At 59.7% G+C, this 226,524-nt stretch carries 213 protein-coding genes, 1 tRNA gene, 1 pseudogene and 1 riboswitch; of the genes and pseudogenes, 88 read left to right on the forward strand and 127 right to left on the reverse strand.

Annotated features, from left to right (window positions below; translation table 11 throughout):
- Positions 1-383 precede the first annotated feature (383 nt).
- Both ABLU95_RS02310 and ABLU95_RS02315 read right to left on the reverse strand, forming a co-directional pair.
- On the reverse strand, positions 384-1,331 hold the full coding sequence (locus ABLU95_RS02310) for a hydroxyacid dehydrogenase (RefSeq protein ID WP_348878735.1): 948 nt from the start codon (positions 1,329-1,331) through the stop codon (positions 384-386).
- Positions 1,328-2,023, reverse strand: coding sequence for a diguanylate cyclase (locus ABLU95_RS02315; protein WP_032453868.1), 696 nt, complete (start codon positions 2,021-2,023; stop codon positions 1,328-1,330). The genes ABLU95_RS02310 and ABLU95_RS02315 overlap by 4 nt, the downstream gene beginning before the upstream one ends.
- A gap of 166 nt (positions 2,024-2,189) precedes the next feature.
- Between ABLU95_RS02315 and ABLU95_RS02320 the strand changes: the two genes are divergently transcribed.
- Entirely contained in the window at positions 2,190-2,906 is a 717-nt protein-coding gene (locus tag ABLU95_RS02320; RefSeq protein ID WP_348878888.1) for an IclR family transcriptional regulator, read from the forward strand.
- 39 nt (positions 2,907-2,945) lie between these two features.
- On the opposite strand, the gene ABLU95_RS02325 is transcribed toward ABLU95_RS02320, so the two are convergent.
- From ABLU95_RS02325 to ABLU95_RS02360, 8 genes are all read right to left on the reverse strand, one after another.
- Positions 2,946-4,280, reverse strand: a complete 1,335-nt coding sequence (locus ABLU95_RS02325) for an MFS transporter (RefSeq protein ID WP_064155047.1) — start codon at positions 4,278-4,280, stop codon at positions 2,946-2,948.
- Positions 4,281-4,338: 58 nt separating this feature from the next.
- The gene (locus ABLU95_RS02330; RefSeq protein WP_032453870.1) at positions 4,339-5,607 is read right to left on the reverse strand and encodes an MFS transporter; all 1,269 of its coding nucleotides are present in this window, start codon (positions 5,605-5,607) and stop codon (positions 4,339-4,341) included.
- Positions 5,597-6,652, reverse strand: coding sequence for an amidohydrolase family protein (locus ABLU95_RS02335; protein ID WP_065881936.1), 1,056 nt, complete (start codon positions 6,650-6,652; stop codon positions 5,597-5,599). Before ABLU95_RS02335 ends, ABLU95_RS02330 begins: the two co-directional genes overlap by 11 nt.
- Positions 6,653-7,004: 352 nt before the next feature.
- Positions 7,005-8,018 (reverse strand): HoxN/HupN/NixA family nickel/cobalt transporter, encoded by a 1,014-nt coding sequence (locus tag ABLU95_RS02340; RefSeq protein ID WP_023290785.1) that lies wholly within the window; start codon positions 8,016-8,018, stop codon positions 7,005-7,007.
- On the reverse strand, positions 8,015-10,249 hold the full coding sequence (hypF, locus tag ABLU95_RS02345) for a carbamoyltransferase HypF (protein WP_348878738.1): 2,235 nt from the start codon (positions 10,247-10,249) through the stop codon (positions 8,015-8,017). The genes ABLU95_RS02340 and hypF overlap by 4 nt, the downstream gene beginning before the upstream one ends.
- A gap of 8 nt (positions 10,250-10,257) precedes the next feature.
- Positions 10,258-10,785 carry an electron transport protein HydN gene (gene hydN, locus ABLU95_RS02350; RefSeq protein WP_348878740.1) on the reverse strand — a complete coding sequence of 176 codons (528 nt, stop codon included), beginning with the start codon at positions 10,783-10,785 and terminating at the stop codon, positions 10,258-10,260.
- 135 nt (positions 10,786-10,920) lie between these two features.
- Entirely contained in the window at positions 10,921-11,934 is a 1,014-nt protein-coding gene (locus tag ABLU95_RS02355; RefSeq protein ID WP_023290787.1) for a LacI family DNA-binding transcriptional regulator, read from the reverse strand.
- Positions 11,935-11,987: 53 nt separating this feature from the next.
- On the reverse strand, positions 11,988-12,134 hold the full coding sequence (locus tag ABLU95_RS02360) for a hypothetical protein (RefSeq protein ID WP_158238858.1): 147 nt from the start codon (positions 12,132-12,134) through the stop codon (positions 11,988-11,990).
- 65 nt (positions 12,135-12,199) lie between these two features.
- On the opposite strand from ABLU95_RS02360, the gene ascF reads away from it, so the two are divergent.
- The 3 genes from ascF (at position 12,200) to ABLU95_RS02375 (ending at position 15,567) form a co-directional block, all read left to right on the forward strand.
- Positions 12,200-13,642, forward strand: a complete 1,443-nt coding sequence (ascF, locus tag ABLU95_RS02365) for a PTS cellobiose/arbutin/salicin transporter subunit IIBC (RefSeq protein ID WP_218799046.1) — start codon at positions 12,200-12,202, stop codon at positions 13,640-13,642.
- 26 nt (positions 13,643-13,668) lie between these two features.
- Positions 13,669-15,093, forward strand: a complete 1,425-nt coding sequence (locus tag ABLU95_RS02370; protein WP_065881942.1) for a 6-phospho-beta-glucosidase — start codon at positions 13,669-13,671, stop codon at positions 15,091-15,093.
- Between the two features lie 180 nt (positions 15,094-15,273).
- On the forward strand, positions 15,274-15,567 hold the full coding sequence (locus ABLU95_RS02375) for a SymE family type I addiction module toxin (RefSeq protein ID WP_044524503.1): 294 nt from the start codon (positions 15,274-15,276) through the stop codon (positions 15,565-15,567).
- Positions 15,568-15,578: 11 nt separating this feature from the next.
- Here the strand turns inward: ABLU95_RS02375 and hycI are convergent, their stop codons facing one another.
- From hycI to hycA, 9 genes are all read right to left on the reverse strand, one after another.
- Entirely contained in the window at positions 15,579-16,049 is a 471-nt protein-coding gene (hycI, locus tag ABLU95_RS02380) for a hydrogenase maturation peptidase HycI (protein WP_017899636.1), read from the reverse strand.
- The gene (locus ABLU95_RS02385) at positions 16,042-16,452 is read right to left on the reverse strand and encodes a formate hydrogenlyase maturation HycH family protein (protein WP_348878744.1); all 411 of its coding nucleotides are present in this window, start codon (positions 16,450-16,452) and stop codon (positions 16,042-16,044) included. The genes hycI and ABLU95_RS02385 overlap by 8 nt, the downstream gene beginning before the upstream one ends.
- On the reverse strand, positions 16,449-17,216 hold the full coding sequence (locus ABLU95_RS02390) for an NADH-quinone oxidoreductase subunit B family protein (RefSeq protein ID WP_002914891.1): 768 nt from the start codon (positions 17,214-17,216) through the stop codon (positions 16,449-16,451). Before ABLU95_RS02390 ends, ABLU95_RS02385 begins: the two co-directional genes overlap by 4 nt.
- Positions 17,216-17,758, reverse strand: a complete 543-nt coding sequence (locus ABLU95_RS02395) for a formate hydrogenlyase complex iron-sulfur subunit (protein ID WP_023290793.1) — start codon at positions 17,756-17,758, stop codon at positions 17,216-17,218. Before ABLU95_RS02395 ends, ABLU95_RS02390 begins: the two co-directional genes overlap by 1 nt.
- Before the next feature lie 9 nt (positions 17,759-17,767).
- Complete coding sequence (gene hycE / locus ABLU95_RS02400; RefSeq protein WP_004205649.1) at positions 17,768-19,477, reverse strand: formate hydrogenlyase subunit HycE; 1,710 nt, start codon at positions 19,475-19,477, stop codon at positions 17,768-17,770.
- Positions 19,478-19,493: 16 nt separating this feature from the next.
- On the reverse strand, positions 19,494-20,417 hold the full coding sequence (locus ABLU95_RS02405; protein WP_348878745.1) for a respiratory chain complex I subunit 1 family protein: 924 nt from the start codon (positions 20,415-20,417) through the stop codon (positions 19,494-19,496).
- A 2-nt stretch (positions 20,418-20,419) separates the two neighbouring features.
- On the reverse strand, positions 20,420-22,246 hold the full coding sequence (gene hycC, locus ABLU95_RS02410) for a formate hydrogenlyase subunit 3 (RefSeq protein ID WP_241516415.1): 1,827 nt from the start codon (positions 22,244-22,246) through the stop codon (positions 20,420-20,422).
- Entirely contained in the window at positions 22,243-22,851 is a 609-nt protein-coding gene (locus ABLU95_RS02415) for a 4Fe-4S dicluster domain-containing protein (RefSeq protein WP_023290796.1), read from the reverse strand. The genes hycC and ABLU95_RS02415 overlap by 4 nt, the downstream gene beginning before the upstream one ends.
- A gap of 82 nt (positions 22,852-22,933) precedes the next feature.
- Complete coding sequence (gene hycA / locus ABLU95_RS02420; protein ID WP_004205645.1) at positions 22,934-23,383, reverse strand: formate hydrogenlyase regulator HycA; 450 nt, start codon at positions 23,381-23,383, stop codon at positions 22,934-22,936.
- Between the two features lie 210 nt (positions 23,384-23,593).
- On the opposite strand from hycA, the gene hypA reads away from it, so the two are divergent.
- The 6 genes from hypA (at position 23,594) to flhA (ending at position 29,513) form a co-directional block, all read left to right on the forward strand.
- Positions 23,594-23,938: a hydrogenase maturation nickel metallochaperone HypA gene (gene hypA / locus ABLU95_RS02425; RefSeq protein ID WP_004205644.1), complete on the forward strand. Its 345-nt coding sequence runs from the start codon at positions 23,594-23,596 to the stop codon at positions 23,936-23,938.
- Between the two features lie 3 nt (positions 23,939-23,941).
- Positions 23,942-24,814 carry a hydrogenase nickel incorporation protein HypB gene (hypB, locus tag ABLU95_RS02430; RefSeq protein WP_023290798.1) on the forward strand — a complete coding sequence of 291 codons (873 nt, stop codon included), beginning with the start codon at positions 23,942-23,944 and terminating at the stop codon, positions 24,812-24,814.
- Positions 24,805-25,077, forward strand: a complete 273-nt coding sequence (locus ABLU95_RS02435) for a HypC/HybG/HupF family hydrogenase formation chaperone (RefSeq protein WP_002914934.1) — start codon at positions 24,805-24,807, stop codon at positions 25,075-25,077. The genes hypB and ABLU95_RS02435 overlap by 10 nt, the downstream gene beginning before the upstream one ends.
- Positions 25,077-26,198, forward strand: coding sequence for a hydrogenase formation protein HypD (gene hypD / locus ABLU95_RS02440; protein ID WP_023290799.1), 1,122 nt, complete (start codon positions 25,077-25,079; stop codon positions 26,196-26,198). Before ABLU95_RS02435 ends, hypD begins: the two co-directional genes overlap by 1 nt.
- Positions 26,195-27,205 (forward strand): hydrogenase expression/formation protein HypE, encoded by a 1,011-nt coding sequence (gene hypE, locus ABLU95_RS02445; protein ID WP_102005843.1) that lies wholly within the window; start codon positions 26,195-26,197, stop codon positions 27,203-27,205. Before hypD ends, hypE begins: the two co-directional genes overlap by 4 nt.
- A 235-nt stretch (positions 27,206-27,440) precedes the next feature.
- Positions 27,441-29,513 (forward strand): formate hydrogenlyase transcriptional activator FlhA, encoded by a 2,073-nt coding sequence (flhA, locus tag ABLU95_RS02450; RefSeq protein WP_023290801.1) that lies wholly within the window; start codon positions 27,441-27,443, stop codon positions 29,511-29,513.
- Positions 29,514-29,566: 53 nt separating this feature from the next.
- On the opposite strand, the gene ABLU95_RS02455 is transcribed toward flhA, so the two are convergent.
- The 4 genes from ABLU95_RS02455 to ABLU95_RS02470 all read right to left on the reverse strand — a co-directional run bounded on the left by ABLU95_RS02455 (position 29,567) and on the right by ABLU95_RS02470 (position 36,094).
- Positions 29,567-30,967 (reverse strand): glycoside hydrolase family 1 protein, encoded by a 1,401-nt coding sequence (locus tag ABLU95_RS02455; RefSeq protein WP_348878749.1) that lies wholly within the window; start codon positions 30,965-30,967, stop codon positions 29,567-29,569.
- A 50-nt stretch (positions 30,968-31,017) separates the two neighbouring features.
- Entirely contained in the window at positions 31,018-33,210 is a 2,193-nt protein-coding gene (locus ABLU95_RS02460; protein ID WP_348878751.1) for a CBM35 domain-containing protein, read from the reverse strand.
- A 12-nt stretch (positions 33,211-33,222) separates the two neighbouring features.
- On the reverse strand, positions 33,223-34,560 hold the full coding sequence (locus tag ABLU95_RS02465) for a carbohydrate porin (RefSeq protein WP_348878753.1): 1,338 nt from the start codon (positions 34,558-34,560) through the stop codon (positions 33,223-33,225).
- A 262-nt stretch (positions 34,561-34,822) separates the two neighbouring features.
- Positions 34,823-36,094 (reverse strand): PTS transporter subunit EIIC, encoded by a 1,272-nt coding sequence (locus ABLU95_RS02470; RefSeq protein ID WP_101976227.1) that lies wholly within the window; start codon positions 36,092-36,094, stop codon positions 34,823-34,825.
- Between the two features lie 177 nt (positions 36,095-36,271).
- Between ABLU95_RS02470 and ABLU95_RS02475 the strand changes: the two genes are divergently transcribed.
- The 9 genes from ABLU95_RS02475 (at position 36,272) to ABLU95_RS02515 (ending at position 43,851) form a co-directional block, all read left to right on the forward strand.
- Positions 36,272-36,586, forward strand: coding sequence for a PTS sugar transporter subunit IIB (locus ABLU95_RS02475; RefSeq protein WP_048335108.1), 315 nt, complete (start codon positions 36,272-36,274; stop codon positions 36,584-36,586).
- 9 nt (positions 36,587-36,595) lie between these two features.
- Positions 36,596-37,918, forward strand: a complete 1,323-nt coding sequence (locus ABLU95_RS02480; protein WP_002914981.1) for a PTS cellobiose transporter subunit IIC — start codon at positions 36,596-36,598, stop codon at positions 37,916-37,918.
- A gap of 23 nt (positions 37,919-37,941) precedes the next feature.
- Positions 37,942-38,256 carry a PTS lactose/cellobiose transporter subunit IIA gene (locus ABLU95_RS02485; RefSeq protein WP_002914983.1) on the forward strand — a complete coding sequence of 105 codons (315 nt, stop codon included), beginning with the start codon at positions 37,942-37,944 and terminating at the stop codon, positions 38,254-38,256.
- Positions 38,257-38,306: 50 nt separating this feature from the next.
- Positions 38,307-39,221, forward strand: coding sequence for an ROK family protein (locus ABLU95_RS02490; protein WP_348878758.1), 915 nt, complete (start codon positions 38,307-38,309; stop codon positions 39,219-39,221).
- A 56-nt stretch (positions 39,222-39,277) separates the two neighbouring features.
- Complete coding sequence (locus tag ABLU95_RS02495) at positions 39,278-40,240, forward strand: LacI family DNA-binding transcriptional regulator (RefSeq protein ID WP_048298115.1); 963 nt, start codon at positions 39,278-39,280, stop codon at positions 40,238-40,240.
- Between the two features lie 182 nt (positions 40,241-40,422).
- Positions 40,423-41,340, forward strand: a complete 918-nt coding sequence (locus ABLU95_RS02500; protein WP_086075098.1) for a metal ABC transporter substrate-binding protein — start codon at positions 40,423-40,425, stop codon at positions 41,338-41,340.
- Positions 41,337-42,158 (forward strand): manganese/iron ABC transporter ATP-binding protein, encoded by an 822-nt coding sequence (locus ABLU95_RS02505; RefSeq protein ID WP_032453885.1) that lies wholly within the window; start codon positions 41,337-41,339, stop codon positions 42,156-42,158. The genes ABLU95_RS02500 and ABLU95_RS02505 overlap by 4 nt, the downstream gene beginning before the upstream one ends.
- Positions 42,155-43,003, forward strand: a complete 849-nt coding sequence (gene sitC, locus ABLU95_RS02510; RefSeq protein WP_086075097.1) for an iron/manganese ABC transporter permease subunit SitC — start codon at positions 42,155-42,157, stop codon at positions 43,001-43,003. Before ABLU95_RS02505 ends, sitC begins: the two co-directional genes overlap by 4 nt.
- Positions 42,997-43,851 (forward strand): metal ABC transporter permease, encoded by an 855-nt coding sequence (locus tag ABLU95_RS02515; protein ID WP_065881970.1) that lies wholly within the window; start codon positions 42,997-42,999, stop codon positions 43,849-43,851. Before sitC ends, ABLU95_RS02515 begins: the two co-directional genes overlap by 7 nt.
- Positions 43,852-43,911: 60 nt before the next feature.
- Here the strand turns inward: ABLU95_RS02515 and ABLU95_RS02520 are convergent, their stop codons facing one another.
- Both ABLU95_RS02520 and ABLU95_RS02525 read right to left on the reverse strand, forming a co-directional pair.
- The gene (locus ABLU95_RS02520) at positions 43,912-44,253 is read right to left on the reverse strand and encodes a nitrous oxide-stimulated promoter family protein (protein ID WP_023290806.1); all 342 of its coding nucleotides are present in this window, start codon (positions 44,251-44,253) and stop codon (positions 43,912-43,914) included.
- Positions 44,254-44,330: 77 nt separating this feature from the next.
- On the reverse strand, positions 44,331-44,624 hold the full coding sequence (locus ABLU95_RS02525; RefSeq protein WP_004205627.1) for a SelT/SelW/SelH family protein: 294 nt from the start codon (positions 44,622-44,624) through the stop codon (positions 44,331-44,333).
- 215 nt (positions 44,625-44,839) lie between these two features.
- Here ABLU95_RS02525 and ABLU95_RS02530 point away from each other — a divergent pair, with 215 nt between their 5' ends.
- From ABLU95_RS02530 to mutS, 6 genes are all read left to right on the forward strand, one after another.
- Positions 44,840-47,203 carry a TonB-dependent receptor gene (locus tag ABLU95_RS02530; RefSeq protein ID WP_348878761.1) on the forward strand — a complete coding sequence of 788 codons (2,364 nt, stop codon included), beginning with the start codon at positions 44,840-44,842 and terminating at the stop codon, positions 47,201-47,203.
- A 70-nt stretch (positions 47,204-47,273) separates the two neighbouring features.
- Positions 47,274-48,305: a hemin-degrading factor gene (locus ABLU95_RS02535; protein WP_023290808.1), complete on the forward strand. Its 1,032-nt coding sequence runs from the start codon at positions 47,274-47,276 to the stop codon at positions 48,303-48,305.
- Positions 48,302-49,120 carry a hemin ABC transporter substrate-binding protein gene (locus tag ABLU95_RS02540; protein WP_348878763.1) on the forward strand — a complete coding sequence of 273 codons (819 nt, stop codon included), beginning with the start codon at positions 48,302-48,304 and terminating at the stop codon, positions 49,118-49,120. The genes ABLU95_RS02535 and ABLU95_RS02540 overlap by 4 nt, the downstream gene beginning before the upstream one ends.
- Positions 49,120-50,115, forward strand: a complete 996-nt coding sequence (locus ABLU95_RS02545) for an iron ABC transporter permease (RefSeq protein WP_048335122.1) — start codon at positions 49,120-49,122, stop codon at positions 50,113-50,115. The genes ABLU95_RS02540 and ABLU95_RS02545 overlap by 1 nt, the downstream gene beginning before the upstream one ends.
- Positions 50,108-50,887 carry a heme ABC transporter ATP-binding protein gene (locus ABLU95_RS02550; protein ID WP_348878766.1) on the forward strand — a complete coding sequence of 260 codons (780 nt, stop codon included), beginning with the start codon at positions 50,108-50,110 and terminating at the stop codon, positions 50,885-50,887. The genes ABLU95_RS02545 and ABLU95_RS02550 overlap by 8 nt, the downstream gene beginning before the upstream one ends.
- Before the next feature lie 153 nt (positions 50,888-51,040).
- Positions 51,041-53,602: a DNA mismatch repair protein MutS gene (gene mutS, locus ABLU95_RS02555; protein ID WP_023290813.1), complete on the forward strand. Its 2,562-nt coding sequence runs from the start codon at positions 51,041-51,043 to the stop codon at positions 53,600-53,602.
- A 119-nt stretch (positions 53,603-53,721) separates the two neighbouring features.
- Here the strand turns inward: mutS and ABLU95_RS02560 are convergent, their stop codons facing one another.
- From ABLU95_RS02560 to ABLU95_RS02575, 4 genes are all read right to left on the reverse strand, one after another.
- A complete protein-coding gene (locus tag ABLU95_RS02560) occupies positions 53,722-53,874 on the reverse strand; it encodes a Hok/Gef family protein (RefSeq protein WP_065882135.1) in 153 nt (50 codons plus the stop codon).
- 431 nt (positions 53,875-54,305) lie between these two features.
- Complete coding sequence (locus ABLU95_RS02565; protein ID WP_032453899.1) at positions 54,306-54,542, reverse strand: non-oxidative hydroxyarylic acid decarboxylases subunit D; 237 nt, start codon at positions 54,540-54,542, stop codon at positions 54,306-54,308.
- A gap of 10 nt (positions 54,543-54,552) precedes the next feature.
- A complete protein-coding gene (locus ABLU95_RS02570) occupies positions 54,553-55,980 on the reverse strand; it encodes a non-oxidative hydroxyarylic acid decarboxylases subunit C (protein WP_004205612.1) in 1,428 nt (475 codons plus the stop codon).
- Positions 55,980-56,573, reverse strand: a complete 594-nt coding sequence (locus tag ABLU95_RS02575; protein WP_023290814.1) for a non-oxidative hydroxyarylic acid decarboxylases subunit B — start codon at positions 56,571-56,573, stop codon at positions 55,980-55,982. The genes ABLU95_RS02570 and ABLU95_RS02575 overlap by 1 nt, the downstream gene beginning before the upstream one ends.
- A gap of 172 nt (positions 56,574-56,745) precedes the next feature.
- Between ABLU95_RS02575 and ABLU95_RS02580 the strand changes: the two genes are divergently transcribed.
- Positions 56,746-57,153: a MarR family transcriptional regulator gene (locus tag ABLU95_RS02580; protein WP_023290815.1), complete on the forward strand. Its 408-nt coding sequence runs from the start codon at positions 56,746-56,748 to the stop codon at positions 57,151-57,153.
- Between the two features lie 8 nt (positions 57,154-57,161).
- Here ABLU95_RS02580 and ABLU95_RS02585 read toward each other — a convergent pair whose 3' ends face one another.
- Complete coding sequence (locus tag ABLU95_RS02585; RefSeq protein ID WP_032453901.1) at positions 57,162-58,049, reverse strand: LysR family transcriptional regulator; 888 nt, start codon at positions 58,047-58,049, stop codon at positions 57,162-57,164.
- Between the two features lie 108 nt (positions 58,050-58,157).
- On the opposite strand from ABLU95_RS02585, the gene ABLU95_RS02590 reads away from it, so the two are divergent.
- Together ABLU95_RS02590 and ABLU95_RS02595 are read left to right on the forward strand one after the other, a co-directional pair.
- Positions 58,158-59,360 (forward strand): MFS transporter, encoded by a 1,203-nt coding sequence (locus ABLU95_RS02590; protein ID WP_261902087.1) that lies wholly within the window; start codon positions 58,158-58,160, stop codon positions 59,358-59,360.
- On the forward strand, positions 59,357-59,734 hold the full coding sequence (locus tag ABLU95_RS02595) for a DUF4440 domain-containing protein (protein WP_277475392.1): 378 nt from the start codon (positions 59,357-59,359) through the stop codon (positions 59,732-59,734). The genes ABLU95_RS02590 and ABLU95_RS02595 overlap by 4 nt, the downstream gene beginning before the upstream one ends.
- A 52-nt stretch (positions 59,735-59,786) precedes the next feature.
- Here the strand turns inward: ABLU95_RS02595 and rpoS are convergent, their stop codons facing one another.
- The 13 genes from rpoS to cysG all read right to left on the reverse strand — a co-directional run bounded on the left by rpoS (position 59,787) and on the right by cysG (position 71,012).
- Positions 59,787-60,779 carry an RNA polymerase sigma factor RpoS gene (rpoS, locus tag ABLU95_RS02600; RefSeq protein WP_002915106.1) on the reverse strand — a complete coding sequence of 331 codons (993 nt, stop codon included), beginning with the start codon at positions 60,777-60,779 and terminating at the stop codon, positions 59,787-59,789.
- 158 nt (positions 60,780-60,937) lie between these two features.
- Complete coding sequence (nlpD, locus tag ABLU95_RS02605; protein ID WP_087775297.1) at positions 60,938-62,068, reverse strand: murein hydrolase activator NlpD; 1,131 nt, start codon at positions 62,066-62,068, stop codon at positions 60,938-60,940.
- Between the two features lie 125 nt (positions 62,069-62,193).
- Positions 62,194-62,820, reverse strand: coding sequence for a protein-L-isoaspartate(D-aspartate) O-methyltransferase (locus ABLU95_RS02610; protein WP_023290820.1), 627 nt, complete (start codon positions 62,818-62,820; stop codon positions 62,194-62,196).
- Positions 62,814-63,575, reverse strand: coding sequence for a 5'/3'-nucleotidase SurE (surE, locus tag ABLU95_RS02615; RefSeq protein WP_004205600.1), 762 nt, complete (start codon positions 63,573-63,575; stop codon positions 62,814-62,816). Before surE ends, ABLU95_RS02610 begins: the two co-directional genes overlap by 7 nt.
- Positions 63,556-64,605: a tRNA pseudouridine(13) synthase TruD gene (gene truD / locus ABLU95_RS02620; RefSeq protein ID WP_241516406.1), complete on the reverse strand. Its 1,050-nt coding sequence runs from the start codon at positions 64,603-64,605 to the stop codon at positions 63,556-63,558. The genes surE and truD overlap by 20 nt, the downstream gene beginning before the upstream one ends.
- Entirely contained in the window at positions 64,602-65,081 is a 480-nt protein-coding gene (gene ispF, locus ABLU95_RS02625) for a 2-C-methyl-D-erythritol 2,4-cyclodiphosphate synthase (protein ID WP_004181093.1), read from the reverse strand. Before ispF ends, truD begins: the two co-directional genes overlap by 4 nt.
- A complete protein-coding gene (gene ispD, locus ABLU95_RS02630) occupies positions 65,081-65,791 on the reverse strand; it encodes a 2-C-methyl-D-erythritol 4-phosphate cytidylyltransferase (protein ID WP_017899180.1) in 711 nt (236 codons plus the stop codon). The genes ispF and ispD overlap by 1 nt, the downstream gene beginning before the upstream one ends.
- Before the next feature lie 19 nt (positions 65,792-65,810).
- On the reverse strand, positions 65,811-66,128 hold the full coding sequence (gene ftsB, locus ABLU95_RS02635; protein ID WP_002915156.1) for a cell division protein FtsB: 318 nt from the start codon (positions 66,126-66,128) through the stop codon (positions 65,811-65,813).
- Positions 66,129-66,268: 140 nt separating this feature from the next.
- Positions 66,269-66,595, reverse strand: a complete 327-nt coding sequence (locus ABLU95_RS02640) for a DUF3561 family protein (protein ID WP_004205590.1) — start codon at positions 66,593-66,595, stop codon at positions 66,269-66,271.
- A 50-nt stretch (positions 66,596-66,645) separates the two neighbouring features.
- Positions 66,646-67,251, reverse strand: a complete 606-nt coding sequence (cysC, locus tag ABLU95_RS02645) for an adenylyl-sulfate kinase (protein ID WP_002915158.1) — start codon at positions 67,249-67,251, stop codon at positions 66,646-66,648.
- Entirely contained in the window at positions 67,251-68,678 is a 1,428-nt protein-coding gene (cysN, locus tag ABLU95_RS02650) for a sulfate adenylyltransferase subunit CysN (protein ID WP_241516404.1), read from the reverse strand. Before cysN ends, cysC begins: the two co-directional genes overlap by 1 nt.
- 9 nt (positions 68,679-68,687) lie before the next feature.
- Complete coding sequence (cysD, locus tag ABLU95_RS02655; RefSeq protein ID WP_048335130.1) at positions 68,688-69,596, reverse strand: sulfate adenylyltransferase subunit CysD; 909 nt, start codon at positions 69,594-69,596, stop codon at positions 68,688-68,690.
- Positions 69,597-69,605: 9 nt separating this feature from the next.
- Complete coding sequence (gene cysG, locus ABLU95_RS02660) at positions 69,606-71,012, reverse strand: siroheme synthase CysG (RefSeq protein ID WP_072096587.1); 1,407 nt, start codon at positions 71,010-71,012, stop codon at positions 69,606-69,608.
- Between the two features lie 246 nt (positions 71,013-71,258).
- On the opposite strand from cysG, the gene ABLU95_RS02665 reads away from it, so the two are divergent.
- Positions 71,259-72,305 (forward strand): aminopeptidase, encoded by a 1,047-nt coding sequence (locus tag ABLU95_RS02665; RefSeq protein WP_032453906.1) that lies wholly within the window; start codon positions 71,259-71,261, stop codon positions 72,303-72,305.
- Between the two features lie 68 nt (positions 72,306-72,373).
- Here the strand turns inward: ABLU95_RS02665 and cysH are convergent, their stop codons facing one another.
- The 3 genes from cysH to cysJ all read right to left on the reverse strand — a co-directional run bounded on the left by cysH (position 72,374) and on the right by cysJ (position 76,718).
- The gene (cysH, locus tag ABLU95_RS02670; protein ID WP_004205586.1) at positions 72,374-73,108 is read right to left on the reverse strand and encodes a phosphoadenosine phosphosulfate reductase; all 735 of its coding nucleotides are present in this window, start codon (positions 73,106-73,108) and stop codon (positions 72,374-72,376) included.
- Between the two features lie 98 nt (positions 73,109-73,206).
- Positions 73,207-74,919 carry an assimilatory sulfite reductase (NADPH) hemoprotein subunit gene (cysI, locus tag ABLU95_RS02675; RefSeq protein ID WP_004205585.1) on the reverse strand — a complete coding sequence of 571 codons (1,713 nt, stop codon included), beginning with the start codon at positions 74,917-74,919 and terminating at the stop codon, positions 73,207-73,209.
- Complete coding sequence (gene cysJ, locus ABLU95_RS02680; RefSeq protein ID WP_048335134.1) at positions 74,919-76,718, reverse strand: NADPH-dependent assimilatory sulfite reductase flavoprotein subunit; 1,800 nt, start codon at positions 76,716-76,718, stop codon at positions 74,919-74,921. The genes cysI and cysJ overlap by 1 nt, the downstream gene beginning before the upstream one ends.
- A gap of 316 nt (positions 76,719-77,034) precedes the next feature.
- On the opposite strand from cysJ, the gene queD reads away from it, so the two are divergent.
- Complete coding sequence (gene queD / locus ABLU95_RS02685; protein ID WP_004174641.1) at positions 77,035-77,400, forward strand: 6-carboxytetrahydropterin synthase QueD; 366 nt, start codon at positions 77,035-77,037, stop codon at positions 77,398-77,400.
- A gap of 40 nt (positions 77,401-77,440) precedes the next feature.
- Here the strand turns inward: queD and queE are convergent, their stop codons facing one another.
- Positions 77,441-78,112, reverse strand: coding sequence for a 7-carboxy-7-deazaguanine synthase QueE (queE, locus tag ABLU95_RS02690; protein ID WP_023290825.1), 672 nt, complete (start codon positions 78,110-78,112; stop codon positions 77,441-77,443).
- A 477-nt stretch (positions 78,113-78,589) separates the two neighbouring features.
- Here queE and ABLU95_RS02695 point away from each other — a divergent pair, with 477 nt between their 5' ends.
- Entirely contained in the window at positions 78,590-79,699 is a 1,110-nt protein-coding gene (locus tag ABLU95_RS02695) for an SDR family oxidoreductase (RefSeq protein WP_348878770.1), read from the forward strand.
- Positions 79,700-79,762: 63 nt separating this feature from the next.
- Here the strand turns inward: ABLU95_RS02695 and eno are convergent, their stop codons facing one another.
- From eno to rlmD, 5 genes are all read right to left on the reverse strand, one after another.
- The gene (eno, locus tag ABLU95_RS02700; RefSeq protein WP_002915213.1) at positions 79,763-81,061 is read right to left on the reverse strand and encodes a phosphopyruvate hydratase; all 1,299 of its coding nucleotides are present in this window, start codon (positions 81,059-81,061) and stop codon (positions 79,763-79,765) included.
- 81 nt (positions 81,062-81,142) lie between these two features.
- Positions 81,143-82,780 carry a glutamine hydrolyzing CTP synthase gene (pyrG, locus tag ABLU95_RS02705; RefSeq protein ID WP_023290827.1) on the reverse strand — a complete coding sequence of 546 codons (1,638 nt, stop codon included), beginning with the start codon at positions 82,778-82,780 and terminating at the stop codon, positions 81,143-81,145.
- A gap of 280 nt (positions 82,781-83,060) precedes the next feature.
- Complete coding sequence (gene mazG, locus ABLU95_RS02710; RefSeq protein WP_032453910.1) at positions 83,061-83,852, reverse strand: nucleoside triphosphate pyrophosphohydrolase; 792 nt, start codon at positions 83,850-83,852, stop codon at positions 83,061-83,063.
- 111 nt (positions 83,853-83,963) lie between these two features.
- The gene (gene relA / locus ABLU95_RS02715) at positions 83,964-86,201 is read right to left on the reverse strand and encodes a GTP diphosphokinase (protein ID WP_023290829.1); all 2,238 of its coding nucleotides are present in this window, start codon (positions 86,199-86,201) and stop codon (positions 83,964-83,966) included.
- Between the two features lie 121 nt (positions 86,202-86,322).
- A complete protein-coding gene (gene rlmD / locus ABLU95_RS02720) occupies positions 86,323-87,627 on the reverse strand; it encodes a 23S rRNA (uracil(1939)-C(5))-methyltransferase RlmD (protein WP_243817314.1) in 1,305 nt (434 codons plus the stop codon).
- 112 nt (positions 87,628-87,739) lie between these two features.
- Between rlmD and barA the strand changes: the two genes are divergently transcribed.
- Positions 87,740-90,490, forward strand: coding sequence for a two-component sensor histidine kinase BarA (gene barA, locus ABLU95_RS02725; RefSeq protein WP_065882018.1), 2,751 nt, complete (start codon positions 87,740-87,742; stop codon positions 90,488-90,490).
- Positions 90,491-90,820: 330 nt separating this feature from the next.
- Here the strand turns inward: barA and ABLU95_RS02730 are convergent, their stop codons facing one another.
- The 8 genes from ABLU95_RS02730 to syd all read right to left on the reverse strand — a co-directional run bounded on the left by ABLU95_RS02730 (position 90,821) and on the right by syd (position 99,307).
- The gene (locus ABLU95_RS02730; RefSeq protein WP_348874010.1) at positions 90,821-91,960 is read right to left on the reverse strand and encodes a glycerate kinase; all 1,140 of its coding nucleotides are present in this window, start codon (positions 91,958-91,960) and stop codon (positions 90,821-90,823) included.
- Between the two features lie 72 nt (positions 91,961-92,032).
- Positions 92,033-93,373, reverse strand: a complete 1,341-nt coding sequence (gudD, locus tag ABLU95_RS02735; protein WP_004205567.1) for a glucarate dehydratase — start codon at positions 93,371-93,373, stop codon at positions 92,033-92,035.
- 18 nt (positions 93,374-93,391) lie between these two features.
- Positions 93,392-94,732 (reverse strand): enolase C-terminal domain-like protein, encoded by a 1,341-nt coding sequence (locus ABLU95_RS02740; RefSeq protein ID WP_049014191.1) that lies wholly within the window; start codon positions 94,730-94,732, stop codon positions 93,392-93,394.
- Positions 94,733-94,734: 2 nt separating this feature from the next.
- The gene (locus ABLU95_RS02745) at positions 94,735-96,087 is read right to left on the reverse strand and encodes an MFS transporter (protein ID WP_044524535.1); all 1,353 of its coding nucleotides are present in this window, start codon (positions 96,085-96,087) and stop codon (positions 94,735-94,737) included.
- Between the two features lie 470 nt (positions 96,088-96,557).
- Positions 96,558-97,001: a flavodoxin gene (locus ABLU95_RS02750; RefSeq protein ID WP_004205560.1), complete on the reverse strand. Its 444-nt coding sequence runs from the start codon at positions 96,999-97,001 to the stop codon at positions 96,558-96,560.
- A 4-nt stretch (positions 97,002-97,005) separates the two neighbouring features.
- On the reverse strand, positions 97,006-97,800 hold the full coding sequence (truC, locus tag ABLU95_RS02755) for a tRNA pseudouridine(65) synthase TruC (protein ID WP_348878775.1): 795 nt from the start codon (positions 97,798-97,800) through the stop codon (positions 97,006-97,008).
- The gene (locus ABLU95_RS02760) at positions 97,800-98,129 is read right to left on the reverse strand and encodes a YqcC family protein (RefSeq protein ID WP_023290837.1); all 330 of its coding nucleotides are present in this window, start codon (positions 98,127-98,129) and stop codon (positions 97,800-97,802) included. The genes truC and ABLU95_RS02760 overlap by 1 nt, the downstream gene beginning before the upstream one ends.
- A gap of 632 nt (positions 98,130-98,761) precedes the next feature.
- Positions 98,762-99,307: a SecY-interacting protein gene (gene syd / locus ABLU95_RS02765; RefSeq protein ID WP_023290838.1), complete on the reverse strand. Its 546-nt coding sequence runs from the start codon at positions 99,305-99,307 to the stop codon at positions 98,762-98,764.
- 68 nt (positions 99,308-99,375) lie between these two features.
- Here syd and queF point away from each other — a divergent pair, with 68 nt between their 5' ends.
- From queF to xni, 5 genes are all read left to right on the forward strand, one after another.
- Complete coding sequence (gene queF, locus ABLU95_RS02770; protein WP_023290839.1) at positions 99,376-100,221, forward strand: NADPH-dependent 7-cyano-7-deazaguanine reductase QueF; 846 nt, start codon at positions 99,376-99,378, stop codon at positions 100,219-100,221.
- A 111-nt stretch (positions 100,222-100,332) separates the two neighbouring features.
- Entirely contained in the window at positions 100,333-101,700 is a 1,368-nt protein-coding gene (ppnN, locus tag ABLU95_RS02775; protein ID WP_023290840.1) for a nucleotide 5'-monophosphate nucleosidase PpnN, read from the forward strand.
- A gap of 500 nt (positions 101,701-102,200) precedes the next feature.
- Positions 102,201-103,490 carry an HAAAP family serine/threonine permease gene (locus tag ABLU95_RS02780; RefSeq protein ID WP_023290841.1) on the forward strand — a complete coding sequence of 430 codons (1,290 nt, stop codon included), beginning with the start codon at positions 102,201-102,203 and terminating at the stop codon, positions 103,488-103,490.
- A gap of 65 nt (positions 103,491-103,555) precedes the next feature.
- Entirely contained in the window at positions 103,556-104,923 is a 1,368-nt protein-coding gene (locus tag ABLU95_RS02785; RefSeq protein ID WP_023290842.1) for an L-serine ammonia-lyase, read from the forward strand.
- Positions 104,924-105,073: 150 nt separating this feature from the next.
- Positions 105,074-105,829 carry a flap endonuclease Xni gene (gene xni / locus ABLU95_RS02790; RefSeq protein WP_023290853.1) on the forward strand — a complete coding sequence of 252 codons (756 nt, stop codon included), beginning with the start codon at positions 105,074-105,076 and terminating at the stop codon, positions 105,827-105,829.
- A gap of 47 nt (positions 105,830-105,876) precedes the next feature.
- On the opposite strand, the gene fucO is transcribed toward xni, so the two are convergent.
- A complete protein-coding gene (gene fucO, locus ABLU95_RS02795) occupies positions 105,877-107,025 on the reverse strand; it encodes a lactaldehyde reductase (protein WP_050533555.1) in 1,149 nt (382 codons plus the stop codon).
- A gap of 27 nt (positions 107,026-107,052) precedes the next feature.
- Complete coding sequence (gene fucA / locus ABLU95_RS02800; RefSeq protein WP_023290855.1) at positions 107,053-107,700, reverse strand: L-fuculose-phosphate aldolase; 648 nt, start codon at positions 107,698-107,700, stop codon at positions 107,053-107,055.
- 566 nt (positions 107,701-108,266) lie between these two features.
- On the opposite strand from fucA, the gene fucP reads away from it, so the two are divergent.
- From fucP to fucR, 5 genes are all read left to right on the forward strand, one after another.
- The gene (gene fucP / locus ABLU95_RS02805) at positions 108,267-109,577 is read left to right on the forward strand and encodes an L-fucose:H+ symporter permease (RefSeq protein ID WP_101992534.1); all 1,311 of its coding nucleotides are present in this window, start codon (positions 108,267-108,269) and stop codon (positions 109,575-109,577) included.
- A gap of 32 nt (positions 109,578-109,609) precedes the next feature.
- Positions 109,610-111,385: an L-fucose isomerase gene (gene fucI / locus ABLU95_RS02810; RefSeq protein ID WP_348878777.1), complete on the forward strand. Its 1,776-nt coding sequence runs from the start codon at positions 109,610-109,612 to the stop codon at positions 111,383-111,385.
- 107 nt (positions 111,386-111,492) lie between these two features.
- A complete protein-coding gene (fucK, locus tag ABLU95_RS02815) occupies positions 111,493-112,911 on the forward strand; it encodes an L-fuculokinase (RefSeq protein ID WP_243806337.1) in 1,419 nt (472 codons plus the stop codon).
- A 1-nt stretch (position 112,912) separates the two neighbouring features.
- Positions 112,913-113,335, forward strand: coding sequence for an L-fucose mutarotase (fucU, locus tag ABLU95_RS02820; protein WP_023290859.1), 423 nt, complete (start codon positions 112,913-112,915; stop codon positions 113,333-113,335).
- Positions 113,336-113,393: 58 nt separating this feature from the next.
- Positions 113,394-114,104 (forward strand): L-fucose operon activator, encoded by a 711-nt coding sequence (gene fucR / locus ABLU95_RS02825; protein WP_023290860.1) that lies wholly within the window; start codon positions 113,394-113,396, stop codon positions 114,102-114,104.
- A gap of 54 nt (positions 114,105-114,158) precedes the next feature.
- Here fucR and rlmM read toward each other — a convergent pair whose 3' ends face one another.
- The 4 genes from rlmM to ABLU95_RS02845 all read right to left on the reverse strand — a co-directional run bounded on the left by rlmM (position 114,159) and on the right by ABLU95_RS02845 (position 117,160).
- Positions 114,159-115,259 carry a 23S rRNA (cytidine(2498)-2'-O)-methyltransferase RlmM gene (gene rlmM / locus ABLU95_RS02830; RefSeq protein ID WP_023290861.1) on the reverse strand — a complete coding sequence of 367 codons (1,101 nt, stop codon included), beginning with the start codon at positions 115,257-115,259 and terminating at the stop codon, positions 114,159-114,161.
- On the reverse strand, positions 115,252-115,647 hold the full coding sequence (locus tag ABLU95_RS02835; protein WP_002915543.1) for a DUF423 domain-containing protein: 396 nt from the start codon (positions 115,645-115,647) through the stop codon (positions 115,252-115,254). The genes rlmM and ABLU95_RS02835 overlap by 8 nt, the downstream gene beginning before the upstream one ends.
- Positions 115,648-115,666: 19 nt before the next feature.
- Positions 115,667-116,584, reverse strand: a complete 918-nt coding sequence (gene gcvA / locus ABLU95_RS02840; protein ID WP_002915545.1) for a glycine cleavage system transcriptional regulator GcvA — start codon at positions 116,582-116,584, stop codon at positions 115,667-115,669.
- A 351-nt stretch (positions 116,585-116,935) separates the two neighbouring features.
- Positions 116,936-117,160 (reverse strand): YgdI/YgdR family lipoprotein, encoded by a 225-nt coding sequence (locus ABLU95_RS02845; RefSeq protein ID WP_218811512.1) that lies wholly within the window; start codon positions 117,158-117,160, stop codon positions 116,936-116,938.
- Positions 117,161-117,357: 197 nt separating this feature from the next.
- Here ABLU95_RS02845 and csdA point away from each other — a divergent pair, with 197 nt between their 5' ends.
- Positions 117,358-118,563: a cysteine desulfurase CsdA gene (gene csdA, locus ABLU95_RS02850; protein ID WP_023290862.1), complete on the forward strand. Its 1,206-nt coding sequence runs from the start codon at positions 117,358-117,360 to the stop codon at positions 118,561-118,563.
- Positions 118,563-119,000, forward strand: coding sequence for a cysteine desulfurase sulfur acceptor subunit CsdE (gene csdE, locus ABLU95_RS02855; RefSeq protein ID WP_065882031.1), 438 nt, complete (start codon positions 118,563-118,565; stop codon positions 118,998-119,000). The genes csdA and csdE overlap by 1 nt, the downstream gene beginning before the upstream one ends.
- Before the next feature lie 131 nt (positions 119,001-119,131).
- Here the strand turns inward: csdE and tcdA are convergent, their stop codons facing one another.
- Positions 119,132-119,941 (reverse strand): tRNA cyclic N6-threonylcarbamoyladenosine(37) synthase TcdA, encoded by an 810-nt coding sequence (gene tcdA / locus ABLU95_RS02860; protein WP_065882032.1) that lies wholly within the window; start codon positions 119,939-119,941, stop codon positions 119,132-119,134.
- Positions 119,942-120,046: 105 nt separating this feature from the next.
- Entirely contained in the window at positions 120,047-121,144 is a 1,098-nt protein-coding gene (gene mltA, locus ABLU95_RS02865) for a murein transglycosylase A (protein WP_065882034.1), read from the reverse strand.
- Between the two features lie 210 nt (positions 121,145-121,354).
- Between mltA and ABLU95_RS02870 the strand changes: the two genes are divergently transcribed.
- A tRNA-Met gene (locus ABLU95_RS02870) sits at positions 121,355-121,431 on the forward strand.
- A 96-nt stretch (positions 121,432-121,527) separates the two neighbouring features.
- Here the strand turns inward: ABLU95_RS02870 and cobT are convergent.
- The 21 genes from cobT to pduF form a co-directional block, all read right to left on the reverse strand.
- Positions 121,528-122,583, reverse strand: a complete 1,056-nt coding sequence (gene cobT / locus ABLU95_RS02875) for a nicotinate-nucleotide--dimethylbenzimidazole phosphoribosyltransferase (RefSeq protein WP_087849634.1) — start codon at positions 122,581-122,583, stop codon at positions 121,528-121,530.
- Positions 122,584-122,657: 74 nt separating this feature from the next.
- Complete coding sequence (cobU, locus tag ABLU95_RS02880) at positions 122,658-123,203, reverse strand: bifunctional adenosylcobinamide kinase/adenosylcobinamide-phosphate guanylyltransferase (RefSeq protein ID WP_087849635.1); 546 nt, start codon at positions 123,201-123,203, stop codon at positions 122,658-122,660.
- Entirely contained in the window at positions 123,197-124,720 is a 1,524-nt protein-coding gene (locus ABLU95_RS02885) for a cobyric acid synthase (RefSeq protein WP_243805890.1), read from the reverse strand. Before ABLU95_RS02885 ends, cobU begins: the two co-directional genes overlap by 7 nt.
- Positions 124,717-125,532 (reverse strand): energy-coupling factor ABC transporter ATP-binding protein, encoded by an 816-nt coding sequence (locus tag ABLU95_RS02890; RefSeq protein ID WP_109546986.1) that lies wholly within the window; start codon positions 125,530-125,532, stop codon positions 124,717-124,719. The genes ABLU95_RS02885 and ABLU95_RS02890 overlap by 4 nt, the downstream gene beginning before the upstream one ends.
- Before the next feature lie 8 nt (positions 125,533-125,540).
- Positions 125,541-126,218 (reverse strand): energy-coupling factor ABC transporter transmembrane protein, encoded by a 678-nt coding sequence (locus ABLU95_RS02895; RefSeq protein ID WP_014839396.1) that lies wholly within the window; start codon positions 126,216-126,218, stop codon positions 125,541-125,543.
- The gene (locus tag ABLU95_RS02900) at positions 126,205-126,486 is read right to left on the reverse strand and encodes an energy-coupling factor ABC transporter substrate-binding protein (RefSeq protein ID WP_004105092.1); all 282 of its coding nucleotides are present in this window, start codon (positions 126,484-126,486) and stop codon (positions 126,205-126,207) included. Before ABLU95_RS02900 ends, ABLU95_RS02895 begins: the two co-directional genes overlap by 14 nt.
- A gap of 1 nt (position 126,487) precedes the next feature.
- Positions 126,488-127,225: a cobalt ECF transporter S component CbiM gene (cbiM, locus tag ABLU95_RS02905; protein ID WP_243805888.1), complete on the reverse strand. Its 738-nt coding sequence runs from the start codon at positions 127,223-127,225 to the stop codon at positions 126,488-126,490.
- A complete protein-coding gene (locus tag ABLU95_RS02910; RefSeq protein WP_101977748.1) occupies positions 127,222-127,935 on the reverse strand; it encodes a cobalt-factor II C(20)-methyltransferase in 714 nt (237 codons plus the stop codon). The genes cbiM and ABLU95_RS02910 overlap by 4 nt, the downstream gene beginning before the upstream one ends.
- Positions 127,932-128,726: a sirohydrochlorin cobaltochelatase gene (locus ABLU95_RS02915; protein ID WP_101977747.1), complete on the reverse strand. Its 795-nt coding sequence runs from the start codon at positions 128,724-128,726 to the stop codon at positions 127,932-127,934. Before ABLU95_RS02915 ends, ABLU95_RS02910 begins: the two co-directional genes overlap by 4 nt.
- 10 nt (positions 128,727-128,736) lie before the next feature.
- Positions 128,737-129,522: a cobalt-precorrin-6A reductase gene (locus ABLU95_RS02920; RefSeq protein WP_087849638.1), complete on the reverse strand. Its 786-nt coding sequence runs from the start codon at positions 129,520-129,522 to the stop codon at positions 128,737-128,739.
- A complete protein-coding gene (locus ABLU95_RS02925; protein ID WP_004105101.1) occupies positions 129,519-130,244 on the reverse strand; it encodes a precorrin-3B C(17)-methyltransferase in 726 nt (241 codons plus the stop codon). The genes ABLU95_RS02920 and ABLU95_RS02925 overlap by 4 nt, the downstream gene beginning before the upstream one ends.
- Complete coding sequence (cbiG, locus tag ABLU95_RS02930; RefSeq protein WP_004114992.1) at positions 130,244-131,299, reverse strand: cobalt-precorrin 5A hydrolase; 1,056 nt, start codon at positions 131,297-131,299, stop codon at positions 130,244-130,246. The genes ABLU95_RS02925 and cbiG overlap by 1 nt, the downstream gene beginning before the upstream one ends.
- Positions 131,280-132,053 (reverse strand): cobalt-precorrin-4 methyltransferase, encoded by a 774-nt coding sequence (locus ABLU95_RS02935; RefSeq protein WP_087849640.1) that lies wholly within the window; start codon positions 132,051-132,053, stop codon positions 131,280-131,282. Before ABLU95_RS02935 ends, cbiG begins: the two co-directional genes overlap by 20 nt.
- On the reverse strand, positions 132,046-132,615 hold the full coding sequence (locus ABLU95_RS02940) for a decarboxylating cobalt-precorrin-6B (C(15))-methyltransferase (RefSeq protein ID WP_348878782.1): 570 nt from the start codon (positions 132,613-132,615) through the stop codon (positions 132,046-132,048). The genes ABLU95_RS02935 and ABLU95_RS02940 overlap by 8 nt, the downstream gene beginning before the upstream one ends.
- Entirely contained in the window at positions 132,605-133,210 is a 606-nt protein-coding gene (locus ABLU95_RS02945; protein ID WP_004114996.1) for a cobalt-precorrin-7 (C(5))-methyltransferase, read from the reverse strand. The genes ABLU95_RS02940 and ABLU95_RS02945 overlap by 11 nt, the downstream gene beginning before the upstream one ends.
- On the reverse strand, positions 133,204-134,343 hold the full coding sequence (gene cbiD / locus ABLU95_RS02950; protein WP_004114997.1) for a cobalt-precorrin-5B (C(1))-methyltransferase CbiD: 1,140 nt from the start codon (positions 134,341-134,343) through the stop codon (positions 133,204-133,206). Before cbiD ends, ABLU95_RS02945 begins: the two co-directional genes overlap by 7 nt.
- Positions 134,340-134,972: a cobalt-precorrin-8 methylmutase gene (locus ABLU95_RS02955; RefSeq protein ID WP_004105109.1), complete on the reverse strand. Its 633-nt coding sequence runs from the start codon at positions 134,970-134,972 to the stop codon at positions 134,340-134,342. The genes cbiD and ABLU95_RS02955 overlap by 4 nt, the downstream gene beginning before the upstream one ends.
- Before the next feature lie 10 nt (positions 134,973-134,982).
- Complete coding sequence (gene cbiB, locus ABLU95_RS02960) at positions 134,983-135,942, reverse strand: adenosylcobinamide-phosphate synthase CbiB (RefSeq protein ID WP_348878785.1); 960 nt, start codon at positions 135,940-135,942, stop codon at positions 134,983-134,985.
- Positions 135,939-137,318, reverse strand: coding sequence for a cobyrinate a,c-diamide synthase (locus tag ABLU95_RS02965; RefSeq protein ID WP_348878786.1), 1,380 nt, complete (start codon positions 137,316-137,318; stop codon positions 135,939-135,941). Before ABLU95_RS02965 ends, cbiB begins: the two co-directional genes overlap by 4 nt.
- Before the next feature lie 87 nt (positions 137,319-137,405).
- A riboswitch (cobalamin riboswitch) is annotated at positions 137,406-137,574 on the reverse strand.
- Between the two features lie 300 nt (positions 137,575-137,874).
- Positions 137,875-138,786 carry a regulatory protein PocR gene (gene pocR / locus ABLU95_RS02970; protein WP_023290877.1) on the reverse strand — a complete coding sequence of 304 codons (912 nt, stop codon included), beginning with the start codon at positions 138,784-138,786 and terminating at the stop codon, positions 137,875-137,877.
- Positions 138,787-138,974: 188 nt separating this feature from the next.
- Positions 138,975-139,775 carry a propanediol diffusion facilitator PduF gene (gene pduF / locus ABLU95_RS02975; RefSeq protein ID WP_004105118.1) on the reverse strand — a complete coding sequence of 267 codons (801 nt, stop codon included), beginning with the start codon at positions 139,773-139,775 and terminating at the stop codon, positions 138,975-138,977.
- 525 nt (positions 139,776-140,300) lie between these two features.
- Here pduF and pduA point away from each other — a divergent pair.
- The 21 genes from pduA (at position 140,301) to ABLU95_RS03080 (ending at position 157,071) form a co-directional block, all read left to right on the forward strand.
- Positions 140,301-140,585, forward strand: coding sequence for a propanediol utilization microcompartment protein PduA (gene pduA / locus ABLU95_RS02980; protein ID WP_001183618.1), 285 nt, complete (start codon positions 140,301-140,303; stop codon positions 140,583-140,585).
- Positions 140,582-141,394 (forward strand): propanediol utilization microcompartment protein PduB, encoded by an 813-nt coding sequence (gene pduB, locus ABLU95_RS02985; RefSeq protein WP_004105122.1) that lies wholly within the window; start codon positions 140,582-140,584, stop codon positions 141,392-141,394. The genes pduA and pduB overlap by 4 nt, the downstream gene beginning before the upstream one ends.
- Positions 141,395-141,412: 18 nt before the next feature.
- Positions 141,413-143,077: a propanediol dehydratase large subunit PduC gene (gene pduC / locus ABLU95_RS02990; RefSeq protein ID WP_004105132.1), complete on the forward strand. Its 1,665-nt coding sequence runs from the start codon at positions 141,413-141,415 to the stop codon at positions 143,075-143,077.
- A 10-nt stretch (positions 143,078-143,087) separates the two neighbouring features.
- Positions 143,088-143,762 (forward strand): propanediol dehydratase medium subunit PduD, encoded by a 675-nt coding sequence (gene pduD / locus ABLU95_RS02995; protein ID WP_101992526.1) that lies wholly within the window; start codon positions 143,088-143,090, stop codon positions 143,760-143,762.
- Between the two features lie 14 nt (positions 143,763-143,776).
- Positions 143,777-144,298 (forward strand): propanediol dehydratase small subunit PduE, encoded by a 522-nt coding sequence (pduE, locus tag ABLU95_RS03000; protein WP_004115017.1) that lies wholly within the window; start codon positions 143,777-143,779, stop codon positions 144,296-144,298.
- Between the two features lie 15 nt (positions 144,299-144,313).
- Positions 144,314-146,146, forward strand: a complete 1,833-nt coding sequence (gene pduG / locus ABLU95_RS03005) for a propanediol dehydratase reactivase alpha subunit PduG (protein ID WP_004105140.1) — start codon at positions 144,314-144,316, stop codon at positions 146,144-146,146.
- Positions 146,136-146,486: a propanediol dehydratase reactivase beta subunit PduH gene (pduH, locus tag ABLU95_RS03010; protein WP_004105142.1), complete on the forward strand. Its 351-nt coding sequence runs from the start codon at positions 146,136-146,138 to the stop codon at positions 146,484-146,486. Before pduG ends, pduH begins: the two co-directional genes overlap by 11 nt.
- A 19-nt stretch (positions 146,487-146,505) precedes the next feature.
- Entirely contained in the window at positions 146,506-146,781 is a 276-nt protein-coding gene (gene pduJ, locus ABLU95_RS03015) for a propanediol utilization microcompartment protein PduJ (protein ID WP_001057755.1), read from the forward strand.
- Between the two features lie 3 nt (positions 146,782-146,784).
- Positions 146,785-147,267 (forward strand): BMC domain-containing protein, encoded by a 483-nt coding sequence (locus ABLU95_RS03020; RefSeq protein ID WP_087775372.1) that lies wholly within the window; start codon positions 146,785-146,787, stop codon positions 147,265-147,267.
- Positions 147,267-147,899 (forward strand): phosphate propanoyltransferase, encoded by a 633-nt coding sequence (locus ABLU95_RS03025; protein ID WP_023290881.1) that lies wholly within the window; start codon positions 147,267-147,269, stop codon positions 147,897-147,899. The genes ABLU95_RS03020 and ABLU95_RS03025 overlap by 1 nt, the downstream gene beginning before the upstream one ends.
- A complete protein-coding gene (gene pduM, locus ABLU95_RS03030) occupies positions 147,896-148,387 on the forward strand; it encodes a microcompartment protein PduM (protein ID WP_241516378.1) in 492 nt (163 codons plus the stop codon). The genes ABLU95_RS03025 and pduM overlap by 4 nt, the downstream gene beginning before the upstream one ends.
- Before the next feature lie 3 nt (positions 148,388-148,390).
- Positions 148,391-148,666, forward strand: coding sequence for a propanediol utilization microcompartment protein PduN (pduN, locus tag ABLU95_RS03035; protein ID WP_000549823.1), 276 nt, complete (start codon positions 148,391-148,393; stop codon positions 148,664-148,666).
- 9 nt (positions 148,667-148,675) lie between these two features.
- Positions 148,676-149,686, forward strand: a complete 1,011-nt coding sequence (gene pduO / locus ABLU95_RS03040; RefSeq protein WP_004115028.1) for a two-domain cob(I)yrinic acid a,c-diamide adenosyltransferase PduO — start codon at positions 148,676-148,678, stop codon at positions 149,684-149,686.
- On the forward strand, positions 149,683-151,074 hold the full coding sequence (gene pduP / locus ABLU95_RS03045) for a CoA-acylating propionaldehyde dehydrogenase PduP (protein WP_024274645.1): 1,392 nt from the start codon (positions 149,683-149,685) through the stop codon (positions 151,072-151,074). Before pduO ends, pduP begins: the two co-directional genes overlap by 4 nt.
- Positions 151,075-151,085: 11 nt before the next feature.
- Positions 151,086-152,198, forward strand: a complete 1,113-nt coding sequence (gene pduQ / locus ABLU95_RS03050) for a 1-propanol dehydrogenase PduQ (protein WP_241516377.1) — start codon at positions 151,086-151,088, stop codon at positions 152,196-152,198.
- The gene (pduS, locus tag ABLU95_RS03055) at positions 152,195-153,550 is read left to right on the forward strand and encodes a cobalamin reductase PduS (protein ID WP_241516376.1); all 1,356 of its coding nucleotides are present in this window, start codon (positions 152,195-152,197) and stop codon (positions 153,548-153,550) included. Before pduQ ends, pduS begins: the two co-directional genes overlap by 4 nt.
- A gap of 2 nt (positions 153,551-153,552) precedes the next feature.
- Positions 153,553-154,107, forward strand: a complete 555-nt coding sequence (gene pduT / locus ABLU95_RS03060) for a propanediol utilization microcompartment protein PduT (protein WP_000075777.1) — start codon at positions 153,553-153,555, stop codon at positions 154,105-154,107.
- Positions 154,107-154,457, forward strand: a complete 351-nt coding sequence (gene pduU / locus ABLU95_RS03065; protein WP_000441103.1) for a propanediol utilization microcompartment protein PduU — start codon at positions 154,107-154,109, stop codon at positions 154,455-154,457. The genes pduT and pduU overlap by 1 nt, the downstream gene beginning before the upstream one ends.
- 4 nt (positions 154,458-154,461) lie before the next feature.
- The gene (gene pduV, locus ABLU95_RS03070; protein ID WP_152842274.1) at positions 154,462-154,914 is read left to right on the forward strand and encodes a propanediol utilization protein PduV; all 453 of its coding nucleotides are present in this window, start codon (positions 154,462-154,464) and stop codon (positions 154,912-154,914) included.
- The gene (locus ABLU95_RS03075; RefSeq protein WP_087849650.1) at positions 154,899-156,113 is read left to right on the forward strand and encodes an acetate/propionate family kinase; all 1,215 of its coding nucleotides are present in this window, start codon (positions 154,899-154,901) and stop codon (positions 156,111-156,113) included. Before pduV ends, ABLU95_RS03075 begins: the two co-directional genes overlap by 16 nt.
- Positions 156,114-156,204: 91 nt before the next feature.
- Positions 156,205-157,071, forward strand: a complete 867-nt coding sequence (locus ABLU95_RS03080; protein WP_032429207.1) for an L-threonine kinase — start codon at positions 156,205-156,207, stop codon at positions 157,069-157,071.
- 3 nt (positions 157,072-157,074) lie between these two features.
- Here the strand turns inward: ABLU95_RS03080 and cobD are convergent, their stop codons facing one another.
- Both cobD and amiC read right to left on the reverse strand, forming a co-directional pair.
- Positions 157,075-158,151, reverse strand: coding sequence for a threonine-phosphate decarboxylase CobD (gene cobD, locus ABLU95_RS03085; RefSeq protein ID WP_241516373.1), 1,077 nt, complete (start codon positions 158,149-158,151; stop codon positions 157,075-157,077).
- A gap of 17 nt (positions 158,152-158,168) precedes the next feature.
- Positions 158,169-159,422: an N-acetylmuramoyl-L-alanine amidase AmiC gene (gene amiC, locus ABLU95_RS03090; RefSeq protein ID WP_023290890.1), complete on the reverse strand. Its 1,254-nt coding sequence runs from the start codon at positions 159,420-159,422 to the stop codon at positions 158,169-158,171.
- A 226-nt stretch (positions 159,423-159,648) separates the two neighbouring features.
- Between amiC and argA the strand changes: the two genes are divergently transcribed.
- On the forward strand, positions 159,649-160,980 hold the full coding sequence (gene argA, locus ABLU95_RS03095; RefSeq protein WP_004149616.1) for an amino-acid N-acetyltransferase: 1,332 nt from the start codon (positions 159,649-159,651) through the stop codon (positions 160,978-160,980).
- 208 nt (positions 160,981-161,188) lie between these two features.
- Here argA and recD read toward each other — a convergent pair whose 3' ends face one another.
- The 12 genes from recD to rppH form a co-directional block, all read right to left on the reverse strand.
- The gene (gene recD / locus ABLU95_RS03100; protein WP_348878795.1) at positions 161,189-163,033 is read right to left on the reverse strand and encodes an exodeoxyribonuclease V subunit alpha; all 1,845 of its coding nucleotides are present in this window, start codon (positions 163,031-163,033) and stop codon (positions 161,189-161,191) included.
- A complete protein-coding gene (recB, locus tag ABLU95_RS03105) occupies positions 163,030-166,566 on the reverse strand; it encodes an exodeoxyribonuclease V subunit beta (RefSeq protein ID WP_348878796.1) in 3,537 nt (1,178 codons plus the stop codon). Before recB ends, recD begins: the two co-directional genes overlap by 4 nt.
- A complete protein-coding gene (ptrA, locus tag ABLU95_RS03110; RefSeq protein WP_261902058.1) occupies positions 166,563-169,448 on the reverse strand; it encodes a pitrilysin in 2,886 nt (961 codons plus the stop codon). The genes recB and ptrA overlap by 4 nt, the downstream gene beginning before the upstream one ends.
- A gap of 120 nt (positions 169,449-169,568) precedes the next feature.
- Complete coding sequence (recC, locus tag ABLU95_RS03115; RefSeq protein WP_241516368.1) at positions 169,569-172,946, reverse strand: exodeoxyribonuclease V subunit gamma; 3,378 nt, start codon at positions 172,944-172,946, stop codon at positions 169,569-169,571.
- Between the two features lie 12 nt (positions 172,947-172,958).
- Positions 172,959-173,282, reverse strand: a complete 324-nt coding sequence (locus tag ABLU95_RS03120; protein ID WP_023290895.1) for a prepilin-type N-terminal cleavage/methylation domain-containing protein — start codon at positions 173,280-173,282, stop codon at positions 172,959-172,961.
- The gene (locus tag ABLU95_RS03125; protein WP_023290896.1) at positions 173,267-173,674 is read right to left on the reverse strand and encodes a DUF2509 family protein; all 408 of its coding nucleotides are present in this window, start codon (positions 173,672-173,674) and stop codon (positions 173,267-173,269) included. Before ABLU95_RS03125 ends, ABLU95_RS03120 begins: the two co-directional genes overlap by 16 nt.
- Positions 173,671-174,228, reverse strand: a complete 558-nt coding sequence (locus ABLU95_RS03130) for a prepilin peptidase-dependent protein (RefSeq protein ID WP_032453975.1) — start codon at positions 174,226-174,228, stop codon at positions 173,671-173,673. The genes ABLU95_RS03125 and ABLU95_RS03130 overlap by 4 nt, the downstream gene beginning before the upstream one ends.
- Complete coding sequence (locus tag ABLU95_RS03135) at positions 174,225-174,776, reverse strand: prepilin peptidase-dependent protein (protein ID WP_032453981.1); 552 nt, start codon at positions 174,774-174,776, stop codon at positions 174,225-174,227. Before ABLU95_RS03135 ends, ABLU95_RS03130 begins: the two co-directional genes overlap by 4 nt.
- Positions 174,777-174,963: 187 nt before the next feature.
- Positions 174,964-175,758, reverse strand: coding sequence for a thymidylate synthase (gene thyA / locus ABLU95_RS03140; RefSeq protein WP_023290899.1), 795 nt, complete (start codon positions 175,756-175,758; stop codon positions 174,964-174,966).
- Positions 175,759-175,764: 6 nt separating this feature from the next.
- Positions 175,765-176,640: a prolipoprotein diacylglyceryl transferase gene (lgt, locus tag ABLU95_RS03145; RefSeq protein WP_004205445.1), complete on the reverse strand. Its 876-nt coding sequence runs from the start codon at positions 176,638-176,640 to the stop codon at positions 175,765-175,767.
- Positions 176,641-176,884: 244 nt separating this feature from the next.
- Positions 176,885-179,131 carry a phosphoenolpyruvate--protein phosphotransferase gene (gene ptsP, locus ABLU95_RS03150; RefSeq protein WP_241516367.1) on the reverse strand — a complete coding sequence of 749 codons (2,247 nt, stop codon included), beginning with the start codon at positions 179,129-179,131 and terminating at the stop codon, positions 176,885-176,887.
- 12 nt (positions 179,132-179,143) lie between these two features.
- Positions 179,144-179,674 carry an RNA pyrophosphohydrolase gene (gene rppH, locus ABLU95_RS03155; RefSeq protein WP_004205443.1) on the reverse strand — a complete coding sequence of 177 codons (531 nt, stop codon included), beginning with the start codon at positions 179,672-179,674 and terminating at the stop codon, positions 179,144-179,146.
- 453 nt (positions 179,675-180,127) lie between these two features.
- Here rppH and ABLU95_RS03160 point away from each other — a divergent pair.
- The 5 genes and pseudogenes from ABLU95_RS03160 to ABLU95_RS03180 form a co-directional block, all read left to right on the forward strand.
- Positions 180,128-180,268: pseudogene (locus ABLU95_RS03160) on the forward strand (hypothetical protein); the annotation flags it as partial.
- 88 nt (positions 180,269-180,356) lie between these two features.
- Positions 180,357-181,052 (forward strand): DNA mismatch repair endonuclease MutH, encoded by a 696-nt coding sequence (gene mutH, locus ABLU95_RS03165; RefSeq protein WP_072421843.1) that lies wholly within the window; start codon positions 180,357-180,359, stop codon positions 181,050-181,052.
- 63 nt (positions 181,053-181,115) lie between these two features.
- Complete coding sequence (locus tag ABLU95_RS03170; RefSeq protein ID WP_023290903.1) at positions 181,116-181,829, forward strand: TerC family protein; 714 nt, start codon at positions 181,116-181,118, stop codon at positions 181,827-181,829.
- 123 nt (positions 181,830-181,952) lie between these two features.
- Positions 181,953-182,171 (forward strand): YgdI/YgdR family lipoprotein, encoded by a 219-nt coding sequence (locus ABLU95_RS03175; protein WP_002915974.1) that lies wholly within the window; start codon positions 181,953-181,955, stop codon positions 182,169-182,171.
- A 221-nt stretch (positions 182,172-182,392) separates the two neighbouring features.
- The gene (locus ABLU95_RS03180) at positions 182,393-183,433 is read left to right on the forward strand and encodes an NADP(H)-dependent aldo-keto reductase (RefSeq protein ID WP_008806332.1); all 1,041 of its coding nucleotides are present in this window, start codon (positions 182,393-182,395) and stop codon (positions 183,431-183,433) included.
- Positions 183,434-183,631: 198 nt separating this feature from the next.
- On the opposite strand, the gene lplT is transcribed toward ABLU95_RS03180, so the two are convergent.
- The 3 genes from lplT to ABLU95_RS03195 form a co-directional block, all read right to left on the reverse strand.
- The gene (gene lplT, locus ABLU95_RS03185) at positions 183,632-184,825 is read right to left on the reverse strand and encodes a lysophospholipid transporter LplT (RefSeq protein ID WP_087775405.1); all 1,194 of its coding nucleotides are present in this window, start codon (positions 184,823-184,825) and stop codon (positions 183,632-183,634) included.
- A complete protein-coding gene (aas, locus tag ABLU95_RS03190; RefSeq protein ID WP_032453978.1) occupies positions 184,818-186,977 on the reverse strand; it encodes a bifunctional acyl-ACP--phospholipid O-acyltransferase/long-chain-fatty-acid--ACP ligase in 2,160 nt (719 codons plus the stop codon). Before aas ends, lplT begins: the two co-directional genes overlap by 8 nt.
- 262 nt (positions 186,978-187,239) lie before the next feature.
- Entirely contained in the window at positions 187,240-187,503 is a 264-nt protein-coding gene (locus tag ABLU95_RS03195) for a hypothetical protein (protein WP_195806779.1), read from the reverse strand.
- 93 nt (positions 187,504-187,596) lie between these two features.
- Between ABLU95_RS03195 and galR the strand changes: the two genes are divergently transcribed.
- Entirely contained in the window at positions 187,597-188,613 is a 1,017-nt protein-coding gene (gene galR, locus ABLU95_RS03200) for an HTH-type transcriptional regulator GalR (protein ID WP_002915981.1), read from the forward strand.
- Here the strand turns inward: galR and ABLU95_RS03205 are convergent.
- The 4 genes from ABLU95_RS03205 to ABLU95_RS03220 form a co-directional block, all read right to left on the reverse strand.
- Positions 188,574-189,053, reverse strand: coding sequence for a GNAT family N-acetyltransferase (locus ABLU95_RS03205; RefSeq protein WP_060592051.1), 480 nt, complete (start codon positions 189,051-189,053; stop codon positions 188,574-188,576). The two genes, galR and ABLU95_RS03205, sit on opposite strands and share 40 nt — an antisense overlap.
- Entirely contained in the window at positions 189,050-189,823 is a 774-nt protein-coding gene (locus tag ABLU95_RS03210) for a GntR family transcriptional regulator (RefSeq protein WP_117112488.1), read from the reverse strand. The genes ABLU95_RS03205 and ABLU95_RS03210 overlap by 4 nt, the downstream gene beginning before the upstream one ends.
- Before the next feature lie 67 nt (positions 189,824-189,890).
- Positions 189,891-191,318: a glycoside hydrolase family 1 protein gene (locus ABLU95_RS03215; protein ID WP_277475240.1), complete on the reverse strand. Its 1,428-nt coding sequence runs from the start codon at positions 191,316-191,318 to the stop codon at positions 189,891-189,893.
- Positions 191,319-191,325: 7 nt separating this feature from the next.
- Complete coding sequence (locus ABLU95_RS03220) at positions 191,326-192,663, reverse strand: PTS transporter subunit EIIC (protein WP_023290908.1); 1,338 nt, start codon at positions 192,661-192,663, stop codon at positions 191,326-191,328.
- Positions 192,664-192,962: 299 nt separating this feature from the next.
- Between ABLU95_RS03220 and ABLU95_RS03225 the strand changes: the two genes are divergently transcribed.
- Entirely contained in the window at positions 192,963-193,964 is a 1,002-nt protein-coding gene (locus ABLU95_RS03225) for a LacI family DNA-binding transcriptional regulator (protein WP_004229436.1), read from the forward strand.
- Here the strand turns inward: ABLU95_RS03225 and lysA are convergent.
- Entirely contained in the window at positions 193,957-195,219 is a 1,263-nt protein-coding gene (lysA, locus tag ABLU95_RS03230; RefSeq protein ID WP_023290909.1) for a diaminopimelate decarboxylase, read from the reverse strand. The two genes, ABLU95_RS03225 and lysA, sit on opposite strands and share 8 nt — an antisense overlap.
- A 136-nt stretch (positions 195,220-195,355) precedes the next feature.
- On the opposite strand from lysA, the gene ABLU95_RS03235 reads away from it, so the two are divergent.
- Positions 195,356-196,282 (forward strand): LysR family transcriptional regulator, encoded by a 927-nt coding sequence (locus tag ABLU95_RS03235; protein ID WP_023319085.1) that lies wholly within the window; start codon positions 195,356-195,358, stop codon positions 196,280-196,282.
- On the opposite strand, the gene ABLU95_RS03240 is transcribed toward ABLU95_RS03235, so the two are convergent.
- Positions 196,248-196,961, reverse strand: a complete 714-nt coding sequence (locus ABLU95_RS03240; protein ID WP_023290911.1) for an aspartate/glutamate racemase — start codon at positions 196,959-196,961, stop codon at positions 196,248-196,250. The genes ABLU95_RS03235 and ABLU95_RS03240 overlap by 35 nt on opposite strands.
- A 139-nt stretch (positions 196,962-197,100) precedes the next feature.
- On the opposite strand from ABLU95_RS03240, the gene ABLU95_RS03245 reads away from it, so the two are divergent.
- Positions 197,101-197,427, forward strand: coding sequence for a cupin domain-containing protein (locus ABLU95_RS03245; RefSeq protein WP_023290912.1), 327 nt, complete (start codon positions 197,101-197,103; stop codon positions 197,425-197,427).
- Here ABLU95_RS03245 and ABLU95_RS03250 read toward each other — a convergent pair.
- Positions 197,424-197,621, reverse strand: a complete 198-nt coding sequence (locus ABLU95_RS03250) for a hypothetical protein (RefSeq protein WP_065882110.1) — start codon at positions 197,619-197,621, stop codon at positions 197,424-197,426. The genes ABLU95_RS03245 and ABLU95_RS03250 overlap by 4 nt on opposite strands.
- Positions 197,622-197,880: 259 nt before the next feature.
- On the opposite strand from ABLU95_RS03250, the gene ABLU95_RS03255 reads away from it, so the two are divergent.
- The 4 genes from ABLU95_RS03255 to ABLU95_RS03270 are packed head-to-tail and all read left to right on the forward strand — an operon-like array spanning position 197,881 to position 202,109.
- The gene (locus ABLU95_RS03255) at positions 197,881-198,771 is read left to right on the forward strand and encodes a sugar ABC transporter permease (protein WP_002915995.1); all 891 of its coding nucleotides are present in this window, start codon (positions 197,881-197,883) and stop codon (positions 198,769-198,771) included.
- Positions 198,764-199,666, forward strand: coding sequence for a carbohydrate ABC transporter permease (locus ABLU95_RS03260; RefSeq protein WP_025711283.1), 903 nt, complete (start codon positions 198,764-198,766; stop codon positions 199,664-199,666). Before ABLU95_RS03255 ends, ABLU95_RS03260 begins: the two co-directional genes overlap by 8 nt.
- 12 nt (positions 199,667-199,678) lie before the next feature.
- Positions 199,679-200,806 carry an ABC transporter ATP-binding protein gene (locus ABLU95_RS03265; protein WP_017899248.1) on the forward strand — a complete coding sequence of 376 codons (1,128 nt, stop codon included), beginning with the start codon at positions 199,679-199,681 and terminating at the stop codon, positions 200,804-200,806.
- A gap of 16 nt (positions 200,807-200,822) precedes the next feature.
- The gene (locus ABLU95_RS03270) at positions 200,823-202,109 is read left to right on the forward strand and encodes an ABC transporter substrate-binding protein (RefSeq protein ID WP_086076353.1); all 1,287 of its coding nucleotides are present in this window, start codon (positions 200,823-200,825) and stop codon (positions 202,107-202,109) included.
- Positions 202,110-202,168: 59 nt separating this feature from the next.
- Here the strand turns inward: ABLU95_RS03270 and ABLU95_RS03275 are convergent, their stop codons facing one another.
- The 4 genes from ABLU95_RS03275 to ABLU95_RS03290 all read right to left on the reverse strand — a co-directional run bounded on the left by ABLU95_RS03275 (position 202,169) and on the right by ABLU95_RS03290 (position 206,475).
- Positions 202,169-203,512 (reverse strand): carbohydrate porin, encoded by a 1,344-nt coding sequence (locus ABLU95_RS03275; protein WP_023290915.1) that lies wholly within the window; start codon positions 203,510-203,512, stop codon positions 202,169-202,171.
- A 121-nt stretch (positions 203,513-203,633) separates the two neighbouring features.
- A complete protein-coding gene (locus ABLU95_RS03280) occupies positions 203,634-205,067 on the reverse strand; it encodes a glycoside hydrolase family 32 protein (RefSeq protein WP_032429209.1) in 1,434 nt (477 codons plus the stop codon).
- 19 nt (positions 205,068-205,086) lie between these two features.
- Positions 205,087-206,328, reverse strand: a complete 1,242-nt coding sequence (locus ABLU95_RS03285) for an MFS transporter (RefSeq protein ID WP_023290917.1) — start codon at positions 206,326-206,328, stop codon at positions 205,087-205,089.
- Positions 206,329-206,340: 12 nt separating this feature from the next.
- A complete protein-coding gene (locus ABLU95_RS03290; protein ID WP_032429210.1) occupies positions 206,341-206,475 on the reverse strand; it encodes a hypothetical protein in 135 nt (44 codons plus the stop codon).
- 94 nt (positions 206,476-206,569) lie between these two features.
- On the opposite strand from ABLU95_RS03290, the gene ABLU95_RS03295 reads away from it, so the two are divergent.
- Complete coding sequence (locus ABLU95_RS03295; protein ID WP_032453988.1) at positions 206,570-207,565, forward strand: LacI family DNA-binding transcriptional regulator; 996 nt, start codon at positions 206,570-206,572, stop codon at positions 207,563-207,565.
- On the opposite strand, the gene ABLU95_RS03300 is transcribed toward ABLU95_RS03295, so the two are convergent.
- Both ABLU95_RS03300 and kduD read right to left on the reverse strand, forming a co-directional pair.
- Positions 207,562-208,983, reverse strand: a complete 1,422-nt coding sequence (locus ABLU95_RS03300) for a sugar porter family MFS transporter (protein WP_348878808.1) — start codon at positions 208,981-208,983, stop codon at positions 207,562-207,564. The genes ABLU95_RS03295 and ABLU95_RS03300 overlap by 4 nt on opposite strands.
- Positions 208,984-209,279: 296 nt before the next feature.
- Complete coding sequence (gene kduD / locus ABLU95_RS03305; RefSeq protein WP_023290920.1) at positions 209,280-210,041, reverse strand: 2-dehydro-3-deoxy-D-gluconate 5-dehydrogenase KduD; 762 nt, start codon at positions 210,039-210,041, stop codon at positions 209,280-209,282.
- 483 nt (positions 210,042-210,524) lie between these two features.
- Between kduD and ABLU95_RS03310 the strand changes: the two genes are divergently transcribed.
- Positions 210,525-211,700, forward strand: a complete 1,176-nt coding sequence (locus ABLU95_RS03310; protein ID WP_032453989.1) for an oligogalacturonate lyase family protein — start codon at positions 210,525-210,527, stop codon at positions 211,698-211,700.
- A 132-nt stretch (positions 211,701-211,832) separates the two neighbouring features.
- On the opposite strand, the gene ompK26 is transcribed toward ABLU95_RS03310, so the two are convergent.
- The 3 genes from ompK26 to ABLU95_RS03325 form a co-directional block, all read right to left on the reverse strand.
- Positions 211,833-212,528 carry a KdgM family porin OmpK26 gene (ompK26, locus tag ABLU95_RS03315; protein ID WP_004205398.1) on the reverse strand — a complete coding sequence of 232 codons (696 nt, stop codon included), beginning with the start codon at positions 212,526-212,528 and terminating at the stop codon, positions 211,833-211,835.
- A gap of 250 nt (positions 212,529-212,778) precedes the next feature.
- Complete coding sequence (locus ABLU95_RS03320) at positions 212,779-213,957, reverse strand: acetyl-CoA C-acetyltransferase (protein WP_087775411.1); 1,179 nt, start codon at positions 213,955-213,957, stop codon at positions 212,779-212,781.
- Positions 213,958-214,075: 118 nt separating this feature from the next.
- On the reverse strand, positions 214,076-214,945 hold the full coding sequence (locus ABLU95_RS03325) for a LysR family transcriptional regulator (RefSeq protein ID WP_348878810.1): 870 nt from the start codon (positions 214,943-214,945) through the stop codon (positions 214,076-214,078).
- Between the two features lie 102 nt (positions 214,946-215,047).
- On the opposite strand from ABLU95_RS03325, the gene ABLU95_RS03330 reads away from it, so the two are divergent.
- The 6 genes from ABLU95_RS03330 (at position 215,048) to mkrJ (ending at position 220,427) form a co-directional block, all read left to right on the forward strand.
- Complete coding sequence (locus ABLU95_RS03330) at positions 215,048-215,509, forward strand: multidrug/biocide efflux PACE transporter (protein WP_017899256.1); 462 nt, start codon at positions 215,048-215,050, stop codon at positions 215,507-215,509.
- Between the two features lie 152 nt (positions 215,510-215,661).
- Entirely contained in the window at positions 215,662-216,891 is a 1,230-nt protein-coding gene (locus ABLU95_RS03335) for an amino acid permease (RefSeq protein ID WP_004205392.1), read from the forward strand.
- Between the two features lie 120 nt (positions 216,892-217,011).
- Complete coding sequence (locus ABLU95_RS03340; RefSeq protein WP_348878812.1) at positions 217,012-217,890, forward strand: aldo/keto reductase family oxidoreductase; 879 nt, start codon at positions 217,012-217,014, stop codon at positions 217,888-217,890.
- A 382-nt stretch (positions 217,891-218,272) separates the two neighbouring features.
- Positions 218,273-218,977, forward strand: coding sequence for a transcriptional activator MrkH (mrkH, locus tag ABLU95_RS03345; protein ID WP_241516365.1), 705 nt, complete (start codon positions 218,273-218,275; stop codon positions 218,975-218,977).
- A 17-nt stretch (positions 218,978-218,994) separates the two neighbouring features.
- A complete protein-coding gene (locus ABLU95_RS03350) occupies positions 218,995-219,567 on the forward strand; it encodes a LuxR C-terminal-related transcriptional regulator (protein WP_348878892.1) in 573 nt (190 codons plus the stop codon).
- Between the two features lie 143 nt (positions 219,568-219,710).
- Entirely contained in the window at positions 219,711-220,427 is a 717-nt protein-coding gene (gene mkrJ, locus ABLU95_RS03355) for a phosphodiesterase MrkJ (protein ID WP_023290928.1), read from the forward strand.
- 33 nt (positions 220,428-220,460) lie between these two features.
- Here the strand turns inward: mkrJ and mrkF are convergent, their stop codons facing one another.
- The 5 genes from mrkF to mrkA form a co-directional block, all read right to left on the reverse strand.
- Entirely contained in the window at positions 220,461-221,096 is a 636-nt protein-coding gene (mrkF, locus tag ABLU95_RS03360) for a type 3 fimbria minor subunit MrkF (protein ID WP_023290929.1), read from the reverse strand.
- Positions 221,097-221,109: 13 nt separating this feature from the next.
- Positions 221,110-222,105, reverse strand: a complete 996-nt coding sequence (mrkD, locus tag ABLU95_RS03365) for a type 3 fimbria adhesin subunit MrkD (RefSeq protein WP_087775422.1) — start codon at positions 222,103-222,105, stop codon at positions 221,110-221,112.
- Positions 222,096-224,582, reverse strand: a complete 2,487-nt coding sequence (gene mrkC / locus ABLU95_RS03370) for a type 3 fimbria usher protein MrkC (protein WP_023290931.1) — start codon at positions 224,580-224,582, stop codon at positions 222,096-222,098. The genes mrkD and mrkC overlap by 10 nt, the downstream gene beginning before the upstream one ends.
- An 11-nt stretch (positions 224,583-224,593) precedes the next feature.
- Positions 224,594-225,295, reverse strand: coding sequence for a type 3 fimbria chaperone MrkB (gene mrkB, locus ABLU95_RS03375; RefSeq protein ID WP_050533776.1), 702 nt, complete (start codon positions 225,293-225,295; stop codon positions 224,594-224,596).
- 95 nt (positions 225,296-225,390) lie between these two features.
- Positions 225,391-225,999, reverse strand: a complete 609-nt coding sequence (gene mrkA, locus ABLU95_RS03380; RefSeq protein WP_000756959.1) for a type 3 fimbria major subunit MrkA — start codon at positions 225,997-225,999, stop codon at positions 225,391-225,393.
- Positions 226,000-226,524: the final 525 nt, after the last annotated feature.

Below are 226,524 nucleotides of genomic sequence, written 5' to 3' on the forward strand. Positions count from 1 at the left end.
TGTGCGCTCCCTGCGCCATGCCAGGCATAACGCAGACGATTAACCGGGAGCGCAATGTACGCTGAAATCACACGCGACAGACGCTTTTTGCCGGAGTGAGAAAATGGCAATCCAATAACCGTATCTGCAATACACGCATCCCTGTTGCGCCGCCAGTTTGCCGGGTGGCGCTACGCTCACCCGGCCTACGGATGTAGCCCGTAAGCTCAGATATGGTAGGCCCGCGCAAGCGCAGCGCCGCCGGGCAAGCATAGCTCACCTCCCAGGCGATCCTGTTGCACGGTTAGTTTGCCGGGTGGCGCTACGCTTACCCGGCCTGCGGATGCCGCCCGTAAGCTCATCAGGGCAAAATAATTAACCGGAAGCGCAGGTTCGATTAACACTTAATACGTTGTTTCTGTCTGAGCCGACTCCTGCAGCGCCTGCAGAATATTGGCCGCGGCAGCGGTCCCCATTTTCACGTAAGAGGCATCGCTTACGCCGCCCACATGCGGAGACAGAATCACATTATCGATCGCCTGCCAGATGTGGGGCGTGGTTAATGGTTCACTGTTAAAGCTGTCGAGCGCCGCCCAGCGCAAGGTCCCCGCTTTTAATGCCGCGGCCAGCGCCACATCGTCAATCAACCCGCCGCGCGCGGTATTGACCAGGATGGCGCCCGGCTTACACTGCGCCAGCGTGGCGGCATTGATCATTCCCCTGTTTTGTTGCGTCAAGGGGCAATGAAGGGACAGCACATCGGCCTGCCTGAGCAGATCGTTAAGTTCAGCAACACGTTCACATCCCGGCGGGACCGCTTTCGCATAGGGATCGTAAGCCAGAACCTTCATACCAAAGGCACAGGCAATCTTCGCCACCCGGCTGCCAATGGCGCCCAGGCCGATGAGTCCCAGCGTTCTGCCCTCAAGCTCAAGCGATTTATGCGTGGATTTATCCCAGTGCCCTTCACGCAGGCGGCGGTCGAGCGGAATGACCGACTTAGCACAGGCCAAAATTAATGCCCAGGTATGTTCGGACACCGCGGCGGCATTCGCCCCGATCGCTGCGCGAACCAGAATGCCGCGCGCGGCAGCCGCCTCGGCGTCAATGACATCAATGCCGCTGCCATGTTTGGCAATCACCTTCAATGCCGGGGCGGCATCCATAACGGCGGCAGTGATGTGGCCATAGCGCACCAGGATCGCGACGGGATTGTGCTGCTGGCACAGAGCGATCAGCTGGGCCTCTGTAGGCTGGCGGCCGGCAAAGACAAGTTCGTAATCTTCCAGCATCCCCAGCGCCGCGTCAGCCAAATCGCTGCCGGTAATCAGTACCACGTTTTTAGCACTCATGGCAGCGTCTCCCCTTCGCTCAGCATCCCCGCCTGACGCAGGGCGCCCTCCAGCCAGTGCGGACGTAGATCGCCATCGCGGATAGCAACCAGACGTTTTGCTTCCATCTCCAGTTTGCCTTTCGCCAGTTCGATGATGGTGCGGACTTCCTCGCGTGGGATAACGACCACGCCGTCAATATCCCCGACCACTAAGTCCCCCGCCTGCACCGCGGCGCCGCCGACCGAAATGGCATGGTTGACCCGGCCAGGAATGAACTTGGTCGGGCCGCACGGGTTCAGGCCGGCAGCGAACACCGGGAAGCGTTGTTTGCTTAAGGTCTCCGCATCGCGAACGGCGCCATCGATAACGATCCCGGCGATACCGCTGGCCTGCGCCTGCGTGGCCATGATCTCCCCCAGCAGCGCGCAGGAGAGATCGCCTTTCCCGTCGATCACTAATACATCGCCAGGTTTAGCGACGGCCATCGCGGCGTGAATAGCCAGGTTATCCCCCGGGCGAACCTCGACGGTAATCGCCGGCCCGGCGACCGCCATATGCGGCGCCAGCGGCTTGATGCGGCCATGTAATGTGCCACGGCGTCCGGCCACGTCAGCCAGAATGGCGGCCTGAAATTCGGCGGCCTGACGGACTTCTTCCGCGGTAACACGCGCAATAGCAAAATTGATGAGTTTCTGTTGCGAAGCAGGCATGGTGACTCTCCATTTGTTTTACTAGATACAACTGATGTGTACTATATAAAACAACTATACGTGCATTGCTTCGCTTTTCGCCAGTGTTGCGAAGTTGTTTGTGATGTAAACACGAAGTTACTCACAAAATTCAGGTACAATTTTGTTCGGCAAAAAGGAGAACATGATGGGGAATGAAGGCGTAATTGCCGTTGAAAAGGCGCTGGCTTTACTTGATTGCTTCCGTCCCGGTAATGACAGTCTGACGTTAACGGAGCTGGCCCAGCTTTCGGGATATCACAAAACAACCGTTTATCGCCTGATGAATTCGCTTGAGCGAATGAACTACATCATCCGGCACGACGATGGCACCTATACGCTCGGCCACCGTCTGCTCTATCTTGGCAAGCTCTATGAGCAATCATTTGAACTTGCCAGAGTGGTACAACCGGAATTGCAGGCGCTGTCACAGGCCTCCAGCGAAAGCGCAAGCTGGTATGTGATTGAGGGGGGGCAACGCCTGTGTCTGTTCCGCGTCGAAGCCTCCCAGGGATTGCGCCACAGCAACCTGCCTGGCAGCCAGTTCCCGCTGGATGGTTCCGCTATCAGTAAGGTTTTACGCCGCTGGGGATTGGGTGAATCGTTGCCGGAAGACGAACCGACGCTGCCGTTCTATACCTCCGGCGCGCGCGACCCGCACACCGCGGCCTTCGCCATGCCAGTGTTTGGCGTCCACGATAAACTGATCGCGGCGCTGGCCCTGACCGGGCCGGCATCGCGTCTGACGGAAGATCGTAAAGCGAGCGGCATCAGCCAGCTCATGCAGGAGACAGCCAACCGCCTGTCGCTCAAGCTAGGCGCCAGCAAGACATTCTGCGAAACGTTTTACGGTGTGAAAGAGTAAGCTTTGCTGAGAAGGCGGGAAAAATCCCGCCTTTGCTTATTAATGGGTCATCTGTTTTTCCTGCCTGGCCGTCTGCGAGTAACGGCGCCCCATGGCCAGCACCGCAATGCCGCCTGCCAGACACAAGCCTGCCAGCGGGAGCATCGCCAGCGTATGGCTTCCTGTCCGTTCGCTAATCATGCCGTAGGCATTCACCATCACCGCGCCGCCAATCAGGTTGGCGATCGCCCCGATGGCCGCCAGCCCGGCGGCGGCTGAGGTGCTGCTCATCCAGCCCGACGCCAGCGCCCAGAAAGGCCCCTTCATCGCATAAGCGCCAATCAGAATGGTGCTGAGGATCGCAATGGTGGCCGGCAGCGACAGATTGATAAACGCCGCAAACACACCGCCCGCGATCATAAAGAGGGTGAGCGCCGTGTGCCAGCGGCGTTCATTACTTCGATCCGAACTGCGCCCCCAGACAATCATCAGCACCGAGGCCAGACCATAGGGGATGGCATTAAGCAGCCCGGTGGTCAGGTTATCCAGATGGAACGACTTCAGCAGCTGGGGAGACCAGACGCTAAGGGTCGTGCCGGCAGAAGAGGCGCCGGCGTAAATCAGCGCCATGAGCCAGATTTGACGATGCTTCAACAGTTGCCAGGTGGAGGTGTGGCCGATCTGTTTCTGCTGTTGGCGCTCCGCCTGAAGCGTGTTTTCCAGCCATGCTTTCTGACGATCGTTTAACCAGCCAGCCTGGTGTGGACGGTCCCGCAAGATGAAAAACGCGGCTATCCCCAGCAGGACCGCCGGCAGCCCTTCAATAATGAATAACAGATGCCAGCCGCGCAGACCTAACCACCCATCCATCATCAGTATCAACCCGGAAAGCGGGGAACCGATAAAGTTAGCCAGCGGAATGGCCACCATAAACGAGGCGATGATCCGCGCCCGGTAGCGCGACGGGATCCACCAGGTCAGATAGAGCACCACGCCCGGGAAAAAGCCCGCTTCGGCAGCCCCCAGCAAAAAGCGTACGATGTAAAGGGAGGTGGAATTTTGCACCAGCGCCATACACATCGATACCACTCCCCAGCTGATCATAATGCGCGGGATCCACAATCGTGCCCCCACCTTCTGCATCGCCAGGTTGCTGGGTACTTCAAAGATAAAGTAGGCCACAAAATACAAGCTGCTGGCGAAGCCGAAAGCTGCCTTACTCAGGCCCAGATCCTGATTCATCTGCAGCGCCGCCATGCCTATGTTGCCGCGGTCAATAATCGATACCAGGTAGCTCACCACCAGGAAAGGCAGGATGCGCCAGATAACCCGTCGCATGGTTTCTTTTTCCAGCGCGTCGTTATCGCTCGCGCGGTGCGGTAATTGATCGGTCATGGTTTCCTCGCAGGGTTTCATTATGTTTATCAGGAAAACGATGTAGAGATGAAATAAGTTACTTCAGCTTGATGCCTCTGGTTTCCGGCGCTCGCCACACCACCAGCATCGCCGCAAGGAAAGCAACCACGGTCGTCGCCAGTCCCGCGGTGAAACCGCCAGCGTTGGCGACAGCGCCAATCAGTAGCGGCGCAATAAATCCGCCCAGACGGCCTCCGTTATAGGCGAGCCCCATCAGGAAGCCCCGGGATGAGGTGTCCCCGATGATTTCCGCCAGGAAGGGTCCCGAGCCCGCAAAAATACCGTTAACCCCGAAACCGGCCATGAAAATCGCCACCATCAGAATGAAGGGTTGCGTGGTCACAAGGTACAGCGCGACGGCAATGGCGCCGGTTAACAGATAAATCAGGAACATCGGACGGCGTCCCCACTTATCCGCCAGCACCGAAAACACCAGAAAACCCGCGATGGCCCCAGCCTGCAGCGCAAGTACAAACTTCAGGCTGTGCAAAAAATCCAGATGTTTGACTTCCCGCAGATAGGTGGGTGTCCAGGTAAATACGCCCCAGAACAGATACTGAATAAAAAAAATAAAGACAAAGGCCAACAGCAGACCTCGCAGATTCTGTTTACCCAGCTTTACGGCAGGTTGACGACTCGTCGCCTTCGCCTGTTGACGAGCAAGCCAAACCTGCGATTCCGGTGTGAACCAGGCGACCACACTCATAATGAATACCGGCAGCGCGCCGATCATAAACAGATAGCGCCATGCACCCTGCTCCAGGCCGCCGTTAACCGAGCTGACGATTGCCGTCAGGCTGATAGCCAGAATCGCGCCAACAGGTAAGCCCATTTGCATCAACGCGCCGCCGCGCGCGCGCCGTTCAGGTCGCCAGGTTTCAGCAATCAGCGCCGCGCCCGAGGTCCACATTCCGCCCATACCCAGCGCGCCGCAAAAACGTAAAAGCGCGAAATGTTGTTGATCGTGCGTAAAGGCTAACAGGCCGGAAAAGAGTGAATAGATGGCGATACAGATCAGCGCCGTTTTCACACGCCCAATTTTGTCGGCGATAAAACCAAACAGGATCCCGCCAATAATCTGCCCCCCGGCCGTGACGCTGATAAACAGCCCAAGCTCGGCTTTATTAATACCGAACACCACGCCCAGCACTGGTAACAGCAATGAAAGGAGAAAGGAGTCGTAGCTTTCAAATGTCCAGCCAAGGCCGCCCAGCGCCAGCGTCCGCCTCTCAGCGACGCGTTGTGGCAATGCGTCAGGCGTCGCTTTAGTCGCAGTAAATTGATTTAGCTCGCTTTTACTGGTCATTGATATTCTCCACAGAGGTTAACCGATAACAGGTTGCGGCGGTACGCCAGAACAACTGCGCCTGTTCGTCAGGGGACGCCTGTTGCGCCAGGCGTTTGCAGGCGTTCCAGAAAACGCCGTAGCTGAACATGCCTTTATCGACGGGAAAGTTGCTGGCGAACATGCAGCGTTCGGCACCGAAAAGAGAAACGATGGTCTCAAACCACGGCATCCATGCCTGTGCCAGCATTTGCGAATCCGGCGGCGTCTCTGCCGCTGCGAAGTGAAACCCCCTGACCGTCATCCCAAAGCCGCTAATTTTTACGCATACGTTCGGCAGTTCCGCCAGACGTCGCATACCGTTTCGCCACTGCTGAAACATGTCCGGATCCCGTTCTGAACAGGGTCCAACGCCGACCGGCCCGCCGCAGTGATCGATCACAATCTGTAACGTTGGTATTTCCCGCGCCAGATCGGCAATCTCCTCCAGCTGCGTGTGGTAAACCCATACATCGAGCGACAATGCATGCCTCGCGAGACAGGCAGCGCCCCGGCGGAACGGAGCGGTCTGCGCCAGGCCTGCCGGTGGCGTAACCGGGCTGGAGGTTACCCGCGGATCGGGATGCCAGGCCAACGGATTGCGCATCCCACGCAGCCGCCCGCCGGATAACGCTATCGCGCGCTCAATGGCAGGCTGCATCGCGTCCCCCGCCAGTAAACTGAGCCCGCCGATGATGGCTTCGCATCCGAGCGCGTTTGCATAATGTCCGCTGGCGAACATCGCGGCGATACCGCTGGCAAACTCGATTTCACCAAGCGGTTTAAGCGTCTCCGGCCCGTCGCGACGCAACATAGAGCGGCATTGCACATAGACCGATGAGACAACGCGATGCCCTGAGGTCTGGATATCGTCGCTGAACTCATGGGTGAGATAGCGGCCGGTTTGCCGATCCCAAAGATGATGATGCGCATCAATGATGGGCAGCTCGGGTTGTAATGGCGCTTCACGATGTAACGCAAGCCACTCGTTTCTGACCGCAAGGTGCGGCGCGGTAACGATCTCCATGAACACCTCGTTTTGTTTTACCCTGTACAACAGTGTTTTATTTTACAAAACTACTATAACGAGGCTGCCGTGTTTTTATCCAGTTAACGATTGGTTTAAATGATGTAAATAAGAGGTGAATCACAGATGTATAAGGTCGTTAAAAGCGGGGGAAGGGAGGGGCTAAGAGAAATTAATATGTTTTCAAGAAGTTAAAAATCAGTCTGAGCGACACCGATGCAATGCCTCACCACGAGCAGCAGGCTCCTGCGTAAAACAGTGCGGGAAGCATACGCCACGCAGGCCCACGTAGCGCCGCCGGACAGTTGTTGTCGCCCGGCTTAGCGCAGCGCAAGCCGGGAAAATGCTGAACCTAACGCGCCAGATTATCGTAGCCGCGCCAGCGATAGTTGAGCACCGACAGCGCCCAACAGGCGACAAACAGCCCGACCACCACAAACCCGGCGTCGCCGAGGTTGTCGTTTAACACCCCGACCCAGCGCCATATTCCGCCGCTGAGCGCAAACTTATCCATCAGCAGACCCAGCGCTTCCAGGCCGCCGATAAACAGCGCCACCACCACCGAAGTGCCGGTGATGGTCATGTTGTAGTAAAGCTTGCGCTGCGGCTTGCTGAACGCCCAGCCGTAGGCGCCGACCATCAGCACGTTATCGAGGGTGTCCACCAGCGCCATGCCGCTGGCGAACAGCGCCGGGAAGACCATAATCGACCAGACGGAAATCCCGCTCGACGCGCCGGCGGCGGAGATGCCCAGCACGCCGATTTCGGTGGCGGTATCAAACCCGAGGCCGAACAGGAAACCGACCAGGTACATCTGCCAGCTGCGGCTGACCAGACGAAAGGTTTTGCCAAACAGCCAGCTCATCACCCCGCCGCCGCTGACGATCTCGTCGCTCACCGGCTCACCGCGCTTCCACGCCCGAAAGCTGCGCCAGACGCTGCGCAATATCACCAGGTTGATAAAGGCCATCGCCAGCAGAAACAGCGCCGACACCGCGGTGCCGATGACGCTGCCGGTGTCGTGCAGCCAGCTCATCTGCGCGCTGAAGGCCGTGGCGGTCGCGGCAATCGCCGCCGAGGCCAGCACCACAATCGACGAGTGGCCCAGCGAGAACCAGGCCCCGACGGCGAAAGGCCGCCGCCCCTGCTGCATCATCTTGCGGGTGACGTTATCAATCGCCGCGATATGGTCGGCGTCCACCGCGTGGCGCAGACCGTAGCCCCAGGCCAGCAGGCTGGCGGCCATCAGCGCGCCGCTGTCGCCAAAGGCCTGCAGCGCCCAGCTCCAGGCCAATAGGTTCGCCGCGATCAACCCCAGCACCAGTCCCGCAGCGCGCGGCTGCTGGCGTAAAACTGTCATTATCATTGTTGTGTTCCTTGAGCCTGTCCGCGGGCGGCGGCGATCACCGCCTGACCATAGGCGATTGCGCCGTCGCCGGCCGGCAACTGCTGCGCAAACAGCAGAGTAAAATCCGCCAGATAAAAGGTCAATCGCGCCGCCAGCAGGCGGTTATGCAGCACTCCGCCGCTGCAGACCATCGTGTCGATGCCGCGGGCGGTGGCGCAGTCGCGGGCCATCGCCGCCAGTCCGCTGGCCAGGGCGTCATGGAATGCCCAGGCTTTTTGCGCCGGGGTCGCCTGCCAGCGCAGCCACTGTCGCCAGAAGGTGGCTAAGTCCAGCGCATTGCCGCGCCACGGCAGCGTGACCGGATGGCAGACGCCGGAGCAGCTGGCGGCCAGCGCCTCCAGCCGACAGGCCGCCTCGCCCTCATAGCTCAGGCTCTCCGGGGCGCAGTCCAGCGCGCAGGCGACGGCATCAAACAGCCGTCCGCAGGACGAGGCGCGCGGCGCGTTAATGCCGCGATCGATGGCCTGCGCCAGCAGCGGCCAGTTGCGCTGGCGCAGCGTACCGGTCTGCGGGTAATCCTGCCAGTCAGGGATAAAGGCCAGGCACTGAGCCAGCAGATTACGCCACGGCTGACGCGCCGCCAGGTCGCCGCCCGGCAGCGCGACGGCCGGCAGCCCGCCGAGATGTTCGCACTGGCGATAGTTAACCCGCAGGCACTCCCCGCCCCATAGCGCGCCGTTCTCCCCCATGCCGATTCCGTCGAGGATCAGGGCGATGACGTCTCCGCCGTCGAGCGGCCAGCGGTGCTCCGCCAGGCACGCCGCGGCGTGAGCATGGTGATGTAGCACTGTCTCTATCGGCAGCGGCAGAGTCGCCGCCCACTGCGTCGAGCGATAGCCGGGATGGGCGTCAACCACCACCCGCTGCGGCATAAAGGCGTAGATGTTCTGCATCAGCTGTAGCGCGCTGCGCCACTGCTGCTCGACGCCCTCCTCGCCAAGATCGCCAAAGTGCTGGCTGAGAACCGCTTCGCCCCCGCGCGCCAGGCAGAAGGTGTTTTTCATGTCCGCGCCCAGCGCCAGCAGCGGCGGAACCTTCTCCAGACCCGGCGGCAGCGGCAGCGCATCCGGGACATAGCCCCGGGCGCGGCGCAGCATTTCTCCGCTCGAACGCACCAGCGAATCATCCATCCGCTGCACGATGTCGCGGTTATGGAGCAAAAAGCCGTCGGCGATGTCGGCTAAGTCGTTGATCGCCTGAGTATTACTTAACGCCGGCGGGCGGCCGCTAAGGTTGCCGGAGGTCATCACGATAGGGCGCGCCAGCGCCTGCAGAAGCAAATGCTGCAGCGGATTAGACGGCAGCATCACCCCAACTTCCGCAAGCCCTGGCGCAATCTCGTCGCACAGGCCGGAGACCTGCGCTTTGCTAATCAGTACGATGGGCGCCGCCGGGGAGCCCATCAGCGCCGCGGCGTCGGCAGGTAACCCCGCCGCAGAGGGCAGCATCACCGCCAGCGGTTTCGCCGGACGGTGTTTCCTCGCCCGCAGCGTGGCAACGGCAGCGGGGTTGCCGGCGTCGCAGGCCAGATGAAAGCCGCCGACGCCTTTTATCGCCACGATGTCGCCTGCCGCCAGCCGGGCGATAGCCGACTGCAGCGCCGCCTCGCCGTCCAGCGTTTCCCCTTGCGCCCGCCATTCCAGTCGCGGCCCGCAGTCGGGGCAGGCCACCGGCTGGGCGTGAAACCGGCGATCGGCAGGATCGCGGTATTCCGCCTCGCAGGGCGGACAGAGCGGAAACGGCGCCATCGCGGTAAATGGCCGGTCGTAAGGCATCGCGCGAATAATGGTTAACCGCGGCCCGCAGTGGGTGCAGTTGATAAAGGGGTAGCGGTAGCGGCGCGCCCGGGGATCATTCATCTCCGCGAGGCACGCCGGGCAGGTCGCGGCATCGGGCACGATCTGGGTGCGCATCCGTCCCGCCCCGCTCTCGCGGATGGTGAAATCCTGCGGCGGAGCCGCCCAGCGATAAGGGGCGCAGACGACGCTGTCGATCCGCGCCAGCGGCGGGCAGTGGGCAGCGAGGGCGGCAGTAAAACCATCATCGTCCCCGGCCAACCGCACCAGCACGCCGTCGCCGTCGTTACAGACATCGCCGCAGCGCGCCTGCCCCTGAGCCAGCTGCCAGACAAAGGGGCGGAACCCCACCCCCTGCACTTTACCGCGAATGCGGATTTGCACCCCGTTCATGCCTGAGCTTACCAGGCCAGCGCCGTGCGGCGACGTTTTTCCTGGTTCATCTGCTCCAGCTTGTTGCGGTCTACGCAGACCAGGGCGTGCGTCGGGCAGACCTCCATGCAGGCCGGGCCGCTGTCGCGGTGGAAGCAGAGATCGCACTTGTTGGCTTCGGCTTTTTCCGCCACGACATTCAGTCCGGCGCCGCTATGGCGGATCACCGGCCGCACCACTACCTCCATCGCCCCGTACGGGCAGGCGACGACGCAGGTTTTGCAGCCGATGCAGCGCTCCTGCATCACATGAACAAAGCCTTTATCGCGGCTGATGGCGCCGTTCGGGCAGACGTTGGCGCACGGGGCGTCCTCACACTGACGGCAGGCGGTGGCCGTGGAGACATTGACCCTTTTGATGACGTGAATACGCGGCTGAAAGGTGTGCGGCGTCAGGGAGGCGCAGTCCTGATGTTCCTGATGGGAGACCACGCAGGCTACTTCGCAAGTGCGACAGCCGATGCATTTGCTCGCATCGGCGATAATGAAACGGTTCATCCATTTCTCCAGCAGTAAGAGGGTTAGGCGCCGGAGTATGCATAATACGTTCCAGTTTTTATCTTATTGATAATAAGTAAAATTTAATGGTTAGCGCGCTGTCATCGTCAGTAGTGACGATGACAGCTGACGACGTCAGGCGCAGGGACCTGACACCAGCGACTCACGCTCGATCAGCGCCCCGGGGAAACTCTGCTGAACATTGAATTCCCCGCCATCGAGCATAAATATCAGGCGATTAATGCTCTCTTTAATCATCTCCGTCACCGGCACCCGGACGCTGGCGAGCGACGGCACCATGTACGGCGCCAGCACAATATCGTCAAACCCCACCACCGAGACCTGCTCCGGCACCTTAACGCCCAGCTGGTGAAGCTGCTTCATCGCCCCGATGGCCATATCGTCATTGCTCGCCACCAGCGCGCTGTAGGTCACCCCGCGCTGACGCAGGCTCTCCACCGCCGCCGCGCCGGTTTCCGGCGTCCAGCGCCCTTCGGCGATGAGCGCCTCGTTGAGGGTAATGCCGTGGCCAGCCAGCGCATCTTTATAGCCGGCAAGGCGCTCGACGCCGGTGGGCGAGTCAAGGGAGCCGGTAATAAAGGCGATATCGCGGTGACCCAGGGCAATCAGCCGCTCCACCACCCGCATCGCCGACGCTTTTTGATCGGACCAGACGCAATGGCTGGCGTGGCGGCGCAGCCGGCGGTTCAGCACCATGATCGGCTGCGAGTGGTTCTCAACGATCTCGTCCATCTCGTCGACGGTGAGAAAGCGCGGGTAGATGATGATCGCATCGCAGCGCAGATCCAGCAGATACTGGATCGCTTCCCGCTCCTCTTGCGCGCTGTGCTTGCCGTCGGCGAGGATCAGCTGCCGCCCTTTATCCTCCGTCATCCGCGCCACGTGGTACAGCAGCTCGCTGAAATAGACGCCGTGGTAGAGGGTGTTGGTCACCACCAGGCCAAGGGTTTGCGTGGTTTTGGTCGCCAGGTTGCGCGCCAGCAGATTCGGTCGGTAGCCGCTCTCCGCCACCGCCTTAAATACCCGGTCTTTGGTCTCCTGGCTGACATAGCCGTTGCCCGACAGCACCCGCGACACGGTCGCCTTCGATACCCCCGCGCGCTTTGCGACCTCCAGCATCGTTGCCATGTGATTCTTCCTATTGCAAAAGTTGCAGGCAGTGTACTGCACGTTTCTGGCTTTTACAGCATCCCCCGCTCACCACCGCGATCCTGCTCGCCGCGACGCTTAGCGATCAAAATCACAAAAATGAGATCATCTTTTTTTATTTCTTGTGCAATCAAATGAAACTCACCATGATTTTGTGGAACCGGTTTCCTATAAAGCATGGTATCGCCCGACGATGCGGCGCGGTAACAGATCAGTACCCTATTGATAAACAGGATAAAATCCGATGTCGAAAAATTATGCAGCCCTGGCGCAACAGATAGTCGCGGCATTAGGCGGAGTCGATAACGTCGTCGCCGTAACCCACTGCATGACGCGTCTGCGCTTCGTGGTCAAAGACAACGAACAGGTCGATAGCCCTACCCTGAAAGGCCTGACCGGGGTGCTCGGCGTCGTGCGCAGCGATAACCAGTGCCAGGTGATCATCGGCAACACGGTCTCTCAGGCCTATCGCGAGGTGGTGAATCTCCTGCCTGGCGACCTGCGCCCGGCCGAGCCGCAGGGCAAAGCGCCGATCACCCTGAAACGCATCGGCGCCGGGATCCTCGACGCGCTGATCGGCACCATGTCGCCGCTGATCCCGGCGATTATCGGCGGATCGATGGTCAAACTACTGGCGATGATCCTTGAGATGAGCGGCGCGTTGCCGAAAGGCTCGCCGACGCTGACCCTCCTGACGCTTATCGGCGACGGCGCGTTTTTCTTCCTGCCGCTGATGGTGGCCGCCTCCGCGGCGGTGAAATTCAAAACCAATATGTCGCTGGCCATCGCTATCGCCGGGGTGCTGGTGCATCCCGGGTTTATCGAATTAATGGCCAAAGCCGCCCAGGGCGAACACGTCGAATTTGCCCTTATTCCGGTGACCGCGGTGAAATACACCTACACGGTGATCCCGGCGCTGGTGATGACCTGGTGCCTGTCGTATATCGAACGCTGGGTGGATCGCATTACCCCGGCAGTGACGAAAAACTTCCTTAAGCCGATGCTGATCGTGCTGATCGCCGCCCCGCTGGCGATCCTGCTGATTGGCCCGCTCGGCATCTGGATCGGCAGCGCCATTTCCGCGCTGGTCTATACGATCCACAGCTATCTCGGCTGGCTGTCGGTGGCGATCATGGGCGGGCTGTGGCCGCTGCTGGTGATGACCGGCATGCACCGGGTCTTTACGCCGACCATCATTCAGACCATCGCCGAAACCGGCAAAGAGGGCATGGTAATGCCGTCGGAGATCGGCGCCAACCTGTCGCTCGGCGGCTCGTCGCTGGCGGTGGCGTGGAAAACGAAAAACCCGGAATTGCGCCAGACGGCGCTGGCCGCCGCGGCATCGGCGATTCTGGCCGGGATTTCCGAACCGGCGCTGTACGGCGTGGCGGTGCGCCTGAAACGCCCGCTGATCGCCAGCTTAATCAGCGGCTTTATCTGCGGCGCGGTGGCGGGCATCGCCGGACTGGCCAGCCACTCGATGGCGGCGCCGGGGCTGTTCACCAGCGTGCAGTTTTTCGATCCAGCCAATCCAATGACCATCGTCTGGGTGTTTGGCGTGATGGCGCTGTCGGTAGTGCTGTCGTTTGCCCTGACGCTGATCCTCGGCTTTGAAGATATTCCCGTTGAACAGGCCGCCGCCGACGCCCGAGCGCGCCAGGCCCAGGCCCAGGCAACCCACGCCTGAACACACCATTGATAACGAGGTAACGCATGGCGAGTTTCCCACAGGGATTTTTATGGGGCGGCGCACTGGCCGCCAACCAGTCAGAAGGCGCATGGCGCGAAGGGGGGAAAGGGATGGCCACCGTGGATACCCTTCCCCACGGCGCCCATCGTCTGCCGGTAAAATTAGGCCTGGAGAAGCGCTTCACGCTTCGCGAAGACGAATTCTACCCCAGCCACGAGGCGATCGATTTCTACCACCGCTACAAGGAAGATATCGCCCTGATGGCGGAGATGGGGTTCAGCGTCTTTCGCACCTCCATCGCCTGGAGCCGCCTGTTCCCGCGCGGCGACGAGCAGCAGCCGAATCCGCAGGGCATCGCCTTCTATCGTTCGCTGTTCGAGGAGTGCAAAAAGCACGGTATCGAGCCGCTGGTGACGTTGTGCCATTTTGACGTGCCGATGCACCTGGTGATGGAGTACGGCTCCTGGCGCAACCGCAAAATGGTCGATTTCTTCAGCCACTACGCCCGCACCTGCTTTGAAGCTTTTGACGGTCTGGTGAAATACTGGCTCACCTTCAATGAAATCAACATTATGCTGCACAGCCCCTACTCCGGCGCCGGGCTGGTGTTTGAAGAGGGAGAAAATCAGGAGCAGGTGAAGTACCAGGCGGCGCATCACGAGCTGGTGGCCAGCGCGCTGGCGACAAAAATCGCCCACGAGATAAACCCGCAGAATCAGGTCGGCTGCATGCTGGCGGGCGGTAATTTCTACCCATACTCCTGCAAGCCGGAAGATGTATGGATGGCGCTGGAGAAGGACCGCGAAAACCTGTTCTTTATTGACGTCCAGGCGCGCGGCGCCTACCCGGTATGGGCCGCGCGGGTATTCCGGGAAAAGGGGGTCACCATTGTGAAGCAGCCGGGCGATGATGAGATCCTCAAAAACACCGTCGATTTCGTCTCCTTTAGCTACTACGCCTCGCGCTGCGCCTCGGCGGAGATGAACGCCAGCAACACCAATGCCGCCAACATCGTCAAGTCGCTGAAGAACCCGCACATTCCGGCCAGCGAATGGGGCTGGGGCATCGACCCGCTGGGCCTGCGCATCACCATGAACATGATGTATGACCGCTATCAGAAACCGCTGTTCCTGGTGGAAAACGGGCTCGGCGCCCGGGACGAGATTGACGCCAGGGGGGAGATCAATGACGACTATCGCATCAGCTACCTGCGCGAGCACATCAAGGCGATGCGCGACGCCATCGGCGATGGTATTCCGGTGCTGGGCTATACCAGCTGGGGCTGCATCGATCTGGTCTCGGCGTCAACCGGCGAGATGAGCAAGCGCTACGGCTTTGTCTATGTCGATCGCGACGACGCCGGCAACGGCACGCTGGCGCGCAAGCGTAAAAAGTCGTTCTTCTGGTACCAGAAGGTGATAGCCAGCAACGGCGCCGACCTCGACTAAGCGCGTCTCCCGCGCTCGCCCGTCTCTCTGCGCTAACCGGGGGACGGGCGCTGCTTTCTGTTGCATCTATTACATGTTTTTTTCTCGAGCCTGATTCCAGTTTCTGGTTTGCCTCCCGTTCACAACAACTGGTATTTTATCCAGTATATTTTCAGGGGTATCTTCAGCAAGGAGCACATCATGAACGCACAGCACACCACCGCAGCCGGAGGGATCGCCAGGGCCATTCGCCAGTTAACCGTGGGATATGTCAGAAAACGCCATGAGAACCGCAAAACGCGGGAGACGCGGCGCTACACCCGCCATGCGGCGCTGAGCCTGAACGGCGACTGGCTGGAGCAGGCGGGATTCCCGGTCGGCACGCAGGTCAGAGTCTCGGTGTCGCCCGGTAAATTAGTAATAGAGAATCTTGAGCTGGCGCCGCCGGTAACGGGGCTCCCGGCCGGTCAGTCGCCCGCCGTCGGGGAGCCCTGAGCACCGCTGTGTTAATCGTCTGCGGCTTCCAGCCGGGCAAAGCCGCCGTGGCCCTGCCAGCCTGCCAGCTGCTGGTACACCCGGGCAACGGCCTCTTTCACCGGCTGGGTCATCGGATAATAAAAACCGACAATATCCGGCTGAATGCCGAGGAAGATCACTTCGCCGACGTCCTCTTTCAGCTGATCGACCAGATAGTTGAGCGGCATGTTATGGGTGGTCATCATAAACATCTCGGCGATGTCGTCGGGGTCGATGACGCGAATGTCGCCGGGGTTTAGGCCCATATCGGTGGCATCGACGATCAGCAGGCGTTCGGGGCGTAATTCGCGGATCGCCACGATGTCGTTTTCCGGCGCGCTGCCGCCGTCGATGACTACCCACTGGCCGGCCGGGTTCGCCGCACACATCTCCGCCAGCAGCGGGCCGGCGCCGTCGTCGCCCATCATACTGTTGCCGACACAGAGTAAAACGTCAGTCACGTAATCTCCTCACCATCAGGTAGATGGCGCTTTCCTGGTGAATATCATGCAGCATGCTGAGCATTGTTTTGCTCCACGCATGCTGCTGCGGGGTCTGCGCGGACTGCGCTTTATCAAAGGCGTTGGCCAGCATTGCCACATGGCTGCTGTCGATGACGATTTCGCCATACTTCGGCACCCCCTCCATTTTGCGTCGCGCGACGCTGCCGGCCTCAAGGGTGGCGATCCATGCCAGATACGCGTCCCACGGGCAGCTCAGCGCCGCCTCAAGACAGTCGATAACGCCGAGGTGGTGGCCAATCGCCAGGCTGTAATAGACCACCTGCTGCGCCTGATCCGGCGTGGCGTCGTTCTCATCAATAAATTTACGGCTCAGCTGACTGAACACCACCGTCTCGCTCATCGGATACGCGCCCCCTCGACCACCTGGTTGAGATGGGTGACGATCTCGGTCAGACGCGGATCTTTCTCCGCCTCCAGCCAGCGCAGCACCTGGCTGTCGCCCTGGCCGAGCAGACGCATATAGTCGTCGGCAATCTGCCGACCATAGCGATAGCCCGCCAGACGGCGCGCTTCGCGATCGATGCGCACCCGCAGGGGTTGCACCATATCGGCGTGCAGCAGCTCGGTCGGCTGTTCGTCAAGCTCGCCCGGCAGGCGGGCGTGAATTTTCTGTTCCAGCAGGCCCAGCGCCATCGCGAAGCCGTACAGCGTCGCGGCCGGGGTCGGCGGGCAGCCGGGAATATAGACATCCACCGGCACGATTTTATCGGTACCGCCCCAGACGCAGTACAGGTCGTGGAAGATGCCGCCGCTGTTGCCGCAGGCGCCGTAGGAGATACAAATCTTTGGATCTGGCGCCGACTGCCAGGCGCGCAGCGCCGGGGAGCGCATCGCGCGGGTCACCGCCCCGGTAAACAGCAGGATATCGGCATGGCGCGGCGAAGGCACCACCTTAATCCCGAAGCGTTCCGCGTCGAACAGCGGTGAAAGGGTAGCGAAAATTTCGATTTCACAGCCGTTACAGCCGCCGCAGTCGACGCGATAAACGTAGGCGGAACGTTTGATTTTCTTCAGCAGCGAGGCCTTCATGCTGGCGATGGATTCATCCACCGTCATCGGCACCGGAATGCCGTTTTCATCGCGTGGGCCAAGTAAAGTGCTCATCAGCTGGCCTCCCTCATGTGGCGGGTCAGTTCAATACGATCGGACGGCACCAGGCATTTCTGGCGCTTGCATTCCGGGCAGGTTTCGAAGCTTTCGCGGTGCAGCTCGGCGCGGGTGTCGCCGTTATGCTTGAGCAGCGCGATGGCGTAGTCGATCTCCTTCTGCACCGCGAACGGCCGCTGGCACTCCCGGCAGTGGCAGATAGCGAAGCGCGACTGCTGGAGGAAATCCTCTTTCTTCCACACCGCCAGCTCATACTCCGGCGACAGCTTAATCGCCGCCGTCGGGCAGACCTCTTCACAGCGGCCGCAGAAGATGCAGCGCCCGAGGTTGAACTGCCACGCCAGCTGGTTAGTGGCCAGATCGGTCTCTACCGTCAGGGCGTTCGACGGGCAGGCGTTCACGCAGGCCGCGCAGCCGATACACTGCTGCGGGTTATGCTCCGGCTTGCCGCGGAAGTTTTTATCTACCGGCATCGGCTCCAGCGGATAGGCGTGCGTCGCGGTGCCGGTCTTAATCACTTTTTTAATAAAGGTAAACATGGCGATTCCTTATTTCAGCGGCGAGTTTTTACGCTCGATGCTATAGCGCTCCAGCTCTTTGTACGGCACCACTTTGCTCTTCTTCTTGCGGACATCGACCACGGTCATGCGGTCGGTACAGGAGTAGCACGGGTCAAGGCTGCCGATGATCAGCGGCGCATCGGAAACGGTATTGCCGCGCAGCATATAGCGCAGAGTCGGCCAGTTGGCGTAGGTCGCCGCCCGGCAGCGCCAGCGGTACAGCTTCTGGTTGTCGCCGGTCATGCTCCAGTGGATATCATCCCCACGCGGCGCTTCTGAGAAGCCCAGCGCGAAGCGGTGCGGAATATAGGTGAAGCCCTCCACCATCAGCGGACCGCCCGGCAGGTTATCGAGACCGTAATCAATCATGTTCAGCGCGGTATAAACCTCGTTGATCCGCACCTTGAGGCGAGAGATGACGTCGCAGCCCTGTTCGCTGTGGACTTCCATCGGCAGCAGGCCGTAGCCGACGAACGGGTGGTCGGCGCGGGTGTCGCGGGCGTGGCCGCTGGCGCGCACCATCGGGCCGACGTTGCTGAAGTCGCGGGCGATTTCCGGGTCCAGACGGCCAATGCCGACAGTACGCTGCTCCATGTTCGGGGTGCTGAGCAGCATATCCACCAGCTCCTGCACGTCGCGACGCATCTGCTGCGCCAGCTGGCGGGTCTGGATCATGTCCTCTTTCAGCAGGTCGCGGCGGATCCCGCCGATCAGGTTCAGACCGTAGGTTTTCCGCGCGCCGGTGAGGATCTCGGCCATCTTCATCGAGGTTTCGCGCACGCGGAAGAACTGCATAAAGCCGGAGTCGAAGCCGGTGAAGTGGCAGGCCAGACCGAGGTTCAGGAGGTGCGAATGCAGGCGTTCCACCTCCAGCAGAATGGCGCGGATCATCTGCGCCCGCTCCGGCACCACGATGCCCATCGCATTCTCCACCGAGGTGGTATAAGCGGTGCTGTGGGCGAAGCCGCAGATGCCGCACACCCGGTCCGACAGGAAGGTGACTTCGTTATAACCCATGCGGGTTTCCGCCAGCTTTTCCATCCCGCGATGGACATAGAACAGACGGTAATCGGCATCGATAATGTTCTCGCCGTCAACGAACAGGCGGAAGTGGCCGGGCTCATCGGAAGTGACGTGCAGCGGGCCGATCGGCACCACGTTGTTTTTCTTGCTGCCCAGCTCGTTGATGAACTCGTAGGTTTCGGCGTCGGTGGTCGGCGCCGGACGCTGGCGATAGTCCATGCTGTCTTTACGCAGCGGATAGAGTTCATCCGGCCAGTCGTCCGGCAGCACCAGACGGCGTTCGTCCGGCAGGCCAACCGGCACGAGGCCGTACATATCGCGCACTTCGCGCTCGCCCCACACCGCCGCCGGCACGCGCGGCGTCACCGATGGGTATTCCGGTTTGTTGGCATCCACTTCCACACGCACGGTGATCCAGCATTTGGTGCCCTGCTCCATCGACAGCACGTAATAGACCGCGTAGTGGCCGTTCAGCTTACGTTCATCGTTGCCGAACAGCACCGACAGCCAGCCGCCCTGCTGGTAGTAGAGAAACTCCACGACTTCCGGCAGGTAATTGACCTTCACGGTGATGGTTAACTGGTCTTTGGTCTGCCAGGCTTCGTCCAGCACCACGCCCGGAAAGGCCTGGTGCAGCGCCGCAAGATAGTGTTGACCGATTTTTTCTTCAGACATGCTCAAACTCTCTTAATCACGCCACCAGCAAGGAGACGAAAGCTAAAAAGGCGAAACCAAACCCGGCCCAGGTGACGCGGGAGGTGGCACAGAAGCGCAGACGCGCCATGCTGTTTTCAAACAGCGCGATGATCAGCACGCCAACCACCAGCTTGACGACGGCCACCACCAGCGCCAGCAGCAGGCCGCCGACGCTGAAGCTGGTCATCTGGCCCCACGGGAAAAAGACCCCGACAAACATCTGCAGCACCACCAGCTGTTTGAGGCTGATGCCCCACTTCAGGATGCCAAAGCCGCTGCCGCTGTACTCGGAAAGCGGCCCCTCCTGCAGCTCTTGCTCCGCTTCCGCCAGATCGAACGGCAGTTTGCCCATCTCGATAAAGGTGGCGAAGGCGCAGGCGCACAGCGCCAGAATTAGTGGAATGCTGCGCGCTGCCGGCCAGTGATAAAGGGTGTCGGTGATACTGCTGATATGGGTGGAGCCCGCCACCTGCGCGGCGACCCACAGGCCCAGCAGCAGGATCGGTTCCACCAGCACGCCGAGCATCGCTTCGCGGCTGCTGCCCAGCGCGGTAAACGGGCTGCTGGTGTCCAGACCGGAAATCGCGAAGAAGAAACGGGCGATGGCGAACAGGTAGATCAGGGTGATGAGATCCCCAAGCACCGGCAGCGGAGAGTCCACCGTCACCACCGGCAAGGCGGTGGCGATGGTCAGCATCACGCCCACCATGACGTACGGCGTCAGGCGGAACACCCAGCCCGAGGCGTCGGGACCGACGCTCTGGCGGCCCAGCAATTTCAGGATATCCCGATACTCCTGCAGCACGCCCGGTCCGCGGCGGTTATGCAGCCGCGCGCGGGCGACGCGGACGATCCCGGATAACAGCGGCGCGACGGCAAACAGCGCCAGCGCCTGTAGCAATGCAATTAACAGACTCATTCTCAGGCTCCTCGGGAAATGACAATCACCACCAGCACCGCCAGCTCAACCAGCGCCATTCCGCGCAGCAGCGCCGGCGCCGAGGCCGATTGCCAGCCCGGCACCAGACGCACCGGATTCAGCCAGTGACGCAGCTTCAGCAGCGGCGCAAAAGCCTCTTTCACCGGCATGGCGAAACCGTGGGCGGTGACCACCATCGACTGTTCGTGATCGTAGCCGCAGACCCAGGCCGCGCCGCGCGAGCGCGCCGCCAGGCGATCGCCTTTAAAGAAGATCATCAGCAGGAACGGCAGCAGCGGGCAGGCGATAAGCAGCAGCGCGATCATCGGCTGCGACACCACGCTCGACACCTGGGCCTGTAGCGGGAAGGCGCCGCTCACCAGCGGCAGCAGCCACGGCGCGGCAATGCCGCCAACGAGGCAGAAGACCGCCGCCATGACCACGCTCAGGGTCATCAGCCAGGGGGCGCAGGTGGCGTTTTCCGCCTCTTTGCTCCGCGGCGCGCCGAGGAAGGTGACACCATAGACTTTGGCCATACACATCACCGCCAGCGCGCCGGTGATCGCCAGGCCAACCGCCAGCAGCGGCCCCAGCAGACGGCCAATAAACAGGTCACTGGTGCTCATTTTGAAGAAGGACTGGTAGATGACCCACTCGCCGGCGAAGCCGTTCAGCGGCGGCAAGGCCGCCATCGCCATCAGCCCCACCAGCATGGCGAGGGAGATCAGCGGCATTTTTTTACCGATGCCGCCCAGCTTCTCGATATCGCGATGGCCGGTGCGGAACCACACCGCCCCGGCGCCGAGGAACAGCGTAGTTTTGAACAGGCTGTGGTTAATCAGGTGATACATGCCGCCGATGAAGCCCAGCACCATCAGCGTGCTGTTGCGGGTGGCCACGCCGGTGACGAAGGCGCCCAGCCCCAGCAGGATGATGCCGATATTCTCCAGGGTGTGATAGGCCAGCAGGCGCTGAATGTTATGCTCCATCAACGCATACAGCCCGCCGATGAAGGCGGTGATCATCCCCAGCACCAGCAGCATCACGCCCCACCACAGCGGCGGCACGCCGCCGGCCAGCGAAACGGTTAACATGCCGTACAGACCGACCTTCATGACCACAGTGGAAAACAGCGCGGCGGCCGGCGCGCTGGCCCCGGCGTGAGCCTGCGGCGCCCAACCATGCAGCGGGATCGCCCCCGCCAGCAGGGCGAACCCCGCCAGCCCCGGCAGCCACAGCAGCGGGTTCTGCATCATATCCACCGCCCGGAGATTGATCTGCGCCAGCTCGAGGGTGCCGTAGGTCGACCACACCAGCCAGCAGGTCCATGCCATCAACAGCGTGCCGAGACGACCCAGCGCAAACCACAGCTTACCGGAGGCGGCGCAGCCGGTGAGAAACGCCGCGCAGAGCGCCATGATCTCCGCCATCACCACCAGCGAACCAATATTGGTCACCACCACCGCGCAGGTGGCGGCGGCCAGCAGCAGGTTGACCAGCAGGCCGTTGGCCTTCACCTGCGGGTGGCGATGCCAGCTAATGTTAAACAGCGACACCGGCAGCGCCGACAGGCCGATGGCCAGCAGCCACAGGGCATTGACGCCGCCCACCCGCATCGTCAGATGGAGAAACTGCAGCATGCCGCCGTGGATCCGATCCGGCATCAGCAGCGCGGCGCCGCCGGCAACCACCAGCATGGCGCTGGCCACCGCGCCGCCGATCCCGGCAATGGCGCCGCTGAGCGGTTTACGCATGGCAAACACAAAGGCCAGCACAGCGCTGGCGGCGTACCATGTCACCGCCTGATTGACTAATCCAATTACACTCATTCCCTCTCCCCCTGTTGCGCCTGGAACAACGACAAGTCGCCAAGGTCGGTATTAAAGGTCAGCTGGCGTTTACGCTTGCTGGCCTGGGCGATATCACGGCTATCCACCAGCATCAGCGCTTTGGTCGGACAGGTCCGCACGCAGGCCGGGCCCTGGTCATCGAAGTGGCAGAGGTCGCATTTCACGGCAATGGCGCGCACGCCCGGCACCCAGTCGAGCAGCGAGCTGACGCGGGCCGGCGCCGGCGGCGCGGGGGGCGCCAGCCGGGTATTGGCATTGGCCGGAATATCCAGCGGACGGCTGCCGGAAAATTCGATCGCGCCAAACGGGCAGGCGATGCCGCACAGTTTGCAGCTTACGCACAGGCTCTCGTTGAGCTGGACGGCGCCATCGACGCGCTGGATAGCGTTTACCGGGCAGACAGCGGCGCAGGGGGCGTCTTCGCAGTGGTGGCACATCTGCGGTGCCGATTCTTTTTCATTACGCATCACCTGCAGCCGCGGCATAGCCTGCAGGCCGTGCTGGCGATGCGTCTCAGAGCAGGCGGCCTCGCAGGTGCGGCAGCCGATACAGACAGTGGAGTCAGCAATTACAAAACGGTTCACCGGGTCATCCTCGGGTGAAAGTCACTTTTGACGAAATCAGGTTGCGCAGGTGTCATTTTCGACACGTGTCGACACCTTGCGATCAGTGGGTCAGGGCCAGATGGCTTAAGTCCACCGGTTGGTCTTGCTCCATGGCGTCATACAGACGGTCATAGACGGTGGCGATAATCGCCAGATAATGCTCCAGCACCTGGTCGCGGGAGCGGTTGCTGATCCGCCCGTCCACCGTGCCATCCGCGGCGAGCGTGGCCTGAGCAATCAGATACTTATCACCGCCGCCTTTGTTTTCGACGTAGTATTCGATGGTGTGGCTGTTGAAGCCTTCCGCCAGGGCGACGAACACCTGAAAATGGCCGAACAGCACGAAGCACAGCTCTTTGTCCGGCGCGCAGCTCATCGCGTGATGCAGGCGGGCTTTCGACAGGGTGATCCCCTGAACCAGCGAGTTACAGTAGATATGCCACTGCTCCTGCTGCTGCCGGTGACGGTCGGCGATGTAATCCGCCTTTTCACTTATTTCCCAAATAGTCATATCGGTTTCTCCGTAGCATGAGATGCACCGTCTAAGCATTTTCCGTGCCACATTTTATTTATTTGATTTAATTATGTTTTTATATTTATTCCCTGCCGACGCGACATGTCGATGACAGCCCCGGCGCGTCGTCATCGACATTTCCTGCCACTACGAGTCCGTTCTGGCACCGTTATTGCATAAAAGGCGCATCGCGATACGGAGGCGACTATGCACGAAATCACCCTCAGCCAGCGGGCGCTGGAAATTATTGAACAACAGGCGCAGCAGGCCGGCGCGCGGCGGGTGACCGGCGTGTGGCTTAAGGTGGGAGCATTTTCCTGCGTGGAAGCCAGCGCCCTGACCTTCTGCTTTGAGCTGGTCTGCCGCGGCACGCTGGCGGAGGGGTGCGAACTGCATATCGCCGAACAACAGGCTGAATGCTGGTGCGAACGCTGTCAGCAGTACGTCCATCTTGTCTCGCAGCACGTCCGCCGCTGCCCGCACTGTAATAACGACCAGCTACAGATCGTGGCGGATGACGGCTTACAGATTCAGCGTTTAGAATTGGAGTAAATTATGTGTACAACATGCGGCTGTGGAGAAGGCAACCTCTATATTGAAGGAGACGAACGAAACCCGCATTCCGCGTTCCGCAGCGCCCCCTTCGCGCCCGCCCCACGCCAGACGATGACCATCACCGGCGTAAAAACCGACCACTTCGCCCCCACCCGCACGACAGAGGGCGATCTGCATTACGGCCATGGCGAAGCGGGGACTCACGCCCCGGGCCAGAGCCAGCGGCGCATGCTGGAAGTGGAAATCGACGTGCTGGATAAAAACAACCGTCTGGCGGCGCGCAACCGCGCGCGCTTTGCGGCGAAGCAGCAGCTGGTGCTGAATCTGGTTTCCAGCCCCGGCTCCGGCAAAACCACCCTGCTCACCGAAACCCTCACCCGGCTGAAAGGGCGTGCCGACTGCGCAGTGATTGAAGGCGACCAGCAAACGGTCAATGACGCCGCCCGCATTCGCGCCACCGGCACCCCGGCGATTCAGGTCAACACCGGGAAAGGCTGCCATCTCGACGCCCAGATGATCGCCGACGCCGCCCCGCGCCTGCCGCTGGCTGACCACGGCATTCTGTTTATTGAAAACGTCGGCAACCTGGTCTGCCCGGCGAGCTTTGATCTCGGCGAACGCCATAAGGTGGCGGTGCTGTCGGTCACGGAAGGCGAAGACAAGCCGCTGAAGTATCCGCATATGTTCGCCGCCGCCAGCCTGATGCTGCTCAACAAGGTCGACCTGCTGCCGTATCTCAATTTCGACGTCGAGAAGTGCCTGGCCTGCGCCCGCGAGGTCAATCCGCATATTGACATTATCCTCCTCTCCGCCACCAGCGGCGAAGGCATGGATCAGTGGCTCACCTGGCTGGAGACGCAGCGATGTGCATAGGCATTCCGGGACAAATTTGCGCCATCGACGGCGTGCTGGCGAAGGTGGAAGTCTGCGGCATTCAGCGCGACGTCGACCTGACGCTGGTGGGCGCCGTTGACGAGCAGGGCCAGCCGCGTCTCGGCCAGTGGGTGCTGGTGCACGTCGGGTTCGCCATGAGCGTGATTAATGAAGCCGAAGCCCGCGACACTCTCGAAGCGCTGCAAAATATGTTTGACGTAGAGCCGGACGTCGGCGCCCTGCTGTACGGCGAGGAGCGATAATGCGTTACGTTGACGAATACCGCGCCCCTGAGCAGGTCATGCAGTTGGTGGCCCATCTTCAGCAGCGTGCCCATCTGCTGCCGCACACCGCCGCGCGACCGCTGCGCATCATGGAGGTCTGCGGCGGTCATACCCATGCCATTTTTAAGTTCGGTCTCGACCAGCTGTTGCCTGAGAATATCGAATTTATTCATGGGCCCGGCTGCCCGGTGTGCGTCCTGCCGATGGGGCGCATCGACGCCTGCATTGAGATTGCCAGTCGTCCGGGGGTTATCTTCTGTACCTTCGGCGACGCCATGCGCGTACCGGGCAAAAACGGCTCACTGCTGCAGGCGAAAGCCCGCGGCGCCGATGTCCGCATCGTTTATTCGCCGATGGACGCCCTGCGGCTGGCGCAGCAAAACCCGCAGCGTGAAGTGGTCTTTTTCGGTCTCGGTTTCGAAACCACCATGCCCGCCACCGCCCTCACCCTGCGTCAGGCGCGGGAGCGCAACGTCGATAACTTCTTCTTTTTTTGCCAGCACATCACCCTGCTGCCGACCCTGCGCAGTCTGCTGGACCAGCCTGACAACGGTATCGACGCCTTTCTCGCCCCCGGCCACGTCAGTATGGTGATCGGCACCGAAGCCTACGGCTTTATCGCCAGCGACTATCATCGCCCGTTAGTGGTCGCCGGTTTCGAACCTCTTGATCTACTGCAAGGCGCGGTGATGCTGGTTGAGCAGACAATAGCGCAGCGTAGCGAGGTGGAAAATCAGTACCGCCGCGTAGTGCCGGATGCCGGCAACCCGCTGGCGCAGGCGGCGATGGCCGACGTGTTTCGCCTTGATGGCGACAGCGAATGGCGCGGTCTGGGGGTCATCAGCGACTCCGGCGTGCACCTCACGCCGGCCTATCAGCGCTTCGATGCCGAGGCCCATTTCCGCCCGGCGCCGCAGCGCGTGTGCGACGACCCGCGCGCCCGCTGCGGCGAGGTGTTGACCGGCCGCTGTAAACCGCACCAGTGCCCGCTCTTCGCCAGCACCTGCAATCCGCAAAGCGCCTTTGGCGCGCTGATGGTCTCCTCGGAAGGGGCCTGCGCCGCCTGGTATCAATATCGCAGTCAGGAATATGAAGCATGAAAAGCGTCCAGTTAGCCCACGGTAGCGGCGGTCAGGCAATGCAGCAGCTGATCGGCGACCTGTTTATGCAGGCTTTCGCCAACCCCTGGCTGGCGGAGCAGGAAGATCAGGCGCGTCTCGATCTGGCGGCGCTTGCCGCCCAGGGAGATCGCCTCGCCTTCTCCACCGACAGCTATGTGATTGACCCGCTGTTCTTTCCCGGCGGCAATATCGGCAAGCTGGCCGTCTGCGGTACCGCCAACGATGTGGCGGTCAGCGGCGCTATCCCCCGCTATCTTTCCTGCGGGTTTATTCTCGAAGAGGGGCTGGAGATGGCTACCCTGGAAACGGTGGTCGCCAGCATGGCCGATACCGCCCGGGCGGCAGGGATCGCCATCGTTACCGGCGACACCAAAGTGGTGCCGCGCGGCGCGGCGGATAAGCTGTTTATTAACACCGCCGGCATCGGCGCCATCCCGGCAGACGTTCGCTGGGGGACGCAGCAGATCAGCGCCGGCGATGTGCTGCTGGTCAGCGGCACGCTGGGGGATCATGGCGCCACCATCCTTAATCTGCGCGAGCAGATGGGGCTCGACGGCGCGCTGTCCAGCGACTGCGCGGTGCTGACGCCGCTGATCCAAACCCTGCGGCCGCTGCGCGGCGTCAAAGCCCTGCGCGACGCCACCCGCGGCGGCGTCAACGCCGTCGCCCATGAGTTCGCCGCCGCCAGCGGCTGCGGCATTGAACTGCACGAGGCGAAGCTGCCGGTCAACGACACCGTGCGCGGAGTCTGCGAGCTGCTCGGGCTGGACGCCCTGAACTTCGCCAATGAAGGCAAGCTGGTGATCGCCGTCGCCCGCGAAGAAGCGGAAAACGTGCTGGCGCATATACGGTCTCACGCCCTGGGACGCGAGGCGGCGATAATCGGCGAGGTGGTCGCCCGCCCGGGCGTGCGTTCCGTCGGGCTGTACGGCGTAAAGCGGACGCTCGATCTTCCCCACGCCGAGCCGCTGCCGAGAATTTGTTAACCACGGCGTCGGGTCCCGGATAGCGGCTGGCGCCTTATCCAGGCTACAACACGGCGCGCACATGTAGCCCGGCTAAGCGCAGCGCGAGCCGGGAAAAGCCAGCATGATTGTCCCGCCCAAACCAGCGGGCGCCCACGGATGGGTTAAAGCGGCAATAACCGCTTTATTAACATACTATTATTTGTACCATCATTTTCTTATGCGCCGCGTTGCCGGCGCGTTTTGGATGTAAGCCATGTCGTATACACCGATGAGCGATCTCGGCCAGCAGGGTCTGTTTGATATCACCCGGCTTTTATTACAGCAGCCCGATCTGGCTGCGCTGAGCGAAACCCTGACCCGCCTGGTGCAACAGTCCGCACTGGCCGACGAAGCGGCCATTATCCTGTGGAACGCAGGCAACCACCGCGCGGCCAGATACGCCTGCGATGAGGCAGGCCAGCCGGTGAGCTATGAAGATGAAACCGTGCTCGCCCACGGACCGGTGCGCCGCTTACTCTCCCGGCCGGATGCTCTGCATTGCGATCATGAGACCTTTGCCGACACCTGGCCGCAGCTTATCCGCAGCGGGATCTATCGCCCGTTCGGGTACTACTCGCTGCTGCCGCTGGCGGCCGACGGGCGGATCTTCGGCGGTTGCGAATTTCTGCGCCGTGACAACCGGCCATGGAGCGAGAAAGAGTTCCAGCGGCTGCATACCTTCGCGCAGATCGTCGCCGTCGTCAGCGAGCAGATTCAGAACCGGGTCAGCAATAACGTCGATTACGATCTGCTGTGCCACGAGCGCGACAACTTCCGCATCCTGGTGGCGATCACCAACGCGGTCCTCTCACGTCTGGATATCGACGAGCTGGTCAGCGAGGTGGCGAAAGAGATCCATCGCTACTTCCGGATCGACGCCATCAGCGTGGTGCTGCGCAGCAACCGCAAAGGGAAGCTCAACATCTATTCCACACACTATCTCGATGCCAGCCATCCGGTTCACGACCAGAGCGAGGTAGATGAAGCGGGCACCCTCACCGAGCGCGTGTTCAAAAGCAAAGAGATGCTGCTGCTTAATCTGCACGAGCATGACACCCTCGCGCCGTACGAGAAGATGCTCTTCGAAATGTGGGGCAACAAGATCCAGACCCTGTGCCTGCTGCCGCTGATGTCCGGCAACACCCTCCTCGGGGTGCTGAAGCTGGCGCAATGCGACGAACAGGTGTTTACCACCACCAATCTCAAGCTGCTGCGGCAGATCGCCGAGCGGGTGTCGATCGCTATCGATAACGCCCTCGCCTACCGTGAAATTCAGCGCCTGAAAGAGCGGCTGGTGGATGAGAACCTCGCCCTCACCGAGCAGCTCAACAATGTCGAGAGCGAATTCGGGGAGATCATCGGCCGCAGCGAGGCGATGAACAATGTGCTCAAGCAGGTCGAGATGGTGGCCCACAGCGACAGCACCGTACTGATCCTCGGTGAAACCGGCACCGGCAAAGAGCTTATCGCCCGCGCCATTCATAACCTCAGCGGACGAAACAGTCGGCGGATGGTGAAGATGAACTGCGCCGCGATGCCCGCCGGTCTGCTGGAGAGCGATCTGTTCGGCCACGAACGCGGAGCCTTCACCGGGGCCAGCGCCCAGCGTATCGGCCGCTTCGAACTGGCGGACAAAAGCTCCCTGTTCCTTGATGAAGTGGGCGATATGCCGCTGGAGCTGCAGCCCAAGCTGCTGCGCGTTCTCCAGGAGCAGGAGTTCGAGCGCCTGGGGAGCAACAAGCTGATCCAGACCGACGTCCGACTGATCGCCGCCACCAACCGCGATCTCAAGCAGATGGTTATCGACAGGGAATTTCGCAGCGACCTCTACTACCGGCTCAACGTGTTCCCGATCCACCTGCCGCCGCTGCGCGAGCGTCCCGACGATATCCCGCTGCTGGTGAAGGCCTTTACCTTCAAAATCGCCCGCCGCATGGGACGCAATATCGACAGCATTCCGGCGGAGACCCTGCGTACCCTGACGCGCATGGAGTGGCCGGGCAACGTGCGCGAGCTGGAAAACGTCATCGAACGGGCGGTGCTGCTGACCCGCGGCAACGTGCTGCAGCTCTCCCTGCCGGAGCGGGATATCGTCGAGCCTCCGCGGTCGCCAGAGGTCCTGCCTGAGGAAGGCGAAGATGAATATCAGCTGATCGTCCGGGTGCTGAAGGAGAGCAACGGCGTGGTGGCCGGGCCGAAGGGCGCCGCCCAGCGGCTGGGGCTGAAGCGCACCACGCTCCTGTCGCGCATGAAGCGGCTGGGCATTAATAAAGACGAGCTGGTGTAGCCTCGCACGCTCCCTCTTTGCGCGCCGGTAAGAGGGAGCGCTGGCGCAGAGCGCTATTTGTCGCTGGTAAAACCGTTGCTGGTCGCCAGTTCGGCAAACCACAGCGCATTGCGTTTTATATGTCGCTCGCCGGTCTCCAGATCCAGTCGCCAGAAGCCGTAGCGCCGTTTGAAGGCATTGATCCACGACCAGTTGTCGATAAACGTCCACTGGTGTACGCCAAAGCAGTTCGCGCCGTCGGCAATGGCGCGGTGCAGTTGCACCAGATGCTCCTCCATCAGCTGTATGCGAAAATTATCGTCTATCACCCCGTCCGCCCCGGGCTCTCCCTCTGATTCTCGATCCATCGCGATGCCGATTTCCGCGAGATACCACTTAATATTGCCATAGTTTTCGCGAATATTGGCGGCAATGTCATAAATAGCCTGCGGCAGGATCTCGTTGTTATCACGATAGGGGTTAAAGCGGCCCTGCGGGTTCACCGCGTTTTCGAAATAGTATTCCGGGGTGAAATAATCGAGGTCATATTCGCTCTCACGCGCTTTTACCCGCCGCGGCACGTAATAATTCACCCCAAGAAAATCGATCTCCGCGCTGAGGATCAACGCCACGTCGTCTTTGCTGGTCGTCGGCAGGCAGTCGTGGGCGGCGAGGATCTCGCACAGCGCTTTGGGGAATTCATGTTTTACCAGCGGGTCAAGGAAGCTGCGGTTAAAAAACAGGTCGGCATACCCGGCGGCCTTTTTATCCGCGTCGCTATCGGTGAGCGTATAGCTCGGGGTCAGGTTGAGCACCACGCCGATCTCGCCCGCCAGCGCCAGTTCACGATAAGCCGTGACCGCTTTGGCATGCCCCAGCATAATGTTAAACGCCACCTGCGCCGCCAGCCGACCATCTTTCTTACACGGATAGTGGAAATCGTACAGGTAGCCTCCCTCAACCGGTACAATCGGCTCGTTGAAGGTTATCCAGTATTTAACCTTATGGCCAAACAGGCTAAAGGCGGTGCGGGCAAAGCGGGCAAACAGCTCTGCTACGTGCGCCGATTCAAAGCCACCGTACTGTTTCTGCAGCACCTCCGGCATATCAAAATGGTAGAGATTGATCATCGGCTCAATGCCGTTGGCGATCATCTCATCAAGATAGGCGTGATAAAAACGCACCGCGTCCGGGTCCGGCGCGCCGGTTTCCAAATCAGCGATCAGTCGTGACCACTGAATTGAGGTGCGAAACGAGTTGAAGCCGGTCTTTTTCATCAGCGCCACGTCCTGCGGATACTGATGATAAGTATCACACACGGTTTGCGGCCCTACCTGCTGATAAAATCGCTCCGGCTGTTCGGCAAACCAACTGTCCCAGATGGAACGATGGCGCTTATTGTTGACCCCTTCCGTTTGCGGGCCAGACGCCGCCGCCCCCCACAGAAACCCTTGCGGAAACTGATACTGCTGCATAACCTCTCCTTCGAAAAAAGGCTGCGCCCGTCTGGCGCAGCCTGAACGTACTACTCCACGACCACTTCGATCGATTTAATGAACATATAGCCCCAGTCGCCGGCGAAGCGGCCGAAGTCAATCTGATTAGTCCCCGCGTTAAGCGTCACCGGTATCCGCAGCTGCTGGCCCTGCTCATCCGTCTGCGGGAAGGCCACGGCCTGCGGAGCGCCCCCGTTGACGACAAAGGAGTTCTGCTTGCCGCCCCATTTGCCGTTGAAGGTTACGTTGAGCTGGAACTGACCGCTCCACGGCGCCTGCACATGCCAGCTGATCTTATCCCCCTCGCTGGCAAATGGGCCGAGGAACCCGTCCTCGCCAACTGCCAGCGCGTCTTTATCACTCTTCATTACCGTCAGGCGCCCCTCAGCCACGCCATAAACTTCGCCGTGATAACGACAGAAATCCGCCGGCGCTTTCCCCGCCGCCTCGCCCACCGTCACGGTCACGGTTTTGCTGCTTTTCAGCAGCCCATCGTCGGCAGTGAACGTCAGCGCATAGGTACCTGGCGTCGTAAACCAGGCCCGGGTTTGAGCCCGATCGGCATGGCAGAAATGCACGAGTCCCTCACCGGCGTGCTGCCAGCCCACCTTAACCTCTCGCGACGGCAGGCCATCGTCCTGCCAGCTGGCCGTAAGCTTGACGCCCTGGTCCTGCGTGGTGTTTAGGGCCGGTTCCAGCGTGATAACCGGCGGCTGATTCTCCTCGCTATGCTGCACGCTAATCACATTGGAAGGGGCAGAACGACCACTCTCGTTTTTCGCCGTCACCCGGTAGTAGTACATTTGCCCGAGCTGGAGCTGACGATAATCGTCGCGGAACAGAACCATGGTTTCCGGATTCCATTCGTTAACGCCATCGGAGATATCCCGGCCCACCACCGTCCACGGCCCGGTCGGCGAGCCAGCGCGTTCGACATCGTAGCTGCGTCCCACCGCGGCTCCCATCCAGTTGATCGCGAAGGGCGAGGTGGTCTCGCGCAGCAAAGGCGCGTCCGGCTTCGGCAGCGGCGCCATCGTCTGCTGCCCGGCCATCTGCGCCGCGGCCGTGCGCACCAGATCGACCACCGCCTGCTCCTGGTTCGCTTCGCCTTCTTTGGCAAACCCCGGCAGGTGGTAACTGTAGTGCCCGGTCGACTCCTTATGCCAGTAGAAGCCGCCGTCGTCACGATGGCCGCGGAAGCCCCAGATAAGCCCGCCGGCGGCTTGCGCCCCGTTGACGTCGCTGTGAACGATCGACTGCATAATGGCGTTCAGTTGATCCGCCGGCAGCAGGCCAAACTCGCCGACGAGATAGACTTTTTGCCCGCCGACGGCGCGCAGATCCTGCGTCACCTGCCCGGGATGGTTATTATCGGCATTGGTGTAATAGTGATTGCTGACGATATCTACATTGGGGTCGGTCAGCGCAAAGGAATTGATTTTCTTATAGGTGCCATCCACCACCAGCTGATGAGGGGCCCATTTTTTAATCCACGCCGCGGTCTGATGCAGGAAATCGGCGTTGGTATCCTCCAGCTCGTTACCGGTTTCCCAGGCCATGATCGCCTTTTCATCATAATAGGCGCGGCCGGTGACAGTATTTGTCCGGGTGATAACCTGGCGGATCACATCCAGATAGGCTTTGAAGGTCTTGCTATCGGTCCGATAAAAGTCTTCCGCTTTTTCGTGGTAAAACGCCGCCAGCTGCTCACGCCCGCCCCACCACCACCAGTGGTCAATAAACGGCAGGATCAGTCGCAATCCCTGTTTATCCGCTTCGGCAATCATGTTGTCATACACCCGCATGGCTTTCTCATTCAGCCGCGGCATGCCGTCCGCCGTTTCCGGCGCCAGAATATGGGTCTCGCGCCCGCAGGCTTTATCAAATTCCTGCTGCACCGACAGCACGTAGACGCGCTGGGCTTTCGCCCCGGTTTGCACCATCGCCTGGATCCAGTTTTGCTGCTCCTGCGCCGTTGGCCATTTAAAGTATTGTCCCCAGCCGCGCGGGTCTGCTCTGCAGGGGCCGCGGGCGTCGTCTTCAATGCGGTGCAGCTCCGGCGCGTGGATCCCGGCGAAACGAAACACCTTGTCGCCGTCCTTGAGGGTGGCGCCGTCGCGAGTGATAAAGTGCGTAAAGTGCGAGCGCTCGGCGGCCAGCGCCCCGCCGGCCCCCAGCGCGGACAGCAGCCCCATCAGCAGCAGGTTTTTCATCGGCTTCATCGTTGTCTCTCCTTAGAACCAGACCTCGGCCTGTACGCCGAAGTTAACGGTGTCGGTAGAGCCACTGCGGGAATACCCGCCGGCGGTGATGGTATTGGTATCCCAGTTGTAGTTGCCGTCCAGCGCATCGGAGACACCTTTATCCCACTTCGCGTAGGTGACGAAGAAGCGCAGCTGCGGGCGTGCCCAGAAACCGGAGTCAAAGGTCAGGGTTGGCGCAACGGTGACTTTGGTCAGGCCGCCTATGCCTTTGCCGTTTACCCCTTTGTAGTTTTTGTCATCCAGGTATTCGTAGCCCAGCTCGTACTGCATGGCAAAGTTGCGGGTGATCTGATGATAAGGGCGGATACCGGCGACCCACATAGAGCGTCCCCAGCCATGGTCATCTTCCGTCCACCAGCGGTAGTTTTTATCTTTCTGCCAGAAAGCGAAGGTCGAGATCTCCAGGTCGCCCATCGAGGCCACGCTATCCAGCACCACCCGCCAGGACTGAGTGTTTTCCAGATTGGCCCAGCCCCAGCCGTTTTTACCCAGCGAGTCACCCGCCGCCAGCCCTTTCCCGTACTGCAATGCGAGGCGGGAGTAGCCTCCGGTCAGGCCATAGAAACCGTCAAAGTTATAAATACCGGTCACGCCATAGCCCTTCTCGGCGGAAGTCGGGTGGTTTTCGTTACGGTTCATATGGTGGCCGATCAGCTCCAGATCGAAGCCTGTCCCGGCGATCTTTTTCAGCCACAGGTTGAGGGAATAGTCATCCGGGTAGCCCTGATCTCCCTTATCCACCGGGTAGGCTTTGGTTTCATCGGTGGGTGAAAAGGCGTACACCCCGGCGTCGAAGCGGGCGAAGCCGAGATCCATGTTGTCGAAACCGCCGCCGGTGCCGTTGTACTGAATGTACTCCCAGTCGAACTGATGGCTGGAGGTGTTGGAGCTGCTGTAGCGCTTACCGGCCCAGAAGGTCATCTCCGGCGCAAAATCCAGATTGCTCAGCTCGGCGAACCCTTCGCGAAACTGTACGTCATGGCCATCGTCATCCTGACAGTTCCAGTCGGAGGTGCATTTCGACTGGTGAGTGAGGTTGGCCTGCACTTTCGCCACCACGCCGCTGTCCGCCGTCAGCGTCACGGTGGGGATCAGTTCGATCTTGGTGTCTTCTTCGTTGCCCAGTCGCCACTTACCGTCCGGCATCAGGCCGACGGAGTCCGCGCGGTTGCCATCGGAGTTCGCCAGGATCCCGGAGCGGATATAGCCATGCAGCGCAAAATCATACTTCGGATCGGCGCAGGCCAGGCTGCTGGCCCCTGCCAGCGAGAGGAGAGCCAGAGGTATTGAATGTTTCAGCTTTATCATTATTTTTTTCCCACGTTATGTTTGTTAACACGAACCGATAACGGAGGGGAAATTTACGGATCAAAAATGGAAATGTACATCCGTTAATGGAAAGCGCTTTCCATAATTGCCTATCTGGTTCACAAAATTCGCTCTGCGACGAATATATTCGTGAGACTGATCACATAAAATAACAAGAATGCCGCCGGGAGCCGGCAGCAGAGCGGAAGGAGGAGCAGGTGAATGAGTGCCGCCGGGGGATAAGCCGCCGACGGCGAGGGGGTCAGCGTTCGGTTTCCGCGAGCTGGCGTTCGTACACTTTGAAGAAGGGGCGATAGAGCATCCAGGCGTTAAACATCGCGAACAGGCTCATACACAAATTTTTCCAGCTACCGTTCGCCGACCATGCTGCCCCCAGCGGGGAAGGCATCGACCATGGCAGCATCGCCACCGCGCGGTCGAGGATACCCAGCTGAGTTAAATACCATGCGATACAGGCATTTATCAGCGGAACAAAGAGAAACGGCAGTAAAAAAACCGGGTTCATGATTACCGGAAAACCAAACAGTATTGGCTCGTTGATATTAAACAGCGACGGCAGCAGGCCAATTTTTGCCACGCTTTTCAGCTGCCGCGAGCGGCTGCGCATCGCCATCAGCACCAGCGGCAAAGTGGAGCCGATACCGCCGATCAGCAGGTAAAAATCCCAGAACCCCTGCAGATAAATATGCGGCAGCGTTGGCGAACCCGCCGCCAGCGCCTGCTGATTTTCAAACAGATAGGTCATCCAGAAGGGGTTCATGATCCCGGTGACGATCAGCGCGCCATGGATACCGATAAACCAGAGTAAGTTACAGATAAATAAAGAGATCAGTACCGCCATCAGCGTGTCGGACGCCAGCACCAGCGGCCGCACCGCTTCGCTGATTAACTCCGGTACGATGCGTCCGGTGGTCTGCAGCAGTATGGCATTCATCACGCTTATCGACAGCATCACCACCAGCAGCGGGATCAGCAGTTGAAAGCCATTGCGGGTCATCAGCGGCACTTCATCAGGCAAGCGAATACACCAGCCTTTTTTGTAGAAAAAGCGAATTATCTCAATGGAATAGGTGCTGGATATCAGGGCGGTAAATATCCCCATACCGCCGAGATAAACATTGCTCACCGCAGTCTCGCGAAAGCCGATAAACAGCAGAAAAGCCAGACACCCGGTTAAACCGCAGAGCCGTTCCGGCAGACGGTACTGCTTGGCGAGACTGGCGCTGGCGCCGAAGGCGACAATCAGCGCCACCAGGCCAATGGTTAGCTGAAAGGTCGGCAGCAGGATAGGCCGCAGCAGCAAATAGACCTGGCCGAAACGCGAGGCGCCGTCGATGGAAACGGGCGGAAACAAAATGGGCACCAACAGGCTGCCAACAATCACAAAGGGCATTGCCAGCGCAAAGCTATCGCGCATCGCCGTAATGTGGTTGTTGCGCGTCAGAACATTCGCCAGCGGCGCCAGCCGCTGCTCGATGATATCCACGGCCACATTCATTAACTGAATGTTCATACTCCTACCTTTGCGAATGGTTGTCTCGCCGGGATGATCGCCCACAACACCGGAAAGTGAAAGCCTGCCATAGGTGATCATGGTCACAATTAATAAATCCACAAACGGAAAGCGCTTTCCGTAATGCATCCATTTTGACTATAGTCCGCTCATCCAACCTCATCAGGAGCGGTACTTATGAAAAAAATAATGTTGTGTTGTTCGGCAGGCATGTCCACCAGCCTGCTGATGAAAAAAATGATTGCCGAAGCCGAACAGCGGGATCTGCCGGTAGAGATCAATGCCTATGGCGTAGCGGAGTTCGCCGAACAGGTTGGCCATTATCAGGTGGTGCTGCTAGGGCCGCAGGTGAAATACATGCAGCAGGATCTGCAAAAACAGGCGGATAAATACGGTATCCGCGTCGAACCCATCAATATGATGGACTACGGCATGCAAAAAGGCGCCGCGGTCCTCGATTTCGCCCTTTCCCTCATTGAAAACAAGAACTAAGGAAAGAACATGAGCTCTCTGTACGCTAAACTGATCGATGTGATCGAACGGCAGATCACGCCTATGGCGGGGGCGATCGGCCAGCAAAAATACGTCACCTCGATCCGCGACGGTTTTATTACCGCCCTGCCCTTTATGATCGTAGGCTCGTTTTTGCTGGTATTTATCTTTCCGCCGTTTTCTCCGGATACGACGTGGGGCTTTGCCCGCGCCTGGCTGCAATTTTCGCTCGATCATCGCGATGCGCTGATGCTGCCGTTCAACTTCAGCATGGGGGTGATGACCCTGTTCATTGCCGTCGGGATCGCCGCCAGCCTCGCCAAGCACCATCACCTGGACTCGCTGACCGCCGGGATGCTGTCGCTGATGTCGTTTCTGCTGGTAGCCGCGCCGCTGAAAGATGGCCAGATCTCTACTGCCTACTTCTCCGGTCAGGGGATCTTCACCGCCATTCTGGTGGCCATCTATTCCACCGAGCTGTACGCCTTCCTCAAGCGGCATAACATCACCATTCGCCTGCCGCCGGAAGTGCCTGCCGGGGTGGCGCGCTCGTTCGAGATCCTGATCCCGGTGCTGGCGATCATTCTGACGCTGCATCCGCTGAACCTGTTTATCGAGGCTCAGCTGGGGATGATCATTCCGGAAGCGATCATGTCGCTGGTCAAACCGCTGGTCGCGGCTTCCGATACGCTGCCGGCCATTCTGTTGTCAGTGCTGGTCTGTCAGGTGCTGTGGTTCGCCGGGATCCACGGCGCGCTGATCGTCACCGGGATCATGAACCCGTTCTGGATGGCCAACCTGTCGGTCAATCAGGCGGCGATGGCGGCAGGTACCGCTATCCCGCACATCTATGTCCAGGGCTTCTGGGATCACTATCTGCTGATCGGCGGCGTCGGCTCCACCCTGCCGCTGGCGCTGATGCTGCTGCGCAGCAAGGCCGTGCATCTGCGGACGATTGGCCGGATGGGGGTAGTGCCTGGGGTATTCAATATTAACGAACCGATCCTCTTCGGCGCGCCGATCATCATGAATCCGCTGTTTTTCCTGCCGTTCGTGCTGGTGCCGATGGTCAACGCGACCCTGGCGTACTTTGCGCTGAAGCTGGATCTCGTCAGCCGCGTAGTATCGATGACGCCGTGGACAACGCCGGCGCCCATCGGCGCCTCGTGGGCGGCGAACTGGAGCTTTAGCCCGGTGATCCTGTGCCTCATTTGTATGGCCACCGCCATGGTGATGTACCTGCCATTTCTCAAAGCTTACGAAAAACAGCTGCTGGCCCAGGAGCGTGAAAACGCCGTCGGCCAGGCTGACAACGCGGCGCAAACCGCTTAACGCTAACGATTCAGAGGATAATCATGGAATTAGAAGAACAGGTGATGGGGATCATCATCAACGCCGGCCAGTCACGTAGTCTGTGCTACGAAGCGCTGCACGCCGCTAAAGCGGGTGATTTCGCCACCGCCGACGCCAAAATGCAGGAAGCGGCGCACTATTCCCGCGAAGCTCACCTTGTACAGACCCAGCTTATCGAAGCTGACGAAGGCGAGGGAAAAACCAAAATGACGCTGGTAATGGTCCATGCTCAGGATCACCTGATGACCTCCATTCTGGCGAAAGAGCTGATTGCCGAACTGATTGCGATTTACCGCGCGCAACCACTTCACGCCTAGCGCGTTCCCCGGCCAGGCGCGCTGGCCGGGTCTGAATCCCCGAGGTCACTATGTTACATCTTGGAATAGATATTGGCGGCACCAAAATGGAAGCCGTACTGCTGGACCCGGCAGGCGAATGCGTCCAGCGCCTGCGTCGGCCGACCCACAAAGATAGCTATGACGCCTTTATGCGTCAGTTGCTGACCCTGATTGCCGATATTCGCGCGGTCAGCCCCCAGCCATTCACTCTGGGGATCGGCCTGCCTGGGGCAATCGATCCGCAAAGCGGACGCATTAAAAACAGCAACTGCCTGGTGCTCAACGGCCACGATCTGCGCCGGGATATCATGCAGCAGCTTGGCCAGCCGGTGTGGATGGCAAACGATGCCGACTGCTTCACCCTTTCGGAGGCGGTAGATGGCGCCGGCGCCGGGGCCGCCACCGTCTTCGGGGTGATTATCGGTACCGGCTGCGGTGGCGGGATCGCCGTTCATCAACAGCTGCTTAGCGGTCCCAACGCTATCGCCGGGGAGTGGGGGCATAATCCGCTGCCGGGCTATACTTCTGAGCGCGATGGCCCGCCGCAGCCCTGCTACTGCGGCAAAACGAACTGCATCGAAAGCTTTCTCTCCGGCACCGGCTTCGCCCGCCGCTATGGGGAACAAGCCCGTGCGGAAGCCATTGTCGCCGCGGCGCAAAACGGCGATCCGCGCGCGCTGGCCCACTGGCGACACTTTATCGATGCCTTTGCCCGTAGCCTGGCGTCGGTGATCAATATTCTCGACCCGCAGGTGATTGTGCTGGGCGGCGGTCTGTCCAACGTCAGCCAGATCTATCGCGATCTGCCTGCCGCCATCGTTCCGTGGATCTTCTCCGACAGCTGCCGCACGCAGATCAAACCGGCCCGCTTCGGCGACGCCAGCGGCGTGCGCGGCGCGGCCTGGCTGCCCCGTCTGCCCGGCGCCGTGGACGGGCCACGGTAGACACTTTTTTCAGCAGGTATGTTAAGCTAGGCGAAAATGTCCAGACAGAAAAAGCCATGCCAACGATTGATGATGTTTCAAGATTAGCGAATGTCTCAAGAGCGACGGTTTCCCGCGTGCTGACCGGCACCCGGGGCGTGCGCGAAGAGAGCCGGGAAGCTGTGCTGCGGGCCGTTGAAGAACTCAACTATCGCCCGAGCTTTGCCGCGCAAAACCTCGCCAGTCAGACATCCAGCCACGTTGGTCTGGTGATTTCCGCGCAGGACGAGAGCAACGGCGCGCGTCTGCTGCCGCTCCTCTCGCAGGCGCTGAAAGGGCTGAATAAAAGCCTGCTGGTCCAGTATGTCAGCGATCCGGTAGAGCAGGCGGCGGCGATCGACGATCTGCAGCGCCAGTGCGTGGCGGTGGTGGTGCTGGGCGCCGTTGCTGCCGACGCGCCGCGCAACGTTATCGCCTTTGACCGTTTCGGCGTCGCCGGGAGCAACAGCCAGGGCTATGACTTCGCCTTCGCCACTGAAAGCGCCTGCCGCTATGTGATTGGCAAGGGACACCGCAACATCGCCCTGCTGGTGGACAGCGATAGCGACGATGCCAGCCGCCAGATGATGGAAGGCTACCGCAACGTTCTGCAGAACTACTCCATTCCTTTTAACCGCCAGCTGGTGCTGACGGCCAACGATGATGTCGAACAGGCGCTGCTGACCTTAATTAACAGCTTCAGTAAATACTCAGTCATTATCGTTAAACGCGACCGCTACGCGGCTGAGGCAATGCGCCTGCTGCGCGAATTCACCATCGCCGTCCCGCAGGAGGTCTCCCTGCTGAGCCTTGAGGATTCCCCGCTCGCCTCGCTGCTCTACCCACCGCTGACCTGCATCTCCTGGCCACTGGAAGCGCTGCTGGATAACTGTATTCAGCGTATCCGCAGCCTGATTGACGACCGGCCAACCTTCACCGCCGAGGGCCGCTCGCTGGCTGGCCGCCTGATCCCGCGCCAGTCGGTCGCCGATATCTCTTGATCTTCGCCCGGTTCGCGCCGGGCCAGCCTTATCTCTCCCCTTTCTTATCGCTTTCGTTTCCCGGCTCATTATTAACCACGCATGCAAATAAGAATTATTTTCATTTATAAATAGCTTGTGCTATATAACATAGCAATGGCTATAAACGCTGGGAAATTAACCACATCATTGCGAGGGATCCTATGCTGCACCTGACACCGCTGAAATCATGGCTGCTGGCCAGCGCGCTGGCCCTGCTGGCCGCGGCGCCGGCCTCGGCGCAGGAGAAATTCAGGGTTATCACCACCTTCACGGTTATCGCCGATATGGCGCAGAACGTGGCCGGCGATGCCGCCGTCGTCAGCTCCATCACCAAACCGGGCGCGGAGATCCATGACTACCAGCCTACTCCCGGCGATATCAAACGCGCGCAGGGGGCGCAGCTGATCCTCAGCAACGGTCTCAATCTCGAACGGTGGTTTGCCCGCTTTTATCAGCACCTGCAGGGCGTCCCGGAGGTGGTGGTCAGCGAGGGGATCCAGCCGATGGGCATCAGCGCAGGCCCCTATAGCGGGAAGCCCAATCCCCATGCCTGGATGTCGGCAGATAACGCCCTGATCTATGTCGATAATATTCGCGATGCGCTGGTGAAATACGATCCGCCTCACGCCGACACCTATCGCCGCAACGCCGAGGCCTATAAAGAGAAGATCCGCCAGACGATGGCGCCGCTGCAGGCCAGACTGGCGCAACTGCCCGAGGATAAGCGCTGGCTGGTCACCAGCGAGGGGGCCTTCTCCTATCTGGCCCGCGACTATGGTCTGCGCGAACTGTATCTTTGGCCGATCAATGCCGACCAGCAGGGCACCCCGCAACAGGTGCGCAAGGTTATCGACACCATGAAGAAAGAACAGATCCCGACCATCTTCAGCGAAAGCACCATCTCCGATAAACCGGCGCGTCAGGTGGCGCGCGAAGCCGGCGCCCACTACGGCGGCGTGCTGTATGTCGATTCGCTGAGCGCCGCCGACGGCCCGGTGCCGACCTGGCTCGACCTGCTGCGCGTCACCACCGAAACCATCGTCAACGGTATCCAGGACGGGATGAGGAAACAGCCATGAATACTGCGCAAGCGGGTCTGTATGTCGACCAGCTCACCGTCACCTGGCGCAACGGCCACACCGCCCTGCGCGACGCCTCGTTCAGCGTACCGCGCGGCGCCATTGCCGCGCTGGTGGGGGTTAACGGCTCGGGTAAATCCACACTGTTTAAAGCGCTGATGGGCTTTGTGCGCGTCGGTCACGGCGAGATCGCCATCCTCGGCCAGCCGGTCAACCGCGCGCTGCGCCAGAACCTGGTCGCCTATGTCCCGCAGTCGGAAGAGGTGGACTGGTCCTTCCCGGTGCTGGTGGAGGATGTGGTGATGATGGGCCGCTACGGCCATATGGGCTGGCTGCGGCGGGCAAAGCCGCGCGATCGCGAGATTGTCGATGCCGCGCTGGCCCGCGTGGGCATGAGCGAGTACCGCCATCGGCAAATTGGCGAGCTCTCCGGCGGGCAGAAAAAACGCGTCTTCCTTGCCCGCGCCATCGCTCAGCAGGGCCAGGTGATCCTGCTGGATGAGCCTTTTACCGGCGTCGATGTGCAGACCGAAGCGCGGATCATCAGCCTGCTGCGCGAGCTCCGCGATGAGGGCTGTACCATGCTGGTCTCCACCCATAATCTCGGGTCCGTAAGTGAATTTTGCGATTACACGGTGATGGTTAAAGGCACCGTGCTGGCCAGCGGCCCGACAGAAACCACCTTCACCGCCGAGAATCTGGAGCGGGCTTTCAGCGGCGTACTGCGCCACGTCGCGCTCACCGGCGCGGAAGCGCAGATTATCACCGATGACGAGCGGCCGTTTATCAGCCGGCGCGCGGCGGGAGGCCCACGATGAGCTGGCTGGTGGAGCCGTTTGGCTATCACTATATGCTCAATGCGATGTGGGTGGCGGCGCTGGTGGGCGGCGTCTGCGCCTTTCTCTCCTGCTACCTGATGCTGAAGGGCTGGTCGCTGATTGGCGACGCCCTTTCCCACTCGATTGTGCCCGGCGTCGCCGGGGCCTATATGCTCGGCCTGCCGTTTGCCCTCGGCGCGTTTCTCTCCGGCGGCCTGGCGGCGGGCAGTATGCTGTTTTTGCAGCAGCGGTCGCGGCTGAAAGAGGATGCCATTATCGGCCTGATCTTCTCCTCCTTCTTCGGGATCGGGCTGTTTATGGTGTCGCTGAACCCGACGTCGGTGAATATCCAGACTATTATCCTCGGCAATATTCTGGCCATCGCCCCGGAGGATATTATCCAGCTGGCGGCGATCGGCTTTATCTCGATGGCGATCCTGCTGTTGAAGTGGAAAGATCTGATGGTGACCTTCTTCGATGAGCACCACGCCCGCTCGATTGGTCTGAACACCCGCGGCCTGAAGCTGCTGTTCTTTACCCTGCTGGCGGCCTGCACCGTAGCGGCGCTGCAGACCGTCGGCGCCTTTCTGGTTATCTGCCTGGTGGTCACCCCCGGCGCCACCGCCTGGCTGTTAACCGACCGCTTCCCGCGCCTGCTGGCCATCGCCGTCGCCATCGGCAGCCTGACCAGCTTCTTCGGCGCCTGGCTCAGTTACTACCTCGACGGCGCCACCGGCGGCATTATCGTGGTGGCGCAAACGCTGCTGTTCCTCATCACCTTTATCTTCGCGCCGAAGCATGGCCTGCTGGCCAACCGCCGCCGCGCCGGGGAGGCCGCATGCTGAATCTGATCCTGGCCCCGTTCCAGTTTCCTTTTATGGTCAACGCGATAACAGTATCGATGGTCGTTGCCGTGCCCTGCGCGCTGCTGTCGGTCTTTCTGGTACTCAAAGGCTGGGCGCTGATGGGCGACGCCATGAGCCACGCGGTCTTTCCCGGCGTGGTGCTGGCCTACATTATCGGCATCCCCTTCGCCATCGGCGCGTTTATCGCCGGGCTGCTCTGCGCCGTGACGACCGGTTTTCTCGACGACAACAGCCGCCTCAAACGCGATACCATCATGGGGATTGTCTTCTCCGGCATGTTTGGCGCCGGGCTGGTGCTGTACGTAGCGATCCAGTCCGACGTCCATCTCGACCATATTCTGTTCGGCGATATGCTCGGGATCTCCCTCAGCGATATTGGACAAACGGCGGCTATCGCGCTGGTGATCGCGCTGATTATCGGGCTGAAATGGCGGGATTTTTTGCTGCACGCCTTCGATCCGACGCAGGCCAAAGCCAGCGGCCTGCGCGGCGGACTGCTGCATTACGGCATGCTGTGCATGATCGCCCTGACCATCGTCGCGACGCTGCAGTCGGTAGGGATTATTCTGTCGATTTCGCTGCTGATTGCCCCCGGGGCGATCGCGCTCCTGCTGGTACGGCGCTTTATCCACGCCCTGCTGCTGGCGGTGGCGGTAGCGGTCTGCTGCTCGGCGGGAGGGGTGTGGCTGGCGTTTTATCTCGATAGCGCGCCGGCGCCGACTATCGTGGTGCTGTTCAGCGCGCTGTTTGTGGTCGCCTTTGTGACAAGCACGATCCGGGATAGTCAGAAACAGAAGGCTTCATCACCCATCCCCGGTGGCGGCTAACGCCTTACCGGGGCTGCGCTTGTCCCCCGGCTGCGCGCAGCCCAGGCCGGGGAAAGGCCGCTATTTTTTCGGTCGATATTTTTCCGGCAGCGGCGGCACCGGCCGCCTGTCATCCAGCAGATGGCGAAGGGTCAGGATCGGGTGGCGCCAGAGCATTCGTGGCCCGGCCCAGCGCATAATCTGCTTCATCTCTTCGCGCTTCGCCGGCTGATAGCAGTGTACCGGACACTGCTTGCAGGCCGGTTTATTGTCGCCAAACACGCACTTATCAAGCCGCTTGTCGGCGTAGGCGTTCAGCGCCTGATAGTGTTCGCCGTCGTCGCGGGCATCCGGACAGCGGCGCTGATAAAGCCCAATCATCCGACCGATCGTCTGCTTTTCACGTTCGATGCGTTTGCCCACCGTCAACTTCCCTCTCCACAAAAAGATGCATCAATAATACACCTTTTAAACGGGCCACGCAGCCGCTTTCCTAACGATTAGGTCGGGTTAGCGGGTTTATCAACATGCCCCAATGCTTTTTCCGGGAAGCAGACATCGCGCACCCGGCGTTTCAGCTCTGCCGCATCCGGAAAGCCGCCATCCTGCTTGCGCTCCCAGATCTGCTGGCCGTCGATATCGATAGTGAAGATCCCGCCGGTGCCCGGCACCAGCGTCACCGAGGCGATATCGGTGCTGAAGGTGTGTAACAGCTCCTGCGCCATCCAGCTGGCGCGCAGCATCCAGTTGCACTGGGAACAATAGGTGATGGTGATAGCCGCTTTTGAATTCATCGTCATCTCGCTCAGGCTGAAAGGGCACAGTGTAAACAAAGTGCAGTTTAAATGAGGAATACATGAATATTTTGTTGCAAACGATAATACCTATCATTACCATTCGCAATCAACAAATGGAGTAAGACCCTATCCGCAACGGAAAAGACGGAGCAACCTGCAACTCTGGAAGTAACGCGTGAGCCGATACTAATAACGATCAAGGCGTGGCGACTATGTACAAATCGACTCCGTCAGCAGCAGGGTGTAAAAAACGCCTGCTGGTGACCTCTTTGCTTGCAGCAATTTATCAAACTTCTGCCGTCGCAGCAGGCACTTCCGCCATCGGCGGCGAGGCGGTGGATGACACCTCGGAACAAATGACCGTCACCGCTCCCGCGCCGGCGCAAAAAGCCGGTAACGAGCACAGCATCAGCGCCCGGGAGCTGGAGGACAAAGGCGCTAACGATTTCGGCTCGATCATGCGCTATGAACCGCTCATCAGCGCCACCGGGGCCAGCGGCGGATCCGGCAACGGCAAAAGCGGCTTCGACCGCGGGGGCTACACCGGCTACAACATTCGCGGCATGGAGAGCAACCGCGTCGGTATCGACGTGGACGGTATCGCCCAGCCCAACGCCACCGGCCGCGGCTACGTCGGCCGCTCGGGGCTCAATACCTTCGGCATCGGCCGCGATTATATCGACCCGTATATGTACGGCAGCGTGGATATCCAGTCCGGCGCCACCTCGACGGAAACGGCCAACAGCGCCATCGGAGGGAATGTCTCCTTCCGCCCGAAATCGGCGGATGATTACCTGCGCCCGGGCAAAACCAGCGCCTTCGGCTATCGCAGCGGCTACGACTCCGCGGATCGCAGCTGGCACAACGGGGTGACCGTCGCCGGCGGCGATGAGTTCCTGCGCGGCATTTTGGTCTACAGCCGCCGCGACGGCCAGGAAACCGAAAACAACAGCGGCACCGTCGACGCCTACCCGGCGAACTGGCACTCCGATGCCTTTCTGGCCTCCGGGATCTGGCAGCCCAACGACGAGCACAAGCTAACCAGCACCTTCGACTATTACCATAAAACCAACCACACCCACTACGATACCTGGGACTCCAGCGGTAACAGCACCATCGGCACCGCCAACCAGACCAGCCAGACCCGACGCTGGGGCCTGAGCCTGAAGGATGACTGGACGCCGATGAATGACTACCTCGACAGCGTCTCCAGTAAAATCTATTACCAGCATACCGAAGCCCATGACTGGACGTATATGCCGGATAGCGTCACCCGCAGAATGCAGACGGTGAACTCCAACTACGACACCGACACCTGGGGCCTGCAGACCGCGCTGGCGAAAACCCTGGGCCGCCACGATCTGAGCGCCGGCTTTAACGCCAGCACCAGCAAAACCCAGCGGCCCTTCAGCCAGTCGCCGATCCCCAGCGTTTACAGCGAGATCATGCAGCCGGAGGCGGACAGCCGCAGCTACACTCTCGGCGGCTTTGTCCAGGATAAGATCAACTTCGACCTTGATAGCCACAACTTCGCCATCATTCCCGGCGTGCGCGTGGTGCATCAATCGACGAAGCCGGAAAATCTGTCCGACCTTGCCGCCAACAGCAGTGCGCTGACCGAATCGTCGGTGGCGAATCTGTACGGTAAAAACAGCGATACCCAGGTTCTGCCGTCGTTGACCTTCCAGTACGACCTCACCCCGCGCCTGATGACCTACCTGCAGTACCAGCGCGGCGCGCAGTTCCCCAACGCCAGCCAGCTGTATGGATCCTGGAACCTTGGGTCCAGCTACGCCGGCAGCCAGCAGTATGCCCTGATCGGCAATACCGATCTGAAGACGGAAACCAGCGATAATCTCGAGTGGGGGCTGAAGGGGGAAGTTACCGAAGGCATCACCCTGCGCACAGCGCTGTTCTACAACAGCTATAAGAACTTTATCGCCTATACCCGCTATACCCGGGCGAATAATCCGGGCCAGTTCACTAACGTGCCGTCGAACATCTACACCATTTATCAGGCGGAAAACCGCGATAAAGCCTATATCTACGGCGGTGAGATCAGCACCAAATTTAACTTTGGCACCTGGTATGAGCAGGTGGACGGCCTGAGCGCCACCCTCGCCCTCGGCTATAGCGAAGGGAAATCGAAATCCAGCTACAGCGGCGATAAATACGTCGACCTCGACAGCGTAGCGCCGATGAAAGCTATCGTCGGCGTGGCGTGGGACGATCCGGCGAAACGCTACGGCACCGCCCTGACGGCGACCTTCGTCAAGGGGAAACAGGCGACCGCCACCAACCGCGAAAGCTACAGCAACAGCGGGTCCGCCATCGCCGATGCCAGCAGCGACTATATGCGCGTGCCGGGCTACGGCATGCTGGACTGGACCGCGTACTGGCAGGTAGCGAAAAACGTGCGCCTCAATGGCGGGGTCTACAACCTCACCGATCGTAAATACTGGGATTACCTGAGCAGCCGCAATATCGAGACCGGCACCAGCCAGGACGCCAATGATAAAGCGCTGGCGGTCATGCCGGGCCGCACCTGGCAGCTTGGGGTCAACGTCGACTTCTGATTGCCCGAATAACAACTCACCTGCCCCGGCCCGCCGGCCGGGGATATTGAACATTGAGAAGGATATGATTATGCCCAATGCCCACCCCGATCTGTGGCAGCGCTACCAGGCCACCAAAGCGTCCAGCACCGCGAAATATGCCCGCGATATCGCCGCGGAAATGGGGATCAGCGAAGCCGAGCTGACCGCCGCCCGCCTCGGTCACGATGCCGTGCGCCTGATCGATGACGCCCGGGCGCTGATTGCCGCCCTTGAGCGCGTCGGTGAAACCAAATGCATCTGTCGCAACGAGTATGCCGTCCATGAGCAGGTGGGCCAGTTCACGCACCAGCACCTCAGCGGCCACGCCGGGCTGGTGCTCAACCCGCGCGCGCTCGACCTGCGTCTGTTCCTCAGCCAGTGGGCCAGCGCCTTCCATCTGAACGATAACGGTCGCCAGAGCATTCAGTTTTTCGACCACCACGGCGATGCGCTGCTGAAAGTCTATGCGACCACGCAGACCGACATGGCGGCCTGGGACACCCTGATCGCGGAACATCGGGTGGCGGCCCCGGCGCCGCTGGCCCTGCGCCCGCTGGAGCCGGTTAAATATGCCGAGAGCGCCGACGGCGCCGCCCTGGAGAACGACTGGCGCGCGATGACCGACGTACACCAGTTCTTCGGTCTGCTGCGTAAATATCAGCTTTCCCGCCAGCAGGCCTTCCGCCTGGTGAGCGACGACCTCGCCTGCCGCGTTGATCGCCATGCGCTGCCAGCGTTACTGGAGACGGTGCGCCAGGAGGGCAATGAAATCATGATCTTCGTCGGCAATCGCGGCTGCGTGCAGATCTTCACCGGCGCCCTGGAAAAGCTGGCGCCGATGCGCGGCTGGCTGAATATCTTCAATCCCACCTTTACCCTGCATCTGCGTGAAGAGAGCCTCGATGAAGTGTGGGTGACCCGTAAGCCGACCTCAGACGGACACGTCACCAGCGTCGAGCTGTTCGCCAAAGACGGCACCCAGATCGCCCAGCTCTATGGCCAGCGCAGCGAGGGCCACCCCGAGCAGGCGCAATGGCGCCAGCAGGTGGATCGTCTGACCCGCGAAGGACTGCCCGCATGATGCGCTGGTTACTGCTTCTCATCGCCTTCCCGCTGCTGAGCCACGCCGCCGTGGAGCGGCTCGTCACCCTCGGCGGCGATGTCACTGAGATCGTCTATGCCCTTGGCGCGCAACAGAGCCTGGTCGCCCGGGACAGCACCAGCAGCTGGCCCCCGGCGGCGCAAAAGCTGCCGGATGTCGGCTACCTGCGGCAGCTGAACGCCGAGGGGATCCTCGCATTACGTCCGCAGCTGGTGCTAGCGAGCGCCCAGGCGCAGCCCTCGCTGGTCTTACACAAGGTGCAGGCGAGCGGCGTGAAGGTGGTAAACGTGCCGGGCGGCGAAAGCCTGGCCGCGATCGATAACAAAGTGGCCGTCATTGCCGAAGCGTTAGGCAAAACCCCGGCAGGCGACGCGCTGCGCCAGCAGCTTCAGCAACAGATCGCCGCCATTCCAACGCAGCCGGTTACTAAGCGGGTGCTGTTTATTCTCAGCCACGGCGGAATGAATACCCTGGTGGCCGGACAGCACACCGCGGCCGATGGCGCCATTCGCGCCGCCGGGCTGCAGAACGCGATGCAGGGCTTCGACCACTATCGGGCGATGTCGCAGGAGGGGGTGGCCGCCAGCCAGGCGGATCTGGTGGTGATCTCCGCCGATGGTCTCAAAGGGATGGGCGGCGAAGCCGGGCTGTGGAAACTGCCCGGCCTGGCGCAGACCCCGGCGGGGCGTCATAAGCAGCTGCTGACGATCGACGATATGGCCCTGCTCGGTTTTGGGCCGCGCACCCCGCAGGCGATTATCGCGCTGCGTGAAAAAGCGGAGCATCTGCCCTGATGCGCCCTGCCCTCGCCCGCCGTTTGCTGTTGATGACGCTGCTGCTGGTCCTGCTGACGCTGTTCGCCACCACCCTTGGCGCGATGCGTTTGCCGCTGGCCAGCCTGCTGCCCGCCGGGGATGAGATGCTGCGCCACATCTGGCTGACCATCCGTCTGCCGCGGGTGCTGCTGGCCCTGCTGGTAGGCGCGGCGCTGGCCCTCTCCGGCTGCGTGATGCAGGGGTTGTTTCGCAACCCGCTTGCCGACCCGGGCCTGCTGGGCATCAGCAGCGGCGCCGCCCTGGCGGTGGCCTGCTGGCTGGTGCTCCCGCTCTCCGCAACGGGGCTGATCGCCTTGTATATGCCGATGCTGGCGGCGTTTATCGGTAGCCTGGCGGTGATGGTGGTGATTTTTATCCTCAGCCGGGCGGAGGAGGGGTCGCTGTCGCGCCTGCTGCTGGTGGGGATCGCCATCAACGCGCTGTGCGGGGCGCTGGTCGGCGTGCTGGCCTGGCTGAGCAACGACGCCCAGCTGCGCCAGCTGTCGCTGTGGGGCATGGGCAGCCTGGGCCAGGCCGAGTGGCCGACCCTGTTGGTGGCTGCGACCCTGATCATCCCGGCGGCGCTGGCGGTGTGGTGGATGGCCTCCCGCCTCAATCTGCTGCAGCTCGGCGATGAAGAGGCGCACTATCTCGGGGTCAACGTGCGGGCGCTGCAGCGCTGGCTGCTGCTGTGCAGCGCGGTGCTGGTGGCCGCGGCGGTGGCCATCAGCGGCGTCATCGGCTTTATTGGCCTGGTGGTGCCGCACCTGATGCGCCTGTGGCTGGGGCCGGACCATCGCGGGCTGATCCCCGGCTCGCTGCTGGCCGGTGCGATCCTGCTTCTGCTGGCCGACACCCTGGCCCGCACAATGGCGGCGCCGGCGGAGATGCCGGTCGGTCTGCTCACCAGCCTGCTGGGCGCCCCCTGGTTTCTGTGGCTGGTCTTTCGTCGGGAGAACCCCAAACATGGCTAATGAATATTGCGCGCAGGGGCTGGCGCTTCGCCTCGGCCAGCGGCAGATTATCGACAACATCTCCGTCGCGCTGCGCGGCGGCGAGATGACGGCGCTTATCGGGCCGAACGGCGCTGGCAAATCCACCCTGCTGCGGCTGCTGACCGGGTACCTGACCCCGGATAGCGGTACCCGCCGTCTGGCGGGCACGCCGCTGGAGGCGTGGTCACCCGAGGCGCTGGCGCGCCGGCGGGCGGTCATGCTACAGCGCACGGCCCTGCAGGCCGACTGGACGGTGGAAACGGTCATCGCCATGGGGCGCTCGCCGTGGGGCCCGACCGCGGACCCGGCGGAGCTGGCGGCGGTAATGGCCGTCACCGGCTGCGATGACCTTGCCGGCCGCCGCTATCCCGGCCTCTCCGGCGGCGAGCAGCAGCGGGTGCAGCTCGCCCGCTGTCTGGCGCAGCTGTGGCGCGACAGCGCGCCGCAGGGCTGGCTGTTTCTCGATGAGCCCACCTCGGCGCTGGACCTTTACTATCAACAGCATCTGCTGCGCTTGCTCAAACGGCTCACCGCCGGCGGGCAACTGCACGTGTGCGTGGTGCTGCATGACCTTAACCTCGCCGCCCTGTGGGCCGACCGCATTCTGCTGCTTCACCAGGGCCGCCTGGTCGCCCAGGGGACGCCGCAGGAGGTGATCCAGCAGCCGGTTATCCATCGCTGGTACGGGGCGGATGTCCGTCTCGGCCAGCATCCGGACAACGCGGCCCCCCAAGTCTATCTGGCGCCGTAATCCCCCCGCGGCGCAACTGGAATCCGGATCGCGCCGCGCGCGTTCGTCAGTTTCCCTCGCCTGCCCATCTCCGTTATCATGTCTCATCCATGTGATAACGACGAAAACAACAAAATCGCAGCCATTTCAAATCAGGGATCTGGATAACACCCCATGAGCACAATTGACAATCTCGACGCCCACACGCCGATGATGCAGCAGTATCTCAAGCTGAAGGCGCAACATCCTGACATTCTGCTGTTTTACCGGATGGGGGATTTTTACGAGCTGTTTTATGACGATGCGAAACGCGCGTCGCAGCTGCTCGATATCTCGCTGACCAAACGCGGCGCCTCCGCGGGCGAACCCATTCCCATGGCCGGCATCCCCCACCACGCGGTGGAAAACTATCTTGCGAAACTGGTTAATCAGGGCGAGTCGGTAGCTATTTGCGAGCAGATAGGCGACCCGGCCACCACCAAAGGGCCGGTCGAGCGTAAAGTGGTGCGTATCGTCACGCCGGGCACCATCAGCGATGAAGCGCTGCTGCAGGAGCGTCAGGACAACCTGCTGGCCGCCATCTGGCAGGACAGCAAAGGCTTTGGCTACGCGACGCTGGACATCAGCTCCGGCCGCTTCCGCCTGAGCGAACCGGCCGACCGCGAAACCATGGCGGCAGAGCTGCAGCGTACTAATCCGGCGGAGCTGCTGTACGCGGAAGATTTTGCCGAATCGTCGCTGATCGAAGGCCGCCGCGGCCTGCGCCGTCGCCCGCTGTGGGAATTTGAAATCGACACCGCGCGCCAGCAGCTTAACCTGCAGTTCGGCACCCGCGATCTGGTCGGCTTCGGCGTGGAAAACGCCCCCCGCGGCCTGTGCGCCGCCGGCTGCCTGCTGCAGTATGTCAAAGACACCCAGCGCACCTCGCTGCCGCATATTCGCTCCATCACCATGGAGCGCCAGCAGGACAGCATCATTATGGATGCCGCCACCCGCCGTAACCTCGAGATCACCCAGAATCTCGCCGGCGGCACCGATAACACTCTGGCCTCGGTACTCGACTGTACGGTGACGCCGATGGGCAGCCGGATGCTCAAGCGCTGGCTGCATATGCCGGTCCGCGATACCGCCGTGCTGGTGGAGCGCCAGCAGACCATCGGCGCGCTGCAGGAGCGCTATACCGAGCTGCAGCCGGTGCTGCGCCAGGTTGGCGATCTGGAACGTATTCTGGCGCGTCTGGCGCTGCGTACCGCCCGTCCTCGCGATTTAGCCCGCATGCGTCATGCCCTGCAGCAGTTGCCCCTGCTGCGCGAGCAGCTGGCTGACGTTGACAGTCAGCCGGTGCAAAAATTGCGCGAAAAAATGGGCGAGTTTAGCGAACTGCGCGAACTGCTGGAGCGCGCGGTGATCGACGCCCCGCCGGTGCTGGTCCGCGACGGCGGGGTCATCGCTCCAGGCTACAGCGAAGAGCTGGACGAGTGGCGGGCGCTGGCCGATGGCGCCACCGATTATCTCGATAAGCTGGAGATCCGCGAGCGCGAGCGGCTGGGCCTCGACACCCTGAAGGTCGGCTACAACGCCGTCCACGGCTACTACATCCAGATCAGCCGCGGCCAGAGCCACCTCGCGCCGATCCACTACGTGCGTCGCCAGACGCTGAAAAACGCCGAACGCTATATTATTCCTGAGCTGAAGGAATACGAAGATAAGGTGCTGACCTCCAAGGGCAAAGCGCTGGCGCTGGAAAAGCAGCTTTATGACGAACTGTTCGACCTGCTGCTGCCGCACCTTGCCGACCTGCAGGCGAGCGCCAGCGCGCTGGCCGAGCTGGACGTGCTGGTCAACCTGGCGGAACGCGCGGAAACCCTCAACTACTGCTGCCCGACCTTTAGCGATAAGCCGGGCATTCGCATCAGCGAAGGCCGCCATCCGGTGGTCGAGCAGGTGCTGAAAGAGCCGTTTATCGCCAACCCGCTGCAGCTGGCGCCGCAGCGGCGGATGCTGATCATCACCGGGCCGAACATGGGCGGTAAAAGTACCTATATGCGCCAGACCGCGCTGATTGCGCTGCTGGCCTATATCGGCAGCTACGTCCCGGCGCAGAAGGTGGAGATAGGCCCCATCGATCGCATCTTTACTCGCGTCGGCGCGGCGGATGACCTGGCCAGCGGCCGCTCGACCTTTATGGTGGAGATGACTGAAACCGCCAATATCCTGCACAACGCCACCGAACACAGCCTGGTGCTGATGGATGAGATTGGCCGCGGCACGTCCACCTACGACGGTCTGTCGCTGGCATGGGCCTGTGCGGAAAATCTCGCCAACAAAATCAAGGCGCTGACGCTGTTCGCCACCCACTACTTCGAGCTCACTCAGCTGCCGGAGAAAATGGAAGGCGTTGCCAACGTCCATCTCGACGCGCTGGAGCATGGCGACACCATCGCCTTTATGCACAGCGTGCAGGATGGCGCGGCCAGCAAGAGCTACGGCCTGGCGGTCGCCGCGCTGGCCGGGGTGCCGAAAGAGGTGATCAAGCGCGCGCGGCAGAAACTGCGCGAGCTGGAGAGTATCTCGCCCAACGCGGCGGCGACCCAGGTCGACGGCACGCAGATGTCGCTGCTCGCCGCTCCGGAAGAGACCTCGCCTGCGGTTGAGGCGCTGGAGAATCTTGATCCGGACTCCCTGACCCCGCGTCAGGCGCTGGAATGGATCTATCGCCTGAAGAGCCTGGTGTAGGTCTCTTTTAACGTGAAAAAACGGCAGCGCCCTGCGGTGCTGCCGTTTTAACAAATGCAAAATGGGTGCGAGAGGATGCGTCCTGACAACCAATACGCGGGGTTTCCCCCGCGCTGATGCTATTTCTTCGATTCGTAAGCGAGAACAGCTTTAAACTCCATACTACGCTCTTTAATACTGAGTTCGCACAGCGAGCTGCGCACCAAAAGCGTAAATCCCAGTACCTTAATACACAGTACGACGATTGCCACAAGGGCATATTTTGTTAGCATGTCTTGCCTCCCTGCAAAGAAGAGACTAACATCTGAATTGTTCAGGTTCATCCGTCAGCCTCAGTTGATAGAAATATCTCCTGGGGCTTTCGTCTGTCTGGGGTCCTGGTCTTGCTCAAGGCCAGACAGCCTCAAGCACCCGCCGCTATTCTATACTCGTCATGGCGTGAAATTTATCTGCAAGGAATTAATCAGACGGATTTTATATTAATCTGGAAGCCGACTCGCAAAGTCGCCCCATTATATTACCCCTTTACATAATTTCTGGATTTAATGAGTAAATAACTTTTATCATTTTGCGAAATATAAAAAAGCCGACGGAGAGATTATCCCAGTCGGCGTGATGGTCGCAGGCAGTTTGCGCACGACCCAGTTTTAAAATGGCAGGTAAAATAACCTTAACAGGATAAGCCCTTAGCGGGCTCTTTTCATTAACGCTTATCTTCCGACAATAGCGGCGGGACGTGCGGCACCTGCGGCGCCTCATCAATATCTTTCTGCGTCATCCGGAACGCTTCAGGATAGTGCTCACGGCTGGTGCGGCGCAGCGGCTCGGTATCCCGCCAGGTATACAGACAGTGCTGGCACTGATACACGGTCCAGACTCCTTTCACCGGCGATTTCGCCATGACGTCAATCTTTTCATCGGCGCAACGTGGACAAATCATCTTCTTCTCCTTATTTACGGTTGGCCAGCATAGCGGTCAGTTTTTCAGCCCAGGCTTTGGTTTCCGGCAGATCCTGCACCGGCTGGCTGTAGTGGCCGCGAAGGTCCGGCGCAACCGGGGTGGTGGCGTCGATAATTAGCTTGTCGGTGATGCCCGCCGGGCTGGAGCCTGGGTCAAGTTCAAGGACCGACATGTTCGGCAACTGCACCAGGTCTCCCGCCGGGTTAACCTTCGAGGAGAGCGCCCACATCACCTGCGGCAGGTTGAACGGGTCAACGTCTTCATCAACCATGATCACCATCTTCACATAGCCGAGGCCGTGGGGAGTGGTCATCGCCCGCAAACCCACCGCGCGGGCAAAACCGCCGTAGCGTTTTTTGGTGGAGATAATCGCCAGCAGACCGTGGGTGTACATAGCGTTGACCGCCTGCACTTCCGGGAACTCTGCCTTCAGCTGCTGATACAGCGGCACGCAGGTGGCCGGGCCCATCAGATAGTCGATTTCGGTCCACGGCATACCGAGATAGAGCGATTCAAAAATCGGTTTGCTGCGATACGAGACTTTGTCGATGCGCACTACCGTCATGTTACGACCGCCGGAGTAGTGGCCGGTAAACTCACCGAACGGCCCCTCTATCTCACGCTTACGGCCTTCAATCACCCCTTCGAGGATCACTTCCGAACCCCAGGGCACGTCAAAGCCTGTCAGCGGCGCGGTGGCGATGGGATACGGGCTCTCGCGCAGCGCGCCGGCCATTTCATATTCTGACTGATCGTATTTCAGCGGCGTGGCGCCCATCAGGGTGATAATCGGGTCGTTACCGAGGGTAATGGCGATCGGCAGGTCTTCCCCGCGCTCTTCCGCTTTATGCAGATGCAGGGCGATATCGTGCATCGGCACCGGCTGCAGGCCAAGCTTGCGCTTGCCTTTCACTTCCATACGGTAGATACCGACGTTTTGCTTACCGAAGTTGTCAGGGTCAAGCGGATCGCGCGAAACGACACAGGCTTTGTCGAGGTAGAACCCGCCGTCGCCATCGTTGAGGCGGAACAGCGGCAGAATATCGAACAGGTTGATATCATCGCCATCCACGGTGTTTTCCGCCCATGCCGGGTTGGCGCGGCGCTCTGGCGTCACCGGGAAGTTATCCCAACGGCGGATGAATTCATCAATCTGCTTTTTCACCGGCGTGTTGGGCGGCAGGCCCAGCGAGATGGCATGGTTCTGCCACGAGCCGATGGTGTTCATCGTCACCCGGGCGTCGGTAAAGCCGCGAATATTATCGAACCACAGCGCCGGGGCGCCGTCGCCGATGCGTCCGGTGGCATTGGCTGCCGCCGCCAGGTCTGGCTCAGCGTTCACCTCCTCACTGATTTTCAGCAGTTGTCCCTGGTCATCCAGCGCCTGCAAAAAGCTGCGCAAATCATCAAAAGCCATTATTCGATCTCCTGTGCTAATTGTTCTGCCGTGCGCAAGCCGTTCCAGCGGCGCGCTTTGTGATAGTCGAGGCCAAACTGATCCAGCACCCGGGTCACAATGTGGTTGGTGATATCGTCAACCGTCTCCGGGTGGTTATAGTAAGCCGGCATCGGCGGCACCATCGCCACGCCCATACGGGACAGCGCCAGCATGTTCTCCAGATGGATCGTGCTGAGCGGCATTTCCCGCGGGACCAGCACCAGCTTGCGCCCCTCTTTAAGCACCACGTCCGCCGCGCGTCCCACCAGCCCCTCGGCATAGCCTGCGCGAATACCTGCCAGCGTTTTCATACTGCAGGGAATCACGATCATGCCGTCGGTACGAAATGAACCTGAAGAGATGGTGGCGGCCTGGTCGGCCGGGCTGTGGGAAAAGTCCGCCAGCGCGGCCACTTCCCGTGCCGTCCAGGGCGTTTCCAGCTCGATGGTGGTTTTGGCCCACTTCGACATCACCAGATGGGTTTCCACCTCCGGCATATCGCGCAGCGCCTGCAGTAATGCCACCCCAAGCGGAGCCCCGGTGGCCCCCGTCATCCCAACAATCAGTTTCATTCCAGACCTCATTCAATTTGTTCGTACACGAACTTTATACTTAAATTACCCTCTCCTGAGTCGAATGACAAGATCGTTCGTATACGTGCGCATTTTTAATCAAACAGGGAAAAGGTATAAAAAGGCGTACGAACGGCTATCATAGAGGTGACAGTTTTGTTACGGAGTATCCATGGAGTTACGAAACGAAGCATTCCACCTGCTGCGCCAGCTTTTTCAACAACATACCGCCCGCTGGCAGCAGGCGTTACCGGACCTGACTAAGCCTCAGTATGCGGTGATGCGCTCGGTTGCGGAGCAGCCGGGGATCGAACAGGTGGTGCTGATTGAAGCGGCGGTCAGTACGAAGGCCACGCTGGCGGAGATGCTCAGCCGGATGGAAGCGCGCGGCCTGGTGCGCCGGGAGCACGATCCGGCCGATAAGCGCCGCCGTTTTGTCTATCTGACCGACGAAGGCGAGGCGCTGCTTAACCGTTCCATTCCGCAAGGCAATGAGGTCGATGACGAGTTTCTTGGCCGCCTGAGCGATGATGAACGCGAACAGTTCTCCCGGCTGGTGCGTAAAATGATGGTTCCCTGAGCAAGCGCCTAGCCGAGCTGCTCGCGCAGGAAGTCGATAAACGTCCGCACCCGGGTCGGCATATGCTGCGCATCGGGATAAAGGGCATACACTCCCTGCGGCGGGAAATGGTATTCCGGCAGGACAGCCACCAGCTCCCGCTGCGCCAGTTTACCGGCCACCAGCCAGGCTGGCAGCAAAGCGATGCCGCATCCGGCCAGAGCAAAGCTCATCAGCGCCGTGGCGCTGTCGGCTGAAAACCGTGGCGCGTTGACTATCGTAAAATCCACCTCTGCCTGTTCATCCGTTCGCAGCTGCCAGCGCAGCGGGGCCGGCAGACGCTCGTGAATAATCCAGTCAGCTTGCGCCAGATCGGACAGCGTCAGCACCGGATGGCTCGCCAGCCAGGCCGGGGAGGCGACGGGCAGGATCGCGAAACTGGCTATCCGCGTCGCCCGATAGCGGGAATCGGCCAGCGTACCGAGGCGTATCGCCACGTCAAATCGTTCGGAGATAAGATCCGCATGATGGGAGGACGAGACGTGCCGCACCCGTAGCGCCGGATGATGACGGGAAAACGCCGCCAGCGCCGGGATGATGACCTGCGCGCCATACTCCGGCGTGGTGGTGATCCGCAGCTCTCCGCTTAAACCGCTATGGCTGGCCCGGACCTCATCCTGCAGATTTTCCGCCGCTTTGAGCAGCGCCACCCCACGCTGATAGAACAGCGCCCCGGCGTCAGTGAGCCGCAGACGGCGCGTCGAGCGCAGCAGCAGCGTCACCCCCAGCTCATTTTCCAGTTGCCGTACGTTAAAGCTGACCACCGCCTTGGTCTGCCCCAGCGCCGCGGCGGCCTGGGTAAAGCTGCCGGCGTCCACCACGGCGATAAACATGGTCACGCGCTGAAGGTTTAGCATCGTCGTCCGGATGATTGTCAAAAATATTCAGACAGTATATCCCGATTCGCCCCGTTTATCCCCCGCGGCGCCGGGTTTACAGTAGCCGCCTGTCTGAGGGAGTGAATCATGACCTATCGCCACCGCGTTGCCACCGTTTTTCTGTTCGGCTTTTTTCTCGACCTAATCAATATGTTTATCGCCAGCATTGCCTTCCCGGCTATCAGCCACGAGCTGGCGGTGTCCGTCTCGCAGCTGGCGTGGGTCAGCAATGCCTATATTCTTGGCCTGACGGCCGTCGTACCGTTCAGCGCCTGGCTCAGCCAGCGCTGTGGGCCAAAACGGCTGTTTTTACTCTCGCTGGGGCTATTCAGCCTCGGCGCGCTGGCATCGGGGCTGGCCCATAGCCTGGGTGAGCTGATTTTCTGGCGTACGCTGCAGGGGATGGGCGGCGGGCTGTTAATCCCCCTCGGCCAGGCGCTGACGTGGCCGCTGTTTCAGCCGCAGGAGCGGGCGAAGCTATCGGCGGCGGTGATGCTGGTCGGCCTGCTGGCGCCCGCCTGCTCGCCAGCGATCGGTGGTCTGCTCGTCCAGGCGTTCAGCTGGCGCTGGGTCTTTTTCGCCAGCCTGCCTGTCGCCCTGCTTACCTTTATGCTGGCGGCGCGATGGTTAAACAACAGCCCCGCTCCCGTCCGGCCGACCCGCTTTCTCCCGCTGTCATTGCTGGCCGATCCTCTCCTGCGCTTCGCCATGCTGATCTATCTCTGCGTACCGGGGATGTTTATTGCCGTCAACGTGGTGGGAATGTTCTACCTGCAACGCGTCACCGGGATGGCGCCGGGGGCCACTGGCGCCCTGATGGTGCCGTGGTCGCTGGCCTCGTTCGCCGCCATCACCTTTACCGGCAGGTATTTCAACCGCTTCGGGCCGCGGCCGCTGGTGATGGTCGGCTGCCTGCTACAGGCGGCGGGGATCCTGCTGCTGCTGCTGGTCGATGCGCACAGCCCGCTGGCGCTGTTGATTCTGGCCTTTACGCTGATGGGCGGCGGAGGCAGCGTATGCAGCAGCACCGCGCAAAGCAGCGCTTTCCTGCATACGCCTGGCGAAGAGATGCCTGACGCCAGCGCGCTGTGGAACCTTAACCGCCAGCTCAGCTTCTTTGCCGGCAGCGCGCTGCTCGCCCTGCTGTTGAGGGTATTGCCGCCGGCCTACGCCTGGCAGGGCGCGTTTAGCTGCGCCGCCGCCATAACCCTGTTGCCGCTGCTGTTTTGCCTGCGGCTGAATAATCGGGCGATTATCCATCGCCTGCACACTACTCTGGAGAAGTCATGAACCCTTATCTGCAGGAAGTCGTCGACGCCCATATCCTTATCGAACGCTGGTTAAGCCACGGGGAAGGAAGCGCTGAGGCGCTGATGAGCCGTTTTGCCGCCGAATTCACCATGATCCCTCTGAGCGGCGAGAAGATGGACTACCCGACGGTGAGCCGTTTTTTCCACCAGGCGGGCGCAAGCCGTCCGGAATTACACATTGTGGTGGATCAGGCGAAAATCATCAGCGAGTGGCACGACGGCGCCGCCGTGCTGTACCGTGAACGCCAAACGCTGGCGGATGGCAGTGAGAACGTACGCTGGTCGACGGCGATTTTTCAGCAAGCGGAAGGGAAAATTGTCTGGCGCCATCTGCAGGAAACCCGCCTCGGCTAGCGCAAAGAAAAAGGCCCCGTCTTTCGAGGGGGCCTTTTTGAGAGAAAAGATCTTATTCGCGGAAGAGCGCTTCGATATTCAGTCCTTGCCCCTGCAGAATTTCCCGCAGGCGACGCAGACCTTCCACCTGGATCTGACGCACACGCTCGCGAGTGAGGCCAATTTCACGGCCCACATCTTCCAGGGTGGCGGCTTCATAACCCAGCAGACCGAAACGACGCGCCAGAACCTCACGCTGCTTGGCGTTCAGTTCGAACAGCCATTTAACGATGCTTTGTTTCATATCATCGTCCTGCGTGGTGTCTTCCGGGCCGTTCTCTTTCTCATCGGCCAGAATATCCAGCAGCGCTTTTTCTGAATCGCCACCCAGCGGGGTATCCACCGAGGTGATGCGCTCGTTCAGACGCAGCATACGGCTGACGTCATCGACCGGTTTGTCCAGCTGTTCGGCAATCTCTTCCGCGCTCGGCTCGTGGTCCAGCTTGTGGGACAACTCGCGCGCGGTACGCAGATAGACGTTCAGCTCTTTGACAATATGGATCGGCAAACGGATCGTACGGGTTTGGTTCATGATCGCCCGTTCAATGGTCTGGCGGATCCACCAGGTCGCATAGGTCGAAAAACGGAACCCACGTTCCGGGTCAAACTTCTCAACGGCGCGGATCAGGCCGAGGTTACCTTCTTCAATCAGATCCAGCAGCGCCAGACCACGATTGCTGTAACGACGGGCAATCTTCACCACCAGACGCAGGTTGCTTTCAATCATGCGACGGCGTGAAGCGACATCACCACGCAGTGCGCGACGCGCGAAATAGACTTCCTCTTCCGCGGTCAGCAGTGGGGAATAACCAATCTCTCCAAGATAAAGCTGAGTGGCGTCAAGCACGCGTTGCGTTGCGCCTTGCGACAGCAGCTCTTCCTCAGCCAGATCGCTATCACTGGGTTCCTCTTCTACTAAGGCCTTCTCGTCGAAAACCTCAATTCCGTTCTCATCAAATTCCGCGTCTTCATTTAAATCATGAACTTTCAGCGTATTCTGACTCATAAAGGTGGCTCCTACCCGTGATCCCTGAGCAAAGCACCTTCCACGGCGCATCAACAAAAGACGCCAGGACGATTTCCCCTACTCCTCTCAGCGAGAGGCGCATAGACACCGCCCTGGCGCCTGTTAGCTAATGCTTCGCTTATCCGTACTTTGCCAAATTATCGCTGCGGTAAGTACTGCAGCGGGTTGACGGATTTCCCCTTGTAACGAATTTCAAAATGTAATCTTGTTGAGCTGGTTCCGGTGCTACCCATGGTAGCGATTTTCTGCCCCGCTTTGACTTCCTGTTGCTCCCGAACCAGCATGGTATCGTTATGAGCGTAGGCACTCAGGTAATCATCGTTGTGTTTGATGATAATAAGATTACCGTAGCCGCGCAGTGCGTTACCGGCATAGACGACGCGCCCATCGGCGGTCGCGACAATAGCCTGTCCCTTACTGCCTGCAATGTCGATACCTTTATTGCCGCCTTCCGCGCCACTAAAGTTCTCGATAACTTTGCCATCAGTCGGCCAGCGCCATGATGAGATCGGCGAACTGGTTGACGTACTGCTTGCAGTCGGCTGGGTTGTGCTCACCGTTGTAGGTGCCGTCACCGGCGCGACAACCGTCGAGGTCGTGGTCGCTGGTTTATTATTAGGCAACATCTTGGTAGCACTTTGTTCACCTGAGGATTCAGAATACGTAATAGTCGGTTGTGAAGCAACCACCGCGGTCGATTTTTGTGCAGAAGTTGTGGTGGCCGTCGCACCGCCGCTCGCCCTTGCGCTGGCCTGAGAAACGGCGTTTTCACCGGTGATCGGCTGGCCTGAAGCGTTGCCGACCTGCAGCACCTGACCGACGTTCAGGGCGTACGGGGCCGGGACATTGTTGCGTTGCGCCAGGTCACGGAAATCGTTGCCGGTGACCCAGGCGATATAGAACAGGGTGTCGCCGCGTTTGACCGTATAGGTACTGCCGCCGGTATAGCTACCTTTCGGAATATCGCCATATTTGCGGTTGTAAACGATCTTGCCATTCACCGTCTGCACCGGCTCCTGCGCCATTGGCTGCGGCTGAATGGTCTGGGTCTGCACCGGCTGGATCGGCTGCGTCTGAGGAGCTGACTGGACGCCGGAGGATGGCGGCGTAATCAACATGCCGGAATTGGTGCTGGAAGAGGCGGCACCGCCGGCAGAGCTAACCGGCGCAGGCGGATTATTGGTGTTGGTACATCCGGCCAGCCAGAGTGAAACCAGTGAAAGAGCCGCAATACGGCTGACGGTAAATTTGGTGCTTCCCGCGCTCATTTATCCCCCAGGAATATGTTAACTGCCAATATCTTGCTTACCGGGCGACGCCCGGCCAGGACACTGAAAAATGTGTCCACCCTACGCCTAAAGTCAGGCAAAAAAAACCTGGAATAATCCGGGTCTCAGGCCAGCTCCCCTTTCACCAGGGGAACAAAGCGAACGGCCTCGACGGTATCAATGATAAATTCGTTGCCCCGGCGACGGATCCGTTTGAGAAACTGATGCTCCTCGCCAACCGGCAGTACCAGCACGCCGTCGTCATCCAGCTGCGCCAGCAGCGCGGTCGGTATTTCCGGCGGCGCCGCCGTCACAATAATGGCATCAAACGGCGCCCGCGCCTGCCAACCTTGCCACCCATCGCCATGACGGGTTGAAACATTATGTAAATCAAGTTGTTTCAGGCGACGACGCGCCTGCCACTGTAAACTCTTAATTCGCTCTACCGAGCAAACGTGATGCACCAGGTGCGCCAGGATGGCCGTCTGGTAACCGGAACCGGTGCCGATCTCCAGCACCCGCGACTCCGGCGTCAGCGCCAGCAGCTCGGTCATCCGCGCCACCATGTACGGCTGGGAGATGGTTTGCCCCTGGCCAATCGGCAGCGCGGTGTTTTCCCACGCTTTATGTTCAAAGGCTTCATCAACAAATTTTTCGCGCGGGACGCGCGCGATCGCCTCGAGGACACGTTCATCGACGATGCCCTGCGTGCGCAGTTGATTCAACAAACTTTCAACACGTTTACTTACCATTGCCTGTCAACCCCGACACGTTCCAGCCAATCGGTGACCACCTCATGCGCCTGATGGGCGGTTAAATCGACGTGCAATGGCGTAACGGAAACATAGCCTTCATCCACTGCCGCAAAATCGGTGCCCGGCCCGGCGTCGCGCTTATCGCCCGGCGGGCCAATCCAGTAAAGGGTATTGCCGCGCGGATCCTTTTGCGGGATCACCTGGTCGGCAGGATGGCGATTGCCGCAGCGGGTCACGCGGATACCTTTGATCTGGTCAAGGGGCAGGTCCGGGACATTGACGTTGAGGATCCGCCCGGTGCGCAGCGGTTCACGGCTGAGGCCGCGCAGGAGAGTGCAGGTCACCGCTGCGGCGGTGTCGTAGTGTTGATAGCCATTGAGCGACACAGCCAGCGCGGGGAACCCCAGATGGCGGCCTTCCATCGCCGCCGCCACGGTGCCGGAGTAAATGACGTCATCGCCCAGGTTGGGCCCGGCGTTGATTCCGGAAACGACGATGTCCGGACGCGGGCGCATCAGCGCGTTCACGCCGAGGTAGACGCAGTCCGTCGGCGTCCCCATCTGGACGGCGATATCGCCATTTTCATAGGTAAAGGTGCGCAGTGACGATTCCAGCGTCAGCGAATTCGAAGCCCCGCTGCGGTTACGATCGGGTGCAACCACCTGGACCTCGGCAAACTCCCTTAAGGCCTTCGCCAGGGTCTGTATCCCCGGCGCATGGATCCCGTCATCGTTACTCAGCAATATTCGCATAGTCACCCGTTATATTGATAAGCTCCCTGACCACGCTGGTGGCGAAGCTGCCCGCCGGCAGCCAGAAACGCAGTTCAACGGTTACATCATCCCACCAGTTCCAGCTCAGCTGCTGCGGATAGAGGAGCATCGCCCGGCGCGCCGCCTCGACTTTCTCCCGCACCAGCAGTGTCTGCAGCAAGGTTTCCTCGGCGATGGCGGCCTGCTCGGCGGCCAGAGCGTCGCGCTGGCTTCCCCAGTCGCCGCTGCCCGGCAGCGCAGCCGTGATCATCAGTTCGCGGTTATGCACCCGCGCCTGCGAAACCACGAGTTCTTCCGGTGTGACGACAAACCAGCTCCCACGCCCCGCTAATTGTAGCGCATCGCCATCAACAACCTGATTAAATTCCGTTTTTTTTAATCTAATACTGACTTGCTGATTAAACAACGCGCTGCGGGCCGCCGACAACCAAAAACTGCGCTTATTGCGATCGCGCACCGGCGCGCCGCTCTCCGCCCAGCGCAGCGCGCCCTGCAGATTGCTACCGCCGATGCCAAAGCGCTGAGCGCCGAAATAGTTCGGCACGCCCCGTTCAGCGATGGCCTGCAGACGCGTCTCCACCTCCTGGCGATCGCTTACCTCGCGCAGGATCAGGGTAAACTGGTTGCCCTTCAGCGCGCCTAATCGCAGCTTACGCTTATGGCGGGCATATTCCAGTACCTGGCAGCCCTCGAGCTGAAATTTGCTCAGATCCGGCATCTCTTTGCCGGGCACCCGGGCGCACAGCCACTGCTCGGTGACGGCGTGCTTATCTTTTTGCCCGGCGAAGCTCACTTCACGGGCATGGATTTTGAGGAATTTCGCCAGCGCATCGGCGACAAAGCGCGTATTACAGCCGTTTTTGAGGATCCGCACCAGCACGTGCTCGCCTTCGCCGTCCGGGGCGAAGCCCAGGTCTTCCACCACCAGGAAATCTTCCGGATTGGCTTTCAGCAGCCCGCTGCTCTGCGGCTTGCCGTGCAGCCAGGTCAGTTGGTCAAAGGCGATCATTTGTCGGCCTTACGCAGCAGCGCGACCGCTTCGCAGGCGATCCCTTCCCCGCGGCCGGTGAAGCCCAGCTTCTCGGTGGTGGTCGCTTTCACGTTGACGTCGTCCATATGGCAGCCGAGATCTTCAGCGATAAAAACGCGCATCTGCGGGATATGCGGCAGCATTTTCGGCGCCTGGGCGATAATGGTGACGTCGACGTTGCCGAGCGTATAGCCTTTGGCCTGGATGCGGCGCCACGCTTCGCGCAGCAGTTCGCGGCTGTCGGCGCCTTTAAACGCCGGATCGGTATCCGGGAACAGCTTGCCAATATCGCCGAGCGCCGCGGCGCCCAGCAGCGCATCGGTCAGCGCATGCAGCGCGACGTCGCCGTCGGAGTGGGCCAGCAGCCCTTTTTCATAAGGAATGCGTACCCCGCCAATGATGATTGGGCCTTCACCGCCAAAAGCGTGTACGTCAAAACCATGTCCAATTCGCATTAAGCTTTCTCCTGGTGTCGGGAACGGGTGAGGTAAAATTCCGCCAGCGCCAGATCTTCCGGGCGCGTCACTTTAATATTATCAGCGCGTCCGGCGACCAGCTGCGGATGGAAGCCGCAGTACTCCAGCGCCGAGGCTTCATCGGTGATGGTGGCCCCCTCGTTCAGCGCCCGGGTGAGGCAATCCACCAGCAGCTCGCGAGGGAAAAATTGCGGGGTGAGCGCGTGCCACAGGTCATTACGATCGACGGTATGGGCGACGGCGGTTTTGCCCGGCTCGGCGCGCTTCATGGTGTCGCGCACCGGCGCTGCGAGGATCCCGCCGACGCGGCTGGTTTCACAGAGTGCCAGCAGGCGGCTGAGGTCATCCTGATGCAGGCAGGGGCGCGCGGCGTCATGCACCAGCACCCACTGCGCCTCCGGCAACGCCTGCAGGCCGGCGAGCACCGAATCGGCGCGCTCGGCGCCGCCATCCACGACGGTAATTTGCGGGTGCTGGGCCAGCGGCAGCTGGCTGAAGCGCCGATCGCCGGGGCTGACGGCAATCACCACGCGCTGGACGCGCGGATCCGCCAGCAGCGCGGCGACCGCATGTTCGAGAATCGTTTTGTTACCGATTGAGAGATATTGTTTCGGGCATTCCGTTTGCATGCGGCGGCCGAAACCGGCTGCCGGCACCACGGCGCAAATGCCCGGAAAAGTGGCTGCCATGTTGTAATCCTGGGCCTGGTTATCGATTGTTCTGCTGTTGCCCCGATGCCTGGTTGCGTTTAGACGCATCCGGTACCAGACGATAGAAGGTTTCGCCCGGGCGGGTCATGCTGAGTTCATTGCGCGCACGCTCCTCGATCGCTTCCTGACCGCCGTTGAGGTCGTCAATTTCGGCAAACAGCTGATCGTTGCGTGCTTTTAATTTGGCGTTAGTCGCCTGCTGGGCGGTGACGTCGTCGTTAACCCGCGTGTAGTCATGCAGGCCGTTTTTACCGAACCACAGCGAATACTGTAGCCAGACCAGCAAAGCTAATAATAGCAGCGTTAGTTTACCCATCCTGCCCCCTGAAAAACGGCATCATCATCCCAAAACTCGCCCGGGTACGCTACCGGGGCGCGCGGACGATGCCGCGTAACGCGGGGACTGTACCATATTTTTGCTGCTGATACCCATGCTTGATTCATACCAGAAACGGGTTATCCCAACAGCCAGAGGAAGAGGAGCGCAAACATCAGCCCGACGGTCAGGATGGTCGCGCTGGCGCTATAGAGCAGTTTGCCATTGAGCAGAGAGTGCAGCGCAATACCGACCACCACCGCCACCGGCATCAACGCAAGGAAGAATGGCCAGGTGTAGAGGAGGAAGAAAAGTGTATTACTGCCATAGAGAAGGAAGGGAATACCCAGCGCCAGCAGCCATGAAATAAAGCCCACGGCAGCGCCCGACAAAGACCAGGTGGTCTCGTCGCCGGTCGCCGGAGGCGGTTCTGAACGAATAATACTGAGGTTCTGGGTATTGCGCATATCGAATCCTGTAGACCGGGCAACCGGCACCCCTCGATGCCGCTGCCGTTTCAGGATCTGATAATATCGCTCTGTTGCAGCAGGTCTAATAGTTGGTGCACCAAATTTGTTACCAATTGTTCACCATCCAGATGAATTTCCGCCTTTTCCGGTGCCTCATAGACCGAGTCTATGCCTGTGAAATTGCGTAATTCCCCTGCCCGCGCCTTCTTATACAATCCTTTCGGATCCCGCGCCTCGCAGATGGCCAGCGGGGTATCGACGAACACTTCGATAAAGCGTCCCTCCCCCAAGCGCTCGCGCACCATCTGTCGCTCCGCGCGGTGCGGAGATATAAATGCCGTCAATACAACCAGCCCGGCATCGACCATCAGCCTGGCCACTTCACCGACGCGGCGAATGTTCTCTTTGCGATCCTCATCACTGAATCCCAGGTCGCTGCACAAGCCATGACGTACGTTATCGCCGTCCAGCAGATAGGTGCTGACGCCGCGCTCATGCAAGGCTTCCTCCAGCGCCCCGGCGACAGTGGATTTACCCGACCCCGAAAGGCCGGTAAACCACAGCACCACGCCGCGATGGCCGTGATGCTGTTCCCGCTGCTGCTGGGTCACAGGATGGGCATGCCAGACGACGTTTTCGTCATGCTGGGCCATTATTTGCCTCCCAGCAGGTCGCGGGCGTCCCAGTGCGGGAAGTGTTTGCGGATCAGCTGGTTCAGTTCCAGCTCGAAAGCGCTGTACTGCGATGCCGACGTCGGCGCCTGCAGGTGCGGCTCGTTGACCATCCCGGCGCCGACGGTGACGTTGGTCAGACGATCGATAAAGATAAGCCCGCCGGTCACTGGGTTTTGCTGATAGGGATCCAGCACTAAAGGTTCGTCAAAGGTCAGCTCCACCAGCCCGATGCCGTTCAGCGGCAGAGACTCGACTTCACGCTGGGTCAGGTTGTTAATATCTACCTGGTAACGGATAGCATCCACGCGGGCGCGGGTCTTCTTACCGGCGATTTTGATGTCGTAGCTCTGCCCCGGGGTCAACGCCTGCTCGGCCATCCACACCACGTCGATGCTGGCGCTTTGCACCGCCGGCAGCGTGGCTTGCGCGTCAACCAGCAGGTCGCCGCGGCTGATGTCGATTTCATCTTTCAGCACAATGGTAATGGCTTCCCCGGCGGCGGCTTCCTGCAGATCGCCGTCGAAGGTGACGATACGCGCCACGCTCGACTCGACGCCCGACGGCAGCACCTTCAGACGCTGGCCGACCTGCACGGTACCGGAGGCGACCGTACCGGAGAAGCCGCGGAAATCGAGGTTCGGACGGTTAACATACTGCACCGGGAAGCGCAGCGGTTGGCTCTCCACTACCCGTTGGATCTCCACCGTTTCGAGGACTTCCAGCAGAGTCGGGCCGCTGTACCACGGCATGTTCGCGCTCTGGCTGGCGACATTATCGCCCTCCAGCGCCGACAGCGGCACAAAGCGAATATCGAGGTTGCCCGGCAGCTGCTCGGCAAAAGTCAGGTAAGCTTCACGGATCTCGTTGAAGCGCGCTTCGCTAAACTCGACGAGATCCATTTTGTTGACCGCCACCACCAGGTGTTTAATGCCCAGCAGGGTGGAGATAAAGCTGTGACGGCGGGTCTGGTCGAGCACGCCTTTACGCGCGTCGATCAGCAGGATCGCCAGATCGCAGGTGGACGCGCCGGTGGCCATATTGCGGGTGTACTGCTCGTGCCCCGGGGTGTCGGCGATGATAAATTTGCGTTTTTCCGTCGAGAAGTAGCGATAGGCCACGTCAATGGTGATGCCCTGCTCGCGCTCGGCCTGCAGACCATCCACCAGCAGTGCCAGGTCCAGTTTTTCGCCCTGGGTGCCGTGACGCTTGCTGTCGTTATGCAGCGAAGAGAGCTGATCTTCATAGATCTGGCGGGTATCGTGGAGCAGACGGCCAATCAGGGTGCTTTTACCGTCATCGACGCTGCCGCAGGTCAGAAAACGCAGCAGGCTCTTGTGCTGTTGCGCGTGCAGATAAGCTTCTACGCCGCCTTCATCGGCAATTTGTTGGGCAATGGTCGTGTTCATGGCGGCTCCTTAGAAATAACCCTGACGTTTCTTCAGCTCCATCGAGCCGGCCTGGTCGCGATCGATGACGCGCCCCTGACGTTCGCTGGTGGTGGATACCAGCATCTCTTCAATAATTTCCGGCAGCGTCTGCGCTTCAGACTCCACCGCGCCGGTCAGCGGCCAGCAGCCGAGGGTACGGAAACGCACCATCCGTTTTTCAATCACTTCGCCCGGCTGCAGATCGATACGGTCGTCGTCGATCATCATCAGCATGCCGTCGCGCTCCAGCACCGGGCGCTCAGCGGCCAGATACAGCGGCACGATTTCGATGTTTTCCAGATAGATGTACTGCCAGATATCCAGCTCGGTCCAGTTGGAGAGCGGGAAGACGCGGATGCTTTCGCCTTTGTTAATCTGGCCGTTGTAGTTGTGCCACAGCTCCGGACGCTGGTTTTTCGGGTCCCAGCGGTGGAAGCGGTCGCGGAAGGAGTAGATGCGCTCTTTAGCGCGGGATTTCTCCTCATCACGCCGCGCGCCGCCGAATGCGGCGTCAAAGCCGTATTTGTTCAGCGCCTGCTTCAGCCCTTCGGTTTTCATGATATCGGTATGCTTGGCGCTGCCGTGGACGAACGGGTTGATGCCCATCGCCACCCCTTCCGGGTTTTTATGCACCAGCAGCTCGCAGCCATAGGCTTTGGCGGTACGGTCGCGGAACTCATACATCTCACGGAATTTCCAGCCGGTATCGACGTGCAGCAGCGGGAACGGCAGGGTTCCCGGATAAAACGCTTTGCGCGCCAGATGCAGCATTACGCTGGAATCTTTCCCGATGGAGTACATCATCACCGGGTTAGCAAATTCGGCGGCCACCTCACGAATAATATGGATGCTTTCCGCCTCCAGTTGCCGCAGGTGAGTGAGTCGTTTTTGGTCCATAACCGTTCCTTAAGCCAGATTGACCACCGAAGAGTTAAACCCCTCGGCGGATGATGTATGTTGAAACCAGGCGAGCTGCTGATGCAGCTGCACCACTTCGCCGACCACCAGCAGGGCGGGCATCGGGGCGTCTTTCGCCAGGTGTTCGAGTTGTTGCAATGTGCCGGTTATCGTCTGCTGATCGTCGCGGGTACCGCGGGAAATCACCGCTACCGGCGTATTGCTGTCGCGACCGTGGGCGATCAGCTGGGCGCTGATTTCCGCCGCCTTCATGGTGCCCATGTAAATGGCCAACGTCTGTTGGCTCTTCGCCAGCAGCGCCCAGTCGAAGGGAGCGCTGTCCGGCTTATAGTGCCCGGTGACAAAGACGGCGCTTTGCGCATAATCGCGATGGGTCAGTGGAATACCGGCGTAGGCCGTCGCGCCGGCGGCGGCAGTGACGCCAGGCACCACCTGGAACGGGATGCCCGCGGCGGCGGCAGCCTGCAGCTCTTCTGCGCCGCGGCCAAAAATAAACGGATCCCCGCCCTTCAGACGCACGACGGTTTTTCCCGCCTTCGCCGCCTCCACCAGCAGCTGATTGGTTTCATGCTGCGGCACCGAGTGCTCGCCGGCGCGCTTACCGACGCAAACCAGCTCGGCATCGCGGCGCACCAGTTCGAGAACCGGCTGGGTCACCAGATGGTCGTGGAAAACCACGTCCGCCTGCTGGATCGCCTGCAGGCCACGCAGGGTCAGCAGCCCGGCATCGCCCGGTCCGGCCCCCACCAGAATAATTTCACCTGTTTCGCGTTCAGGCTTATCCAGCTCATCCTGCAGCGCTTTTTCCGCCTCCGCAGCGTTGCCCGCCACCATCAGGCTGGCGAAGCGGCCGGTAAAGACCCGCTCCCAAAAGCGGCGACGCGCTTCGGTGGTCGTCAGACGGGTTTTCAGATGATTGCGCCAGTAGCTCGCCGATTCCGCCAGACGCCCGAGGTTCGTCGGCAGCAGCGCTTCGATTTTTTCGCGCAGAATACGCGACAGCACCGGCGCTTTCCCGCTGGAGGAAATCGCCACCAGCAGCGGCGAACGGTCGACGATAGAAGGGAAGACAAACGAGCAGAGCGCCTGGTTATCCACTACGTTGACCAGCCGGTAACGCGCGTTAGCCGCCGCAAACACCCGCTGGTTAAGCGCCTCGTCCTCCGTGGCGGCAATCACCAGAAAGACATCATCCACCAGAGCGTCGCTAAATTCCGTCGCCCGCCAGCTAAGCGCCTGGCGCGCCGCCAGATCGGCCAGCGCCGGAGACAGCGTCCCGGCGACCACCTGCACCTGCGCCTGGGCGCGCAGCAGAAACTTGATCTTGCGTTCGGCAATCTCTCCGCCGCCGATCACCAGCACGGGCCTTTGTTTCAGTTCGGCAAAAAGGGGCAAGTAATCCACGGGGTAACAACTCTCTTACAATCAGCGATACTGCGACTATAGGGTGCGCCTTAGAGCAAATGAAATTACGAAATGGAATGAGTTGTGACACAAAGGAATAACGCGGTGGAAATCTAAATATCAAAAAGTGCTTAACACGCTATTTTTCCGCTATTTAAGAGCAATTGAAATTGTTTAACCGCGGTCACAGTTTCATACTGTACGCGTCAAATTGTCTCGTTCGTGTAAGGACCCCTTATGTTTTCCGCGTTGTGCCGCCGTCTGCTTCCGCTGGCGCTCGGCACCGGTTTTGTTTTCGCCGCCGCCCCCGCATTCAGCGCGCTGGGCGACACCGCCAGTAGTCAGGCTCGCCATATCGCCACCGTCTTCCCGGGACGAATGACCGGAACGCCCCCGGAAATGCTCTCAGCTGACTATCTGCGCCAGCAGTTCGCCCGGATGGGCTATCAAAGCGACGTGCGGAGCTTCAATACCCGCTACATCTATACCGACAGCAACCAGCGTAAAAACTGGCATAACGTCACCGGCAGTACGGTGATCGCCGCCCATGAAGGCCAGTCTCGCCAGCAAATCATCATCATGGCGCACCTCGATACCTACGCGCCGCAGAGCGATAAAGACGTCGAAAACAACCTCGGCGGCCTGACGCTGCAGGGAATTGACGACAACGCGATGGGGCTCGGGGTGATGCTGGAGCTGGCGGAGCATTTAAAGAACGTCCCCACCCGCTATGGCATTCGCTTTATCGCCACCAGCGGCGAAGAGGAAGGTCGTCTCGGCGCGCAAAACCTGCTGCAGCGGATGAGCGAAGCGGAAAAGAAAAATACCCTGCTGGTGATCAATCTCGATAACCTGGTGGTGGGCGATAAGCTTTACTTCAACAGCGGCCGCCGCACGCCGGCCTCGGTGCGCAAGCTGACCCGCGATCGCGCGCTGGCTATCGCCCGCAGCAAAGGCATCGCCGCCTACACCAATCCGGGACTCAATCCGGCTTACCCGAAAGGCACCAGCTGCTGTAATGACGCCAGCGTCTTCGACAACGCGGGGATCCCGGTGCTGTCGGTCGAAGCGACCAACTGGTCATTAGGCAAGAAAGATGGCTATCAGCAGCGGAGCAAATCGCGCAGCTTCCCGCAGGGAATCAGCTGGCATGACGTTCAGCTGGATAATCAGCAATATATCGACAACGCGCTGCCGGGACGGATCGAGCATCGCGGGCGCGATGTCGTGAAAGTGATGCTGCCGCTGGTGAAAGAGCTGGCGAAGGTGGAGAAGAAAAGCTGACGGGTGCAAATGAACACGCGGTATCACCCGCGTGTTCTCTTTCACACCATTCCCTCAGGAAGCGCTAATCAACCCTCGTGCAATCCGCACTCGCGTTTAAGCCCGAAGAACCGGGTCTCTTCTTCTGCCATGCCCGGCTCCCATTTGCGGGTGGTGTGGGTATCGCCTACCGACAGATACCCCTGATCCCACAGCGGATGGTATTTCAGCCCATGCTTTTGCAGATACTGATACACCGTCCGGTTATCCCAGTCGATAATCGGCAACACCTTGAACACCCCGCGCTGGACCGCCAGCACCGGAAGCGTCGCCCGACTGCCCGACTGCTCGCGGCGCAGACCGGCAAACCACGTCTGCGCGTTTAGCTCTTTCAGCGCCCGGTTCATCGGTTCAACCTTGTTGATCTCATTGTATTTCTCAATGCCCTCAACGCCCTGCTCCCACAGCTTGCCGTAGCGCGCCTCCTGCCAGGCCGCGCTTTCGGCCGCGCGGTAGACCTTCAGGTTCAGCTTGAGCTTGTCCGTCAGCTCGTCAATAAACTGGTAGGTTTCCGGGAACAGGTAACCGGTATCGGTGAGGATCACCGGAATGTCCGGGCGGATCTGATTCACCAGGTGCAAACTCACCGCCGCCTGAATACCAAAGCTTGACGACAGCACATAGTCTCCCGGCAGGTTTTCCAGCGCCCAGGCCACACGCCCTTCGGCGTCGAGCTTTTCCAGTTGGGCGTTGGTTTCCGCGAGAGCCAGAATACGTTCCACTTTCGGCAATGCATTAAGCGCGTTTAGATCGAGTACGGACATAAGAACCTCGTTTGCCTGTTTTGCCGGGCGGCACTGCGATTGCCCGGCCTACGGGTTTTACAGGCCCGGATCGCTACGCGCCACCGGGCACCAGGATGTTACTCCCAGAAATCGCGGGCTGGATCGAGCACCGGGCGAATGATGCCCGCACGCACCGTAAAGTCGCCGAAGCCTTCACCCGCTTCGCGCTCTTTCGCCCAGCGCCCTACCAGTTGGTCTAGCGAGTCGAGAATTTCCGACTCGGTAATGTTCTCACGGTACATCCGCGGGATGCGGGTGCCGCTGCGGTTACCGCCGATGTGCAGGTTATAGCGGCCTGGCGCTTTCCCCACCAGCCCCACTTCCGCCAGCATCGCGCGGCCGCAGCCGTTCGGACAGCCGGTGACGCGGGTGACGATATGCTCATCGCTCACGCCATGCTTGCTCATCACCCCTTCCACCTTGTCGATAAACGACGGCAGGAAACGCTCGGCTTCCGCCATCGCCAGCGGGCAGGTCGGGAAGGAGACGCAGGCCATTGAGTTTTCGCGCTGCGGGGTGACGGCATTCATCAGACCATGATCCCGCGCCAGCTTCTCGATCCGCGCCTTCTGATCTTCCGGTACGCTGGCGACGATCAGGTTCTGATTGGCGGTGATGCGGAATTCGCCCTGATGGATCTTAGCAATCTCCAGCAGACCGGTTTTCAGCGGGCGCCCCGGATAATCCAGAATGCGGCCGTTTTCAATAAACAGCGTCAGGTGCCATTTATCATCAATCCCCTTCACCCAGCCGATGCGGTCGCCGCGGCCGGTGAATTCGTACGGGCGGATCGGCTCAAACTTAATGCCTGCCCGGCGCTCCACTTCCGCCTTAAAGGTTTCGACGCCAACGCGCTCAAGGGTGTACTTGGTTTTCGCATTCTTACGGTCAGTACGGTTACCCCAGTCGCGCTGGGTAGTCACGACCGCTTCCGCCACCGCCAGAGTATGCTCCAGCGGCAGATAACCGAATTCGCTCGCCGTGCGGGCGTAGGTTTTTTTGTTACCGTGTTCGATAGAAAGACCGCCGCCCACCAGCAGGTTGAAGCCCACCAGCTTGCCGTTTTCGGCGATCGCCACAAAGTTCATGTCGTTGGCGTGCAGATCGATATCGTTCTGCGGCGGGATCACCACCGTGGTTTTAAACTTACGCGGCAGATAGGTCTGACCGAGGATCGGCTCTTCGTCAGTGGTGGCGACCTTTTTCTGATCCAGCCAGATCTCGGCATAGGCGCGGGTGCGCGGCAGCAGATGCTCGGAGATCTTTTTCGCCCACTCGTAGGCCTCAGCGTGCAGCTGCGATTCGTACGGGTTGGAGGTGCACAGCACGTTACGGTTCATATCGTTGGCGGTGGCCAGCGCGTCCAGCCCCACCGAGTGCAGCATCTGATGCACCGGCTTGACGTTCTTTTTCAGAATACCGTGAAACTGGAAAGTCTGCCGGTTGGTCAGGCGAATACTGCCGTAAATGGTGTTCTCGGCGGCAAACTTATCGATCGCCTTCCACTGGGTGGTGGTGATCACCCCGCCCGGCAGACGGCAGCGCAGGAGCATCGCATGACGCGGCTCCAGCTTCTGAGCGGCGCGCTCCGCGCGGATATCGCGATCGTCCTGCTGGTACATACCGTGGAAACGGATCAGCAGGAAGTTATCGCCTTTAAAACCGCCGGTCAGACCGTCGTTTAAATCTTCCGCAATGGTGCCGCGCAGGTAGTTGCTCTCGAGCTTCATACGCTCGGCATCGGTCAGTTTACCTTCGACCACTAAAGGCCCCGGATGTTTTTCGCTCATTAGTAGACATCTCGCTGATAACGGCGCTCAACGCGCAGCTCACTTAAAAATTCGTCCGCCGCTTCGGCGTCCATCGCGCCGTATTCGGCAATCACTTCCAGTAAAGTCTGTTCCACGTCTTTCGCCATACGATTGGCGTCGCCGCAGACATAAATGTGGGCGCCATCATTGATCCAGCGCCACAGCTCGGCCCCCTGCTCACGCAGTTTGTCCTGCACATAGATTTTTTGTTGTTGATCGCGGGACCAGGCCAGATCGATACGGGTCAGCAGACCCTCTTTCACATAGCTCTGCCACTCCACCTGATAGAGGAAATCTTCGGTGAAGTGCGGGTTGCCGAAGAACAACCAGTTCTTACCTGGCGCCCCGTCCGCTGCGCGCTGCTGCATGAAGGCGCGGAACGGCGCAATACCGGTGCCCGGGCCAATCATGATCACCGGCGTCTCCGGGTTAGCCGGCAGACGGAAGTTGTCGTTGTGCTCGATGAAGACGCGGACTTCGCCATCCTCTTCCACGCGGTCGGCGAGGAAGCTGGAGGCGCCGCCAGCCCGGGCGCGGCCTTCGATGTCATAGCGCACCACGCCCACGGTGACATGCACTTCGCTCTCCACTTCCGCCTGCGAGGAGGCAATAGAGTACAGACGCGGCGTCAGCGGGCGCAGCAGACCGATTAACGCCTCGGCGTCCAGCTGCGCGGGGGAGAAACGGACCATATCGACGATCGGCGTCGCGGCGGCATACTGCTGCAGTTGAGCTTTATCGCCCACCAGCGGCAGCAGCGATTCGCTGCGGGTCAGGGTGGCGTAGTTTTCGACGATAGTCGCGGTGTTAACCGTCAGCTCAAAATGCCACTGCAGGGCTTCCGCCAGCGGCAGGGTTTTGCCCTCGACGGTCACCGGCTCGTCGCCTTTCAGCCACAGCAGCTCCACCAGCTCTTTCACCAGCTGAGGATCGTTTTGATACCAGACGCCCAGGGCGTCGCCCGGCTGATAGCGCAGACCGGAATCACCGAGGTCAATTTCGATATGGCGTACATCTTTTTCTGAATCGCGGCCGGTGATTTTCTGGTTGACCGACAGGGTCGCCGTCAGCGGAGCCTCTTTGGTGTAGGGACTGGTGTGAATGTCGTTCACTGCGCCGCTGGCGGACAGCTGAGCGGGCGCGGCGACCGGCGCACGGGCCTTCAGCACCTCAACGACGCGCGCGCGCCATTCAGCGGCCGCGGCCTGATATTCAACGTCGGCGTCGACGCGATCGAGCAGGCGTTCCGCGCCAAGTTCAGCCAGCTTGCTGTCGAAATCTTTGCCGGACTGGCAGAAGAATTCATAAGAGGTATCGCCGAGGCCAAAGACGGCGAATGCGGTTCCGTCCAGCTTCGGCGCTTTCTTCGAGAACAGGAACTTATGCAATGCGACCGCTTCTTCCGGCGGCTCACCTTCCCCCTGGGTGGAGGTCACGACCACCAGCAGTTTTTCAGCAGCAATTTGTTTGAATTTATAATCGCCTGCATTCACCAGCTTCACGTTCAGCTTCGCCGCCAGCAGATCGTCGCGCAGCGCTTCGGCGACGCGGCGAGCGTTGCCGGTTTGCGAGGCGGAAATCAGCGTGATCGTCGGGACCTCGGCGGCCGGGGCGGGAGCGGCGGCTGCCGCGCCGGACTGCTGATTCAGCACGCCCCAGAAATAGCCAGACACCCAGGCGAGCTGAGTGGGCGTGAAGTCAGTGGTGGCCGCCTGAAGGCGCGCCAGTTGCTCCGGGTTGAGCGGCAGCAAGTTGGAAGGTGGGGCCTGTGTCGTCATGCGTCGTTTGTTCCAGTAAGCAAAGCTGTTATTCGCACCCTGTCAGCGCGACAAAAACAGAAGAGAATAGAAGGTTAACGGCGGGCATAGTAACAATTAAAGAAGGGATGGAAATAATAAATAACCAAATGGACTAACCTGTTTTAGTTGTAGTTATTAACAACAAAATCGATTAAATAACTATTTGAAATATCACAACTTAATTCACTTAACCCAGATAAATGTGTCGATTTTCTGTTCAGGGCCGTTTTAGTTAATGCGAAAAAATGTACTTTCCGGTACCCTACGGCGGTTTTTTTCGTCCTGTTGAGAGTCAATGATGTCCACCACGCTGTTTAAAGATTTCACCTTCGAAGCCGCCCACCACCTGCCGCACGTCCCGGAAGGACACAAATGCGGTCGCCTGCATGGCCACTCCTTTATGGTGCGTCTGGAGATAACCGGTGAAGTCGATCCCCATACCGGGTGGATCATGGATTTTGCCGAGCTGAAGGCCGCCTTCAAGCCGACCTACGATCGCCTGGACCACTATTATCTGAACGATATCCCCGGTCTGGAAAACCCTACCAGCGAAGTGCTGGCCAAATGGATCTGGGATGAGATGAAACCGCGGGTACCGCTGCTGAGCGCGGTGATGGTGAAAGAGACCTGCACCGCCGGCTGCGTCTATCGCGGCGAGTAAGCGAAAAAAAGCCCGGTCAGTACGCTGCCGGGCTTTTTTATCAGGCGATATTCAGATATTTATGCGTCTGCATGGACAGGCGCCAGTTACGGGCGATGCAGGTGTCGATACACAGGCGCGTCGCGTCTTCTTTCTGGCTGATTGGCTGCAGGGCGATGATCCGCGGTTTGTCATCGCTCAGCGTTTCCAGCAGCTCGTCCAGCGCTTCGATGTCGCGGACGCGCCCTACCGGATGTTTGATCTCATCCGCCCGCTGCAGGGCCTGAGACAGCACGTCATACCCGCCGCGCATATTCACCTTCGGCGATACCGTCACCCAGGTATGAGGCGTACAGCGAACTTCGTGAGTGCCGCTGGTTTCAATCTGGCAGCTAAAGCCGTTTTGCTCCAGCAGCGAGGTTAACGGCGTTAAATCATGAATGCAGGGCTCACCGCCGGTAATGACCACGTGGCGGGCAGTCCACCCCTGACGACCGATAATCGCCAGCAGATCTTCACTGCTTGCCGGCCCCCACTTATCGCTCTCTTTGGTTTTCGCCAGGATGCTGAACAACGACACTTCCCGATCGGCCAGTTTGTCCCAGGTATGCTTGGTGTCACACCACGCGCATCCTACCGGGCATCCCTGCAGACGAATAAAAATGGCAGGCACGCCGGTGAAGTAACCCTCGCCTTGCAGGGTCTGGAACATCTCGTTAATCGGGTACTGCATAGTCATCTCTGTTTAGGGTGATAAACGTTTATTATCGCAGATTTCACTGTCCAGGTCTTGTCCTGCGCTGCGATCGTTTTTCCTTCACGGCGTCGCTTTCTCTCCCCGGAGGTTATTCATTGTTAATTAAAAGCATGCCTCTGTTTTCGTTTATTTCATTAGTGTGGTAAGGATTAAAATAAACGTCGCGCCATGCCAGCGTAAAGAAAGATGTAACAGAAGATGTTTTTCGCGCTATAAACCAGAACATATTAAACGTCAGCATAAAAATAAAAACAGCTTTAAATACAGCAGTGTACAAATTGATACATGAAAGAGTGAATTATTTATCTGGTCTGATAGTCGAATCCAATCCACCGCCAAAAATAAGCTTAAGCTCCTCTTAATAAAGCCCTGTTGCCCGCCATTTTTTATTTAATCGTCGTTTACTTTGTCCCTCCTAGAATCCCGCAGACCAACCATAATGAGATAGCATTTATGACCACATTATTCATTACCGGCGTCACCGGTTTTCTGGGCGGCGCGGCGTTAGAGAAAATACTCCATCAGGATAGCCAGTTAGATCTGCTGCTGCTGGTGCGTGCCGACAGTCCCGACGCAGGCCTGGAGCGGGTCAAGGAGAACATGCGTAAGTTCAACATCGCCGAGGAGAAACTGGCGATGCTGCGCCCGCAGCAGATCCTGCTGGGCGATCTCGCCTCTCCGGAGCATTTTCTTAACGACCCGCGGCTTGAGCAAGTCACCCATGTCCTCAACTGCGCCGCTGTCGCCTCGTTTGGCAGCAACCCGCTCATCTGGAAGGTTAACGTTGCGGGTACGCTGCGACTGGCGCAACGGATGGCGCAGGTGGCGGGTCTGCAGCGTTTTCTGCACGTCGGCACCGCAATGTCCTGCTCACCGGAGCCGGATTCGCTGGTCGCCGAGAGCGCGGAGTTTCGGCAGCGCGCCGAGCATCTGGTGGAATATACCCACTCGAAATCGGCCATCGAGCAACTGATGCAGCAGCACTGCCCTACGCTACCGCTGGTCATTGCCCGCCCTTCTATTGTGGTGGGCCATACCCATCATGGCTGCCGGCCTTCCAGCAGTATTTTCTGGGTGTTCAGCATGGGGCTGATGCTGCAGAAATTTATGTGCGCGATGGAGGATCGGATCGATGTTATTCCGGTGGACTACTGCGCCGATGCCCTGCTGATGCTGCTTAACCAGCCGCTGGCCCGCGGCGATGTGGTGCATATCTCTGCCGGCGAGGAGAACAGCGTGAAGTTTGCCGAAATCGACCGGGCGATGGCCCTGGCGCTGGAGCAGGCGCCGGTGGGAGACAAGTACGCCCAGGTGAGCTATGAAACGCTGGTCAAAATGCGTCGCGAACTGAAAGGAATTTTTGGGCCATGCAATGAGCGACTGATGCTGAAAGCGATGCGTTTATATGGCGCGTTCGCCACGCTGAACGTGCGCTTTAGCAACGACAAGCTGCTGAGCATGGGGATGCCAAAACCGCCGCGCTTTACCGATTACATCGACCGCTGCGTGGAAACCACTCGCGGGCTGTCGATCCCTCAGCAAATGGCCGTCGACTTTAAATAATGGCCGCAGGCATAAAAAAAATGCCAGCCCGAAGGCTGGCATGGTTATTTCACAAAGACAGGATTAAGCCTGGCCTTTGATCTCTTTACGACCGTTGAACGGCGCTTGCTCACCCAGCGCTTCTTCGATACGAATCAGCTGGTTGTATTTAGCAACGCGGTCAGAACGGCTCATAGAACCAGTTTTGATCTGGCCTGCAGCGGTACCCACAGCCAGGTCGGCAATGGTCGCGTCTTCAGTTTCGCCAGAACGGTGAGAGATGACAGCGGTGTAGCCAGCGTCTTTCGCCATCTTGATAGCCGCCAGAGTTTCGGTCAGAGAACCGATCTGGTTGAATTTGATCAGGATGGAGTTAGCGATGCCTTTTTCGATGCCTTCTTTCAGGATCTTGGTGTTGGTTACGAACAGGTCGTCACCAACCAGCTGGATTTTGTCGCCCAGTACTTTGGTCTGGTAAGCGAAACCTTCCCAGTCAGATTCGTCCAGGCCATCTTCGATGGAGACGATCGGGTACTGTTTGGTCAGCTCTTCCAGGAAGTGAGTGAACTCTTCAGAGGTGAACGCTTTGTTGCCTTCGCCGGCCAGAACGTATTTACCGTCTTTGTAGAATTCAGACGCTGCGCAGTCCATCGCCAGGGTGATGTCTTTGCCCAGCTCGTAGCCTGCAGCTTTAACCGCTTCAGCGATAACAGCCAGCGCTTCGGCGTTGGAACCCAGGTTCGGCGCGTAGCCGCCTTCGTCACCAACGGCAGTGTTCATGCCTTTGGACTTCAGCACTTTCGCCAGGTGATGGAACACTTCAGAACCCATGCGTACTGCTTCTTTCAGGGTCGGCGCGCCAACCGGCTGAATCATGAATTCCTGGATGTCGACGTTGTTGTCAGCGTGCTCACCGCCGTTGATGATGTTCATCATCGGAACCGGCATGGAGTATTTGCCCGGAGTGCCGTTCAGTTCAGCGATGTGCGCGTACAGCGGCAGGCCTTTGGAGGCAGCTGCTGCTTTGGCGTTCGCCAGAGAAACGGCCAGGATTGCGTTCGCACCGAAGTTAGATTTGTTTTCAGTACCGTCCAGGTCGATCATGATCTTGTCGATGCCAGCCTGATCTTTGGCATCTTTGCCCAGGATTGCCTGAGCGATCGGGCCGTTTACCGCAGCAACAGCTTTGGTTACGCCTTTACCCAGGAAACGGGATTTGTCGCCATCGCGCAGTTCCAGCGCTTCGCGGGAACCAGTAGAAGCACCTGACGGAGCAGCTGCCATACCGACGAAACCACCTTCCAGGTGTACTTCGGCTTCAACAGTCGGGTTACCACGGGAGTCGATGATTTCACGACCGATGACTTTAACGATTTTGGACATTAGGTTTTCCTCAGTACAAGTTAAACTAAAACTCCAGACAAACAATGCACCCGAATGGGTGCATTGCCGTTCTAACTCTTTTTACTTCGCCTGGCGTTTCTGGTACTCGCTGGCGGCTTTCACAAAGCCGGCAAACAGCGGGTGTCCATCACGCGGCGTCGAAGTAAACTCCGGGTGGAACTGGCAGGCCACAAACCACGGATGGTTCGGCACTTCGATGATCTCGACCAACTGATCATCCCCGGAACGGCCCGCAACGCGCAGACCGGCAGCTTCAATCGGTTTCAACAACATGTTGTTGACTTCGTAGCGGTGACGATGGCGCTCGGTGATGGTCGGCTCGCCGTACAGCTGGCGTACCAGAGAATCATCATCCAGCTGGCACTGCTGCGCGCCCAAGCGCATGGTGCCGCCCAGATCGCTCTTCTCGGAGCGGACTTCGACGTTGCCATCTTCGTCACGCCATTCGGTAATCAGGGCCACAACCGGGTATTTACAGTCTGGCACAAATTCCGTCGAGTTGGCGTTTTCCATACCCGCTACGTTGCGCGCGAACTCAATCAGCGCAACCTGCATACCCAGGCAAATGCCCAGATAAGGAATATTGTTCTCACGCGCATAGCGCGCGGTGGCGATCTTACCTTCCACACCGCGGTAGCCGAAGCCGCCCGGGATAAGGATAGCATCTAAATCCTTGAGGATTTCGACGCCGCGCGTTTCCACATCCTGCGAATCGATCAGCTTGATGTTGACGGTAACGCGGTTTTTCAGACCACCGTGTTTCAGCGCTTCAATCACCGACTTGTAGGCATCCGGCAGTTCAATGTACTTACCGACCATACCGATGGTGACTTCGCCTGCCGGATTGGCTTCTTCATAGATTACCTGTTCCCATTCGGCCAGGTTTGCTTCCGGACAAGTTAAGCTGAATCGTTTACAAATATAATCGTCCAGCCCCTGAGATTTCAACAGGCCTGGAATTTTATAAATGGAATCGACGTCTTTCAGAGAAATAACAGCCTTTTCCGGAACGTTACAGAACAAAGCAATTTTCGCCCGTTCGTTGGCCGGAACAGCGCGATCGGAGCGGCAGATCAGGATGTCAGGCTGAATACCGATGGAGAGCAGCTCTTTCACGGAGTGCTGAGTCGGTTTGGTTTTGACTTCGCCCGCGGCGGCCATGTACGGCACCAGAGTCAGGTGCATAAACAGGGTATGCTCGCGGCCAATCTCTACCGCCATCTGACGAATGGCTTCGAGGAACGGCAGGGATTCGATATCGCCTACGGTACCGCCGATCTCCACCAGCACCACGTCATGGCCTTCGCCGCCCGCCAGCACACGCTCTTTGATAGCGTTGGTGATGTGCGGGATAACCTGAACGGTCGCGCCCAGGTAGTCGCCACGGCGCTCTTTGCGCAGCACGTCAGAGTAGATACGGCCGGTGGTGAAGTTGTTGCGGCGAGTCATCTTGGTACGGATGAAACGCTCGTAGTGGCCCAGGTCCAGATCGGTTTCTGCGCCGTCTTCAGTAACGAACACTTCCCCATGCTGGATTGGGCTCATGGTGCCCGGATCGACGTTGATATACGGATCCAGTTTCATGATGGTCACGTTGAGACCACGGGCTTCAAGAATGGCTGCCAGGGAGGCTGCGGCAATGCCTTTACCCAGAGAGGATACGACCCCGCCGGTCACAAAAATATAGTTCGTTGTCATGCTGAACCTGAGAAGTTAGGGTAAAACGATGGAATAACCAGGACGGGAAAGTAGTATACCCGAACATGCGTGACGCCACAAACTTTCATTCTTCCCCTCCCCTTCGTTCTTCAAGTTGCACCTGTGTTGCGACCCGAACAACTCGAAGAGGCAGGCTACATGGTGTTTCAACGACATAACGGAAAGAGAAAATAGACGCTTTTGGCGAAATGTTTTTGACGTAAATCAAGCGCTTGTTATTTATAAAATCACACAAATCGCGCTTGATCACGAAAACTCGTTAGAGATCAGTTTCCTGGCGTTTTACCTGTTGCCATACTTCTTCCATGGTATCGAGGTCGACGCCGGTCATTTCCAGGCCGCGGGCGGCGACAATGCGCTCGACTTCGCGGAAGCGGCGCTCGAATTTGAGGTTCGCCTTCTGCAGCGCCACCTCGGCTTTGACCCCTAAATGGCGGGATAAATTCACCGTGGCGAACAGCAGATCACCCACTTCCTCTTCCAGTTTCGCTTCATCCACCACCGCCTGCTGCGCTTCATGCATCACTTCATCAATTTCTTCATGCACCTTGTCGAGCACCGGGCCCAGCGAGGTCCAGTCAAAACCGACCGCCGAGCAGCGACGCTGGATTTTATGCGCGCGCATCAGCGCCGGCAGGCTATGCGGAATGTCGTCCAGCGCCGAGTGCTGGGCTTTTTCCGCCCGCTCCGCGCTTTTGATCTGCTCCCAGCGGGCCAGGACTTCGCTGCTGTTTCCCGCGGTGGCATCAGCGAAGATATGGGGATGGCGGCGCTCCAGCTTGTCGCTGATGGCGGCGCAGATATCGTCAAAGTTAAAACGTCCCTCTTCCTGCGCCATCTGCGCATAGAACACCACCTGGAACAGCAGATCGCCCAGCTCACCGCGCAGGTCGTCAAAATCCTCTCGCGAAATGGCGTCCAGCACTTCATAGGTTTCTTCGAGGGTATAGGGGGCGATGGTGGCAAAGGTCTGCTCTTTATCCCACGGGCAGCCGTTTTCCGGGTCGCGCAGGCGGCGCATGATGCCGAGCAAGCGGTCGATTTGGGTCATGTGACAATCCTGGAAATGTAAAAAATAGTCGGCCGGATAAGGCGTTTCGACCTTATCCGACGTGGCGAAATTGCCGGATGGCGGCTTCGCCTTATCCGGCCTGGAGACGAATTAACCGCCGTGCAGACGGCGCGCGTCAATGACATCGGGCACCTGGTTCAGCTTACCGAGCACCCGGCCCAGCACCTGCAGGTTGTAAATCTCGATGGTCATATCGATGGTGGCCAGCTGCTGACGGGTATCGCTGCGGCTGGCAACGCCCAGCACGTTCACCTTCTCATTGGCGAGGATGGTGGTGATATCGCGCAGTAACCCGCTGCGATCGTTCGCCTCCACCCTGACCACCAGCGAATATCCGGCCGAGTAGCTTTCGCCCCATACCGCATCGACGATGCGCTCCGGGGCATGCGACTGCAGTTCAGCGAGCTGATCGCAGTCGGCGCGATGCACGGAAATCCCGCGTCCCTGGGTGATAAAGCCGACGATCTCATCGCCCGGGATCGGCTGGCAGCAGCGGGCAATATGGTGCATCAGATTGCCAACCCCTTCAACCACCACCCGGCCATTGTCCTTGGTGCGGTTCTGCGGAGCATAGGTTTTCTGCTGCAACTGCTTCAGCGCTGCCGCATCCTGCTCGGCGGCGCTCGGTTTATTGAATTGCGCCTGCAGGAAGTTGACCATCTGGTTGAGGCGGATATCGCCGCCGCCGATGGCCGCCAGCAGTTCATCGAGCTCGTTGAAGTTGTAGCGCGGCAGCAGGTGCTTTTCCGCATCCTTCAGGCTGATGCCCAGATGCTCCAGCTCGTCGTCAAGGATCTGTCGGCCGGCAAGAATGTTCTTGTCGCGGTCCTGCTTACGGAACCAGGCGTGAATTTTGGAGCGTCCGCGGCTGGTGGTGACATAGCCGAGGTTAGGGTTGAGCCAGTCGCGGCTCGGGTTCGGCTGCTTCTGGGTAATGATTTCGATCTGATCGCCCATCTGCAGCTGATAGGTGAACGGCACGATGCGGCCGCCAATTTTGGCGCCGATGCAGCGATGGCCGACGTCGCTGTGGATATGGTAGGCAAAATCGAGCGGCGTCGACCCCGCCGGCAGGTCCACCACGTCGCCTTTCGGCGTAAAGACATACACCCGGTCGTCAAAGACCTGGCTGCGCACTTCGTCGAGCATTTCGCCGGAGTCGGCCATCTCTTCCTGCCAGGCAATCAGCTTGCGCAGCCAGGCGATACGGTCCTCATAGCCGCGGCCGCCGCTGGTCCCCGCTCCCGCGCCCTCTTTGTACTTCCAGTGCGCGGCCACGCCCAGCTCGGCGTCTTCATGCATCTGCCGGGTGCGGATTTGAATCTCCACGGTCTTGCCGCTCGGCCCCAGCACCACGGTATGGATAGACTGGTAGCCGTTGGGTTTCGGGTTGGCCACGTAGTCATCGAACTCATCCGGCAGGTGACGGTAGTGGGTATGAACGATCCCCAGCGCGGCATAACAATCCTGCAACCGCTCGGCCACGATGCGCACCGCGCGTACATCAAACAGCTCGTCAAAGGCGAGGTGTTTTTTCTGCATTTTGCGCCAGATGCTGTAGATATGCTTCGGCCGACCATAGACCTCGGCCTTGACCCCTTCGGCTTTCATTTCTGCCCGCAGGTGGCCGACGAACTCGTCGATATAATGCTCGCGGTCGATACGGCGTTCGTGGAGCAGTTTGGCAATGCGCTTGTACTCTGCCGGGTGCAGGTAGCGGAAGCAGTAATCTTCCAGCTCCCACTTCAGCTGGCCGATACCTAAGCGGTTAGCCAGGGGAGCATAGATATTGGTGCACTCTTTCGCCGCCAGCACCCGCTCATCTTCCGGCGCGTCCTTGACCTCGCGCAGATGCGCGATACGTTCGGCAAGCTTGATAACCACGCAGCGGAAATCGTCAACCATCGCCAGCAGCATGCGGCGAATGTTATCCACCTGCTCGGAAGATACCGAGTCGGTATGAGTGGCTTTCAGCTGACGGATGGCGGCCATGTCCCGTACCCCGTGAATCAGGGTCACGACCGATTTACCCACGCTTTCCTGCATGACCTCTTCGCTGACGACTTCGCCGTCGGCCAGCGGGAACAACAGCGCCGCGCGCAGGGTATCGATATCCATACTCAGGGTGGAGAGGATCTCCACCATTTCGACGCCCCGCCACAGCAGCAGGTCCGCCAGCGGGTGTCCTTGCGTTTTTTCGCGACAATAATCCCAGGTTTCGGCTAAGCGCTCACACGACTGCTGGCTGGAAATCCCCAGACTCGCGATCCATTTCTTCGGGTCAAATTCACCAGCTTTATTAAGATGTGCACTTCTTACCGCAACCATTGTCCTCTCCTTAAGGGACCGGCCTGCCGAAGTCGGCAAGCCTCAACTTTCTACATGTCATCCTGCAGGTCGCGTCAGCATTGATGGCCGGGGCGGCTCTTCTGCGACGTTGTGAATGACCTTATGTAAGCCTGCGCTCAAACAACACCATTGATTCCAGATGACCGGTATGCGGGAACATATCCAGCATCGCCAGGCGTTGAATCTGATATCCAGCCTGCAACAGGGTTTCGCTGTCTCGCGCCAGCGTCGCCGGGTTGCAGGAAACATACACCACCCGCCGCGGCGCCAGTTTTATAATATGCGGCATCACGCCCGGCGCGCCGGCGCGGGCCGGGTCCAGCAGCACTTTATCAAAGCCATGCTTCGCCCAGGCCTGGCGGGTGACATCCTCTTCCAGATTTTCATGGAAGAAGGTGACATTTGATAAACCATTGAGGGCGGCGTTTTCCCGCCCCTTCTCCACCAGCGCCGGCACCCCTTCCACCCCAACCACGTGGGCGGCGCGAGTCGCCAGCGGCAGGGTAAAATTGCCCATCCCGCAGAACAGATCCAGCACCCGGTCCTCCGGCTGCAGATCCAGCCACGCCAGCGCGGTACGCACCATCTGCTGATTCACGCCGTCGTTGACCTGGATAAAATCCCGCGGACTGAACACTAAGCGTAGTCCGTCTGAGGTATACCATGGCGCTTCGCCGTGAATATGTTCCAGTATCTCGCTTTGCGGCGCGAGGTACAGGGAAAGACCGTGAGTTTGCGAAAAACGTTCCAGTTTTTCCCTGTCAGCCGCTGGCAGCGCAGCGGTATGGCGCAGCACCATCAGTGGGCCGTTGTCCGCCAGCACCAGCTCGACGTGGCCAAGATGGCGTAATGCGCTCAGCGCGCTTAAGCACTCGCGCACGGCGGGCAGCAGCGCCTCAAGTTGGGGCGCCAAAACAGGGCACTGCACCACATCGACGATCGCTTTATCGCTGGCCTGACGAAAACCCATCTGCAATTGTTGGGTCTTTGGCTGATAATTCAAGCTTAAGCGCGCGCGCCGGCGATAGCCCCACGGCTCGCCGGCGATGATCTCATCCACCTCGCGCTTCATCAGGCGCGCCAGCGCGGCGCGTTTACTTTGCTGCTGAAGCGTGATGCTGGCATGCTGCTGTTGGCAGCCGCCGCAAACGCCAAAATGGGGGCAGCGCGGCGCCTGGCGCTGCGGGCTGTCGGTCAGACGGCGTTTCACCTGGGCGCGGGCGTACTGCTTTTTATCTTCCACCAGCACCACCTCTGCCTGCTCCTGCGGCAGCACGCCGCCGACGAACAGCGCTTTCCCCTGGTGGCGGGCCACGCCCTGGCCAAAGGGATCGAGGTCGTTGACTGTAACGGTTATGATCTGGCGCGTCGTCACACGCCGTTTTGCAGAGTAGAATTGCGCCATCGTAGAGAGTTGTCTCAATCAAATAAAACGAGCTCGTTCAGAGCGGCAGCGCCGCGAGGCGCACCGACGCGCACCGAACGATGATGTCTATATTCTCCCATAATGGAACCGCATGACCAACTACAGCCTGCGTGCTCGCATGATGATTCTGATTCTGGCGCCAACCGTCCTGATAGGGCTGTTGCTCAGTGTTTTCTTTGTCGCTCACCGTTATAACGACCTGCAACGTCAGCTGGAGGACGCCGGCACCAGCATTATTGAGCCGCTGGCGGTCTCCAGCGAATATGGCATGAATCTGCAAAACCGCGAATCTATCGGCCAGTTGATCAGCGTTCTGCATCGTCGCCACTCGGAGATCGTGCGGGCCATCTCGGTGTACGATTCGCATAACCGCTTGTTTGTCACCTCCAATTATCAGCTCAACCCCAGCGACCTGCAGATCCCGAAAGGCGAAGCGTTTCCCCGTCGTCTCAGCGTCATCCGCGACGGCGACATGATGATCCTGCGCACGCCGATCGTCTCGGAAAGTTATTCCCCGGATGAATCCCCCGAATCCGATGCCAAAATGCCGGGCAATATGCTGGGCTACGTCGCGCTGGAGCTGGATCTCAAATCGGTGCGCCTCCAGCAGTACAAAGAGATTTTTATCTCCAGCGTGATGATGCTGTTCTGCATCGGCATCGCGCTGATCTTCGGCTGGCGCCTGATGCGCGACGTCACCGGCCCTATCCGCAATATGGTCAACACCGTCGACCGCATCCGCCGCGGACAGCTGGACAGCCGCGTCGAGGGCTTTATGCTCGGCGAACTGGATATGCTGAAAAACGGCATCAACTCGATGGCCATGTCGCTGGCGGCGTACCATGAGGAGATGCAGCACAACGTCGACCAGGCGACCTCGGATCTGCGGGAAACCCTTGAGCAGATGGAGATTCAGAACGTCGAACTGGACCTGGCGAAAAAGCGCGCCCAGGAGGCGGCGCGCATTAAGTCTGAATTCCTGGCCAATATGTCACACGAACTGCGCACCCCGCTCAATGGGGTGATCGGCTTTACTCGTCTGACGTTGAAAACCGATCTCAACGCCACGCAGCGCGATCACCTGACCACCATCGAACGCTCGGCCAATAATCTGTTGGCGATCATCAACGACGTGCTCGACTTTTCCAAGCTGGAAGCCGGGAAGCTGATCCTGGAGAGCATTCCGTTCCTGCTGCGCACCTCGCTTGATGAGGTGGTCACCCTGCTGGCGCATTCCGCGCACGATAAAGGGCTGGAGCTGACGCTGAACATTAAGAACAACGTGCCGGATAACGTCATCGGCGACCCGCTGCGTCTGCAGCAGATTGTGACCAACCTCGTAGGCAACGCCATCAAATTTACCGAGCACGGTAATATCGATGTGCTGGTGGAGCAGCGGGCCATCAGTAATTCGCGGGTGCAGATCGAAATTCAGATCCACGATACCGGCATCGGCATCCCCGAGCGCGACCAGTCACGGCTGTTCCAGGCCTTCCGTCAGGCCGATGCCAGTATTTCACGCCGCCACGGCGGCACCGGGCTCGGGCTGGTGATCACCCAGCGTCTGGTTAAGGAGATGGGCGGCGATATCTCGTTCCACAGTCAGCCAAACCGCGGCTCCACCTTCTGGTTCCATATCAGCCTCGATCTCAACCCGAACGCCATCCCGGATACGCTGAATACCGACGGGCTGGCAGGCAAGCGTCTGGCCTATGTGGAAGCCAACGCGACGGCGGCGCAGTGCACGCTGGAGATGCTGGCCGCCACGCCGCTGGAGGTGATTTACAGCCCCACCTTCTCTTCGCTGGCGGAAGCCCAGTACGACATTCTGCTGGTCGGTATTCCGGTCTCAATGCGCGATTTGTCGCCGCACCGGGAAAAATTAGCCAAAGCCTGCGCGATGTCAGATAACGTACTGCTGGCTCTGCCATGTCATGCCCAGGTCAGCGCCGAAGCCCTGAAGCGCGATGGCATCGCCGCCTGCCTGTTGAAACCGCTCACCACCACCCGTCTGCTGCCGGCGCTGGTGGCCACCCATCATGCGACGGCCTCCGCGCCGTTGACCCAGGCCGACAGCCATAAGCTGCCGATGACCGTGATGGCCGTCGACGACAACCCGGCAAACCTGAAACTCATTGGCGCCCTGCTGGATGACCTTGTGCAGCAGGTGATCCTCTGCGACAGCGGCCAGCAGGCGGTGGACAAGGCCAAGCAACTGCAGATGGATCTGATCCTGATGGATATTCAGATGCCGGATATGGACGGCATCCGCGCCTGTGAGCTTATCCATCATTTGCCGCATCACCAGCAAACGCCGGTTATCGCCGTCACCGCGCACGCCCTGGAGGGCCAGCGCGAGAAGCTACTGAGCGCCGGCATGAACGACTATCTGGCGAAGCCGATCGAAGAAGAGAAACTGCACGCCCTGCTGCTGCGCTATCAGCCTGGCGTACACAGCATCGCCCCGGCGGCGATACCGCCCGCAGAGCCGGTCATCGACCATAACCAGACGCTCGACTGGCAGCTGGCGCTGCGTCAGGCGGCGATGAAGCCGGATCTGGCGAGGGAGATGCTGCAGATGCTGATCGCTTTTATGCCGGAGGTGCGTAACAAAGTGGAAGAGCAACTGGTCGGCGAGCAGCCGGAAGGGCTGGTGGATCTGATCCACAAACTGCACGGCAGCTGCAGCTACAGCGGCGTGCCGCGGCTGAAAAAGCTCTGCCACACTCTGGAGAGCCAGCTGCGCGCAGGCACCGCCGCCGAGGATCTGGAGCCGGAGCTGCTTGAGCTGTTGGATGAGATGGATAACGTGGCGCGCGAAGCCTGCCGGATGGGGGGCTAAAACCACAGGGCTTCCCGGCCTGCACCCGGCTCGCCAGGCATCGCGCCGCCGGGTAAGGAGAGCGGGCACGGAGCCGCTTTTATGCCGGGCGGCGGCGACGCCTTGCCCGGCCTACGGTTCCTGCACCCGGCTCGCCAGGCATCGCGCCGCCGGGCAAGGAGAGCGGACACGGAGCCGCTTTTATGCCGGGCGGCGGCGACGCCTTGCCCGGCCTACGGTCCGTGCGGCCTGCCGTTAATTTACCCGCTTGCGCTGCGAAAACTGCCGGTGCTGGCGGCCTCAACATCGCTTAGACATTCCCGGGAGGCCGCGCCAGCCGGGATACCTCCATTACAGCTTACCGCCCATCTGCAAAACCGCGGCGACGTTTCGCGCCGTCATCCGCAGATTGGCGGCGGCACTGGCCAGCGCTTCATCCAGCGTGCAGATGGTGTACAACACGCTGAATACCGCATCCAGCCCGTGCTGATGCACGACGCCGACATCGGCGGTAAGGCTGCCGGCAATCCCGATCACCGGTATGTTAAATCGCTTCGCCACCCGGGCCACTCCCACCGGCACCTTGCCGTGGATAGTCTGACTGTCGATACGTCCTTCGCCGGTGATCACTAAATCAGCATCCGCAACCCGCTCCGCCAGCTGCAGCGCATCGGTGACAATCTCAATGCCCGGGCGCAGTTGAGCGCCACAAAACGCATACAGCGCCGCGCCCATCCCGCCTGCCGCGCCGCCGCCTTCCAGGCTCAGCACGTCGCAATCTAAATCACGGGCGATGATCCGGGCATAGTGCCGCAGGCCGCTGTCAAGCCGGTCGATCATCTGCGCCGTCGCCCCTTTTTGTGGGCCGAATACCGCGCTGGCGCCCTGCGGGCCGGTCAACGGGTTGGTGACATCGCAGGCCACGTCAATCCGACAATCTGCCAGCCGTGGATCAAGCTCGCCAAGATCGATGCGCGCCAGCGTCTCCAGCGCGCCGCCCCCTGGCGCGATTTGCTGACCGTCGGCGGTCAGCAGTTTCGCCCCCAGCGCCTGCGCCATGCCGGCGCCGCCGTCATTGGTCGCGCTGCCGCCAATGCCAATAATGATCTGCCGCACGCCAGCGTCCAGCGCATGGCGAATCAGCTCCCCGGTGCCCCAGGAGGTGGTCAGCAGCGGGTTACGCTGCGCCGGGGGAACGCTTTCCAGCCCGCTGGCCGCCGCCATTTCGATAAAGGCGCACTGGCGATCGCCGGACAGCCCATAAAATGCCTCTACCGGCTCCCCCAGCGGCCCGGTCACCGTCAGCGGCACCTGATGCCCGCCGGTCGCCGCCACCATGGCTTCCACCGTCCCTTCCCCACCGTCGGCAACCGGCAGCCTGACATATTCCGCGTCAGGATAAATCTCGCGAAAGCCTTGCTCTATCGCACTGGCTACTTCCAGCGCGGTCAGGCTCTCCTTCCAGGAATCCGGTGCGATCACTATTTTCATCTGCAGTCCTTACTTTGAGCTAACCCCTGTCGCTATCGCGCAATGCCGGCCCCCGCAGAGGCCGGCGGCCTTTTAGCGCACCATGCATGGACGCTTGTTATCAAAGGTCCAGCCCGGGATCAGGTACTGCATCGCCATCGCATCGTCGCGGGCGCCAAGGCCATGTTTCTTATATAGCTCATTTGCCTGCATGACGCGGTCCATATCCAGCTCAACCCCCAGACCCGGCGTGCTCGGCACCTGCACCATTCCGCCTTTAATTTCAAACGGTTGTTTGGTCAGACGCTGGTTGCCCTCCTGCCAGATCCAGTGGGTATCGATAGCGGTGATCTTGCCCGGCGCCGCAGCCGCGACGTGAGTGAACATCGCCAGCGACACGTCGAAGTGGTTATTGGAGTGGGAACCCCAGGTCAGGCCGAACTCATGACACATCTGCGCCACGCGAACCGACCCCTGCATGGTCCAGAAGTGCGGGTCCGCCAGTGGGATATCCACCGACTGCAGGGAGAGCGTATGGCCCATCTGCCGCCAGTCGGTGGCGATCATATTGGTGGCGGTCGGCAGGCCCGTCGCGCGACGGAACTCCGCCATCACTTCGCGGCCGGAGAAGCCCTGCTCAGCGCCGCACGGATCCTCAGCATAGGCCAGCACTCCCTTCAGCTGCTTGCCAATCTGAATGGCTTCTTCAAGCAGCCAGGCTCCGTTTGGATCGAGGGTCACGCGGGCATTCGGGAAGCGCTTCGCCAGGGCGCTGATCGCTTCAGCTTCTTCAAAACCGGCCAGTACGCCGCCCTTCAGCTTAAAGTCATTGAAACCATATTTTTCATAGGCCGCTTCCGCAAGGCGGACCACCGCATCTGGCGTCATTGCCTCTTCATGGCGCAGGCGATACCACTCGCACTGTTCATCCGGCTGGCTCTGATAGGCCAGCGGCGTGGCGTGGCGGTTACCGATAAAGAACAGGTAGCCCAGCATTTCAACTTCGCTGCGCTGTTGCCCATCGCCGAGCAGCGAGGCGACGTTGACCCCAAGGTGCTGGCCCAGCAGGTCCAGCAGCGCCGCTTCGATCCCGGTCACCACGTGGATGGTGGTGCGCAGGTCAAAGGTCTGCAGGCCGCGGCCGCCGGCGTCACGGTCGGCGAACTGATTGCGCACCGCGCCGAGCACGTTTTTATACTCGCCCAGCGTTTTGCCCACCACCAGCGGAATGGCATCTTCCAGAGTCTGGCGAATTTTTTCGCCCCCCGGAATTTCACCGACGCCGGTATGGCCGGCGTTATCTTTAATAATCACGATATTGCGGGTGAAATACGGAGCGTGGGCCCCGCTCAGATTCATCAGCATACTGTCATGGCCGGCAACCGGGATCACCTGCATGGTGGTGACAACGGGCGTGGAAGAGAAAGTCGTCATAGCATCATCCTTTTGTAATTAGTGGCGGCCGAAAACAGGACGTTTGCGGTCGAATGTCCAGCCGGGGATCAGGTACTGCATCGGGCCCGCGTCGTTGCGCGCGCCGCCCGGCAGCGCTTTATAGGCCTCATGGGCTCTGCGCACCTGCTCCCAGTCAAGTTCCACGCCGAGTCCCGGCGCGTCTGGCACGGCAATCTTGCCGTTAATAATCTGCAGCGGATTTTTGGTCAGGCGCGCGTCGCCTTCCTGCCAGATCCAGTGGGTGTCGATGGCGGTGGGATGACCCGGCGCGGCGGCGCCGACGTGGGTAAACATCGCCAGGGAAATATCAAAATGGTTGTTGGAATGGCAGCCCCAGGTAAGCCCCCAGTCGTCGCACAGCTGCGCCACTCGTACCGCGCCGGAGAGCGTCCAGAAGTGCGGGTCCGCCAGCGGAATATCGACGGCGTTGAGCATCACCGCATGACCCATCTCGCGCCAGTTGGTGGCGATCATATTGGTGGCGACCGGCAGCCCGGTGGCGCGGCGGAACTCGGCCATCACCTCCCGGCCGGAGAAGCCCTGCTCGGCGCCGCAAGGATCTTCGGCGTAGGTCAGTACATCCTGCAGCCCTTTGCACAGGGCGATCGCCTCATCCAGCAGCCAGGCGCCGTTAGGATCGACGGTGATGCGCGCGTCCGGAAAGCGCTTTTTCAGCGCCCGGGCGGTGTCAATTTCCTGCTCGCCGGGCAGCACGCCGCCCTTCAGCTTAAAGTCTTTGAAACCGTAGCGATCCTGAGCGGCTTCCGCCAGGCGCACCACCGCTTCGCTGTTCAGCGCCTGCTGGTGGCGCAGGCGATACCATTCGTGATCGCCCGGCGTATGGTCCAGATAACCCAGGTCGGTTTTCTGCCGATCGCCGATATAGAACAGGTAGCCCAGCACGGTGACGGCATCACGCTGCTTACCCGGGCCCAGCAGCTCGCAGACCGGCACATTGAGCACCTTGCCGAGCAGGTCGAGCAGCGCGGCCTCCAGCGCCGCTACCGCGTTGACTTTCAGTTCGAAGGTCCACGCCCCTTTGCCAAAGGTGTCGAAATCCGCTGCCTGATTGCCTTTATGCACCTGCTGCACCACGCGATTGAGACGGGCGACCTCCTGACCTACCACCTGCGGGATCGCCGCCAGCAGCGTCTGGTAGATGACCTCTCCGCCAGGGGCTTCTCCCACGCCGGTGTTGCCGGCGTTATCGGTCAATACCACGATATTGCGGGTAAACCAGGCGTTATGCGCCCCACCGATGTTCAGCAGCATGCTGTCGTGTCCGGCCACCGGAATGACCTTCATCTCTGTAATAATCGGGCTGGATTGAGTAGTCATGATTAACGCCCCACCACAGGTTTCAGTTCGATGCGTTTGATGTCGCCCACCAGCACCAGATAGCTCAGCACCGCCACCAGGGCATGGATACCTACGTAAACCAGCGCCCCGTTGAACGAGCCGGTGGTGCCGACGATATAGCCGATAGCGATCGGGGTGACGATACCGGAGATATTGCCAAACATGTTGAACAGGCCGCCGGAAAGACCGCTAATCTCTTTCGGCGCGGTATCCGCCATCACCGCCCAGCCAAGCGCGCCGATCCCTTTGCCGAAGAAGGCCATCGCCATAAAGCCAATCACCATCCACTCCACGTTGACATAGTTACACATCAGCATGGTCATGGAGAGCAGCATCCCCAGCACAATCGGCGTTTTGCGGGCAATGTTCAGCGAGCCGGTGCGGCGCATTAACCAGTCAGAGATCACCCCGCCCAGCACCCCGCCGACGAAGCCGCACACCGCCGGAATGGAGGCGACAAACCCTGCTTTAAGGATCGACATGCCGCGCGCCTGCACCAGGTAAACCGGGAACCAGGTGATAAAGAAGTAGGTCAGGGCGTTAATGCAGTACTGACCGATATAGATGCCGATCATCATCCGCGATCCGATCAGCTGCTTGATCTGGCCCATTTTGACGCTGAACGGCACCTTCTGCGCGCTGCTCTTTTGATCCATGTTGATCAGGGCGCCGCCTTCGGCGATATATTCCAGTTCCTTCTTGTTTACCCCCGGATGGTTGTTCGGATCGTGGATCACTTTCAGCCAGACAAAGCTAATCACAATCCCCAGGCCGCCCATAAAGAAGAAGACGTGCGACCAGCCCACCTCATGCGTCAGCCAGCCCATGATCGGCGCGAAGATAACGGTGGCAAAGTACTGGGCGGAGTTAAAGATCGCCACCGCCGTGCCGCGCTCCTGCGCCGGGAACCAGGCGGCCACGATACGGCTGTTACCCGGGAATGACGGCGATTCGGCCAGGCCAACGAGGAAGCGCAGGGTAAACAGCGCGACGATAATGCCAAAGCCGCTGAAGATGTCGACGAAGCCCTGCAGCAGGGTAAACATCGACCAGATGAAAATCGACCAGAAATAGACGCGCTTCGAACCGAAGCGGTCGAGCAGCCAGCCGCCCGGGATCTGGCCGATGACATAAGCCCATGAGAACGCGGAGAAGACATACCCCATTCCCACCGGATCCAGGCCGATATCTTTGGCCATTTCCGAACCGGCGATCGACAGCGTCGCCCGGTCGCCATAGTTAAAAGAGGTGACGATAAACAGCATCACCACTATCCAGTAGCGGGCGTTGGTGCGCTTTTCAGCCGCCGTCGCCGCCTGACTTAATGAACTCATTGTTGTACTCCTGAATCATAGCGTTTAGCTACGTTCATTCTGAACAGCACAACCTGTAGGGTAATCAGAATGACGTGGTCGTGTTTTGATAGTTGTCGTTATATCTGGCACTGCATTTATCACTGGCTGGAGCAGTATATGAAGAGGCACACCGCGGCTCACCGTGCATCTACACAGCTTTTACGACGCTATTGCAGGTGGTTTATGGCGTATGCCTGAAAGAGTGGGGGGAAGTTCACGGAAATGAAAAACCAGCGCCGCGGGTGGTCAAAAGCACAGCAATAAGAGCCGGAGTGTGAAATACCTCTCTTGACCCGGTGAAACCGGCTGGCTTAACCCATGATATTGCTAAGGATATTGTGCATTTGCCTGAAGGCGTGCCGCCCGGAAAGGGATACACTTTTGCTGTCCGCGTATCTGGCCGCGACATCTTGAAAGGGCGCCCTCTGCGTAGGGAGAGGGCAGCGCTTTTATTCCAGCAGGGTAGCCCACTGCTCAACCCATGGATTAGAGACGCTCTCCGGCTCCGGATCTTCGCTGGCGTCAATCTTCAGCATCTCGCCGATGCGCTTCGCGCCCTGCTCCTGCAGCAGTTGATCGAACTTCAGGCCTCCGCCGCAAAAGTTGGCGTAGGTGCTGTCGCCCAGCGCGATAATGCCGTAGCGCAGGTGAGGCTGATACATATCTTTAATGCCCTCATACAGCGGGACGATGCTGTCCGGCAGATCGCCCTGCCCGGTGGTGGAGGTGACCACCAGCACATACTTACCCGTGTAGGATTCCCAGTCGTTGACCTGCGGATCCTCATACACGGTAGCCTTGTGTCCCAGTCCGCTGAGGATCGCTTCCGCTTCTTCCGCGACCAGCAGCGAGTTGCCGTACATGGTGCCGACAAAAATTCCGACTTCCGCCATGCTATTATCTCCCTGGATTGACCTTATTCTCTTCATCCTGACCGCAGTCGTCGGCAAACTCAACCCTTTCATTTAGCGGGAGAAGCCCGCGCCAGCCAAACTGCGACAGCGCACGCATCCAGACGTCGTCAAAACCGGCGCGCAGGGTCAGCGGCTCACCGGTAAAGGGATGGGTTAACGACAGTTCGCTGGCGTGCAACATCAGGCGGTGACAGCCGAAATGCTCCGCGGCGCTGCGGTTTTGCCGCAGATCGCCGTGCTTGCTGTCGCCGAGGATCGGATGACACAGGTGGGCCAGATGGCGGCGCAGCTGGTGCTTGCGGCCGGTTTTCGGCTCCAGTTCCACCAGCCCGTAGCGGGTGGTGGGATAACGCCCGGTCGCCACCGGCATCTCCACCGTCGCCAGACCACGGTAATGGGTCACCGCTGGCTGCGGCCCTTTGTCTTCGCGGGCGAACTTATCGGCGATTTTATCCAGCTCTTCCACCAGCGGATAATCGAGCAGCGCCTCTTCCATCAGCCAGCCGCGGACGATCGCATGGTAGCGCTTCTGGATCTGATGCTGCTCGAACTGCTGCGCCAGCAGGCGACCCGCCTCGCTTGACAGCCCCATGAGCAGGACGCCGGAGGTGGGTCGGTCGAGGCGATGGGCGGTAAAAACGTGCTGGCCGATCTGGTCGCGCACGGTCTGCATCACCACCACTTTCTCATCGCGATCGAGCCAGCTGCGATGCACCAGCCAGCCCGACGGTTTGTTGACCGCCACCAGCCAGTCGTCCTGGTAGATTATCTCCAGCATCAGGCCTGCTCACCGGCAAACAGCGCGTCCAGCAGCAGCAGCTCCGCCAGCATGGATTCGCGAACCGGGTGGGCTTGATCCAGCGCCATTTCGTAATACGGCGTAACGGCGAAATTTTGCGGCAGCGGCTGGCCGCTCTCCAGCAACTGATGCATACGCGGGATCAGGACCCACTGCAGCCACTCCAGCGGCTCCAGGGTATCCAGGCAAAACGGCTTATCGCTGGCGAAGGCGCTGCTGTCCGGCGCCGTCTCCTGCCAGTGCTCTGTTTCGCGCAGCAGGGCTTCAATGGCGCGCAGGCGATCGCGCACGCTATCGTCAAGAGTCATGGGGGAAACCTCGATGAGTTAAAAACCGGGCGCAGGATAGCAAATCCGCAGGAGAAATAAAAAAAGGGAGCACTGTATAAACAGTGCTCCCGGTTCGTTTTGCAGCATTCCCGCTACATTGGTGCTCCCTGCTCGTCCTTGAAAACTTTTCCTGAGGTCTCCTGACCATGTTCATCCATAAACTCGTGCATCCTGCTTTCACACCACCCCGATGCGAAATGACTTATCCTTAAGTTTGTCCCGATCTTCCAGATCCACCGTTCATCCTGAGCGGCTCTCATTCTCCATCCTGGAGGTGTCCATTACGCGATCCTGCGTTATCCTTGCTTCATCCTGAAGCCTGTCCTTGCAACGCCATCCTGGCGGGTCCTGCAGAAGCGCCATCATCCTGATGTTCGCTTCATTTCGCGACTTCCTGTCGACAGACATAGGATCACTGATTCTGCCTCTTCTTACAACCCTTCTTGAGACAATCTCTTAAGATTAGTCCCCACTCAAAAGGACGAAAAAATAAAAATCCAATTTAATACCAATAAGTTAACAAAAAAAGATTGGATTAAATTTGCCTTAAATGATGATGATCTCTTACAGGTTTTGTAAGAGATCTCTCACAAATGACCAGGCAGACTGGATTACAGAACCGGCTCAAGCTGGTTGAGGAAACCCGCAAGCGAGGGGGAAAGGGTGATGCGTTTGGCGGTGCCGAGGGTCTCTTTGACGACTTCACCGCTGAGATTACAGACGGAAATGACATCCAGTTCACTCTCGAGGGTGGCGATAAACAGCGTCGGCGCCAGCTTCAGCCGCTTCTGCACCACCAGATGCCCGATGAGGTTTTCCTGCACCCGCTGGAAATCCTCTTCACTCCAGGTCTGCAGCAGCGTTAGCGTTTCGCCGGCAAACCGGCCGGTCATATCGCCGGCAAACTGAGTGGTATAATAAGAATGAAGCGGCTGTTGTACCACAATATCCAGGGCGCGTTCAACCGCGCTGATATTTTGCGCCAGCGAAAACGGCTGCGGCTGCCAGAACACGGCCTCACCCTGGGTGTCGACGACGCAAGGCGACGGGACGCCATAAAGCTCTTCACTGCGCGGCAGGCTGTGGCGCTGCTGCTGCCAGGCGGCGCAATAACGTTGGGTAAAAGCATGCAGCGCTTCTGCGGTCTGATGGTCCACCGGTTTCTCTCTTCACGTTAGACAGGATACACTGGGGTCATAGTGTACCCGCTTTACTATGGTGAAACATGTCTTCTTACGATAATCATCAGGCGCTGGCCGGCCTGACGCTCGGTAAATCAACCGATTACCGCGATACCTATGACGCCTCGCTGCTGCAGGGCGTTCCGCGCAGCCTTAACCGCGACCCGCTTGGCCTGCATGCCGACAACCTGCCGTTTCACGGCGCCGATATCTGGACGCTGTACGAACTCTCCTGGCTGAACGGCAAAGGCCTGCCGCAGGTGGCCGTCGGCCACGTCGAACTGCCCGACACCAGCGTCAATCTGGTGGAGTCAAAAAGCTTTAAGCTTTATCTCAACAGCTTTAACCAGACGCGTTTCGCCAGCTGGCAGGAGGTTGAAGAGACGCTGACCCGCGATCTGAGCGCCTGCGCCCAGGGCGAGGTCAAGGTGTCGCTGTATCGGCTGGATGAACTGGAAGGCCAGCCGATCGCCCACCTCCACGGCGCCTGCATCGACGATCAGGATATCGAGATCGATAACTATCAGTTCAGCGCCGACTACCTGCAGGGCGCAGCCAGCGGCAAAATCGTGGAAGAGACGCTGGTCAGCCATCTGCTGAAGTCCAACTGCCTGATCACCCACCAGCCGGACTGGGGCTCGGTGCAGATCCAGTATCGTGGGGCGAAAATCGACCGCGAGCAGCTCCTGCGCTATCTGGTCTCGTTCCGCCACCATAACGAATTCCATGAGCAGTGCGTCGAGCGCATCTTTAACGATATTCTCCGTTTCTGCCAGCCGGAATCGCTTTCCGTTTACGCCCGCTATACGCGACGCGGCGGTCTGGATATCAACCCCTGGCGCAGCAACGGCGACTTTTCCCCTGCCACCGGCCGCCTCGCCCGACAATAATAAACATTTTCACAATTTGCGTGCGTTTAGACGCGCGCAAGGTTGTGGAAACGCCGCTCGCAGGGCTATTGTAATCACAGGAAGACCATAAGCGTCCTGTAAGGAGTTCACTTGATTACACATGTTAGCCCGCTTGGTTCAATGGATATGCTGTCGCAGCTGGAAGTGGATATGCTTAAGCGCACCGCCAGCAGCGATCTGTATCAACTCTTTCGCAACTGCTCGCTTGCTGTGCTCAACTCGGGGAGCCTGACCGATAACAGCAAGGAGCTCCTGTCCCGTTTTGAAAATTTCGATATTAACGTGCTGCGTCGCGAACGCGGCGTGAAGCTGGAACTGATCAACCCGCCGGAAGAGGCCTTCGTTGACGGGCGCATTATTCGTTCCCTGCAGGCCAACCTGTTTGCCGTGCTGCGCGATATCCTGTTCGTGTACGGCCAGATCCACAATACCGTTCGCTTCCCGAACCTCGATCTCGAAAGTTCGGTCCATATCACCAACCTGGTGTTCTCGATCCTGCGCAACGCCCGCGCGCTGCACGTCGGCGAAGCGCCAAACATGATCGTCTGTTGGGGCGGCCACTCGATCAACGAAAACGAATACCTCTACGCCCGCCGCGTCGGTACGCAGCTGGGACTGCGGGAACTCAACATCTGCACCGGCTGCGGGCCTGGCGCGATGGAAGCGCCGATGAAAGGCGCCGCCGTCGGCCACGCGCAGCAGCGCTACAAAGACAGCCGCTTTATCGGCATGACCGAACCGTCCATTATCGCCGCGGAACCGCCAAACCCGCTGGTCAATGAACTGATCATCATGCCGGACATCGAAAAGCGTCTGGAGGCCTTCGTGCGCATCGCCCACGGGATCATCATCTTCCCGGGCGGCGTCGGCACCGCCGAAGAGCTGCTTTACCTGCTGGGTATTCTGATGCATCCGGATAACAAAGCGCAGGTGCTGCCGCTGATCCTCACCGGACCGAAAGAGAGCGCTGACTACTTCCGCGTGCTGGATGAATTTATCACCCATACTCTGGGCGAATCCGCCCGTCGCCACTACCGGATCATCATCGACGACCCGGCGGAAGTGGCGCGGCAGATGAAAAAAGCGATGCCGCTGGTGAAAGAGAGCCGTCGCGAGACCGACGACGCCTACAGCTTCAACTGGTCGATTCGTATCTCGCCGGACCTGCAGATGCCGTTTGATCCAACCCATGAAAACATGGCCAACCTCAAACTCTCCCCGGACCAGCCGGTGGAAGTGCTGGCCGCCGACCTGCGCCGCGCCTTCTCCGGCATTGTCGCGGGTAACGTCAAAGAGGTGGGCATCCAGGCCATCGAGCAGTACGGTCCTTATAAGCTGCACGGCGACCCGGAGATGATGCGCCGCATGGACGATCTGCTGCAGGGCTTCGTCGCCCAGCACCGCATGAAGCTCCCGGGCGGCACCGCCTATATTCCCTGCTACGAAATCATCGCCTGATTTCCGTCCCGCCGGGGCAGCGCCTGTTGCCCCGGCGGGCACGCTTTCTCTGACTTCCAAAACGCGCTAAAAAACTTTCTGTTACTCATCAAACAGCTAAATTATTTTTACATAGCCAATCGTTTGCGTTGGTAAAAACTGCGATAATTATCACTGCAAAAAATGGTTTTAAGCGCAAAAACGTCGACCACTTCTCTTTTTTACAGTAAATCCCTCGTTATTACGCCGCCCAGCTTTTATCTCATATGCTGCAAATGGTAGCCTGCGCGCCACAAATCGCTGGCTGATCACCAGAAACAGGCTGTTGGACTAAAAATACGCACATTGAAAGTGGATTATTGCATTTGAGATCGCGATCACTGATGCATAAACCATATAAATGTATCTTTCCGGCCCAATTATTACGGAGAAAATTTCTAAAAAAACCGTAATTAAACGAATTTCGTGTTACGCAATTGTATTTGTTCATTAGATTTTGTTGATTCCTCCAGGAGATACAGATGGAAACCACTCAAACCAGCACCATCGTTTCGGGCGAAACCCGCAGCGGATGGCGTAAAACCGACACCATGTGGATGCTGGGCCTGTACGGTACAGCGATCGGCGCGGGCGTCTTGTTCCTGCCGATCAACGCCGGCGTCGGCGGCATGATCCCCCTGATTATCATGGCGATTCTGGCCTTCCCTATGACCTTCTTCGCCCACCGCGGTATGACCCGCTTCGTGCTCTCCGGCAAAAACCCGGGCGAAGACATCACTGAAGTGGTTGAAGAACACTTCGGCGTAGGCGCAGGTAAGCTGATTACCCTGCTCTACTTCTTCGCTATCTACCCAATCCTGTTGGTCTACAGCGTGGCGATCACCAATACCGTCGAAAGCTTCATGGCGCACCAGCTGCACATGACGCCGCCGCCGCGCGCGATTCTGTCGCTGATCCTGATCGTCGGCATGATGACCATCGTGCGTTTCGGCGAGCAGATGATCGTGAAAGCGATGAGCATTCTGGTGTTTCCGTTCGTTATCGCCCTGATGATTCTGGCGCTGTACCTGATCCCGCAGTGGAACGGCGCGGCGCTGGAGACCCTCTCCCTGAGCGGCGCCTCCGTCACCGGCAACGGCCTGCTGATGACCCTGTGGCTGGCGATCCCGGTCATGGTCTTCTCTTTCAACCACTCGCCGATCATCTCCTCCTTCGCGGTTGCCAAGCGTGAAGAGTACGGCGAAGGCGCCGAGAAAAAATGCTCCAGCATCCTGGCTCGCGCCCATATCATGATGGTGCTGACCGTGATGTTCTTCGTCTTCAGCTGCGTCCTGAGCCTCTCTCCGGCAGACCTGGCGGCGGCGAAAGAGCAGAACATCTCGATTCTGTCTTACCTGGCGAACCACTTTAACGCGCCAATCATTGCCTGGATGGCGCCGATCATCGCGATGATCGCCATCACCAAATCCTTCCTCGGCCACTACCTGGGCGCCCGCGAAGGCTTTAACGGCATGGTGATTAAGTCCCTGCGCGGTAAAGGCAAATCTATCGAAATCAACAAACTGAACAAGCTGACCGCGCTGTTCATGCTGGTGACCACCTGGATTGTAGCGACGCTGAACCCGAGCATCCTCGGCATGATCGAGACCCTGGGCGGCCCGATTATCGCGATGATCCTGTTCCTGATGCCGATGTACGCGATTCAGAAAGTGCCGGCGATGCGTAAATACAGCGGCCACGTCAGCAACGTCTTCGTGGTGATTATGGGTCTGATTGCCATCTCCGCGATCTTCTACTCGCTGTTCAGCTAATTCAGTCAACACCTCCCCCCGCGCCGCTGAGCGGCGGCGCGCTTTCCGACAGCACGGGAATACATATGATCAGCGTATTCGATATCTTTAAAATCGGCATTGGCCCTTCCAGCTCCCATACCGTTGGACCGATGAAAGCGGGCAAACAATTCACTGACGACCTGATCGCGCGCGGCCTGCTGGCCGAGGTGAGCAAAGTGGTCGTCGACGTCTACGGCTCCCTCTCCCTGACCGGTAAAGGCCACCATACCGATATCGCGATTATCATGGGGCTTGCCGGCAACCTGCCGGACACCGTCGACATCGACGCTATCCCTGGCTTTATTCAGGACGTTAACACCCATGGTCGCCTGATGCTGGCCAACGGCCAGCACGAAGTGGACTTCCCGGTCGATCAGTGCATGAATTTCCATGCCGACAACCTGTCGCTGCATGAGAACGGCATGCGCATCACCGCCCTGGCCGGCGACCAGGCGCTCTACAGCCAGACGTACTACTCCATCGGCGGCGGCTTTATCGTCGATGAAGCGCACTTCGGCCAGACTACCGACGCGCCGGTGGCCGTCCCTTATCCTTATAAAAACGCCGCCGACCTGCAGCGTCACTGCCGCGAAACCGGGCTGTCGCTCTCCGGCCTGATGATGCAGAACGAACTGGCGCTGCACAGTAAAGAGGCGCTGGAGCAACACTTCGCCGCGGTGTGGGAAGTGATGAGCGCCGGTATTGAGCGCGGCATCACCACCGAAGGCGTCCTGCCGGGCAAACTGCGCGTTCCGCGCCGGGCTGCCGCGCTGCGCCGCATGCTGGTGAGCCAGGACACCACCAACAGCGACCCGATGGCGGTGGTCGACTGGATCAATATGTTCGCCCTCGCGGTGAACGAAGAGAACGCCGCCGGCGGCCGGGTGGTGACGGCGCCGACCAACGGCGCCTGCGGTATCGTGCCGGCAGTGCTGGCCTATTACGACAAGTTTATCCGCAAGGTGAACAGCAACTCCCTGGCGCGCTATATGCTGGTGGCCAGCGCGATTGGTTCGCTCTATAAGATGAACGCCTCGATCTCCGGCGCCGAAGTGGGCTGCCAGGGTGAAGTGGGCGTCGCCTGCTCGATGGCGGCGGCCGGTCTGGCTGAACTGCTGGGCGGCAGCCCGGGCCAGGTGTGCATCGCGGCAGAGATCGCCATGGAGCATAACCTCGGTCTGACCTGCGACCCTGTCGCCGGCCAGGTGCAGGTGCCGTGCATCGAACGCAACGCTATCGCCGCCGTGAAAGCGGTCAACGCCGCGCGAATGGCGCTGCGCCGGACCAGCGAGCCGCGCGTCTGCCTCGATAAAGTCATTGAGACCATGTACGAAACCGGCAAAGACATGAACGCCAAGTACCGGGAAACCTCTCGCGGGGGGCTGGCGATGAAGATTGTCGCCTGCGATTAACCTGCAGGCCCGCCGCGCGTCGCCGCGGCGGGCCTGCTTTTGACCGGAATCCTGCCTGATTTGCGAGTGTGATTCCCGATCCTCGCTCTACCAATGGCCTCGAATCACCACCGATGTTACCCTAAAGGCGCTGAGAATAAGGGGGTATCTGTGGCTGTTCATCTGTTAATCGTCGACGCGTTAAATCTGATCCGCCGCATCCACGCGGTACAGGGCTCGCCCTGCGTCGATACCTGCCTGCATGCGCTGGAGCAGCTGATCGTCCATAGTCAGCCCACCCACGCGGTGGCGGTGTTTGATGATGAGGATCGCGCCCACGGCTGGCGCCACCAGCGCCTGCCGGAGTACAAAGCCGGCCGCGCGCCGATGCCGGAGACCCTGGTCGCCGAGATGCCGGCGCTGCGGGCCGCCTTCGAGCAGCGGGGGATCCGCTGCTGGGCCTCGCCGGGCAGCGAAGCGGACGACCTCGCCGCCACCCTGGCGGTGAAGGTGGCCCAGGCGGGCCATCAGGCCACCATTGTCTCCACCGACAAAGGCTACTGCCAGCTGCTGTCGCCCACCATCCGCATCCGCGACTACTTTCAGAAGCGCTGGCTGGACGCCCCCTTCATCGCCAGCGAGTTCGGCGTCACCCCGGAGCAACTGGCGGATTACTGGGGGCTGGCGGGGATCAGCAGCTCGAAGGTGCCGGGCGTAGCGGGCATTGGCCCTAAAAGCGCCGCCCAGCTGCTGAACGAGTTCCAGGACCTGGAGGGGCTGTATGCCCGCCTGGCCGAGGTCCCGGAAAAGTGGCGCAAAAAGCTGGCAACGCATCAGGAAATGGCCTTCACCTGCCGGGAAGTCGCCCGCCTGCAGACCGACCTACAGCTGGACGGCAATCTGCAGCAGCTGCGGCTGACGCGCTGAGACTACCCGAGCGCGGCGGCACCGCCTGGTTCGGCCGGGCCGGCCCCTCACCAGGCCGCCTGATATAATCCCACGATATCGGCCAGGCTCGCCTCGCGCGGGTTGCCGCCGGTACACACATCCGCCAGCGCCGCCTGGGCCAGCGCCGGAATATCCTCTTTCCTGACGCCCACCTCGCGCAGATGGCCGGGAATACCGACATCGCGGTTGAGCTGGCAGACCGCCTCCACCGCCGCCAGGCGCGCGGCGGTCAGGCTTAACGCTTCCACCCTGACGCCCATCGCCCTGGCGATATCGCGATATTTTTCCCCGGTCGCCTCAGCATTAAAGCGCATCACGTGCGGCAGCAGGATGGCATTCGCCACGCCGTGCGGCGTGTTGTAAAAAGCGCCGAGCGGATGCGCCATGCCGTGCACCAGGCCAAGCCCGACGTTGGAAAATCCCATCCCCGCCACATACTGGCCGAGCGCCATGGCTTCCCCCGCTCCGGCGTCTCCGGCAACCGAGCCGCGCAGCGCGCCGGCGATGATCTCGATGGCTTTGAGGTGCAGCGCATCGGTCAAAGCCCAGGCGCCGCGGGTGAGGTACCCTTCGATAGCGTGCGTCAGGGCGTCGACGCCGGTCGCCGCCTTCAGCGCCGGCGGCATGGCGTCCATCATATCGGCATCGATAAAGGCCACCTGCGGAATATCGTGCGGGTCGACGCAGACAAACTTACGCCGCTGTTCTTCATCGGTGATGACATAGTTAATCGTCACCTCCGCCGCGGTACCCGCGGTGGTCGGCACCGCGAAGATCGGCACGCTGGGCTGACGGGTGGGCGACAGCCCCTCCAGGCTGCGGACATCGGCGAACGCCGGGTTACGCTGAATAATACCGATCGCCTTACAGGTATCCTGCGGCGAACCGCCGCCGATGGCGATCAGGTAATCCGCCCCGCTGCGCTGAAAGGCCTGCAGCCCCTGCTGGACCACGGCGATGGTGGGATTGGGGATCACATCGCTGAACATGTCCCATGCCAGCCCGGCGGCGTCCAGTTTGTCAGTGACTTTTGCCGCCACGCCGCACTGCGCGAGGGTACTGTCGGTCACGATCAATGCCTTGCGATAACCGCGCCGCATCACTTCATCGGTTAATGCGTTTATCGCCCCCCGGCCAAACCACGCCGTTTCGTTGAGGATCATTCGGTTTGCCATCGCGTCTCTCCTGTTAGCGTTGCGGCATCACTCTTCAATGCGTAATCCGTAGGTTTTGAACTTCTCCAGCACGATGGCGATCGCCTCGTCATCCAGCACCGGTACCGGGTCGGTAATCGCCAGCGTGCTGAGATAAAGCTGGGCCAGGACTTCCACTTCATGCGCCAGCCAGAGCGCTTTCTCCAGGCTGGCCTCGCAGGCGATCAGGCCATGATGCTGCAGCAGCGTGGCTTTGCGGTGCTTCAGCGCCACCGCGACATGCTCAGACAGTTCGCGGGTGCCAAAGGTGGCATAGGGCGCGCAGGGGATCGAATTCCCGCCCGCCGCGGCGATCATATAGTGGATGGCCGGAATGGGCCGGTTGAGGATCGACACCGCCGTACAATGCACAGCGTGATTGTGGACCACCGCCTGAGCATCGGGCCGCGTCTGGTAGGCCGCCTGATGGAAACGCCATTCGCTGGAGGGCAGTTTTCCCTGCTCATGCTGGCCGTCGGCATCAATAAAGACGATCTTCTCTTCCGTCAGTTTTTCATACGGGATGCCGGTGGGCGTGATCAGCATCCCTCCCTGATAGCGCACGCTGACATTGCCGGCGGTCCCCTGATTTAACCCCAGGCGGGTCATTTCCAGGCAGGTATCGATAATCTGCCGGGCCAGTCTGTTTCTTTCCATTGCTTTCCTCTTTTGGCGACTCATCATCCGTCAACGGCAGGGCAACGCAATTATTGTCGGCTACCGTGGGATAGGTTGAATAATGATCTCCATCTTCAGCCTGAATAATCACAGGGGAATTTTCATCGCCATATTTTGTGAACCACGTCAATTATTTCGCCCTAAAAAAAGGGATCAGCCTGGTTAATCGACCATTTAAAATGCCCGTTCTTAAAAATATTCCATCAAGCGGGCATTTTATTTTCCTGTAACATTTGCCCGTTTTCCACGATATATATTCAATCGGTCATTGGCGTTGTGGTTTTGTGAATTTATTTTCTCAAACGGTCAGCGATTTTGAAAAATTAAAGTGACAATTATCACATAAAATGGTCCGCAGAGCGTTAAGTGTGACCCTCATCATATTAACAGGCGGTTTTTATTTGAAAATGAAGCCATGAGTTCCGCCGTGACTTTCATTTCACTCACCGGCGCGTCACCTGAGCTCACTTAATTTTGCGGTCTGCTGCAGCACCAGACTGCGCCCTGAATGCTGTTGTAACTGCTTCTGAACTGATGAGGACGCTATGGGAAACACAACGATACCAACGCAAAGTTACCGCGCCATGGAGAGCGGGCAGAGTAAGAGCTATATTATTCCTTTTGCTCTGCTGTGCTCCCTCTTTTTTCTGTGGGCCGTGGCCAATAATCTTAATGATATTTTATTACCGCAATTTCAACAGGCCTTTACGCTGACTAACTTTCAGGCCGGATTAATCCAGTCAGCTTTTTATTTTGGCTATTTTGTTATTCCCATCCCCGCCGGGATGCTGATGAAAAAATTCAGCTATAAAGCAGGCATTCTTACTGGCCTGTTTTTATATGCCTGCGGCGCCGCGCTGTTCTGGCCTGCCGCCGAAGTGATGAATTACACCCTATTTCTGATTGGATTATTTATTATCGCCGCCGGGCTTGGCTGTCTGGAAACCGCGGCCAACCCGTTTGTCACCGTTCTCGGTCCGGAAAGCGGCGGTCACTTCCGTCTTAATCTGGCCCAAACCTTTAACTCATTTGGCGCCATTATCGCCGTGGTATTTGGCCAGAGCCTTATTTTGTCCAACGTCCCGCATCAGCCGCAGGAGGTGCTGGATAGCATGACGCCAGAACAGCTCGCCGCCTGGAAGCACAGCCTGGTCCTGTCGGTACAAACCCCCTATATGATTATCGTGGCCATCGTGCTGCTGGTCGCCCTGCTGATCGTCTGCACCCGCTTCCCGTCGCTGCAAAGCGATGACCACAGCGACAGCGCGCAGAGCACTTTTCTCGCCTCGCTGTCGCGCCTGATGCGCATCCGCCACTGGCGCTGGGCGGTTCTGGCCCAGTTCTGCTATGTCGGCGCGCAGACCGCCTGCTGGAGCTACCTGATTCGCTACGCTATCGAAGAGATCCCGGGCATGACGGCCGGTTTCGCCGCCAACTACCTCACCGGCACCATGGTCTGTTTCTTCATTGGCCGTTTCACCGGCACCTGGCTTATCCGCCGCTTCGCGCCGCATAGCGTGCTGGCTGTCTATGCGCTTATCGCCATGCTGCTCTGTTTGCTTTCCGCCTTCAGCGGCGGCCACGTCGGCCTGCTGGCCCTGACCCTGTGCAGCGCCTTTATGTCCATTCAGTACCCGACCATCTTCTCGTTGGGGATTAAGCAGCTGGGCCAGGACACCAAATATGGCTCGTCCTTTATCGTCATGACCATCATCGGCGGCGGGATCGTCACCCCGGTGATGGGCTTTGTCAGCGATGCCGCCGGCAATATTCCGACCGCTGAGCTGGTCCCGGCGCTGTGCTTCGCCATCATCTTTATTTTTGCCCGTTTCCGCTCGCAAGCGGCGACGAACTAAACCTGTTATCCGCATAACCTGAGGGATCTGTAATGAAAAAAATCAGCTTACCGAAGATCGGTATCCGCCCGGTAATCGATGGTCGTCGCATGGGGGTCCGCGAATCGCTGGAAGCGCAAACCATGAACATGGCGAAAGCCACCGCCGCGCTTATCAGCGAGAAGCTGCGCCATGCCTGCGGCGTCCGGGTGGAGTGCGTGATCGCCGATACCTGCATCGCCGGCATGGCCGAGTCGGCCGCCTGTGAAGAGAAATTCAGCAGCCAGAACGTTGGCGTCACCATCACCGTCACCCCCTGCTGGTGCTACGGCAGTGAAACCATCGACATGGATCCGCTGCGCCCGAAGGCCATCTGGGGCTTTAACGGCACCGAACGTCCGGGGGCGGTCTATCTGGCCGCCGCGCTGGCGGCCCACAGCCAGAAAGGGATCCCGGCGTTCTCCATCTACGGGCATGACGTGCAGGATGCCGATGACACCTCCATCCCGGCGGACGTCGAAGAAAAACTGTTGCGCTTCGCTCGCGCCGGCCTGGCCGTCGCCAGTATGAAAGGGAAAAGCTATCTGTCGCTGGGCGGCGTCTCAATGGGCATCGCCGGCTCCATCGTCGACCACAACTTCTTTGAATCCTGGCTCGGGATGAAGGTTCAGGCAGTCGACATGACGGAGCTGCGCCGGCGAATCGATCAGAAAATCTATGATGAAACCGAGCTGGAGATGGCGCTGGCGTGGGCGGATAAACATTTCCGCTACGGCGAAGATCAGAACGCCGAGCAGTATAAGCGCAATGAAACGCAGAGCCGCGCGGTGCTGAAAGAGAGCCTGCTGATGGCGATGTGCATCCGCGATATGATGCAGGGCAACGCGAAGCTCGCGGAAAAAGGGCTGGTGGAGGAGTCGCTGGGCTACAACGCCATCGCCGCCGGTTTCCAGGGCCAGCGCCACTGGACCGATCAATACCCCAATGGCGATACCGCCGAAGCGCTGCTCAATAGCTCTTTTGACTGGAACGGCGTGCGCGAGCCGTTCGTCGTCGCCACCGAAAACGACAGCCTCAACGGCGTGGCCATGCTGATGGGCCACCAGCTCACCGGCACCGCCCAGGTGTTTGCCGACGTGCGCACCTACTGGTCGCCGGACGCCGTTGAGCGCGTCACCGGGCAGCCGCTCACCGGCCGGGCGGAGCACGGCATTATTCACCTGATTAACTCCGGCTCCGCGGCGCTGGACGGCTCCTGCCAGCAGCGCGACGCGCAGGGCAACCCGACGATGAAACCTCACTGGGAGATTGAACAGAACGAGGCGGATGCCTGCCTCGCGGCCACCGAATGGTGCCCGGCGATCCATGAATACTTCCGCGGCGGCGGCTTCTCTTCCCGCTTCCTGACCGAAGGCGGCGTGCCGTTCACCATGACCCGGGTGAACATCATCAAAGGTCTGGGACCGGTGCTGCAAATTGCCGAAGGCTGGAGCGTGGCGCTGCCCAAAGCGATGCACGACCAGCTCGACGCCCGCACCAACTCCACCTGGCCCACCACCTGGTTTGCCCCGCGCCTCACCGGCAAGGGCCCGTTCAGCGATGTGTACTCGGTGATGGCCAACTGGGGCGCCAACCACGGCGTGCTGACCATCGGCCATGTCGGCGCGGATTTCATTACCCTCGCCGCCATGCTGCGCATTCCGGTCTGCATGCACAACGTGGAAGCGGCGAAAATCTACCGCCCCTCCGCCTGGGCCGCGCACGGCATGGACATCGAAGGCCAGGACTATCGCGCCTGCCAGAACTACGGGCCGCTGTATAAGCGTTAACAGGTGGGTTTAGCCCGGTGGCGCAGGCTTACCGGGCCTACAGACGCGCGCTGTTTGTAGGCCGGATAAGCGCCGCGCCATTCGGCAATGTTGTTTCGGGAGTCACTATGAAGCAAGACGTTATCCTGGTCCTCGACTGCGGCGCCACGAACGTGCGGGCGATGGCCGTTGACCGACAGGGGAACATTGTCGCCCGCGCCGCCACGGCAAACGCCAGCGACATCGCCGCCGAGCGCAGCGACTGGCACCAGTGGTCGCTGGAGGCCATTATGCAGCGCTTTGCCGACTGCTGTCGGCAGATCCACGACCCGCTGGCCTCCTGCACGGTACGCGGCATCGCCGTCACGACCTTTGGCGTCGATGGCGCGCTGGTGGATGAGCAGGGTGCGCTGCTGTATCCGATCATCAGCTGGAAATGCCCGCGCACCGCGGCGGTGATGGACACCATCAGCCGGTATATGCCCGCGCGCCAGCTGCAGCAAATCGCCGGCGTCGGCGCCTTTGCGTTCAATACCCTGTATAAGCTGATCTGGCTGAAAGAGAACCACCCGCAGCTGCTGGCGCAGGCCCATGCCTGGCTGTTCATTTCGTCGCTGATCAACCATCGGCTGACCGGGGAGTTCACCACCGACCTCACCATGGCGGGCACCAGCCAGATGCTCGATCTCCGGCAGCGCGATTTCAGCGCGCCGATCCTGCAGGCGACCGGCCTGCCGCGCCGCCTGTTCCCACGGCTGGTTGAAGCGGGCCAGCCGATCGGCGGCCTGCTGCCGGAGGCCGCTGCGCTGTTGAGCCTTCCCGTCGGGATCCCGGTTATCTCGGCCGGGCACGACACCCAGTTCGCCCTGTTTGGCGCCGGCGCCGGGCAGGATGAGCCGGTGCTCTCCTCCGGGACCTGGGAGATCCTGATGGTGCGCAGCGCGCAGGTCGACACCTCGCTGCTCGGCGACTACAGCGGCTCCACCTGCGAACTGGACAGCCAGCCGGGGCGCTATAACCCGGGGATGCAGTGGCTGGCCTCCGGCGTGCTCGAATGGGTGCGTAAGCTGCTGTGGAGCGCCGACACGCCGTGGCAAACTCTGATTGACGAAGCCCAGGCGATCCCGCCCGGCGCCGAGGGCGTCAGGATGCAGTGCGACCTGCTCGCCAGCCAGCACGCCGGCTGGCAGGGCGTCACGCTCAACACCACCCGCGGCCATTTTTACCGTGCCGCGCTGGAGGGGTTAAGCGACCAGCTGGCGCAGCATCTGCAAACCCTGGAAAACATCGGCCGCTTCCGGGCGAAAGAGCTGATGCTGGTCGGCGGCGGCAGCCGCAACGCGCTGTGGAACCAGATCAAGGCCGACCGGCTGAGAATACCGATCAAAGTGCTCGACGATGCCGAAACCACGGTGGCCGGCGCGGCGATGTTTGGCTGGTATGGCGTGGGCGAGTTCTCTTCGCCGGAGCAGGCCAGAGCGCAGGTCGCGTACCGCTACCGCTATTTTTGGCCGCAAACTGAACCTGAATTCACAGAGGAAGCCTGAGATGCTCAAAACCATTTCCCCGCTGATATCGCCGGAACTGCTGAAAGTGCTGGCCGAAATGGGCCATGGGGATGAAATTATTTTTTCCGATGCCCACTTCCCGGCGCACAGCATGGGTCCGCAAGTGATCCGCGCCGACGGCCTGCGGGTCAGCGACCTGCTGCAGGCGATTATCCCGCTGTTCGAGTTAGACAGCTACGCGCCGCCGCTGGTGATGATGGCCGCCGTCGAAGGCGATGCCCTCGACCCGACGGTGGAACAGCGCTATCGGCAGGCGCTCTCGGCGCAGGCTCCCTGCCCGGACATCGTGCGGATTGACCGCTTCGCCTTCTACGAGCGGGCGCAAAAAGCCTTTGCGATCGTTATCACAGGAGAGTGCGCTAAGTACGGAAATATCCTTTTAAAAAAAGGAGTCACGCCGTAATCTCATGCCGGAGCGTCTGCCTGATGCAGACGCTCAATCAATGATGGGGTGAGAATAAATGAAAGCGGCCCGCCAGCAGGCGATCGTCGATCTCCTGATCAACCACAGCAGCCTGACCACCGAAACGTTGTCAAAACAGCTCAACGTCAGCAGGGAAACCATTCGCCGCGATCTCAGCGAGCTGCAGGCGCAGGGCAAAGTGCTGCGCAACCACGGCCGGGCCAAAGTGATCCACCAGCGCAGCCAGGACAGCGGCGACCCTTTCCACATGCGCCTGAAAAGCCATTACGCGCATAAAGCCGACATCGCCCGCGAAGCGCTGGCCTGGATTGACGAAGGCATGGTCATCGCCCTCGATGCCAGCTCCACCTGCTGGTACCTCGCCCGCCAGCTGCCGGACCGCCCGCTGCACGTTTTTACCAACAGCCAGCCCATCTGCCAGGAGCTGGCCAAACGCGACCAGATCGCCCTCACCTGCTCCGGCGGCACCCTGCAGCGGAAATATGGCTGCTACGTTAACCCGGCGCTGATTTCCCAGCTGAAATCGCTGGAGATCGATCTGTTTATTTTTTCCTGCGAAGGCATCGACCCGCAGGGCGCGCTGTGGGACTCCAATGCGTTCAATGCCGACTTCAAATCGATCCTGCTTAAGCGGGCCGCGCAGTCGCTGCTGCTGATCGATAAAAGTAAGTTCAACCGTTCCGGCGAGGCGAGAATTGGTCATCTGGATGACGTGACGCATATTGTGTCGGATGCGCCGCAGCCTTAAGCATGCGGCGAAGGCCGGAGGACAAGCACGCGTCTCCGGCCTGAGGGTGAGAGATTAACGCTCGTCGCGACGTCCGCCGACGGCGGCCCACAGGCGACGCACGTGAACGGTCACCTCTTCACGATCGTGATACAGCTGACGCGCCTGGATCTGGGCGTTAATGCCGTGCTCGTCCAGCTGGGCCTGAATGTAGGCCAGATTCTGCGACACCTCTTCATAGCGCTTTTTCATCGGCAGCTTGAGGTTGAAGATGGTCTCCCGGCACCAGCCGTTGACCAGCCACTGCGCCATCAGCGCCGCCACTTTCGCCGGCTTCTCCACCATATCGCAGACCATCCACGAGATGTTGTTGCGGTTCGGACGATAGCGGAAACCGTCTTCGCGCAGCCAGGTCACCTGGCCGGTATCCATCAGGCTCTGGGCCATCGGACCGTTATCGACCGAAGAGACCCACATGTTGCGCTTCACCAGCTGATAGGTCCAGCCGCCCGGGCAGGCGCCAAGGTCGACGGCATACATGCCGTTCGCCAGGCGCTCGTCCCACTCGTCTGCCGGAATAAAGACGTGGAACGCCTCTTCCAGCTTGAGGGTGGAGCGGCTCGGGGCGTCGGACGGAAACTTCAGCCGCGGAATGCCCATATAGAACGGCGAGTTGTTGTTGCTGTACGAGTAGCCGGTATAGCAGCAGCCCGGGGCGATAAAGAACACATGCACCACCGGACGCTTCGGCGTTTCATAGCGGGTCAGGACGCCCGCTTCGCGCAGCGCCGCGCGCAGCGGCACGGTAAACTTGCGGCAGAACTTCATCAGCTCTTTGCTTTCGTTAGTGTCCGCCACCTCGACGCGCAGATCGCCGCCCTTCTCCACCACGCCCTGCAGCATGCCGACGATCGGCGTGATGCGATCCTCCGGCGGCAGGTCGCGCAGCAGTTCGCCGACCACAAACATCTGGCGGGCGAAGATCAGCGAGCTGAACGGCAGATCGCGCACCAGCTTCTCGCCATCATCCTGCTGATAGCCTTCAAAAATCACATAGCCAGAGTCTTCTTTGACCCGGGCAAAACCAAACACCTCAAGGCGGGCTGCCTTATCGGTAATTTCTGCTGCGCACTCTTTCTCAAACCCAGGGCGACAATAGAGGACAACCTTATTCATGAACAACGCCCTTACGTTTCAGACGAATTGCACCAATTAACATTAACACCCAGCCGGCGAGGAAGCTCACGCCGCCCACCGGGGTCACGAACGCCCACAGGCGTAAATGAGAGAGCGCCAGGCAGTAGAGGCTGCCGCTGAACAGCACGGTCCCTAACGCCAGAAACACGCTACTCCAGTAGAACCAGATACTGATCCGACGCTGCATCGCCACCGCCAGACCAAAAATCGCCAGGGTATGGAAGGCCTGATACTCCAGGCCGGTATGGATCCAGGCCATCTCCGCCGCGCCGAGCGATTGACTTAAGACATGCGCGCCGAAGGCACCCAGAGCCACAAAGATAAAGCCGCTAATCGCGGCGAATATCAGCATAAAACGGCTGGTCATGTTGTTACCCTACAAGTAATTATTGTTCATAACGAAAGCGGAATTTTTCTTGTTCACTTGCCGCTTTCGCCAGAATCCACTGCCGGAAAGCGGCTATTTTACCCAGTTCTGCCTGACTGTCATGGCAAACAAGGTAAAACGCATTCTTACTGACCAGAACATCATTAAACGGACACACCAGGCGACCTGCCTCAATTTCGGACTGGGCCATGACGTTGTTGGCCAGCGCCACGCCCTGCCCATGAATGGCCGCCTGCAGCACCATCGCGCTGTGACTGAAAATCGGTCCCTGCTGCACATTAATATGGCTTAGACCCAGCTGGCGGGTATAAGTTTGCCAGTCGCGGCGGGACGCATCGTGAAGCAGCGTATGTTGCGCCAGATCGGCAGGCGTTTTCAATGCCTTGTCGCCGGTGAGCAGCAGCGGGGAACAGACCGGCAGCAGATACTCGGCGTACAGTTTTTCCACACGCAGGCCCGGCCAGTTGCCGCGACCGTAAAAAATCGCCACGTCGACATCGTCCGCCAGCTTATCCTCCTGACGGTCCACCGCCTGGATCCTGACGTCGATTCCCGGATAAGCTGAGTTAAAGCTTGTGAGTCTCGGCACCAGCCACTGGATGGCGAAACTTGGCAATAAACTGACCGTTAAGGCCCCTTTGGCGCTGCGCGCCTGCAGTTTACGCGTCGCTTCCGTCAGTTGCGAAAAAATCTCTTTAATATCCTGAAAATAGCTTTGCCCTTCTTCCGTTAACAGCAGCGAACGATTGCGCCGACGGAACAGCTTAAGGCCCAGAAAATCCTCGAGAGACTTGATTTGGTGGCTGACTGCGGCCTGCGTCACAAAAAGCTCATCGGCTGCCCGAGTGAAGCTGAGATGGCGTGCGGCTGCATCAAAAACACGTAATGCATTCAGAGGAGGTAATCGCTTCGACATGGTTATTCTGGCTTAGATGTTAACTCAATTTAACAAATAGGAAACAATGGTTAACCTATTAGTTTTTTTTATCTGAGCCATTATAAATTGTCCGTTGAGGTTCTACCAGCAAATACCTATAGTGGCGGCACTTCCTGAGCCGGAACGAGAAGCTTTTTTTGGAATGCGTGTTCCATCAAGCTTTTGGCTTACGGTTGTGATGTTGTGTTGTTGTGTTTGCAATTGGTCTGTCTTTGCAGACCCTGGTAGCAAGGCTATCCCTTTTCACTTCCTGTACATTTACCCTGTCTGTCCATAGTGATTTAATGTAGCACCGCAACGCGCGGTGCTTTTTTTTGCCTTTTTACTGCCTTACTCGTCCAGCTCACCCAGCTGTTTCACGTCAGAGCGATTGATCTGCTGTTTGTTGCCCCACGCGTCCTTATACGAGATCATGCCAGTATCATTATCGGTTTGCGGTTTCCCGTCGGTGATGATGGTCCGCCCATCATTGGTATGCATCACATAGTTAGAGGAACAGGCGCTCAGGCCCAGAGTCAGCATACAGGCAGAGATAATCGCAGCGGCCTTAGTCATTTTCATTTTTCTCTCCTTACGGCTATTTATACTATTCGTGACTCGTTAAGTAATAGGTTAAAACACAAACCCAACACTTTTCAGCATAACCCTCTTTGCCCCATATGGAATCACATTCGGACAATTCCACAGGACGCAGAGGCCTTGTCACGCCCGGCAAATTGCGCGACGATCGCGGTATTGATACGAGGAATTCCATGAACGCATTCAACCCTGCGCACTTTCGCGCGCAGTTTCCGGCTCTGGCCGACGCCGGCGTCTATCTCGACAGCGCGGCGACGGCGCTCAAACCGCTGGCGGTGATCGACGCCAGCGACCAGTTTTATCGCCTGAGCGCCGGCAACGTCCACCGCAGTCAATTCGCCGCCGCCCAGCGGCTGACCGAGCGCTATGAGGCGGCCCGCGAGCGCGTGGCGGCGTGGCTGAACGCCCCCTCCGGCAAAGATATCGTCTGGACGCGGGGGACCACGGAGGCCATCAATATGGTGGCGCAGAGCTACGTCCGGCCGCGCCTGCAGCCTGGCGATGAAATTATCGTCAGCGAAGCCGAGCATCATGCCAACCTCGTGCCCTGGCTGATGGTGGCCGGGCAGACCGGCGCCAGAGTGGTCAAGCTGCCGCTTGGCGCCGACCGGCTGCCGGATATCGCCAGCCTCGGCGCGCTCATCACCCCGCGCAGCCGGGTGCTGGCCATCGGGCAGATGTCCAACGTCACCGGCGGCTGCCCGGACCTGGCGCAGGCCATCCGCCTTGCTCACGCCGCCGGAATGGTGGTGATGGTCGATGGCGCCCAGGGGGCGGTGCATTTCCCCGCGGACGTGCAGGCGCTGGATATCGATTTTTACGCCTTTTCCGGTCATAAGCTGTATGGCCCGACCGGGATCGGCGCCCTGTACGGTAAAAGCGAACTGCTGGCGGCGATGTCGCCCTGGCTCGGCGGCGGGAAGATGATCGCCGAGGTCAGCTTTGACGGCTTTACGCCGCAGCCGGCGCCCTATGGCCTTGAGGCCGGTACGCCCAATGTCGCCGGGGTGATTGGCCTGAGCGCCGCGCTGGAGTGGCTGGCGCAGAGCGATATCGGCCAGGCGGAAAACTGGAGCCGCAGTCTGGCGAGCCTGGCGGAAGAGGCGCTGGCGAAACGGCCGGGCTTCCGCTCTTTCCGCTGCCAGCAGTCAAGCCTGCTCGCCTTTGAGTTCGACGGTATTCATCACAGCGATCTGGTGACGCTGCTGGCGGAGTCCGGCATTGCCCTGCGCGCCGGGCAACACTGCGCCCAGCCGCTGCTGGCGGCCTTAGGGGTCAGCGGCACGCTGCGGGCCTCTTTCGCCCCCTACAATACCCAAGACGATGTTGCGGCGCTGGTCCACGCGGTGGATCGCGCTCTGGAAATTCTGGTGGATTAATGACAACTCTGCATCCCTTCGGCACGACCATTACCGACGCCACGCTGCGCCAGACCTTTGCCCCGCTGAACCAGTGGGAGGATAAATATCGGCAGCTGATTTTATTGGGCAAAAAGCTGCCGACGCTGACCGATGAGCGCAAAGCGCAGGCCCGGGAGATTGCCGGGTGTGAAAACCGCGTCTGGCTGGGCTATGAGGAGGATGCCGAAGGCAGGCTGCACTTCTTTGGCGACAGCGAAGGACGGATTGTGCGCGGCATGCTGGCGGTGCTGTTGACCGCCATTGAAGGCAAAAGCGCCGCTGATCTGCTGGCGCATGATCCGCTGGCGCTATTTGATGCGCTGGGGCTGCGCGGCCAGCTGAGCGCCTCGCGCAGCCAGGGGCTCAGCGCCCTGAGCGAGGCGGTGCTCGCCGCCGCCCGCGAGGTTGAGGTTTAAGCTCATCCCGGGGGCGGCGCTTGACGCGCCTTGCCCGGGCTACCGGTTCGTGCGGTTTTGTCGCCCGGACAGGTGCCTCCGGGGAATTGTCTTGTAGCCCGGGTAAGGCGCCTGCGCCGCGACCCGGGAATTTACGCCGTCTGCCGCTCCGCCTTCGCCAGCATTTTCTTCAGCGCATGGGATACCGCGACAAAGCCAAAGGTCGCGGTCACCATCGTCGCCGCGCCAAACCCGGATGCGCAGTCCATTCGCTTCGGCCCTTCCGCCGTGCTCTTCATCGCGCAGACGCTGCCGTCCGCCTGCGGATAAACCAGCGCTTCGGTAGAGAAGACACAGTCCACGCCGAGCTTGCCTTTGCTGTTTTTCACCACCCCAAACTGGCTTTTCAGCCGCTCGCGCAGTTTGGCCGCCAGCGGATCCTGAATGGTTTTCGCCAGATCGGCGACCTGGATTTGCGTCGGATCGATTTGTCCGCCCGCGCCGCCGGTGGTGACCAGCGGCACCTTATGGCGACGACAGTAAGCGATTAACGCCGCTTTCGGCCGGACGCTGTCGATGGCGTCGATGACGTAGCTGAAGCCGGCGCCCAGGTATTCCGCCACGTTTTCCGGGGTCACGAAATCATCCACTACCGTCACCCGACACTCCGGGTTGATCAGGCGAATACGCTCCGCCATCACTTCGGCTTTCGCCAGCCCGACATTGCCGCTGAGGGCGTGGATCTGGCGGTTGGTATTGGTGACGCAGACATCGTCCATATCGATAAGGGTGATCGCCCCGATGCCGGTTCGCGCCAGCGCTTCCGCCGCCCACGAGCCGACCCCGCCGATCCCGACCACGCAGACGTGGGCGTTGGCAAAACATTGCAGCGCTTTTTCACCATATAAACGTGCCGTACCGCCAAAACGCTGGCGCCAGGCATCGCTGATTACAACAGACATATAACCTCAGAATTAGTGGACATTCCCGGGTCGCGGCGCAAGCGCCTTACCCGGGCTACCGTAGCCCCGGTAAGCGCAGCGCGACCGGGGAAAAGAACGTGAGTACTAGCCGCTAAAGACGTTGCCCGCGCCCGGGGCGTTTTTCAGCACCCATACGCGGCCGTAGTGGTTATACCAGCCGGCACGATGCCCGGCATCCGGGCCAATGCCCTGGTAAATATCGAAATGCTGGCCTTTGATGGCCCCGCCGACATCGAGGGCGACCATCAGTCGCAGTTCGTATTGGCCGTTAAACTTGCCGTTATTATCCAGCAGAGGCACCTCGGCCAGCAAGGTGGTTCCCGGCGGAATAATCGACCGGTCGGAGGCCACCGAGGCGCGGCCAATCAGCGGCACGGCGCTGGCCCCTTTCACCGGAGCGAAAGACTGCGGTTTAAAGAACACGAACGACGGGTTCTGCTCCAGCAGCTCACGCACTTCCGCTTCGCTGTGCTTTTCACCCCACTCGCGGATCGCCTGCATCGACATATCTTCGCGCTTTACTTCCCCGCGGTCGATCAGCACTTTACCGATGCTGCGATAGGGCCAGCCGTTTTTCCCGGCATAGCTAAAGAAGTTGAGCGGCGAACCATCGCCAAAGTCGATATAACCGCTGCCCTGCACGTCCATGATGAAGTTATCCATCAGCGAGTTGCTGTACGCCAGCACATAGTTATCGCTCAGCGCGCCGGCATAAATGCTGGCGCGGGACGGCAGCTTGCCGCGCTTCGGCGGCATCCGGTAAATGGGGTACTGGAATTCGCCCTGGCGGGTGTGGCGCGCCTGCACCACTGGCGTGTAGTAGCCGGTAAACTGGACGTTGCCATAGTTGTCGGTGCCCTGCATCTGCCAGGCGTCGATGCCAAACTGGCGCAGCGTACGGGTGTCGCCGCCGGCGCGCAGCCACTCCTGCAGCGCGTTATAGACGTTGCTTTGGCTGTTATAGAGGCGCGGCGAAGCGTTACGAATTTGATTAACCTGCTCGGAGAAGTCGCCGGCATTGATCGGCGCCCCGACGGCATCCGGCTGGTTTACCAGTGAAAACGGCTGGGTGAACTTGCCATCGCTATATTGCTGACCGCGGTCGGTCGGTTTTGAGGAACAGGCGGCGAGCATGGCCAGCATTGCCCCCGTCGCTACATATTTTGCCCAACGTCCTTTCATGGTGTCTCATCTTTTGCTGCGAAGCCTTAGTGCGTGTTGAAGATAACAAAGCGCCGGGGCTATTGAAATGCGCGATCTCATCGATGGCACAGATTTGTGTAAAAAAACACCACAACATGGCGTTTTATAAGCCAATTCTTACAAAAATGTCGATTTGGTCGAAAAAAGGTTGCATCATCTCGCTAGCGGAGTATAGTGCGCTTCCACGGACGCGGGGTGGAGCAGCCTGGTAGCTCGTCGGGCTCATAACCCGAAGGTCGTCGGTTCAAATCCGGCCCCCGCAACCAACATTACAAACACCCTCCAGGGTGTTTTTTTGTTTCTGCGCTCCGCGAATCTGCTACAGAATTCCGGGAACGGCGCAGCGCCGCTCCCCCACCTTCTCAGCCCTTCGGCAACACAATATTGCTCGCCGCCAGCATCCCCATTTCGTGATACATCGCGCAGGCCGCTTCCACGATCGGCATCGCCAGCGCCGCGCCGCTGCCTTCGCCCAGGCGCATCCCCATGTTGAGATACGGTTCCAGCTCCAGGTGCGCCAGCGCGATACGCGCCCCCTTCTCCGCCGAATAGTGCGACGGGATAAGATAGGGTTTCACCTGCGGCGCCATTCGGCACGCCGCCAGCGCCGCGGCGTAGGAGAGGAAGCCATCGAGCACCACCGGCAGGCCGCAGGAGGCCGCGCCCAGCATCACCCCCGTCATCCCCAATAAATCAAAACCGCCCACTTTCGCCAGCACGTCCAGACCATCATGCGGATCGGGGCGGTTAACGGCGATGGCCCGGCGTACCACCTCAACTTTATTGCCGACCTTCGCCAACGGCAGATTAGCGCCAATGCCCACCACCTCCTGGGCATCGCTGCCGGTCAGGACGCTGACAATCGCCGCCGCCGGGGTGGTATTGGCCATTCCCAGCTCCCCGACGCCAAACAGCGTGACGCCATCCTCCGCCAGCCCCCGGGTATAGCGCATCACCTCCAGCAGCAGCTCTTCCGCCTGGCTGCGGCGCATTGCCGGACCAACGGCGATATTGCCGCAGCCGCGCGCCACGCGCATGTTGATGACGCCCGGTATCAGCTCGGCATCGATCCCGACATCAATCACGTGCATCTTCGCGCCCGCCTGCGCCGCCAGTACGCAAACGCCGGTTTTGCCCAGCGTCATATTCGCCGCCTGAATCGCGGTCACCGCTTTTGGCGAAATGGCGACCCCTTCGTCCCACACGCCGTGGTCGGCGCACATCACCAGCAGCGCCTTGTTTTTCACCTGCGGCACACCTTCAAGACCGGGCATGCCCGCCAGCTGCACGGCAAGATCTTCAAGGCGTCCAAGGCTGCCGGGCGGTTTCAGCAGACCATCAATATGAAGCCGGGCGCGCGCCATCGCGTTTTCATCAGGCGCCGGGATCGCGCCCAGTAGAGAGGTTAAGCTTTGCATAGAAGTTCTCGTCTTGTTGGCTGGCTCATGGCAGAGCCAGCAGGAAGAATAACGCCCGTTACGGCGCGCCTGGCCTATTTGATTTTTACGCCAATGCCCGACACCACCAGCCACACCTCGTCTGCCGCCGCCGCAAGGCGCTGGTTGACGCGTCCGGCGATATCGCGGAAATGGCGGGCAAGACGGTTTTCCGGCACAATCCCCATCCCTACCTCGTTGGTCACCAGCACCACGCGGGCCGGGCAGCGCTGGCAGGCGGCAATCAGTACCGCGATTTCGGCGTCGATCGCCCGCTCCATCGCCGCATAATCCCAGCCGTCCGGCGAGCTGTCGCCCCCCAGCGCAAACAGCAGGTTGGTCACCAGGGTGGTGATGCATTCCAGCAAAATCGCCTCCTCCGGGGCGATATCCGGGGTGATCAGTTCATCAAGCTGCTGCCAGCGCTCGGCGGTGCGCCAGTGCGCGGGCCTGCCGTCGCGGTGGTGCTGGATCCTCGCCGCCATCTCGTCATCAAAGATCTGCGAGGTGGCGATATAGAGTACCTGCGGCGCATGGGCGATCAGCGCTTCAGCATGACGGCTTTTACCGCTGCGCGCCCCGCCGGTCACTAAAGTCAGCATACGGGCTCCTGATGTTGGCGCATGATGGCGTAGATTTTTTCGATATCAATATGCTGACGCATCGCGTCCGCCAGCAGATCGAACTGGCGCGATTTATACTGCGCATACTCGAAATCGCTATCCAGCGCCGCCAGCCCTTTACGCTGGCGCAGGCCGTTAACCAGCGCGCGGGTAAAGGCATCGCTATCGAACAGGCCGTGCAGATAGGTGCCAAACGCCAGGCCGTCATCGCTGACCGCGCCGTCCGCCACGCTCAGGCCGCCTTTATGTAATTGCATCAGCGAACGGCAGCCGTCGCGCAGCTCGGTTTCGCCCATATGAATTTCGTAGCCGCTTACCGCCAGCCCCGCCGTTGCCGCCAGCCACGCCGGGAGCACCGGAGCCAGAGTCGCCGTGACCTGGGTCGTCGTTTTGCTCTGCGCAAAGTGGGTGACGGTATTGAGCAACCCCAGCCCCGGCTGGGTGCCAAGCCCCGACTCCACCTCATCGATAATGGTTTCGCCGAGCATCTGATAGCCGCCGCAGATCCCCAGCACCGGTACGCCCTGACGCCGGGCCTGCAGTACCGCATGCGCCATGCCGCTCTCGCGCAGCCAGCCCAGGTCGCCGAGCGTATTTTTACTGCCCGGCAGGATAATCATATCCACGCCCGCCAGCTCCTGCGGCTGGCGAACATAGCGGACGCGGACGTCCGGCTGCGCCGCCAGCGCGTTGAAATCGGTAAAATTGGAGATGTGCGGCACCTGAATCACGGTAATCTCAATATCGCGCCTGTCGGTGCGCAGATATTTCCCTTTTTGCAGCGCGACGCCGTCCTCATCTTCAAGATCGACGTCCAGCCACGGCATGACGCCGAGCACCGGGACGCCGGTGAGCGCTTCTATCTGCTCGATCCCGGAATACAGCAGCGCCACGTCGCCGCGAAATTTATTAATAATCACGCCCTTGACCCGCGCTCGCTCGCGATCGTGCAGCAGCGCGAGCGTGCCGTAGATAGAGGCGAATACGCCGCCGCGATCGATATCCGCCACGAGGATCACCGGGCACTGGGCCATCTCGGCCATGCCCATATTGACGATGTCGCGATCGCGCAGATTGATCTCCGCCGGACTTCCTGCCCCTTCCAGCACCAGCACATCATGTTCGGCGGCCAGGCTGTTATAAACCGCGAGGATCTGTTCCCGCAGGCGCGGTTTATATTCGTGATAGCTCACCGCGTCCATATCGGTCGCCACCTTGCCCATCAGCACCACCTGCGCTTTGCGGTCGCTGGTTGGCTTAAGCAGCACCGGGTTCATGCGCACATCCGGGATAATACCCGCCGCTTCGGCCTGGAAAATCTGCGCGCGGCCCATCTCTTTGCCATCCGGCGTGATACCGGAATTGAGCGCCATATTCTGCGATTTAAACGGCGCGGTGCGCTGCCCGTCCTGATAAAAGATCCGGCACAGCCCCGCGACCAGCACGCTTTTGCCGACGTCAGAAGCGGTGCCCTGTAACATAATTGCCAGCGTCATGACGCCTCCTTCATCGCATTGCTTCGCATCCGCGTAAAAAATTCCTCTTCGGTTTTACACAGCGGCAGCCCGAGCTGCGCGTGCAGTTTCACCAGCCACGGCTGGGTGAGCCCGGCCCGGGCCATCAGTTCGCTGCGGGCAAACACCTCCCCGGGTTCGCCGTGCGCCAGCACTTCGCCGCGGCGTAAGACGTAAACCGCATCGCTGATTTCATAGATCAGATCGATATCGTGGCTGGAGATCGCCACGTGGTTGCCCCGATCGGCAATACGCTTAATAATGTCGATCATCTGCGCGCGTCCCGAAGGATCGAGACCCGCCGTCGGCTCGTCGAGCAGTAAATAGCGCGCCTGCAGCACCAGCGCGCCGGCTATCGCCACGCGCTTTTTCTGCCCGTGGCTCAGGCACTGAATCGGCTGGTGACGAAACCCCTGGGCATCGACGAGAGTCAGGGCATCGTCCACCCGGCGGGCAATTTCCTCTTCCGCAACCCCCAGATTCCGCAGGCTAAAGGCGATATCGCTGTCGATATCGGTATAGAAAATCTGCTGGTCCGGGTCCTGGAAAACGGTCGCCACCTGCTGACGCAGCGCCAGCAGGCCGCGCTTGCTGTAGTCCAGCGGTTTTCCCTGCCATAGCACCGCCCCGCTCTGCGGGCGCAGCAGACCGCTCAGGTTCATAAACAGCGTGGATTTTCCGCAGCCGTTCGCCCCCACCAGTCCGGTCACGGCGTGATGGGAAAAATCCAGCGTCAGCCCCTTCAGCACCGGCTCGTCCTGATAGCGAAACCAGAGATCGGTCGTGGCAAGCATACTTATCCTTAAAGGTGAAAATCACCCTGATACAGTTTGATATCCAGCGTGGTGCTCATCTGCTGGTAGCGAATCATCACCCGGGTAAACAGCAGTCCTACCAGCATCGCCAGCGAACGATAGCCCTTCGGCACGCTACGGTAGCCAAAACGTAATGTTTGCGCACGGTGAATCGCCAGCGCTTCGTCTAACAGAATAAAAATAAAACGCCAGGTCAGCAGGATTTGCTCGGTCAGCAGCCGCGGCACCCGCCCACGCTTGAGCAGCACAATAAGCTGCGGGAACGGCAGATTCAGCACCAGCCAGAAGGTGGACGCCAGCGCCGCCAGGCTGCGCCAGAAGGTCTGATTGGCGGTCGTCAGCCCCTCCGACGTGATGCCCAGCCAGACGCTGCCCAGCGGCAGGCTCACCAGCAGATCCTGCGGATTGCGGCTAACGCTAAACAGAATGGTCAGCACACCGATCAGCAGGAAGCCAAACGGCAGCGCCATCCAACGGCACCAGCGCCACGGCGAGACCCGCAGCAGCCAGCAGGTTAAGGCGGCAATCAGCGCCATTTCGATACCCTGCCCCAGCGGAGGCAGGGTAAAAGCCAGCACCATCAGCAGCAGCCAGAACAGGAACTTGCGCTCCGGCGCGACGTGAAACCAGCGGCTCTGATAGCTGAGTCGGTCAAACCCGGTCATCACGGCGCTGTCTGCCTTTGCTGTAGCCCAGAATATAGAAAATGACCGCCGCGCCGAGAGAGCCCTGGAGCGTAAACAGCAGGCTCTCAATTTCTCCGCTCGCCGGTTCGTACAGCGGCTGGAACCACGGCTCATAATGCGGCGCGACCACCTGAATCTGGCTCTCCGCCTCGCCGTCCGAACCGCCGAATTCGCCGCCGTGATCGACAAAGAACGGCAGGATCACCAGCGCCACCACCATGGCGAACAATATCAGCGTCTTTTTCATGTTAATGCCCCTGTGCGGTAATCAGCTGACGTTTGGTCAACTGGTCGTAGATCATGACGGTTAACAGCCCTTCAGCAATGGCGATCGGGATCTGCGTCAGGCAGAAGATCCCCATAAACTTGACGATCGATCCGGTCGCGCCGGCGGCGGGATCCGGAAAGGCCACGCCGAGCTGTACGGAGGTGACAAAGTAGGTCACCAGATCCGCCAGCATCGCGCAGAGAAACACCCCGACGTCGCGGCGAATGCCCGCGCGGCAGGCCATTTTCCACACCATATAGCCGACCACCGGCCCGATGACCGCCATCGACATCCCGTTCGCGCCGAGCGTCGTCAGCCCGCCGTGCGCCAGCAGCAGCGCCTGGAACAGCAGTACGATGGCACCAAGGATCGCCACCACGCCAGGCCCGAAGAGAATCACCGCCAGGCCGACGCCGGTCGGGTGGGAACAGCTGCCGGTTACGGAAGGAATTTTCAGCGCCGAGAGGACAAAAATAAACGCCCCGCACAGCGCCAGCAGCACCTTCTGATTGTTATCTTCCTGCACAATGCGGCGCAGGCGCACCAGCCCGTACCACAGGCAGGGTAAAAACAGCAGCCACCATGCCAGGGCCCACATCGGCGGTAAAAACCCCTCCATGATGTGCATCGCGAAAGCCTTTTCGGGAACCACTATCAGCAATAGCGCCGCAGCTAACCCGCTGAAAGACAGCCGTTTTAGCTGTTGTTCACGTTTCATTCTGCATACTCCCACTGTTTATTGACCAGAATGGTCGAGAAATAGGGCAGCGGCTGGTCGTCGCTGACCTCATTGAGATGGCGCCAGCACTGCTCGCCCGGCAGCGTGGCTTCAGACATCATCAGCGCGGCATCCAGCAGACCGTTTTTCGCCAGCAGCGCTTTGATGCGGGGAAACCGCCCGTACACTTTCATCAGCACCAGGCTTTCATGCTGGCGCAGCGCCTGCTCGATTTCCGTTTCCGGCGCGGTGCAGGAGATCACCGCCAGCGATTGCTGCTCCATGGCCAGCGGCGTTTTTGAACGCGCGGCAATGGCGGCAAAAGAGGTGACGCCGGGAACAATCTCCAGCCACTCCGGGCAGCCGATACGCTGGAGTAAGAACACCCAGGTGCTGAACAGCATGGCGTCGCCGAGGGTAATAAAGCCGACCTGCTTGCCCGCTTCCACTTCCTGAACCAGCGCGGCGGCAACCTCATCCCACACCGCCTCTTTTTCCGCGCTGTCGGCGCTCATCGGGAAATGGCAGCAGCGTACTTCGGTCCGTTCGCCGATATACTCGCGCACGATGGAGAGCGCGAGGCTGTCGCCGCCTTTACGTCCGGCGGGCGCGTAGAGAATGTCCAGCGTGCCCAGCACCCGCGCCGCGCGCACGGTGATCAGGTCGGCGGCGCCAGGGCCGGTACTTAAGGCATATAGTTTGCCGCTCATGCCGCCTCCTCCATTGCCAGGCTCAGCGCCTGCAGCAGGTGAGCGACGAACATTGCGCGCACCGCCGGATTCTCTCCCAGCCCGTTCAGCCAGGGCGTCGCCGTGATACCGGCGGCGTTGAACAGCGTTTTCCAGGAGTCCTCTTCGTCCGAGGCCATATCGTTAATGGCGTGATCGCCGGCCACCAGCATCAGCGGCATCAGGTGCACGCCCTTCACCCCCTGCTGGCGCAGGCTATCGATAAGAATATCGACTTCCGGATAGCTCTCGACCGCGCCGACCCGCGCCGGAAACCCCTTCGCCGTCATCATATGATCCAGACAGGCGTAGGCGGCGAAAGCGTGATGGCTGGCGCCGTGGCCCATAAAGACTACCGTTTCATCGGCGGCAAGCGGCGGCATCTGCTGGCGCAGCGCCTGCATCAGCTGGACATAATCGTGATGGCTGCTCAGCAGCGGCGCCCCCAGCGTCAGGCGGAGGAACAGCGGGCGCAGGCTTTGCACTTCGCGGACGATCTTTTCATACTCATCGCCGTTGATAATGTGCAGCGACTGAATCGCCACATCCTGGTAGCCCTGCTCGGCCAGCTTCTGCAACGCCTGCAGCGGCGTATCAATCTCGATACCGTCGCGCTGTTTGAGCTTGCGGATAATCATCCCGGAGGTGAAGGCGCGAAACGTGTCGCGGTCCGGACAGCTGGCCGCCAGCTCGCGCTCGCAGGCGACGATATTCTTTTCACAGGTGTCGGGATAGCTGGTGCCAAAACTGACCACCAGAAGCGCTTTTTTCATTTAGGACTCCTTAAGCAGCGGCCAGCCAGCGCGCTAAGCGCCGGGCAAAGGCAGCCTGACTTTCCAGTAACTCTTCACCCGTCACCAGCGGCGCCGGGCGCGTAATCACGATGCAGGGGATACCGGCATCCAGACAGGGTTGTACTTTTTCCTGATAGCCGCCTTCGGCCCCGGAGGCTTTGGTGATCACCACGTCGGCCCGGCACTGGCGGTAGAAAGCGGCGTTGAACGCGGCGCTGAACGGCCCACACAGGGCGAAAATCTCGCCTACGCCAAACCCCAGCGCGGCGCATTGCGCGATGACATCGGCGACCGGCAACACCCGTGCCAGCAGCGTTTTGTCACCTAATCCCGCCCGCCAGCGCGCCAGATCTTTACTTCCCGTGGTGAGCAGCACGCGCTGGCCGAAACGCCGCGCCACCTCGCAGGCTTGTTCAATGCTCTCCACGGTATAGAGCAGCGGATGCGTCAGGCCGCTCAGCTGCTCCGGGCGCTGATAGCGGCTCAGCAGCACGCCGGCGGTTTCACAGGCCCGGACGATATTGCGGCTTACCGCTTCGGCGTAGGGGTGAGAAGCATCGATCACCCAGCGGGTCCGGTTAGCTTTCAGCCAGGCGATCATCTCCTCCAGCTCGAGGCGCCCGCAGCGCACCTGGCCGCGAATATCCCCCGCCAGCTGCTGGCCGGTGGGCGTCGCCACCGACAGGGTGTAGGGGACCTGCGCCGCGTCAAGCTGCTGACACAGCGCCCTCGCGTCGCTGGTTCCGCCCATCACCAGCACCTCGCCGTGGCTCACAGCACGTAGCCTCGCGGGGTGATCATCAGGCCATCCTGGATATACGTCGCTTTGTTGCCGACGATCACCAGGCTGGTCATATCGACCGGTGCAAAATCCATCTCCCCCAGGGTGGTCAGCCATTTCTCCTGTTTTTTACGTCCGGCGGATTTCACGACCCCCACCGGGGTCTGCGCGCTTTTACTGGCCGACAACAGCTCAAAGGCGCGCGCCAGATGGCCCTCGCGGCCGCGGCTGCGCGGGTTGTAAAAACAGATGACGAAGTCGGCTTCCCCGGCGGCGACAATGCGTTTTTCAATCACCGGCCACGGGGTCAGCAGGTCGCTGAGGCTGATATGGCAGAAGTCGTGCATCAGCGGCGCGCCCAGCAGCGAGGCGGCGGCAATGCTGGCGGTCATCCCCGGGATCAGGCGGACTTCCACATCCAGCTTCTGCTTGCTGACCAGTTCGAGCACCAGTCCGGCCATGCCGTAAATACCGGCATCGCCGCTGCTGATCAGCGCCACGTTATGCCCGGCCTGCGCCAGCTCAATCGCCGCCTGGCAGCGCTCAATCTCTTTGCACATTCCGGTTTTGATCACCTGCTTATCGCCGGTAAAGGCTTTCACCAGGTGCGTGTAGGTCTTATAGCCAACGACGATTTCCGCCGCCTGCAGCGCTTCAATGGCCTCCATGGTCATCATGGACTGCGAGCCAGGGCCGATTCCGATTACGCTTAACATCAGTGTGAAACTCCCAAAGTAATAGTGACGCCCTGTTCGCGCAGGGTTTCGCCTAACAGTTGCCCATGGCTCAGCAGCCAGGCCGCCGGACCGGATACGCTCCCCACGCCGACGGTTTTTCTGACGAACGATGAAGCGGGAAAGTGATGCTCATGCTCGCGCAGGGCATCAGCGGGAAAGGTTTCGAACGGTACGCGACAGCAGGAAGCCAGCTGAATCAGCCCCTGCTCGTGCTTCTTCAACGTGACGCTGCCGATAGCTTTCAGCGCCAGCGGATCCAGGCGCTGCGCCTCAAGCTGGCGCGCCAGCAGCGCCGCTAATAGCGGGAATGGCGTATCGCGGCGGCAGCCAATTCCGGCGACCACCCGCTGCGGCACCAGCTTCCAGTGCGGCACGGCGATCGGCGGCAGTTCGTTGCGCAGCGTGACGCAGACCAGCGCATCCAGCTCGGGAAGCTGGTGCAGATCGGCCACGGTGATAAACCCCCGCCGGTCGCAGTGGCGGACGTCTTCATCCAGCTCTTCGTCCCACCACAGACCGACGCGCTGATGGCTGACCAGCATCTGGTTGACGGTTTTCACCGCCGCGCGGAAGTCGCTCATCCGGGCATTAAGCTGGAATGCCAGCGTATCCAGGGCCGCCAACTCGTTGACGTCGGTGGCGGTGGTGATCACCGGGTCGGCGCCGAGCATCCCGGCCAGATAGCGGCTGAGGGCATTCGCGCCCCCCGCATGGCCGGAAAGCAGGCTAATGACGTGCTGGCCGCGTTCGTCGATCACCACCACGGCCGGATCGCTGAACTTATCATTGACCAGCGGGGCCAGCACGCGTACCGCGATCCCGGTGGCGCCGATGAAAATCAGCGCCGAATAGCTGCTGAAGGCCTCGCGCGCGGCGCTGGCAAAACCGTTTTCAAAGGGGAGAAAACCCTCTTCCAGCAGCTTCTCGCTGGTAAAGCAGGTTAACGGCAGCATCGCCGCCAGCCGTTTCGCCAGCCGAACGCCCCCTGGCGTCAGGCAGAAAAGTGCGATTGATTCAGGCTTTACGGTATTCATGGCTAAAGTCCGCCGCGTAGAGTTTTGAGTAGTGATACTCAGCGCCCAGGAAATTCCCGACCAGAATGAGCGCCGTTTTGCGGATCCCCGCCTCGCGTACCTTGTCGCCGATATCCGCCAGCGTACCGCGTACGGTCTGGCTTTCCGGCCAGGTCGCTTTATAGATCACCGCCACCGGCGTGGTTGCTGGATAGCCGCCTTCAATCAGGCGCTCCGCTACCCGGTGAATGCGCTGCACGGAAAGGTAAATCGCCATTGAAGTCTGGTGGCTGGCAAATGATTCAAGCTGCTCGCGCGCCGGCACCGGCGTGCGCCCTTCAAGGCGGGTGATGATCAGGCTCTGGGAGACTTCCGGCACGGTGTACTCGACGCCCAGCTCCGCCGCCGCGCCCAGAAACGCGCTGACGCCCGGCACCACCTGCCAGTCGATACCGCGTTTGGTCAGCTCTTCACCCTGCTCGCGGACCGAGCCATACAGCGACACGTCCCCGGTCTGTAAACGCACTACCGTTTTCCCGGCTTTAACGCCGGCTTCCATCAGGTCGAGAATTTGCTCCAGATGCAGTTCGGCGCTGTCGTGACACTCGGCGCCGGGCGGACAATACTCCAGCAGCTCGGTGTTTATCAGCGACCCGGCGTAGATCACCACCTGGGCCTGCTGCAGCAAGCGGTAGCCCTTGAGGGTAATCAGCTCACGGTCGCCCGGCCCTGCGCCAACGAACCACACACTACGGGGGTCAAATGTCTCAGCCATGGTTTTCTTCCTTCTGACAGGCGATAACAAAAACGGGATTATTCGGTTTGAAATAGTGGCCGCTGCCCAGCGCGGTCAGCGATGAAACGTTCAGCAGCAGGCAATCAATCTGTGTAATCCCCCGCTGCTGCAGATAGTCGAGAGCCGCGTTCAGGTTCTCCTGCAGGATAAAAGTCATCACCAGACGGCCGCCGGGATAGAGCTGCTGCCACGACCAGTCAATCAGTTCGTCGAGACGGCCGCCGCTGCCGCCCATAAAAATGGCGTCGGCCCGCTCGGTCATCACCATCGGCGCTTCGCCGGGCAGGATCTCAATGTTGCCGCAGGTGAAATGCTGGCGGTTTTCGTCCAGCAGCTGCAGGGCTGCGGGATTGCGTTCGATGGCGGTTACCTGCAAAGAGGGATACTGCAGCGCCGCCTCAATCGACACGCTGCCGGTACCGGCGCCGATATCAATCAGGTGGCTTGCCCGGTGCAGTTCAAGTTTGGCCAGCGCCAGCGCGCGAACCGCTTCTTTGGTCATCGGCACCTTCTCGCCGCGCAGAAAAAGCTCATCTTTCATCGAGGATCACCACCGCGTTCATCTCATATTCGGCATCGACCTCACTGACCGGTAGCCAGTGGATCCGCTCGTTATCCATCGCCAGATTTTCGCCAATCACCATCCAGCGATACCCTTTACCCCGCGCCGCCAGCTGGGCGGCGATTTCCCGCGGCCCGCAGCGTCCGTCGGTCACCATCGCCACCTTGCGCTGACGCGCCAGCTCATCAAAACAGACGTCTCGCCCGTGGCTGCTGGTCAGCCAGATATCGTTCATATCGATACCGGCCTTCGCGCAGAGATACTGCACCGCGCTGATGCCGGGAATAATGCGCACGCGATCGATGCCAAAGTGGGCTATCAGCCGCGTGCCAATCCCGTAAAAGAGCGGGTCGCCTGAGGCCAGCACCACCACCTTCTGCGCTGCGCGTTCGCCGAGCCAGACCAGCAGTTCGGCAATATTGGCGCCCAGCGCAAACCGTTCGCCGCGAAATCCGGGGAACTGCTGCAAATGCCGCTTACCGCCTACCAGCGCATCCGCACTGGCGACCGCATCTTGCGCCGCCGGCGTCATCAAATGCAGTCCTGACGGCCCCATGCCAACCACCGTTAACATGACATCTCCCGCGCAATCTCGGCCACCGGGCGATTGCTGCCGAGGACCTTGTTATCAAAGGAGAACATGATGGCGTCGCAGACGGGCGGCGTTTTGGTAAAACGCAGCATCTGCATCACCCGCAGGCAGATGCGTTCAGCAAGATGGTTATAGATAGGCTGAAAACCGTACGCGTCAATGTGCTCCATCGCCGCTTCGGTGGTATCGCATTCGCTCACCAGTTGCAGCAGCGCCAGCGGCGCCCCCAACAGCGCCAGATGTGCGACCAGCGTTTCCATGCGCGCATCGGCGATATGGCTGTGGGTATGGAAGATCCCGGCGGCGACTTTAATCAGCTTGCCGGGATGGCCAATCAGCACAATCTGACGGAACCCGAGGCGGACGGCCTCTTCAATCATGTAGCCGACGAAGTTGCTCATGGTGACCACCACCTGCGAGTCGATGCCCATCTGCTCGCGTACGAAGCGTTCACCGTGGTTGCCCGGCACCAGCACCACCCGCTCCAGCCCCGCCGCGCGCTTAATTTCCAGCTCCAGCGACAGCGAACGCTTCCAGCTCTCTTCCGACATCGGCGTCACGATACCGGTGGTGCCGATAATCGAGATACCACCCAGGATCCCCAGCCGCGAGTTATAGGTTTTCTGCGCCCGCTCCTCGCCCTCCGGGGCGAAAATCTCTACCGTCGCCCCGCGCGACGGGCCTATCGCTTCGCGCACCGCCGACTCAATGGTGTGGCGCGGGGTGCGGTTTATCGCCGGGCTGCCGATAGGCAGGCCGATCCCTTTACGGGTGATGGTGCCGATACCTTCGCCGCCGCGCAGGGTTATCTCGCCGGAGTCGTCGAGCGTCACGCGAGCGAAAATCAGCATACCGTGGGTGGCGTCAACGTCATCGCCGCCGTCTTTACGAATCGCGGCGATCGCCTGCTGCCCTTCGACGTGCGGCGATTCGACGTTAAGACACAGGGTGACGCCGGAAGGAGTCACAATGGAGACCTGATGAATGAGGTGCTGGCGCATCACCATCAGCGCCGCGACCTTTGCCGCCGCCGTCGCGCAGGATCCGGTGGTATAGCCTTTGCGCAGCGCCTTGCCGTTGTGCCACACCGGGGCGTCGAAGGATTGCTCGCTCATCTCGCCCCCTGTAAGTGGTACAGAATGGCGTTGACGATAGCGGCGGCGACGTTGCTGCCGCCTTTACGACCCAGCGCGGCAATGCCCGGCAGGCCGCTCTGCGTCAGGGCGTCTTTCGACTCCGCCGCGCCGACGAAGCCGACCGGCACGCCAATCACGCCGTTGACCGCGACATCATGCTCCAGCAGACGAAACAGCGCGGTGGGCGCATTGCCGAAAACAAACACCTTCTCGCCCTCTTCGGCAACCGCAATATCGACCGCCGCCATCGAGCGGGTCATCCCCTGCGCTTTGGCCTCCGCCACCACCCGCGGATCGCTGATATAGCAGCGGCACTCGCCGCCGAATTTCGCCAGCAGGGTTTTATTGATCCCGGAAAGGGCCATGGTGGTATCGGTATAAAGCGTGCAGGGCTGGCTCAGGGCGGCGCTTAAGCGAGGAAGCACGTCGGGCGAAAACCACAGAATATCCAGCCAGTCAAAATCGGCGGTGGTGTGGATCACCCGCTTGATAATGGCTTCGTGTAGCGGGCTGGCAAAGCGGTAGTCCGGGCGGGTCTGCGCAATAATGTCGCCAATAATGTCGAAGCTTTTCGCCTCAATCGCCTGCGGTTGCTGGATATAGTGCATTCATTTGTCCTCAGGCTGCGCCGACCAGCCAGAACCGGATCGCCATAAACAGCGCCAGCGCCAGGGTCGAAGACACCCACATCAGTCGAATCGTTCGGGAAATATCGTCTACGGAAATATCGCGCGTCGCCTCGCCAATCCACGGCTTCTCCACGCGCTGACCAAAGTAATCGTTAGGGCCGCCAAGCCGGATGCCGAGCGCCCCGGCGACGGCGGCCTCCGACCATCCGCAGTTTGGGCTGCTGTGGTTGTAGCGATCGCGCCAGCCGATGCGCAGCGCGCGGCCACTCGCTTCACCGCAGAGGAGAGCGGCGAGGCTGATAAGCAGCCAGCTCAGGCGAGCGGGGATAAAGTTGGCGACATCATCGAGGCGGGCGCTGACCATGCCGATGGCGCGGTATTTTTCGTGCTTATAGCCGACCATCGAATCCAGGGTGTTGACCGCTTTATAGGCCATCGCCAGCGGCGCGCCGCCGAGCAGCAGGAAGAAGAGCGGCGCGATAATCCCGTCAACGGTGTTTTCCGCCACCGTCTCAACAACCGCGCGATTAATCTGCTGCGGCGCAAGCTGCGACGTGTCGCGCCCGACAATCCATGACAGCTTGCTACGGCTTTCCGCCAGATCCCCCGCGCGCAGCGGTCGCTCGACGTCCCGCGCCGACTGCGCCAGACAGCGTCCGGCCAGCACGGTGAAAATCATCCAGACCTCAACCAGCCAGCCAAGCCACGGATGAATCCTCTGCGCCAGCGTCAGCACGCCCCAGCAGACGCCCCACGTCAGTCCGACTACAACTATCCACATCACCCCGCCGCCGATGCGCAAGGCAACATCGCTACGGCAATAGCGGCGCACGCCGCGCTGAACGGCGGCGATCAGGCTGCCAATCCAGCGCACCGGATGCGGCCAGCTCTGCGGATCGCCGATGATGAAATCGAGGAGCCAGGCAACGCCCCATGCCAGCAGCGTCATAGCGCGCTCCTTGCCGCAGCCAGCCAGTGGTTGAGCATGGTGGGGCGCTGCGCAAAGTGCAGGTGCAGATAGCTGGCTAACGTGTTGCCCACCTGCCAGCCGCCGGACCACTGCTGAAGGGTCATACCGTCGCGGACCTTGCGGCAGGCCAGAACCGCCGGGGACTCGGGAGTAAAATCCGAGTAGTGAAATTCATGCCCGCGCAGGGTTTCGCCGGGCGCCGCCAGCAGCGTTTGCCGCATCGCCCGCGCCTCGCAGTAGCCGAAGCGGGTAAGCCGTTTGCCCATCTTGCTGTGGCCGGGGATCAGGTTGGCCATCGGATAGATGTCGCCGCTGGCGTCTTCCAGGGAGCTGCCGAGATACATCAGACCGCCGCATTCGGCGTAAATCGCCACCCCGCGCCGGTGCGCCTCCCGCAGCTGCGCCAGCATCGGCGTATTGGCCGCCAGCGCGGCGGCATGAATTTCCGGATAGCCGCCGCCGAGCCAAATCATCTGGCACGGTGGCAGCTCGCTATCGCGCAGCGGGCTGAAGCGCACGATATTCACTCCGCAGCGTTCAAGCAGCGAGAGGTTATCCGGGTAGTAAAAGTTGAAGGCCTCGTCGTCGGCCAGCGCCAGCGTCAGGCCCGCGCCAGCATCAGGGGACGGCAGCGCCGGCCACTCCCCGGTGGGCAGAATGGAGAGCTGGCTGAGGGTAAGAAGCCGTTCAATATCCAGGGTTCGCGCCAGCGTGTGGGCAAAATCGCGCCACGGCTGCTGGTTAACCAGCGACTCGCGAGCGGTAACCAGCCCCAGATGGCGTTCGGGTAACGCCACCCCTTCCACTCGCGGTACGTAGCCGAGCACCGGCAGCCCGCAATAGCGTTCAATGGCGCCTTTGAGAAGCTGATAATGGGATTCGCTGTTGACGCGATTGACGATAACGCCGGCAATGTTAAGACTGGGGTCGAAGTGTTGAAATCCCATCACCGTGGCGGCGATGGAGGTGGAAACCGCTTTGCCATCTACCAGCAAAATGACCGGACAGCCGAGCTGTTTAGCCATCGCGGCGGTGCTGCAGTAGCCAGGGTCGGTACCGAAGCCGTCATACAGCCCCATCACGCCCTCAATGACCGCGATATCCGCCCGCTGCATCTGTTCGCAAAATAGCGCGTTAAGCACCGGCTCCGGGAGCATAAAGCTGTCGAGGTTGCGGGAAGCGACGCCGCTGACGGCGGTGTGCCAGCCGGTGTCGAGGTAGTCCGGGCCGACTTTGCAGGGCTGAACCCGCATGCCGCGCTGCTTCAACAGGCTGAGCAGGCCAAGCGTGACCGTAGTTTTACCACAACCGCTGCCGGTACCTGCGAGAATAAATGCGTGCTGCCTGGCTGCCATACCCCGATCCTGTGCCGGGTGGTAGGGCTGCGTGCATTCCCAGTCTTTCGACTGTACGCATCTGAGCAACCCACTTCCCACCGAAGTTGTTGATTATTACCGACAGGCAGGTCTTCTGGCTTAGCGTCATCCTTCCCCATCCTTCCCAATCCGCTAAGCAGATCAGTGGCTAAATATGGGTTCGTCAGCATCACAGCAGCGGGGGCTGCGGGGGATTCACACCCCCTTCCCTGGCGCCTGTCGGTTTAGTCCGTCATGATTCGAGCGGGACTGCCCTGCTCTCATGATTTCCGGAATATCTTACGGAAGCTGGATGGCTCCCGTCGTGCTTAATTTTTAAATACCAAAGCTATTTCATTACGCCGATGGCGCGCTGAAAGTCTTTTCGGATATCACTCTATCCCATCAATTAAATAAAAACTGGTGCAGTTTATCGTTCTCTCATTATTATTTTGTTGCGCTATGACAATTTATTGCTGTGAATGAGATATTTTCATTTTAGAATGAGCAGGATACGCGGGTATAACAAAAACTGGCGATAACAAATTATTGTCATTTAAACTGACTCAGTTTGTGATCTGGCGTTAATTTGCTGGCGATAGGCCTGCGGAGTCACCTGATAGGCCTGGCGAAAAACTTTGCAAAAATAACTGGTTTGCGAAAATCCTAAATTCCGCGCAATGCTGGCGATGCTCCAGTCGCTGTGGCAAAGCAGCTCTTTGGCGCTCACCATCCGCTGATGGTTCACCCAGGCATTAAAGCCAATACCCTGATATTTTTTGAACAGCTTACTGAAGTAATAGGGGCTGAGATAAACGTGAGCGGCGACGTCTTCCAGGCGAAGCTCGTCGGATAAATGGGCGTCAATGTAGCGCAGCGCCTTCTTCATTTTGCTGTCATGAGGGCTGGCAACGCGGCTGGCGCGCGCAGGTTCCGGCTGCTGGGGATTATCTTTAATCACCACAAAGTTGAGCTGTTTTTTCAGGCAGTTTTCGACGATGAGCTTCAGTAAATCAGCAGAAGCAATCACTCTGGCGTAGTCCATTTCCGGCACGTCGCGAAACGCTTTAAGCAGCTCAGGGTCGGCCTGCCAGCGGTCATCCACGTTGAGGATATCGACCAGTTCAACATCGTTGCTTAAGCGCACCTGGCCGCAAAGCACAAAGCCCACAAGGTGCCCGGCAATGACCAGAGGAATGGAGAAATCGGTTAACCCGGCGTGGCAGCGGTAGATACAGAGCTGATCGGTTTTAGACGCCTCAAGCCCGCCGCAGCGGTCGCTCATTCGACAGCGGGTGCTGTGCTGGGGATGCTGGCGCATCAGCTGGCAAAAAGGGGTGAAGTTAAACAGTTCAGATATTTCATCACCATGAATATTGACGACCACCACCGCCAGACTGGTGGCCTGCGCAAAATCCTGTGCGATTTTATTAATGAGTTCTGAGTTCAGTGTGCTCGCAGAAATCATGATAAAACCTCTCAGTTAATTTTTTGTTATAAATAAAACATTTCTTTAATATTTACTTCCTTTCATCATCCATTGCCGCCAACGATAAAAGAATAATACGATAGCAAAAGTCTCCCATCCGTGGGAGACGTTTTTGGCGAGTTCGTGATACCGGTTCATGAAAATTTTTGGCTATTTCAGCCGTGACCTTAATCCTCTAATTTACAGGTATTACACGGTAGATTATTACCAATCAGATAACGATAGATGGCCGCGCCGAGACAGGCGCCGATCAGTGGCGCAATAATCGGCACAATAAAGTACGGAATATCCCTTCCGCCGGTCATCGCGATATCGCCCCAACCCGCCATCCACGTAAACAGCTTCGGCCCAAAATCACGCGCCGGATTCATCGCAAAGCCGGTCAGCGGCCCGGTTGAAGCGCCAATGACCGCCACCAGCAGGCCGATCAGCAGCGGAGCCAGCGGCCCTTTCGGTACGCCGTTGCCGTCGTCGGTCAGCGCCATAATCATCCCCATCAGCATGGAGGTGATCACCACTTCAACCAGCGCCGCATGCCAGATGCTCAGCGATGCCGCCGGGTAGGTGCTGAAAATACTCGCCAGCTGCAGGCTCTCTACGCTGCCGCGAGCGATATGGTGGGCGGATTCAAACTCGGTGAACATCGTGCTGTACAGCACATAGGCCAGCACCGCGCCGCCAAAGGCGCCGGCAACCTGTGAAACGATATAGGGGAAAACTTTTCGGCCGGGAAAGCAGGCAAACAGCCATAACGCGACGGTCACCGCCGGGTTGAGATGACCGCCGGAGATCCCCGACGTCAGATACACGGCAAGCGAGATCCCCAACCCCCAGATAATGCATATCTCCCACAGTCCGAGGCTGGCGCCCGCCACCTTTAACGCGCTCAGGCAGCCGATGCCGAAAAACAAAAACAGCCCGGTGCCCAAAAACTCGGCGGTACATTGCGCTTTTAACGAATCATTCATTATGACACCTTCTTAGCAGAGTTCGTGTCCTGACCAGCCAACATCCTGCTGGCAGTAGAGTACAACGCGCACCACTATATGAACTCCCGTCCGCAAATTGTTGGCAACCTGCTGACGGCAGCCTCCGGAAAATTCGGGTATCAATAACAAATTATTGTCATTAAATAACGCAGAATGGCATTGCTCACGCGCGGCTTTCCCCATTATGCCACCGCCATGGCATGCAAAAATATTGCTAAAACCAACTCATCGTTTTCCAACAAACATCACAAATCAGTTTCTCGCGCATAGCAGATAAAATTAAAATCGTCATGAACAAATTTGTAAATATGGAATATACAAAACAAGATAATCACATCAGCGAAAATAAAAACAACAAATAACATCAAATACTTAAATAAATAAACGACAATTTTATCTTATCCAATACCCACTATTTTTTCACCATCACATTGAAGTCAGCCATTCTTTTTCCTCGCATCTTCTTATAGTCCCCACTATCGGAACACTCCATGCGAGGTCTTTATGCAACAAGAAGCACTAGGAATGGTAGAAACCAAAGGCTTAACCGCAGCCATAGAGGCCGCTGATGCAATGGTTAAGTCAGCCAATGTGATGTTAGTGGGCTATGAAAAAATTGGCTCCGGGCTGGTAACCGTCATCGTGCGCGGCGATGTTGGCGCGGTAAAAGCGGCCACCGATGCGGGTGCCGCCGCCGCACGTAACGTGGGTGAAGTGAAAGCCGTACACGTCATCCCACGCCCTCACACCGATGTAGAAAAAATCTTACCGAAGGGAATTAGCCAATGAGCAGCAATGAGCTGGTTGAACAGATCATGGCTCAGGTGATTGCCCGCGTGGCAACGCCGGAACAGCAGGCCATCCCTACTGAAAACCATCCAATACGAGAGACGGCTATGGCAGAAAAAAGCTGCAGTTTAACGGAATTTGTCGGGACCGCCATTGGCGACACCCTGGGTCTGGTTATCGCCAACGTCGATACCGCCCTGCTGGACGCGATGAAGCTTGAAAAGCGCTATCGCTCCATCGGCATTCTCGGCGCCCGTACCGGCGCAGGCCCGCACATTATGGCGGCGGACGAAGCGGTGAAAGCCACCAACACCGAAGTGGTCAGCATTGAGCTGCCGCGCGATACCAAAGGCGGTGCAGGCCACGGTTCGCTGATTATTTTAGGCGGCAACGACGTTTCCGACGTTAAGCGCGGGATTGAAGTGGCGCTGAAAGAGCTCGACCGCACCTTCGGCGATGTTTACGGCAATGAAGCCGGACATATCGAGCTGCAGTACACCGCCCGCGCCAGCTACGCCCTGGAAAAAGCCTTCGGCGCGCCGATTGGCCGCGCTTGCGGCATTATCGTCGGCGCACCGGCCTCCGTGGGCGTGCTGATGGCCGATACCGCCCTGAAGTCAGCCAACGTGGAAGTCGTGGCGTATAGCTCTCCGGCGCACGGCACCAGCTTCAGTAACGAAGCCATCCTGGTGATTTCTGGCGACTCCGGCGCGGTCCGCCAGGCAGTCACCTCCGCGCGCGAAATCGGTAAAACCGTCCTTGCGACCCTCGGTTCTGAACCGAAAAACGATCGCCCGTCCTACATCTGATACCCACGAGGCTGATTCATGAGATCGAAAAGATTTGAAGCACTGGCGAAACGCCCTGTGAATCAGGACGGCTTCGTTAAGGAGTGGATCGAAGAAGGCTTTATCGCGATGGAAAGCCCGAACGATCCGAAACCGTCGATAAAAATCGTTAACGGCGCGGTGACCGAGCTGGACGGAAAACCGGTGAGCGATTTTGACCTGATCGACCACTTTATCGCCCGCTACGGTATCAACCTGAATCGCGCCGAAGAAGTGATGGCGATGGATTCGGTTAAGCTGGCCAACATGCTGTGCGATCCGAACGTTAAACGCAGCGAAATCGTCCCGCTGACCACCGCGATGACGCCGGCAAAAATTGTCGAAGTGGTTTCGCATATGAACGTCGTTGAGATGATGATGGCGATGCAGAAAATGCGCGCCCGCCGCACCCCATCCCAGCAGGCGCACGTCACCAACGTCAAAGATAATCCGGTACAGATTGCCGCCGACGCCGCCGAAGGCGCATGGCGCGGATTTGACGAACAGGAAACCACCGTTGCGGTAGCGCGCTACGCGCCGTTCAACGCCATCGCGCTGCTGGTCGGCTCGCAGGTAGGCCGTCCGGGCGTACTGACTCAGTGCTCGCTGGAAGAAGCCACCGAGCTGAAGCTCGGCATGCTGGGCCACACCTGCTACGCCGAAACCATCTCCGTCTACGGTACCGAACCGGTCTTTACCGACGGCGACGACACGCCGTGGTCGAAGGGTTTCTTAGCCTCCTCCTACGCCTCTCGCGGTCTGAAAATGCGCTTCACCTCCGGCTCCGGCTCCGAAGTGCAGATGGGCTACGCCGAAGGCAAATCCATGCTTTACCTGGAAGCGCGCTGCATCTACATCACCAAAGCCGCGGGCGTACAGGGCCTGCAAAACGGTTCCGTTAGCTGCATCGGTGTGCCGTCTGCGGTGCCTTCCGGCATTCGCGCGGTGCTGGCGGAAAACCTGATCTGTTCGTCGCTGGATCTGGAGTGCGCCTCCAGTAACGACCAGACCTTCACCCACTCCGATATGCGTCGTACCGCGCGCCTGCTGATGCAGTTTCTGCCGGGGACCGACTTTATCTCTTCCGGTTATTCCGCGGTGCCGAACTACGACAACATGTTCGCCGGTTCCAACGAAGATGCCGAAGACTTTGACGACTACAACGTCATCCAGCGCGACCTGAAGGTGGACGGCGGTCTGCGTCCGGTTCGCGAAGAGGACGTCATCGCCATCCGTAACAAAGCCGCCCGCGCGCTGCAGGCCGTGTTTGCCGGAATGGGGCTGCCGCCGATTACCGATGAAGAAGTGGAAGCCGCGACCTACGCCCACGGTTCGAAAGATATGCCGGAGCGCAACATCGTCGAAGACATCAAGTTCGCCCAGGAAATCATCAATAAAAACCGCAACGGCCTGGAAGTAGTGAAAGCGCTGGCGCAGGGCGGCTTCACCGACGTGGCCCAGGACATGCTCAACATCCAGAAAGCCAAGCTGACCGGGGACTACCTGCATACCTCCGCGATTATCGTCGGCGACGGGCAGGTGCTGTCGGCCGTCAACGACGTCAACGACTATGCCGGTCCGGCAACGGGCTATCGCCTGCAGGGCGAACGCTGGGAAGAGATTAAAAACATCCCTGGCGCTCTTGATCCCAACGAGATTGATTAAGGGGTGAGAAATGGAAATTAATGAAAAATTGCTGCGCCAGATAATTGAAGAAGTGCTCAACGAGATGAAGGGCAGCGATAAGCCCGTCTCGTTTACTGCGCCAGCGGCCTCCGCGGCGCCCCGGGCCACGCCGCCCGCCGGCGACGGCTTCCTGACGGAAGTGGGCGAAGCGCGTCAGGGAACCCAGCAGGACGAAGTGATTATCGCCGTCGGCCCGGCTTTCGGCCTGGCGCAGACCGTCAATATCGTCGGCATACCGCATAAGAACATTTTGCGCGAAGTCATTGCCGGTATTGAAGAAGAAGGCATTAAGGCGCGCGTGATTCGCTGCTTTAAATCCTCCGACGTGGCCTTCGTCGCCGTTGAAGGCAATCGCCTGAGCGGTTCCGGCATCTCTATCGGCATCCAGTCAAAAGGCACCACGGTGATTCACCAGCAGGGGCTGCCGCCGCTCTCTAACCTGGAGCTGTTCCCCCAGGCGCCGCTGCTGACCCTGGAAACCTATCGCCAGATTGGTAAAAACGCCGCCCGCTATGCGAAACGCGAATCGCCGCAGCCGGTCCCGACGCTGAACGACCAGATGGCGCGGCCAAAATACCAGGCGAAATCGGCCATTTTGCACATTAAAGAGACCAAGTACGTGGTGACGGGCAAAAACCCGCAGGAACTGCGCGTGGCGCTTTGATAAAGGATAACTCCATGAATACCGACGCAATTGAATCGATGGTGCGCGACGTATTAAGCCGCATGAACAGCCTGCAGGGCGAGGCGCCGACGGCGGCTCCGGCGGCAGACGGCACGTCCCGTAGCGCAAAGGTCAGCGACTACCCGCTGGCGAACAAACACCCGGAATGGGTGAAAACCGCCACCAATAAAACGCTGGACGACTTTACGCTGGAAAACGTGCTGAGCAACAAAGTTACCGCCCAGGATATGCGTATTACCCCGGAAACGCTGCGCTTACAGGCTTCTATCGCCAGGGACGCGGGCCGCGACCGGCTGGCGATGAACTTCGAACGCGCCGCCGAACTGACCGCGGTACCGGACGATCGCATTCTTGAAATCTACAACGCCCTCCGCCCCTATCGCTCGACGAAAGAGGAGCTGCTGGCGATCGCCGACGATCTCGAAAGCCGCTATCAGGCGAAGATTTGCGCCGCTTTCGTTCGCGAAGCGGCAACGCTGTACGTCGAGCGTAAAAAACTCAAAGGCGACGATTAATTACAGGGGTATGTGATGCGATATATAGCTGGCATTGATATCGGCAACTCATCGACGGAAGTCGCCCTGGCGACTCTGAATGAGGCTGGCACGCTGACAATCACCCACAGCGCGCTGGCGGAAACCACCGGGATCAAAGGCACGTTGCGTAACGTGTTCGGTATTCAGGAGGCGCTCGCCCTCGTCGCCAGAGGCGCCGGGATCGCTGTCAGCGATATTTCGCTCATCCGCATTAATGAAGCTACGCCGGTGATTGGCGATGTGGCGATGGAAACCATTACCGAGACCATCATCACCGAATCGACCATGATCGGCCATAACCCGAAAACGCCCGGCGGCGCGGGGCTTGGCGTGGGCATCACCATTACGCCGCAGGAGCTGTTAACCCGCCCGGCGGACGCGCCCTATATCCTGGTGGTGTCGTCGGCGTTCGATTTTGCCGATATCGCCAGCGTGATTAACGCTTCACTGCGCGCCGGATATCAGATTACCGGCGTCATTTTGCAACGTGACGATGGCGTACTGGTCAGCAACCGGCTGGAAAAACCGCTGCCGATTGTTGATGAAGTGCTGTACATCGACCGCATTCCGCTGGGAATGCTGGCGGCAATTGAGGTCGCCGTCCCGGGGAAGGTCATCGAAACGCTCTCTAACCCGTACGGCATCGCCACCGTATTCAACCTCAACGCCGAGGAGACGAAAAACATCGTCCCGATGGCTCGCGCGCTGATTGGCAACCGTTCCGCCGTGGTGGTCAAAACGCCATCCGGTGACGTCAAAGCGCGCGCGATACCCGCCGGTAACCTTGAGCTGCTGGCCCAGGGCCGGAGCGTACGCGTAGACGTTGCCGCTGGCGCCGAAGCCATCATGAAAGCGGTCGACGGCTGCGGCAAGCTCGATAACGTCACCGGCGAGTCGGGGACCAATATCGGCGGCATGCTGGAACACGTGCGCCAGACCATGGCCGAGTTGACCAACAAGCCCAGCAGCGAAATATTCATTCAGGACCTGCTGGCCGTCGATACCTCGGTGCCGGTGAGCGTCACCGGCGGTCTTGCCGGGGAGTTCTCGCTGGAGCAGGCCGTGGGCATCGCCTCAATGGTGAAATCGGATCGTTTGCAGATGGCGATGATTGCCCGCGAAATCGAGCAGAAGCTCAATATCGACGTGCAGATCGGCGGCGCCGAGGCCGAAGCCGCCATTCTGGGCGCGCTGACCACGCCGGGTACCACCCGACCGCTGGCGATCCTCGACCTCGGCGCAGGCTCCACCGATGCCTCCATCATCAACCCCAAAGGCGAAATCATCGCCACTCACCTCGCCGGAGCTGGCGATATGGTGACGATGATTATTGCCCGCGAGCTGGGGCTGGAAGACCGCTATCTGGCGGAAGAGATCAAGAAGTATCCGCTGGCCAAGGTGGAAAGTCTGTTCCATTTACGCCACGAGGACGGCAGCGTGCAGTTCTTCTCCACGCCGCTGCCCCCCGCCGTATTCGCCCGCGTCTGCGTGGTGAAACCGGACGAACTGGTGCCGCTACCCGGCGACTTAGCGCTGGAAAAAGTACGCGCCATTCGCCGCAGCGCCAAAGAGCGGGTCTTTGTCACCAACGCCCTGCGCGCACTGCGTCAGGTCAGCCCCACCGGCAACATTCGCGATATTCCGTTCGTGGTGCTGGTCGGCGGTTCGTCGCTGGATTTCGAGGTCCCGCAGCTGGTCACAGATGCGCTGGCGCACTACCGCCTGGTTGCCGGGCGGGGAAATATTCGCGGCAGCGAGGGCCCCAGAAACGCGGTGGCCACCGGCCTGATTCTCTCCTGGCATAAGGAGTTCGCGCATGGACAGTAATCACAGCGCTCCGGCTATTGTGATCGCCGCCATCGACGGCTGCGACGGCCTGTGGCGCGAAGTGCTGCTGGGTATCGAAGAGGAAGGCATTCCTTTCCTGCTCCAGCATCACCCGGCCGGGGATGTCGTGGACAGCGCCTGGCAGGCGGCGCGCAGCTCGCCGCTACTGGTGGGCATCGCCTGCGATCGCCATACGCTGGTCGTGCACTACAAGAATTTACCCGCATCGGCGCCGCTTTTTACGCTGATGCATCATCAGGACAGTCAGGCCCAACGTAACACCGGTAATAACGCGGCACGGCTGGTCAAAGGGATCCCGTTCCGGGATCTGAATAGCTAAGCAACAGGAGAACAGCAGTATGAATAACGCACTGGGACTGGTTGAAACAAAAGGGTTAGTAGGCGCCATTGAGGCCGCCGATGCAATGGTGAAATCGGCCAACGTGCAGCTGGTCGGCTACGAAAAAATTGGCTCGGGTCTGGTGACCGTCATGGTTCGCGGCGATGTCGGCGCGGTCAAAGCGGCGGTAGATGCGGGCAGCGCGGCGGCAAGCGTCGTAGGCGAAGTGAAATCCTGCCACGTGATCCCGCGTCCGCACAGCGACGTTGAAGCCATTTTACCGAAATCAGCCTGATTGATGGCGAATAAGGAGCACCGCGTGAAGCAATCACTGGGATTACTTGAAGTTTGTGGTCTGGCACTGGCTATTAGCTGCGCCGATATCATGGCGAAATCCGCTTCTATCACGCTGGTCGCCCTCGAAAAGACCAATGGTTCAGGCTGGACGGTCATTAAAATTACCGGTGATGTGGCCTCAGTACAGGCGGCCATCACCACCGGTGCACTGTTTGCCGAACAGCGAAACGGTCTGGTGGCTCATAAAGTCATCGCCAGACCCGGAGAAGGGATCCTGCCCGCAGAGGCTCCCCCACCCTCCGTCATGGAACCTGAGCCTGAAGAGTCAGAGACGGCTAATGTCGTTTCTGAAGCACCAGCAGAAGAGCCCCTCCAGCAACAAGGCGTGGTCAGCTGCAACCTGTGCCTCGATCCCAAATGTCCGCGCCAGAAGGGCGAGCCGCGCACCCTTTGCATTCATCCCGGCAAGCGAGGTGAAGCGTAATGGATAAACAGCTTCTCGAATCAACGGTCAGTAAAGTCCTCGACGAGATGCGTCTGCGGCCCATTCCGCTGGGGGTTTCAAATCGTCATATCCACCTGTCGGCGTCGGATTATGAACGCCTGTTTCCTGGCCATCCCATCAGCGAGAAAAAAGCGCTGCTGCAGCCGGGACAGTACGCTGCGGAGCAAACCGTCACCCTGGTAGGGCCGAAGGGGCAGCTTAAAAATGTGCGCCTGCTCGGCCCACTGCGTTCGGTAAGCCAGGTGGAAATATCGCGTACCGATGCCAGAACCCTGGGGGTTGCGGCGCCGCTGAGAATGTCCGGCGATCTGAAAGGGACGCCGGGCATCCGTCTGGTCAGCCCCTATGGCGAACTGACGCTGTCGTCAGGGGTTATCGTCGCGCAGCGGCATATTCATATGTCGCCGCTCGATGCGCTGATCCTGCGGGTTTCCCACGGCGATAGGGTCTCCGTGGCCATTGAAGGCGACGCGCGCGGGCTGATTTTCAACAACGTGGCGATTCGCGTTTCACCGGATATGCGTCTCGAAATGCACATTGATACCGATGAAGCCAACGCCGCCGGCGCCGATAATCCGCAGGCCTTTGCCCGGCTGGTAGGCCCGCGATGAACGGCGAAGTTCTGCAGCGCATCGTGGAGGAAATCGTCTGCAGGCTGCAGCGTCGCGCCCACAGCACGGCGACGCTGAGCGTTGCGCAGCTGCGCGATGCCGACTGCCCCGGGCTGTTCAGCCAGCACGCCTCGCTGCGCATCCTGCTTGTCGACCTGCCGCTGCTGGGCCAGCTGACGGAGGCGGAAACCAACGATCCTGCGGCCCGGAAAATTCACGACGCGCTGGCTTTCGGCATCCGCGTGCAGCTCACCCTGCACAGCCAGCTGCTGCCGGTTATCCCGGTCAAAAAACTGGCGCGCCTGCCGGCGATCTTCACCGACGAGCGCGGGCTGCCGCTGATCCTGCACGCAGGATCGGTGCTGAGCTATCGCGACGTCGCGCAGCTGGGCCAGGGTCGCCTGGTTATCCACCGCAAATGCATCGTGACCGCGCTGGCGCGCGAAGCGGCACAGGCGCGGCATATTCAATTAATTAAGCAGGAGTAAATCATGCATCTGGCACGAGTCACGGGCGCGGTTGTCTCCACGCAAAAATCGCCTTCCCTGATCGGCAAAAAGCTGCTGCTGGTGCGGCGGGTCAGCGCCGATGGCGAGCTTCCCGCCTCGCCGACCTCCGGCGATGAAGTCGCCGTGGATTCCGTCGGCGCGGGGATCGGCGAGCTGGTTCTGCTCAGCGGCGGCTCCAGCGCCAGGCACGTTTTTTCCGGGCCAAACGAGGCCATCGACCTCGCCGTTGTAGGCATTGTCGATACGCTTTCACGTTAAGGAGCGAATATGGCGATTTATACCCGAACGGGCGACGCTGGCACCACCTCACTCTTTACCGGCCAGCGGGTGAGTAAAACCCACCCGCGGGTTGAAGCATACGGCACGCTGGATGAGCTGAACGCCGCGCTGAGCCTGTGCGCCTGCGCCGCCGCGGATGAAAATCACCGCGCCTTACTTGAGGCCATCCAGCAGCAGCTTTTTTGGTTTAGCGCAGAACTGGCCAGCGACAGCGAACGGCCGTCGCCGAAACAGCGCTACATCAGCAGCGAAGAGATTTCCGCTCTGGAAGCCGCCATCGATCGGGCCATGGCCCGCGTCGAACCGCTGCACAGCTTTATTTTACCCGGCCGCTGCGAAGCCGCGAGCCGCCTGCATTTTGCCCGCACGCTGGCCCGCCGGGCCGAACGGCGACTGGTTGAGCTGGCGGCGGAAGTCAACGTGCGCCAGGTGCTGATGCGCTACATCAATCGCTTGTCAGACTGCCTGTACGCCCTGGCGCGCGCGGAAGATAGCGATGCGCACCAGAACAACATCATTCGTGAAGTGAGCCGGCGCTATCTGGCCGCCACTCTACCGAGCCGCAGCAAGGAGAAGACGCCCCTGGACCTTTCATTCCACGATCTGCACCAGCTCACCCGCGCCGCCGTTGAGCGCGCGCAGCAGCTTCAGGTGCCGGTGGTGATCAGCATCGTTGACGCACACGGCACCGAAACCGTGACCTGGCGGATGCCGGACGCCCTGCTGGTCAGCAGCGAACTGGCGCCGAAAAAAGCCTGGACCGCGGTGGCGATGAAAACGGCAACCCATGAGCTGAGCGAGGCCGTTCAGCCGGGCGCCGCGCTTTATGGCCTCGAAACGCATTTGCAGGGAAAAGTGGTTACCTTTGGCGGCGGTTACGCCCTGTGGCGCGACGGCTCATTAATTGGGGGTCTTGGCATCAGCGGCGGCAGCGTTGAACAGGACATGGATATAGCACAGACCGCCATCGCGGCCATTAACGTGGGAACTCATCAATGAATACTTCTGAACTCGAAACGCTTATTCGCACCATTCTTAGCGAACAGTTAACCCCAGCCCAAACGCCAAACCCGGCGCAGGGCAAAGGGATTTTTCAGTCCGTGAGCGAGGCCATTGATGCCGCGCATCAGGCGTTCTTACGTTATCAGCAGTGCCCGCTAAAAACCCGCAGCGCCATCATTAGCGCAATGCGTCAGGAGCTGACGCCGCATCTGGCCGCCCTGGCGGAAGAGAGCGCCAATGAAACGGGGATGGGCAACAAAGAAGATAAATTTTTGAAAAACAAAGCTGCGCTGGACAACACGCCGGGCGTGGAAGATCTCACCACCACGGCACTGACCGGCGACGGCGGCATGGTGCTGTTTGAGTATTCGCCATTTGGCGTTATCGGGTCGGTCGCACCGAGCACCAACCCGACGGAAACCATCATTAATAACAGCATCAGCATGCTGGCGGCGGGCAATAGCGTCTACTTCAGCCCGCATCCGGGAGCAAAAAAGGTCTCACTGAAGCTGATTAGCATGATTGAAGAGATTGTTTTCCGCTGCTGCGGCATCCGCAATCTGGTGGTTACCGTAGCAGAACCCACTTTCGAAGCCACCCAGCAGATGATGGCCCATCCGCGCATTGCGGTTCTGGCCATTACCGGCGGCCCGGGTATTGTGGCGATGGGCATGAAGAGCGGTAAGAAAGTCATTGGCGCTGGCGCGGGTAACCCGCCCTGCATCGTTGATGAAACGGCGGATCTGGTTAAAGCGGCGGAAGATATCATCAACGGCGCCTCGTTCGATTACAACCTGCCCTGCATTGCCGAGAAGAGCCTGATTGTGGTGGAGAGCGTCGCCGAACGTCTGGTGCAGCAAATGCAAACCTTCGGCGCGCTGCTGCTGAGCCCTGCCGACACTGACAAACTCCGGGCCGCCTGCCTGCCTGAAGGCCAGGCGAATAAAAAACTGGTCGGCAAAAGCCCATCAGCCATGCTGGAAGCGGCCGGGATCGCCGTTCCGTCGAAAGCGCCGCGTCTACTGATAGCGCTGGTTAACGCCGACGATCCGTGGGTTACCAGCGAGCAGCTGATGCCGATGCTGCCGATAGTGAAAGTTAGCGATTTCGATAGCGCGCTGGCCCTGGCGCTGAAGGTTGAAGAGGGACTGCATCATACCGCCATTATGCACTCGCAGAACGTGTCGCGCCTGAACCTCGCGGCCCGCACCCTGCAAACCTCGATATTCGTCAAGAACGGCCCCTCTTATGCCGGGATCGGCGTCGGCGGCGAAGGCTTTACCACCTTTACTATCGCCACGCCGACCGGTGAAGGGACAACCTCGGCGCGCACGTTTGCCCGCTCCCGTCGCTGCGTGCTGACCAACGGCTTTTCCATTCGCTAACCGAGGTCGCGATGAAGACTTTCTCACTACAAACGCGGTTGTACAGCGGTCAGGGTAGCCTGGCGGTGCTCAAACGCTTTACCAACAAGCACATCTGGATTATCTGCGATGGCTTTCTTGCGCGCTCGCCGCTGCTGGAAACCCTGCGTCAGGCGTTGCCCGCAGATAACCGCATTAGCGTCTTTAGCGAGATAACCCCGGACCCCACTATCCACACCGTGGTACAGGGCATTGCGCAAATGCAGGCCCTACAGCCGCAGGTGGTCATCGGCTTCGGCGGCGGATCGGCGATGGACGCGGCGAAAGCCATCGTCTGGTTTAGCCAGCAGAGCGGCATCAATATCGAAACCTGCGTGGCGATACCAACCACCAGCGGCACCGGTTCGGAAGTGACCAGCGCCTGTGTAATTAGCGATCCGGATAAAGGCATCAAGTACCCGCTGTTCAACAATGCGCTCTATCCCGATATGGCGATCCTTGACCCGGAGCTGGTGGTCAGCGTGCCGCCGCAGATTACGGCCAACACCGGCATGGACGTGCTGACCCACGCGCTGGAGGTGTGGGTCTCTCCGCACGCCAGCGACTTTACCGACGCGCTGGCGGAAAAAGCCGCCAAACTGGTGTTCCAGTATCTGCCCACGGCGGTGGAAAAAGGCGACTGCGTGGCGACGCGCGGGAAAATGCACAATGCCTCAACGCTTGCCGGGATGGCGTTCAGCCAGGCGGGGCTGGGGCTTAACCATGCTATCGCCCACCAGCTTGGCGGGCAGTTTCATCTCCCGCACGGACTGGCCAACGCGCTGCTGTTAACCGCGGTTATCCGCTTTAACGCCGGTCATCCGCGCGCCGGAAAACGCTACGCGCGGCTGGCCAAAGCCTGCGGCTTTTGTCCGGCAGACGCCAGCGATAGTACGGCGATCAATGCGCTGATCCAGCAAATCGAACGGCTCAAGCAGCGCTGTGCGCTGCCGTCACTGGCGGTCGCGCTGAAAGAGGGACGTGCCGAGTACTCAGCGCGCATTCCGGCCATGGTGCAGGCCGCACTGGCTGACGTGACCTTGCGTACGAATCCTCGCCCGGCCAGCGCCGGGGAAATTCAGGAACTGCTGGAGGAACTGCTATGAGTACCGCCGTCAACGCTGTTGAAATGGCCAGAAGCGCCGAGGAGATCCGCGAGCGCGTGCGCGCTGCGGGCGTAGTCGGCGCGGGTGGAGCGGGTTTTCCCGCCCACGTGAAGCTGCAGGCGCAGGTGGAGATCTTTCTGGTTAACGCCGCCGAGTGCGAACCGATGCTCAAGGTCGACCAGCAGCTAATGTGGCAGCAGGCTGCACGTCTGGTCCGCGGCGTGCAGTACGCGATGACGGCAACCGGCGCGCGCGAAGGGGTGATTGCCCTGAAAGAGAAGTACCGCCGGGCTATCGACGCCCTCACCCCGCTGCTGCCTGCCGGTATTCGCCTGCATATTCTGCCGGATGTCTATCCCGCAGGCGATGAGGTGCTGACTATCTGGTTAGCTACCGGTCGACGGGTCGCACCCGCCGCGCTGCCAGCCAGCGTTGGGGTCGTGGTGAATAACGTACAAACGGTGCTCAATATTGCCCGTGCGGTTGAGCAGCAGTTTCCGGTGACCCGCCGCACGCTAACCGTTAACGGCGCGGTCGCCCGACCGCTGACCGTCACCGTCCCCATCGGCATGTCGCTGCGCGAAGTGCTGGCGCTGGCGGGCGGCGCGACGGTCGACGACCCCGGTTTTATTAACGGTGGCCCGATGATGGGCGGCCTGATGACTTCTCTCGATAGCCCGGTGACCAAAACTACCGGCGGCCTGCTGGTGCTGCCCAAAAGCCATCCGCTTATCCAGCGGCGGATGCAGGACGAGCGCACGGTGCTTTCCGTGGCCCGTACCGTCTGCGAACAGTGTCGCCTGTGTACCGATCTCTGCCCACGGCATCTGATCGGCCACGAACTCTCCCCGCACCTGCTGGTGCGGGCGGTGAACTTTCATCAGGCCGCCACGCCCCAGCTGCTGCTGAGCGCCCTCACCTGTTCGGAATGCAACGTCTGCGAAAGCGTGGCCTGCCCGGTAGGGATCTCGCCGATGCGCATCAACCGCATGCTGAAACGCGAGCTGCGCGCGCAAAACCAGCGCTATGAAGGGCCGCTCTATCCGGCCGACGAAATGGCGAAATATCGCCTCGTGCCGGTGAAGCGACTGATCGCCAAACTGGGGCTGAGCCCCTGGTATCAGGAGGCGCCGCTGGTGGAAGACGAACCAGCAGTAGAAACCGTGACGTTGCAGTTGCGCCAGCATATCGGCGCCAGCGCGGTAGCGAACGTTGCAGTGGGAGAACGCGTTACCCGGGGGCAATGCGTTGCCGATATCCCGGCAGGCACATTAGGCGCGCCGATTCACGCCAGCATCAACGGCGTGGTCGCGGCCATCAGCGAACAGGCCATCACGGTGGTAAGAGGTTAACCATGTCTCAGGCTATAGGAATTTTAGAACTCACCAGCATTGCCAAAGGAATGGAACTCGGCGATGCGATGCTGAAAAGCGCCAACGTCAATCTGCTGGTCAGCAAGACTATCTGCCCGGGTAAGTTTCTGTTGATGCTCGGCGGGGATATCGGCGCTATCCAGCAGGCCATTGAAACCGGCACTTCGCAGGCCGGCGAAATGCTCGTCGACAGCCTGGTGCTGGCGAATATCCATCCCAGCGTACTCCCGGCCATCAGCGGCCTGAACAGCGTAGACAAACGCCAGGCGGTCGGCATCGTTGAAACCTGGAGCGTTGCGGCCTGCATCAGCGCCGCGGACCGGGCGGTGAAAGGCTCCAACGTCACCCTGGTACGGGTGCATATGGCCTTCGGCATCGGCGGTAAATGCTACATGGTGGTGGCGGGCGACGTTTCCGACGTCAACAACGCGGTTACGGTAGCCAGCGAAAGCGCGGGTGAAAAAGGGCTGCTGGTTTATCGTTCGGTGATCCCGCGACCGCATGAAGCCATGTGGCGACAGATGGTGGAGGGATAATGGAAAGACAGCCAACAACGGATCGCATGATTCAGGAATACGTTCCCGGGAAACAGGTAACCCTCGCGCACCTGATTGCCAATCCCGGGAAAGATCTCTTTAAGAAACTCGGCCTGCAGGATGCGGTGTCCGCCATCGGCATCCTCACCATTACGCCCAGCGAAGCGTCGATTATCGCCTGCGATATCGCCACCAAATCCGGCGCGGTGGAGATCGGTTTTCTTGACCGCTTTACCGGCGCCGTGGTGCTGACCGGCGACGTTTCCGCCGTCGAGTACGCCCTCAAGCAGGTGACGCGCACCCTGGGCGAGATGATGCAGTTTACTACCTGCTCAATAACCCGGACGTAGCGCGATGAAACGTCTGATGTTGATCGGCCCCAGCCAGTGCGGCAAAACCTCGCTGACCCAGGGCCTGCGCGGCGAAGCGCTCCATTATAAGAAAACCCAGGCGATTGAATGGTCGCCGATGGCCATCGACACGCCGGGCGAATATCTGGAGAACCGCTGCCTTTATAGCGCTCTGTTGACCAGCGCCTGCGAGGCCGACGTTATCGCTCTGGTGCTGAACGCCGACGCCCAGTGGTCGCCGTTTTCTCCGGGTTTTACCGCTCCGATGAACCGCCCGACGATTGGTCTGGTCACTAAAGCCGACCTTGCCGATGCGCAGCGGATATCGCTAATCGGCGAGTGGCTCAGGCAGGCTGGCGCCCAGCAGATTTTTATCACCAGCGCGCTGAATAATCTGGGTCTTGATACCGTGCTGGATTTTCTGAATTCGAAGGAACCTTTATGTCTTACAAAATAATGGCCATTAATGCCGGCAGTTCATCGTTAAAATTCCAGCTGCTGGAGATGCCTCAGGGCGATATGCTCTGCCAGGGATTGATCGAGCGTATCGGCATGGCAAACGCCCTGGTGACCCTTAAAACGCCGGCGCAAAAATGGCAGGAAACGGCGCCCGTAGCCGATCACCGTGAAGCCGTCACCCTGCTGCTGGAAAAGCTCCTCGACCATCGGATTATCCAGAGTTTGCAGGATATCGATGGCGTCGGCCACCGCGTGGCGCACGGCGGGGAGCGCTTTAAAGATTCGACGCCGGTGACCGATGAGACCTTAGCGGAAATCGAGCGCCTGGCGGAACTGGCCCCGCTGCATAATCCGGTCAACGCGCTGGGCATTAACGTTTTCCGCCAGTTGCTGCCCGACGCGCCGTCGGTGGCGGTGTTTGATACCGCTTTTCACCAGACGCTGGACGAGCGCGCGTTTATCTATCCGCTGCCCTGGCGCTACTACAGCGAGTTGGGCATTCGCCGTTACGGCTTCCACGGCACCAGCCACAAGTACGTTAGCGCGACGCTGGCGGAAAAGCTGGGCGTACCGTTGAGCGCTCTGCGCGTAGTGAGCTGCCATCTCGGCAACGGCAGCAGCGTTTGCGCAATCAAAGGCGGGCGCTCGGTTAACACGTCAATGGGCTTTACGCCGCAGTCCGGCGTGATGATGGGCACCCGCAGCGGCGATATCGATCCGTCGATTCTACCGTGGCTGGCGCTGCATGAGGGAAAAACGCCGGAGCAGCTTAATCAGCTGCTGAATAACGAGTCCGGCCTGCTGGGGGTTTCCGGCATATCGCACGATTATCGCGATGTCGAGCAGGCGGCGGACGGCGGTAATCGTCAGGCAGCCCTGGCGCTCTCGCTGTTTGCCGAGCGCATTCGCGCCACCATCGGCAGTTATATTATGCAGATGGGCGGCCTGGACGCGCTGATCTTTACCGGCGGCATCGGCGAAAACTCCGCCCGCGCCAGGAGCGCCATCTGCCATAACCTGAATTTCCTCGGGCTCTCGGTCGATGAAGAGAAAAACCAGCACAACGCTACCTTTATTCAGGCCGAAAATGCGATGGTCAAAGTGGCGGTCATCAATACCAATGAAGAGCTGATGATTGCCCGCGATGTGATGCGCCTGGCGCTGCCGCAGGCGCGCGAGCTGGCGGTGTCGGTATAAACGGCGCCTCTCCCCTTGCGGAGAATCATGGTAACCGGCGAATCGCCGTGCCACTATGCGCCCTGGCGAAGGTAAGCGGAAAGGTGAAAACGTGGCCGTTGCACAATGTCCCGCCTCGTGCGGAGAACTTATCCAGGGCTGGATCCTCGGCAGCGAGAAGCTGGTCTCCTGCCCGGTGGACTGGTACAGCACCGTCGAGGTCGAGACCGGCACGCCGCGAAACGATGAGCGGCCACTGTCGCGGGCGATGGTCGACCAGCTGCTGGCCCACTGGGGCTACCCGGCGGCGCTGAGTCAGCAGATCCGCATCACCCTGCACTCGACGATCCCGGTCGCCAAAGGGATGGCCAGCAGCACCGCCGATATCGCCGCCACCGCGGCGGCTACCGCCCATCATCTGGGCCACGCGCTGGATGAGCCGACGCTGGCGCGCCTGTGCGTCGCGCTGGAGCCCACCGACAGCACCCTGTTCCGCCAGCTGACGTTGTTCGACCATAATACCGCCGCCACGCAAATCGCCTGCCCTGCGCCGCCGGCGCTCGACCTGTTAGTGCTGGAGAGCCCGCTGACGCTGCGCACCACTGACTACCACCAGCTGCCGCGCGAGCCGGGTCTGCTGGCTAACGCCTCCCGGCTGCAGCTGGCGTGGGAGAAAGTGCAGCAGGCCTGCCAGCGCGGTAGCCCGCAGCTGCTGGGCGAAGCGGCGACCATCAGCGCCATCGCCAGCCAGCGGCTGTTGCCCAAGCCGGGGTTTGACGCGCTGCTGGACCTGGTGGAAAGCGCAGGGCTCTATGGCCTTAACGTGGCGCACAGCGGCAGCGTCGTCGGCCTGCTGCTGGACCGCCGTCGTCATGACGTCGACTTTATAAAATGGCGGCTGGCAGACAGCGACATCGCCGCCCACTGGCCGCTGCAGCACTTGCTGGCGATGGTCCCGGGGGGCGTCACCCTGCAATAGGGCTCAGGCCAGCGCCCGGCGCAGCGCCGCCAGCAGCTGGTCGTTTTCGCCGGCGCTGCGGATCGCCACCCGGAAATAGCGGCTATCAAGCCCCGGGTAATTCGCGCAGCTGCGGATCAACACATGCTGGCGCAACAGGGCATATGGCAGGTCAAGCTCTGGTCTGTCGCAGCGCAAGAACAGGTAGTTGGCGCGCCCGGGCCACACGGTCAGCCCGGCTATCTCCTGCAGCTGCGCGTAGAAACGCGCCCCCTCCTCCTGCAGCCACTGCCAGGTGGCCCGCTGATACGCCCGGTCCTGGAGGATGATCTCGCCGGCCAGCGCGGCATACGCATTAATGGACCACGGCATTTGTCGCTCGCGCAGCCGGGCTACCGCCTGCGCGTCAGCATTGAGCAGGTAGCCAAGACGCAGTCCCGGAATGGCATAAAACTTAGTGAGCGAGCGCAAAACCCAGACGTGCGGATACTGCGCCAGCAGGGGAATAAACCCCGGCTGGTCGGGGATAAAGTCAAGGAAGGCCTCATCGAGGATCAGGCTGATGTTCAGCGCCTGGCAACGCCGGGCAATGGCTTCCAGCAGGCCCCGCTCTGGCAGCAGGCCGGTGGGGTTGTTCGGCGTGCAGAGAAACAGGCAGTCCAGCGCCGGGGTGAGGGCATCGAGGATCGCGTCGGTCAGCTGCCAGCCATCGCACTCCCGAAGGGCATACTCCACGACCGCGCAATCCACGGTTTGCAGCGCCCGCCGGTACTCCGCGAAGCCAGGAATGACGATCATTGCCCGCCTCGGCTTAAGGCCGTGGGCGAGGGTGAAGATCGATTCGGTTTCGCCATTGCCGGCGAGGATATGCCCCGCCGGCAGCTGATGGTGGGCCGCCAGCGCCTGGTGCAGCTGTTGATATTCGACGTCAGGATAGCGCTCGGCGCAGCCGAGGTTATCGACGATCGCCTGCCTGAGCGAGGCAGGCATTCCCAGCGGATTGATGTTGGCGCTAAAATCCAGCAGCTCGTTGGGGGCAATGCCCAGCAGGGCGGCGGCCTCGCGGATATTGCCGCCATGGGCGCTTTTCAGTAAGGCCATATCCTTTTCCTGTGTGGTTATCCACGCCGGGCCAGCGTCGCGCCGTCGGCGAAGTACGCTTTAATCCCGGCAAGGATCGACTCGGCCACCTCCTGCTGGAATTTGGCCGTTTTCAGCTTCCGCTCCTCTTCCACGTTACTGATAAACGCCGTCTCCACCAGAATGGAGGGGATATCGGGCGCCTTGAGCACCGCAAAGCCCGCCTGCTCTACCCGATTTTTGTGCAGATTATTGATGTTACCCATTTTCTCCAGCACCGCCTTACCAAATTTGAGGCTGTCGGCGATGGTGAGGGACTGCACCATATCGAACATGGTGTGGTCGACATAGCGATCGCCGCTCTTGCTGACCCCACCGATCAGATCCGAGGCGTTCTGCGTCTGGGCGAGATATTTTGCCGCGGTACTGGTGGCTCCCTTGGTGGAGAGCGCAAACACCGAGGAGCCGCTGGGCTGGCGGCTGGTAAAGGCGTCGGCGTGAATCGATACGAACAGGTCGGCGCGCTGCTTCTGCGCCTTGGCGACACGCACCTTCAACGGGATAAACACGTCTTCGTTGCGGGTCATATAGGCCTTCATATTGCCTTCTTTGTCGATCAGCGCCCGCAGGCGACGGGCAATCTGCAGCACCACGTCTTTCTCGCGGGTGCGATACTTGCCCACAGCGCCCGAATCTTCGCCGCCGTGGCCGGGATCGAGCATAATGACAATCGGCCGATCGCGCCCGGCTTTGCCCGGCTGCGGCCCGCTTTGCGCCGGCGGTACCTGACGCTGCAGATCGCCTTTGTTGTAATCCTCAAGCAGCGCCAGCAGCGGATCCTGCACATCGGTGGCGTTGGCGGGGTAAAGATCCATCACCAGACGCTCTTTAAAGCCGGCCACCGGCGCGAGGGCAAACAGCTGCGGCTTAACGTTCTGCTTGAGCTCGAAGACCATGCGCACGGTTTGCGGATCAAACTGGCCCACGCGGGCGGACTTAATAAAGGGATCGTCATCGCGGATCTGCCCTCCCATGCCTTTCAGCACCGAGTTCAGATTAACCCCTTCCAGATCCACCACCACCCGTTCCGGATTACTGAGGGCAAACTGCCGGTATTTCAGCACATGATTCGATTCCACCGTGACGCGCGTGTAGGTCGATGCTGGCCAGACGCGAACGGCAACCACCCGCGCGGCGGCGGCCAGCCCAACGGGGCTCACGCTCATTAACCACATGGCGCCCGCGCCCTGCAGCAGACGGCGACGGCTTAATCCAGAGTTGTTTCCCGACATGCCACTCCCAAGCAATAAAACGCATTTATACCCAAAACAAACAGATTGACCAGAAACTTTAACGAAAGGCATATAACCTGTCATCTATAAAAGGGTAAACATTCATTGACACCCTGCGCCGGGTCACATGTTTTTCAGGGCTTAGCCTCAAATTGGGGCTTGCGTTTAACGGCAAAACAGAATAAAAATACAATAATTACGAATAATCATGCATTGAGGGTTTGTCATGGTGAAGGAACGTCGCACTGAACTGGTAGAAGGATTCCGCCATTCTGTTCCCTATATTAATGCCCATCGGGGAAAAACGTTTGTCATCATGCTGGGCGGCGAAGCCATTGAGCATGAAAATTTCTCAAATATTGTCAATGACATAGGGTTATTGCATAGCCTGGGCATTCGCCTGGTGGTGGTCTATGGCGCCCGCCCGCAGATTGACGCTAACCTCGCCGAGCACCATCACGAGCCGGTCTATCACAAGCAGACGCGAGTGACTGACGCCAAAACGCTGGAGCTGGTTAAGCAGGCGGCGGGGATGCTGCAGCTGGAGATCACCGCCCGCCTGTCGATGAGCCTCAACAACACCCCGCTGCAGGGAGCCCATATCAACGTCGTCAGCGGCAACTTTATCATTGCCCAGCCGCTGGGCGTTGATGACGGCGTTGATTATTGCCACAGCGGCCGCATTCGCCGCATTGACGAAGAGGCGATTCATCGCCAGCTCGACAGCGGCGCCATTGTGCTGATGGGACCGGTCGCGGTGTCGGTCACCGGCGAAAGCTTTAACCTGACTTCGGAAGAGATCGCCACCCAGTTGGCCATCAAGCTGAAAGCAGAGAAAATGATCGGCTTCTGTTCTTCGCAAGGGGTTTACAACCAGGCCGGGGAAATTGTCTCCGAACTGTTCCCCAATGAAGCGCAGGCCCGCGTCGAAGAGCTCGAAGCGGACGAAGATTATAACTCCGGTACCGTGCGCTTCCTGCGCGGGGCCGTGAAGGCCTGCCGCAGCGGCGTGCGGCGCTGCCACCTGATCAGCTATCAGGAAAATGGCGCGCTGCTGCAGGAGCTATTCTCACGCGACGGCATCGGCACCCAGATCGTCATGGAGAGCGCAGAGCAAATCCGTCGGGCGACCATCAACGATATCGGCGGAATTCTCGAGCTGATAAGCCCGCTGGAACAGCAGGGCATCCTGGTGCGCCGCTCCCGCGAGCAGCTGGAGATGGAGATCGACAAATTCACTATTATTCAGCGCGATAACACCACTATCGCCTGCGCCGCCCTCTATCCTTTCCCGGAAGAGAAGATCGGCGAAATGGCCTGCGTGGCGGTGCATCCGGATTACCGGAGCTCGTCGCGGGGAGAGGTGCTGCTGGAGCGTATTGCCGCCCAGGCCAGACAGATGGGGCTGAGCAAGCTGTTTGTGTTAACCACCCGCAGCATCCACTGGTTCCAGGAGCGCGGCTTCACGCCGGTGGATATCGATCTGCTGCCGGAGAGTAAAAAGCAGATGTATAACTATCAGCGCCGGTCGAAGGTGCTGATGGCCGACCTCGCTTAAGCCCTTCTTCGCTGTTGCTAACGGCCCGGGATAAAAAGGCGTTTATCGCTCCCCGGGCCTGTCCCCTGCTACGCCTGGCCGGCACGCTGTCTGCGGCTCGCGGGTAGAATTCTGCTTTTCGCGTAGACCCTTTACCTCGCTGGCTCACCGATATGCGCCCAGCTGTCGAGGTGCGTCGTCACGCTACCCGTCGCCCAAACGCGGCATCTCAGGGGGCTTTGTGCCCGGCGAAGATCTCCGTCAGGCCGCTTCGCCGCTCGGTTCGGGTCACAATGGCCTGGGAGAGCACCTGCTCGTCGGCATAGAGCGACAACCGCTGTTTCGCGCGGGTGATCGCGGTGTAGACCAGTTCGCGCGTCACCAGCGGGACGCTGCGCGCCGGCAGGATCAACGCCGCATGGTCGAACTCCGATCCCTGCGATTTATGCACGGTCATTGCCCAGGCGGTATCATGCTCCGGCAGGCGGCTCGGCTGCACCGACTTGATGGCGCCGTCGGGCATCAGGAACCACACCCTAAGATCGCCGTTGCGCTCCAGCGCTATCCCGATATCGCCGTTAAACAGTCCCAGCGCGCTGTCGTTGCGCGATATCATAATCGGCCGGCCGTCATACCAGCGGGAGTGGCGCGGCAGGGCGATCGCCCGCTGACGGTTGAGCCGCTGCTCCAGCCGCTCATTGATGCCGCTCACGCCGTACGGCCCTTCACGCAGCGCGCACAGCAGCTGAAATTCGCTGAAGGCGGCCAGCATCGCCTGCGGTTCCGCCCGCTCGTGGCGCAGCTGCAGGTAGCGCTCATAGCCCTGCTGTGCCGCGCCGAGCATGGCGTCGTACTCTTCGGTCGTGCTGAGGGGATGAAGCGCGATATCGTCAAACGGCTGGCGCAGCGTGGCCTTCACCTCCGCGCGCGCGCCAGCGTTCACCGCCCGCGCCAGGCTCCCGATGCCGGAGTGACTGCCGAAGCGATAGCTCTTTTGCAGCAGGCACAAGCTATCTCTCAGCGCGCCAGCGATAGCCCCCTCGCCCGCTGGTACCGGTGAACCGGTCAGCCGGGTCAGCTCCTGCGCCCGCGCGGCGGTATAGCCCGAGCTCGCCCAGGCGCAGATATCCCCCAGCACCGCCCCCGCTTCCACGGAGGCCAGCTGGTCGCGATCGCCGAGAAAAATCACCCGCCCGTGAGCCGGCAGCGCGTCGATGAGCCGCGACATCATCGGCAGGTCGATCATCGAGGCTTCATCCACCACCAGCACGTCCAGATGCAGTGGGTTGCCGGCGTGATAGCGCATGCGCTGGCTGCCGGGCTGGGCGCCCAGCAGACGATGCAGCGTGCTGGCCTCGGTGGGAATCAACGCTTTCTGCGCGTCGGTCAGCGGCAGTTTTCTCAACGCCGCGCCCAGCGATTCGGTCAGGCGCGCCGCCGCTTTCCCCGTCGGCGCCGCCAGGCGAATACGACAGCGCGGACTGTCTTCAATCTGGATTAGCGCCGCCAGAAGTTTGGCCACGGTGGTGGTCTTCCCGGTCCCGGGACCGCCGGAGATCACCGAGATGCGGCGGGTCAGCGCCACCGCCGCGGCCACTTTTTGCCAGTCGGTTTCGCCGGTGGCAGGGAACAGAGCGTTCAGGGTTGACGCCAGCCGGGCCTCATCCATCTCCAGCACCCGGTTGGCTTCGTTGAAGAAGCGGGCGACGGTCAGCTCGTTGCGCCACATCCGGTTCAGATAGAGCCGGTCGCCGCATAAGATCATCGGCGCCGGGGCATCGCCGCTGCTCACCGCCGACGAAGCGAGCAGCAGCGCGGGCCAGTCTTCCGGCGAGCCGGCTTCGGCCAGCAGCCGATCGCGGATCTCCCCCGCTTTCCCGCCGAGCGCCTCGTCGCCGCTCAGCCGCGAGAGCGGCAGGCATACGTGCCCCTCGCCGGCGTCCCGGCTCAGCAAGGCCGCCGCCAGCTTGACCGCCGGCGGGTCGTTTTGCGCCACCATCAGAGCAAACTGGACGTCCAGCGGCCGCAGCAGACGCTGCTCCACCGCCGCCAGCAGTAGTTGTTCGAAAGTCATGAGGCCTCCTCCTGAGTTTCTCCGGCAAAAAGCTGATCCAGACCGTCAATCAGCGGTCGCACCGGCCGGGTGGTGAAGATCCCCTGCCCCCCCTCCTGCCCGTCCATGCCGCGCAGGAAGAGATAAATCACGCCGCCGAAGTGGCGTTCATAGTCGTAATCGGCCAGCCGGTGGCGCAGATAGCGGTGAAGCGCCAGGCTGTACAGCTGATACTGCAGATCGTAGCGGTGAGCCCGCATCGCCTGCTCCATCGCGGGCCGGGTATAGGCCTCGCGATCTTCCCCCAGCCAGTTCGATTTGTAATCCAGCAGGTAATAGCGGCCTTCGTGGCGGAAGACCAGATCGATAAAGCCCTTCAGCATGCCGCGCACCTGGCGGAAATCCAGCGGCGGCGTGTCGGCGGAAAGGGGATCGTACTGGCGGATAAGCGCGTCAAGACGCTCCGCCGTCAGCAGCTGGGCGATGGGCAGGTAAAATGCCATCTCCACCTGTTTATCCCGCGCCGCCAGCTGATTGAGCGCGATATCCGGCCCCGGCAGACGGGTCTTCAGCACGCCCCCCAGCCAGTCGGTCAGCACCGGCGCCCACTGCGCGTCAAACCCGCTCAGCTGCAGTTTCTCCGCCATCCACCCTTCCGGCACCGGCTGGGTAAAGTCCAGCTCCTCAAACAGACTGTGCAGGAAGGTTCCCGGCGCGGCGCCGCGCGGAAACTGGTGCGGGGTCAGCTGCGGCTCTTCCACGACTTCGCCGACGCCGGCGGCATCGACATCCAGACGCGGCAGCAGATCCTGTCCGCCGCTGAAACCATGCTGCTGCAGCCCGGAATAGCTGGTCACCCGCCAGTCGTCGGCGATGCGGCGCTGCAGCTCGCGCGCCGACAGCGGGGGAATGCTCGCCGCCGGCGCCTGCCACGGGGTCAGATCCAGCTCGCCAGGTCTCTGTAATGCAATATCGCCATGGCAGAAGTCCGCTAAACGCGCGGCCAGCCCGGCGGCATCCATGGCTTCGCCCGCCTGCAGCAGCCGCCCGAGGGCGCTCAGATGAAAATCGCTGTTGCCGGACTTTCGACTGCTGAGGGGCGCCACGCCAAGGCTGCAGTGCCAGACCGCGCGGGTCAGGGCGACGTACAGCAGGCGCAGATCTTCCGCCAGCCGTTCCGCCTCCGCCAGCTCGAGGCTGGCCTCATCCTGGCCCAGATCCAGCACCGCCGCGAACGTCTCGCGATCGTGATAGAACGCCTGGTCCTGTTTGCGAAACCGGGCGATAAACGGCAGCCAGACCAGGGGATATTCCAGTCCTTTTGACTTGTGAATAGTGACGATTTGCACGAGGTGCTTATCGCTTTCGAGACGCATCTGCTGGCTGGCGGCGTTGCTGTCCGGCTCGGCGATATGCTGCGTCAGCCAGCGCACCAGGGCATGCTCGCTTTCCAGCTGGCTGGCCGCCTCCTGCAGCAATTCGCTGATGTGCAGTATGTCGGTTAAGCGCCGCTCGCCGCCCCGGGTCGCCAGCAGGTTCTCGGCGATGTGCCGGGCCGTCATCAGCGCCCGCAGCATCGGCATCACCCCGCGCTGACGCCAGATCTGGCGGTATTCGCTGAACTCCTCCACCAGCGCGTCCCACGCCTGCTCATCCTGGTTGAGGTTTTCAATATCCAGCGCGGTCAGGCCAAACATTGAGGTCGCCAACGCGCTGCGCAGGGTATTTTCCCGCTCCGGGGACAACACCGCCTGCAACAGCCAGAGCAGCTCCTGGGCCTCCAGCGTCTCAAAAACGCTGTCGCGGTTGGAGAGGTAGACCGAGGGGATGCCCAGCGTCTGCAGCGCTTCACGCACCTGCGCCGCCTCCAGCCGGTTGCGCACCAGCACGGTAATATCCGAAGCCTGCACCGGGCGCGAGGTTTCCCCACGCCACAGCCGTGCGCGCCCCTGTTGACCGGCGCTCAGCCAGTCGCGGATCTGCGTGGCGCAGAGCTGGGCCATAAACGTCTGATAATCGCCGGCGCCAACGGTGTCGCCGGGCATCAGCCAGACGTTCATCGCCGGGACATCCGCCGCGTCAACGGTAAAGCGCAACCCCTGGTTCTTCGCCGCCGACTTCACCGGCAGGAACGGTATCTCGCGAAACATGAAGGGGTTATCGCTGAGGCTGAACAGCCGGTTGACGCTACCCACCATGCCAGGCGAGGAGCGCCAGTTGGTGTCAAGCGTGTAGTGCGCGGCAACGTCGCCGCGCGCTTTCATATAGGTAAAGATATCGGCGCCGCGAAAGGCGTAGATGGCCTGCTTCGGATCGCCGATCAGTAGCAGCGCCGTCTCCGGACGCTGGCGCCAGATACGGCGGAAAATCCGGTACTGCTGGGGGTCGGTATCCTGAAACTCATCGATCATCGCCACCGGAAAACGCTGGCGAATGGCGCTGGCCAGCGCCTCGCCGCTGTCGCCGCGCAGCGCCTCATCAAGCCGGCTGAGCATGTCGTCAAACCCCAACTCGCCGCGGCGGCGCTTTTCGCGCGCGACCGCATCACGGATCTCGACCATCGCTCTCGCCAGCACCAGATCGGTTAGCGTCAGCGACGAGGCCAGCAGCGATTCGACGGCGCTAAACAGAGGATGCACGGGCGGTTCGCCACCGGCTTTGGTACGCTCAAGCAGAAACGACTGGGCAAATTTCTCCAGCGCGTCGGGCAACTGATAGCTCAGCGTCTCTTCCTGCGCCCAGACGGTCACTTTCTCAAGCCATTTGCCCTGGTTGCCGCGATTGAACTTCCGCCGGTCAAGGCCGGAATCTTCAAGCACGCCTTCGATCTCCCCCACCTGCTCGCGCCACTGCTGCTTGAGCGAGTCAATGCGGCCGATGATTTGCTGATGGCGTTCGGCCAGCGTCTCGTCGGCGGCTGGCGGCGACTTGAGCTGCGGCGCTTCGCCCTGCAGCCAGCGGTCAAGGGACTTCAGCAGGTCGCGCGGCCCTTTCCAGACGTCATGGATCACCGCCGCGATATCGCGGGTCAGTGGATAACAGTGACGGCGCCAGAAGTCGGCGCAGGCCTGATAGCGCAGGCGGGATTCATCCTCGATCAGCTGCTGCTCGAACAGCATGCCTGACTCGAAGGCGTTAAGGCTCAGCATCCGCTGGCAAAAACCGTGGATGGTGAACACCGCCGCCTCGTCCATCTGCCGTTCGGCCAACAGCAGGGTCTTCGCGGCATCGTCTTTATCGGCGATCTCCGCCAGCAGCGCGCTGTAGAGCGGGTTGTCGGATTCACCGCGCATACAGGCGATGCGCAGTTCATGGATGTTGCTGCGGATACGTCCGCGCAGCTCTTCGGTCGCCGCCTCGGTAAAGGTCACCACCAGCAGCTCTTCAACGCTGATGGCGCGGGGATAGGCGGCCTCGCCGCCCAGCCCCAGCAGCAGCCGCAGATACAGCGCGGCGATGGTAAAGGTTTTTCCGGTGCCCGCAGAGGCTTCTATCAGGCGCTCGCCCCTCAAGGGCAAGCGCAGGGGATCCAAAGACTCAGCGGTGTCGGTCATTCATTCTCTCGCATCAGGGGTAAGGATTGCTGCAATGCGCTGACGTTTTCCCACACTTTGCCGCCTGCCGGCTGGGCGTAGTCCGCTTTGCCATTCTGGCTACCGGAAATCTGGGACAATATCGTCATGCCCTGCGGATCCACCACCGTCTGATGGAAGAAATCGGCAAGTTTTTGCGGCGTCAGCAGTTTAATCTGAGCCACTACTTTATCACGTGAATCAAAACGCATATTACCGCGATCGAAATCTTTGCTCAGTTTCGATGCCTCTTCGCCCAGCGTCTGCGGCGCCTGCAGCATCTGGCTTATCACCGCCTGCTGGAGCTGGGCAAACTCTTCCGGCTTCATCGCCCGCAGCTTCGCCTCCGCGGTGGGGAAGAAGGCCTGGAACCGCTGCCAGAGGAAAGCCGGCTGCTTATCGCTACTCTGCAGCAGGAAGCCCATACCCCACTGGCGCCCCACGTTCATCGGGAAGGCAAAGACCGCGTAGCCGAGCTGCTCTTCGGTGCGCAGCTGGTTGTAGAACCACGGCTGAATAATCTGTCCCAGCAGGGTGCTGGCGGCGGTGCTGCTGAACTCATCCACGTTGGGCGGCGCAAACACCGCGGCCAGCGCGGAGTCGGTGCTGTTGCCCGCTTTGTTGAAGATCGCCAGCTGCTGCCGGTTCACCACCACGTCTTTATTGCGGCACCATTCGTTGCCGTCAGCGCCCAGCTGCTGCTGGATCTGGCGAGCCAGCGTCGTGGCGGCATCGGCGGACATATTGCCGATCACCATCAGTTCAGGGCGCCCCTTGGTTTTCAGGTTGGCGCGGTAGTCGAGCACTTCCTGCAAGGTGATGGAAGGCAACAGCGCCCGGCGTACTTCGCGCTGGAAATACGGTACCTGGGAGACCATCTGGATCGGCATTATCGCCTGATCGTAGGCTTTGCCCTTCTCAGCGGAGTCCATCATTTGCGCGTACCAGGATTTGGCCTGCTCCAGCTGCTCCTCGGTCGGCGTATAGCTGAAGTATCCCTGCAGCAGGTCGCTGAACAGCGCCGGCAGGTGCTGGGTGTAGCCGTTGGCATTGACCATTAACCCGTTATTGGCGCCGGTGGAGAACGAAATGCCGCCGACCGCCGCCTGGTTACTGAGCTGATCGAGGGCGATGCCGGCGAGATAATCGTTGAGGGCAAACATCACCTGCCGGCGAGCGCTGTCCATCGCCTGGGGATTACGCAGCACAAGAGAGATATCCGCCTTCGGCTCGCTGGCGAAATACTGGCTCGGGGCATAAACCACCCGCAGGGTCGGCTCATCGAGGATCAGCTGAGGGTGCGGCCAGGCTTTATCGCTTTTGATGAGGGTGAAATCATCCGGAATATAGGGGTTGAGCGCCGGCAGCTGCAGCTTGATCGCCTGCGCTTTTTGCTGCCAGTCAGCGAACGTCTGCTCGCCGATCTTATCCACCTGATACGGCGCATCGACAAAATAAGCGGTCTTGTTATGCGGTTCCTGCGGGCTGATATACCAGATGCGCGCGTTCTGCGGAGTCATCATCGCCAGCCGGTCTTTGATCGCCTGCGGGTCGTAGCGATCGGCAATGTTGACCACGTCCAGCGCATGCTCGACCGGCACCCGGATCATGGTATCCGCCAGCCATTCCACGTAATCCATGTCGCGGTTGATCGACGGATAGCGGAAATCCAGCGCCAGCACATGCGCCAACTCGTCAAAGTAACGTTTGTCGACGCCCTGGGTACGCAGGAGGTTGAGGTAGCTGAATATGGCCGCCGTCACTTCGTCGCGGTGCGCCAGGCCTTTATCGGTGAGGGTGGCCGAGATCGCCAGCACGCCGCTGTTGCCGTTCACCGCCGGATCAGAATCCGCGCGGATACCTTCCGCCAGTCCCTGCTTTTGCAGCCAGTCGGAGAGCGTCCCCGGGCTGCGGTTGCCGATCAGGTAAGTGACCAGTTCATCCGTTTTGCTGCGGAAACGATCGCTGTTGTTGTCGATGCGAAACTCGACGCGCAGCACTTTACGCGGCATCGCCGGCACATAGTGAATAATAATGCCTTTTTGCGCATCGGTTACCACCGGGACGCTTATTTCCGGCCTGCTGATTTGACGATTCGGCACGCGGCCAAAGGTGTCAGCGGCCATGCGCGCCAGCTCCGGCAACGGCTTGTTGCTGTAGATCACCGCTTTCATCAGGTTGGCGGAGTACCAGCTATCGCGGAAGGTGTGCAGCGCATCAAGAACCGGGTTGCCGGGCTTATCGCTGAGCGTCTCGAGGTTGCCGCCAGAGAAGTGGGCCGCCGGGTGAGCCGGGTTAATGGTTTCTGCGCTGACCTGGGCCATGCGCATCCCGTCTCGCGTCCGGGCCATCGTCAGCTCGGCGTTGACCGCGTTACGTTCGCGGTCGGCATATTTTTTATCCAGCAGCGGCGCGGCGATGGCGTCGGCCAGCCGGTCTACGGCCCCGTCCAGCGCATCATTCTCCACTTCGAGATAGAACGCGGTGCGGTAGGGCGCGGTGCTGGCGTTATGGCTGCCGCCGTGCAGCTTAAGAAACTCTGCAAGGCTGTCAGGCTGGGGATATTTTTGCGACCCCATCAGCGTCATATGTTCCAGAAAATGCGCCAGCCCCTGATGATCGGCCGGATCCTGCAGGGATCCCACCGGCACCACCAGCGCCGACAGCGATTTCACCGCCTGCGGATCGGAAACCAGCAGCACGACCATGTCGTTATCAAGACGGATCGCCTGATACTGACGCGTATCTTTTTCGCTTTTGCGGATCGTCTCCTGAACAGGCTGCCATCCGGTGTCGGCTTGACTCAACGGCGCCCAGAGGGCGGCCAGCACTACAAAAACCTTGAACCATAAACTGCGGGGCATTCACGAACCTCATCATTAACAAACTTGCGCTGCACGGCGTGCAGCCTTTTATGTCCATCAGTCCGTGATACGTTGCGCATAATAAATGAACCGCCATTCACTGCGCAATTTTTATACTATTTAAATTTGTGTGGACTGATGGTAACGATATAGCGGTAACAGATAACGCTGCGTCTGGGCAATGATTTCTTCGTAATGCGCCGGCTCCAGCGAACGCCACAGGCGTTGATACCAGATATCGGCGCCCTCCCCGCTGACCACCATGTTACCTTCGTAGGTCTGCAGGAATTTGCTCCGCGCTTTCTGCTGCGTCTCTTCGTCCATTACGATGACATCCTTTTCGGCGTCATAACAGGCTTTCAGCCAGGCGCCACCGCTTTCCGGCAGCAGAAGCAGCGGCTGCGACATCCCCAGCAAATAGCCATCCACCAGCTCATTAAGGTACGCCTGCGCCTCGGCGGGCGCCAGCGGCGGAAAACGCCACTCTCCCTCTTTACGCACAAACAGCCGGCTCTCGCCGGTGCCGCCGCTGGCACAGTAGACAAGGTGTTCCAGCCAAAGTTGCATCCCCTGGGAGACGCTCAGCAGCGAAGGCCGCCAGCGCAGCAGCCCGTCCGGCTGCACCTGCTGCAGCCAGCCGGTCAGATTTACGCCGCCGCACTGGAGATCGATCTCCATGCTTTGCGCCTGCTGGCGCTCGGCTTTCACCCGCTCGGCCAGGGCCTGCATCTCCAGACGCTGCGTCTCCCACACCAGCTCGCCAAAGGCGCCATACGGCAGCTCGCCGGCGGCGCGGAAGCGGCGGAACATGGCCGAGGCGTCCTGCTCTTCGATAAGGGTATTGAGCAGTTGCTGGTTCAGTTGATAACGGCTCAGCCCTTCCAGGGTGAAGGGCTCGTCATCGGGAATATCATCCTCTTCCGCACGGAAATTGACCCGCAGACGCTGCTGAAAGAACGCGCGAACCGGGTGCTGCCAGAAGCGCAGGAGCAGCTCGAACGGCAGGCTGTCTATCGGCGGCGGGGTAAGCGGTTGAATGAAGTCGCTATGCGCCTCACCCTGCTGGCCGGCGGCAGCCAGCCATTCCCGGGCGTAGCTCTTGTTCTCGTCCTCCTGGAAATTGGCGATGTCGAACGGCATGCGGGTATGCAGGTGAGTGATGTGGGCTTTAACCCGCGCCTCGCTGGTGTCGCAATCAAGCTCCTCGTCGCCGGCGAGACAGTGGCTCTGGCCGATGTAATCCACCAGCTCCTGCACCAGCACCGAGGGAAAGCGCTCGCTGTTGTCCTGGATAGAACGGCCGATGTAGCTGATATACAGCGTCTGTTCGGCGGACATCAGCGCCTCAAGGAACAGGTAGCGGTCATCATCGCGCCGGCTGCGGTCGCCGCGCTGCGGCTTCTGGCTCATTAAATCAAAGCCCAGCGGCGGCAGCGTTCGCGGATAAACCCCATCGTTCATCCCCAGCAGGCAAACCACTTTGAAAGGAATAGAGCGCATCGGCATCAGGGTGCAGATGTTGACCGGGCCGGCGAGAAAGCGCTGGCTGATCCGTTGTTGATCGAGGCGCTGGGCCAGCTCATCGCGCAACAGCGTCAACGGCACCTGGTCGCCATACTGCGCCTCCAGACCGCTATCAATCACCGCCAGCCACTGCTGCTCAATCAGCGCCAGCGCCGCTTCGGTCTCGCTGTCCGGCAGGAAAAAGTCATTCAGCAGATCGCGACAGACCGGCAGCCACTCCGCCAGCGGCCGCTGCTGGGCGAGACCGCGTCGCCAGAGGTTAAGCTGCATCAGCAGCGATGCGAGGTTACCCACCAGCTCGGCGATCAAACCACTGGATTCGTCATAGGGCAGCACCGACTGCCATTCGCCCTCCCGGCTGTCCATCGCGTAGCCCAGCAGCATGCGGGTAAGGCCGAACCGCCAGGTGTGCTGGCCGGTCGCCGGCAGGTCAAGCTCTCGGACGTTGTCGTCATCCATTCCCCAGCGGACCCCGGACTCGTTGACCCACTGGCGCAGGTAGCGCAGCCCCTCTTCGTTGATGTTAAAGCGCGCCGCCAGCACCGGCACGTCCAGCAGCGCCAGCACATCTTCGCTGGCGAAGCGGCTGTCGGGCAGCGAGAGCAGCGTGATAAACGCCTGCAGCACAGGGTGCGACTCCCGGGCGCGGCGGTCGGAGATCGCCCACGGCAGCCAGCGGTCGCCGCTGGCGGCGCCAAACACCGCCTGTATATAGGGGCTGTAGCTATCGATATCCGCCACCATGACGATGATATCCCGCGGCGTGAGCGTCGGATCCGCCTCCAGCATCGCCAGCAGCCGATCGTGCAGAACCTCCACCTCACGCTGCGGACTGTGGCAGACGTGAATGCTCAGGCTGCGGTCATCCTGCGCCAGCGGACGTTTGTCGCGACTGTGAGCGAACGCCTCTGCGCTCTGCCCGGCCACCGCCGCGTTGCGCAGTTCGAGGATATCCGACTGCAGGTTATGCAACAGGTTATCAGGAACGATATCGACAAAGGCGTCCAGCTCCTCATAGCGCTCCAGCCCCGCCAGCAGGTAGATATAGTCGCGTCCCAGCTTGCCCCAGGAGGCGAGCAGCGGGTTGCCGACATCCTGCTCCCCGGCGTCATTAAACAGCCCTGGCGCCTGCCCGGCGTCGCGGAACAGGGGCAGCGCGCGCGCCTCGCGGTGATGGCGTCGCTGACGCGACAGTAGCTTCGCCAGAAACGCCGGATCTTTAATATCTCCCCAGTAGTAGCGGCAGGGGTTGGTGAACAGCACATAGACATCGACATGCTTACCCAGCGCCTGCAGCGCCTGCAGGTAGACCGGCGGCAGCGCGGAAATTCCACAAATAAAGACGCGCGACGGCAGCCCGGCGGGCGGTTCATCGGCCTTTTCCAGGGCGCTGATAAAGCGCTGATAGAGATTGGCGCGGTGCCACTGCGGCTGACCGAGCTCGGCGGTATAGCGCACCAGCGCTTTCCACAGCGGCGCCTGCCACTGCTGGGCGTCGCCGAGGCCGTCAACCCGCTGGTCGGCCTCCCAGCGCATCAGCCATTCCGGGCGATAGACCAGATACTGGTCATAGAGGTCCGCTACCCGGGCGGCCAGCTGAAACAGCTTGCGTTTGTCGCCGTCATCGCTCAGATACTGGCGCAGCAGGATAAAATCGTCTTCTTCCAGGTGCTGCGGCAGGAGAGTCATCAGCTTCCAGCTCATGCTCTGCTTGCTGAAGGCGCTTTCGCCAGGGATATCTTTCAGGACGCGCACGAACATATCCCAGATAAAGCTCGCCGGCAGCGGAAACTCGATGTTGGCGGCAATTCCGAAGCGCGAGGCCAGGGTCATCTGCAGCCACTGCGCCATACCGGTACTCTGCACCAGCACCATTTCAGCCTGAAAAGGGTCATCCAGCCGCTGGCGCTCGACGATAAACTCCATCAACGCCTCGAGAACATCCAGCCGGTTTGAGTGGTATACCCTTAACATAATTGCTCCTGACTACTGGCTGACCGGGCAATGCAGCCGGGTCATCTGCGCCCGCTTTGCAACGGGCATACTGATCGTTACCGTGATGCTGACACATCTTTGCGTCGATGTCTGCATACGGCTTACCTGCTCACCTGCCGGCGGAGGCGGCGCGGAGAGCTGGCTATAGCGCCAGGCGTCGCGCCATAGCTGACGCGTCTGGTTCAGCTGGTGGACCCCTTGCGCCATTCCGCGCTGATAGCCGCCCAGCGCGGCGACCGTCAGCACCATCAGCGCCATCGCCAGCACGGTCTCCGGCAGGCTAAAACCCCGCTGGCGCTTCATGGCATTTGACATAAGCTCACCTCCCTGAGCGGGCAAAAATCGCTCCAGCCATGGGCGGAGAAACGCACCTGCCCGCCGCGCACCTCGCCGGACTGCCAGACCTGCACCTCGCCGCTGGCGCTGCTGAGCAGCAGCGAACCGTCGTCGAAGATGCGCAGACAGGCGCGCCAGCCCTGCTGCGCCTGCTCGCGGCAGGCCAGCGGCGCCTGTGTCGACCAGGCCTGCTGCTTTCCCCACTGTAGCGCCGAATGGGCCACAGCCGTATCGCGGATCGCCTGCGTTTCGCTGGCGGTTTGCGCCAGCAGCGCCCGCTGCTGCAGGTTAAGCCCCTCAAGCAGCAGGCTACCGAGAGTCAGCAACAGGAGCACCATCAGCAGCGACGACATTCCACGCTGGCGGATCACAGGTTATACCCCGTCACCCGCTGCTCCACCTCGGCCGCCAGACCCGCCTGCCGGGCAGAGCGCGCCGCCAGCGTCACGATCAGCTCCGGCGCGAAGCCCTCGGTCAGCAGACGCTGCGCCGCAAAGCGCGTCACCACGATAGCGGCCGGATTGGTGATTTTCTCCCATCCGCTGCCGCGGCAGTCGCTGGCTCCGCGCAAAGTCTCCAGCGCGCCGTCGCGCAGGCGAAAGCCGGTGCTCTCCGCCGCTGCCGCAGGGGAGGTTTCCCATGTCCCATTGCTGTTCGCGTCCCAGCGCACAATCAAGCACTCGCCGTCGGCGGCAAGCTCCAGTCCGGCTCCGCCGCACGCTCCCCGGCAGTATCCGGCGCGCTGCAGATGTTTACCCACGGCATGCACCCGCTGCCACAGTTCGTTCTCCAGGGCCAGCTGTTCGCCCTGGCGCAGAATATGGCGCTGCAGGGCGGGTAGAAAGCGGCAGGCGCCAATCAGCAGCAGCGAGCCTATCGCCATGGCGATAAGCGCCTCCGCAAGGGAAAACCCGCGGCGGCTCACTGGCACCCTCCCGCGCTGTCGCTGCGGCATAAACGAATCCGCCCCCAGTGTGAAATCACAATGCTCCAGCTGCCGGCCTCGCTCTGCAGCCGCAGATTCCCTGCCCAGGCGGTGCTGCGCAGTCCGTAGAATCCCAGGCCAGGCGTGACGCCTGCCAGCGAGATCCCCGGCCAGCGCGGGCGCAGCGTTAAGGTCGACGCGGAGGCGCACGCCGGCGCCTCCCCCTGCGCACTCAGGCACCAGCCCTCTTCATCCTGGCCGACGCGAAGCACGCGGTCCCGGTTGTAGGCGTTGGCGTCATCGCGCAGGAAGACCAGGAAATCCCGCACCTGGACGGCGGTTTGCCACAGTCGTTGCTGCTGCTGCCAGCGCTGCCAGCCGTACAGGCCGCCGACGCTGAGGATCATCATTAACGTCAGCGTCACCAGGGTTTCCATCAGGGTATAGCCATGTTCTCTGTTCATGGCGCAGAGTATGCCGCGGCGGTTAGCCCTGGCGCGACGACGGAAAATAGCTTTCCCGGCCAGACACGCAAAAAAGGTTTGTATGATCAACAGCAGAACATTTTTTTGCGAGCCTCTTTCCAACATTCCCGCCCACAACCGCCTGTGGCCAGGGGCGGGATGAAGCGTTCCATTCCTAATGGCGACGAGGGCTGCCACTCATTCAGGTGGTGAAAACGGCATAAAAAAACCGGCGCCATCGGACGCCGGTTGGTCATATCTGCAGAGGGGGTTAAATCGCCACTGGCGCTTTGATTCCCGGGTGCGGATCGTAACCTTCAATCTCGAAGTCTTCAAAGCGGTAGTCGAAGATCGACGCGGGCTTGCGTTTGATGACCAGCTTCGGCAGCGGACGCGGTTCGCGGCTCAGCTGCAGATGAGTCTGCTCGAGATGGTTGCTGTACAGATGGGTATCGCCACCGGTCCAGACGAAATCGCCGACCTGCAAATCGCACTGCTGCGCCACCATATGCACCAGCAGCGCGTAGCTGGCGATGTTGAACGGCAGGCCGAGGAAGACGTCGCAGGAGCGCTGATACAGCTGGCAGGAGAGCTTGCCGTCGGCGACATAGAACTGGAAGAAGGCATGGCACGGCGCCAGGGCCATCTTATCCAGCTCGCCGACGTTCCACGCCGAAACGATGATCCGGCGGGAGTCCGGGTCGTTTTTCAGCTGGTCCATCACCGTGCTGATCTGGTCGATATGACGACCGTCCGGCGCAGGCCAGGAGCGCCACTGTTTGCCGTAAACTGGCCCCAGGTCGCCATTTTCATCTGCCCACTCGTCCCAGATGGTGACGTTGTTGTCGTGCAGATAGGCGATGTTGGTGTCACCCTGCAGGAACCACAGCAGTTCATGGATGATGGAGCGTAAATGACAGCGCTTGGTGGTCACCAGCGGGAAGCCTTCCTGCAGGTTAAAACGCATCTGATGGCCGAAAATAGAGATCGTGCCAGTGCCGGTGCGGTCATTTTTTGGCGTGCCCTCGGCGAGCACTTTCTGCATCAAATCAAGATACTGTTTCATGGTTCCTCAAGAATTCAGTTGCTGCGGACGGTGGCGGTAAGCCCAAACCATCATGATGATACCCGCAAGCACCATCGGGATCGAAAGAATCTGCCCCATGCTGATGTACTGCACCCAGCCGCCGGTGAACTGGGCGTCGGGCTGGCGGAAGAATTCCACGATAATGCGGAACAGGCCGTAGCCAATCAGGAACAGGCCGGAAACGGAACCGGTCGGGCGCGGTTTACGGATAAACAGGTTCAGGATCAGGAACAGCACCACGCCTTCCAGCGCCAGCTCGTACAGCTGCGACGCGTGGCGCGGCAGCGCGCCATAGGTATCAAACAGCGATTGCCATTCCGGGTGGGTCGGCAGCAGCGCCAGGTCTTCAGCACGGGAGCCCGGGAAAATCATCGTATAGTGGAAGCTCGGGTCCACGCGGCCCCACAGCTCGCCGTTGATAAAGTTGCCCAGACGCCCGGCGCCAAGGCCAAACGGGATCAGCGGCGCGATAAAATCGGAGACCTGGAAGAAGGTCCGTTTGGTGCGTCTGGCGAAGATAATCATCACCAGGATCACGCCGATCAGGCCGCCGTGGAACGACATGCCGCCGTCCCAGACGCGGAACAGATACAACGGATCGGCAAGAAAGACCGGCAGGTTGTAGAACAGCACGTAGCCGATACGGCCGCCCAGGAAGACGCCGAGGAAGCCCGCGTAAAGCAGGTTTTCCACTTCATTTTTCGTCCAGCCGCTGCCCGGACGATTCGCCCGACGGGTGGCCAGCCACATCGCAAAGACAAAGCCCACCAGGTACATTAAACCGTACCAGTGGAGGGAGACCGGGCCTAGAGAAAAAATGACCGGATCGAACTCCGGAAAATGCAGGTAGCCACTATTCATCTGTCACCATAAAGACTTGTTATTCCGCCGAAAGTGGACAGCGGTGATGATCCATGCCCGATTAAAACGGGCACGCCGAAGGAGGCGAATCATAGCATAAGCCAGGTGTGCGATCCGCGCCGGCGTGTAAAAGATATGTATACGGATGCTAACAGAATGCCGTTTTCCCGGTGGTATCCTATTTTGCCGGAGGGTGCGAACAGAGGATTCCCGGGTTACGGCTTACGCCTCACCCGGGCTACCGCTACCGCCCGCCGCGGATCAGGCCGCCGAGACCGCGCCGCTCCATAAAGGCCGCCACCTGATGGCGCACCTCGGCGGTCATCTGGGCTTCGAGGCTGCGACGCGACAGCTCCTGCGCCTCTTCGATATCGATGCGGCGCAGCAGATATTTTACCCTCGCCACCGAGCGGCCGTTCATCGACAGATGGCGATAACCGAGACCGATGAGGATCGTCACGCACATCGGGTCGCCTGCCATCTCGCCGCACAGTCGCAGATCGATGCCAAAGCGCTCCGCGTCATGGGCGATCATCGCCAGCGCCCGCAATATCGCAGGATGCAGGCTGTCATACATGCTGGCGACCCGGGTATTGTTACGGTCAACGGCCAGCAGGTACTGGGTCAGGTCGTTCGTGCCTACCGAGATAAAATCGATCCGGCTGGCCAGCTGCGGCAGCATAAAGACCATCGACGGCACCTCCAGCATCACCCCCAGACGCGGACGCGGGATGGCGTAGCCGATCATCTCTTCCACTTCCCGGCTGGCGCGGTCGATCAGCCGACGGGCCTCATCGACCTCTTCCAGACTGGTCACCATCGGCAGCAAAATGCTGAGGTTGCCGGTGGCGGCGTTGGCGCGCAGCATCGCTCGCACCTGGATCAAAAAGATCTCCGGCTGATCGAGGGTGATGCGGATCCCGCGCCAGCCAAGGCACGGGTTCTCTTCACTGATCGGCATGTACGGCAGCTGTTTATCCGCGCCGATGTCCAGAGTACGCAGGGTCACCGGTTTGCTGTTAAACATCTGCAGCATGCCCTGATACTGGGCGACCTGCTCCTCTTCTGAGGGGAAGCCGCTCTGCAGCATAAAAGGAATTTCGGTACGGTACAGACCAATACCGTCAACAAAGCTGCCGAGCTTCTCTTCGTGCTCCGGGCTTAAGCCGGCGTTGAGCATGACTTTCACCCGTTCGCCGCTTTTCAGCTCCGATGCGCGCTGGAGATCGTCCTCCGCCAGGCGGCTGAGCTCGTTCTCTTCGCTGATAAGCCGCTGATATTCCTGCAACAGAACAGGTTCAGGATCCACCAGCAGCTCGCCGCGATAGCCATCGACAATCAGCGTATGGCCATGCAGCAGCGAGGGCTGAATATCGGCGCCCATCACCGTTGGGATGCCAAGGGCCCGCACCATAATGGCGGCATGGGAGTTGGCAGCGCCATCGCGCACCACCACGCCGGCCAGACGATCCTGCGGCACCTCGGCGAGGGTGGTGGCCGACAGCTCGTCCGCCACGAGGATAATGCGCGCCGGCCAGGTGTTAGGTCCCTGAATACTGTCGTCGAGATGGAACAGCAGACGCTGACCCAGCGTGCGCAGGTCGCCGGCCCGCTCTTTTAGATAGCCGTCGCTCAGCGCGGCAAACTGTTCGGCGAACTTCTCGATGATCTTTTTGACCGCCCACTCGGCGACGGCGCCTTTGTCGACTTCGGCAAAGAGCTCGCGACGCAGGCGGGCGTCGGAGAGCAGGTGCGAGTAGAGATCGAAGATCGCCGCCGTCTCTTTTTGCGCGCCGGCGGCGTAGCGTTTGCTGTAGCGACGAAACTCGTTGGCCGCTTCTTCCAGCGCGCCGGTGAGGCGTTCACGTTCCGAGGCGGTGTCCAGCGTCGAGGCTTCATACACCTGCTCCATCAGCGGCAGACTGACGTCCATCCAGCCCTCGGCGATCGCCACCCCGGAAGAGGCCGGCAGAGCGCGAATGCGCGTCTGACGATACTGACCGAACAGGGCGTTCAGTTGGGACTGGGAGAGGATCGCCGCCATCTGGGTGGCGAGAGTGACGAGGAAAGACTCTTCGCTTTCATCAAACTGGCGCAGCTCACGCTGCTGGACCACCAGCACGCCCAACAGCTGGCGGCGCTGGATGATCGGCACGCCAAGGAAGGCGCGGAAGCGGTCCTCTTTGACGGCGGGAATATACTTGAAGCTGGGGTGTTTTTGCGCATCGGCGAGGTTGATGGGCTCCGCCAGGCGGCCAACCAGCCCCACCAGGCCTTCATCGAACGCCAGCGCAACGGTGCGCCCGCGAGGTTTTTTTAACCCGCGGGTAGCCATCAGGTAATAGCAGCGTCGATCATTGTCAGCCAGGTAAACCGAGCAGACTTCCGTCTCCATCGCCTGGCAGACATCCGTCACCAGAATATCCAGCGCCTCGTTTAAACGCGGCGCACTCGCGACCTTCTCGACTATTTCTCGCAACCGAGTGAGCATAATGTGCGTGGCTTAACCTCTTTTACGTCGATAAGCAGGCGCGCTTTGCGGCTTAGGTGCGCTCTCCGCCAGCGACATAGTGACGCTGGCGAACTCTTTCATCACCCGGCGGTAGACGTCGCGTTTGAACGACACCACCTGACGCACCGGGTACCAGTAACTCACCCAGCGCCAGCCATCAAATTCAGGTGTGCTGCTGGTTTGCATATTGATGTCCGCGTCGTTACCGATCAACTGCAAAAGAAACCACTTTTGTTTCTGGCCGATACAAACCGGCTTTGTGTCCCAACGCACCAAACGTTTAGGCAACTTGTAACGCAGCCAGTTACGGGTTGAGGCAAGGATCCGCACATCTTTACGGCTTAACCCGACCTCTTCAAACAATTCCCGATACATCGCCTGCTCTGCGGATTCTCCTGGATTTATGCCCCCTTGCGGGAACTGCCACGAGTGCTGACCATAGCGTCGGGCCCACATGACCTGGCCCTGACGATTACAGATTACAATACCGACATTTGGGCGGTAGCCATCGTCATCAATCACCGGACTACCTCAAGATAAGCTTCAATGTGAATGATTGTTTCACACTCGTCGGAAACGGTAAACCACTCTGTTCGCACACTGAGAACGGATAACATTTGAATAACTCACAGTAATTGCCAGAGTTATAAACAGCGAAAGCGCCCGACGTCCGATTTTATTCACTTTTTCTGTGGATAGAGTTGTGAAGAAGTACGGAATTAACCCGGGAAAACCCGGAGTAATCTGAACGTCGCACTGCTAGCACCTTATAATAATGATAGCATATTCATTAAGTTAGAATATATTCCTTTCACTTATTACAGCATAACGTGACGATCATCACACATGCGATCCGCCGACTGATGAAAGATCGAGCAATGTCGATTTTATCCACAGATTACGCGCAGGTCGCGGGCATATTTTCTCTAAAAATTCGATTTTCGTCGCACGTCAAGGCTGTAAATCGAACCAGTAGTGGGGCTTTTCCCCAGTTATCCCACTTTTCTGTGGATAACATGGTGTAAGATCCTGTTTATTGTCAGTGACCAGTTCTGGAAAACCTGTTTTCATGGTTTTCACCTGCCGCGTAATGACCTTAAAAAATCATATAAATCATGGGATTGGTATAGTTACTCAGAAAACGATAGACTCTATCCACAACGCGCAAAATTAGCGCTCATTTTTTAACCAAAGGTGTCGCCCTATGCCCGCTATCGCTCCGCTCTCCTCTCCGCCGCAAAGTCAAGAACAGCTGTTGGCCCAGGCCCGCCAGCTGGCCGGCTATACGCTGGGTGAGCTGGCGGCGCTGGCCGGGATCCCCATTCCCCGCGATCTGAAACGTGATAAAGGCTGGACGGGCATCCTGCTGGAGCTGTGGCTGGGGGCCAGCGCGGGCAGTAAACCCGAGCAGGATTTCGCCGCGCTGGGGGTGGAGCTCAAAACGATCCCTATCGACAGCCGGGGCCGTCCGCTGGAGACGACTTTTGTCTGCGTCGCCCCGTTAACTGGCAATAGCGGCGTCACCTGGGAGAGCAGCCATGTGCGGCATAAGCTGCAGCGAGTCCTGTGGATCCCTGTGGAGGGAGAGCGCGCCATTCCTCTGGCGGCGCGGCGCGTCGGCGCACCGCTGCTGTGGAGTCCGGACGAAGAAGAGGAGCGCCAGCTGCGCATGGACTGGGAAGAGCTGATGGATCTTATTGTCCTCGGTGAGGTGGAGCGCATTACCGCCCGCCACGGCGAGGTGCTACAGCTAAGACCGAAAGCGGCCAACAGCAAGGCGTTGACCGAAGCCATCGGCGCCCACGGGGAAACGATCCTCACGCTGCCGCGCGGCTTCTACCTGAAAAAGAATTTTACCGCCGCCCTGCTCGCCCGCCATTTTTTGTTACAACACGATTAATTTTTTGTTCTGCGTTGGGGCTTGCATATAATTGCTGCTTTCTATTTTGCAGGACTTTGAACAATGTTATTTGCATGGATAACCGATCCTAACGCCTGGCTGGCGCTGGGCACCTTGACGCTGCTGGAGATCGTGCTCGGGATCGATAATATTATTTTTCTCTCTCTGGTTGTGGCCAAGCTCCCCACCGCCCAGCGCGCCCACGCGCGACGGATCGGTTTAATGGGGGCGATGGTCATGCGCCTGGCGCTGCTGGCCTCTATCGCCTGGGTCGTTAAGCTGACCAACCCGCTCTTTACCGTCCTCGGTCAGGAGATTTCGTTTCGCGATCTGATCTTGCTGTTTGGCGGACTGTTCCTTATCTGGAAAGCCAGTAAAGAGATCCATGAATCTATCGAAGGCGAAGAGGAGGGGCTGAAAACTAACGTTCACTCCTTCCTCGGCGCCATCGTGCAGATCATGCTGCTGGACATCATCTTTAGCCTCGACTCGGTGATCACCGCCGTCGGCCTGTCGGATCATCTGTTTATTATGATGGCGGCGGTTGTGATTGCAGTGGGGGTCATGATGTTCGCCGCGCGACCTATCGGCGATTTTGTTGACCGTCATCCGTCGGTAAAAATGCTGGCGCTGTCGTTTCTGATCCTCGTCGGCTTTACCCTGATGCTGGAAAGTTTCGACGTCCATGTGCCGAAGGGATACATCTACTTCGCGATGTTCTTCTCTATTGCGGTGGAGAGCCTTAACCTGCTGCGCAATAAGAAAAACCCGCTGTAAACCACAAAATTGCAGCCTGGTCACAGGCTGCAACCCTTTTTCAGACTTTACTGCTTTTTATGTCTCACAAATCAGGCTATTAATAGACAGGTATGGGGTGCAGCTACTCAAGAGGTGATGACGATGAAAAAATGGGCAGTATTGATTTCCGCCGTAGGACTGGCGTTCTCGGTTTCCGGTTGCAGCAGCGATTACGTCATGGCGACCAAAGATGGGCGAATGATCCTGACCGACGGTAAACCCACCGTGGATGACGATACCGGTCTTATCAGCTACGAAGATCAGCAGGGTAATAAAATGCAGATCAATCGTGACGACGTTTCACAAATCATTAAGCGTTAATTTTTCCCCGTCGGCCCCAGCCTCTGTTGACGCTGCGCTTACCGACAACCAGTCTTCTGAGAAGAGTCGGGACACACCAGGACACCGCGGGTTTCACCCACCGCTCCTCCTCGTCACCCGGCTTTTTTGATTTTTTTACTTCCTCTTTTTCTCACCCTCTGCCATGTTGATACTCCTTTGTCGGGGAATGCCTGACCTTATAAATAAAAAGGAAGCTGGCTATGCAGTATCACCGTATCCCACACAGTTCACTTGAAATCAGCACCCTCGGGCTGGGAACCATGACCTTTGGCGAGCAGAACAGCGAGGCCGATGCCCATCAGCAGCTCGACTATGCGGTCGCCAACGGCATCAATCTGATCGATGTCGCTGAAATGTACCCTGTCCCGCCGCGCCCGGAAACTCAGGGGCTGACCGAAACCTACGTCGGTAACTGGCTGGCGAAACGCGGCAATCGCGAAAAGCTGGTGCTCGCCTCGAAGGTCAGCGGGCCCGCGCGTAATAACGACAGCAGTATTCGACCAAACCACGTCCTGGACCGGAAAAATATCCGCGAGGCGCTGCACGCCAGTCTAAAGCGTCTGCAGACCGATTATCTCGACCTGTATCAGGTACACTGGCCGCAGCGCCCCACCAACTGCTTTGGCAAGCTGGGCTACACCTGGGCCGACGCCGCCCCCGCGGTGACCCTGCTGGATACCCTCGAGGCGCTGACCGAGTTCCAGCGCGCCGGCAAGATCCGCTACATCGGCGTGTCGAACGAAACCGCCTTCGGCGTGATGCGTTATCTGCACCTGGCGGATAAGCACGACCTGCCGCGGATCGTGACCATTCAGAACCCCTACAGCCTGCTGAACCGCAGCTTTGAAGTCGGCCTGGCGGAAGTGAGCCAGTTCGAAGGCGTGGAGCTGCTGGCCTACTCCTGCCTGGCCTTCGGCACCCTGACCGGGAAGTACCTCAACGGCGCGAAGCCGGCGGGGGCGCGCAATACGCTGTTCAGCCGCTTTACGCGCTACAGCAGCGAGCAGTCGCAGAAAGCGGTGGCGGCGTACGTGGATATCGCCAAACGCCACGGCCTCGATCCGGCGCAAATGGCGCTGGCCTTTGTGCGTCGGCAGCCGTTTGTCGCCAGCACCCTGCTGGGGGCGACGACCATGGCGCAGCTGCAGGCCAACGTAGAAAGTTTACAGCTTGAGCTGAGCGAAGAGGTATTAGCGGAGATTGAAGCGGTGCATCAGGTTTATACCTACCCGGCACCGTAGCATGACCTGTCGACGCCGGCTTCTGGCGTCGCGTTGTTGCCCGGTGGCGGCTACGCCTTACCGGGCCTTCGCTACCCAGGTCGGGTAGCCACCTCAGCAGCCGCGGTAGCCCGGGTCAGGCGTAAGCCGCAACCCGGGTTTTCCCTCTGCCCGCGCGCCTGGCAGGGGTTACGATTTCGAGTCAACCGCGACGAGAAGTTATTTACGCCGCCCCCAGACCCACAGCGCGGCGATGGCCACGGCAAACACCGCGCCAAAACCTATCCCCACGGCGACCGGCGGAACGCCGACGCTCACCGCCAGGGAATAGAGCCCCAACATCAGCAGCATCGCCACGTTTTCGCCCAGGTTCTGTACCGCAATCGCGTTACCCGCCCCGACCGAGTGTTTCCCGCGCTCCTGCAGCAGCGCATTCAGCGGCACGATAAAGAAGCCGCCGAACACCCCGAGCAGCAGTAGCAGTCCGAACGCCGGCAGCAGCGACTGCTGCACCGCAAACGCCATTACCGCAATACCGATCAAGATCCCAGCCGGCATACAGCGCGACACCGTCTCCAGAGTCACCAGCTTCGCCGCCGCCCCGGCCCCCAGCACAATCCCCACCGCCACCATCGCATTAAGATAGGTGGGCATGGCGTTGCTGGTAATGCCCAGCGCTACCGGCACCCAGATCACCAGCAGGAAGCGCAGGGTCACGCCAGCGCCCCAGAACAGGCTGGTGCCCATCAGCGAAAAGCGGGTTTCGCCGTTGCGCCACAGCGTGCGGCAGGCGCTGAAGAAGCTGTGCGTCATCGGCTTAAAACTCCATGACTGCCCCGGACGCGCCGCCGGCAGCCTGGGTATCCACAGGTTAGCCACCACCGCCCCGCCGTAGACCAGCGCGCAGACGATCAGCGCCGCCAGCACGTGCCAGTCGGCGAGGATCCCGCCGGCCATGGAGCCCAGCAGGATCGCCGCGATGGTCGAGGACTCCATCAGTCCGTTAGCCTTCACTAACTTATCGCCGGTGGTCAGTTCGCCGAGAATGCCATACTTGGCCGGCGAATAGGCGGCGGCGCCAATCCCCACCAGCGTATAGCCGATAAATGGATTGACACCGAAGCAGATGCAGCCGGCGCCGAGCAGCTTCAGGCCGTTGGCCACCATCATCACCCGGCCTTTGGCAAAGCTGTCGGCGAACTGGCCGACAAAGGGGGCAAACAGGATGTAAGCGCCCACAAACAACATCTGCAGGACCGGCTGGCTCCACTCCGGATAATAAAGCTGCTTCATCAGCGCCAGGGTGGCGAAGAGAAGCGCATTGTCGCCGAAGGCCGACAGGAACTGGGCGCAGATCACCGCCATCATCCCTTTCGAATACAGCGAAGGGTTAGTATGCACTGACTCACTCATGGGTTGTCTCCGCCTCGTCGACCATGTTTTTCAGGGTGACATAGTCTGGCTTGCCGCTGCCGAGCACCGGCAGCTGTTTCAGCCAGCGTATATCGCGCGGCACCGCCAGCTCCGGTACGCCGTGCTGACGAGCGTAGCGCAGCAGGGCTTCGCGAGTCAGTTCATTATCGGTGGTAAACAGCACCAGCGCCTCGCCTTTGCTGGCGTCCTGTTTAATCGCCGTGGCGTGCATTTTGTCCGGCGAAGCGCCGAGGGCCACCTGCTCCACCATCTCAAGAGAGATCATTTCGCCAGCGATTTTGGCGAAGCGCTTCGCGCGGCCCTGGATGCGGACATAGCCCTGCTCGTCGAAGGTGACGATATCGCCGGTGTCATACCAACCCGCTTCCTTTTCGCCGTGCTGATTTTCCGCCGTCGGCGCTTCCAGCACCCCGGGATTTTCCACCCGCAGGTAGCCTTTCATAATGTTCGGCCCTTTCAGCTGCAGCCGCCCCCCTTGCTCAATGCCAGGCATCGCCAGCAGGCGGGCGTCCATCCCCGGCAGAATACGCCCCACGGTGCCGACCTTCGCCGCCATGGGCACGTTGATCGAGACCACCGGGGCGCACTCGGTCACGCCATAGCCTTCGAGAATGCGCAGGCCGAATTTATCCTGCCACAGCTGTTTGGTGCTCTCCTGCAGCTTCTCCGCCCCGGCGACCACATAGCGCAGACGATAGAAATCATAGGGGTTAGCGAAGCGGGCATAGTTGGCGAGGAAGGTCGAGGTGCCGAACAGCACTGTGCAGTTGCGATCGTAGACCAGCTCCGGCACCACGCGATAGTGCAGCGGGCTGGGATAGAGAAACACCTCCGCGCCGGTAAGCAGCGGCGTCAGCAGACCGACGGTGAGGCCAAAGGAGTGGAACAGCGGCAGCGCCGACATAAAGCGGTCATTAGCGGTAAAGTCGGCAATGGTTTTGATCTGCTCGACGTTGGCCAGCAGACTTTTATGGCTGTGCACCACCCCTTTCGGATTGCCCTCCGAGCCGGAGGTGAAGAGGATCATCGCCGCGTCTTCCGGCTGCTGCTTAACCTGCGCCAGACGCGGCGCCAGCAGATGGCCGAAAATCCACAGTTTGTCCGCAGGGGTGATATCGCCTTTGAGATCTTCCAGGAACACCCAGCGCACCTGAGTCAGTTGCTCCGGCAGGTGCCAGAGCTTGCCTTTATCGAGAAAGGTGCGCGAGGTAAAAATGGTGTTGAGTTCCGCGGCGGCGATGGCGCTGCTGAGCCCTTTCACCCCGGCGGTATAGTTCATCATCGCCGGAATGCGCCCGCGGGCGATCGCGCCGAAAATCACCGCCGCGCTGATGCCGGCGTTGGGCAGCATCAGGCCGATCTTCTCGCCCCGCTGGCTGTATTTTTCCAGAATGCGGGCGACAAACAGGGTTTTGGTCAGCAGCTTGCGATAGGTATCCGGCTGGAAATTGATATCCTCCACGCAGGGTTTGCGCGCGCCGAAGCGGTCCTGCGCCGCCAGCAGCGACTCATACAGGGTTTCCCGCGGACGCACCGCCATCCGGGCTTCCATCATGATCTGATGCAGCATTTCTCCGGCGATTTTGCGCCGGTCGCGGGCGCGCGGCGCCTCAGGCATCGGCAGATGGGTGGGCGGCAGCAGATGCAGCTGAATACGCGGGAACAGGCGACGTTTCACCAGCCCCTTCAGCCGGCTGAAGGGCGTCAATTCAGCGCCTTCAATGCGCAGCGGCACGATGGTCGCCTGCGATTTGGCGGCGACAAAGGCGGCGCCGTCATAAATTTTCATCAGCGAGCCGCTGACCGAAATTCGCCCTTCCGGGAAGATGACCACCGGCCGCCCCTGTTCAATCAGGCGCACCAGATGTTTGATCGACATCGGTTTGGTCGGGTCCAGCGGCACAAAATCGATAATCGGCGTCAGCGCGCGCATAAACCAGCGCTGGCTGATTGAGGTATAGACGGCAAAAACCGGTCGGACCGGCAAAAAGAGCGCCAGCAGAATGCCGTCGAGGAACGAGACGTGGTTCGGGGTAATTAAGACTTTTTGCTGGTGCAAAGCCTGCGTGTCGCCGGTCAGTCTGACCCGGTATAACCCCTTGAACAGCAGTCTGAAAAATCCCAATAGCATAACAACTCCATGTGACCGGTGATGAGTCAAAGCAGGTTACACGAGAAGGCGTGGGAAAGCAGTGCAGCGGGGGGATTTTCAGAATAAAAAAAACCTGCGCATCCGCGCAGGCTGGTGTAAGACGTCCAGTACGAAGAGCGTACCTGAGAAACTCACCTATCAATACCTCTGGGATCTCGATTGTCGCGTTTTTCGCCCGGTTCGGGCCAGCGGGAAAACGCAAGGGAGTGAGCCTAAGTGCAACCAGTTATTACGATTTTCGCTATCTGTAACAACGCCGGCGACGGGCAAAAAAAACCTGCGCATCTGCGCAGGCTGGTGTAAGTAAAGTGGTCAACATGACGTTGACTCCACCTATCAATACCTCTGGGATAGCCAGAATATCAACCTGCTCGGCGGACAAACCAGCGAACATTCGCAACAGCGCATCGCAAAGTGTAAGCAAAGGTTTGTATTTCCCCGAGCCGGTTTCAATTACTGATAGCGTCAATGTAAACAGGTCACCGATAAGCCCGCGCTGAATCACATTTGCGCCATTCCTTCGCCGCCGCGCCTTGAATCTGCCGCTCTTTCCCGTAACATAGCAGTATGTAAACGCTTACCCTATAAAAGGCATGGTATGGCGACAATTAAGGATGTAGCCCGACTCGCAGGAGTCTCCGTCGCTACCGTCTCCCGCGTCATCAACAACTCTCCCAAAGCCAGCGAAGCCTCGCGTCAGTCCGTGGGCGCGGCGATGGAAACCCTCAACTATCACCCCAACGCGAACGCCCGGGCGCTGGCCCAGCAGTCCACGGAAACCGTCGGCCTGGTGGTGGGCGATGTCTCCGACCCCTTCTTCGGCGCGATGGTCAAAGCCGTCGAACAGGTGGCCTATCGCACCGGCAACTTTTTGCTGATTGGCAATGGCTACCACAACGTGCAGAAGGAGCGCCAGGCGATAGAGCAGCTGATCCGTCACCGCTGCGCGGCGCTGGTGGTGCATGCCAAAATGATCCCCGATGAGGAACTCGCCGGGCTGATGAAGCAGATCCCCGGCATGGTGCTGATCAACCGCATCCTGCCCGGATATGAAACGCGCTGCGTGGCGCTGGACGATCGCTACGGCGCCTGGCTGGCGACCCGCCATCTGATCCAGCAGGGGCACACGCGTATCGGCTACCTGTGCTCAAACCACGATATCTCTGATGCGGAAGATCGCCTGCAGGGGTACTACGCGGCGCTGGAGGAGAGCGGCCTGCCGTGCAACGACCGGCTGGTCACGTTCGCCGAGCCGGATGAAAGCGGCGGCGAACAGGCGATGACCGAACTGCTTGGCCGCGGCCGCCACTTTAGCGCCGTCGCCTGCTATAACGACTCGATGGCCGCCGGCGCGATGGGGGTGCTGAACGACAACGGCATCGACGTCCCGCGGGAAATTTCGCTGATCGGCTTCGACGATGTCCTGATTTCGCGCTATGTTCGCCCGCGGCTGACCACCGTCCGCTACCCGATCGTCACGATGGCGACCCAGGCGGCCGAGCTGGCCTTAGCCCTGGCGGAGCAGCGCCCGGCGCCGGAGATCACCCACCTGTTCAGCCCGACGCTGGTACGCCGTCATTCGGTGGTGGCCCCGCAGGAAGGCGATAAGTCGTAGCGATAGAGATGCACGGCGGTGGCCGGGTAATCCAGCCCCTCGCCGATGTAGCGCCAGCCGAAGCGTTCATAAAAATCGCGGCAGGCGGAGTAGAGATAAAGCTCCCGATAGCCCGCGCGGCGGGCATAATCGATCACATGCCGCTGCAGCTGTCCGGCCAGCCCCTGACCGCGAGCGGCGGGCGCGACGTACAGCGCCGCCAGCCAGGGAAACAGATCCTGGCGGCTGATCAAATCGCAGCGCCAGAGGCCAATCGTTCCCAGCAGCTGCTCCCCTTCCACGGCAATAAAGGTCAGCGGCAGCGCCTCCGCCGTCTGGCTATGCTGCACAATGCTGGCGAAAAACTCCCGCGGCAGCGCCTCGCCGCCAAAGGCCTGCCACAGCCGGTCGGTCACCTCCCGGGCGAACTGCGGTGCGGCGTACAGCGGCAGGATCGTCATACCAGCTTCCCCTGAAAAATCGGCACCGAGTCGAACAGATAGCCGTCAAAGTCCGGGGCGTCTTCATCGGACAGCTCCAGCAGACTGTTTTTAACGTTTTCCAGATGCTGCCACATCGCCTGCCAGGCGCCCATCACATCGCGACGCCGCAGCGCGGCAAGCAGGGTCTGCCGGTCGCCGAGCCACTTCAGCCGCCAGGCGCGGCTGGCAATATGCACATTGAACTGCTGCCACAGCGGGCTGCTGTCCATCTGCAGCCAGATCCGCTCCACCGTCGCTAACAGCATCTGGTTCTGCGTCGCCCCGGCCAGTACCAGATGGAACAGACGAGCGTTATCCTGGGCGGTGTCGTTGAGGGCGATTGCCCGCTGCTCTTGCTCGATAATCCGCTTCAGATTATCGATATCGGCGCGGGTGGCCATTTTCGCGGCAAAGGCGGCGATATTGCTCTCCAGCAGCTGGCGCGCCTGGAGAATTTCAAACGGACCAACGTCGCTGCTGAGCAGTTGCTCTTCTTCGCTGTCGTTTTCGTGCGGGATACGCATGACGTACACCCCGGATCCCTGACGGATATCCACCGTCCCCTGCAGCTCCAGTATCAGCAGCGCTTCGCGCACGATGGTCCGGCTGACGCCATAAGTTTCGGCAATATGGCGTTCCGGCGGCAAACGCGACCCGACCGGGTAGCGCCCCTGTGCGATCTGGGCGCGCAGGTCATCACCAATCTCCTGATAGGGCTTCTTTTCCGGCGGAATTATCGCTTTTTCCACAAAATCACCTGTGCGTTACATGCCTGCGAGTCAAACACGGCGCTATCTTAGCAAATATTGCCCCCGGCTAGCGGTATTCATCATCGATATCCAGCACCAGTTCACGCCGTTCGCCGAGCTGACGAAACCAGTGGGCCGAGGCTTTGGGTCGCCGGGCGCGATGGTTTTGCAGGTCGATTTCGATAAGCCCGTAGCGGTTTTTAAAGGCGTTCATCGGCGACACGTTGTCGGTAAACGCCCACAGCATATAGCCCTGGCAGTTGGCCCCTGCCTCGCGGGCGCGCAGGGTGTGCCACAGATGTTCGCTGATAAAACGAATGCGATAGCTGTCGTCAATGGCGCCTTCGCGGTTACGGAACTGGCCTTCGTTTTCCACCCCCATCCCGCTCTCCGCCACGAACCAGGGAATGTTGCGATAGTCATTTTTTATCCGCATCGCCATATCAAAGATGATTTGCGGGTAGATTTCCCAGCCGCGGGAGGCGTTCATCCGCCGGCCGGGCAGCTCAAACGGCTCATAATACCAGGCCGGATGGAACGGGGTATGCGGATGCCAGGCCCGCGACGGGGCTTTGACCCGGTGCGGATAGTAAAGGTTAATCCCCAGCTCATCGACGGTGTGCTCACGGATAATCGCCAGATCCTCCGCGCTGGTCTCCCACGTCACCTGATGCTGCTCAAGCAGCGCGAGAAGCCCCGGCGGCCAGACCCCGTGCACCAGCGGGTCGAGAAACATACGGTTGTAGAACAGATCGTAGATCTCCGCCGCGCGCAGGTCATGCGGGGCGCGGGAGCGCGGGTAGGTCACCTCCGGGTTGAGGATGCAGCCGACGGTCCCGGGATAGCCTAGCTCGCGAAATCGCTTCACGACGCAAGCGGTCGCCAGCACCTTATGGTAGTTCCACTGCATCCAGGTGCTGGTGTTCTGCTCATAGGGCCAGCGCAGGGCATCAAGATAGACCCGGGTCTGCACCACGATTGGCTCATTAAAGGTAAACCAGCGGGTCACCTTCGGGTGGTAGCGGGCAAAAACCTGCTCCGCGTAGCGCACAAACAGCTCGACCACCGTTTTCGACCCCCAGCCGCCATACTTTTCCAGCAGATAGCCCGGTAATTCGTAATGCTCAAGGCAGATCATCGGCGTGATGCCGTTGGCCAGCAGCGCATCGAACAGCTGGTCGTAATAGGCCGCATACTCCTCATCCACCGTGACGTTTTCATAGTCGGTCAGAAAGCGCGACCAGTTGATCGAAGTGCGGTAGTGGGTCAGCCCGGCCAGCTTCATCAGCTGCACATCTTCCTGAAAGCGGTTGATAAAATCGGTAGCCACCGCCGGGCCATAGCCGTTATGCCAGACGTGACGGTCGTTTTTGTACCAGAGATCGGGCCAGGAGTCCTGCCCCGGTTTTTTCCCGCTCCAGCCCTCGGTCTGCCAGGCGGAAGCCGCCGCGCCAAGGATAAAATCATCGGGAATAGTCATCCGTACGGTAGTCATAGGCTCCTCAGACAGGGTTGGCGGTCTGTTGATTGTCTGCCTGACGCTGCGCGGCATCGGCACGGCGGGAGGCGATTTTGACGAAAGGCAGATAGATAAGCACCGCGGCCACGATGCAGATCAGCTGGGTGACCACCGCCCCCATCGAGCCGGCGGTGGAGAGCCAGGCGTTGATCAGCGGCGGCGTGGTCCAGGGCACCATCACCACCGCCTTGCCGGCGAAGCCGGTCAGGGTGGCGAAATAGCCGATGCTGCCGGTCACCAGCGGGGTGATGATAAACGGGATGGCGAGGATCGGGTTGAGCATGATCGGCATCCCGAAGATCACCGGCTCGTTAATATTGAACAGCCCCGGGCCTATCGACAGCTTGGCGATCTCTTTCATCTCTTTGCGCCTGGTGGCGATCATCACCGCAATCAGCAGGCCGATGGTCAGCCCCGAGCCGCCGATGCTCATGTAAACATCCCAGAAGGGCATGGTGATGATGTTCGGTACCTCTTTCCCCTGCTCAAAGGCGCTCATATTGACGGTGATCGCCCCCAGCAGCAGCGGCTCGCGGATCGGCTTGATCATCTGGTTGCCGTGAATACCGATCACCCAGAACAGCTGGGCGACGAACATCAGCAGCAGGATCCCCGGCAGGCTCTGCACCACCCGCTCCAGCGGCTGCTGCACCACCTGGTAGACCGCATCGTAGAGATACATTCCCGTCAGCTGGTGGAAGAGAAAACCAAAGGTGGCGATCGCGGTGGTGGTGATGATCGCCGGGATCAGCGCGGAAAAAGAGGCGGAAACGTTCGGCGGCACGGTATCCGGCATCTTGATCTTCAGTCCCTTGCGCCCCTCCAGCCAGCAGTAAATCTCGACCGACAGAATGGCGATGAACATCCCGAGGAACAGGCTGCGGGTGTCGGAGAACTGACGCAGCAGGACATCTTTCACCACGTGCATCTGGCCATCGACCATCATCTCCACCGTGGTCGGCGTGACGCAGATAAAACAGATCACCGCCAACAGGCCGGGAAACAGGCTTTTGATGCCGTTGATCCGCCCCAGCTCAATGCCGATCAGAAACACGGCGCCGATATTGAGGAAGTTGAGCGTGGCGTAGTTCAGCGCGCTGGTGATCGGCTTCAGCGCGGCGAGAAAGGAGAGCGAGGAAAAGCTGGCGAGCCCATTCTTTGGATCCAGCACCATATTGGAGATCAGTACCGAAAAGGCCCCGACGATGATCACCGGCATCAGGGTAATAAACGCCGATTTGATCGCCATAATGTAGCGATAGCTGTTGAATGTCGTCGCGAAACGCCCCAGCGCGTCGATCAGTTTGTCCTGTAATGCCATAAAAGAATACCTCAGAGTAAAGGGCTTATTGCGGCCAGGTGGACAGCCAGAGACTTTTGGCATACCAAAACATAGTTGCCAGGTAAAAATTGTTCTGTGACAGGGCTCGCAACCCGCTGCGTGGTATCCCAAATATCGATATTAAAATCTATTGGCATACCAGATAGCGCCGGTTGGTCAGTTCCTGCTAAAAGCGTGATCGCGATGGTTTTTCCGCCCCGCCCCGTCGATATGTCCCTTTTCGGTCTGTGATAAACTGCGCCTTACCACGTGAAATCAGGAATCGATGAATGGCTACAATGCTGGATGTCTCAATTCGCGCAGGCGTCTCGAAAGCGACGGTTTCCCGCGTGTTGAACGGCACAGGTCAGGTGAAAGAGAGCACCCGCCAACAGGTCTTTAAAGCGATGGAAGAGCTGGGCTATCGGCCGAATTTCCTTGCCCGCTCGCTGGCCAATCAGACCAGCAACAGTATCGGGCTGGTCGTCTCCACCTTTGACGGCTTCTACTTTGGCCGTCTGCTGCAGCAGGCGTCACGCCAGACCGAAGCCTGGGGAAAACAGCTTATCGTCACCGACGGCCATGATACGCCGGAGCGCGAAGAGGAAGCGGTGCAGATGCTCGCCGACCGGCAGTGCGATGCGATCATCCTCTATACCCGGCATATGAGCGAGAAGGCGATCATGTCGCTGATTAACTCGATCGCCATGCCGCTGGTGGTGATTAACCGTGATGTGGCGCAGGCCCGCGAACGCTGCGTGTTCTTCGAACAGCAGGAAGCCGCCTTCCAGGCCGTGGAGTATCTGATTACCCAGGGCCACCGCGATATCGCCTGCATCACCGTCCCGATGCACACCCCCACCGGCCAGGCGCGCCTGCAGGGCTATCGCAACGCGCTGATAAAACATGGTATTGAGTGGGATCCGAGCCGGGTGAAATACGGGGACTCGACGATGACCCGCGGCTACGAGCTGTGCCGGGAACTGCTGGACGAGAAAGCCCGCTTCAGCGCGCTGTTTTCCTGTAACGATGATATGGCGCTGGGAGCGTCTAAGGCGCTGCATCAGGCGGGGCTGCGTATTCCGCAGGATGTGTCGCTGTTTGGCTTCGACGATGCGCCAAGCGCGAAATGGCTGGAGCCGGGGCTGTCGACGGTCTATCTGCCGATCGACAACATGATCACCACGGCTATCGATCAGGCGATCAAGCTTGCTAACCAGCAGCCGATCGAAACGATCCCGCCGTTCACCGGCACGCTGGTGTTGCGTGAGTCGGTGACGACGGGACCTTTTTTTAAATAAGCTCTAAGGCCAGCAGCTCCTGGATGGTCTGGCGACGGCGGATCAGCCGCGCCTTGCCGCCATCAAACAGCACCTCCGGCAGCAGCGGACGGCTGTTATAGTTGGATGACATCGAGGCTCCGTAGGCGCCAGTGTCATGGAGCACCAGATAATCCCCTGGGGCCACCGCCGGCAGCAGACGGGTCTCGACTTTCCCCCCTTCCTGCTGGGTAAAGACGTCCCCGGACTCGCACAGCGGCCCGGCCACCACGGTCTCCACCTGCGGCGCGGCGCTGAGATCGCGGCCATCCGCCGCCAGAGCGGTGATATGATGATAGCTGCCGTACATTGCCGGGCGCATCAGGTCGTTAAAGCCAGCGTCAATCAGCACGAAGTGGCGGCTGCCCATCTCTTTCACGCTGCGCACCTGCGACACCAGCACGCCGGACTCGGCCACCAGGAAGCGTCCGGGTTCAATCTCCAGTTTCACCGGGTGACCCAGATGGGTGGCGATCTGCTCCCGGGCGCGGTTCCACAGGCCATAATAGTGAGCGGTGTCGATGGCCTCTTCGCCCTCGCGGTAAGGAATAGACAGGCCGCCGCCGGCGGAGATGGCCTGCAGATCCTGACCAAAGTCGACAACCTGGCGCACCATCGCGCCGCACACCTGCTCCAGGTGACCATAGTCGACGCCAGAACCGATATGCATATGGATCCCCACCAGCTGCAGCTGATAGCGACGCATCACTTCCAGCGCCGCCGGCAGGTGGCTGTACCAGATGCCATGCTTGCTGTTCTCACCGCCGGTATTGGTTTTCTGGCTGTGGCCGTGGCCAAAGCCCGGGTTGACGCGCAGCCAGACGCGATGGCCCGGCGACACTTCACCCAGCTGGCTCAGCATGTCGATCGAGCCGGCGTTCACCGGGATCTGTAACGCCTTGACGCGATCGAGGGTGGCCTCGTCGATCAGATCGGCGGTGAAGACAATATCCTCTGGATTCTGCTGCGGATCGTAGCCCGCCGCCAGCGCACGCTCGATCTCCCCCAGCGACACCGAGTCCACCTTCACCCCCTGCTCGCGCATCAGACGCAGAATATGGATGTTAGAGCAGGCTTTTTGCGCAAAACGCACCACGTCAAACTGGCTGAGCTGGGCAATCTGGCGGCGAATAATCTGCGCATCATAGACCCAGACCGGGCAGCCAAATTCCGCCGGCAGGCGCAGCAGATTGTCCGCGGTCAGATCGGTATCGGTGGCGTAAAGCGAGTGTGGCATAAGAACTCCGGTGCAGTGCGTGTGTTGGTCGCTGTTTTTTCTGATTACGCCACAGCGCCGGACGAATAAAAAATATCGTTTTATCGCGACTCTATGCAAAAATGATATAGTTCCAGCCGAGCCTCAGGGAGACCGCATGCCAGCCGTCAATTTGCGTCATATCGAAATCTTTCATGCGGTGATGACCACCGGCAACCTGACCGAAGCCGCGCGGATGCTGCATACCTCCCAGCCCACCGTCAGCCGCGAGCTGGCGCGCTTTGAGAAGGTGCTCGGCCTGCGGCTGTTTGAACGGACCCGCGGTCGCCTGCAGCCAACCGTGCAGGGCCTGCGCCTGTTTGAGGAGGTTCAGCGTTCCTGGTACGGCCTGGACCGCATCGTCAGCGCCGCCGAGAGCCTGCGCGAGTTCCGCCAGGGCGAGCTGTCGATAGCCTGTCTGCCGGTCTTTTCCCAGTCCTTTCTGCCGCTGCTGTTGCCGCCGTTCCTCGCCCGCTACCCGGAGGTCAGCCTGCAGATCGTCCCCCAGGAGTCGCCGCTGCTGGAGGAGTGGCTCTCCGCCCAGCGCCATGACCTTGGCCTGACGGAGACCCTGCATACCCCCGCGGGCACTGAACGCACCCCGCTGCTGACGCTGAATGAAGTCTGCGTGCTGCCCGCCGGCCATCCGCTGGCGGCGCAGACGACGCTGACCCCCGCCGATTTTCAGGGCGAGAACTACATCAGCCTGTCGCGCACCGACAGCTATCGCCAGCTGCTCGACGCCCTGTTCCTTGAGCATCAGGTCAAGCGGCGGATGGTGGTCGAAACCCATAGCGCGGCCTCGATCTGCGCCATGGTGCGCGCCGGCGCCGGGATCTCGGTGGTTAACCCGCTGACCGCCCTGGACTATGCCGATAGCGGCGTGGTGGTGCGCCGCTTCAGCGTCGAGGTGCCGTTTACCGTCAGCCTGATCCGCCCGCTCCATCGCCCACGATCGGCGCTGGTCGATGCCTTCGTGACGCACCTGCAGCAGAGTCTGCCGCAGATCCTCACGCCGCTGGCGTCGGTTCTGCAGAGAGCATAAAGTTGACCGCGTCCTCAGCGTGGATCGCCGCGGTGTCAAAGACCGGCAGCGGGCTGAGTTCGGCAGGCACCAGCAGGCCAATTTCCGTGCAGCCGAAAATAACCCCTTCCGCCCCCTGCTCCGCCAGGGCGGCAATCACCTGCAGATAATAATCCCGCGACGCCTCGCTGAAGGTGCCGAGACAGAGTTCATCGAAAATGATCTGATTGATCCGCGCCCGATCGTCGGCCTCGGGGATCAGCGTCTCGATGGCAAACTGCGCCTGCAGACGACCCCGGTAAAAGGTCTGCTCCATGGTATAGCGGGTGCCCAGCAGCGCGACCCGCCGCTGGCCCTTGGCGGCAATCGCCCTTCCGGTGGCGTCGGCGATATGCAGAAAGGGAACCTGGCAGCGGGCGGCGATGGCATCCGCCACCTTGTGCATGGTGTTAGTGCACAGGACAATGCCCTCGGCGCCCGCCTGCTGCAGCCCAACCGCGGCGTCGGCGAGGATCGCGCCGGCGCGATCCCAGTCGCCGGTGGACTGACAGGCTTCAATCTCGTGAAAATCGACGCTATGCAACACCAGTCTGGCGGAGTGCAGCCCGCCCAGTCGCGCCTTCACGCCTTCATTAATCAGGCGATAGTAAGGGATCGTTGACTCCCAGCTCATGCCGCCTAACAGGCCAATGGTTTTCATCTTCTGCTCCTTATGTTGTTTCTGCCAGTGAAACAAACTTGTGATCAACTTTCCACTTCTCTGGCCGCGTATTTCTTTTTCATGAAGAGTGAGATAACTTAAGTGAAACAACGTTTCATTTTAACAACAGGATCGGCAGATGTTTATTTTCCATAAAGACACCACCCTTGAAGACCTTGGCAATGGCGTAACCCGCCGCATTCTGGCCCATGACGGCAAAATGATGGCCGTGGAGGTGAATTTTGCCGCCGGCGCCGTCGGCCCGATGCATAACCACCCTCACGAACAGCTCACCTACGTGCTCTCCGGCGAGTTCGAATTCACCATCGGCGAGGAGACGCGCGTCGTCAGCGCTGGCGATACGCTGTACAAGCAGCCGGGGATCATGCACGGCTGCGTCTGTCTGCAGCCCGGCACGCTGCTCGATACCTTTACCCCCATCCGCGAAGATTTCCTCCAGGGTTAATCCCTGTCGGGGGGCGCTTGCCGCCCCCGGTTATCTATCTGTACCTTCGAATAAAATATACCAGCAAAATCATTACCCTGATAATAATATTCCCCGCCTCGCTTACGCTGATATTTCATACTTTTCAGCCCCTCACAAACGCCTAAAATGCTTACCACCTCACCTTTTTGAAACATCGTTTCGACTTTGATCACATTTCCATCCAGATCTGCATGACGCGGAAATAAATCGCAATAGAATGAAATTAAAACGGTGTTTTATAAAAAACAGATCAGCATATAAAAAGAGCCTGACGGCCCCTCCACGCTGGGCCACTTAAAACCTAACCCATTCATTAACAAGGATATGTTAACCAGAGGAAGCGTTCAGACTTTTTTGCGTGGTTCGCGGCCAAAGGCCGACAGCGCCGCGTCACCGGATCCGTATTACAACTCGTAAGCCAGGTAGGTATGTATGAATGAAAACAAGCTGCTGGGATTGGCATGGATATCGCCCTATATCATCGGGCTGATTGTCTTTACCGCTTTTCCTTTTGTTTCATCTTTCTTTCTCAGTTTTACTGAGTACGACTTGATGAGTCCGCCGGTATTTAACGGCATTGAAAACTATCGCTATATGTTGACCGAGGATAGCCTGTTCTGGAAATCGATGGGGGTGACCTTTGCCTACGTCTTTTTAACCATCCCCTTAAAACTGGCTTTCGCCCTCGGCATTGCCTTTGTGCTCAATTTCAAACTGCGCGGTATCGGCTTTTTCCGCACCGCCTACTATATCCCGTCGATCCTTGGCAGCTCGGTGGCAATTGCCGTGCTGTGGCGCGCCCTGTTCGCCATTGACGGCCTGCTGAACAGTTTTCTCGCCGTCTTTGGCATCGATGCCATCAACTGGCTGGGGGAACCCTCGCTGGCGCTGATGTCGGTCACCCTGCTGCGCGTCTGGCAGTTTGGTTCCGCGATGGTCATCTTCCTCGCCGCGCTGCAGAACGTCCCGCAGTCGCAGTATGAGGCGGCGATGATCGACGGCGCCTCGAAGTGGCAGATGTTTATGAAGGTCACCGTGCCGCTGATCACCCCGGTGATTTTCTTCAACTTTATTATGCAGACCACCCAGGCGTTCCAGGAGTTTACCGGCCCGTACGTGATAACCGGCGGCGGCCCGACCTATTACACCTACCTGTTCTCGCTCTACATCTACGATACCGCCTTTAAGTACTTCGACATGGGCTATGGCGCCGCGCTGGCGTGGGTGTTGTTCCTCGTCGTGGCGGTCTTTGCGTCGATAGCCTTTAAGTCATCGAAATACTGGGTCTTCTATTCCGCCGATAAGGGAGGCAAAAATGGCTGATATTCAACAGATGGCGCCGGTGATGAGCGACGCCGATCGTGAGGTGGCCCGTACGCTGCGCCGGGAAAAGGTGAGCCGGGTGGTGCGCTACGTCGTGCTGGTGTTCGTCGGCCTGCTGATGCTCTACCCGCTGGCGTGGATGTTCTCCGCCTCGTTCAAGCCGAACCATGAGATCTTCACCACCCTCGGGCTGTGGCCGACCCACGCCACCTGGGACGGTTTCATCAACGGCTGGAAGACCGGCACCGAATACCATTTCGGCCACTATATGCTGAACACCTTTAAGTATGTGATCCCGAAGGTCGTGTTAACGATCATCTCCTCCACCATCGTGGCGTACGGCTTCGCACGCTTTGAGATCCCGTGGAAGAAGTTCTGGTTCGCGACGCTCATCACCACCATGCTGCTGCCGAGCACCGTCCTGCTGATCCCGCAGTACCTGATGTTCCGTGAAATGGGGATGCTGAACAGCTATCTGCCGCTGTATCTGCCGCTGGCCTTCGCCACCCAGGGATTCTTTGTCTTCATGCTGATCCAGTTTCTGCGCGGCGTCCCGCGCGATATGGAAGAGGCGGCGCAGATCGACGGCTGCAACTCCATCCAGGTGCTGTGGTATGTGGTAGTGCCGATCCTCAAGCCGGCCATTATCTCGGTGGCGCTGTTCCAGTTCATGTGGTCGATGAACGACTTTATCGGTCCGCTGATCTACGTCTACAGCGTCGATAAGTATCCCATCGCGCTGGCGCTAAAAATGTCTATCGACGTCACGGAAGGCGCGCCGTGGAACGAAATTCTGGCAATGGCGAGCATCTCCATTCTGCCGTCCATCATCGTCTTCTTCCTGGCTCAACGCTACTTCGTGCAGGGCGTGACCAGCAGCGGAATCAAAGGTTAAGAGGGAAATATCATGGCTGAAGTGATTTTCAACAAACTGGAAAAAGTTTACTCAAACGGGTTTAAAGCGGTGCATGGTATCGACCTGAAGATTGCCGATGGCGAATTTATGGTGATCGTCGGCCCTTCCGGCTGCGCCAAATCGACCACCCTGCGCATGCTGGCGGGTCTGGAGACCATCAGCGGCGGCGAGGTGCGGATCGGCGACAAGATCGTCAACAACCTGGCGCCTAAATCCCGTGGTATTGCGATGGTGTTCCAGAACTACGCCCTCTATCCGCATATGACGGTGCGGGAAAACCTCGCCTTCGGCCTGAAGCTGAGCAAGCTGCCCAAGGCGCAGATTGATCGGCAGGTGGAGGAAGCGGCGAAAATCCTCGAACTGGAGGAGCTGCTGGAACGTCTGCCGCGCCAGCTCTCCGGCGGCCAGGCGCAGCGCGTGGCGGTGGGCCGGGCGATCGTCAAAAAACCGGACGTCTTCCTGTTCGACGAGCCGCTCTCCAACCTGGACGCCAAGCTGCGCGCCTCGATGCGCATCCGCATTTCCGATCTGCATAAGCAGTTGAAAAAATCCGGTAAACCGGCGACCACCGTCTACGTTACCCACGATCAGACGGAAGCGATGACCATGGGCGACCGCATCTGCGTGATGAAGCTCGGCCACATTATGCAGGTCGATACCCCTGACAACCTCTACCACCAGCCGAAAAATATGTTTGTCGCCGGCTTCATCGGCGCGCCGGAGATGAATATTCGCCCCAGCCAGCTGGTTGAGCACGACGGCCGCCTGTGCCTGACCCTGGGCGACCAGCGCCTGCCGTTGAACGACCGTCTGGCGGAGAAAGTCGGCGCGTATCAGCATCAGGAGGTGTTCTACGGGGTCCGCCCGGAATTCGTGTCGCTCTCCGACGCGCCGTTCGCCGAAGGCGGCTGCATGGGCGAGATGGTGCGGGTGGAAAACATGGGCCATGAGTTCTTTGTCTATCTGCAGGTCGCGGGCTACGAGCTGACCGCTCGCGTGCCGTCGGACGATGCGAAGCCGATGATAGCTAAGGGACTGAATCGAAAAGTCTATTTCACCTTTGATCTTAACAAGTGTCACATCTTTGACGCCAAAACCGAACAGAACCTCTCTCTGTGAACCCTGGAGCATAACAATGAAAAACGTGCTGATAAGCGCCACCCTCTCCGCCACCCTGGGCCTTAGCGCCTTCTCCTCGCTGGCGCAGGATGTCGACCTGCGTATGTCCTGGTGGGGGGGCAATGGCCGCCATCAGGTGACTCTCAAGGCGCTGGAGGCTTTTCACCAGCAATATCCTGATATCAATGTCAAAGCGGAATATACCGGCTGGGACGGCCATCTTTCGCGCCTGACCACCCAGATAGCCGGCGGCACCGAGCCAGACGTGATGCAGACCAACTGGAACTGGCTGCCGATTTTTTCGAAAAATGGCGAGGGTTTTTACGATCTCAACACTCTGAAAAACGAGATCGATCTCAGCCAGTTCGACGCCAAAGAGCTGCAGTCCACCACGGTCAACGGCAAGCTCAACGGCATCCCGGTGTCGGTCACCGCCCGGGTCTTCTACTTTAACGACGAAGCGTGGAAAAAGGCGGGCATCCCCTTCCCGAAAACCTGGGATGAACTGCTGGCGGCGGGGAAAACTTTCGAAAGCAAACTCGGGAAACAGTACTACCCGGTGGTGCTTGAGCACCAGGACGTGCTGGCCCTGCTCAACTCTTACATGGTGCAAAAATACAACCAGCCGGCCATCGATGAGAAAGGACGCAAATTCTCCTACAGCAAAGCGCAGTGGGCGGACTTCTTCGGCATGTATAAGAAGCTTATCGACAGCCATGTCATGCCGGACACCCGCTACTATGCCTCCTTCGGCAAGAGCAACATGTACGAGATGAAGCCGTGGATCCAGGGTGAATGGGGCGGGACCTACATGTGGAACTCCACCATCAACAAATACTCCGACAACCTGAAGCCGCCGGCGAAGCTGGTGCTGGGGGAATACCCGATGCTCCCCGGGGCCACCGATGCCGGACTGTTCTTCAAGCCTGCGCAAATGCTGTCGATTGGCAAATCGACGAAAAACCCGCAGGCGGCGGCGAAAGTGATTAACTTCCTGCTGAACAGTAAAGAAGGGGTGGATATTCTCGGACTGGAGCGCGGCGTGCCGCTGAGTAAAGCGGCGGTTACCTACCTGACCGAAGACGGGATCATCAAAGCCGACGATCCGGCGGTGTCCGGTCTGAAGCTGGCGCAATCCCTGCCCACCACTCTGCCGGTCTCGCCGTACTTCGACGACCCGCAGATCGTCGCCCAGTTCGGCACCACCCTGCAGTACATCGACTACGGTAAAAAGTCGGTGGAAGAAGCGGCCGAGGACTTCCAGCGCCAGACCGACCGCATTCTGCGCCGCGCGATGCGCTAACCTGCCCGTCGGAAACCTCCCGCGGCGTCCGCCGCGGGAGAGCCTGCCTGAGTATCCTGTCAGAAGAAATATTTAAAGCGCACCCGGGCGCCGTAGCGTTCATCGGGATTCCCACTCTTCGCTGCCGTGGAATCGAGCCACGAAGCGTAGGCGCCAAGGTAAATATTGAAGTTCGGCATCGCCATAATATTCGGCAACTGCCAGGAAGTGTGCACGGTGTGGATGTCATAGCGCCCCGGCGCGAGGATTGCGCAGTCGTCATCGCACTCGCTGCTCACCCCGGCCATGTTGAACTGGTCGATTTTGTTATGCGCGTAGATATAGCCCAGCTCCACGCGATGCCACAGGGCGTTGATCCCGGCGCTGAAGTCGGTTTCGTCCGCCGCGTCCAGCAGGGCGGTACTCAGATTGACCACCGCCCCGTCCTGCGGATCGCTTTTCAGGGTGTTCCAGCTCATGGTCATCCCGTAGCCGGTACGGTTTGACTGGTCGACCCAGCGCCCGCCCTGGTTCTGATAGCCGTAGGCGTTGTTGACGAGGTTGCTCTCTATCGCCGCCGCCGCCGACCACGCGCCGGACTGCCACACCGCCACCGGCCGCACGTACACCACGTTTTTGCGGTTTTCCAGCGCATTACCGTGATAGTTCTGATCGACAAACAGCGAACTGCCATCCTCCACCAGGGTGTTAACCTCGAAATACCAGTTATCCACCGTTTTGCTGAACAGGAGGTTGCCGCCGCTGCTGCTGCGCCCGCGCCCCTCTTTCATCATGTAAATATAGCCATAGCCGTCGGAATAGAGGTCGTTGGCGGTATTTCCTGAATATTCAATAAAGGTATCCTGATTCAGGGGGAACATATCCCAGGCTTCAAAGCGGCCTATTTTTATTTTCCAGTCATCCTGCTGACCAAAGAAAAATACCGCATCATCGAGATTCATTTTGCCATCCATATCCGCCAGGGGCTGCACACTGAATCCGGCATATTTCCCGTCGGCGCCATTACGCCGGCCATCGAAACCCAGCAGAATACGGCCATTAATATCCCAACGCTCTTTATCACCGGGCGCCCAGCTTTTATTCGCGCTGGTTTTGACCGACGTCAGGCTGCCGGTTCGGCTGGCGCCATCAAGATTAAATTCGACATCGCCATAAAATTTTAATTCGCCATTGTCGTTTAGCTGCAGGCGCGGCGTAGCCGGCGCCGCGCGGGCGACCGTCGTGGCCTGCTGCTGGCCTTTCAGCGTCTTAATCTCCGCCTCTGCGCTGGCGGCGCGCGCCTCCGTCGCCTTCAGCCGCTGCTCCATTTGCGCCAGCCGATCCTCCAGCGATAACGGCGCCTGCGCCATCGCCTGTGGCAGAGAGAGAGACGTGAGAAAACACCCGACCCAGATTTTATTCATCGGTAAACCCTTTTATTATGGAATGAACTAAATTTGTTATTAATGGGTAATGCACGACGATGCAGGCAATAATAACCCGCCCATCGTCAAAGACGGGTTATTAACGACAACAGCCTTATTATTATTCGAGCTGCCAGGCTCCGGCTTCAGTTAATGCCGCTGAGCCGCTCCAGGCAAATAACGCTAATTCACGGCGGGGAGCCTGCGGATAGATACGGCTGCTCAGGCAGGCTTCGCCGTCATTGACAAACACCTCCACCGAAGAGCTATCGAAAAATATCCGCAGATTGAGATCCGCCCCCGCGGTCAACGGCACGCTGCGCGTCCCGCACAGGCCATGCTGCGGATAATGCCGCTCCAGCACCAGACGCTGTTGCTGGGCATCAACGTAGAGGCGCAGGCCATCGCCAAAGCGCAGACCATACTGCTCGGCGCTGCTGCGGGCGCAGTTCCAGCGCAGGTTCACCTCCATCGCCTCGCAGTTGTCGACCATCGTGGTCTGCTGATTGTTCAGGGTGCTTACCGGCCACGGGAACCAGGCGCCGCGCAGACTCTCCACTTCTTTCGCCGGGCGCATCTGCAGGCGGTTATCCGCGCTCAGGCTCAGCTCGCGCGGCAGGGAGAGCATGCCCGCCCAGCCGTCCTGCTGCTCCGGCAGCGGTGATTCCCACATATCCAGCCAGCCAATCACGATCCGCCGGCCATCGGGGGTGGCGAAGCTTTGCGGCGCATAGAAATCGTGGCCGTGATCCATCTCTCTGAACTCGCCGTGGCGGACGAATCGCTGCCCCGGCTGCCACTCGCCGATCAGATAGCCGCTCTGGAACAGGTTGCGGTTGCGGAAGCCCTCGGCCTGCATCCCCTGCGGGGAAAACATCAGAACGCGTTTGCCGTTGAGGGTGAAGAAGTCCGGGCACTCCCACATATAGCCCATGGCGCTTTCCGCTTCATCCAGCACCCCTACATCCTGCCACTGGCGCAGATCGGCTGAGCGGTACAGCCGCACCTGGCCGGTGTCGCCTTCGCGCGCGCCGACGATCATGTACCAGCTGTCTCCTTCCCGCCAGACCTTCGGGTCGCGGAAGTGGTGCATGCCCGGCGGGGTGTCGACCACCATCCCCTGGCGCTCGAAGTGGATCCCGTCCCGGCTGGTGGCCAGACACTGAACCTGATACAGATTGGCTTCGTCGCCCGGATCGCCGTGGAATTTATGCCCGGTGTAAATCAGCGCCAGGGTATCGCCATCGACCACCGCCGAGCCGGAGAAGCAGCCGTCTTTATCCTCCGGCCCCTCCGGCGCCAGGGCCACCGGCAGATGCTCCCAGTGCACCAGATCCTTACTCCGCGCGTGCCCCCAGTGCATCGGCCCCCACTGGGTGGAGTACGGGTGATGTTGATAAAAGGCATGGTACCAGCCGTCGAACCACACCAGACCGTTTGGGTCGTTGATCCACCCGGCGCGGGCCGCCAGGTGATAGTGCGGATACCAGCGCAGATTGAGCGCCTGGCGTTGTGTCTGGAGTACCTGTTCAGCCCTGGAGATTGTGTAAGTCATCATTTTCACTCTTTTTGATTCAGACAGCGGTAGGTTGCGACACCAGCGGATCGGCGGAGGATTTGCCGGAGCGCAACAAGAAGATGGAAATAAAGGTGGTGCAGAACACCAGCAGGCCCATGATCAGATAGGACTGGGCGAAGCCATATTTTTCATAGCTGTAGCCCGCCAGCGGCGACAAAACGCTGGCGATAATCGAGCTGGTGCAGGCGAAGCCCACCAGATAGAGGGTGGAGGAGAGGCGTTTATCGAAGTTGATGCTGTTGTACTTAAAGATAGCCACCAGCAGTATCGGCAGCTCCACTGCGTGCAGCAGTTTAGTGATGGAGATCAGCAGCGGCCCCTCCACCAGGCCGGAGGCCACCATGCGCATCGCCATCACCATGCCGGCGAAAATCAGACCGTTTTTGGCGCCGATGCGGTTCACCAGCCACGGCGCGCAGAACATGCCGGCCGCCTCGAGGAACACCTGGAAGGAGTTGAGGTAGCCATACATCTCATTGCCTTCCTGCAGGGTCGCGAACTGCGATGAGAAATAGACCGGGAACTGCTGGTCATAGACGCCGTAGATGCAGGTGCCGATGACGAAGAAGACCAGCGCCCAGAAGCGCGGCAGCGTCAGCAGGCGCAGCGCATCTTCCAGGGTCACCTTGCCGCCCGAAACCGCCTCCTGCATCGCATGCGGCGCCGAGGAGACGCGCAGCCGCGCCAGCAGGATAAAAAACACCAGTCCGGAACAGCTGGCGACGAGGAAGTTAAGCTGCGGATTGATGTTAAACAGCAGACCGGCGAAGAAGGTGGCCACCGCCCAGCCCAGCGAGCCCCACATCCGCGCCCTGCCGAATTCAAACTGGCTCTGGCGCGCCACGCGCTCGGTATAGGATTCCAGCACGCCAATGCCGCCGTTAAAGGTCAAGCCGATGTAGATCCCGCCGAAGATGCTGCCCAGCAGGACGTTAATTTTCAGCAAATGGCCGAACAGCAGATACGCCGGACCGGAGAGGATCAGCAGCGCGGTGATATACCAGAGCAGATGTTTGCGCAGCCCCAGCTTATCCTGGATAAAGCCATAGCAAACTTGCGCAAACAGCGCGGAAACCGACAGAACGGCGTAGATGATACCGGTATCGCCGGCCTTCAGCCCGACCTCCTGGTGCAGCCAGATGGAGAGCAAGGAGCCGGATGACGACCAGGTCACGAAAAAGAAAAACAGTAAGGCACTGAGCAACGGGTAGCTGTGTGAGTGATGCGCTTTCATCATGACATTCTCGTGTTAGAGGAATGCAATTATGGTAACGTTAACAAAAAACAAAGCGCAGGGGGATTCGCTGCGATACATGATGTTAATCACAAAAGTTAACGTTAACATAATGAAGATGCGATCGCGATCAAATATTAACCGCGGCAGCATGGAGGACGAGGCTAGCATAAAATCGTTTCACGCTTTTACATCAGCGACTTAGTTGTATAGCCTGTACTCTGCAGCTATGGCGGAGGAAAAAATGGCGTCCCTGAAAGATGTAGCAAAACTGGCGAATGTATCTCTGATGACCGTCTCTCGGGCGCTGAACACCCCGGAGCGGCTCAAGCCGGAGACGCTGGCGCGCGTGCAGGCCGCCATCGCCGAAACCAACTATGTCCCCGACCTGTCGGCGAAAAAGATCCGCGGGGCGCGGGCCACCCCCAGCACCATCGGCGTGCTGGCGCTGGATACCGTCACCACCCCCTTTTCGGTGGAGATCACCCTCTCGATCGAAGAGACCGCCCGCGCCCACGGCTGGAACAGCTTTGTGGTCAACATGTTTTCCGACGATCGGCCGGAAGCGGTGGTCGACCTGCTCCTCTCCCACCGTCCGGACGGCATTATCTTTACCACCATGGGCCTGCGCCAGGTGCCGCTGCCGGACAAACTGCTGACCCTGCCCTGCGTGCTGGCCAACTGCGAAAGCCTCAGCCAGCCGGTGGCCAGCTATATCCCGGACGATGAACAGGGTCAGTACGACGCGGTAAAAGCCCTGCTTGCCGCGGGCTATCGTCGTCCGCTGTGCCTGCACTTACCCGCCAGCCAGCTGGCGACAATCCGCCGCCGTCAGGGGCTGGAGCGCGCCTGCCGGGAGGCGGGCATCGAACCGGACAGCCTGACCCACTCGTATATGGCCCAGGGCGATGAGCATTACCACGATATTCCGGGGGTGGTGATGGCGCATATCCGCGAGGGTAAACCCGGCTTTGACTCGGTGATTTGCGGCAACGATCGCATCGCCTTTATGGTCTATCAGACGCTGCTGGGCCAGGGGTTACGCATTCCACAGGACGTGGCGGTGGTGGGATACGACAATATGGTGGGCATTGGCGATCTGTTTCTGCCGCCGCTCTCCACGGTGCAGCTGCCGCACTACGACATCGGGCGCCTGAGCGCCCTGCATATCATTCACGGCGACAACCATCGGGAGACGCGCAAGGTCGCCAGCCCGTGGCTGCCGCGCGCCTCACATTAACGGTTACCGATGTTGCGCAGCTTCTCGCCCGCCATCAGGTTGCGCTCAATGTGCTCGAGGGTGACATTTTTGGTTTCCGGGATCAGCCAGAAGGTGACGCCGATAAAGGCCACGTTGAGCACCGTGTAGAGCCAGAAGGTCCCGGCGGCGCCGATCGCGTCAAGCAGCGTCAGGAAGGTGGCGCCGATGATCATGTTCGACACCCAGTTGGTGGTGGTGGAGCAGGTGATGCCGAAGTCGCGGCATTTCAGCGGCTGGATCTCGGAGCAGAGGATCCACACCACCGGCGCCGCGCTCATCGCATACCCGGCAATACACATCATGGTCATGCCGACGGAAAGCCAGGAGAGGCCGCTGGAGGCGGTGCCATTGTCGAACTGCATCAGGCAGTAGCCGAGCACCAGGGTGCCCAGCGCCATCACGCTGAAACCGATTTTCAGCGCCGGCTTGCGGCCCGCTTTATCCACCGTGAACACCGCGATAAAGGTGGCAAACATAAAGGTCAGGCCCACCACCAGGGTGGCGATCATCTGCTGTTCGGTAGTGGTAAAGCCCGCCATTTTGAAAATACGCGGGGCGTAGTACATGATGATGTTCATGCCGGTGAACTGCTGCATCGCCTGCAGCAGCATGCCAAGGAACACCGCCCGGCGCACGTTACGATTGACCTTGAACAACGCCCAACCGCCCTGCTTCAGCTTCAGGCTTTCGCGGATCTCGTTAAGCTCATCGCGCGCCTTCTCCGAGGTATCGCGCAGCATCCGCAGCACCTCTTCCGCTTCGATATGGCGCCCTTTCTCCGCCAGCCAGCGAGGGCTGTTCGGCAGAAAGACGACCAGAACGATCAGGATCACCGCCGGCAGCGCCAGCACGCCCAGCATGGCGCGCCAGTTACCGCTGTAGCTGAAGGCGGTATCGGAAAGAAACGCCAGCACAATGCCGAGGGTCACCATCAGCTGATACATACTGATCATTTTTCCGCGCACGTTCTCGCTGGCCATTTCGGAGAGGTACAACGGCGCGGTATAAGAGGCGATCCCAACGGCCACCCCCAACACCACGCGGGCCACCAGCAGCACTTCCACGCTGGCGGCAAAAGCGGAGCCGATAGAGCCGGCGACAAAAAGCACGGCCCCCGCCATCAGGCTGTATTTGCGGCCAAGGCGGAACGACAGCCAGCCGTTAAACAGCGCGCCTATCGCCGCCCCCAGCATCATGCTGCTGACCACCCACTCCTGAAGCTGGCTGGATAAGGTGAAGTGGTCGGTTATAAAGGGCAGCGCCCCGGATATCACGCCGATATCCAGGCCAAAGAGCAACCCCGCCACCGCCGCGGCGATAGAAACAAACCAGTTCATCCGCCGGGTGTCACGTTGCGCCAGCGGCGTTAATGCAGAGTCGTTACTGATTGAAGTCATTTTTATTCCTGCCACACAGAGAAAGACATAGGACGAAAGTACGTGACTGGCGGAGGAGTTTGTCAGGCTGGATACGCCAAAGATATGGACTATTTTGCTGGCAAGATGGGTTTTGTGATGGACATTAAACTTTCAAAGTAACAAAAAATTCGTTTCGCCTAGTTAATAACCCTGTCCATACAGGGCGGTAACATTCATTCTGCACTCTGGAATATGGACGATCCTCATTTTACGGTATGGACAATAATTGCTCAGACGGCCGGGGCGATGAGTGTCGCGCCGGCCGTCGCCGACGGTTAGCGCGCCAGCCAGCCGCCGTCCACCGCCACCGTGTAGCCATTGATGTAATCGGAGGCTGGGGAAGCGAGGAAGACCACCGGCCCCATCAGGTCGGACGGCAGGCCCCAGCGCCCGGCGGGAATGCGGTCGAGGATTTCGCTACTGCGCTGCTCGTCGGCGCGCAGCTGCTGGGTGTTATTGGTCGCCATATACCCCGGGGCGATGGCGTTGACATTGATATGGTGTTTAGCCCACTCGTTGGCCAGCAGGCGGGTGACGCCCATCACCGCGCTTTTGGACGCGGTATACGACGGCACACGGATCCCGCCCTGGAACGACAGCATCGAGGCGATGTTAATGATCTTCCCGCCGCTGCCCTGGGCGATAAAGTGCTTCGCCGCCGCCTGAGACATGAAAAATACGCTCTTGATGTTGAGGTTCATGACGTCGTCCCAGTCCTTTTCGCTGAACGCCAGCGCGTCCTCGCGGCGGATGAGGCCGGCATTGTTGACCAGAATATCAATATGGCCAAACTCCGCCACCGCCCGCTCCAGCAGCTGAGGGATACCGTCGATCTGGCGCAGGTCGGCGGTCAGGCTGAGAAAGCGGCGTCCCAGCGCCGTCACCCTCTCGATGGTTTCCACCGGCTCGACAATATTGATACCGACAATATCGCAGCCCGCTTCCGCCAGCCCGAGGGCCATCCCCTGACCTAAACCGGTATCGCATCCGCTCACGACGGCCACTTTTCCCTGCAGGGAGAATGCATCAAGAATCATAATGTGTTCCTTAGTCGTTCAGAGCCTGCAGTATGCAGGCAAGGTTCTCTCGGCCCGGCTCGCGCCGGCGGCGCGACTGAGCGTAGGGCGAACTCACGGGCATAGCCCATCATAAAAATAAAACAGAGTTCCGTTTTACTAATGGGTGCCATCTTAGCCCCGCGCCCTGTCATTTTCAATGATATTTAAAACGTCGTTTCATTTTTTATGACGTCGATTACAAAAAAAGAAAAAGCGAACGGATGCGGCAACCCGCGCCGGACAGGAAGCGGTTTTAAAAGAATGATGATTCAACCGGTTGTCTGGAGAGACGGTCGAAGTGGGGCCAGCAGGCCGTGGAAGATGCGAGAATTGCGCTGAACTGCGTGAGACATCACAAATAATGAAACATTGTTTTGATAAATTAACACCCATCTTTTAAAACACATCACTCAGCGACACGCCTCTGGTCCAGCGGCATCGCAGGAAAGAAAGGAGCACTACATGGCTAAAGGCATGCGGGTCAAACTGAACTATCACGTCAGCCGCGATCCGGATACCGGGGCGGAAGTCACCCGCTTAACCCCCCCGGAGGTCACCTGTCATCGCAACTACTTCTATCAGAAGTGCTTTTTTAACGATGGCAGCCATTTACTGTTCGCCGGCGAGTTTGACGGCCACTGGAACTACTATCTGCTGAATATCGCCAGCGCCGAAGCCGTCCAGCTGACGGAAGGCGCCGGGGATAACACCTTCGGCGGCTTCCTCTCCCCGGACGATAAGTCGCTCTATTACGTGAAAAATGACCGTACCCTGCTGGAGGTGAACCTCACCACCCTCGCCGAGCGTGAAGTTTACCGCGTCAGCGAGGAGTGGGTCGGCTATGGCACCTGGGTGGCGAACAGCGATTGCAGCAAACTGGTAGGCATTGAGATTGCGAAAAGCGACTGGACGCCGCTCAACGACTGGCAGATTTTTCATGACTTCTTCCACAAAGGACCGCACTGCCGCCTGCTGCGCGTCGACCTGCGCAGCGGTGAGAGCCAGGTGATCCATGAGGAAAAAATCTGGCTGGGACATCCGATCTATCGTCCCTTCGACGACCATACCGTCGCCTTCTGCCATGAAGGGCCGCACGATCTGGTTGACGCCCGCATGTGGCTGGTCAATGAAGATGGCAGCAACGTGCGTAAAGTCAAAGCGCATGCCCCAGGCGAAAGCTGCACCCATGAATTCTGGGTACCGGACGGTTCAGCGCTGATCTACGTCTCCTATCTGAAAGGCCAGCAGGGGCGGACGATCTATCGCTTTGATCCGGAAAGCGGCGTCAACGAGGCCCTGATGACGATGCCCGCCTGCTCGCATCTGATGAGCAATTTCGACGGCACGCTGCTGGTGGGCGATGGATCGGGCACGCCGGTCGATGTCAAAGATACCGGCGGCTACTCCATTGATAACGATCCTTATCTCTACGTCTTTAACGTGGCGGAGAAGCGCTACTTCCGCGTCGCGCGCCATGATACCTCGTGGGCGACAGTGGCCAACAGCCGCCAGGTGACTCACCCGCACCCCTCGTTTACGCCGGATGACAGCGCCATTCTGTTCAGCTCCGATAAAGACGGCAAGCCGGCCATCTATATCGCGAAATTACCTGACCATCCGCCGATGCTGAGCGCCTGAGCCCGGCGAACGTTTTTCTGTAACTGGCCTTGCCCTCCTTCGCGGAGGGCTTTTTTTGTTCCCTCGCTTTGGCGCATAAAAAACCCCGGCTGACGGCGCCGGGGAAAAGAGACGATGAGGGTCTGGCGGAAATCAGAACGAGTAGGCCACCCCGACGCGGAAACGGGTCTGGCGATCGCTGCGGTCATTCACGCCGACGTTGCCGATTTCACCATACGGCGACCAGTTGTTATCCAGCTTATAGGCTACCTTCACGTTATATTCCTGTGAGTAGGGTTTGTTGTCGTTGCGGTTCACCCCTTCCGAACTGCGGGCATAGACATAGTTCAGCTCGGTGCGCCAGTCGCCGAGGGCAAACCCGGCCCACGCGTCGCCGCGATTCACCTTGTCATCATCTTTACCGGCATCGTTCGGATAGCGGGTGTACTCATAGCGATAGCGAGCGGCGACATAGAAGCCATTGTCGAAACTGTACTGTACGTGCAGATGCGGCTTGTAAATGGAGCGGCTGTCGTTGCTCTCTATGGTAAACCCGGGGGTGAGGAAAAGGTTCGACGTCGCTTTCCAGCGCCAGCTGATGGTGTCTTCATGGCCGTTGCCCACCACGTCCGAATAGGGTTGCGACCCGTTGTCGCCGCCTGAACGCCATTTGGCCTCCACGGTAAAGCCTAGCCCGTTGGCGAAGCGGTGGGATACCGAGACGCGGTCGGCATTGCTTTTATCGCTCTTGCCGCCATCAATAAATTCATGACGTAAATCTATCGTGACCGCAGTTGCCGCAAAAGACATACCGCAGAGGGCGGCCAGAACCAGAGATCGTTTTAACATAGGGTACCCCTTATAATAAATAAAATGACATTTCGTTTTTATGAAACGTTATTTTATTTTTTAAGCACCTCAGTTTTAGTGACCAGGATCGTAGTTATTTGTTTCAAAAAAGGTGGCACAACAAGACGTGACGGAGCTCAATAAATTGACGATGGGGAGAAGGGAAATACGGCAAAAAAGAGGAGGGTCGGCAAAGCGCGGCGCATAAAAAAGGCCTCCCGCAGGAGGCCATGGAAATCGACATTCAGCGCTACGCGCGCTCTACCGCCAGCGCCACGCCCTGACCGCCGCCGATGCACAGCGTCGCCAGCCCTTTACGCGCATCGCGCTTGATCATTTCATGCACCAGCGACACCAGAATCCGGCAGCCGGAGGCGCCGATCGGGTGGCCGAGGGCGATCGCGCCGCCGTTGACGTTGACCCGTCGCTCATCCCACTCCAGTACCCGGCCAACGGAGATAGCCTGAGCGGCAAAGGCCTCATTGGCTTCGATCAGATCGACGTCGTCCAGCCGCCAGCCGGCCCGTTCCAGACAGCGGCGGGTGGCGTGCACCGGGGCGATGCCCATCAGCGCCGGATCGACGCCGACGCTGGCGAAAGCGCGGATCCGCGCGAGGATCGGCAGCCCCAGCTCCTCGGCTTTCGCCTCGCTCATCATCATCACCGCCGCCGCGCCGTCATTGATGCTGGAAGCGTTGCCGGCGGTCACCGATCCGAGACGATCGAAGGCAGGCTGCAGGCTGGCCAACCCTTCCGCGCTGGCATCCACCCGCGGTTGTTCATCGGTATCTACGGTGCGCGGCGCGCCGTTATGCTCGGTAACGACCGGGACAATCTCATCGCGAAAGCGTCCGGAATCAATCGCCTTGCGCGCCTTATGCTGCGAGCTGAGCGCCCAGGCGTCCTGCAGTTCGCGGCTGATGCCGTATTCCCGGGCGAGGTTTTCCGCCGTGACGCCCATATGATAATCGTTGAAGGCGTCCCACAGGCCGTCATGGACCAGACTGTCAATCAGCTGGCTGTTGCCCAGCTGGGCGCCGGTGCGGCTGTCGGTGAGGACATGCGGAGCGCGGCTCATGTTCTCCTGGCCGCCGGCGATCACCACGTCCGCCTCCCCGCACTGGATGGCCTGGGTGGCGAGGTGCAGGGCTTTCAGACCGGAACCGCAGACGTCGTTAATGGTGATAGCCGATACAGTGTTGGGCAACCCGCCGCGAATAGCGGACTGACGGGCCGGGTTTTGCCCGGTTCCCGCGGTCAGCACCTGGCCGAGGATCACCTCATCCACGCTCTGCGGATCGATTCCCGTCTTCTCCACCAGCGCCTTCACCACCACGCTACCCAGCTCGACGGCTGTATGGCGCGATAGCGCGCCCTGAAAGCAGCCAATCGGCGTTCGCAGCGCCCCGACGATCACGACATCCTTCATCCTCTACCCCTGCCCGTGCTTTTGCGCAAAGAAACAGCGATATACTAGATAATTGTTATCAAAAAACTTTGTAATTGTTTAAAAAAAGTGAGGCCAATCACAAAGAATTAGCCATTCGTTAACGTTCACGCCGCTGCAGATGCTGACGCAGCCAGCTGCCCGCCGCCCCGGGCGGCGCTTTCTTATTCCACAGCAGATCCACCGAAATCGCCCGCGGCCAGCCGGGGATATCGAGCGCCACCAGCCCGCCCTGCGGCGCAAACTCCGCCACCAGGGCGCAGGGCAGAATGCACCAGCCGAAGCCCTGCACCGCCATGCTGAGCAGCAGCAGGTAGTTTGGCGCCGACCAGACCTGCCCGGCGGCAGGCTCCGTGGCGCTGGCCAGAAAGGTGCTCAAACGCAGCTCGCGCCAGCTGCGCAGCTCATCCCAGACAACCTTGCCCTGCGCCGCCAGCGGATGGTCATGCGCCACGTAAATGCCCATCGCCGTCTGCAGCGGCAGGCGGGTGCTGCCGATATCGGTCGGGTAGCGCTCTCTCGCCTCAATCAATCCCACCTGGGCGCGGGATTTTTGCAGGAGATCGATCACGTCCTCATCTTCCCCAATCAAACACTCAAACTCGGTATGAGGGAAGCGGCGGTCAAACTGCACCAGCAGATCTTCCAGCACGTCCGGGTGCAGGGTGTCCGAGAGCACAAAGGTCAATCGCGGCTCCGTCTCGCCGGACAGCGACACCGCCAGCTCATCCAGCCGCTCGCTGGCGGCGAGGATCGCTTTGACATAGCTCAGCACCTGCTCCCCCTGCGGCGTCAGCGTCGGCTGCCGCGTTGCCCGATCGAAGAGGGCCACCCCGAGGTCAGCCTCCAGGTTGGCGATAGCGGTACTGATCGTCGACTGGCTTTTCCGCAGGCGACGGGCGGCGGCGGAGAACGACCCGCTGTCAACGGCCTCGACAAAGGCGGTTAACGCTTCCGGTGAATAACGCATGATGTATCTACTTTATCGATGGTTTCTATCTTTTGTTTATCATATTTTTCCATAAACTGCCGGGTAATTTCCTGTTCAGGCTAAAACTGGAGGTAGCTCGCCATGCAACAGACCCCACATCAGCGCAAGACGCTCACCGAACGCGTTATCCACGCCATCACCTTCGAAGGACTGGCGACGCTGATCCTCGCCCCCACCGCCGCCTGGCTGATGCAGCGTTCGGTGGTGGAGATGGGCGGGCTGAGCATTCTGCTCGCCACCCTGGCGATGGTATGGAACATCATTTATAACGCGGCTTTCGATCGCCTGTGGCCGGTCTCCCGCGTCCCCCGCCGGCTGAAAGTGCGGGCGCTGCACGCGATCGGCTTCGAGACCGGCTTTGTTATCATCGGCGTCACCATGGTGGCTATCGTGCTGGGGGTATCGCTGCTGCAGGCGTTTATGCTGGAGATCGGCTTCATGCTCTTCTTCCTGCCCTACACCATGGCGTTTAACTGGGTCTGGGACACCCTGCGCGAGCGCGTGATCCGTCACCGCCGCCCGCGCCAGGCGGCACGCGGCTAGTCCCGGGGGGGGGGGGGGGGGGGGGCTAGCCCGGCGGCGTATCCTTCGCTAGCCGCCGCGGCTTTATCACCAAAAACTATCGCAACAGATGAACCATAAATATGGTAAATTGCACTCCTTTTTTTTGGTTTGACGGTTGATAAAGTCGCATAATGTCTAAAATTTGGTCTAAAGAAGAAACTCTATGGAGTTTTGCCTTATATGGCACTGCAGTAGGCGCTGGGACGCTATTTCTACCGATCCAGCTGGGTTCGGCTGGCGCCATCGTCCTTTTCATCACCGCGCTGGTCGCCTGGCCGCTCACCTACTGGCCTCACAAAGCCCTGAGCCAGTTTATTCTCTCGGCCAATATCGCGCCGGGAACCGGGATCACCGGCGCTGTCAATCACTACTATGGTAAGAAAATTGGCAACCTGATCACCGGCCTCTATTTCCTCGCCTTCTTTGTGGTCGTGCTGATCTACGCCGTGGCCATCACCAACTCGCTGGCCGAGCAGGTGGCGCATCGCACGCCGATGACGCCTGCGCTACGCGCGCTGCTGAGTCTTGGCGTGGTGCTGGTCCTTAACCTGATCTTTCTCATGGGCCGGCAGATCACCATCAAGGTGATGGGCTTTCTGGTCTTCCCGCTCATCGCCTGCTTTCTGTTTCTCTCCCTCTATTTAATTCGCGACTGGCATCCGGAACATCTCACCAGCCAGATGCAGTTCAGCTCGCAGACGCTCCACCAGGTCTGGATCTCCATACCCGTGATGGTTTTCGCTTTTAGCCATACGCCGATCATCTCGACTTTTGCTATCGACCAGCAGGAGAAACACGGCGACCTGGCCATGGGTAAATGCAAAAAAATCATGAAGGTGGCCTACACCATCATCTGCGCCAGCGTGCTGTTTTTCGTCTTCAGCTGCCTGCTGGCTATCCCGGCGACCTATATTGAGACCGCCCGCGATCAGGGGGTGACTATCCTCTCCGCCCTGTCGATGGTGCCGGGCGCGCCGGGCTGGCTGGCGGTGACCGGCATTATCGTCGCCGTGGTCGCCATGTCGAAATCCTTTCTCGGCACCTACTTCGGGGTCATTGAAGGCGCCAGCGAAATCGTCAAAAGCTCGCTGGGCCTGATGGGCGTGCGCAAGAGCCGCGCCTTCAACCGCGCGATGTCGATCATGCTGGTCTCCGCCTTCACCTTTGCGGTGTGCTTTATCAACCCGAATGCGATCTCGATGATCTACGCCATCAGCGGACCGCTTATCGCCATGATCCTGTTTATCATGCCCACGCTGTCAACCTGGCTTATCCCGGCGCTGAAGCCGTATCGCTCGGTGGGTAACGCCATCACTCTGGTGGTCGGCCTGCTCTGCGTCTCCGTGATGTTCTTCGGCTAATCCGTCTCCGGCGACAGCGGCTTGCCTTAGCCGCTGTCGCACATTCTGACAATATTCTCACCCTTCCCTTCCTTGTTAGCGCATTACACTTACGGCTTAGCCACCGTGAGGAGAGTTCCTATGTCCAGTGTCACCTTATCCGGTCGCGGCACGCTCGGCGATCGCCAGGTCTATCGGTTGGGTTACGGCGCCATGCAGCTGGCCGGCCCCGGCGTTTTCGGCCCGCCGAAAGATCCAGAAGAAGCGGTGCGCGTGCTGCAGGCCACCGTCGAAGCCGGGGTAAACCATATCGATACCTCGGATTTCTATGGCCCCCATGTGACCAATCAGCTGATCCGCAAAGCGCTCCACCCCTACCCCGACGATCTGTGCATTGTCACCAAGGTCAGCGCCCGCCGTGACGAGAAAGGCAACTGGCTGCCGGCCATGTCGCCCGCTGAACTGACCCAGGCCGTCGAGGACAATTTGCGTCACCTGGGGCTCGACGTGCTGGAGGTGGTGAACCTGCGCAGTATGCTGAGCTCCCACGGCCCGGTAGAAGGGTCGCTGGAGGCGCCGCTCGCCACCCTGCTGGAGCTGAAGGAGCGAGGATTGATCCGCCATATTGGCCTCAGCAACGTGACGGCAAAGCAGGTGGCGGATGCACAGAAAATGACGCCTATCGTCTGCGTGCAAAACCTCTATAACATTGCCCATCGCGCCGACGACGCGCTGGTGGATGCGCTGGCCGCCCAGCACATCGCCTGGGTTCCCTTCTTCCCGCTGGGCGGTTTTACCCCGCTGCAGGCGCAGGAGCTGAACGAGGTCGCGGCCTCGCTTGAGGCGACACCGATGCAGGTCGCCCTCGCCTGGCTACTCCAGCGCGCGCCCAATATTCTGCTGATCCCCGGCACCTCATCCCGCACACACCTGGCGGAAAATATTGCCGCCGCCGGACTGGTTCTGCCAGCAGATGCGCTACGCATCCTGGATAATATCGCCAATCGCGCGCATTCCTGACCCTTCAGGCTAAATGGAGGGAACGACTTCCCTCCTCAATATTTGCCTGGAAAAACCTCAACACTGCTGGCACTATAGATCCTACAAATGGGGCATGATCGACGATCGTTTTCTCATTATCCCCGTTAATTAAACTTAAGTTTTTATCCTTCGACCGGTCTCCAGCTTGGAGGCCGTTGTCGTTTTTGTCATGACCAAAATTTGAAACTCTTGATTACAGGAAACACAATATCGAATTCCAAGTTTATACATATCAATCTGGCTGTAAAGATAGTCAATAACATCAAACGCTCATAAAAACATCTGATTAACCCAATCAGAATGTTGCTATTGCTATAAGAAAAATCAAACGCCTCACGACAACTATTTACAAGGGAAGCCTATGACAGAGGGAACGATAAAGACCAGTAAGTATGAAATTATTGCTATTTTCAGAGAGGAGTTGCGCAAACGTACTGAAATTGAAATATTTTTTAACAACACCAGTATCATAACCCAACTGACGCGCGTGGACTTTGCCGAGTTCCATATTCAGACCCATCGCAAAATCCCAACGGGTCATAAAATTCGTTTTCTACTGCATAGCGATTCAGGGAAAATAGAGTTTAATGCAGCCCTGACAAAACATGACAATAGCGGTGTCGATAAAGGTATCCGCTACGCCTTTTCCTTGCCTGAATGCCTGCAGGTCGTGCAGCGTCGCCGCGATCCCCGCTTTCGTTTACGCCACGAGCATGACTTTTATTGCCGCGGGCGCCATAAAAATGGCGAAAACTATCTTTTCGACATCAAAGACATTTCGGACGGCGGTTGCGCGCTGATGACCAAAACGCCGAACCTGAAATTTCTCAGTCATAACGCATTGCTGAAAAATGCCGTACTGATGCTGGCGGAATATGGCGAGATCACCATCGACCTGGTGGTAAAAAATGTCATTATTATCACCCTCGACAACCCCAATGAAGAGAGCGAAAGCTACTATCAGATATCCTGCCAGTTTAAGTTCCGTCATCTCGACGACCAGCGCAGAATAGAGAAGATTCTGCTGGACCTGATCTTAGAAGCCAAGCGCAAAAAGAGAATCTGATACCCTTGGAAAGTATATTGCTGTACACCAATGATAATCTCATTGGTCACTCAATCTATCACTACCTTATTGATAGTCATGAAAATGCCACCCGTTTTGGCTATGACGATGTTATCCAGAGAAAACATCTGCCTGTGGCCCAAACGGTTATTTTCAATTTAATTAATAAGGATATTTCTGCCATCAGAATCCTTGATCTGCTGAATGCGCTCCGCCTTTCCCTGCAGCGCTGCCAGCAGCCGGTGCTGATGGTAAAAAGCGACATTGCCGGGCTATGCCGAGAGTTGATAACTGTCGATAATGCCATGATTATTAGCGAAAACTCACCGCTATCTATGTTTACTTCCATTATCCAGCGCGCGAAGGGCGCCAGCGAACACCCGCCGCGACGATTGCGCAAACAGCTGTCGCCGCGGGAGTGCCAGATCCTCGAGCTGCTGATTGCCAACAATAATAATAAGCGTATTGCCGCCCTGCTCGGCATTGCCCATAAAACGGTCCACAGCCATCGTATCCATATCATGCAAAAGCTGGGCATTGATAATTCCCGCACGATGAACCAGCGTATTGCCGCCCTTCATCAATGTTAAATTTTACAGCGGTAAATCAATAGCGGATAAAGCGTACTTATTCGCTGTTGATTTACATTTCCTGCCATTCCCATTAACCATCAGGTAGCCTATAATTAGACTATCCTCTGCTTATTGTCTGACTAACCTCGTGAAGAGGGATAATGAACACTAAAATATTCGAAGACAACATTTTATCTCGTAATGATATCGCTGTACGCTACGTCTTTCAGAAAATGTTTTCCCCACAAGGTACCTTAGTCGCAGTTGAATGCTTAAGCCGCTTCGATAATCTTCCCGTTTCGCCAGAATATTTTTTCCGCCATGCCACCGCGGCGGTTCGTGAGCGTATTTTTCTCGAGCAACTGGCGTTGATTGAACAGCATAAAGCATGGTTTTTACGTAACCATATTTCCGCCACCATTAACGTCGATGACCATATCCTGAATCTGCTACGCCAGAAGGAAATAAAAGAGAAAATTGCCGCCCTGACCTGCGTCCATTTTGAAGTGACCGAAAACGCCGAGAAACTTCTGAATAATTCCCTCGCCGCCTGGCAAAGCCCGCAGGATACCTCGCTGTGGCTCGACGACTTCGGCTCTGGCTACGCGGGGATAAACGCCATCAGCGGTTATCATTTTGACTATGTCAAAATTGATAAAGATTTTTTCTGGCATCTGATGCGCAAAGAGTCCGGCCGTCAGCTGATGGATGCGCTGGTCACCTTTTTATCCCGCAATCATCACAACGTGATTATTGAAGGCGTGGAAAGCGAAGCCCATAAAAAATGGCTGCAGGGTATGGAGTGGTTTGCTATTCAGGGGCATTACTGGCAGGAAGTCAGCATTGAACAGCTGGTTGCCGACGATATTGTCATATAAAAAAGCCGGGCTTGCCCGGCTTTTTCGTCTCGCTTAATTATAAACTAATTCCCACGTTGCCCAGCTGGTAATTGGCCCGCTGGTGGCGCTTTTCGGCGTCGGCGAAACGTAGCCCACATAATAGGTGAACAGACCGCCGCTGACCGCGCTTTCCTGCAAATGCACCTGATTTTGCTGCGGGTCCGCAGGGACAATTTTATTACTCTTATCCAGCGTATTATTATCATTGGTCGACAGCGCCAGATAAATATTCTGCGCTCCGTCTGGCAAGGTATTGGCCAGATAGCCCGCGTTCTCATTGCCGACCGCCGTCAGTAAAAAACCGTCGACCCAGCGAACGCTGACCCGCCGCACCTCGTCCTGCGAGGCGGCGCCGCCGTCATGACGCAGCTGGCAATTTGACAGCGCCAGGGTAAAAGGCTGCGGCTTCATAAACGCGCCGGCCCCGCGATCGTGCACTTCCGCCAGGCTGACCGGCGCCAGCCAGACGTTGCCGCTGCCGGCATGCTGGCCGCCATTGAGCGCGACGCTGCAGGAAATATCCGTCACCCGCCCGGCAAAATCGACCCGTCCGCGATCATAATTGGTCTCGAAACCCCACGCCGAGGGGGCAGCGAGGCTGCCGCAGAGCAGCAGCCACGCGATAGTATGTTTCGGCAATCCCTTCATTCCCCCTCCCGTATTAATCGTACGTCAGGTTAAAGATCATATGCGACTCCACCTCGCCGGTGCTGGTCGTCGGGCCATACTGATAAAAGCGCGCGTGCAGCGGGATGGTGATGTAGCGAGTCTCCTGATTATTCAAGCGGCCAACGGTATATTTCTTATTAAACTGCAGCGGGGATCCATCCTTCAGCACCTGGATGCCGACGCCTTTCGCCATCCCGCTGCCGGCCTTTTCATTCAGCAAGGCGCCCATGGTGGCGGTGGTGCTGGTCGCCAGGGTGCCGGAAAAAGAGGTGCTGATGTTGGCATATCCCGTTTCACTCAGGCCGCCGCTGCACTGCAGATCGATATTAAAATCCTTCCCGCCCGCGGTGGTGCCCACCCCTTTCAGGTCAGTGCGTCTGATGGCGCCCACATCAACATTCATATTTTTCCCGCTCAGTACCGAACAGGAGGGCGAGACCACGGTGATCGCATTGGCGCTCAGATAGGTTTCGAGGATCGGGTTGCCGCCGCTCTCCCAGTCATAGGAGGTGTATTTTCCCGCCGCGAGGGTGCCGCTGCCGGTGGTTGCCGCGGTTTTGATAATCTCCAGCGTAAAACGTGACCCTTCAAGGGAATAGCTGGTGGTGTTATACACCCGGGACGAATAGACGTCGGGATAGACGATATTCACCGTCGCGCCGCCGCGGCTGAAACGCATACCAATCCCCGGCACGTTGGTGGAATAAATTTTATTCCCAAGATCGGTGGCCCCTGGCGAGACGATCTTCGCCGCGAAGCGGTTGGTGCCGGAGGTACAGCGATAGCTCGCCCCGCCCGGGGCGCTCATCGTCCAGTCGCGGGTGAGGATCACCGAGCCCACCGGCAGATCCGGGGGCACCACCACCCTGCCCACCACCATGTCCAGCATCACCGTTGGCGAAGAAAGACGCGTACAGACGGCCCAGGACGAGGTGGTGCCCAGCGCCATTAAGACGATAAAAAGCGTCAGTAATTTCCTCAGCGACATACGCTATCCTTTGTTGTTTGCTGTCCCAGATCCACCGAACACTGCCCGCCGCTCCACTTCACAATCGCGCGTTTGGCGTTCGCATCGCTGATGAACATCATGCTGCCCTGACCGACGACGCCGATCTCCTTGCCGTCGGGGGAGAAAATACTCGCCGCGAACGGCAGAGGCTCATGGTTCGCCTGGCGCGCCTGCAGGGTGAGGTTGTTCTGCACCGTGGTGCCGAACGCCACCTTAACCACGCTGCCTTCCCACGGCACAACCTGCGCCACGGTGCGATCGAAGGCCACGTCGTCATGGCTGCCTTTCGGGTCGATCTCGACGGCGTTGATCCGGTACGGGCGCAGATACGGCAGGATGGCGTAACCGTTGCTGTCCACGCGGGTGCCCGGCGATCCCGGGAGCATGGCGCCGGCCGCGTCTTTGGCTTCAATCAGCGCCATCGTCGAGCCGCTTTCCGGCGAGAGCACCACGCCGCCGCTGTGGGCGATCATCGTCCCGCTGGCGCCAATGCCGCTCTGACGATACCCTTCGCCCTGGCTATAGCTGCCGTTGAGGGTGGTCCATGGCGTACGGTAGCTGCCGTTGAGCGCTACATCGTGCTGACCGCCGGTGGCGGTGGTGGTCGACACGCCGTAGTTAAGGTTGTTTTCACTGTCCAGCGAACCGTTGATACCAATCTGCGAGCTGGCAAAGCGCGAGTTGTTGAACGAGGTGTTCGACGTCAGGTTGGCGGTGCGGTTATCGCCAAACCACAGCGGGTAGCTGAAGTTGAGTGAAATGCGATCGTCGCGGCGATGGCCGGAGCTGTCCGGGGTATAGACGCGCTGGGCGCTCGCCGACCAGGAGAGACGACCAAACGAATTGTTGTAGCTGACCTGATACTGCTTCTCGGTCCCGGAGCGGTTCCAGTAATCAGAAATACGACCGCTGAGATAAAACCCGCCCCAACCGTCCGGCAGGTTCTGGTTCACCGTGAAGGTCATGCCGTTTTTTTGCCGCCACAGCGTATAGTTGCTGCGGCTGTTTTTTTCCTGATCGACGGCGTACAGCGCATCGTTGAGGTTGTAATAACCTTTCGTCGAGTAGCGATACGCCGCCAGCACGATGCTGGTCTGGGTATCGGTGAACATGCGGTTAAAGGTGGCGCGATAGCTCTGCCCCGAGTCATCATGGGTATCGCTCTTCAGCCGCGAATGGGTGACGTCAAAAGAGAGCGCGCCGATCCCGGTGTTCATCCCGGTGCCCACCAGGAAGGCCTGATAGTCGTCAAAGCCAGTGACCCCGGTGTAGCCGGTCAGCAGGTTATTGATCCCGTGCTGCCAGGTCGCCTGATAGAGCATCGGCTTGTTGCGTAGCCCGCTGTCGTCCACTTTACCGGCGGAGAGCGCGTAGCGGGTCATGCCCGGACGCAGCAGCTGAGCAACGGAGGCGTAAGGCACGCTGAACACTTCCACCGAGCCATCCGCCTCTTTTACCGAGACTTCAAGATCGCTGCCATAGCCGGATGGATAGACATCCTGCAGGGTAAACGGCCCCGGCGGAACCGTGGTCTGATAGATAATGTTGCTGCCCTGACGCACGGTGACGAGGGCGTTGCTCTGCGCCACGCCGCGAATTTCCGGGGCATAAGAGCGCATGCCGTCCGGGAACATATTGTCATCAGTGGCGAGGTTGACCCCACGCAGACCGATGGTGTCGAAAAATTCGCCATTGGTAAAAATCTGCCCCCCGCTGACGATGGAGTTGATCTGCGGGATCGGCCGCTGGAGATAGGTCTGGTTGCTGTTCCAGTGCGCTTTGCCCTGCTGCTGCTGCCAGTTCAGGTTACCGATATGCTTCAGCAGCCAGCCGTCCCACGACAGACCGGCGTTGACGCCAAGGTAGGCGCTGCTGTTATCCGACCCGCCGACCGAAGAGGTGTGGCTGTTCCAGGCGTTGGCCATCCAGCCAAGATTAAGCGCGGTAATGCCTTTGTCCCAGAACTCCGGGCTGACATAGTTTTTCAGGCGTTGATCTTCATAGATCTGCGGCACTGAAATGTTCAACCGCAGGGAGGACTGGACCAGGTTGTCTTTGACGTTGTCTTCGTTGCGCCAGGATTTGAGGCTACCGCAATAGCCTTCCTGTTCGCTCAGCTGCGGATTGAGCTTTTCCGCCGCGATGCCGTACTGGGTCAGCATCGCTTTGGTGTAGCAGACCCCAAGGTTACCGTCTTTGTCGCGCGCGATGCGCAGATCGTAGCGCCCTTTCCATTCGTCGTTGGTGTAGACGTCAAGGGAGTAAGTGCCTTCGGTAATCGCGCTGGTCGAGAAGCGTGACAGGTCGACCTTTTCGCGACTGCCGACAATAAAGCCGTCGTTAAATTGATATACCGTTCCCGGGTTTTCCTGTCCGCTGGAAAATGGCGGAAAGCAGCACAGCGCGATGGCGATCGCGGTGCTTAATCTTCCCGGGCAGAATGACCTCTGCTTCATTAGCTTTTCCCTTATTTAACGGCCACTTTCACTGCGACATCGGCGCCATAGTCATTAATGTTGTTAACGGTCAGGGTTTCGCCGCGGTTGACGGCGGAGGAGAGCGCCACCGTCTGGCTGGACTGCGGCGCCAGCATCACGGTTTTGCTGTTCAGGGCTTTACCGCCGTCGCGGGAAATACGGCTGACGGTAATGTAGAACGGCGTCGGGTTGTTGATGGCGAGACTGCTGCCGCTGGCGGTCAGGGTCAGCTTCTCGGCCGCCGCATCGCGGTTGCCCAGCCCGGCAGGACGATAAATAAATTTAAAGCGGGAACGGATCGCCAGCTGCAGCACGTTCTGGCCTTCATTTTTCTGATCAGCCACCACCGGCGGAATTTCCAGCAGATTCAGCCACCACAGCGTCTCTTTATCTTTCGCCAGACCGGCGCTGCTGCCGAGCTTAATACGCAGCGTCTGGCCGCTCTTGGCGTCAACGCGCGAAATCGGCGGGGTGATAATAAACGGGGTGGTAATGGTATCCGGTGTGGCATCGGCATCGCCGTTATCCAACCAGGCCTGCGCCAGCGCCGGACGGTCGGCGTTATTTGAAAGCTGTACCGTTATTTCTTTTTCATTTCCTGGATAAATAAAGCGGGTACCGTTAACAATAATATTGTTGGCATGGGCCGCAAAACTAAAAATGAAACAGAAAAAAAGGGCAATACGCTTCATGCTGACCTCAGAATAAAAATACAAGCGGCGGACATTGCCGCTTTATTATTGTTATTAACTGCCCCATCGCGGGGCAGTTTTATTTTCTGACGGAATTACTGGTAAGTAATTTCGTAAGTCGCGTAGCTGTTTACCACACCGGTGGTCACAGTGGTCGGCGCGCTGGTGGCGTAGCCTACGTAGTAGGTGAAACGCGCGCCATCGGCTACAGCGGAAGCATCGCCTTTCGCTTTCGGCTGAGTGCTGTCACCCGGGATGATTTTGTTGGTCAGCGCGGTAGCGTTGTCAGTAGACAGCACCAGCTGGATGTTCTGAGCACCGGAAGCTTCGGTGTTCGCCAGGTAGCCCTGTTGTTTGCTGGTTGCGCCAGCCAGCAGGTTACCGCCGGTCCAGTTTACGCCCAGTTTGCTTACGTCATCCTGTTTGGTGCCGTCAGCCGCCTGGCAGTTAGAGACGTCAATGGTGAAAGATTTCGGTTTCAGGTAAGTATCCGCTGCTGCCGCTTTAACTTCAGTCAGGGTTACCGGAGACAGGTAAACGTTCGCATCGCTGCCCTGGCCGTTAACAGAAACAGTACAGGATACATCGGTAACTTTACCGAAGAAATTAACCTGGCCGCCGCCAACATTGGTATCAGCTGCATGGGCAGCAGTCATGCCAAAAAACGCGGTTGCCATTGCTGCAGAGAGAAGAACCTTTTTCATTGCCATTTCCTTGTCAGAGTGAATTACGAATCAATGAGCACACTGTGAATTCGCATAGAACCAGAAACATCAGGCGATGCTGATTTATGCCACTGCTAATAGAATCTTCGACTGACCGGGAGCCGCAATATTTAAGGCGTCAGGTAACGAACCAAAAAATATAAGTTCGCTGGTGCTATCGGCGTCAAAGAATGCTATTTATTCGCCGACAAATATACATTTGTTCACGTTTCATTAAGTTATATAACATATACCCAATGGCTATTAATAAATAATTATTGATAGGTGAAAACGGGGTGGTGGTTGTTTACAGCACGGAAAGCCTGACGCCAGGGCGCGAGAGAAAGGGCCACCTCAGCATGCCGAAATGGCCGCCAGAGGGCTATTGCGAATCGTCCGAATCCGCCATGACGGCGGTTAAAAACCGCCCAAACAATTCACACAATGAATGGTAACCGCGTAAATGAGGCGCATTACACACTCTGAGCACAGGCAGTCCGCGTGATATCCCCTGCAGAAATAAAT

This window comes from Klebsiella sp. GG_Kp146 (assembly GCF_040061975.1).
In the GTDB taxonomy this organism is placed as follows: Bacteria; Pseudomonadota; Gammaproteobacteria; order Enterobacterales; family Enterobacteriaceae; genus Klebsiella; species Klebsiella quasipneumoniae.

Excerpts from the sequence above, each read along its gene's own strand:
- ABLU95_RS02310 (WP_348878735.1), bottom strand. The coding sequence starts at position 1,331 with ATGAGTGCTAAAAACGTGGTACTGATTACCGGCAGCGATTTGGCTGAC.
- ABLU95_RS02315 (WP_032453868.1), bottom strand. The coding sequence starts at position 2,023 with ATGCCTGCTTCGCAACAGAAACTCATCAATTTTGCTATTGCGCGTGTT.
- ABLU95_RS02320 (WP_348878888.1), top strand. The coding sequence starts at position 2,190 with ATGGGGAATGAAGGCGTAATTGCCGTTGAAAAGGCGCTGGCTTTACTT.
- ABLU95_RS02325 (WP_064155047.1), bottom strand. The coding sequence starts at position 4,280 with ATGACCGATCAATTACCGCACCGCGCGAGCGATAACGACGCGCTGGAA.
- ABLU95_RS02330 (WP_032453870.1), bottom strand. The coding sequence starts at position 5,607 with ATGACCAGTAAAAGCGAGCTAAATCAATTTACTGCGACTAAAGCGACG.
- ABLU95_RS02335 (WP_065881936.1), bottom strand. The coding sequence starts at position 6,652 with ATGGAGATCGTTACCGCGCCGCACCTTGCGGTCAGAAACGAGTGGCTT.
- ABLU95_RS02340 (WP_023290785.1), bottom strand. The coding sequence starts at position 8,018 with ATGATAATGACAGTTTTACGCCAGCAGCCGCGCGCTGCGGGACTGGTG.
- hypF (WP_348878738.1), bottom strand. The coding sequence starts at position 10,249 with ATGAACGGGGTGCAAATCCGCATTCGCGGTAAAGTGCAGGGGGTGGGG.
- hydN (WP_348878740.1), bottom strand. The coding sequence starts at position 10,785 with ATGAACCGTTTCATTATCGCCGATGCGAGCAAATGCATCGGCTGTCGC.
- ABLU95_RS02355 (WP_023290787.1), bottom strand. The coding sequence starts at position 11,934 with ATGGCAACGATGCTGGAGGTCGCAAAGCGCGCGGGGGTATCGAAGGCG.
- ABLU95_RS02360 (WP_158238858.1), bottom strand. The coding sequence starts at position 12,134 with ATGCTTTATAGGAAACCGGTTCCACAAAATCATGGTGAGTTTCATTTG.
- ascF (WP_218799046.1), top strand. The coding sequence starts at position 12,200 with ATGTCGAAAAATTATGCAGCCCTGGCGCAACAGATAGTCGCGGCATTA.
- ABLU95_RS02370 (WP_065881942.1), top strand. The coding sequence starts at position 13,669 with ATGGCGAGTTTCCCACAGGGATTTTTATGGGGCGGCGCACTGGCCGCC.
- ABLU95_RS02375 (WP_044524503.1), top strand. The coding sequence starts at position 15,274 with ATGAACGCACAGCACACCACCGCAGCCGGAGGGATCGCCAGGGCCATT.
- ABLU95_RS02385 (WP_348878744.1), bottom strand. The coding sequence starts at position 16,452 with ATGAGCGAGACGGTGGTGTTCAGTCAGCTGAGCCGTAAATTTATTGAT.
- ABLU95_RS02390 (WP_002914891.1), bottom strand. The coding sequence starts at position 17,216 with ATGAGCACTTTACTTGGCCCACGCGATGAAAACGGCATTCCGGTGCCG.
- ABLU95_RS02395 (WP_023290793.1), bottom strand. The coding sequence starts at position 17,758 with ATGTTTACCTTTATTAAAAAAGTGATTAAGACCGGCACCGCGACGCAC.
- hycE (WP_004205649.1), bottom strand. The coding sequence starts at position 19,477 with ATGTCTGAAGAAAAAATCGGTCAACACTATCTTGCGGCGCTGCACCAG.
- ABLU95_RS02405 (WP_348878745.1), bottom strand. The coding sequence starts at position 20,417 with ATGAGTCTGTTAATTGCATTGCTACAGGCGCTGGCGCTGTTTGCCGTC.
- hycC (WP_241516415.1), bottom strand. The coding sequence starts at position 22,246 with ATGAGTGTAATTGGATTAGTCAATCAGGCGGTGACATGGTACGCCGCC.
- hycA (WP_004205645.1), bottom strand. The coding sequence starts at position 23,383 with ATGACTATTTGGGAAATAAGTGAAAAGGCGGATTACATCGCCGACCGT.
- hypA (WP_004205644.1), top strand. The coding sequence starts at position 23,594 with ATGCACGAAATCACCCTCAGCCAGCGGGCGCTGGAAATTATTGAACAA.
- hypB (WP_023290798.1), top strand. The coding sequence starts at position 23,942 with ATGTGTACAACATGCGGCTGTGGAGAAGGCAACCTCTATATTGAAGGA.
- ABLU95_RS02435 (WP_002914934.1), top strand. The coding sequence starts at position 24,805 with ATGTGCATAGGCATTCCGGGACAAATTTGCGCCATCGACGGCGTGCTG.
- hypD (WP_023290799.1), top strand. The coding sequence starts at position 25,077 with ATGCGTTACGTTGACGAATACCGCGCCCCTGAGCAGGTCATGCAGTTG.
- hypE (WP_102005843.1), top strand. The coding sequence starts at position 26,195 with ATGAAAAGCGTCCAGTTAGCCCACGGTAGCGGCGGTCAGGCAATGCAG.
- flhA (WP_023290801.1), top strand. The coding sequence starts at position 27,441 with ATGTCGTATACACCGATGAGCGATCTCGGCCAGCAGGGTCTGTTTGAT.
- ABLU95_RS02455 (WP_348878749.1), bottom strand. The coding sequence starts at position 30,967 with ATGCAGCAGTATCAGTTTCCGCAAGGGTTTCTGTGGGGGGCGGCGGCG.
- ABLU95_RS02460 (WP_348878751.1), bottom strand. The coding sequence starts at position 33,210 with ATGAAGCCGATGAAAAACCTGCTGCTGATGGGGCTGCTGTCCGCGCTG.
- ABLU95_RS02465 (WP_348878753.1), bottom strand. The coding sequence starts at position 34,560 with ATGATAAAGCTGAAACATTCAATACCTCTGGCTCTCCTCTCGCTGGCA.
- ABLU95_RS02470 (WP_101976227.1), bottom strand. The coding sequence starts at position 36,094 with ATGAACATTCAGTTAATGAATGTGGCCGTGGATATCATCGAGCAGCGG.
- ABLU95_RS02475 (WP_048335108.1), top strand. The coding sequence starts at position 36,272 with ATGAAAAAAATAATGTTGTGTTGTTCGGCAGGCATGTCCACCAGCCTG.
- ABLU95_RS02480 (WP_002914981.1), top strand. The coding sequence starts at position 36,596 with ATGAGCTCTCTGTACGCTAAACTGATCGATGTGATCGAACGGCAGATC.
- ABLU95_RS02485 (WP_002914983.1), top strand. The coding sequence starts at position 37,942 with ATGGAATTAGAAGAACAGGTGATGGGGATCATCATCAACGCCGGCCAG.
- ABLU95_RS02490 (WP_348878758.1), top strand. The coding sequence starts at position 38,307 with ATGTTACATCTTGGAATAGATATTGGCGGCACCAAAATGGAAGCCGTA.
- ABLU95_RS02495 (WP_048298115.1), top strand. The coding sequence starts at position 39,278 with ATGCCAACGATTGATGATGTTTCAAGATTAGCGAATGTCTCAAGAGCG.
- ABLU95_RS02500 (WP_086075098.1), top strand. The coding sequence starts at position 40,423 with ATGCTGCACCTGACACCGCTGAAATCATGGCTGCTGGCCAGCGCGCTG.
- ABLU95_RS02505 (WP_032453885.1), top strand. The coding sequence starts at position 41,337 with ATGAATACTGCGCAAGCGGGTCTGTATGTCGACCAGCTCACCGTCACC.
- sitC (WP_086075097.1), top strand. The coding sequence starts at position 42,155 with ATGAGCTGGCTGGTGGAGCCGTTTGGCTATCACTATATGCTCAATGCG.
- ABLU95_RS02515 (WP_065881970.1), top strand. The coding sequence starts at position 42,997 with ATGCTGAATCTGATCCTGGCCCCGTTCCAGTTTCCTTTTATGGTCAAC.
- ABLU95_RS02525 (WP_004205627.1), bottom strand. The coding sequence starts at position 44,624 with ATGAATTCAAAAGCGGCTATCACCATCACCTATTGTTCCCAGTGCAAC.
- ABLU95_RS02530 (WP_348878761.1), top strand. The coding sequence starts at position 44,840 with ATGTACAAATCGACTCCGTCAGCAGCAGGGTGTAAAAAACGCCTGCTG.
- ABLU95_RS02535 (WP_023290808.1), top strand. The coding sequence starts at position 47,274 with ATGCCCAATGCCCACCCCGATCTGTGGCAGCGCTACCAGGCCACCAAA.
- ABLU95_RS02540 (WP_348878763.1), top strand. The coding sequence starts at position 48,302 with ATGATGCGCTGGTTACTGCTTCTCATCGCCTTCCCGCTGCTGAGCCAC.
- ABLU95_RS02545 (WP_048335122.1), top strand. The coding sequence starts at position 49,120 with ATGCGCCCTGCCCTCGCCCGCCGTTTGCTGTTGATGACGCTGCTGCTG.
- ABLU95_RS02550 (WP_348878766.1), top strand. The coding sequence starts at position 50,108 with ATGGCTAATGAATATTGCGCGCAGGGGCTGGCGCTTCGCCTCGGCCAG.
- mutS (WP_023290813.1), top strand. The coding sequence starts at position 51,041 with ATGAGCACAATTGACAATCTCGACGCCCACACGCCGATGATGCAGCAG.
- ABLU95_RS02560 (WP_065882135.1), bottom strand. The coding sequence starts at position 53,874 with ATGCTAACAAAATATGCCCTTGTGGCAATCGTCGTACTGTGTATTAAG.
- ABLU95_RS02565 (WP_032453899.1), bottom strand. The coding sequence starts at position 54,542 with ATGATTTGTCCACGTTGCGCCGATGAAAAGATTGACGTCATGGCGAAA.
- ABLU95_RS02570 (WP_004205612.1), bottom strand. The coding sequence starts at position 55,980 with ATGGCTTTTGATGATTTGCGCAGCTTTTTGCAGGCGCTGGATGACCAG.
- ABLU95_RS02575 (WP_023290814.1), bottom strand. The coding sequence starts at position 56,573 with ATGAAACTGATTGTTGGGATGACGGGGGCCACCGGGGCTCCGCTTGGG.
- ABLU95_RS02580 (WP_023290815.1), top strand. The coding sequence starts at position 56,746 with ATGGAGTTACGAAACGAAGCATTCCACCTGCTGCGCCAGCTTTTTCAA.
- ABLU95_RS02585 (WP_032453901.1), bottom strand. The coding sequence starts at position 58,049 with ATGCTAAACCTTCAGCGCGTGACCATGTTTATCGCCGTGGTGGACGCC.
- ABLU95_RS02590 (WP_261902087.1), top strand. The coding sequence starts at position 58,158 with ATGACCTATCGCCACCGCGTTGCCACCGTTTTTCTGTTCGGCTTTTTT.
- ABLU95_RS02595 (WP_277475392.1), top strand. The coding sequence starts at position 59,357 with ATGAACCCTTATCTGCAGGAAGTCGTCGACGCCCATATCCTTATCGAA.
- rpoS (WP_002915106.1), bottom strand. The coding sequence starts at position 60,779 with ATGAGTCAGAATACGCTGAAAGTTCATGATTTAAATGAAGACGCGGAA.
- nlpD (WP_087775297.1), bottom strand. The coding sequence starts at position 62,068 with ATGAGCGCGGGAAGCACCAAATTTACCGTCAGCCGTATTGCGGCTCTT.
- ABLU95_RS02610 (WP_023290820.1), bottom strand. The coding sequence starts at position 62,820 with ATGGTAAGTAAACGTGTTGAAAGTTTGTTGAATCAACTGCGCACGCAG.
- surE (WP_004205600.1), bottom strand. The coding sequence starts at position 63,575 with ATGCGAATATTGCTGAGTAACGATGACGGGATCCATGCGCCGGGGATA.
- truD (WP_241516406.1), bottom strand. The coding sequence starts at position 64,605 with ATGATCGCCTTTGACCAACTGACCTGGCTGCACGGCAAGCCGCAGAGC.
- ispF (WP_004181093.1), bottom strand. The coding sequence starts at position 65,081 with ATGCGAATTGGACATGGTTTTGACGTACACGCTTTTGGCGGTGAAGGC.
- ispD (WP_017899180.1), bottom strand. The coding sequence starts at position 65,791 with ATGGCAGCCACTTTTCCGGGCATTTGCGCCGTGGTGCCGGCAGCCGGT.
- ftsB (WP_002915156.1), bottom strand. The coding sequence starts at position 66,128 with ATGGGTAAACTAACGCTGCTATTATTAGCTTTGCTGGTCTGGCTACAG.
- ABLU95_RS02640 (WP_004205590.1), bottom strand. The coding sequence starts at position 66,595 with ATGCGCAATACCCAGAACCTCAGTATTATTCGTTCAGAACCGCCTCCG.
- cysC (WP_002915158.1), bottom strand. The coding sequence starts at position 67,251 with ATGGCCCAGCATGACGAAAACGTCGTCTGGCATGCCCATCCTGTGACC.
- cysN (WP_241516404.1), bottom strand. The coding sequence starts at position 68,678 with ATGAACACGACCATTGCCCAACAAATTGCCGATGAAGGCGGCGTAGAA.
- cysD (WP_048335130.1), bottom strand. The coding sequence starts at position 69,596 with ATGGACCAAAAACGACTCACTCACCTGCGGCAACTGGAGGCGGAAAGC.
- ABLU95_RS02665 (WP_032453906.1), top strand. The coding sequence starts at position 71,259 with ATGTTTTCCGCGTTGTGCCGCCGTCTGCTTCCGCTGGCGCTCGGCACC.
- cysH (WP_004205586.1), bottom strand. The coding sequence starts at position 73,108 with ATGTCCGTACTCGATCTAAACGCGCTTAATGCATTGCCGAAAGTGGAA.
- cysI (WP_004205585.1), bottom strand. The coding sequence starts at position 74,919 with ATGAGCGAAAAACATCCGGGGCCTTTAGTGGTCGAAGGTAAACTGACC.
- cysJ (WP_048335134.1), bottom strand. The coding sequence starts at position 76,718 with ATGACGACACAGGCCCCACCTTCCAACTTGCTGCCGCTCAACCCGGAG.
- queD (WP_004174641.1), top strand. The coding sequence starts at position 77,035 with ATGATGTCCACCACGCTGTTTAAAGATTTCACCTTCGAAGCCGCCCAC.
- queE (WP_023290825.1), bottom strand. The coding sequence starts at position 78,112 with ATGCAGTACCCGATTAACGAGATGTTCCAGACCCTGCAAGGCGAGGGT.
- ABLU95_RS02695 (WP_348878770.1), top strand. The coding sequence starts at position 78,590 with ATGACCACATTATTCATTACCGGCGTCACCGGTTTTCTGGGCGGCGCG.
- eno (WP_002915213.1), bottom strand. The coding sequence starts at position 81,061 with ATGTCCAAAATCGTTAAAGTCATCGGTCGTGAAATCATCGACTCCCGT.
- pyrG (WP_023290827.1), bottom strand. The coding sequence starts at position 82,780 with ATGACAACGAACTATATTTTTGTGACCGGCGGGGTCGTATCCTCTCTG.
- mazG (WP_032453910.1), bottom strand. The coding sequence starts at position 83,852 with ATGACCCAAATCGACCGCTTGCTCGGCATCATGCGCCGCCTGCGCGAC.
- relA (WP_023290829.1), bottom strand. The coding sequence starts at position 86,201 with ATGGTTGCGGTAAGAAGTGCACATCTTAATAAAGCTGGTGAATTTGAC.
- rlmD (WP_243817314.1), bottom strand. The coding sequence starts at position 87,627 with ATGGCGCAATTCTACTCTGCAAAACGGCGTGTGACGACGCGCCAGATC.
- barA (WP_065882018.1), top strand. The coding sequence starts at position 87,740 with ATGACCAACTACAGCCTGCGTGCTCGCATGATGATTCTGATTCTGGCG.
- ABLU95_RS02730 (WP_348874010.1), bottom strand. The coding sequence starts at position 91,960 with ATGAAAATAGTGATCGCACCGGATTCCTGGAAGGAGAGCCTGACCGCG.
- gudD (WP_004205567.1), bottom strand. The coding sequence starts at position 93,373 with ATGACGACTTTCTCTTCCACGCCCGTTGTCACCACCATGCAGGTGATC.
- ABLU95_RS02740 (WP_049014191.1), bottom strand. The coding sequence starts at position 94,732 with ATGACTACTCAATCCAGCCCGATTATTACAGAGATGAAGGTCATTCCG.
- ABLU95_RS02745 (WP_044524535.1), bottom strand. The coding sequence starts at position 96,087 with ATGAGTTCATTAAGTCAGGCGGCGACGGCGGCTGAAAAGCGCACCAAC.
- ABLU95_RS02750 (WP_004205560.1), bottom strand. The coding sequence starts at position 97,001 with ATGGCGGAAGTCGGAATTTTTGTCGGCACCATGTACGGCAACTCGCTG.
- truC (WP_348878775.1), bottom strand. The coding sequence starts at position 97,800 with ATGCTGGAGATAATCTACCAGGACGACTGGCTGGTGGCGGTCAACAAA.
- ABLU95_RS02760 (WP_023290837.1), bottom strand. The coding sequence starts at position 98,129 with ATGACTCTTGACGATAGCGTGCGCGATCGCCTGCGCGCCATTGAAGCC.
- queF (WP_023290839.1), top strand. The coding sequence starts at position 99,376 with ATGTCTTCTTACGATAATCATCAGGCGCTGGCCGGCCTGACGCTCGGT.
- ABLU95_RS02780 (WP_023290841.1), top strand. The coding sequence starts at position 102,201 with ATGGAAACCACTCAAACCAGCACCATCGTTTCGGGCGAAACCCGCAGC.
- ABLU95_RS02785 (WP_023290842.1), top strand. The coding sequence starts at position 103,556 with ATGATCAGCGTATTCGATATCTTTAAAATCGGCATTGGCCCTTCCAGC.
- fucO (WP_050533555.1), bottom strand. The coding sequence starts at position 107,025 with ATGGCAAACCGAATGATCCTCAACGAAACGGCGTGGTTTGGCCGGGGG.
- fucA (WP_023290855.1), bottom strand. The coding sequence starts at position 107,700 with ATGGAAAGAAACAGACTGGCCCGGCAGATTATCGATACCTGCCTGGAA.
- fucP (WP_101992534.1), top strand. The coding sequence starts at position 108,267 with ATGGGAAACACAACGATACCAACGCAAAGTTACCGCGCCATGGAGAGC.
- fucI (WP_348878777.1), top strand. The coding sequence starts at position 109,610 with ATGAAAAAAATCAGCTTACCGAAGATCGGTATCCGCCCGGTAATCGAT.
- fucK (WP_243806337.1), top strand. The coding sequence starts at position 111,493 with ATGAAGCAAGACGTTATCCTGGTCCTCGACTGCGGCGCCACGAACGTG.
- fucU (WP_023290859.1), top strand. The coding sequence starts at position 112,913 with ATGCTCAAAACCATTTCCCCGCTGATATCGCCGGAACTGCTGAAAGTG.
- fucR (WP_023290860.1), top strand. The coding sequence starts at position 113,394 with ATGAAAGCGGCCCGCCAGCAGGCGATCGTCGATCTCCTGATCAACCAC.
- rlmM (WP_023290861.1), bottom strand. The coding sequence starts at position 115,259 with ATGAATAAGGTTGTCCTCTATTGTCGCCCTGGGTTTGAGAAAGAGTGC.
- ABLU95_RS02835 (WP_002915543.1), bottom strand. The coding sequence starts at position 115,647 with ATGACCAGCCGTTTTATGCTGATATTCGCCGCGATTAGCGGCTTTATC.
- gcvA (WP_002915545.1), bottom strand. The coding sequence starts at position 116,584 with ATGTCGAAGCGATTACCTCCTCTGAATGCATTACGTGTTTTTGATGCA.
- ABLU95_RS02845 (WP_218811512.1), bottom strand. The coding sequence starts at position 117,160 with ATGACTAAGGCCGCTGCGATTATCTCTGCCTGTATGCTGACTCTGGGC.
- csdA (WP_023290862.1), top strand. The coding sequence starts at position 117,358 with ATGAACGCATTCAACCCTGCGCACTTTCGCGCGCAGTTTCCGGCTCTG.
- csdE (WP_065882031.1), top strand. The coding sequence starts at position 118,563 with ATGACAACTCTGCATCCCTTCGGCACGACCATTACCGACGCCACGCTG.
- tcdA (WP_065882032.1), bottom strand. The coding sequence starts at position 119,941 with ATGTCTGTTGTAATCAGCGATGCCTGGCGCCAGCGTTTTGGCGGTACG.
- mltA (WP_065882034.1), bottom strand. The coding sequence starts at position 121,144 with ATGAAAGGACGTTGGGCAAAATATGTAGCGACGGGGGCAATGCTGGCC.
- cobT (WP_087849634.1), bottom strand. The coding sequence starts at position 122,583 with ATGCAAAGCTTAACCTCTCTACTGGGCGCGATCCCGGCGCCTGATGAA.
- cobU (WP_087849635.1), bottom strand. The coding sequence starts at position 123,203 with ATGCTGACTTTAGTGACCGGCGGGGCGCGCAGCGGTAAAAGCCGTCAT.
- ABLU95_RS02885 (WP_243805890.1), bottom strand. The coding sequence starts at position 124,720 with ATGACGCTGGCAATTATGTTACAGGGCACCGCTTCTGACGTCGGCAAA.
- ABLU95_RS02890 (WP_109546986.1), bottom strand. The coding sequence starts at position 125,532 with ATGCTTGCCACGACCGATCTCTGGTTTCGCTATCAGGACGAGCCGGTG.
- ABLU95_RS02895 (WP_014839396.1), bottom strand. The coding sequence starts at position 126,218 with ATGACCGGGTTTGACCGACTCAGCTATCAGAGCCGCTGGTTTCACGTC.
- ABLU95_RS02900 (WP_004105092.1), bottom strand. The coding sequence starts at position 126,486 with ATGAAAAAGACGCTGATATTGTTCGCCATGGTGGTGGCGCTGGTGATC.
- cbiM (WP_243805888.1), bottom strand. The coding sequence starts at position 127,225 with ATGAAACGTGAACAACAGCTAAAACGGCTGTCTTTCAGCGGGTTAGCT.
- ABLU95_RS02910 (WP_101977748.1), bottom strand. The coding sequence starts at position 127,935 with ATGAGCGGCAAACTATATGCCTTAAGTACCGGCCCTGGCGCCGCCGAC.
- ABLU95_RS02915 (WP_101977747.1), bottom strand. The coding sequence starts at position 128,726 with ATGAAAAAAGCGCTTCTGGTGGTCAGTTTTGGCACCAGCTATCCCGAC.
- ABLU95_RS02925 (WP_004105101.1), bottom strand. The coding sequence starts at position 130,244 with ATGTTAAGCGTAATCGGAATCGGCCCTGGCTCGCAGTCCATGATGACC.
- cbiG (WP_004114992.1), bottom strand. The coding sequence starts at position 131,299 with ATGAATACCGTAAAGCCTGAATCAATCGCACTTTTCTGCCTGACGCCA.
- ABLU95_RS02935 (WP_087849640.1), bottom strand. The coding sequence starts at position 132,053 with ATGGCTGAGACATTTGACCCCCGTAGTGTGTGGTTCGTTGGCGCAGGG.
- ABLU95_RS02940 (WP_348878782.1), bottom strand. The coding sequence starts at position 132,615 with ATGAAAGATGAGCTTTTTCTGCGCGGCGAGAAGGTGCCGATGACCAAA.
- ABLU95_RS02945 (WP_004114996.1), bottom strand. The coding sequence starts at position 133,210 with ATGTTAACGGTGGTTGGCATGGGGCCGTCAGGACTGCATTTGATGACG.
- cbiD (WP_004114997.1), bottom strand. The coding sequence starts at position 134,343 with ATGAGCGAGCAATCCTTCGACGCCCCGGTGTGGCACAACGGCAAGGCG.
- ABLU95_RS02955 (WP_004105109.1), bottom strand. The coding sequence starts at position 134,972 with ATGCACTATATCCAGCAACCGCAGGCGATTGAGGCGAAAAGCTTCGAC.
- cbiB (WP_348878785.1), bottom strand. The coding sequence starts at position 135,942 with ATGACGCTGCTGGCATGGGGCGTTGCCTGGCTCCTCGATTTCATCATC.
- ABLU95_RS02965 (WP_348878786.1), bottom strand. The coding sequence starts at position 137,318 with ATGGCAGCCAGGCAGCACGCATTTATTCTCGCAGGTACCGGCAGCGGT.
- pocR (WP_023290877.1), bottom strand. The coding sequence starts at position 138,786 with ATGATTTCTGCGAGCACACTGAACTCAGAACTCATTAATAAAATCGCA.
- pduF (WP_004105118.1), bottom strand. The coding sequence starts at position 139,775 with ATGAATGATTCGTTAAAAGCGCAATGTACCGCCGAGTTTTTGGGCACC.
- pduA (WP_001183618.1), top strand. The coding sequence starts at position 140,301 with ATGCAACAAGAAGCACTAGGAATGGTAGAAACCAAAGGCTTAACCGCA.
- pduB (WP_004105122.1), top strand. The coding sequence starts at position 140,582 with ATGAGCAGCAATGAGCTGGTTGAACAGATCATGGCTCAGGTGATTGCC.
- pduC (WP_004105132.1), top strand. The coding sequence starts at position 141,413 with ATGAGATCGAAAAGATTTGAAGCACTGGCGAAACGCCCTGTGAATCAG.
- pduD (WP_101992526.1), top strand. The coding sequence starts at position 143,088 with ATGGAAATTAATGAAAAATTGCTGCGCCAGATAATTGAAGAAGTGCTC.
- pduE (WP_004115017.1), top strand. The coding sequence starts at position 143,777 with ATGAATACCGACGCAATTGAATCGATGGTGCGCGACGTATTAAGCCGC.
- pduG (WP_004105140.1), top strand. The coding sequence starts at position 144,314 with ATGCGATATATAGCTGGCATTGATATCGGCAACTCATCGACGGAAGTC.
- pduH (WP_004105142.1), top strand. The coding sequence starts at position 146,136 with ATGGACAGTAATCACAGCGCTCCGGCTATTGTGATCGCCGCCATCGAC.
- pduJ (WP_001057755.1), top strand. The coding sequence starts at position 146,506 with ATGAATAACGCACTGGGACTGGTTGAAACAAAAGGGTTAGTAGGCGCC.
- ABLU95_RS03020 (WP_087775372.1), top strand. The coding sequence starts at position 146,785 with ATGGCGAATAAGGAGCACCGCGTGAAGCAATCACTGGGATTACTTGAA.
- ABLU95_RS03025 (WP_023290881.1), top strand. The coding sequence starts at position 147,267 with ATGGATAAACAGCTTCTCGAATCAACGGTCAGTAAAGTCCTCGACGAG.
- pduM (WP_241516378.1), top strand. The coding sequence starts at position 147,896 with ATGAACGGCGAAGTTCTGCAGCGCATCGTGGAGGAAATCGTCTGCAGG.
- pduN (WP_000549823.1), top strand. The coding sequence starts at position 148,391 with ATGCATCTGGCACGAGTCACGGGCGCGGTTGTCTCCACGCAAAAATCG.
- pduO (WP_004115028.1), top strand. The coding sequence starts at position 148,676 with ATGGCGATTTATACCCGAACGGGCGACGCTGGCACCACCTCACTCTTT.
- pduP (WP_024274645.1), top strand. The coding sequence starts at position 149,683 with ATGAATACTTCTGAACTCGAAACGCTTATTCGCACCATTCTTAGCGAA.
- pduQ (WP_241516377.1), top strand. The coding sequence starts at position 151,086 with ATGAAGACTTTCTCACTACAAACGCGGTTGTACAGCGGTCAGGGTAGC.
- pduS (WP_241516376.1), top strand. The coding sequence starts at position 152,195 with ATGAGTACCGCCGTCAACGCTGTTGAAATGGCCAGAAGCGCCGAGGAG.
- pduT (WP_000075777.1), top strand. The coding sequence starts at position 153,553 with ATGTCTCAGGCTATAGGAATTTTAGAACTCACCAGCATTGCCAAAGGA.
- pduU (WP_000441103.1), top strand. The coding sequence starts at position 154,107 with ATGGAAAGACAGCCAACAACGGATCGCATGATTCAGGAATACGTTCCC.
- pduV (WP_152842274.1), top strand. The coding sequence starts at position 154,462 with ATGAAACGTCTGATGTTGATCGGCCCCAGCCAGTGCGGCAAAACCTCG.
- ABLU95_RS03075 (WP_087849650.1), top strand. The coding sequence starts at position 154,899 with ATGTCTTACAAAATAATGGCCATTAATGCCGGCAGTTCATCGTTAAAA.
- cobD (WP_241516373.1), bottom strand. The coding sequence starts at position 158,151 with ATGGCCTTACTGAAAAGCGCCCATGGCGGCAATATCCGCGAGGCCGCC.
- amiC (WP_023290890.1), bottom strand. The coding sequence starts at position 159,422 with ATGTCGGGAAACAACTCTGGATTAAGCCGTCGCCGTCTGCTGCAGGGC.
- argA (WP_004149616.1), top strand. The coding sequence starts at position 159,649 with ATGGTGAAGGAACGTCGCACTGAACTGGTAGAAGGATTCCGCCATTCT.
- recD (WP_348878795.1), bottom strand. The coding sequence starts at position 163,033 with ATGACTTTCGAACAACTACTGCTGGCGGCGGTGGAGCAGCGTCTGCTG.
- recB (WP_348878796.1), bottom strand. The coding sequence starts at position 166,566 with ATGACCGACACCGCTGAGTCTTTGGATCCCCTGCGCTTGCCCTTGAGG.
- ptrA (WP_261902058.1), bottom strand. The coding sequence starts at position 169,448 with ATGCCCCGCAGTTTATGGTTCAAGGTTTTTGTAGTGCTGGCCGCCCTC.
- recC (WP_241516368.1), bottom strand. The coding sequence starts at position 172,946 with ATGTTAAGGGTATACCACTCAAACCGGCTGGATGTTCTCGAGGCGTTG.
- ABLU95_RS03120 (WP_023290895.1), bottom strand. The coding sequence starts at position 173,282 with ATGTCAAATGCCATGAAGCGCCAGCGGGGTTTTAGCCTGCCGGAGACC.
- thyA (WP_023290899.1), bottom strand. The coding sequence starts at position 175,758 with ATGAAACAGTATCTTGATTTGATGCAGAAAGTGCTCGCCGAGGGCACG.
- lgt (WP_004205445.1), bottom strand. The coding sequence starts at position 176,640 with ATGAATAGTGGCTACCTGCATTTTCCGGAGTTCGATCCGGTCATTTTT.
- ptsP (WP_241516367.1), bottom strand. The coding sequence starts at position 179,131 with ATGCTCACTCGGTTGCGAGAAATAGTCGAGAAGGTCGCGAGTGCGCCG.
- mutH (WP_072421843.1), top strand. The coding sequence starts at position 180,357 with ATGCCCGCTATCGCTCCGCTCTCCTCTCCGCCGCAAAGTCAAGAACAG.
- ABLU95_RS03170 (WP_023290903.1), top strand. The coding sequence starts at position 181,116 with ATGTTATTTGCATGGATAACCGATCCTAACGCCTGGCTGGCGCTGGGC.
- ABLU95_RS03175 (WP_002915974.1), top strand. The coding sequence starts at position 181,953 with ATGAAAAAATGGGCAGTATTGATTTCCGCCGTAGGACTGGCGTTCTCG.
- ABLU95_RS03180 (WP_008806332.1), top strand. The coding sequence starts at position 182,393 with ATGCAGTATCACCGTATCCCACACAGTTCACTTGAAATCAGCACCCTC.
- lplT (WP_087775405.1), bottom strand. The coding sequence starts at position 184,825 with ATGAGTGAGTCAGTGCATACTAACCCTTCGCTGTATTCGAAAGGGATG.
- aas (WP_032453978.1), bottom strand. The coding sequence starts at position 186,977 with ATGCTATTGGGATTTTTCAGACTGCTGTTCAAGGGGTTATACCGGGTC.
- galR (WP_002915981.1), top strand. The coding sequence starts at position 187,597 with ATGGCGACAATTAAGGATGTAGCCCGACTCGCAGGAGTCTCCGTCGCT.
- ABLU95_RS03205 (WP_060592051.1), bottom strand. The coding sequence starts at position 189,053 with ATGACGATCCTGCCGCTGTACGCCGCACCGCAGTTCGCCCGGGAGGTG.
- ABLU95_RS03215 (WP_277475240.1), bottom strand. The coding sequence starts at position 191,318 with ATGACTACCGTACGGATGACTATTCCCGATGATTTTATCCTTGGCGCG.
- ABLU95_RS03220 (WP_023290908.1), bottom strand. The coding sequence starts at position 192,663 with ATGGCATTACAGGACAAACTGATCGACGCGCTGGGGCGTTTCGCGACG.
- ABLU95_RS03225 (WP_004229436.1), top strand. The coding sequence starts at position 192,963 with ATGCTGGATGTCTCAATTCGCGCAGGCGTCTCGAAAGCGACGGTTTCC.
- lysA (WP_023290909.1), bottom strand. The coding sequence starts at position 195,219 with ATGCCACACTCGCTTTACGCCACCGATACCGATCTGACCGCGGACAAT.
- ABLU95_RS03235 (WP_023319085.1), top strand. The coding sequence starts at position 195,356 with ATGCCAGCCGTCAATTTGCGTCATATCGAAATCTTTCATGCGGTGATG.
- ABLU95_RS03240 (WP_023290911.1), bottom strand. The coding sequence starts at position 196,961 with ATGAAAACCATTGGCCTGTTAGGCGGCATGAGCTGGGAGTCAACGATC.
- ABLU95_RS03245 (WP_023290912.1), top strand. The coding sequence starts at position 197,101 with ATGTTTATTTTCCATAAAGACACCACCCTTGAAGACCTTGGCAATGGC.
- ABLU95_RS03255 (WP_002915995.1), top strand. The coding sequence starts at position 197,881 with ATGAATGAAAACAAGCTGCTGGGATTGGCATGGATATCGCCCTATATC.
- ABLU95_RS03260 (WP_025711283.1), top strand. The coding sequence starts at position 198,764 with ATGGCTGATATTCAACAGATGGCGCCGGTGATGAGCGACGCCGATCGT.
- ABLU95_RS03265 (WP_017899248.1), top strand. The coding sequence starts at position 199,679 with ATGGCTGAAGTGATTTTCAACAAACTGGAAAAAGTTTACTCAAACGGG.
- ABLU95_RS03270 (WP_086076353.1), top strand. The coding sequence starts at position 200,823 with ATGAAAAACGTGCTGATAAGCGCCACCCTCTCCGCCACCCTGGGCCTT.
- ABLU95_RS03275 (WP_023290915.1), bottom strand. The coding sequence starts at position 203,512 with ATGAATAAAATCTGGGTCGGGTGTTTTCTCACGTCTCTCTCTCTGCCA.
- ABLU95_RS03280 (WP_032429209.1), bottom strand. The coding sequence starts at position 205,067 with ATGACTTACACAATCTCCAGGGCTGAACAGGTACTCCAGACACAACGC.
- ABLU95_RS03285 (WP_023290917.1), bottom strand. The coding sequence starts at position 206,328 with ATGATGAAAGCGCATCACTCACACAGCTACCCGTTGCTCAGTGCCTTA.
- ABLU95_RS03295 (WP_032453988.1), top strand. The coding sequence starts at position 206,570 with ATGGCGTCCCTGAAAGATGTAGCAAAACTGGCGAATGTATCTCTGATG.
- ABLU95_RS03300 (WP_348878808.1), bottom strand. The coding sequence starts at position 208,983 with ATGACTTCAATCAGTAACGACTCTGCATTAACGCCGCTGGCGCAACGT.
- kduD (WP_023290920.1), bottom strand. The coding sequence starts at position 210,041 with ATGATTCTTGATGCATTCTCCCTGCAGGGAAAAGTGGCCGTCGTGAGC.
- ABLU95_RS03310 (WP_032453989.1), top strand. The coding sequence starts at position 210,525 with ATGGCTAAAGGCATGCGGGTCAAACTGAACTATCACGTCAGCCGCGAT.
- ompK26 (WP_004205398.1), bottom strand. The coding sequence starts at position 212,528 with ATGTTAAAACGATCTCTGGTTCTGGCCGCCCTCTGCGGTATGTCTTTT.
- ABLU95_RS03320 (WP_087775411.1), bottom strand. The coding sequence starts at position 213,957 with ATGAAGGATGTCGTGATCGTCGGGGCGCTGCGAACGCCGATTGGCTGC.
- ABLU95_RS03325 (WP_348878810.1), bottom strand. The coding sequence starts at position 214,945 with ATGCGTTATTCACCGGAAGCGTTAACCGCCTTTGTCGAGGCCGTTGAC.
- ABLU95_RS03330 (WP_017899256.1), top strand. The coding sequence starts at position 215,048 with ATGCAACAGACCCCACATCAGCGCAAGACGCTCACCGAACGCGTTATC.
- ABLU95_RS03335 (WP_004205392.1), top strand. The coding sequence starts at position 215,662 with ATGTCTAAAATTTGGTCTAAAGAAGAAACTCTATGGAGTTTTGCCTTA.
- ABLU95_RS03340 (WP_348878812.1), top strand. The coding sequence starts at position 217,012 with ATGTCCAGTGTCACCTTATCCGGTCGCGGCACGCTCGGCGATCGCCAG.
- mrkH (WP_241516365.1), top strand. The coding sequence starts at position 218,273 with ATGACAGAGGGAACGATAAAGACCAGTAAGTATGAAATTATTGCTATT.
- mkrJ (WP_023290928.1), top strand. The coding sequence starts at position 219,711 with ATGAACACTAAAATATTCGAAGACAACATTTTATCTCGTAATGATATC.
- mrkF (WP_023290929.1), bottom strand. The coding sequence starts at position 221,096 with ATGAAGGGATTGCCGAAACATACTATCGCGTGGCTGCTGCTCTGCGGC.
- mrkD (WP_087775422.1), bottom strand. The coding sequence starts at position 222,105 with ATGTCGCTGAGGAAATTACTGACGCTTTTTATCGTCTTAATGGCGCTG.
- mrkC (WP_023290931.1), bottom strand. The coding sequence starts at position 224,582 with ATGAAGCAGAGGTCATTCTGCCCGGGAAGATTAAGCACCGCGATCGCC.
- mrkB (WP_050533776.1), bottom strand. The coding sequence starts at position 225,295 with ATGAAGCGTATTGCCCTTTTTTTCTGTTTCATTTTTAGTTTTGCGGCC.
- mrkA (WP_000756959.1), bottom strand. The coding sequence starts at position 225,999 with ATGAAAAAGGTTCTTCTCTCTGCAGCAATGGCAACCGCGTTTTTTGGC.